This is a genomic window from Selenomonas sp. (genome assembly GCF_057272215.1).
Genome location: NZ_DBHIUY010000002.1, coordinates 1 through 230686 on the forward strand (window position 1 = coordinate 1; position 230686 = coordinate 230686).

Here is a 230686-nt window from a genome sequence, read left to right on the forward strand (position 1 = left end):
CAATATAGCCGTCCATGCACACGTTGAAAAATGTGTCATCCATCAGACACAAACGATCGATGTACGCTTTACTGAGCCGTCCAAGAGCCAAGTCCGAAGGACGCAGGCGATTGGGCAACGGCTCGTATGCGAAAACGTCCCAAGAATGCAAGCGCGAAGCGCGCCGCATGATTGGCTGACGTTGACCGCCGCTGCTCGTCCATTCGCATCACCTCTCTGCCGAACGCGCACGTTAAAATTCTGCTTCTTACCTCGATTATATGCAGTGCTTCTCGCTTTGTCAAATGTCATGAAACCCCGTCAAGTATACGAAGCAGGCGGTCTTCAGGAAGGAAGCGGGCGATCGCGTCTGCCAGTGCGTCGATGAAGCCTTCGAAGTGGTTTGTGCGCACGGCGAGCCATGCGACGGCGGCGAGGATGCTTTTTTGAAGCGGCGCGTCTTGTCCGGCGCTCTCCCAAGCAGCCGGCGCATACGGGGCGCTTTCAGTCAACACGGCATCGGCAAGCAGGATGAATTCGAGCATCTTGTAAAGCACGACGAATACTTCATAATTTGCCAAGAGGCTCGTGCCGCCCGTCAAGGGGTATCGCCCGAGCAAAAATTCGTTGACGAGCCAGTTTTCCAAGACATGCGCCTGCTTGGCAAGGATGCGCTTCTTATAGCGTCTGCGCCGTTTTGACAATGCGTCGATCGCCTCTTTTGCAAAAGACGCAGCGGTTTCCTGCGTTTTTCCTGCAGCTTCTTCACCGAAGGCGGCGCGGATCATCGCCAGGTATGCCGTCGTTTCGGGCAGATCGTCCTCGGTCGCCTGCGCCAGGGCGGGGAATAGGTGCAGGAAAAAGTGCATATACTGCGCCGCATCGAAGGGATTCGCAGCGAGAAGATCCTGCGCTTGTCCTGCCGCAGCTTCGGCGATTGCCACTGCATCTTTCGCCAAGGCTTTTGCCGCTCCTTGCTCGACGTACGCTTCGGCGCGTGCAAGCAGCAGCCCGAGCGCCGCGAGCCGTGCATCGAGTGGAAGTCGGCGCTCCTTTAAGAGCGCGATGCCTGCGATCTGTAAAGCGCGGAAGGATTCTGCCGACAGCGGTGCGCCGAGCGGCGTGTCGTCTACATAGGCGGGGCGCGGCGCAGCGATCTCGATCCACTCAAGCGCCATCGGCTCTTCGACAAACAAGACTTCTTCCGCTGCCACGGGACAGCTCAGACACAGGGCGCGGTCGAGCGTCTCGCCGATACGGTGCATCTTGCGCGGATACTCGGCGCAGACGTCGGAGATCGCGCCGACGCCGAAGCGGCGATGCAAGGAGCAAAGCCCGTCCGCACGCAAAAAAACGCAGCGTTCGTTCTCGTGGCGCATGATCCAGCCGCCCGTCGCTTCGCTGCGTTCCAGCCCTCTTTTCAATTCCTGCAAAAGCTCCGGCTTTTCTTCATAGCGCGCCAATGTCGCCGCATCGAGCGCAACGCCCCACTTCGCACGGCAGCAGAGCGAGCCGCAGCGTCTGCCGTCGCAGGCGAAACGGTGCATGTAGACGGGCTGCAGGCACATGCGCGGCGCGGCGGCAGGCACGTCGATGACGGGCGCCGCGCCGCCGCTTCCCGCGCACAGAGCCGCACGTTTCGCCGCATCTTCCCATGCTTGTTTCACGCTTCCGCCTCCTTGAAGTAGGCGGCGATCTGCGCCGTCATCCGCGCACCGACGTCCTCGCCCGCCTGCCATGCTTTTGCCCACGCGACGGTGTGCGCGACAGCCTCTTCGATATGCCAGCGCGGCTGCCAGCCGAGACGCGCCTTGATGCGCGAGGAATCGAGCTTCAAGAAGCCCGCTTCATGCGGTGCGCCGCCTTCTTTCTCGGCACGCCACGACGCGCCCTCGCCCCATGTGCGGCAAAAAAGCGCGGCAAGTTCGCCCGTCGTCACGCAGTCGGCATCTTCCGGCCCGACGTTGTAGCTTCCGGCAAGCGCGGCGTCATGCCACTGCACATGCGCGATGCGAAGGTAGGCGGACAAGGGCTCCAATACGTGCTGATAGGGGCGCGTCGAGGCAGGATTTCTAAGGACGACGGCGCGTCCTTCGCTCGCCGCGCGGATGCAGTCGGGCACGATGCGCTCGGGCGAGAAGTCGCCGCCGCCGATGACGTTGCCCGCGCGCGCCGTCGAGATGCGCACGCCGCCGTCCGCGAAGAAGCTCTGGCGGTAGCTCGCCGTCACGAGTTCCGCACAGCTCTTGCTGTTCGAGTACGGGTCGAAGCCCATGAGCCGCTCGTCCTCACGATAGCCCCACACCCATTCCTTATTTTCATAAACCTTGTCCGTCGTCACGTTGAGAACGGAGATAACCGTATCGCTCTTTCTGACGCACTCTAAGATGTGCGCCGTGCCCATGACGTTCACGGCATACGTCTCGACGGGCGTGCGGTAGCTCTCGCGCACGAGCGGCTGCGCGGCGAGATGCAGCACAATCTCGGGCCGCGTCTCGCGAAACGCACGCTCCAGCGCGGCGAGATCGCGCACATCGCCCGCAATCGAGCGCATCTCCGCAGCAAGGCGCAGCTTCTCAAAGAGAAGCGCTCCCTCCGCTGTCGGCGAAGCAAGCGAAAAGCCTGTAAGATGCGCCCCCGCGCCGAGCAGAATACGCGAAAGCCATATTCCCTTGAATCCCGTATGCCCCGTGACAAACACGCGCTTGCCGCGATAAAAGGCGAGATCATCCTGCCGCGTCATTCTTTTCATCAACGCTCATCCCTCCGTCACATCACAATTCTCTGCCGTACTCGGCAACAAAGATCTGCCGCGTCTTTTCCCATGCGTCATCGAGACGCTTGCAGCCTGTCTCGTGGATGCACGGCGGCTTTTCAAAATACGGTATCATGAGGCGCAGACCTCGCCGCCGATACTCCATCGACGCCGAAAGGTCATAAAAATGCCAGCCGGCAAACAGATCTTCGCGCCACGGCACATCCGTCTGCGTCGCCAGAAAGATCCCGTCGAGCGCATCCACTTCAATGCCTGCTTGAGGCACAGGACGCTTCTGCATCAATTCCATCGCTTCCGGATGGCGAACATGCCAAAGAGAGCCGTAGCACTCTTTCGATTCCCACCATACGCCGTCCGCCGGTATATGACGGCAGCCCGCCAGACCGATGAGTCCAACCGCGGGATTCGCACGAAAAACCTCCACCATGCGGCGAAGAATGCTTTTTTCCGTCAGCAAGATATCCTGATGCATATACACTTTATAAAGCGCCGAAGATGCGCGGCGCGCCGCCTCGTATCCCGCCGCCATCGAGGGTGCGCCGCGTACGGGTACGACTTCCGCCGAAAATCCCTGCGGCATATCCAAGTGACGCAGATAGCGCACACACTCGGCGTACATCTCCTCGTCGTTTACACAGGAAATAAAGGCGATCTTCTTCGCGTCCTCGTTCATCCGAACAGCCCCTCTTTCTTCAGTCGGTCAAAGAGCGCCGCCGCATCCGCCGCGACGCTTCGGACAAAGGCTTCCAAATACTTGCCGTCCATACCGCTTCGGATAAGCAGCTGCCGCAGCGCCTCGACGGTCGCCATCTCTTCGACACCGTTCTCCAGGCGATGCAAAAGACGCGCCAAAAGACGGCGTTCCTCTTCCGTATAGCGCGCCTTGAGACGCACGATGTGCAGGGGGATCACCGTCAGACGAAGGATCCACCAAGAGACTTCCAGAGCTCTTTGCTCGTTTCCCACGCCGCATTCTCCGAGCAGTCGGAGCAGCTCCGGCTCGCCTTCCTCTAGGAGCATACGCGCGGTGAGACCTTCATAATGGGCAAGTTTCGCAAGGCGCACGATCTCCTCAAAAGAGAACAGCCGTCCCTGCCCCTTCAGCAGAGGATTTGCGCCGTAGCGCAATTCTCCCGCAAAATGCGACTGAAAAACACTCCAATGGCAGGGATTGCGAAAAGGTACGAGGACACTGCCATCGGCTGTGAGAAAGGTTTGCAGAAATTCCAGCAGACATTCCGGCTCAGACAGTTCTTCGATGCCGGGCGCAAGCACGATCATGGAAAAACGCTCCCGCCAAGTCTCCGGCATCTCCTGTTTCTTCCCTGCCGTTTCGAACGCGACGTCCGCAAAATCCTTACGAAACCGCTCTTCCCACGGCATCGTCATGCCAAAGAGCAGGGCGTCTTGGGAAGTCCGCTCTTGGAAGAACTTCGCCATTTCTGTATAAACGGCTTCATTGAAAGGTATATCCAACATCGTATCGCCTCCACGTCCGCTTATTTCGGCGTCCCTGAACCATTACACGGTTCGGCGCCGCGCCGTATGATCGTCACATCCCTTCCTCAAAGACGCAGATCGGCGCACGACTGCCCTTCTTCACCTGCTGCTGCAGCAAATGATACGCGTCCAGCACCGTACGCGGCTCGATTGCGGCGATGCAGTGCGCTTCATCCATGTGTTTACAGCCGTAGGGGTCTCGCGGCTCCGTCCTGCAGTCCGCCAATGCCCGTGCGGGCTGCACAATGACCGATGCCGTCCGGTAGGGGTAGTGACATGTGAGAACCGCTTTTTCATCGAGCGGCAAATCGGCGCCATAGCAGCAGATCTCCAGCACGGGCAGCCCAATGACCGCCGCCATGTGCATCAGGCTCGTATCGTTGCCGATATACGCCGAGCAAAGCGTGACGGCAGAAGCCGTCTCACGAAAGTCAAGCGCGCCCGCAAGCACCAGCGCGTGCGCCGCGCCGAGCATACGCGCCGCCTCTGCCGCCTCCGCCGCATCATCCTTGCCGCCTAAGAGCAGAAAAAACGCCGTCGGCTCCTCCGCCAACAAGAGTCGAAGGAATGCGCCATAAGCGGATGGAGGCCAATGTTTGCGCCGCGTGCTGCCGCCCAGCCCTATGGCGAAGAACTTGCGCTGCACGAGCGGCGCGCCAAGCCGCGCGATCTTTTCGCGCACACCTGCGATGTCCTCTTTCGTCAGCCAAAGTTCCAGCGAGCGATCTGCCACAGGCGCACCAAGGAGCTGATCGAGCTGATCGAAACAGCGCTCAACCATGTGCAGCGGGCGCATCGGCTCTTTCAAGGGGCGCGTCAAAAGCGCGGCGCAGTCCCCGCGCGAAAGCCCGCCCTCGGAGAAAGCGCCCGGATGACCGATGCGTTCCTTCGCGCCCGTCATGTAGGCGAGCAAATAGGCGCTCGGATAATGACCGAATACAAAGGCGAGGTCGAAGCGCTGCCGCAGGAGGTGCTCCGCCGCATAGTCGGTATGCGCCGAAAAAAGCTCCGGCAGAGGGCGCAGCACGGGCAAATGTTCGTTGCCGAGCAGGAAGTCGATGTACGGACACTGTTCGGCGAGCTTAAAGGCGGGCGGGAAGATGACGAGGGTGACAGCCGCCTGCGGATAGAGACGGCGAATTTCTCGCAAAACGCCGGAAAAGCAGATGAAATCGCCGACTCCTGCATCCATGATGACAAGAATTTCTGTTTTCTCGCCAACGGTGCGCGGCGTGCGATATCCGGCCTCCGCAAAAGCAGGCTCCATCACTTGCATAAATTCCTGCGCCGGAAACGGCGCCTGCATAAAAAGGGATGCGCCGAAGGTACGAAACGCTGCGAGAATGTTCTCCATAAAGCGCCCTCCTCTTACATCTTCACGGCTTCTTGCAGAACCTCCGCCATATAGTCGAGCTGCGCCTCCGTCATGCCCGGGTAGACGCCGAGCCAGAAGGTGTCGTTCATGATGCGGTCGGTCTCCGTAAGCTCGCCGACGATGCGGTAGCCGCTTCGGGCTTCGCGCAGGGAATCAAAGCACGGATGCTTGACGAGGTTGCCCGCGAAAAGCATCCGCGTCTGTATGCCATGCGCTTCCAAGGCGCGAACGATCGGCTCTCTTTCGACTCCCTCGCGGCAGGTCAGAAGGAAGCCAAACCAGCTCGGTTCACTGTGCGGACACGGCTCGGGCAGGATCAGCTTATCTGTGACGCTGCAAAGCGCCGCTTTGAGATGCGCGAAGTTGCGCCGCCGCTTTTCGATGAAGGATGGCAGCTTTTTGAGCTGCGCACAGCCGACTGCCGCCTGCATATCCGTGACCTTGAGGTTGTAGCCGAAGTGTGAGTAAACGTACTTGTGGTCATAGCCTTTCGGCAGTTCGCCGTACTGTCCGTCGAAGCGATGACCGCAGAAGCCGTCCTCTCCCGGCGGGCATACGCAGTCGCGCCCCCAGTCGCGCAGCGAACGCAGGATGCGAAAAAGCAGCGGATCGCGCGTGTAGACAGCGCCGCCCTCGCCCATCGTCATGTGGTGCGGCGGGTAAAAGCTCGACGTGCCGATGTCGCCGATCGTGCCCGTACAGCGCTGCTCGCCGTCGAGCGCATAGCGAGAGCCGAGCGCGTCGCAGTTGTCCTCGATGAGCCACAGCCCGTGCCGCTCACAGAAATCCTTGACTGTCCGCAGGTCAAAGGGGTTGCCGAGCGTATGCGCGAGCATGACGGCGCGGGTCTTGGGCGACAGGGCTTCTTCAAGCCGCGTGACGTCGATGTTGTACTGCGGAATCGTCACATCGACAAAGACGGGAACGGCGCCGTACTGCAAGATCGGCGCAACCGTCGTCGGGAAACCTGCCGCAACCGTGATGATCTCATCGCCCGGACGCACGGCGCGATCGCCCAGAAGCGGCGAGGTCAACGCCATAAAGGCGAGGAGATTCGCCGCAGAACCCGAGTTCACCGCGAGCGCATGGCGCGTGCCGAGGAAAGAGGCAAGCCCTTTCTCGAACGCTGCGGCATAGCGTCCCGCCGTCAGCCAAAACTCCAAAGCACTGTCCGTCAGAGCTTCGATTTCCTCGTGGTCGTAGACGCGCCCGGCGTAGGGAATGCGCCCGCCGCGCTGCCACGGGGCGGGTCTATGATACTCGTCCGCGTACTCACGCACGAGTGCGATGATCTTATCGTGAAGCTCCTGCCTTTTCTTTTCTCTTTCTTTCATCTCGTCATCTCCCTCGGGCGCGCAGAACCGTCTCAATAAGTTCCGCCTGCTCAAACAACTTCTTGCGCCGCATACCGCTTTCCTCCGACGCACGCGCACGCAGAAGCTTCGCCCATTCCCGCGCACACGCGATGTGAACGGCAGGGTCGTTGCTCGACTGATCCGCATGTTTGCGGAAGTAACTCAGCGTGTCGACGATATAGATGAGATCTCCCTTCTTCAATAGCCGCATCCAGCACTCGACATCGAGCAGCGCCGTCGGCGGCTCTTCGCTCAGGACCTCACGCACCGTCTCCTTTGCCGCACGCGGCAAGAGCACGGTCGTGAACTCGCCGATAAAGTTCGCCTGCTTTTCCAAGAGTCCGTTGATCGCCATCTCGCCCGGAATGCGCGACGTCTCTTCGACAGGCAGGGGATCGACGGCGGGGTCGGCGACGATGGCGCCTGTCTCGTCGATGGAGCGGCGGTGCGAGGTCACGAAAGCGATGCCGTCCTCCATACTGAACACGTCTGCCATGCGCTCGATCTTCTCGGGCGCATAGAGGTCATCGTCGAAGAGATAGGCGAAGTATTCGCCGCGTGCTCTTTCGAGCGGCGCCAGCCAGTTCTTCAAAGGCGGAAGCCCTGCATCGTGCGTGTAGTGAATGCGCTCGTCCGCCGCATACTCCTTCATCAGCTCCGCCGTGCGGTCATCGCCGCTGTTGTCGCTGACGATGATCTCGATGTGGCGATACGTCTGCGCGCGTGCGCTCTCAAGTGCGCAGCGGAAAAGCTCCGGCCGCTCATGCGTCGGAATGAGGATGCTCACGAGCGGCAGCGCCTCCGTCGCATACTCTGCAAGGAAAGCCTGCCTTCCTGCCTCATCGGCAGGAAAACTGTCGCCCAGAAACTCCACGAGCGGCTCGTCGCACCGCAGTACAGCCGAACGCAGCCCGCGGCGGCGAAACTCCAAGCACTGCGCAGCATCGAAGAATGCCGCCCCGCGGAAGAGATCCTCGCGCCACGGCACATCCGTCTGCGTCGCCATGAGGAAGCCGTCGACGGCGAGCACGTCCTCCGCTTCACCGAGCACCATGCCCCAGGATACTGTGCGCCCCTCCGCAGCAAGCCGCAGGGAGCCGATGCGCCGCGTGGAGTGAAACGCGATGCCGTCGGGCGGCAGAAGCTTCGTGCCGGAGATGCCGAGGATGCCGAGATCGGCGTGCTTTTCAAAGAGGTCGATGATGCGCACCAAAAGGCGCGGCTCCAAGATGCGCACGCGCTCGTCGAGATAGACCTTATACTTCGCCGCGCTCGCTTCCATCGCCTGCCCGTAAGCCGCCGCCATGCCCGCCTTGCCCTCGACCTCGACAAGCTCCATCGTGAAGCCTGCGGGCTGCTCTAAAAGGCGCAGCGACATCAAAAGTTCTGCGGGAAGAGCCGCGCCTTGACGCGCGACAATGACGGCGATCTTCTTCGCATCCTGCATGACGTGCAGCGGCTCTGTTTCCTGCATCTCTTGTCCCTGCTCTCTCTTTTCCTTATTCATCCATGCACGCTCCGTCCTTTCATTCGCTCAGACCGTACCACGACTTTCGCAGCGCACGCTTTTCCTTCCAAACCTCGCCGCGCGTATCAAACGACGCCGTATGCGCTCGCGCAATCGCCAAAAAATGCGCCAAAAGCGCCGCATCTTCCACTTCCTGCGACATGTCCGTGCGCGAGAAAATCTGCATCTTCGGCTCACGCAGATCGACGCCGCCGTCCTCGTCGACCGCCTCTCGCGATTCGAGCCGAAACTCATGCTCCGCCGTGCGAATGCAGAGTTTATACGTCTGTCCGGGGAAGATCGAATTGCTGATGACATGATCGCGCTCCCTGCCGCCCAGAGCTTTCGGCAAATTGCCGTCGAGATGCGCGGGAGCGGCAAAACCCGCAAGACTTGCCGTCGCCGGATAGATGTCGAGCGCACTCGTCAGCTCCTCGACAAGCCCAAGCTGCGGCACACCCGCACCGCGCAGCAGCCATGCCGCCCCCGTCTGCGCCGCACCCATGAGATACAGCGGTGCATCGACGAGCACGGCGGAGCCGTGGTCGGAGTAAAACTGTACGATGTACTCGTCCTCGCCATAATTCTCTTCGATATACGAAAAAAGCATACCAAGGCTCTCATCGACCATCGCCATATTCTCACGCGCCGCCGCCGCAAAGAGCGGCACATGCGGCAAATAGACGCTCGGCGTAGCGGCGTCCGCCCCTTCGACGGCATCGGCAAGCGCCGCGCCCGTCTGCACGGGAAGCGGCATCTGCACCGAGCGCGAAGGCCACGGATGCATGTCCATGACGTGCAGGAATATGAACTGATCGCAGGCAGAAAACGCCTTGAGACTGTCCACCGTCCGCCGCACACCTTCGGCGGCGGACAGATCCCATGCGTTGACGATCAGACGATCATGTCCGCGCGTCGCGCCGTTGTAGATGCCGTTGCCGTCTCCCATCACATTCGAGCAATAGTAACCGAGATCCTTCATTTGCTCCGAGATCGTGATATAGCGGCAGTCAAGCGTGTTCATGCAGTTCTCGTTGAAGGACTGTATGCGATGGAGATGGCAGCCCGTCTCGATCGTCGCCATCGAGGGGTATGTATACTCCGCAATCGAAAAATGATTGTCGAAGATCAGCCCTTTGAGGAAGAACCGCATGAGATTCGGCATCAAAGAGTAGCCGTGCCGCTTCATCGCCGTCCATGAAAAACCGTCGGCGAGGATGTGCAGCACGAGTTTTTTGCGTTTCGGACTGTGCCCCAAAGGAATGGGCTTGCCCGCGAGGAACGGCTGCGCAGATGAAATCTGCGTCTTTTCACGGATGCGGCAGAAGCTCGTCGCCCACTTGCCCAGAAATACGCGGCCCTTTTCCAAACCTTCCCCCGAGAAATAGACCTCTTGGCTCGCCTCCGTGCCGACGAGCGGCACGAAAACTTCGCCTTCCTCTTCCACCGTGATGCTTTGCGGCACAAGGTACGCACGCAGGACGTCAAAAACGAAGTCTGCGCCGCCCATAGCGCAAAAACGCGGCTCCTTCCTGCACATCTCAAGCAAAAGCCCCTTGTTGTTCAGCCCGCCCCGCCCGATGTAAGCGCCGACCCAATAGCGGTAATCCGCCTGCGCGTCATCCAAGGTCGGCAAAAACTCGCCGGCAAAGACGCCGATCTCATCCGTCAGAGCATCATTCTCCATACGCGCCCGACTTTTTGCAAACGGCGCATATATAGGCTCCCCCATCGCGAGAGACAAAAGGTCGAGATATTCCTGCAAGCCTTCGCGCGGCAAATCGACATGAATCGGCAGGCGGTAAATATGGCTCGCGATCCCTTCGAAGATGATCTGCCTGCGCAGATCGCCGAAATGCTTATAGCACGCGATCAGGCTCTTCCAGATCTCGTAGTGGCATTTTTTCTTGCGATACGCCTGTTCGAGCGTATCAAGCGCCACCTCGAAATTCCCATGAGAAAGCGCATAGCGCGCATAGAAGATATCGAAGTTCTCCGACGCAGGAAAGAGCGCTCGATACTCGACGAGGAGCGCGAGAAAAGCATCATCGTGCGCCCCGCGCACATCTCTTTCCCACAACGCCGCAAAAAGTTCGCCGCCTCGTACACACTCTTCTTGATAGCGTCTTTCATCTGCAGAAATTTCCCGCATATCCCTTTTCGTCAAAGCTCTCCCTCTTTCCCCTTGCCGCCGAACCATAAGGGGCGCAGCGCACGCTTCTCCCGCCAGATCTCCCCACGCGTATCTATGCCGACTGTATGCGCACGCGCCAAAGCGAGGAACTTCCTCTGAAGCGCTTCGTCCTCCGCCAGCCGCCGCTCCCCGCCGCGCAAAAAGAGCTGCTGTACCTTCGGCTCTCGAAGATCCGTCGTGCCGTCCTCATCGACAGGCTCGCGCGACTCCATGCGAAACTCATGCGTATTCGTGCGAATGGCGAGCTTGTATGTCTGTCCCGGGAACAGCGAATTGCTGACGACGAACTCGCGCTCCCTGCCGCCCAGAGCTTTCGGCAAATTGCCGTCGAGATGCGCGGGCGCGTCAAAGCCCACGAGATGCGCCGCCGCCGGATAAATGTCGAGCGCACTCGTCAGCTCCTCGACAAGCCCAAGCTGCGGCACACCCGCACCGCGCAGCAGCCATGCCGCCCCCGTCTGATTCTCGCCGATATAGTCGAGGTCGTCGCTGAATACGGAGACGCCGTGATCCGAATACACCTGCACGATATACTCATCCTCCGCATAATTCGCTTCGATGTAATCGAACACGGCGCCGAGACTGCGATCAATGGAACGCATGTGTTCCAATACAGCTTCCGTATAGATCGGCACATGCGGCAGATTGACGCTGGCAACGCCCTCTGCCGCGCCCGCAAGCCGCTCGGCGAGAGGAAGCCCCACCTGCGCGGCGAAAGGCAGCTGGAAGTCTGCCGCAGATCCCGGATGAGCGTCCATCAGATGCAAAAAGATGAAGGGATCGCATTCGGAAAACGCCCGCATCGTCTGCACGGTTCTTTCTGCGCCCTGATAAGCCAAGCCGGCGTCGCCATGCACGATCAAGAGCCTTTCGTAGCCGCGTGTCACCTGCGGATAAACGCCCGTCGCATCGCCCATAGTGTTCACACAGTAATAGCCGAGATGCGCCATCTGCTCTGCAAGCGTGATATACTGCGGCGAAAGCTCTGCCATGCAGGTCGGATTGAACACCTGCGAGCGGTGCGCATAGACGCCCGTCTCGATCGTCGCCAGCGACGGAAAGGTGTACTCCGCCACCGAGTAATGATTGTTGAAGATGACGCCCTTGGAAAAAAAGCGCATGAGGTTCGGCATCGGCTCGAAATCGCGGCGCTTCATCTCGGGCCAGCAAAGGGCGTCGATGAGGATGTGCAGAACGAGCTTTTTGCGCTTGGGACTGTGCCCAAGGCGTATCGGCTTGCCCAAGATAAACGGCGCATCCGAAGCAATCTCCGTGCGCTCGTTCAAGCGAAAGAAGCTCGTGACCCACTTGCCGAGCGTCGCGCTGTCCTTTCCGACGGAACGGCTCTGAAATACGACCTTCTGCTTCGGCACGGTTCCCGCCAAAGGCACGACGATCTCCGACACTTTCGCCGCCGCGTCCGACGCAGCCGCAAACTCCGCCGGCTCGATGACAAAGGAGCCGCGAAGCTCCCGCGCCCGCAGGATGTCAAAGACGAAGGAATCATCCTCCGCCAAGGGGAACTCCGCCGTCTCTTTGATCCGCTCCAAGAGCATCGCCTTCGCGTGCAGCTTCCCCCGATCAACGAATACGCCGCTCCAATAGCGCCAACCGTCCGCAGGCTCCGCGAAGCTCGGCAAAAATTCGCCGAGAAACACGCCCGGCGGCGCTTCGACGCCGCCCGCGCCGAGCCGCGCGCGCCCAAGCACATAGGGCGCAAGATTCGGCAAGCCCATAGCAAGCGACAGGAGCGCCAAAGCGTCTTGCAGCTCCGCCCTTTCCATCGGCACATCGACGGGCACGCGATAAACACGGCTCGCGACGCCCTCGATCATCAAGAGCTTTCGCTTATCGCCGAGACGCTTATAGCACTCGATGAGCAGCTTCCAGACCTCGTAGCTGCACTTCTTCTTCTCATAAGCGCGTTCCGCCGCTTCAAGCGCCACCGTCACGCTGTCATGGGCAAGAGCATACTGCGCATAAAAGATGTCAAAGTTCTCAGATGCAGGAAAAAGCGCCTGATAATCGACGAGAGCGGCGAGAAATGCGTCGTCATAGATGCCGTGCGCACTCTTTTCCTGCAAGGCATGGAAAATAGCGCAGCCGCGATCGGCATTTTCCTGATACGCCGCTTCTTCGCCGGACATCATGCTTTCGACCTTTGCATTCACGCCTCTCATCCTTTCCGCGCATCGGGAAACCATGCGGCTCGCCGCGCTCTCTTCTCGGGCCAAATCTCGCCGCGTGAATCAAGCGACGCCGTATATGTACGCGCCAGCGCAAGAAACTCCTGCCGCAGCGCTTCGTCATGAATCTCCCGCCGCTTCTCGCCGCGCAGGAAAAGCTGCTGACGCGGCTGCCTGAGATCCATCGAGCCGTCCTCATCGACGATCTCATCGGAGCCAAAGTAGAACTCATGCGTCTTTGTACGGATCGCCATGTTGAACGGCTTCCCCGGGAAAAGCGTATAGGACAGCGCATGATCGCGCCCTGCGCCCCCAAAGGCTCGGGGCAGACTGCCGTCGAGATCGGCAGGCGGCGCAAAGCCCGCAAGACGCGCCGTCGTCGGGTAGATGTCGAGCACACTCGTCAGCTCCTCGACAAACCCCAGCTGCGGCACGCCCGCGCCGCGCAGCATCCATGCAGTGCCGGTCAAGACTTCACTGACATAGTCAATCGTATTGCCGAAAACTGCCGCCCCGTGATCGGAATAAAGCTGCACGACATACTCATCTTCTGCATAATTGGCTTCGATATAAGAAAAAAGCTCGCCCAAGCTGCGGTCAACGCGCCGCATACCTTCGATGACAGCTTCCTGATGAAACCTCGAATTCACGCGGTCAACGCTCGGCGTATCATCGTCCGTATCGTCCAGCCGGGCGGGGAGATCCAGCAAGACCTGCGTCTCAAGCGGCGCCTGCCACTTCGCAGTCGTGCTCGGATGCGTGTCCGCCACATGGAGGAAGATGAACTGATCGCACGCGGCAAACGCGCGCATCTGAGACAGCGCATATTGGACGCCGCGATATGCGTGAAGCCCGTCGCCGCTGGGCTTGGAAATCAAGCGATCATAGCCGCGCGTCACACCGTTGTAGACGCCGCTCGAATCCCCCCAGACATTCACGCAATAGTAGCCGAGGCGCTTCATCTGCTCGGAAAGCGTCAGGATGGTCGGCGCAATCTCTCCCATACAAGTGGAGTTGAAGGTCTGCGAGTGATGCGGATACAATCCCGTATCAATCGTCGCCAACGAAGGATATGTATACTCTGCAATCGAGAAGGTATCGTTGAAGATCAGACCCTTGGAAAAAAAGCGCATGAGGTTCGGCATCCGTGTGAAATCGCATTGCTTCATCGCGGGCCAGCAAAGAGCGTCGACGAGGATGTGCAGGAAGAGCTTCCTGCGCTTGGGGCTGTGTACCAAACGAATCGGCTCTCCCATCAGAAAAGGCGCCGACGACCTCAGCTCCGTCCGTTCGCTCAAGCGGAAAAAGCTGCAGACCCATTTGCCGAGATGCGTGGATTCTTCCCCGAGAGAATCGCTCTTGAAGAAGATCTCCTGCCCCGCTTCGGTTCCCGCCAAAGACACGACGACATCGTGTGCGCCGCCAAGATCGGCTGCATCCGCACGAACATCCAGCGTCGCCGCCCCAGTCACCTGCTTCTTTTTCACGACGTCGAAAACGATCTCTTCCGCTGCGGCGACAAGCGCGGGATCACGATTCAATGCCTCGAAGAGCGCCGCTTTCGAATCGAGCGTCGTCATGTCGACAAAGATGCCGCTCCAATAGCGATACTCCTCATGCGCTTCTCTGAGCGTGGGCAAAAATTCCCCGACAAACGCGCCGGGCAATGCCTGCAAACCGTTTTCGCCCATGCGTGCGCGTCCGATCGTATAGGGCGCATGGGTGGGCACCCCCATCGCAACGGATAATAGCGCGAGGGAATCTTCGAGCGTTTCCCGCGCAAGCGGCACCTCGATCGGCGTGCGGTAAACGCGGCTCGCGATGCCCTCGAAGATCAAGAGACTGCGCGTATCACCGAGCCGCCGATAGCATTCTATGAGAAGCATCCATATCTCGTAATGGTACTTCTTCTTGGCATACGCCGCCTGCGCGGCAGCGAGCGCCGCCTGTACATCGTCATGCGCCAGCGCATAGCGTGCATAGAAGATCAGAACATTTTCCGAAGCGGGAAAAAGCCGCCGATATTCTTGCAGCAAGGCAAGGTAGGTGTCGTCATAATGACCGTCTGCGCTTCGCTGAAGCAACGCCGTAAAAAAAGACCGTCCGGCTTCACTCTTCGCTTGATACAGTCTCTCCGCTCGGCTCTCTAGCATTCGCCGTCCTCCTCCCACTTCTCATGAAACGACGCCGTATGCTCACGCGCAAGGCGCAGGAAATCTTCCATGAGCGCGGCGTCAAAAACTTCGCGGTGCATCGCATCGCGCGTATAGATCTGCGCCGTAAACTGACTCATATCCACCGTGCCGTCGTGATGCGTCGGCCGCGCCGTTTCCAAGCGGAACTCATATTCTGCCGTTCGTATGCTGAGCTTATACGTCTGCTCAGGATAGATCGAGTTGCTGATGCAATAGCGTCGGCCTCTGCCGCCCAAGGCGCACGGCAAAGTCCCGTCGAGCTGCCCCGCAGGCGCAGAAAAGCCGACGGTTTTCTCCATGATAGGATAAATGTCGAGGCAGCTCGTAAGCTCCTCGACCAGCCCCAGCCGCGGCACGCCCGCGCCCCGCACCATGAGTGCCGCGCCGCACTGCTCCTCCGAAAAGTACCACGGATCGTCCGTATACGCAGGACTGCCGTGGTCGGAGTACGCATGAACGATGTATTCATCGGGCGCATAGTGCTCTTCGATATAGCGAAAGAGCTCGCCGAGCGCACGATCCATCGCTTCAATGTGGCTCGGATTGTCATAGAGATACACGTCGTTCTTGGGAAGCCGCACAGATACGCCGTCACCGTCCTCGATGAATCCCTGCATCTGCCACGGCAGCCGCACCTGCGACTTAAGCGAGAGCGGCACGTTCATGCTCGTCATCTGGTGCGGATCGCAGGTATGCAGCCAAACGTAGTTGTCACACTCGGCGAACGCCTCCAAATGCGCAATCGCCCGCTCCACACCCTCGTAGGCGGGATCCGCCAGGTACGGGTTGATGATGAGGCGATCGAAGCCGCGCGTCACGCCGTCGTAGACGCCGCGCCCGTCGCCCATGACGTTGACGCAGTAATAGCCGAGATCCTTCATCTGCTCAGACAATGTCCTTATGTCCTTGTCGATCTCGAACATCGGCTTGTCCCATACGACCTGAGAGCGGTGCATCATCATGCCCGTCTCAATCGTGCCAAGGGAGACAAAGGTATATTCCGGCACGGAATAATTGTTGTTGAAGATGATACCTTCGGAAAAGAAGCGCATGAGATTCGGTATATGACGAAAACCGCGCGCCTTCATCGCCTGCCACGAAAGACCGTCCAAGAGGAGATTCAAGACGAGCTTTTTGCGTCTCGGGCTATGCCCCAGAGGAATCGGCGCACCGAAGATGAAAGGCTTCGCCGAAGAAATCTTTGTCCGCTGATCAAAGCGCAGGAAACGGAACTCCGCGCGTCCGAGAAATATGCGCCCCGTCGCTGCACCGTCCGAAAGCGCAAGCGTCTGCTCCTTCTCCGTCGCCGCCACAGGGACGACACATGCGCCGTCCACCTCCACCGAGCCGTCCACGCGCTGCGCCTTCACGAGGTCGAACATCGCGCCGCTGTAATCATCCAGCGTCGCAGAACCGCCGCGCTTCATCGCATCGAGTGCATCGGCGCGTACATTGAAGAAGTCCACCGTATTGTAGGCGGCACAGTAATAGCGATAGGGCGCCGTCTCATCCGTCTCGCTCAGAAGGAACTGTCCCAGAGACGGCATCAAGAGCAGATCGGGCGCACCGTCCTCCGCTTTCACAATATCGAAGCGAAAGGGCGGCGCCTGCACCTGAAGCATACCGCGAAAAAACGCATCTTGCCAGCGCGTATCGGAAAAGATCGGAATCGACGCATCAAGGCGCATATTCTTTTGACAAAGCGCCTTAAAAAAGATCGCTTCTTCATCAAGCCCGAGCGCATCGTCGATCTCGAACAGGATCTGCCAGATCTTATGGCTGAGCTTTCGCCTCTTGTACGCCTCATGTGCGAGACGGTACGCTTCTTCCGTCTCGCCAAGCGCGAAAGCAAGACGCGCCGTAAAGTAAAAGACGGCAGCCTTGTTCTTTGTTGCTTTCTCATAGGCTTCAAGCTTCGTGCAGTATTCCTCTGTATAGGCGCCGGCGCGTACCGCATCTCTGAGCCAAAGGCAGAGCGCGTCCTCCTCGCGCGTATCCCAAATCTTATTTTCCTGCTCCTGCATGAACTGCCCCTTTTCTTTTCTTTTTTTCGCTTTCTGTCAAGACGGCTCCCATGCCAAATCAAACGTCGTCAATCAAGCGAATGATGTCCTTGAACGGCATGAGGTCTGCGTCCGCTTCGAGCGAGCGATGATGCTTCAAGATGGACGTCGCCGTGCGCTCCATCGCCGGAAATGCGCTGCGCGTCAGTTGGTTCGCGTAGATGACAATGTTCACGCCGTGCGCTGCAAGCTCCGCCTCCGTCACAGCGCTGTAGGACGTCGGCACAGCGACGAGCGGCACATGTGCATATTCTTTGCAGAACGCATCGGCAAAGGCAAAGACTTCATCCGGCTCCTTTCTGCGCGAGTGGATCATGATGCCGTCCGCACCCGCCGCCACATAAGCGGCGGCACGTTCCAAAGCATCCGCCAGACCCTTTTCAAGAATCAGGCTCTCAATACGCGCGATGATCATGAAGTCATCGGTGCGCTGTGCATCCTTGCCCGCTCGGATCTTCGCCGAAAAATGCTCGATCGTGTCCTGCTGCTGCTCGACTTCCGTACCGAAAAGCGAGTTCTTCTTCAGCCCGATCTTGTCTTCCAAAATCACAGCGGAGACCCCCATGCGCTCCAGCGTATGAACGTGGTAGACGAAATGCTCGGTAAGACCGCCCGTGTCGGCGTCGAGGATGATGGGCTTCGTCGTCACGTCCATGACATCGTCGATCGTGCGGATGCGCGACGACATATCGACAAGCTCAATGTCGGGCTTGCCCTTCGCCGTTGAGTCGCAGAGACTTGATATCCAAAGTGCATCGAACTGATCCAAGCCGCCCGCATGCTCGACGACGGTCTTTTCCGCCAACAGCCCCGTCAGCCCGTCATGCACCTCGATGGTCTTGACGATCGGCACGATCTCCAAGAGGCGGCGCAGGCGGCGGCGACGGAACTCCGGCATGACGAGCCGTTCCTTCATGCGCTCGTCGATCTTCTTGACGGCAGGATTCCATGTATAGGGAACCTCGATGAGCTCACCGCCCATTTTTTCGAGATTTTCCAGCACATTCCTGCGAATCGACGACATCGGACCACCGCGCCAGTTATCGCCATGCACGACGAAATCGGGCTTGAGCGATGCAATGACGCCGTCATACATGATGGCGTCCTGTACGATGACACGTTCGACTTCCGGCTCGGCTTCCAAAAGCGCGATGCGCTCCGCAAGCCCTATGGACGGAAAGCGATTGTAGCGCACCATCTCACGATCGGACAGCACGCCGGCGACGACGGTACCGTGCTTCTTCGCTTCACGCAGAATTCTCCTGTGCCCCTCATGAATCACGTCGGTGCAAAAGCAGGCGTAAGCAATCTTTTCTTTCATAACTTTCCCTTCTCCTCCACGGTGCGTCTCAGTGCAGCCAATTCCGCCAAGGTATCAATCTCTTGCACGTCGTCCTCACAGCACGCACGCACATACACGCAAAAATCGCCAATATCTGCGGAAAGAGCCGCCTCGTCCCAGTAGCGCGCCCGACCGCCCGGCGTTTCGTAAAGCCGCTTGAGCGATGCTCGGAGCTTCCTGCCGTCCTCCGGCGTCCAGTACGATATGCCAACCATCTTCCAGCAGTTCGCGCCGCCGACCGCCATGCGCCGGATGACGCCCGCCTCGTCCGGAAAGAAGCACCAGTCATCCGTCTTCGCGACGGGAATCGCCAGATAGTTCGTCGCCTGCTGCTCGCGGCAAAGAAGCGCCGGATTCTGCAAATAGAGATCGCCTTCGATGATGAAAGCATTCTCCACGAGATCGCCGGCGACGATCAGCGACGAGATATTGTTCGCCTCATGCCAGTGCGGATTGTCGATGAAGCGGATCTGCGGATAGCTCTCCTTGAGTACATCGAGCTTTTCGCCCAAGTAGCCGCGCACGACATAGATCTCGGGAATTCCCGCCGCTTGAAGAGCCGTAAGCAGCGTGTCGATAATGCGCCGCTCGCCGACACATGCCAGGGGCTTCGGCGTCTCATCCGTCAATGGGCGCAGCCGTTCGCCGCGCCCTGCGGCGAGGACGATGGCGCGCTCGGCGATATACGGTGCCTTGGGCATGATTCCAGCCTTCTTTCTTTGTCTGCGCTTTCCTCGGAAAGCGCCGCGAAAAGTTCCTCAAACACGCAGTGCGCACGCGCAAAATCTGCCCGCGCACGAACATTTCCGCGCGAGAAAATTTGCCGCGCCCGCACCGCCAAAGCCGCCCTTGCTTTCGAAAGATCGTGCGCGGCAATCTCCGCGCCGCACGAAAGAAGCAATGCCGCCCACTCTGCCGGATGCCAGAGGGCTTCCCCCTCGTCCGCTCTTTCATGCGCGAGCAGAGGAGTTTCAAAGACGCCCGCTCGAAAATCCGCGTCTTTTTGAAAGAGCAGAACAAACGCCGCCAGAGGAAAAAATCGCCCGCAAAAGAACGCCGGCTCCAGCCACGCACAGGCGTCGAGCACGCGGCGGCGCAGCAGAGCGCCCGAAAGCCCGCCCTCGGGATACCGCCCCTCCGAAAGCGCGAAAGCCCGATGCCATGCGCCTGCAGCTGCAACACAACGCGGCTGCCGCATCAAAAAGACGAAGCGTTCGGCTGCGCCATCCTCCGTAACGAGCGCTTTCTCAGAATCGGCAAGCACGAAAGCAAGCTCATCGTCAAGTTCCAGCGTCGTCACCATCTGCATGATCTTCTCGGGAAAAAGATGGTCGCCGGGCAAAAGCCACTGGACGTATTCGCCATGCACGGCTCGGGAAAGGCTCTCACCCCAGTCGGAGAAAAGGGCGGAAACCATCCGATGCGGCTGAGAGAGCGCGTCGATCGCTTCCTGCAGCCGCTCCGCCTCCCCCGTGCAGTCAAGCGCAATGATTTCCATATACGGATAGACCTGCGCTGCGGCGTTTGCGAGCGCGCGCCGCCAAAGCGAAAAATCACCGAAATACGGCACGATGATGCTCACGAGCTTACGCCGCGCACGCACGCGCTCTTCGGCGAAATCCTGCGCCAACTGCTCGGAGAGCCGCATCAAGCTTTGCAGCGGAGAAAACGCCGCGCCCTTCGTATAGCGAAGCTCCGCCTGCGCTTTCGGCAGGATCAAGCCCTGCACCGCCTCGCTCTCTTCGGCAGACAGCGCAACAGGCGGCGTCCCGCCCGCAAACACCGTATCAAAGTGCTCCTTCCAGTAGCTGCAGCGCGCCGTATGCAGCGAATACTTCGCCGCATTGCCGATCCAGCCGTTCAGCGCCTTGACCGCCGTATGCAGTGCGCCGCGCCATTGGAAATGCGCGAAGTGCAGGAAGCTGATCTCCAAGGCGGGCGCAGGCACGCGCTTTTCCCCTTCCACACGATAGAGATAATGCGTACCCTGCGCCAGAAGCGGATAGACGCGCGCAGCGTCTCGCCCAATGATCGCTTTCTGTATCGGCTCGTGCCGCTTCTTCCTGCGCAGAGGACGCGCGAGCAGAAATGTCCCGCCGTCCTTTTCCGGCTCTTCCAGCTCATACATCCAATGCCATGCGTAGAAAGTCACATCCGTACGCAGCCGCGAAAGCACCGCGCGGCAAGGCTTCGCTGCATCCTCCGTGACGAGAAACTCATCGGCGTCAACCGGCACGACGATATCAGCGCCATGTGCGTCAAAGGCTCGGTGCATCAGTCTCGTCATGATCTCCTCATGGCAAAGCTCCGCCGTCTCGCAGCGCTCAACGGCGACGGGCAGCCCCTCCGCTGCAAGTGCGTGCAGGATGTCCGCCGTACCGTCGCCCGTCGCATGATCGACCACAAGCATCTCGTCCGCATACGTCAAGGTATGGCGCACGAAGCTCTCGACGATGTCAGCGCTGTCCGCGACCAAAGATACCGCGATGATCTTGTTCATACCATTCTCCTGCCTTCCGATGAATGATTTTGCCGCCTGCTTATGGAAATCCCCAAGGCAGCCGCAGCCGTCAAAAAAGCCGGGCATCTCCCTCGCCCGGCTTTTTCAGAAGCGCAAAGAAATCGTCGCCATTGCCATTCGAAAAGCATCGGGAAGCGCACCGCCTTCGCAGAAGCAGCAACTTCAGCCGCGTATCATCGACAAAAGTCCGAAGTCGGGCGTCTTCATCTGCGCGGCAAGCGAAAGAGCCGCATCGCGCTCACCGAGAGCTGCGAGCGTATATCCTACATTGCGCAGCGTCATCTCATCATGCGCATCGAGAGTGAGCGCCTGCTTCAGCAAATGCTTTGCTGCAGGGAACGACCCTGCCAGATAGAAGCCGCCCGCGAAGGAATTGAAAAGACGCACCTTCTCCACAAGCGCGACATCTTTTGCCAGAATCTCCTGCGTCAAACGCAGAGCCTGCGCCTCATCATCTGCGACGCCGGACGGCGCGGGCTGCTGTGCAAACTGCGCCGACGGCAAAGGCTGCGACGCAACGCGCTGCACTTGCGGAGCCAAGGGGCGAAAAGCATCCTGCTGCGCCATCCCGGCGCCAACCATCTGCAAAAAGCGGGCGATGGCAGGATAGCCCGCACGGATCTCATCTTCCTTCGCCGCGCGATAGCGGCCGAGCGCCTCACGGAGATCCGAGCGCTCCTCAGCGGACAGCGACGCTTCATAGTTTTTCAGAACAAACTCAAAGATGGCAAGCCCGTCCGTCGTGCGTCCTTCCAAGAGGCATACGCGCGCGAGCAGGATGCGCGCCTTAACATGCGTCGGCGCCAAGCGCAGCGTGTTATCCAGCCATTCGATCGCACGCTCATAGTCTCTGGTCATAAAGTAGCTGTACGCTGCATCATAAAAAGCATCGGCGTCCTGTATGCCCTGCTGAATCATCGCCGCCACAACACCGAGCGCCGCACCGTACTTCTCCGCCTGCATCCGCACAGCAAGCTCACGCTTCATTTCAGCCGCCGACATCGGCAGTCCCTGCTGCATCTTCTGGTTCCAATTTAACAAGATCTATTCCTCCTAAACTTCTTTTGCGTTCATTATATCATACGTTCGTATATCGAAAAAGCACGGAAACAGCTTAAACGATTCTCACGCATTCAGCCAAGCCAGCCAGACATCCTCGTACATCGCCTCGACTTCCCGCACATAGCTCCTGCCGTCCATGACGGGCGAACGCTGCATCATGGGGCGCAGGCTCTTGTGCAGGGCTTCGAGCAGCTCGCGGTCGGCGGCGAGTGCGGCGGCTCTTTCGATGTATTCTTCCGGCGTCGCCGCCGCGAGTTCGCCGAGACCGACGTTTTCCAGAAGCGACAGACCGAAGCGCGTGCCGTGGCGCGTGCCGGCAAGCGTGACGACAGGCGTGCCCATGTAGAGCGCCTCACACGTCGTGCCGCCGCCCGTGTAGGGGAAGGTATCGAGCGCTATATCCATGTCCATATATTCATGAATGTACGCACGCGTCATGGGGCGCACCTCGATCTGTTCCGGACGATAGCCGAGAGAAACCGCCCGCTTCTTCAAGACGTCGGGCTTCCATGCCTTGAGCAGAAGGAGCGAGCCGGGCGCCCGTGCAAGAAGGGAGAGCCACAGGCGCAGCATCTCATCGGAAATCTTTGCGGAGTTATTGAAGCAGCCGAACACGATCCGTTCATGCGGCTGCCAATCAATCGTACTCTTGAACACTTCCTCGAACGGCGTGTAGCAAAAATGCGAGTGTGAAAGGCGCACGAGCTTTTCTGAAAAATGCGCATCGCCCCTTCCCTGCGGATCGAGAAAGATGTCCGACAAGTAATAATCGACCGCCTTGAGCCCCGATGTGCTCATGTAACCCAACCCCGAGACCTGCACGGGCGCCGCCTTATAGCCGAGCGTCGCCAAGCCATGCCCGCCGTCCGTATGACCGCTGAGATCAAAGAGGATATCGATCTCGTCTTCAGCGATTTTCGAAGCACGTTCCTTCGCCTCCGAAAGCGCCAGATTGCACCAAATATTGCCGAAGGACTGCATCTGCTCCGCCGCTGCATCGAACACGCCGCCGAGATCGTAGCAGTAGACTTCAAAGCGTTCACGGTCAGCGAGTGCGAGAAGCTGCATCATAAAACAGCTCATGACATGCGTCTTGAAGTTCGATGAGAGGTACCCGACGCGAATCTTTTCGTGGCGGCGGTGTCGCTCGCGCTCATGGGGCAGCTCTTCCTCGGGACGGAAAAATCGGCTGTAGGCAAAGTGCGCTTCTGCCAGCTCCTCATCGCTCACCTGCGGCAGATAGTGGCAGAGCATGAGGTAATCACTGTAGAGCTTCCTCTGCTGCGCGAGGTAAGGCGCGGACACGACCGCTTCCAGATAGGAAGCGGCAGCTTCCTCGATGCGCCCGACGAAGTGCAGGAAGTAGCCGAGCCTGCCGCAGAGGAAGCTCTTCTCCCCACGATCAAGTTCTGCCCCGCGCCTTTGCAGCAAGTATTCGATGCGCTCCGCTCCCTCATCCCATCTCGCTTCATTCTGCAAGACGGCAAGCTCCTCCGTGATCTTCGAAAAATCTTTCATCTGCGTCTTTCTTCCTCCTCTCTTCGTTCCATCGCCATGCAGTAAAAACGCTCCAATTCTTCCATGTAGCGCGTCGCCTGCATGACGGGCGACGCGGCAAAACGTGCGCGAAGCGTCTTGTGCAGTTCGTCCAAAAGCTCCCTATCCTTAGCGAGCGCCGCCGCTTTCTCGATGTACGCCGTCCCATCGGCAGCAGCAAGCTCAGAGAGTCCGATGTTCTTCAAAAGCGACAGCCCGAAGCGTGAGCCGCGCCGTCTGCCGAAGCGCGTGATGACAGGCACGCCCATATAGAGCGCGTCGCATGTCGTGCCGCCGCCCGGATACGGATAGGTGTCGAGCGCGATGTCAACCGATGCGTAGCGCTCCATGTAGTCGCTCGTCGCAGGCTCCAAATCGACGCGTGCGACGTCGATCTTCGCCTTCGCCATACGGCGCAGCACCTCTTCTTGCATCGCAGGTGCAAAAAGCTCCTGACACTTGACGAGCAGCCGGCTCTTCGGCACACGCGCCATGATTTCACGCCAGCAGAAGAGCATTTCCTCCGTGACCTTGTACCAGTGGTTGAATACGCCGAAAACGATATATCCCTTCTCTCTGCACGGTGCGCCCGCCGGCTTCGGCACGTCGCTCTGCGCCGTGTAAAGAAACTGGCTCGTCAGATGCACCGGCTCTTCTATGAAAAAGCCGTCGTGGCTTCCCGGCGGATCAACGATATCGTCCGTCAGAAAATAATCGACCGCTGAAAGCCCCGTCGTATTGACGTAGCCAAGACCCGAGACCTGCACGGGCGCGGGGCGATAGGCGAGCACGGGCAAAGCGCCGCCCGCGCTGTGACCTGCAAGGTCTACAAGAATGTCGATCTCATCGGCACGAATTTTCGCAGCAATCTCCGCATAAGACAGCCCTGCTGCCTCACGCCAAACCGTCGCCTGCTCTTTCAGCGCTTCCGTGAAACCGTCCGCCGTCTCGTTCAGCGAATAGGCGTAGACATCGAACCGTGCGCGGTCAAAGCGCACAAAAAGCCCGTAGATGAAAGAGAACATGACATGTCGGCGAAAATCGGGCGACAGATAGCCGACGCGAATCTTGCCGTGCCTTTTCCATGCGCGTGCGGCAAGCGGCTCGATCTCCGCGAGGAGCTTTTCATAGCCTCGATGCGCGGCGAAAAGCTCCTCCTGCCCGATCTCCGTACTGTGCAGCGCAAGCAGATACGAGCTGTACGCTTCGCTGCGCAAACGAAGGTCGGTCGCAAGATCGGCGGCTTTGCGGTAGGCTTCGGCAGCTCCGTCGGCGTCGCCGAGCATGTAGGCCGCATGTGCCTCTGCCAGTACGAGACGATGCCGGAAGGGGCGCGTCTCTTCCGTCTCTTCCGTCCGCGCCTGTGCCTTCTTTACACTCGCAAGCGCCGCCTTATGGTCGCCCGCTGTTTTTTGCGCTTCGGCAAGAAGATGCAGGATCTCGGGCATTTCTTCCTGCGCCTTTTCCTGCGCCTTTTCGAGATAAAGACGCGCACGCGCACTTTCCTGCCGTTGGAGCGCCGCAAATCCCATGCTCATAAAAAGACGTTTAGAAGCGGCGTCAAGCGCCGCCAGCCGATCAGCTGCGGCAAGAAAGCGCCGCCAATCGCGGGCGGCAAAGGCTTCGTCCGCTTCCTTTTGCAGCTTTGGCACGAGCTTTCTGCGCATCTTCCGGCTGTCCTCGCCCAGCCAATGCGCCCAGATCTTTTCGTATGCCGCTTCTATCTGCACCATATAACGCGCCGCATCCATCAAGGGCGAGGCTTCCATGCGCGTGCGCAGCGTGCGGCGCAGGACGGCGAGCCTTGCCGTATCGGCGGCAAGCGCACACGCCTTCTCGACATATTCCTCATCCGTATGCGCACAGCAGATGTCGGCAAGACCGATATTCGTCAAAATACTCGCACCGAAGCGTGCGCCGTGTCTCGTACCCGTGCGCGTGACGACGGGCACGCCCATATAGAGCGCGTCGCAGGTCGTGCCGCCGCCGGGATACGGGTAGGTGTCGAGCGCGACGTCCACATCGCCGTAGGCGGCGAGATATTCGGCAGTATGGCCTTCCGTCTTGACGCGCGATAGGTCAATGCCTGCCGCCGTCAAGCGGCGAAGCGCCGCATCCCTGCCGTCCGCCGCATCGAACACCGCCGTCTTGAGAAAGAGGTGCGCACGCGGCACGGCAGAAAGAATCTTCGCCCAAAGGCGCAGCATCCGATCCGTGACCTTCGCGAAATTGTTGAAGCTGCCGAAGGTGATGAAGCCCTTCTCTTTCGCCGGCAGCGGCGCGATCTTAGATCGCTCGCCCGCACGGCTCGCACGGTAGCAGAGATGACTTTCGGGCAGGCGAAGAAGCTTCTCCGTGAAGCAGTCGTCGTTTTTTCCATGCGGGTCGGTATGCACGTCCGTCAGGAAATAATCGACCGTCGAAAGCCCCGTCGTATCGAAGTAGCCGATGCCCGAGATCTGCACGGGCGCAGGACGCAGCGCGAGTACGGGAAGCGCATTGTTCGCACTGTGTCCCGAAAGATCAAAGAGGATGTCGATCGCATCGGCGCGAATCTTTTCCGCGATCTCCGCCGCCGTCCGGCCGCCCACATAGCGCCAAGCCGACGCATGAGAGGAAAGCTCTGCCGCCATCGCATTCTCCCCCGACAGCGAGTAGCCATAGACCTCAAATCGTTCCCGATCGAAGTGCGTGAAAAAGGCAAAGCTGAAAAGTGCGACGATATGAAAGCAAAAATCGGGAGAAATGTAGCCGACGCGAATCTTTTCGCGCCGACTGCGCGTATGCCTGATCGGCGGCACATCGGCAAACAGCCTGCCATAGCGGTGCGCCGCATCGAGCATGAAGCGCGGCTCGCGCTCGACGTAGTGCAGGGCAAATAAGTAGTTGCTCCAAGCAGACGCCCTGTCTGCCTGCGTCTCTGCAATGTCGAACGACGCTTTCTCCGCACGCAGAGCCTCCTCTACCTCGCCGATGCTGCGTCGAATGCGTGCGATGAGATTGTACGCGAGCGTGCGCTCGCTGTTTGCCAGAGAACCGAGCGAGAGCGCACGCTGCGCATCATCGAGCGCCTCGCACCAGCGTCCAAGCAAAAATACGGCGCGTGCATGCAAAAGCAGCCCGAAACCATCTTCCCGCTCGGCAAGATAGAGCTGCGCCGCCCGCTCGGCGTTTTCTCCTTCCTCAGCATCAATGTAAAGCCCCGCCGCAAGCCGCCATACCTCGCGCGTCGCCTTGCCTGCGGCGAGGAGCGCATCGGATGCAGCAAGCGCCTGCCGCAAATCCCCCGCAGCAAAAAACTGTTTGAGCGCGATGGAAAGCCGCACGCACGCCTCCGGCGAGAGCGCAGAATCCGCCGCATCAGACGCAGCAAGCGCAGCTTCGTAGCCGGCTTCGAGCGCAGCCGTATAAGAAGCGGCGTCCATCAAAGGAGATGCTTCCATCATCGACCGAAGATTCTTATGCAGCGCGGCGAGCAGCTCCGTATCCTGCGCAAGCGCCGCCGCTTTCTCCACATACTCCGCCACATCCCGCGCCGCCAGGTCCTGAAGCCCCAGATTGGCGAGAATGCTGTAGCCGAAGCGCGAACCGTGCGAATCGCCGCGCAGCGTGACGACAGGCACGCCCATATAAAGCGCATCGAATGTCGTGCCGCCGCCGGGGTATGGAAAAGAGTCGAGCGCTATATCGACGTCATGGTACTCATGCAGATATTCGCGTGTATCGGGGCGCAGCTCGACGCGCGCAGCATCGACGCCCGCCGCTTGCAGACGTGCAAGCGCAGCGGCGCACCCCTCTTCGCTCGAAAAAGCGGCGGACTTTAAGAGCAGCCGCGACGCAGGCACGGCTTCGAGAATCTGCGCCCATGCCCGAAGCGCCTCGTCGGACGCCTTGGCAAAAGCGTTGAAGCTGCCAAACGTCACGAAGCCGTGCGCAAGGCACGGCAAAGCGCCCGGCAGCGGTGCATCTGCCGCTGGCGTATAGCAAAGGTGCGTATGCAAAAGGGCAAGCAGTTTCTCCGTGAAAAACGGCGCGTTCCTCATGCCTGCCGGCGCTCCATCAAGCCACACATCGCCGATCATGTAATCGACGGCAGAAAGCCCCGTCGTCGCGAAATAGCCGATGCCCGACATCTGCACGGGAGCGGGGCGGTACGCCAGCACGGGAAGCGCCGTGCCGCGCGTATGTCCCGCAAGATCTACGAGAACGTCAATGCCGTCCGCATAGATGCGCCGCGCTGCATCCAAGGCCGAGAGCGGCGAGATATTGCGCCAGACATCCACGAGATGCATGATGCGGCGGCTTTCCTCGTCCTCAGGACCGTTCTGATAGCAGTAAACCTCGAAGCGCTTCGCATCGTACTTCGTGAAAAGCGCCTCAGCAAAACGCAGGACGACGTGGCGGCGCAAATCGGGGGAAATGTAGCCGATGCGAATCTTGCGCCGCTTTTGCAGGCGGCGATGGATGAACGGCTGCACGTCGCGGAATATTTCTCCATAGGCACAGTGTGCGCGGTACGCTTCTTCGGGCGGTACACGCAGGAAATGCAGTCCGAAGAGGACGTTGCTCCATGCCGTCGCACGGCTGGCGGGATCTTCTGCGGCGGCAGCCGCTTTTTCGTACGCAGCCGCCGCTTCCTCCGCCAGCCCCAAGACCCGCGCCGTCTGCCCGAGCAGATTGCAGACCTTCTCGGCATAGGCAGGCGCAAGTGCGCCCTCGCGCTGCAGCAGCGCGAGAAGCGCATCACGCGCAGAAAGAAACTGCCCCCGAGCGAAAAGAATCCGCGCCGAGAGGAACGCACCGTAGACCGACTGCGGCTCCTTCTGCAGGAGCGACGCGACCAGCGGCTCCGCCCCCGCATAGTCGCCAGCCTCGATATGGATGCTCGCGGCAGCGCCGAGCACTTCCGTCTCTGCCGCAGCATCTTTCGCCAGCTCGCACACGGCGTCCATTGCGCCGTCAAAATCGCGCACAGCGAGGCGTGCGCCGATTCTCTCGCGCAGCCTATCCTTTTCCTTTTCGCTTGCCATGCGTCCGCTCCTTTTTCTTCATCTTCTCCAACATGCGCCGCACGCCGCGCATCGCCTCTTCGTACACCTGCCAGTAATCGCCCGCCGCCGCACGGTCGAAGCGGTCGCGCTCCGTCAGATATTCACCGTACAGAAGTTCGAGCGGCTTTCGATACTCTTCCTCCGTCTTGAGGTATACGCGGCGGCGATAATACTCCTCAATGATTCTCAACCATTCCAAACGGCTCAAAAGGATGACCCCCGCCTGCTGACCTTCCTGTCCTTCGTGACGGCGATAGCAGCTCAAGGGCTTCTGGAAGAAAATGCAGTCGCCCTTTTCGAGCAGCTCCAACCACATCGCCACGTCAGAAATCGTCTTGTAGCCTCGGCTCTCCGCATTCCAGTAATGGTGCTTGAGATCATCCCTTCGAAAAAGCACAGCCGACGGCTCGCCGAGGAAATTGCGCCAGCCGAGCAGCGTCTCCTTGCCGACGATCTCGCCGGCAAATACGGAATAATCCGCCTCGCTTTCAGGCACGCACGCCGCATACGGATTCGGCTGCATACGTCCTTCGGCATCGATCAAGGCGCGTCTCGACGTCACGAGCTTCGCCGCAGGATTCTCGCGAAACGCCTGCATCATCCGCTCGATCTTGCCGTCGAGCAAAATGTCATCGTCCATCAGCCACTGCAAATATTCACCGCTCGCCAGATGTTCAAACGGCGCGAAGTTCTCCTCCTTCGTCTTTGCGTCTCTGTTTCGATGATATTGCAGGCGCGAATCGCCCAAATATTTCTCGATCAAGGCTTCCGTCGCCTCATCCGTACTGTTGTCGCAGACGATGATCTCAAGATTTTCATACTTCTGCCGCAAAGCGCTCTGGAGAGCCAATTCAAAAAACTGCGGGCGGTTATACGTCGGAATCAGAATACTGACGCGCGGCAGCGCCTTCGTGCGCCAACGATTCTTATACATGTCGCTGAGAAGGATGGCAGCGCTGTCCGTCTCGGGCAGACTGCCCTCGGCTCCCTTCGCCTCGGCAAGCAAGGCGGAAAAGCTCTTGAGCCGCGCCGAAAGTTCCATCGCCGCTGCGTCCATGCGCCCTGCCGCCGCATAGAGAAGCGCCTCATCGCGCTGTCCGGTCGGCAAAAAACGCGCGTAATAAAGCAGGACAGGCGTCAACGTGCGTGCGCGAAGAGCCGCCACGATGAACGGCGCGTCCTTCTCCTTATCATAGAGCGTATCAAAAAGAGCAATGACATCTGTCGGCTCCTGTCCCGCGAGCGCATCATAAAGCGCAAGAAAGAGATTCGTATCATAAGGATACTCTTTGACCGCACGCAGGAAAAGATCAAATGCCTCGGCAGGACGCCCCTGCATCATCTCAATCTTTCCGAGCGCAGCGCAGACAAAAGGAAGCATTTGCAGCGAATTATCCGCACGAAGCGAGACAGGCGCCTTCTCCTTGAGCTTCATACCGCGGCGGAACATCCTTTCCGCCAGCAAATAATCGCACTCTTCCCAAGCCAACAGCCCATATTCCATAGGGAACTCCGCGAGATCCGGATACTTTTCCATCGCCTCTTGCAATACGGGCAAAATCTCTTCCTTCGGCCGCTTTTGCGCGAGCAGCGCACGCACAAGCCCCCAATATTCAGCGCCCTCGCGTCCCAGGTAGACGATCCCGCTCGCCATCGCCCTTCTTGCGCATTCAGCCGCCTTGGCAAAATCCCCCAAGCCATAGTAACAGTCCATGTAATGCAGCGCATCGTCGGCAGATTCCCCCTCGACCGCTTCCCTTTGCCGCAGAAACGCAAGGTTGCGTTCGAGCTTTTTGCGGATAAGATGCTGCGAATAACCCGTATGAAAAATCACCAGCTCGGATGTCGCAAACATCTCGTGCTGCGCCTTGCGCCTATCGACAATCCGCTCATGAATCTTCCCTTCATAGCGAAGATCGGGGCTGTTCTTGAAGATGCGCAGCTGGAAGATGGCGCCGGTGAAACGATTTCCCTGATCCTTGTCGATGTTGATGAGACGGCAGATCACACCGACGAGGGGCTTCGGGCTACGTTCCACCTCCGCCAGCATCGGGCGCACTTTGCCAATGGTCTGCGGACTGAAATACTCGTCGGCGTCGAGGAAAAGGATCCAATCGCCCTGCGCCTTATCCAAGGCGCAGTTCTTCGCAGCAGAAAAGTCGTTTTGCCACGCATGGTGAAAGACGCGTGCGCCCGCCGCCTTCGCCAGTTCAACGGTGCGGTCGGTCGAGCCGGTATCGACGACGATCATCTCGTCAGCGAGCTTTTTCATCGAAGCGAGCCATGTGCCGATATTCTCTTCCTCGTTCTTTGTGATCACGCAAGCGGAAAGCTTCATGCCATGACCTCCTTCATCCACGCTTCATAAGCGGCAATATCCTTCGCCTGAGAGCCCATCTCCCGCGCACGGGAAAAGGCTGCACGCGCCGCCATAGCATCGCCCGCGCAATAAAGCGCGACACCCGCATCGTGCCAGAACGCAGCGTCGGCTGCGGCTGAGTCCGCCGGGATCTCCGCAAAAAGCACGCACGCCGCCTGCCACTTCTCCTCCGCCAGAAGGACGGCTGCCGCCTCACGCTTCTTCTCCGGCGTCATATCGGAAAGCAGTCGTACATAAAGAAGCAGCGCATCCTGCGGCAGCCTCTTTACGAGCATCGGCAAAAACGCCGCACAGGAATCCCAAAGCTCCGCAGCAAACGGCTCTCCCTTCGCATAGCAATGCAAAATCTCCTGCATCGACGGCAGAAGCGGCTGCATCTGCGCCGCATACGCACGCAGAGGATGTCCCTGCGCCACAGACTGCAAGAGGAAGCAGAACAGCTCTTGCATCGTCCCCACGACGTTCTTCATCGCCTCCCCCGCCATGCGCTGCCAGTCCCCTGCCTGCCAGGCGACAAGGCAATCCGCTTCAGGCAGGCGCTCGCCGAAGAGCGCCGTCAGCTCCGCCGCCGCATCAGCGGCAAGTTTCGCCTCTCCGGCAGACATCGCCCAGCGTGCAAGATAGCACAGAGCCTCCGCCGTATGCGGGAAAAACTCGCGCAAAGTTTCGCCGCATGGCACGCCAAAAAGTCTCTGCCATGAAGCGAGTGTCTCCTCGCTGAACGGATGCAGACGCAAAGAGGCGGCAAGCGCCGCCTTCGCCTTTTCTCTCTCGCCGAGTGCAAGATAAATCTCTCCCAGGCGACGCCATGCGACAGGGGCGACCGCAGCAAAGCACGATGCCTGCCATACAGCGCCCGTTTCACGCCCTGCAAGAGAAAAAGCGTGTTCAAACGATGCGGCAGCCGCTCTGAGCTTCCCCATCGAAGAGAGGATCATGCCCTGCTCTGCATAGAAATCCGGCAGGTCGGGAAAATCTTCCATCGCCTTCTGCGCCAAAGCAAGCATATCTTCCGCTGCCATCTTGCATTCCCGCATCGCATACAGCGCCGTCTTATACATATCGCTGTCGCTGCCCACAGCCGTCGCTGGAGAATCGAGCGCCAAAACGGCATAATAAAGCGCTTTCTTCCAGTCGCGAAAAGCGATGTAGCAATCTGCCAGATAGCGATAATGCCCGGGCTGCTCGCCATTCTTTTCGATGTCCGCCTGCAAGAGCGCGAAGTTCCTCTCGATCTTCTTCATGACGCGGCCCGAAGAGTAGCCGAGATGATAGACAAGCAGATGTTTCTTTTCCAGCTTGATCTCAAGCTGCCCTTCCCTCTTTATGACCATCTCATGAATACGCCCGGAAAAGGCGATATCCGCACGACGACGGAAAAGCCGCACGGTCGGAAATCGCTGGATCTCCTTGAAATGATCGTCCTCGTCAAGATTCGCAATCGTCAGTATCACCGCCTCGATCATCGGCTGCTCAACAGAGAGTGCCGCAAGGTACGGACGCACGATCTGCGGATTCGCAAAATACTCGTCGGCGTCGAGAAACGCGACCCACTCGCCCGTCGCATGAGAAAGCGCTTCGTTCTTCGCCGCCGCAAAATCGTCGCGCCATACATAATCGCAGACGTATGCGCCTGCGGCTTCGGCAAGCGCCTTTGTCTCATCCTCCGACCCCGTATCGACGACGATGCGCTCGTCGCTGTAAACCGCCGTATTCTCCAGCCAGCGCGGCATATCATGCGACTCATTCCGCGCGATGGTACACGCTGAAATCGTCAGTGTCTTTTCCCTCGCCACGATCTTTTGCCAAAGAGCCGCACGCTCCTTTGCTACGACAAGCATCGCCTCGTCAAATTCCATCGCCTCGCCGTCCTCCTCGTGCCTGGCATAGGCGCGAAAAGCTTCTTCCATCGCCGTGATCGCCTCAGAAAAATTCAGCTCACGCGCCAGATGCTCGGCATATTCGGCATGAAACTCCGGCAGAAGCGGAAAGTCGCGCCGCGCTTTCTCCAACACATGCGTGCGCTCCTCCCCCGCAGGCAAAGTGTATAGAAGCATACGATAGCAGCGGCTTGCGAAGAGTACAGGACGCGGCCCCCCCTCGATATCAAGCCGCGCATAGTGAAGCGCACGCTCCGTATCGCCGACACCTTCATACGCTTCGGCGAGATAACGATAGAGATCCTCCTCGTTTTCCGTCTGCTCCAATTCCCGCAAAAGAAGCCGCAGATTGCGCTCCGCTTTTCCCTTCGCTCGGCTCGCCGTATAGCCTGTATGAAGCAGCACAAGAGATGCCTCCGGGATAAACGCAAGGCGCAGTCCACCACCCGCGCGCTCGATATGCTCATGGATGCGCCCCGCATAGCGAATCTCGGGAGAACGACGAAAAGCGCGCACGACATACGTGTGGTTCAGGCGTTTTTCTTCCGCACCATCGACATCGAGATTCACGATCTTCACGGCAAGCGCGTCATAATCTGCCGCAGCTTCCAGTACAGCGCGGAGATTCCCGCGCGTTTCTGTAGAAAAGCGCTCATCGGCATCAAGAAATACGATCCAATCCCCTATGGCACGAGCGACCGCCTCGTTACGCGCCGCCGCAAAGTCATCGCACCATGCGCCTCGAAAGAGCTTCACCTTGGGCAGAGCCTCCGCGACGCGGCATGTATCGTCCTCAGATCCTGTATCATAGACGATGATTTCATCGACGCTCGCCGCTATGCTCTCAATGGATGCAGCAAGATTCGCACTCTCATTCTTTGTGATATAGCAAGCTGAGATTTTCATATCATACAAACGCCCCTTCAGATAAATCACCGAGCCTATACAGCCATTTCACGGACATATACAACTATCGAATCGTGTATCGTGATAAAACGCGAGAAACTTAACGTGACCTGCCCCGCTCCATACGACACACGCAAAATGAAAACTGCGATTCTGCTCACAAAAAGCAAAATCGCAGCATATATTCATGAATGTTTTGTCGTTCTATCCTAAGAAAAAGCGGGATCAAAGCAGACTGTGCATCTTACCAAGCTCTCTCACTCTTTCCAGCGAGAACTTCGACAGATGCGCGATTGTTTCAATCGGCATCTTGCCCCGCAGCATTTCCAGGACAATATCCGTTTTTCCTTGTGCCATTCCTTGTGCCATTGCTTCTTTCGCAATATCTTTTGCAAAATTTTCCATCACTTCACTCATGAACCTCGTTCCTCCCTCTGTTTCTTTAAGATACCTTACTCGTTCCGCCAACACGTCATAATACATATCCTCGGCTCGCGTACAATGAAAATCGTGCATCAGTCTGCCGAGCGGTGTAGTCAGATCCATCATAGAACTGTTGACATAAATGATATGAGATCCATCTTGAAAAGTTGTGTTGCTGCCTTTTATCGTTCTTTCAATGACATACATCGACTGGCTCATACTCAAGACATCTGTCTCTGTGATGAAGATCACATACGATTCCGGCAGTCTGTCGTAATCTTCTCCCGAAAGCAAAGTATTGGCGTCCATAAGGCTGCTGTTATATCTCGCTCGCCGTTCTGCAGCGCCTTTGCCTCCGCGCTGAATTTCAATATTGAATTCCTGCTGATTCGCCCATGCATGGATGTCCAGTCGCACACTGCGTCCTTGCAGATTTTTCAATGTATCTTGCGTGATCACTTTCGTTGCTCTAATATTCGGATTGCCTAAAATGATCTGCAGAACCAGATCGACACATTCCAAGTTGTCTTGAAATGCCGCCGTCATGAAATCATCATCAAGAAGGCGAAATCCTTCCAAGATCACCAGAAACTTCTGCCGCCATTTTTCCTTCTCGTCTCGCTCCACAATTTTCTCCTTATTTCTCCTACTTGATTTTTTCTTTATTATACTATGAAAACTCTTTTGCGCACAATAAAAAATCAACACAAAAAAAAGAACCTCCCCCAAGGGGGAGGTTCTTGATAGCTCTTGTTGTAATTCTGACGAAATTACTGGAGCAGGCTGAGAACGCCGGAGCTGGACTGGTTCGCCTGAGCGAGCATAGCCTGAGCAGCCTGCATGAGAACGTTGTTCTTCGTGTAGTTCGTCATCGCCCTTGCCATGTCGACGTCGCGGATGGTGGACTCGGAAGCCTGGACGTTCTCGCTTGCCGTCGTCAAGTTCTGGCTCGTGTAGTTCAAGCGGCTCTGAACAGCGCCGATCGTCGTCTGCTGGTCGAGTGCCTTGCTGATCGCGTTGTCAAGAACGTTGATAGCAGCGTTCGCCTTGTCGCGCGTGCTGATGTTCAGCGTAGCGCCGTCCGAACCCTGGAGGCCGAGAGCCTGCGCGCGCATATCGGTCATGCCGACACGGATCGCCTGGTTGGCGCGCGTGCCAATCTGGAAGTTCATCGAGTTGTCCTGCGAGTTATCCTGCGCACGAACCGTCTCGTTGAACGCATCAAGAACGGCGTTCGCGGACTTGTTGATGTTGCCCTGCGTATCCGTGATGCTGAACGTGATGCCGCCGAGGGACTTGCCGACGCCCGTGCCCGAAGCGTAGAGCGAGATCGCGCTCTCACCGGAAGCCGTGTAGACCGTGTCGCCTGCGACGTTCGTGCCGATGATGGACGAAGCGCCGATTGCCTTACCCGTACCGTTTACGCCATTCGCGCTGAGACCCGAGATCTTACCGATGATATCTTCGAGCGTGTTCGTCGATACCTTGAAGGTCGTCGTCTCCGTCTTGCCCTGGTTGACGTAGGAAACCGTAATCGAATCCTGCGAGTGGATATTCAGATTGCGGCCCGTACGATCCTGGAGCTGCGTGAGACCCGAGCCAGCAGCCGTCGCCGTGCTCATCGACTGGTTCGTGAACGTCGTCGTCGTAGCCGTGACCTTCTGATTGTGCGTGCCGTCGACGAGGTACTTGCCGTTGAACGTGATGTTCGCGTTGTCGTTGATCTGGTCGATGCTCTGGTTGAGCTCCTTCTGGATCGTCGCGCGGTCATCGTCGGTGTTCGTGTCGTTCGCAGCGTTGATGACCTTCTCCTTGAGGGTCTTGAGGATGTCAACCGTGCTCGAAACAGCGCCTTCAGCAACCTTCATCATGCTGTTGCCGTTCTGCGTGTTCTGGTTGTCCTGATCGAGCGAACGGATCTGGACGCGCATACGCTCGGAAATCGCATAGCCCGAAGCGTCATCGACAGCGCCGTTGATCTTCATGCCGGACGAAACCTGCTTGAGGCTCGTCGAGAGTGCGCTCTGATTCTTGTTCAACGTGTTCAGCGTGTTGACCGCCATCATGTTGTTCTTAACTACCAATGCCATTTGTCTTTTCCTCCCTGGTTGTTCCCATTTCTTCTTCTGCCGGGCATCCTTGTCCGGTGCTTGAGACGGCTGCGCCGTCCCCGCGCCCTGTGGCGCAAATAAGCAAAGCAGGCGTTTTCCGCTTTTGCTGCATGCCGCCGCTAGCTAGCTTCATGCAGCGGGTTTATCGGAGACCCGCCTGGTTGCTGACGTTTGGTGAGCGGCAAGTCTTTCTTGCCTTTGCTCAATAAGTTTATCGGTGGGACGCTGATTTTTCTTAAGCGTTTTTTGAAACTTTTTTCCCGACGACGAAAATTTTTCTCTCGCTTACCTCTGCAAGTGCGCCATCTTGGATGCGGCATCCCTGCAAAAGCTACATCTCACGATTCACGAGATGTCCGCTGGGGTCGAAGCCTCGGACCTCGTAATCGCGCACAGCTTCGTGCTGCGTGCGCGACTTATTCAGCCAGACTTTCGTATTGTAGATGAGCTGCATCTCCAGGGGCTTGATCTGTTCGAGGAGCGTGCGTCCTTCCTGCGTCACCTTGAATGCCTCTATACTGCACTCTTCCATCTGTCTGAAGATCTCCGCCCTCTGTGCGTCGAGGTCGAGGAAGCGATCGACGTCGTCCTCCTTGAGGAACTTCAGCATCTCGCGTGAAAGTTCCAGATACAGACGCCAAAGCTCCTCGGGTGTGCGCGTCTCCATCACGCGCCCTCTTTGGGCGGCGTAGTCGATATTTCAGGCACGGGCGGTACTGCGCCTTCGGCTGTCTCACCCGTTTTTTCGGCGCGCGCCTTCTTCATCGCCTGCGCCCAAGCATCGCGAAGCTCGCGGATGATGCCCGCCGCTTCGTCGATCTTTCCCGCATCGCTGTCCAAATTGCCCTGCACAAGGCAGTCGTAAACGTAGTTGTACAGCGGCAGGAGCTGGTGCGAGATCTCATAGTCAAAATCGAGCGTCACGCGAAATTCCGTGATGATTTTCTCCGCCTTGATGATCGAATTGTTCGCCGACTCGTAGTCCTTCTTCTCCAGAGCTTCTTTGCCTTCCGACATGAAGCGCAGCGCTCCGTTATAGAGCATGAGCGTCAGGGCCTCGGGCGTCGCCGTCATGATCTGCTGCCTTTTATATGCTTCCGCTGCTGCATTTACCATTCGTTTTCCCCCTGCTTTCCTTTATCATTTCGCGCCGAAAAGCGAGTTGTACATGCCGTTCATGCGCTGCAGAGACGCCTCCATCGCATCGTATTTCTTGTAAAGCTGATTTTGGAAGTCGTCCAAGAGATGCTTGAAGTTCTTCATCTTCTGCTTCTGCGAACGGATCAGATTTCCGAGCGTCGACGAATCGTCCCAGTCGGACTTCGTGCCTGCTTCCTTGCTGATCTCTTTCATGCTGTCCAAGGCGACCTTCGACAAGCGCATCGAGATGCCGGAGTTCTTGAAATCGTCTTTTTCATCCAAACTGCCGAACACGCGGTAGACGGAATCCGGATCTTCCGCCAGCGCCTTCTTGAGCTTGTCTTCGTCGAGCGACAAATGTCCGTAGTTGTTGCCGACCTTCGTCGTGATACCGAGCGCCGATGCTGAATTGTACTTCGATTCAGCGGACGCCACAGGCGTCGCGACCGCCTCTCTCATCTTGCTGATGAGCCTGCCGAGATATGTGTTGTGGTAGAGAAGACCGCCCTTCGCCTTTTCGTTCCAGCGCTTGATCTGCTCTTCCGACATGCCCTTTTCCTGTTCCTTCGTCAGCGGGTCGTAATCCTTGTCGTGCTGGGTGTTGTACTGCTTTTGCAGTTCATCTATAAGCTTGTTGTAGCTTTCGACAAATTTCTTTACCTTGTCGACGACGGCGTCTACATTCTGCGAGACGGATACGGTGACGGTCTGCCCCGGCTGCGTCTTGTTGAGGAAGTTGTAGGTGACGCCGCCTGCAACGAGGCGGTTCTCATCGACGACATACTCTCTGCCGTCGACCTTGACCTTGCCCGCCGTACCGCCGAACTTCTGCTCTGTGCCCTGCGTGAAGGCGGGCAGATTCGTCAAGCTGTTCGTCGACTGGTCGAATTTTGCGAGGTGCAGGTTGTTCACAAGCTGCGTCGAACCTTTGTCGAGCGACTTGATGCTGACGACGTTCTTGGCTCCGCCGCTCTTGTTGTAGATGCTGAAGGAGCCCGTCGCTGCATCGTAGCTCGCGTTGAAGTTCGCCTTGTGAGCGACGTCTTTCGGTCCCTTCGGCGGACGTTTGGCGTTCTGTATACTGCTCGCAAGGTCGTTGAGCGTTTTCTTGTTCTCCACAAGTTCCTTGAACGTATACTTGACGTGATAGATGTCGTCCGCAGAAGCCGGATCTTTGTCTGTCAAATCCATGTTGATCGCCGTGTCGCTCTCATTGACGATGGCATCCGTACCGTCGGCATAGTAGACGTGATACTTCTTCGTGCCGTCGGGATTCGTGCCTGCCGCTTCGATTTTCTTGAAGGCGATATCGGCAAGTTCCGTCGACTGCGCTTTTGCCGGGTTGACCGAGGAGCGCGTGATCGGCGCATTCGATACGAGGTAGGCGTTGGACGCCAATCGCTCGACCGTGACCGTATGGCTCATGACGGATGCCGCGCCGTTTGCGTTGACCTTGACCGTCTTATCATCCGAGCTTGACGCGCTCTTCGCCGCCATATCAGACTGCTTCTTGTAGTTCGTCAGCTCAGAAAGATTGTATGTGTTGACCTTGTTGTAAAGTTCGTTGAGCGCGGCTTTCGTATATTCGTTCGTCATTTCGCGCTTATACATCTTGTCGTATTGATTCTGCTTTCCCTTCATACCCATCTTGACGAGCGATTCTACGTCAAGACCCGAGCCGGAAAGACCGTAAATTCCGTTTACACCCATGCTGCTTCCTCCTTACGCCGGCTGATCCAGGAACGTGCCGATCCATTCGCGCGTCTTTTCCATGCCCTTGATCATGTACTCGGGCGGCATCTCTTTGATGAGCTTGCCCGTTTTCTTCTCAAGCATACGCACGCTCATGACGTCAACTTCCTTGTGGTACTCAAAAGCGAGGTTGCAGTTCATACGGCTCATGATGCGGTTGATCTCCTTCATGAGGTACGTCATCTGCGACTCGTCGAGCGGCTTGTCCTTGCCGAGCTTTTTCTTCTGCTCTTCTTCCGTCGCTTCCGTCTTTGCCTTCGCCGCTTCGCTGATCTCTCGCGCTTGGAGCTGCGTGTCCAAGTGTGCGTCCACTACGGCGGCGGGTGAATCCGCAAAGGCGGCGTCGCCTGCCTGCAGGCTGCCCGCCGCGCTCGCCGCCTGCCGCCCTGCACTGTCTGCAGGCGCGGCAGGCGCCTGCGCCGAGCCGCTTCCCACGGCAAGATCGGTCATCTGCATAACAGCAGCGGCGCCGAGTGCGTCCTGAATCTTGCTTATCATGTTTTCTCCCTCCATAGATAAAAATATATGCAATCCCTTGTTTGCCGGGCGCTTCCTGCGCCGGACAATGCAGAAGCTTCCTGCCCCCGCAAGGAACGGCTTCTATGCTTACGCCGCAGCTGACTATCCGTCCGCCTGCGGCAGCGCCCCTCTGAGGTCGATCGCCACGGGCGCCGCCGCCCGCTTGTTTTCGTCCTGTATGGCGCGGTATATCTCGCCGCGATAGATCTTCACCTCGCGCGGCGCTTCAATGGCGATGCGGACATTATCTCCCTGCACTTCCACGACATGAACGACAATGTCGTCGCCAATCATAATCTGCTGGCGCGGTTTGCGCGTCAATACCAACATTCACTTCGCCTCCCGCTCGCTTTTTTCTTTGCCTTCCGCTCCCGATTTTTTCGGAAAAAGCTTGTGCTTCGTCCGATAGGCGCTCTTATCGAGGACGACTTGCCGTCCTTCGTTCGTGCGGCTGTTGATGACGATCGGCGCGAGAAGGTTGGCGGTCATCTCATGGATGTCATTGCCCGGGATCGTCAGCAGCGTGTAGAGCAGAAGATCCTCTTGATTTTCAAGAGCAAGACTCTCCAAGACGTCATCTTCCAGGCGAAATTCATAGTCGGGGAAGAAAATGAAGGGAATCACCATCAAAAAAGCGAGATCCGGCGTCGCTGCCGACTGCAGAAAGACGTAGGGACTTTCTTCGTCGTATGGAATGATGATAAAGTCGTGCTCGTCTTCGAAAGCGGGAAGTCCGGCAGAAAAATGAATGATCTTGCTTTCGTCCTCCTCGATTTCTCCAAAACGTGTCGTAGTGATCTTTCTCATGCTTTTCTCCCCTATGCGTATATATCGTAATGCCCAATGGAAGTCCACATGTGAATGGAGCCTTCCACCTTCATATTGTAGTCGATGCTGCCCGGCTCGTAGGCGATGTCAGCAAACGGCTCCGAGCGTATGTCTATGCTGTGCTCTCCCACATCAGGCGTGCCCTTCAGCTCCGCCGGGTGCACGGTGATCTTCGGACGCGGAATGGGCTTTAGCTCTATTTCCTTGCGCTCGCTGATTTCCGCTTCGATCTTATGCTTCGCCTGCTTCTGGAAAAAATTCGCATTCGGCTTTGCCGCACCGTCAATGATCTGCCACGCCTCGCTTGAGCGGCGGCTCGTACCCTGCTTCACGCCCGACAGCCCTGCATTCTTGAAATCCGCGCAGAGATCGGCGTCCTTCCGAAAGCCGTAAGCCTTGCGGCTCTCGTAGCTGTCGATGTCGATGCGCACCTGCGTCGTGCCGAGATCTGCACTCGCTTCGCGCCGCCGCCCATGCATCTTTGTCGGCGTCATGCTCGTCTTGAACTTGAAGGAACGCGCCTGCCAGCCGAGCATCGGCAGCGTATGCCGCACGTTGAGATACGTCATGTTGGAAAGCATGGCGCGCCTCCCCTCCTTACCTCAAGTAGTCGGTCAGCGTCGGCGGCAGGATGCGCGAACCGACGGAAAGCGACATGTTGTAAATCGCCGAAGCCTGCATCATCTGGACGGCAAGTTTCGCGACGTCCGTGCTGTTCGTATCGGAGATGTCCTGCTTGATGGCGGTAGCATAGTCGCCAAGGATCTCCGACATCCCCTTGTAGACGTTGTGACGCGCCGCGATATGATCCTGCGATATGACGACGTTGTTGTGAGACTCATCGGCAAGCGTCACGCCGTCGGAGATCAGCCAGTTGACATCGGACGAATTCACCTTCTCCGCGACGGTCAGCATGTCGTTGAGCGCCGCCGTGCCCGACTGCGTGTTGCCCGAGTTCTCGTCGTCGAAGATGTCCGTGCCGAAGATGTCGCCTGCGGTCGCATTGACGGTATCAGCCGTCGGCTCGACGGCGCCGTTTTTCTTAACCATAGAGATCTGCTTGAAGTCACCCTGATACTTGACGATCTGCTGTTCGATGGTCTTGAGTGTGAACTTCACGGGCTTGCCGTTGACGGTGTGGTTAAATTCCCAATCAACACCCGCGTGCGCCCCTGCCGGAGGCGTCGTCGATGCATCCTTGATTTGTCCCGTATTGAGGAAGTTCTCCGAAACATTGAACGGGTGGCTGGGAAGCCTGCCTACACTATCCGTTGCCGGATTCACCGTCGTCTGTCCTGCCGCAACTTTCTTCTTGTAGCCGTCCTTCATGAAGTCGTACGAGTAGATGTAGCCTGACTTCGTATCGAGATAGTATTCGTTGCCGTCGCTGCCTTTGAGTGTGAGCATCTGCTTCATGCGGCCCGACACGTTCGTATCCTTGAAGAATTTCGACTGCTGATCGTCGAGCGTCTTGGGAATGCCGCGCGCGACTTTCTTTTCCGAGAGAAGGAACGGCTGCGTGAGGTCGGACTGTCCGGAGAAAATATAGCGGTCGCCCTGCTGTGAGTTGCCGAGGGAGACGATCTCATGCAGCTTCGCCGTCATCTCCTTGGCAATCGCCGCCATGTCCGTTTTCTGATGCGGCGACTGCGCCGCCTGGATCGTCTTTTCCTTCAGCGTCTTGAAGATGTCCGCCATGCCTGACACAGCGCCGTCCGTACGCTGCATCCACGACTTTCCTGCCTCGACGTTCTTCTGATACTGCTCGTTCTCGTTCTGCTCCGTGCTGTAGCGCAGCCAGTTGGAGTAGCGCACAGGGTCGTCCGACGGGCGACGCAGCGACTGTCCGTCCGACTGCTCCATGAGCTTTGCCTGCTCTTCTGCGGCGTCGTTCAGCTGCTTTTGATAGCGCGAAACCATGTGCAGACTGCCAATTCTCATTTACTTCACCTTACCTTCCCACCAATCCCGTGTTGTTCACGAGACGGTCGAGCATTTCATCCATCGTCGTCAGGCAGCGTGCACTCGCACTGTATCCCTGCTGAAACTTGATCATGTTGGAAAGTTCTTCGTTCCAGTTGACGCCGGAAACCGACGTGCGCCACGCTTCGATCTGCGTCATGACGTTTTCCTGGAACTTGACTTTCGTATCCATCGCGTTCGCATCAATGCCGAGCGCGCTTGTCACCGATTTGTAATAGTTGTTGAGGGAGCCTGTACCGATGGGGCGGTTTTCCGTCGGACTGCCCACTGTCGGGTTCTTATAGATCGAAAGCCCCGTATCTTTCTGCTCCATATTGAAGATGTTCGTCAGATGGACGGCGTTGCTGCCGTCCGCCGTGCCGTTCATATCGCTCGTCTTATGGACGACGGTGCCCGTGCCTGTGATCTGCGGCGGGATGGTCGCGTTGCTGTAGCTGAAGTTCTGCACATAAGAGTTCTTCGCGTCGCTGTTATCGCCGAAGCCGCGCGCCGCAACCTTGAGTTCGCCGTTCTGCGCCGTAAGTTCGGCGCTGACTTTCATCGCTTTGATGATCTCAAGCCCCTGCAGTTCCTGCGTGTCGCCCGCCGCCGTCGAAAGCGTCGTCGTGTGCGTCGTCACAGGCGGTGAACCCGCCGTCGTCGACGTCTTGTTCGTCACCTTCGCTGCAAGGAGAGACTGGCGTTCCTTATCCCAGACGTAGTATCTGTCATTTCTGCCGAAGAAGTTGAGGTTCGACGTCTTGTCCTTGTCGATACCCGCGCCCGCGCGATGCTGGTCGTTGAACTGCGTCATGAATGTCGCCGCAATATTCGCGAGCTTATCCATGTAGCCTTTATTTTCCTTGATGGAGTCAACAGCGGCCTGCAGCTTGCCGTTGCCCGGCATAAAGAGCGTGTTCGTCTCCTTGAACGTCAGCGAGTAATCGTTGACGCCGTAGCGCTTATTTTCAACGGGGCCATCCATCTTGAGTTCAAGACGCGAAATGCCGTTGACGATCGACGCGCCGCCCGAAACGATCTGGTACATGCCGTTGTCCATTTCGTAGACATGCAGGCTCATGTAACCCGACAGCTTGTCCACGAGGAGATCACGCTTGTCGCGGAGGTCGTTCGCCATAGCGCCGTTCGCCTCGGCAAGCGCGATATTCTTGTTGAGTTCGACAATCTGCTGCGTGATTTCGTTAACGTCTTTGACATTCGTATCCATCTCACGATAGACGAGGTCGATCTGTTTCTGCACATTCTGCGCGGCTTCTTCCAGCCGATCGGCAAACTGTTTGCCCGCCTCAATGACGGACACGCGCTTCGCCGGATCGCTTGCGTAGACGCTCAAGTCGTTCCATGCGCTGTAGAACTTGTGCAGTTCATTTTGCAGCCCCTTGTTCTTGGAGTCGTCGAATACCGTCTCGATCTTGTCATAGTTCTTCTGACGGAACTTCGCATAAGACTCCGTCGCCTCTTCCTGCCAATACTGCTTATCCGCGAAAAAATCGCGGGCTCTCGTCAGCGACTCCGAATCGACGCCGGTGCCGACGAAAAGTCCGCCAAACATGCCGCGCTGTTCAAGCGGGCGCGTAGCTGCGGGATTCACGCGCTGACGCGAGTAGCCCTTCGTATTCGCGTTCGTGATGTTGTGCCCCACGGTATCGAGGGACAGCTGATTTTGATAGATGCCGCGAACCATCGTATTCAGTCCGGAAAATGTCGATCGCATTCTTTCACCCTTTTCCCTTTAGAGGCGTCGTTTCCTCTGCGGTTATACGCTTCTTTCCTATAATCCGTCAGACGCTCGCATCGAACATCTTCGTGTCCGCATTCGTCTGCGCCTTGTCCTTCTCCTGCTCTTTTACAGGCTTGTCATACGTCACATCCGCAGGCGTTCCAGCCATCACATTGATGCTGAAAAGGATGTACTGCATGTGGCGGTCGAGAAGTTCACCGTTCATGGCGACGGCTTCCCGCACCTCACCCATGAGCGCACCCGCCTCCTGCAAAAGCCGCCGGGCAGCTGCGCGCTCCTCGGACGGCGCCGTGCGCGAAAGCAGTTCGGAGAGGTCGCGCGTCGCCGTCCCCTTGAGAAGAAGCGCCTGCCGCTTCTCGATATGCCGCAGTTCGATGAGCAATACTTCCATTGCCTTCGTCTCTCGGCTCATCCAACCGCCGGAGCCGCTGCAGAGCCCTTGCCGCTGCTGTTCCACCGCCTGAAGCAGGCGGCGGCAAATGTCGATCTGCTGCTTGAGCAGCTTGATGATCTCACCCATGATCTACGCCTTGAAATCAAAGCGCCGCTCGCGCGTCACGCTTTCTTCGCCGCCCGCACCGTAAGACGTCCCCGCCGTCGCAGAGCCGATGCGGTTCAAATTCGCCGTCACCGCAGCGAGTGCACTTTCAGCGAGCAGCGTGTTGTTCTCGCCGGTCAGCCGAACTTCCCGCATACGGCGGTCAAGTTCCTCGTGCAGCGCCGCAAGCTCCTGCGCCAGACGCGCATCCGGACAGCGCAGCGTGAGATCGCGCAGCTTCATCGTCGGCTCTATGCCTGTCTCTTTCTCCGCAAGGGATTGGAGCGCTGCTTGACGCCGCTTCTCCAGCTGTTCAACACGAGCCGCCAGCTTTTCCTCTTCCTTCACGACGCGTTCGATTTCCTTGAGGTTCATCGTGGCGAGCGCCTTGTGCTTCTCCTCGCTCGTCTTCAAAAGCTCCTCGTAGCACGAAGAGAGTGCGCCCATGACTTCTTTCATTTCACGCCACATATCCGTCCCCCTCACCGCGACGTTATGAATCCGTCTGCATCAAACGCGCTGATCAAGCATCTTCGCGGCTATATCCTGCGCCGCAACATGATAATTGCCCGCAGCGATCTGCTGCGTGTAAAAATCCACTCTATCCTCACGAACCTTATCATTATCCGCCTTCAAGCGGTTGAGGATTTCGCCGAAGGTTCTGCCTTCCTCGGAAAGCACGACGGCGTCCCTGCGCGGGGCTTCCGCCTGACGCTTCCCCTGCGCCTGTACGGCAGCGAACGCATCACTTGCTGCATACGTGTTGTAGAGCGCCTGTATACGGCCTTGCAGCTGTATGGACATCGCACCTCACCACCTTTCTTTTTTAAGCCGAGAGCAGAGCCTCCACGCTCTTGCTCCCGTCTTTCATGTGTAGTATCGAAAAAAATTTCTCTCAGCTTAAGTTTCGATCCATGAGAAGTTTCTGCGAAAAAGGCGAAACTCCTAGTCTCGCGCCCCTTGTCCATTCGACAAGGACGCATCGACGGGCAAGGAAGCGCAGGCGTCAAATGCGTTCCGCTCCCGCCTTGAAGTCGCGCATACAGCCCGCGCAGTAACGCCCGCGCGTAATCAGCATACCGCAGCTCTCACACGGGTAACTGACCTCAACATCGGTCTGCAGGAAACGCGACTCGTGAATCATCCGCAGGATTACCTGCGGATCCGCTCCCGTTCCTTCCACGATCTTGTCAAGCGTCGCCGCATCCTTATGCGTGTTCACATAGCGGATGATGCGCTCTTCCTCTTCGCGCTGCTTTTCAAAACAATCTGCGCACAGTTTCTGTTTCGGCTGCGCGATAAACAATTTGCCGCACGACGGGCAGTTTTTCAAGTTTCCGTTCATTCCGTCCCTCTCCCTGTAAACTTCTTCAAGACAAGTGAAACTGTCTGACTTTCAATGTATCTATCGTCGCGAATGCCGCCGTTCCTAAGAGTTTTTCAGGGATTTTTCTAAAATTCCCATAAATAAAAGATATGAAGCGGATTCATCCCCTGCCAAGGAAAGCAACAAGGCTGTGCCGGGGCAAAAACCCCATGCACAGCCTCATAAAGATTACCCGAAGCGTTCCTGCCACTCCTGCTCCTTGAAGCCGACGAGGACGAAATCCTCGGCGACGAGGATGGGACGCCTGACGAGCATACCGTCGGAAGCAAGCAGTGCGAACTGCTCATCTTCTCCCATCGCAGGCAGCTTGTCCTTGAGATGCAGCTCTTTGTACTTCAAACCGCTCGTGTTGAAGAACCGTTTCAGCGGCAAACCGCTTCGCTCATGCCAGACACGCAGCTCGGCAGCGGTCGGCTTCTCTTCCTTGACGTCGCGCTCCTCGACCGCAGCGCCGCGCTCTTCGAGCCAGCGGCGCGCCTTTTGGCATGTCGTGCAGCGCGGATACCATACGAAAAGTTTCTTCTCCAAGTACAACTCTCCCCTCTTGCCAGAAGCTGTCCGGCAAAAGCGCGGCTCACTTCACCACGTCGCCGCGCCAATCCATGATGCCGCCGAAGTCAACGATGTTCGTATAGCCCATGTCTGCGAGCTTCGCCGCCGCATCTTGGCTGCGCCTGCCACTGCGGCAGTAGACGAAAATGCGCTGCGCCTTGTCCGAAAGAATCGTCGGCGGTTCCTTCCCGATCGTTTCATTCGGCAGATTGACAGCGTTCGGAATATGCCCATCGGCATATTCTTTCGGCGTGCGCACATCGAGAAGGATGTATCCCTCTTCCTCCGCCAGCATCTTCTGCGCCTCTGCCGCCGAAACCTGCACAAATTTCCTATCCTGTTTCATCTCCGCCGCACTTCCTTTCCCTCCGTCCGCCGCCGAACCTGCGCCGCAGCCCAGCGAAAGAAGCGTCAAGACCACGGTTGTCAAAAGCATAAGTTTTTTCATCATATCGACCCCCTGTAAATTCATTCTTATTTCATTGACATTTTTCTATACGGAAAGCAAAGCCGCCACACCTGTCAAAGAAAGGATGGTTCATCATGCCGCAAATGCGCCCGCCTCATTCGTACACATGCAAAATATTGAAGTTGCAGTCACATGCCGCAGGGATGCGGCCCGCTTCCTTGACGATGCGGATGATGCGGTCCTCCGTCAGCGCACGCGGGCTCTTCGCGCCGGCATCGTGCAGGATCGTCTCCTTGTGCACCGTGCCGTCGATATCGTTCGCGCCGAAGCCGAGCGCGACCTGAGCGACGGGGACGGTCAGCATGACCCAGTACGCCTTGATGTTCGTGAAGTTGTCGAGCATGAGGCGCGAAATCGCCATCGTCCTGAGGTCGTCCCACATCGAGGTCTGAGAGATGCCGCTCTCAGCGGCAAGCGCCGTATTCTTCGGCAGGAACGGGAAGCAGATGAAGGTCTGAAAGCCGCCCGTCTCGTCCTGCAGCGAGCGCAGAGCGAGCAGATGATCGACGCGCTCGGCGAGCGTCTCGATATGACCGTAGAGCATCGAGGCATTCGACTTGATGCCGAGTTCATGCGCCGTGCGGGCGGCGTCGAGCCACTCCTTCGCCGTCGCCTTGTTCGGACACAGGGCTTCACGGATGCGGTCGGAGAGGATCTCCGCGCCGCCGCCCGCAATCGCCGAAAGCCCCGCCGCCTTGAGATTTTCCAGCACCTCGCGCACGGAAAGCCCCGAGATCTTGGAAAAATGTGTGATCTCGACGCCCGTAAAGCCCTTGAGGTAGAGCTTGGGGAATCTTTCGTGCAGCGCACGAAGCCGCGCGAGGTAGTCGCCAAACGTCCACGCAGGATGCAGTCCCGAGACGACGTGCAGTCCGGCAAGGTGCGGATCCTTCATCGCGTCCTCGACGACGGCGACGGCGTCCTCTTCGGTCATCGCATAGGCGCCCTTGTCCTCGGCATCGCGCCCGAAAGCGCAGAACTTGCAGTGTGCCCGGCATATATTCGTGAGATTCACATGACAGTTCACGTTGTAATAGACGATGTCACCGCACTTTTCGCGCCGCACATGGTCGGCGAGCGCACCGAGCCAGGCGATGTCCTTACAGTCGAAGAGGCGAATGCCGTCCTCTCGCGTCAGCCGCTCTTTCGCCAGCACCTTTTCTTCAATATCTTCGTATCCCTTGGGAGCGAGCAAATCCTTCACTTCTTTCCTTCGCAAAAACTCAATCGGCGCGCGGAAGCCGCCCGCGCAAAAACGGCAGAGCTGCAAGCGCCAAGAAGCTGTTGACGACGCCCTCCACGAAAAGCCCGGGGAAGGAACCGAGCGCCGCCGCAAAACTGTCGTAAAGGACGGCGCCTGCGAGCGTGTAGGCGACCGCCATCCAAAGGCTTGAAAGCGTGAGCGCCACGCCGATGCGCCCGATGAGGCTTGCCGCGTCCGCCATGCGACAGACGATCTCCGCCATGACGAACTTGATGACGAGCGTCGGCACGATCCAAAGCGCAAAACCGCTCATAAAATCAGCGAGCGCCGAGCCGAAGCACGCAGCAAAGAGCGCCGAACGCCGCGGCGCAAAAAGCGCAAAGAGGAAAATGGCGGCATCGCCCAAGTGCGCGTAGCCGAGCGGTATCGGAATATGCGGCACGAAAGTGGCGAGAAAGACGATCGCCGTCATCAGTGCAGTCAATACGAGGTCTTTTACGGAAAAATCTCGTTTTCTTCTTCGATTGGAAGTCATAGCATCTCCTTTTTATCCACAGGGGCACAGCACGCGCAGTCTTTTATGTATCGCCGCTCTCGATCAGGTCGATCTTACCCGTTCTCGGATGCAGCATGAGACCATGCATCTTGAGATCTTTCGGCAGAAGCGGATTTTTACGCAGCTTTTCGACGACTTCTCTGACGTTTTCTGCGGGGTGGCTGAAGCTGTCCGCCCAATGCACCAGCTCCTCGCGCAGCGGCGCAATCGCCGCATCATCGACGCCGCGCGCGTGCATGGCGTCGATGAGACTCTTCGCCGTCGTCTTTGCCATGCCGCATTCATCGTGTCCGACGACGAAGATCTCCTCTATGCCAAGTTCGTATGTCGCGACCATAAGGCTGCGCACAACGCCGTCGAAGGGACCGACGAGCGTGTTTCCCACCGTCTTTACGAACTTCGCATCACCGCGCTTTAAACCCAAAGCAGGCTCCAAAAGCTCCACGAGCCGCGTGTCCATGCAGGTGAACACGGCGATCTTCTTCTTCGGCAGCTTGCTCTCGTGCACATCTTCCGCCGTATAATCGACCGGCGGGTTCTTGCAGTACGCCGCATTCGCCCGCAGCATTTCTTCCAATCGCGTCATAAGTTTTCCACCTCGCCAAGAATTATTTTTCGTTCATCATTGTAGTAGAAAAAGCGCGATATTGCAAGAGATTTGGCAGCAGGCGAAAGAAACCTCCACTTTGCCGTACTTTTTCCGCAGGCGCGAATATGCTATAATGCTGATGGATGCAAAGAATCATAAAAAGATTGTGAGGGAATACTATGACTCCGATAGAGATTACAAAGGAAAACTTCCAGCATGAAGTTACAGACGCCAAGGGCGCAGTGCTGCTCGACTTCTGGGCGCCTTGGTGCGGTCCCTGCCGTATGCTCACGCCCGTCATCGACGAGGTGGCTGCAGCGCGTCCCGACCTCAAGGTCGGCAAAGTCAACATTGACGAGCAGCCCGAGCTTGCCGTCCAATTCGGCGTACAGTCGATCCCGACGCTCATCGCATTCAAAGACGGTGTGAAAGCGAAGGAATCCGTCGGCTTCGTACCGCGCGAGATGGTCGAAAGCCTGCTCGACTAAACGCACATCAAAAGAGCCGCCCACGGCTTCAAAACCGTGGCGGCTCTTTTCTTTGACGAAGAAAGACGACAGACCATACACCGCTTTTACAAAAAAACGCCGCGCACTCCATCAAGCCTTTTTGCCGCGCAGGAATTTCAGCGCCGAAAGCCCTGCGACCGCGCCCTCATGCACCGCTTTCGCCACCTGCAAAAGCCCGCCCGTTGCATCGCCTGCAGCAAAGACGCCGGGTACATTTGTCGCCATCGTCTCATCCACTTTCAGATACACGCCGTCAAGCAGGATGCCGAGCTTCTTGGCGATCGCCGTGCTGCCCGCCGTACCAACGGCGACAAATACGCCGCTGACAGGAAGCTTCCTGCCATCTGCAAAGACGACGCGCTCGACCCTGCCCTCGCCCTCGACAGCGGCGATCCTTTCCCCATGAACGAGAACCCCCGCCGGAAGTCGCGCCGGCACAGCTTCGCCGTTCGTCAGAAGATGCACTTTCGCCGCATGAGGCAGGAGCGCCGCAGCTTCTGCAAGCGCATAATCGCCCGCGCCAAGGACGGCGGCTTCCTTCCCGCGATAAAGGAATGCGTCGCAGATCGCACAGTAGCTCACGCCGTGCCCCTCCAACTCCTTGACGCCTGCAAGCGGCGGTGCAAGGCGCGAAGCGCCCATAGCGAGCACGACCGCATCCGCCTCGATCACAGCATCCGGCGTCTCGGCGATAAAGCCGTCCATCGTATCTTTGAAGCGCAGACCGACAAGCTCGCCTTGGATGAAATCCACTCCGAGCCGCTTCGCTCCTTCGACGCCCTGCGCGGCAAGCTCTTTGCCCGTCAGCGGCTCGCCAAATCCATAGTAGTTTTCGATGCGCTCCGCCTTTTCGAGCGCACCGACGCCGTTCGCGACGACCGTAACCGCCGCACCGCCGCGCTTCGCGTAAACAGCCGCCGAAATGCCCGCAGGCCCCTGTCCAATGACAAGAATACGCTTCATCGGTAAACCTCCTTTTCCTGCCAAGAAGCATCGTCAAGCGATGTTTCTTGCTCTGCTCCCCTACATAGTACGCAACTTTTTGTCGCCTTGTCAATAACCCCTTGCAATTCTGTCTCGTTTCTTCTATAATCGTAATGTGCATCATTACATTTGCTGCGCCTATAAGAAATACAGCGGCGGCAAAAGCTCTAACAGATTCCTGTACGAGAGATTTGCTGCAAATTCATTCAGGAAGGATGATTTTTCATGGACAAACAGACCATCATCGAAAAAGTCAAAGAGATCGTCAACGCCCCGAGCTGCTACGAAGGACTTCGAAAGCTCGGCGAAGACTGGCTCGCCGCCGTCGGCACGGACGCGGAAAAGCAGCTGTCCGAAGAGCTCATCGCCGCCCTCAAGGAAGATGTTGCCAGCATCGACGCCTCACTCGCCTTCTTCCATTCCGACAAGGCAAGAAGCATCTTCGGCGCGGAAGAAGCAGCAAACCTCGCAAAAAAAGCCGAAGCGTTCAAAGCCGCCGGCAACAAGATCTGCTTCTGCCCCGCCTGCCAGGCAGGCGAAGCCGTGCTCGAAAACGCGAGCGTGCTGCTCAAGTAAGGCGCAAAATCGAACAGACTGCCAAAGCCGGATGCAGAAAAATCTGCGTCCGGCTTTTCCTGCATAAAGAAGCGCGAATCCTTGCCAATGGGACGGATTTTTTATAGAATATAAGGCAAGAGAAGTTTCGTTTCAAAGGAGCGGCACATGACGATTTTCGACACGCCGGAGCGGCAAAAAATCTATCGTGACATCATCAAGAAGCTGCGTTTGATTGACGACGCTTTTTTCAACAGCTGTTTCGACGGCAACATCGCCTGCATGGAACTTTTGCTGCAAATCATCTTCGGCAATCCGCAACTGCGCGTCAAAGAAGTATTGACACAAAGCTCTGTCCCAAACCTCTTCGGACGCGGTGTGCGCTTCGATGCAATTGCCACTGACGGCGAACGCATCTTTGATGTCGAAGTGCAGCGCGATGACGATGGCGCCGATCCCAGGCGAGCGCGCTACAACAGCTGCATGATGGACGCACGCGAGCTCGACAAGGGAAAAGACTTCAGCGATCTGCCCGAAACCTACGTCATCTTCATTACGGAACACGATGTATGGAAAGGCAATCGACCACTATACCATGTGCAGAAGTCCTTTGCAGAAACAGGAGCCGCCTTCGACGACGGCGCACATATTATCTATGTCAATGCCGCATATCAAGACGACACGCCGCTCGGTCGCCTTATGCATGATTTCTTCTGTGAAAGCCCCGACGACATGCATTACAGCGTCTTAGCAAATCGAGCGAGATTTTTCAAAGAAAACGAAAGGGGAGCCTCCACCATGTGCAAATTGATTGAAGACCTTGTCAAAAGTGACCTAGAACACATTCTCAAAGCCGAAGTAGCCGAAGGTGAAGCTCGCGGTGAAGCTCGCGGCAAAGCACATGGCGAAGAAAGCGCCTTTCTCAGCAGCATCCGCAATCTGATGAAGAATGCGGGGGTCTCGGCAGAGAAAGCCATGGATCTGCTCGGCATTGACGTCATGGCTCGCAGCAAGTATATGTCGCTGCTGTGAAACGCACTCCCAGCCAGGAATCAGCCATGATGAAAAATCGTGCGAACCGCAACGCATCTCTCGTCCCTCTGTTCCTCTGCCTGACCATCTTCTGTGCCAGCCTGCTCTTCGCGGGCTGCCTTGCACGCTCCGACGATGCCGCCTCGAAAGATGCCGCTGCAAGCCGTACGCAAAAAAGCCTCTCGCCCGATGAAAAAGCCGCCGCCATCGTGCAAAAGATGAGCGACGCCGAGAAGGTCGGGCAGCTCCTCATGATCGGCATACAGGGAACGGAGCTCGATGCGGACAGCCGCTTCATGCTGTCGGAGTACCACATCGGCGGCGTCATCCTCTTCGACCGCAATATGAAGAGTCAAGAGCAGGTGCGCGCGCTGAACGATTCCCTGCAGAAAAATGCCTCGGATGCAGGACTGCCGCTTTTTCTCGCCATTGACGAGGAAGGCGGCGCCGTCGCTCGCATGAAGGAGGCATTCCCGCCGCCGCCCGCCGCCGCAGAAATCGGCCGCACGGGCGACCCCAAGGCGGCATACCGCTATGCCGCCGACACGGCGCACGGACTCAAAGCGATGGGCTTCAACCTGAACTTCGCTCCCGTCGCCGACCTCGGTGCGGCAGACGGACGCTCCTATGCCGACGACGCCGCCACCGTGACAAGATTCGTCGCCGCCGCCCTCGAAGGTCACGCCGACGCCGGGCTTCTCGCAACGATCAAGCATTTCCCCGGTCTCGGACGCGGCAAAAACGATACGCACGAGGACACGGTCGCCGTGTACGCCGACCGCGCCACCCTCGAAGCGAGCGACCTCGTGCCGTTTCGCGAGATGATCGCCAAGAGGAACGCCGCAAAGAATGCGAAAGGGGCGAGCGGCTGGTTCGTCATGGCGACGCATACGATGTACCCGGCGCTCGACGCCGAGCATCCCGCGAGCCTTTCTCCTGCCATCCTGCAAAAACTTCTCCGCGAAGAGCTCTCCTACGACGGCGTCATCGTGACCGACGACCTTGAGATGGGCGCGATCTCACGCCACTACGGCTTCGACCGCGCGGGCGTCGAGGCGATCCTGGCAGGAGCAGACCTCGTGCTCGTCTGCCACGACTACGCGCACGAAACCGCCGTCTACAACGGCATCCTGAAAGCCGTGAAGAGCGGCGAGATCTCCAAAAACCGTCTCGATGCTTCCGTCCGGCGCATCGTCAAGGCAAAGATCGAATATCTCGAATAGCTGCTTACATCCAAATCCCCAAATGACACATACTTATGCCCAAGACAAACATGAAAGAGCTGCCGCATGAAGACTGCACGTCTTCGTGCGGCAGCTCTTTTGTCAGACCTTCTGCCCTGCGCTATACGCCAATGCATTTGCAACATATTGATTGAGACTAACGCCCTCCCGTTTGGATAGCTGCACCAAAGTTCTATGCAGTGATTTTGGAAGGCGCACGAGAAACCTGCCGCTGAACTCTTCCTGATCCGCCGGCTCCGGTATGCTCATCTTGCGTTCCAACATGCTCCTCAGCCATTCTTTCTTTGCGTGCTCAATATTGTCATAAGCCTCTTCCAGCGTTCCTCCATCACTCATGCACCTTGGCAAAAGCGGAATCGATGCAAAAAAACCGCCGCCGTCTTCTTCTGAGATTCGCTCTATCGCCACAGGGTAATTCAAGCCCATATAATAATCTATATTCTTTTTCATCATCAACACCTCACAGCCCCAAACACTCTTCAATCAAAACCAGTTCCATCGGTCGATAGCTCATCTTCTTGTAGTGGATCGTCAGTGCGTTGCAGATGCGCTCGGGGCTGCTGCAGTCGTAGCACCTGTCACCTTTCGCGGCGCACGGCGTGCGCTTTTTCTTTCTCGCTGCATTTTGCGGCGCGGCGATGGCGTGGATGCGCTTGATCGCCGCCTCCACATCCTTGACGAGCTTGTTCACGCCACAGACGAAATATGTCTTCTCATGACCAAAGAGTGAACCTGCGATGCGGTTTCCCGCACCGTCCATATTGACGATCTGCCCCGCCTCCGTGATGGCGTTCGCCGACAATACGAAGACGTCGGTCATCAGCGCCTCCCTGCCTGCCGCAAGGAAAGCCTCCAAACCGCCGATGTGACCGCTCCTCGCAGGATCTATGACCTCGTTTTTCACGCTGAGCTTCTCGTAGAGCCGGAGCGCTCGCAGCGTCTCCGAGTCGCCGAAGCCCACGCGCTTTCCTGCGATCTTCCGCGCGAGATAGTCCGCCGCCTCTTCCTTCCTCTGAAACAGCGATACGTCGTAGCGATTGCGGCGAAACGCTTCAAGCGTGCGCTCGATGCGCTCTGCTTCACGCACTTTTCCATCTTCCGTCATGACCTTCTCTCCTTCCGTCAAACACGTGGAAAATCCTAAAGAAATTTTCGGCAAAAGCCGCCGCTTTCCTGCCGCCCCCTTGCCCTTCGAGCAAAAAGGACGTAGAATAAGAAGTATACATTCTTTAAGAAAACGCTTATAACATAACGAAAACGAGGGAAAGCCATGAGCCTGTACGATAACATCCGCCGCGTCACCCCCTACGTCCCCGGCGAGCAGCCTGCGGGCAAAGTCATCAAACTGAACACGAACGAATGCCCCTACGCGCCCTCGCCGCGCGTCGCCGAAGCCATCGCCGCCTGCGACGCCGACCGCCTGCGTCTCTACCCCGAGCCGGACTGTCTGAGCTTGAAGGAAGCGATCGCCGCACATTACGAAGTCAAGCCGAGCGAAGTGTTCATCGGCGTCGGCTCCGACGATGTACTTGCACTCGCCTTCCTCACGTTCTTCGCAGGGCAAAAGCCTGTGCTATTCCCAGACGTCACCTACTCCTTCTACGACGTCTGGGCGAAACTTTACGCGATCCCCTATGAAACCGTGCCGCTCGCTGACGACTTCACGCTTCGTCCCGAAGACTACGCGCGCACCAACGGCGGCATCATCTTCGCGAATCCCAACGCGCCGACGGGTCTCGCGCTCCCCCTGTCAAGCGTCGAAGAAATCCTTGCGAAAAATCCCGAATCCGTCGTCATCGTTGACGAAGCCTACGTCGATTTCGGCGCAGAAACAGCGCTCCCGCTGCTCCAAGACTACGAGAACCTTGTCGTCGTGCGCACGATGTCGAAATCACGCGCACTCGCCGGTATGCGCATCGGCTACGCCTTCGCATCAACGCGGCTTATCCGAGCTATGGAAGACGTCAAAGCCTCGATCAACTCCTACACGATGACGACGCTCTCCCTCGCCGCAGGAAAAGCCGCCCTCGAGGACGAAGCCTACTTCCAAGAAACGCTCAACAAAATCATCAAGACACGCGAAGAAACGAAAGCGGCGCTTCAAAAGCTCGGCTTTTCCGTCACCGAATCAAAAACGAACTTCCTCTTCGCGCGAAAGCCCGACATTTCGGCGCAAAATCTCTTCGAAGGACTGCGCGAGCGCGGCGTCTATGTGCGCTACTTCAAGAAGCCGCGCATCGACGAACACCTGCGCATCACCATCGGCACGGACGAAGAAATGACGCGTCTGCTTGAAGAACTCAAATGCCTTTGCATAAAGCTACGCTAGGACAGCAGACCTGCATTTATCCATGCTTCCCTGCTGAACATACGGAAAGGATGATTTCGTCTTGCAAAACAACACAGAAAACACCAGCGGCAAGAACTTCCTGCAAAACCGCCACACGAAAATATTCCTGCTTATCGCCTGCCTGATGCTCGTCTGTATCGCCGGCTGGCGCATCGCATGGAGCCAGCTTCAAACAGACGACTTCGCCGAGCCGCAAACAGCGCAGACGGCGGCGGGGGGCGGCGCCGAAAACGCACCGCCCCCCGCCGCAAAAAAGACGCCGCCGAGCGGCAACTATATCGTCGTCGCCGATGACTTCAGCAACTTGCAGATCACAGATGCACAGACGCCCGTTTACGACATCTACACGCTCGCCGAACGCCGCGAGAAGGGGCTTCCCACCGAGATGCCCGAGCTCATCCCCTACACGATGCCAAACGTCGCCTATCTGACTTTTGATGACGGACCCGATGCGAAAAACACGCCCCGCATCCTTGACATCTTGAAGGAACGCGGCATCCATGCCACATTTTACGTCGTCGGCAATATGGCAGAAGCGCACCCCGACGTCCTCAAGCGCATCTTCGCCGAAGGTCATGCCATCGGCAACCACAGCTACAGCCACAACTACAGCATCCTCTACCCGAACAAGGAAAACTTCCTCGAAGAAATCATCCACACCGATGAAATCATTTACAACATCCTTGGCGTGCGCCCGCTCATCGTGCGTGCGCCGGGCGGCGCCGCGAGCATGTTTTCCTCGGGTTACGACGCCATGCTCAAGGAAAACGGCTATGTGAACCATGACTGGAACGTCAGCAACGAAGATGCGACAGGCAACAACGTCAGCGTACAGAAGCTTCTCGGCTCCGTCAGCTACACCTGCGCCAACCGTCCCAAAGACCGCGGCGCCATCGTCCTCATGCACGGCAAGGAGGGCAAAGAAACAACGGTCGAAGCGCTGCCCGCCATCATCGACATGCTCCAAGGCGCGGGCTTCACCTTCGGCGTCATAACGCCGAGGACGGCGCAGCCATGGTAAAACCCCCTTCCATCAACGCCCCTACAAAAAAAGAGCGCAGGGAACTGCAGAGGACGCTTGCGCGCCACCGCGCTGCCATAGAGACGCAAAAAAAGCGCAGCTTCCCTTGGCTGAAAAAAGCCGTGACCGCCACCGCGCTTCTCGCCACGGCGCAAACGATCCTTTGTCTCGGAATCGCCGAGTATCTATGGCAAAAGCAAAATCCAAACAAGACATCCCCCATCCGCATCGCATTCCAAGAAAGCAGTTCAGCCGCACAAAAAGGACTTTGGGAGCATTGGAAGGATCTCACGAGCGCCGTGCGTGCCAAACAGTCAGGGGGCGAGGTCGAGGCCGCCGCGCGAGGAGCGCAAAAAGAACATGGCTCCGCCGCAAAAGAATCGCCCCGCACACCGAAAATCGCCGAACGAGGAAGCGACCAAGAAACACTTCGCGCCGACTTTTCTGCCATTCTCGCGCAAAAAGCGCCCGACTGCGCGATCTTCCTCCTGCGCCCGCGCGAAGAACAAGAACCGCTGCTTTATCAGTCCCGCGCCATGCAGCCCGCGAGCATGATTAAGCTCTTCATTCTCGCCTTCGCCATGCAGCAGGCGAAAGACGGCGCCCTCTCGCTTGCCGAACCGCTCTACATCACCGAAGAAAACATCGTCGGCGGCGCAGGCAGACTCACTTGGTACGACCGCGACAAGCAGCTCACGATAGAGCAGCTTTTAGAGCGCATGATCACGGACAGCGACAACACGGCGACCAACATCCTCATCGACCGCCTCGGCATAGCAAACATCGACCGTTACATTCGCGAACAAGGCTACAGCGACACCCATCTGCAGCACAAGATGATGCTCACGAATCAAGGGCTGCCAAACCTATCGAGCGTCAAGGACATCGGCACGCTTCTTTCACGCATCTATCGCGGCGAATGCGTCGACTATGCGCATGACGAAAAAATGCTGCAAATCCTCGCACGCCAAAAAGACAAAGACTGTCTGCCATCGGCGCTCCCCGCTTTCCTCGTCGCCAACAAGACGGGCGAAATCACCGGCGTCTACGCCGATGGCGGCATCGCCTGGAGCGATGCGGGCGACCTGATCCTCGTCGTCATGGACGGGAACTGCCGCGATCGCCAGGAGACGATCGCGCTCTTTGGGCAAATTGTTCAAAGAGCCGCCGCTTCGCTCTGACGCATACTTGCAAACCGATGTTATTGCCACCTGCTTCATTTTCTGCTATACTAAAACGGCAGAAATGTTAGAGGACGCTTTGCAGCAGCAAGCAAGGAGGTTTTTTCCATGGCAGAAGATACGGCTCCGCTCGTAACGAGCAACGAAGGACTTGGTTCAATTCGCGTCGCCGATGAGGTCGTCAGCGTCATTGCAGGACTCGCGGCGATGGACGTCGACGGCGTCGCCGGCATGAGCGGCGGTCTCATCGGAGGCATCGCCGACATGCTCGGCCGCAAGAATTTCTCGAAAGGCGTCAAAGTCGAAGTCGGCGAGCAAGAAGCCGCCGTCGACCTCTCCATCGTCGTGACCTACGGCGTCGACATTCGCCACGTCGCGACCGACGTACAGAAGAACGTGCGCCGCGCCATCGAGTCCATGACGGGACTCAAGGTCGTCGAGACGAACGTCCATGTGCAGGGCGTCGTCTTCCCCGAAGAGGAAAAGGAAGAGCCTGCCGCACGCGTGCGCTGAGGAAAAAGCTCCATGAGGCAGACGCCCCGTGGAGCTTCTCTCGTAAAGAGTGATTTGAAGAAACTTCTAATATTCAACAAGGAGGCTTTCATGCAGATACAGAAGCGCGACATCGCTCTCTCCATCATCCTGACCGTCGTCACCTGCGGCATCTACGGACTCTATTGGATGTACAAACTGACGGACGAGATCCATGCGCTCTCGGGAAAGCCGCGTACCGTAGACGGCGGCACCGCCGTACTCTATACGATCCTCACCTGCTCTCTTTACTTCTACTACTGGCTCTACAAAATCGGCGGCGAGCTCGTCGAACTACGCCGCGAAAACGGCTTACCGCCCGACTCCGTGAGCAACAAGACGTATACGATCGTCACCATTATCATGACAGTCATCTACATCGTTTTCACGATGTTCGACTACACCTTCCAATTCATACTCAGTGCCGCTGCAGAAGCCGCGCCTGCGCATCACGATTCCACCGATGACGCCATGGCCATTGGTCTAATCATCCTCATGTTCCTCATCGGGCTCCTCGTCACCGCCATCGTTCAAGCCATCCTTTCCGGCATCGTCCTCTGGGCGGTCTACAAGCGAAAAGATGACAGTCCGACGCTCGTCTACCTGCTCATGGCGCTCCTGCGCACCTATAATTTCACCATAGCATTCCTGCAAGCCTCGCTCAACGATTTTCTGCAGAAAAAGAACTGCAGCGCACCGCCCGAACCAATCTTTTCGGCAGATGCACCGCACGTATCTCTGCAAAAGCCGCACGCGTAGCGTTCGGCAAGATCCAACGTTTTCATTTTACGCAACCAGAAAGGAAGATTCATCATGACAAAAAGAAGCATCCCCCTTGCCATCGTTCTTTCCTTCGTCACCTTGGGCGTCTACGCTTTTTATTGGGTCTATGCACTGACCGAAGACGCCCATGCAGCAGCGGGCGAACGCACGACAGCTTCGGGCGGCATGGTCATCCTCTTCTCCATCATCACCTGCGGCATATACAGCCTCTACTGGCTCTACAAGATGGGCGAGACCATCGTCATAGCGAAGCAGAAACGCGGCATGACGGCAGACACGAACACCCCCATCATCTACCTCGTCCTCGCTCTCTTCGGCTTCGGCATCATCAGTTACGCCCTGATGCAGAGTGCGCTCAACGACATCATCGACTACGATGGCGGCGCATCGCAGGCCTTCTAAATCATGAACGACACAAAAAGAAAGAAGCCGTCCGCTTTCGGGCGGTTTCTTTTTACTGCCAAAGACATCGCCAGCCATTCAGAAGCAGACGAAAGACGCCTTGCCACCGAGCGGCAAATACGCGTAAAAGTCGTGTTCAAACGCTATATCCTGCTCCTAGCCGCCGGCTTCTCCTACCTCTTTTTCTGCCGCACGACGGGACTTAGCCTGCCGTGCCCTTTCCACGCCGCGACGGGACTCGACTGCCCCGGCTGCGGCATCACGCGCCTGATGCTCGCGCTCTCCGAAGGCGACCTCGCCGGCGCGTTCCATGCGAATGAGGCCATATTCATCCTCGGACCGATTCTGTGCATCTTTCTCCTGCGCGATGATCTCCATTGGATTCTTCAAGGCGAAAGAAAAGAGCCGCCGCGCCCTTTCGTCCTCTTCCTTCTCATCGCTTTTGCAGTTTTTACGATCTGGCGAAATTTCCTGCGGTAAAAGGCAGTTTATCAGACTATCTATGCGTTGCGGCTTGCCGTTTTTTCACGTTCCCTTCCTCAATATGTCCAAATAAGCTTCATAGGCAAAGATGCGGCTTCTTCTCCTCTCGCTTGTTTCTACCAAGATTCCGCATTCGCCCAACCGCTGGAGATTGCCGCCCCAGCCGTATGGAAGGACATCCCCCATGCCTCTGCCTTCTTTCGCTATATCGACGATCGGATTCGCCTCGATATAGCGAAAGACGCGCGAGGCATTTTTTTCGCCCTTCCCAGCGTGTCTACGAAAGCCGCGTTTTTTCATGCAGCTCAGTCAAGCGATCGATCGCCGCAACGGCATCCGCCGCCGACCCGTCCAGAGCCTGCAGGAAGAAGCGAACCCACCGCTCATGTCCACATGCACAAACGTCATCTTTGCAGATATTGTCCGTTCCTTGCAGCAAAGTTGAAATAACATGTCCGTCTTACCCCTAACTTTGATACAATCTAACGATGCACCTCCTATACCCTCTTAACGATGCACCCCCCTGCCTATCGTTAAGCGAGTATGCGCTGCAAAGCCGCATAAATCAAGGCTTATCGGCATAGCGAAAGGGGGTGCATTTGCACACCCCTGTGAGAAAAACTGGACACGAGAATCTAAAAATTGGTCATGGGAACTTGGATGTCGGACAAACCCGCTCGAAGAGATGAACATCCGTTTTGGGACAAAACTGCAACTGCTCTGCATTCTCCTTCTCGGTGAGAGTTTGTTGGCATCTCGGTATTGCCGCATATAGTTCCGTGCTGTTTCATCACTGATCGCATATTCTTCTGTTACTTCATATCTTGTGAGTTCACCGTCATAAATTCGACAACTTATGTACAAACGTCGCTCTTTCATGTACTTCATATGGCAACATCCTATCGTAGCGAGAGAAACGAATTGCCCGCTATTTGTCATCCTGTGCACAGGATACCAGCAACAGTGTCTAATTCATTCCCCCCTCAGTGCCCAGTTTTAGTTTATCACTTCAGTTCACATCAAGCACAAAGCCGCATAAATCAAGGTTTCTCGGCATAGCGAAAGGAAGCTATCGCACATACCTTTTTCTTACAATATATAGGTATTCATATTTGAACGATGTACTATATATTATAGGGAATTTAATTTGCGCGACAGCCCTCTCGGTCAAGATTTTGCACATCCTAAAACATACAAGTTATTCCTCGGGCACATCCCAAATACCTGGATTGCTTAGCTCATACTCATTTAACCATTTTTTAATTTTTGATATATCATAATATGAGATACCACTGAAATCGATTTCATAGTGTTTATACTTGCCCCCCACTGGATTTAGCCGTTCAAAACTTTTCATAATCTTATAATTCCCCCACTGATTGCAAAAATGCAATAGTGTTTTCTCTCCGCTAGGACGATATACATCAATTTCTAATATCATAAACTGACCTCCCTAAAATACGCCCTCTTTTAACTATAACTAATTCTTGTCTAGCTTATCACACTCAGAACAAAAACTTCCAACCATCATCTCGTGTTCAAAGAAACGACTGCATTCTGGATATTGCGAATATTCATTCGCACAGGATTCGCATAAAGGCTCATCTGTTCGAAAAACTTACGGCGTATACTTTTTTTCTCCACAACTGCAACAACATGCCATTTACTTCACCTCTTTCCTATTAAAATTTGCCATAAAATACAACATTACTTTCCCATCGTATTAAATGGATTCATCTTATATTCTGCCGAATGCATCAGTGGATCATCGTAGGAAAGTATTTCGTCCGCATTCCCCTGCATCGAAAAATAATCCTCTCCACCGAAAACATTCGGCATAGTCATACCGTCCATATTCATATCGGCGCCATAAATGTCAACCCCGTCATGAACATTGGGCATCGTCATATGTTCCAGCCCCATATCTCCATCGTATACATCCATACCGCCCATGACATTCGGCTCGGTATGCGATACGAGCTGACCGTCAGAAATCACATCTACGCCGCCCTGTACATTTGGGAAATGAAAAGCCCTCCCGTGAGAATGAAGTACACCCTCGGGATTCATGTGATCTACCACCGCGCCGTTATGCAAAATATCCGCACCGCCGATTCCATCAGGAATCGACTGATATAGGCCATCTCCATATGCAGCATCAAAAAGCTCAAACAAACTCATACGTCATTCCTCCTCGCTCAGTTTTTCTATGTAGTAGTGGATTTCCGCCACCTGTGCTGTCAATTCATCCATTTCCCTCTGGACATTTTCCCCTTCCTGCTTCTTAGCTGCGATTTTCGCCTCGATTCGCTTTTGAATGTCCAAGAGAATGGATTCATATGCGCACTGGGTATTTTTTTGAATACGAACGCTTTGCTTATCGATGTAGCTGTGAACATGGAAACGAAGCTCCAGCATCGTCTTGGCGAGCTGACTTTCGATTTGCGGAATTACATCTGCTTTTGCCGCAGTCAACTTTTTTTGCAACAGACTGTCGAATATCTTGGAACGTCCCCAGATGCTCAGTATTGGTACAAGGATTGGGTTGAGCATCGCCATAATCGCCACGGCGCCAGCGGCTGTAATAGCTCCTGCCTGCATACCCGTGTTGGAAATGTCCGTAGCCTCAAGATCAAGGACGTAACCCATGCTTTGAAGCTTATTCCCCTTTGTTGTCTGCAATCGAACTTTTTGTTTGAAATGGCAGCTGAGCCCTCTGGCCAATTCCCGTTCCAGCAGCGCTAAAAGCTCATCAACATGAGGAGCATAGACGCCAATCCAACTCTCGATATTTCTCTGGATATGCTTTGGGATGGCTTGCTCAATGAAGTTTTTGAAATCCTGACTCTGGTATTCTTCCACAAGATCGAGAATATTCTCCCTGAGCTTCCTGTGGAAATGCTGCAGGGATTTATCCGCCATTGCATAGATTTTCGCCTTTGCCGACTTGACGTATGCATCCACGTTGTTTTCTTCCGAATTTTTTTGGAGCATCTGACGAAGGGCAAAGACCGCCTCTTCCAGTTCCGCGATGCTGGCAGACATCATGGCTTTTTCCCCTTGAATTTCGCGTTCCAGGATAGAAAGCAACCAGTGAAGCCGCTTGCGATACCCCTGCAGCTTTTCTCGTTCCACTTGACCGCCGAAGAGCATGGCTCGAAGTTTGTCTTTGATTTCCTCAAAACCTGACGCCTGGAGAAGTTTTTCGTCGCCTTTCTCAACAGCCTGCAATGCTTGTTTGGCCGAGAGTGGATAGACGGAAATATCTCGGAGTTGCGCCTCCTTCGCATCTATCCGAAATGCACGATGCAGCCTCTTCTTTACATTCTCAAGAAATGTCTCTTCTTCATCCTCATCGACGGCATCGTACTTGTTGATGATGAACAGTATGTTGTTTATACCAAGCGGAAGGAGGCGCTCATCGATGAAATCTTTCTCCGTTTTTTTCAGCGGTGCATTAGCATCGAGAACAAACAAGACAGCATTCGCCTTAGGGATGAATTGATAAGTGACTTCGGAACGCTGTTCGTTGAGGTCAGAAACCCCCGGAGTATCCACGAGAACGATACGATTCTTTAAAAGATCACAAGGGTATCCGATCTTGATATAGCGGACATCAGCAGCGTCAGGATCCTCTCTTTTTGCAGAATACTGTCTGAGGAAATCATAGGAGACCTCGCCCTTCCTAGTTGATCCATCACGATGCACCACAGTCAACTGCGGTGTTTCCTCGTACATAATGGCATTGATGGTCGCTGTCTCAGGCAAGACGTCCATAGGCAAAAGACTTGTTCCCAGAAGGGCATTGATAAGGGTGCTCTTTCCGCGCTTGAATTCTCCCAAGACAACGACGGTATAGAAATCGCCTCGGATATCGGCCTGCAGCTCACGCAACCCTTGCAGGGCTTTCACATGCGTATGGACGTATGGTTTTGCTGTAAGCTCTGACAAAAATTGCAGCACCCTGTTCTTTTCCTGTTGCAAATCCATTGGATTCCTCCACTTACAAAATCAATCGCTTCATTTCTTGGGAAATACGGCGAAGTTCCTCCTGCTTGTACAGAAGACCGGCTTTCTTTTTCTCAGCGTCCTGTTCCTGTGCTTCTTTCTCTCGAAGAATATCCTGCAATTGCCGCTCCATATCTGCGATGCGAGCATTGACGTTTTCTTCCAAATTATGACAAAGTTCTTCTGTCTTTGCCTGATAAAGCGTCTTCACTGCTTCCGTTATCTTGTCACCCTGTCCGCTGTATGCACGGATGACCTCGGAACGCACCTTATCACGCCAAGTTTCACGACCGTCGCCGAAGAACATACCAAAAAGCTCCGTCACGACGCCCACAACTCCCGCTATCGCCCCCATGCTTATACAGCCAATCATGCCAAAAATATTGTCCTCCTTCTCAGTTCCACGGAACATTTCTCCTGCAAAATTATAGGCTTGCTCCGAAAAAGTCTTGCTGCTCTCAGACGAAGAAAGGACTAGGCTTGTCGAAGAATCATCCACCGCCGCCGGAAGGTTGAAACTCCTCTGATATTCAACATCGATATCCTCCCAGATTTTACGCAAAGATTCCTGCGCCCTTTTCGTTTCATTACGGAAAATGTTCTGCCACTCTGCAAGAGTCGTATCCATGAAGTTCTTTTTCTCCACGGTAACCTCGCGCTCAATGGCTTGTTGCATGGCAGAAGCAGACATATCCTTCGTGAGATTGTTCACGGCTGCCTTCGCCTTGGAGAGAATTGCATGGGCGGCAGCATGGCACTTGTAATCCATATCCGAACCCGCGCTTTCAAAGGCCGTCTGCATATCGGTTACGATTCGCTCCGCTTGCCGTTTCGCCCGTTGAAATTTCGGTTCCATTTCCACAGCTTTTTGACGAACCTCATCCGCTGAATGGGACACGATTCCGATGTTCACGGATACGTCATGCTGCATCATCTGAATAACGGTCTGCGCGTCGCGGCTATACTTCCTAAGTCTCGCCCTTCCTTTCTCATCTGCAAGGAATTTCCCAAGAGCGACCTCAAAATCAGGAAATCCCGTATCTCCAAACGTGTCGGGAAGTTTAAGCTCCTGCTTGACGGTCAACACCTCGCCCTGTTCCTGCATATGGAAATAGAGTGCGCCGAGGCTGTTTACAAGAAAGATGCGATTCCACAAGTCGAAGCCGGCAGGAAGGATCTCTTGCAGGTGTTTTGTGATAAAGTTCACGACATCTTGCTCTTGTTCAGGCGTGTCCAAATCATCCTTGTGACTGATGACAAAGAATATGTCTTGTATCTGGTTTCCAAGAATCCGTTCCTTGAGAAACTGGGCTTCGGATGCAGTTAATGGCTGATAAGCCGCCAAAAGCAGTATCACGGCATCCGCCTGGTTCAGATAGCCATACGTGATTTCCATGCGTCCGACATTAAGGTCGTTGGTGCCGGGGGTGTCCACGACCTCCACCTTATCCTTGCAGAAGGGCAGGGGATAGGAAATCCTGGCAAAATCTATGGCAGAGATGATTTTTTGCGCCTTGGAAAACGTTTGTACAGAGTCAGGGTCACTCTCGTCCGGCTCCGGGGGCGCTGTGAGTTTTTTGAAGGCTGCTTCTGCCAAGTCATCCTGTCGATGGTCTTTGTAGAAAATTTGATAGGCGGGCGTATCGCCATAAACGATTTTGCTGATGATGGCCGTCGTGGGGTTTTTGCTGGCCGGGAGGATCCTTCGCCCCAAGAGTGCATTGATGAAGGTGCTTTTGCCACGAGAGAACTCGCCTACGACCACGAGATGAAATGTATCGCCCATGATACGCTGAAGGATTTCGCTTATCTGGTTGGCAGCATTGGCCATTTTCAGTCCACTGGCGATGGCTTTTATCTGTTGCAGTTTGTTTTTTGTTGCCGTTTCCTGTTTTTTATAGAAATCCATCTGCATGATCTTTCATCCTCTCACCTCAAACATACCGCCGCACCTCACACAAACCTTTTCTCCAAATCCTTCACCATTTTGATATAGAGTTCCTTGCATTTGTTGTTAGAGCCCGTTTCAATATAATGTAGGCAAGGTAAGAGATATAGGCTCCAGATTTCTCGGTATATGGAGCTATTGTCAGGGCGGCTGTCGATACTTTGCACGATGGTGGGGGCGATGCGGTAATATTCTTTGATGATGATGCTGCCATCGAATTGGGCAGAGAGCCATGTGTCACGGAATCTGCGGAACATGGTAAGTTCATAGCAGTCATCGGGTTTATTGAAGCTCGTGCAGACAGCGGTAGTGATGAAGCATAACCCTGTTTTCTGTTCTTCTTTAGGCGTTTCATCTGGGCGATTGCCGTTTTCTAATAATCGCCTGACCTCATTCAAATTTTCCGCTGCTTCTTCCGAACCATGTAAAGCGGCTTTCTCATACCAAGATTTAGCCACTCTATAGTCTTTATCCACATGATGACCATACTGATACATATATCCAATATTATACATGGCAGTAGCATTGCCCAATCCAGCGGCTTTTACATACCAACCAAATGCATTTTTATAGTTCTGTGCTACACCTAACCCATGATGAAACATATATCCCATAGCGGCATCATTGCCCAATTCAGCGGCTTTTTTATACCAGATCAATGCCTCGTTATAGTCTTGTGTTACGCCTAACCCACGGTGATACATATATCCAACATGGTACATGGCAGTAGCATTGCCCAATTCAGCGGCTTTTTTATACCAGCTCAACGCCTCATTGTAGTCCTGTTCTATCCCTTCCCCATGTTGATACATATATCCAACGGTATTCATAGCGTTAGCATTGCCCAATTCAACGGCTTTTTTATACCAGCTCAATGCCTCATCATAATCCTGTTCTACCCCTTCCCCATGTCGATACATATTTCCAACATTATTCATGGCATCAGCATCGCCCAATTCAGCGGCTTTTTTATACCAGCTCAATGCCGCATCATAATCCTGTTCTACCCCTTCCCCATGTCGATACATATTTCCAACATTATTCATGGCATCAGCATCGCCCAATTCAGCGGCTTTTTTATACCAGCTCAATGCCGCATCATAGTCCTGTGCTACCCCTAACCCTTCTTGATGCATAAATCCAACCATATTCATAGCGATATCATCGCCTAATTCAGCGGCTTTTTTATACCAGTTCAATGCCTCACTATAGTCCTGTGCTACCCCTAACCCATCTCGATACATAGTTCCAATACTGAACATGGCGGTATCATAACCTAATTCAGCGGCTTTCTTATACCAATTCAATGCCTCGTTATAGTCCTGTGCTACCCTTAACCCATCTTGATACATATATCCAACAGCAACCATAGCGGTAACATTTCCCAATTCAGCGGCTTTTTTATACCATCTCAATGCCGCATCATAGTCCTGTGCTACCCCTAACCCTTCTTGATACATAAATCCAACCATATTCGTAGCGTTAGCATTGCCCAATTCAGCAGCTTTTTTATACCAACCAAATGCCTCGTTATAGTTCTGCACTACCCCTAACCCATCGTGATACATATCTCCAACATTATACATAGCGGAAGCATCGCCCAATTCAGCGGCTTTTTTATACCATCTCAATGCCGCATCATAGTCTTGTGTTACGCCTAACCCACGGTGATACATATCTCCAACATTATACATGGCAGTAGCATTGCCCAATTCAGCGGCTTTTTTATACCAGCCAAATGCCTCGTTATAGTTCTGTGCTACGCTTAACCCTTGGTGATACATATATCCGACATTATTCATGGCGTCAGCATCGCCCAATTCGGCGGCTTTTTTATACCAACTCAATGCCTCATCATAATCCTGTGCTACGCCTCTCCCATAGTAATACATATTTCCAACATGATACATGGCATCAGTATTCCCCTGTTCTGCAGACTTTCGATACCATCTCATGGCTTCTTCATTATTGACTTCAATACCACGGCCATTGCTGTAATAGTTACCAATAAGAACTTGTGCTTCAGAATTACCTGCTTCTGCTGCCTTTTGTATCCACGAGAAAGCTTCCATCGAATCAGTCTGCATTTTTGAAATTTTCAACATAGCATCGTCACTGCCATTATCAGCAGCACGTTTTAGCCACATCATAGCCTTAGCTTCATTTTGTGCAACACCATAACCGTCTTGATAAGCACGTCCTATTAAACATTGTGCTTCTGCTACATCCTGCATAGCAGCACGACGTAGCCAATAGATGGCTCTGTCAGGGTTTTCGGTTGTACCCAGCCCCTTAAAATAACAAAATGCCAATTGAAATTGCCCATCAGCATCTCCTTTTCTGGCAGCTCTTTCATAAAGTTCAAATGCAATCTTTTCGTCCTTAGGCACCAGATCCCCTTCAAGGTATCTATTTCCCAAAGCAAGCATGGCCTCCGTGGAACCTAACTTAACACTTTTCTCCAAAAGCTCAAATCCTCTTTTATGATCTTTGGGCACTCCATAGCCAGTCAAATAACAATAAGCCAATTCATATACTCCACCATCATATTCTCGCTTCGCCGCCTTTTCAAAAAGCCGTACCGCTTCTTCTGCATTCTCCTCTATGCCCAATCCTGCTTGATACATCTTTCCCAAAGCACGTTGCCCTTCTGGGAACTCTTTATCGGCTAAACGATGTACCCAATATACAGCTCTATCAAAAGCCGCTTCATTAACATAAAGCGTAGCCAATAACATCTGAGCAAGATCATCGTTTCTAAGTGCAGCTTCTTCGGCTAATCTTTTCGCCAAATCTTCATTTTTTTCTACCAGAAAACCATAATAATAAAGTGCAGCAGAAAATGCACATGCGGATGCATTTTTATTTGAAGCGGCTGTTGCGTATTGATGAAATGGAATCAGCATTTCTTCTAGTCCATCAAGTAAAGCTACCTGTTTTTGCCGTTCTTCCATATAAGATGCGTAATCCTCATCCTGCATACCAGCCACTATGATTTCGCCAGTCTTAATTTTTTCCCCAATGGTGAAAACATAATTCGACATATCATCCATAAGGGTATTCATTTTGTACGTTTTGATATTAGGCAAGACCAGTTCATCAAGAGCAGTATAAAACTCTTGGATATTACTGGCAGCCAATTGTCTTTCATCACCACGTTCCTGCCCTATAAAAGCCAGTTTAGCCGAAATGCCAATCACTCGTTGTACTTTATCCTTGAGTTTTTGCTGGATTCCGTCTAAAAATTCCGTCACATCATCCTCATCATCATTTAAGGCATCCATTTTATTGATTATGGCAATCGGTTTCAATCTAAGTCTCAGCCTATTCATGGCAGTCATTTCCGTTTGAGATATAGGCTTGTTAGCATCGAACATCCAAAGCACGACATCTGCTTTATCTACAAAATTCCTCGTTGCGATAGTATGACCTTGATTTAAAGAGTTCAATCCTGGGCTGTCAATAATAGACATAGATTTCAGCATATCAACGGGCATGCGTCGCTCTACGAAAGAGATTTCATCATGCCTTTGATAGGGAAACTGATTTTCTGACGTGACATTATCAAAATCTACAACACTATTTTCCTTCAACGAACCATCCTTGTAGTGAACTATTACCTTGTCGCTCTCCCCGTAACAAAGCTTGGTAATAATCGCCGTAGTAGGCGTAGCATTAACAGCAGCTATCTTTTTCCCCACCAACGCATTGATAAAAGTGGACTTTCCTGTAGAAAACTCACCCATAACCATAACCAGTAACGGCTCCATAGAATCTTCTATAATTCCATCCAGTTCTTCTAAAGAATCCTCATATTCGTCACGAGTTGCTATCATGTTTTTGAATTTGTTTAATAATTTTGCAATATCATAGAATGATTTATCCATAACGATATCAAGCTCCTATCTCATATACATCAAACTGCACATACCCCGTTCTTCAAGCGGTAGAAAACGTAATCATTCACCATCACTTAACTTTTTAATCTTATTTTTGATATTAAAATTTTCTACATAAATTTCTCAAATCCTGCTTTCCGATAGGAAATTTCGAGCAATTTCTCCTAAATCTCCCATCACACGCTCACTTCCGTCCCATCCCGAAACACCACCGTCATACCCTTATCCACGGTCGCGCACTCTACCATGCTCGCCCAAAGCTGGCTGTCAAACTCCGCCACAGGCGCACTCTGTTCTTTGATGCACTTGATGAACAATGCTAATCGCTCCGACTGCGCCTGCTTGGCAGAGATGGCATCCGTCACCTCGTCAAATCGAGCCTTGGCGGCATCATATCGCACCACAAGCCCCTCGTAGTGCTTCTGATACTCTCCCTGGTTCTGTGCAATGTGGGCGTTCTCGCGGATGCACTTTTCCGTCATCTCCACCAATACCGCCAGTTCCTGCTGCAGCTTGGCTTTCTCCTCCACAAGCGCCGTCGTGTCGCAAAGTGTCTGTCTGACGAGTCGTGCATTCACGATAACCTCATCCTGCTCCGTCACCAGTCGATTGAACGCCGTGACGAAAGCGGCCTTGATTTCCTCTTCCATCACATGGCGCGTCTGGCATTTCTGCCCATCATACTTGTTGTTGCAACGGTAGACGGTGCGTCTGTATTTATCTGTGGAATGCCAAACCTTGGCTCCAAAGTAGCCGCCGCACTCGCCGCACCGAATTTTCCCCGAAAAAATACTTACACCGCTGTATCTCCCGCCTTCCCGCGTGCGTCGCTCCATCTCCCTCTGCACCATCTCGAACACGGCAGTGTCGATGATGGCGGGATGGCTCTGTTCCACGAAGTAACTTGGCACTTGCCCGCAGTTCTTGACGGCTTTCTTGGTGAGGAAATCCGGCGTGAAGGTCTTTTGAATCCTCGCACAGCCCGTATATTTCTCGTTGGCGAGGACTCCCCGGATGGTCTTGGCATTCCATTTCTCCCTGCCCGTGACCGTTAGGATGTGCCGTTTGGTCAGTTCCTTGGCAATCCCGCAAGCCGTCATACCCTCAAGGAAAAGCCGGAAGATGAGCCGCACGATCTTGGCCTGCTCCTCGTTGATGGCGAGATTGCCGTCCTCGCTTTTATCGTAACCGAGAAAGCGCGAGTAGCCGACGGAGAACTTGCCGTCTGCGAATCTCTTCCGCAAGCCCCATGTGACGTTCTCAGAAATGCTCCTCGCTTCCTCCTGCGATAGGCTGGAAAGAATCGTCAAGAGGATTTCTATTATATGCACCGGGCATCGAAACCCGGCGCATTATACTTTATCGAAAAATTCCCAGACCTGTGCAATCGTCGAGATTCCTGCCTTCCGTGATCGTCAAAAAGTAAGCGTCGCTGACGAGGACGCGGCGAATGCGGCAGCGGCTCATCCCTTCCTGCGTCTTTTCCCAGCAGCCGCTCAAGGAGTGGATGACGTACGATTTCCCATCGATCGAGCCAAGCGTTAGCATCACATGTCCGGGACGAAACAAGAGGCTCCCGGGCGGCGCGGTGAGAAGCGTCTCCGTGCGCTCTGCGGGCGCGAGATCGTCGAGCGGCATGAAAGCGAGGTGCGGCGCGGCATCTTCCATACCGTGCCGATGCACCTCAGATGCCGTAGCATTTCCCCCCGCACCGTGCGCCGCATTCTGTGCATCGCCCAAATGCACACTCGCCCGCAAAAACGCCTCCTCCTGCTCATCAGCGTCACGCGGCAGCTCGATGCCGACCGTGCGGTAGACGTCGGCGACGAACGAGGAGCAGTCGACGCTCTCATCCTGCCCGCCCCAGCCATAGACGTCGCCGAGGCACGCGAAAGCCGCACGGCGCAGGTTATTCACTGTGTAGGGCAGGTCGCCGCGATGGAGCGCGGCGGCTTCTGCGCTGCCCGTATCCGCAACGACAGCGCCTGTACTCTCGCTGTACGGAAGCGGCACAAGCATTTCTTGGAGACTGCCGTCCGCCGCACGCTGCGGCAGACGCGCGAGATGCTCCTCGCCCTGCTGCACGAGCGGGATGCGGCTGCCGAGCTGATAGACCTGCCCGCCCGCCGCCTCAGGCGTTTCATAGCGGTTTTGCGTCACGACGAGAAAATCTTTGGGCTGCACATAAGCGAGCCACGTTTCGCGCGTCGTTAGGGCGACCGCACCCTTCGCCAGCCAGCCGCGATAATAGCGCATGGAAACGAAGAGGAACTTGCCGTCTGCGCTCTCGTGCCAAACGGCAAGCGGCTCGGCGGGATCAACGGCAGTCGCCTGCAAACTGTCGTAATGAATATCATCGGGTGCATCGAGCCATGCCTCTTCGGTCGGTAAATAGCGCAGGTCAGCGCGGCGCACGCAGATTCCGTAGCGCAGAGGATTGCGGAGCGGCAGCTTATCCGCCGCACAATTTTCGACTGCCGCCTGATACGCTTCATCCGAAAGCAGTTCTGTCGGCGCGTACCAATCTTCACGCTCGGGCGCGGCTTCTTCCATCCAATGCCGGAGCTGCCGTCTCGATACGGCGCGCGGCAAGTCCGCCAAAGAAACGAGACTCGGCTGATTCGCGTGCAGCTCTTCGTTAATCCTCACCACATCCTCTGCCGTGCCGAGGAGACAATCACCCGCCGCATCGCACCAGAAGCCGGCGTCATCGTAGGGATCACCGAGCGCCACGCCGTAATCGGACGATGCCGCTTCCGCCGTATCCGACGCCGCCGTCTCCTTCGCGTTCGATATCATCGCCCCCGATGCACCGGGCATCCCCGCAGCCGACGCCGTACTGCCGAGCAGCACGCAGACCGCTCCCAAAAGACATGCAAGGCGCTTTCCACCTTTTCCCGAAACCCTCATTCGCATACCTCTCAACGTCCCAAAATCACAGTTCCCGCCGCTTTTTCCTCACGAAAGGAACACGCCGCCCCCCAAAGCTGGCGGAAGGAGAGCAGGACAGCGGTCAAATCCGCCGCAGGAACGGCGAGCCATGCGCCATCCAATCCGAAGAAATGCGGCAAGAGCATAAGGAATACCACGATGCCGACGAGATTGCGCACAAAGGATAGGATTGCCGACATCCTGCCATCCGAAATCGCCGTGAAGAAAGTCGAGGCGAAGAGATTGAAGCCGCAAAGCGAGAAGCTCCAAGAGAAAAGCAAAAAACCGCCGAGCGCCAACGCATAGGCGTGGCCTCCGTCCGGCAGGAAAAGCGCCATCAGCGGTGCGGCAAAAACCCGCGCCGCCGCAAAGGACAAGAGTCCGAAACCAAAGATTATGCCAAGCGACAGCCGCAGAAGGCGCAGAAGCTCGGCGTATCCCTTCGCGCCGAACTGGTAGGAAAAAACGGGCGCGACGCCATTGGCGAACCCCATGAGAATCGCCGTCAGGAGCATTTCCGCATAGAGGATGACGCTGATCGCTGCGACGCCATCCGCCCCCGCATAGGAGAATGTCACGAGGTTAAAGAGGTACGTCGTGATGCCTACGGAAAGCTGCGTGACCATCTCGGAAGAGCCGTTGCAAAGCGCCTGAAAGAGCGGGCGCACGGCGAAGGAAAACCGCGCGAAGGAGAGCGTGCGGCTATAACGCGAAAAGTACGCGAGCCCCAAGACCGCCGCGACGACATCCGAGATGCCCGTCGCAAGACCTGCGCCGAAGATGCCCATGCCGAAGTGCGCGAGAAACACATAGTCAAGTCCGACATTGACAAATCCCGCTGTCAGCGATACAAGAAATCCCTGCACAGGGCGACCGTCCGCGATATAGAAAGCGTTGAATATGATCATCAAGGCAACGAACGGCGCGAAGAATATATTCGCCGAGAGATACGCGCGGCAGTCAGCATAAAGCTCGGGGGAAGCGCCGAGAAGCACCAAAATCGGCTCCATGAAGAGGAATACACTGAGCGCGAGCAATATGCCGAGCGCCGCACCGACAACAACAATCAACGTGAAGCGCCTCCTCGCCAATGCCGCATCTCCCTCCCCCAGCGTCTTGGCGACAAGTGCCGAGCCGCCCGAAGAAAGCATGATGGAAAGCCCGAAGAGAAGGTTCAGCACCGGATAGACGATGTTCGAAGCGGCGAGCGCGAGCGTTCCCGCATAACGTCCGATGAATATGCCATCCGTCACCGTATAGATAGAAAGGACGAGCATCATGCCGACGGCAGGCGCAGCGAAGCGCAAAAGCCCGCCAAGACTGAAATGCTTTGCCAATGTGTTCATGAAGATTCTCCTTTTTCCACGTAAAGGTGCAGACCTATGTACAGCTTGACCTCTTAGACTTTTATGATAGACTATACAGTAAGTGTAATGTCAACCCTTGACGAGAGAGGATTTTCTCATGGCACGTCGACCAGCCTTTCATACAGGAGAGTTTGCCAAGATCACGGGCGTCAACAAGCGCACGCTACATTACTACGACAGCGAGGGCATCTTCCGCCCCGATTACATCGCCGAGAACGGCTACCGCAGCTATTCCTTTCGGCAGATCTACCCCTTTCACCTCATCCGCACGATGCGCGGCATGGGGTTGGAACTGGGAGAAATCAAACGCTACATGGAGGAGCGCAGTCCGGAAAACCTCCACTCGCTGCTGAAGAGTCAGGAAATATGGCTCGACGAAGAAATCAAGACGCTCACTCGAAAGCGCACCATCGTGCGCAAGCAAAGGGAACGAATCACAGCGACGACCGCTCTTCAGCTCGACGAAGTGCGAGAAGAAGATTGGCCGAAGGCGACCCTCCTGCTCTCCGCTCCGACGCGCAGCTTCGAGGAGTGCGGCAATCACGCTGCCGTGGAGAAGATCATTGCCGAGCACCTGCGCTATGTCCTCACGCACGACATCTACGCGGGGCTGAGTTTCGGTGCGATGGTCGAGACGGGCGATTATATGACACCGGAAAGGGAAAGCCTCATCTGCCGCTACTTCACGCCGACGGACGTGCCGCTTCGCCATCTGCCAAGGGAACTGCGCCACGAGCGTCCCGCCGGACGCTACCTCGTGACCTGCTTCGCGGGCAACTATATGAACACAGCGCCCGCCTACGCGCGTCTGCGTTCCTACATCGAGGATCACGCCCTAACCCCTCGCGGCTTTTCCTACGAGGAAAGCCTCATCGACGAGATTTCTGCCGCCAATGAAGCCGACTACATCACGCGCATCGCTATTCGCATCGCAGAAGCAGATCCCGGCTGACCTTCACAAAATTCTCTTCCATACCAAATCTCATATACAGCAAACAAGAAAAGGAGACAATTTCCATGTTCAGAGAAATGCGCCGTAAGAAGCAACAGATGAGCGATGAAGAAGCCCGCGACATCCTCGCGGCAGCGACCTCGGGCGTGCTCGCGCTCGCGGGCGAAAACGGCTATCCCTACGCTGTGCCCATGAGCTTCGCCTACGACGAGGAAAAGGAACGCCTGCTCTTTCATACGGCGCGCGTCGGCCACAAGATGACGGCGATTGAGCGATGTGACAAGGCGTCGTTCTGCATCATTGCCGAGGACAAGGTCGTGCCGCACCGCTTCCTGACGCAATACCGCAGCGTCATCGCCTTCGGCAGGCTGCGCGTCCTCAAGAGCGACGAAGAAAAACGAGAAACGGCGGAATTTCTCGGCGAGGCCTACTATCCCGGCCATCCCGAAGCCTGTGACGAAGAAATAAAAAAGCATTGGTCGGCCTTCAACATGGTCGAGCTGAAGATCGAGCACCTGACGGGCAAGAAGGGAAAAGACCTCGTATAGCGAAAAGAAAGACTGCCCTGCACCATCCTCGGGATGATGCAGGGCAGTCCTTCTTCTATATGAAGAGGTTCGTGTCCGACTTCTCCGCCGCCGCCAAGTAAGCGGCGACACCGCCTGCGCTTACGCCTGCGATCAGTTCTTCGGCGCGTATGCCCATGACGTCCATTGACATCTGACATGCGACGATTTCCGCGCCGCCCTTGACTGCACTCTGCATCAGGCTCTCCAAGGACGCAACACCCTTCTGTTGCATGACATGGCGCATGAGGCGCGTGCCGATGCCCCCCAGATGAAGCTTCGAGAGCGCAAGCGCCCGGCTGCCGCACGGCATCATCCATCCGAAGATGCGGTCGATGAAACCCTTTTTCACGTCTGCGCCTTCAGGGCGGCGCAGGGCATTCAGCCCCCAGAAAGTGAAGAACATCGTGACCTTGCTGCCCATAGCAAGCGCACCGTTGGCGATGACGAACGCTGCAAGCACTTTATCGAGGTCACCGCTGAACACAACGATGGTCTTATGCTTCTCGCGCGGCATGCTGCGGCAATCTGCTGCCGCGCCTTGCCCCTTTGCATACGGCACACCTAGCCGCCCTCCGAAGCGTCGTCTGCCGCGTCCTTCCCGCCCGCCTTCTTGATCTTGACAACGACAAGCCCATTCTCCTTGCTGCGCGAGATCATCCTGTGCCCTGCAGCCTCTGCCCACGCCGCACTGTCCGCGAAAAAGCCGGGATCGGACGCACGCGCAAGCAGCACATCGCCGGATGCGATGCGTTCCATCGCCTTCTGCAGCTCCATCAAGGGTCCGGGGCAGCTAAGTCCCGTGAGATCTACTTCCTCTGCCACCGTAGCCTTCTTTGCCGCCTGCGGCGCACCGCCGCAGCCCATGCTCTCAGCCGCACCGCAGGGCGGCGCAGTATCCGGCGACGCCTCAAACTCTGCCATTTTCAGCGACGTATAGCCGCCCGCGATGACCTCTGCATCATAGCCATCTTGCGCCAAGATACGCACCGCATTGTAAGCGCGCTGTCCGACCTTGCAGAGCACTGCCCAGCGCACCGTGCGGTCAAGCTCACGGACGCGAGTGCGCAGCTCGTCAAGCGGAATCTGCGCGTCGGAAGCGAAAGGCGCATGAGAAAGCTCACCCGGCGTGCGCACGTCGAGTACGCGCACGCCTGCCTGCCGCGCCGCATCCAGCTGCTCCGCGGGTAGGAAACGCACGAGACCCGCGAGATCGTTTTCCGCCATATACCCCGCCATGTTTACGGGATCTTTTGCCGCACCGAACGGCGGCGCGTAAGAAAGCTCCAAACTTGTCAAAAAGTCTGTATCCGCCCCCATCGCAATCGCCGTCGCAAGCACGTCGATGCGCGACTTCACGCCGCCCGTACCGACGATCTGCGCCCCGAGGATTTTACCGACAGCCCCCTTCGTACGATAGAGAAGCTTCAGCGTCATCGTCTGCGCCCCCGGATAGTAGCCGACATGCGCGAGCGGATGCAGCTTCACGACGCGATAATCCTCACCGCAGCGAAGCCCCTCGCGCTCTAACATGCGCTCGTTCTTGCCGACGGCAGCCGCCGTCAAGCCGAACACCTTGAGGATCGCCGTACCGATGAAGCCGTCATATATGCGCCGCCTTCCCGTCATGTTGTCAGCGGCGAGACGCCCCTGCCGATTCGCCGGTCCCGCGAGGGGCAGCGTACCCGCCGTATTCGTCTGGCGGTCGAATGTCATCACAGCATCGCCTACAGCATAGACGTCAGGCACACTCGTCTCCATGCGCTCATTCACGAGGATATGACCACGCTCGCCGAGCGCGACGCTGCTATCCTTCAAAAAATCCGTGTCGGGGCTTACCCCGATGGCGAGCACGACGAAATCCGCGGCGATCTCACGTCCGCTCACAAGACGAACGCGCACGCCCTGCGTATCCTCCTTAAACTCCTGTACGCCGTCGCCAAGGTAAAGCCCGACACCGTTCTCGTTCATCTCCTTCTCTGCGATCTTCGCCATATCCGCATCGAACGGTGCAAGCAGATGCGGCGCAGCCTCGACAAGCGTGACAGAAAGTCCGCGCGCACGAAGGTTCTCTGCCATCTCGACGCCGATGAAGCCGCCGCCCACGACGACAGTGCGCCCCGCCGCCGCATATTGATCCGCCAATCGGCGCAAAACCTCAGCATCCGGCACATTGCGCAAGGACAAGATGCGCGGGCTTTCAACGCCCGGTATCGGCGGGCGCAAAGGCTTCGCGCCGGGCGACAAGAGAAGCGCGTCGTACGGCTCCTCATAAGTCTCGCCCGCCGCCGTCCGCACATGAACGCGGCGATTCTCACTGTCAACATGCGTGACCTCGCTTCCTGTACGCACATCAACGGCGAAGCGTTCACGGAACAACTCCGGTGTCATGAGCAGGAGACGCTCGCTCTCCTTGATCTCATCGCCAACATAGTAAGGCAGACCGCAGTTCGCGAAGGAAATATGCTCACCGCGCTCGAAGAGCACGATCTTCGCATCCTTATCCAAGCGCCTCAGTCGCGCCGCCGCAGTCGCACCGCCTGCCACGCCGCCGACGATGACATAGCGCTTTGCCTGTTCCTTTTTCATTTCCATACAGATATGCCTCCTTCTGTGCCGCCGCGCTCCCCTATGCTGTCGAAAGCGCGAAATCAGCCCATATCGTGATAATTCTTTTTCTTGCAAAAAAGCCCTTCAAGCAGCTGCGCCACCGCACGGCTCTTGAGCCGATAGACGACCTCAAGCCCGTTGCGCTCCCCCTCGATGATGCCCACGCTGCGCATTTTCGCAAGGTGCTGCGAAATCGTCGACTGCGGCGCATCCAAGCACTGCTGCATGTGCGCCACGTTGCAGCCGCCGCTCTGCCAAAGCCCCCGCGCGATACAAAGGCGCACGGGATGCGAGAGCGCCTTGAGAATCTCAGCCGCCTGCATGAGTTCTTGATCTTCCGTCATAAAACCAGCCCCTTTATATCCATATATTACGATATATAGATATAAATGTCAAGAGCTGTCCCTTTGAAAATGGCAAGAACAAACCGAAGATTTTCAAAAAAAAACGCCCCGAGCAGGGGACGATCACAACATCCTGCAAGGATGCCAAAAAACTAAAAAAGCGGCGAGTCGCCTCGCCGCCCGATATGCGTGGGGATCCATGCCGCACGCCCCGCTCCTTTCCTCATACGCCTTGCAAAACCGTCGGGAAAGAGCCGGGATGAAGCTTCATGAAAGACCTCAGCAGCTCAAAGGTCTCTTGTGCAGCTAACCGGAGCAGTTATCCCCACTCACTCCGATCGAAAAAGGTCCAGCCTTCTCAGCTGCATCCCGCCAATCTCCATACACCAAGAGAGCTGCAACCGCCGTACACAAAGCACGAACAGTCCCCCAAAAGGAGAAAGGCGGTAAATCCGTCCAACGACGCCTACAGGCTATATGCACTGAGCAACGACCTTAGAGCTAAGCTCCGGCGCGATCCAGACGAATATAGGAAGCTTGCCCCTACAGCGATGTATCGTACACCCTGCAAACTGCCCCATCGAGGACTGACCTCCGGGACATGACGGCGATAAAACCCTGCCGCCGATTACAAGCGAAAATATCCACACTTGTGAAAAGAGTCCTTCTGACAGCGGCATTTCCGAAGCATACCGTCAACTCTTTCACAACGCTCGTCGGATCGAGCATGGATTCCGAATGTTTTAGGCTGTATTTCCTACCGCAAATAGGATAACATATCTCGAAATTATTTGCAAGCATTTTTAGAAAAACAATTATTATTTCTATCCGATTTATTTTCGGAAATATCTCAGGACTGCGAATCCAATATATCAGTCTATTTTCCTATATGAAGAACTTTTCTCCATTCCTATTTCTCATAGCCGCGCTGCCATGCGTAGAGATAGTCAACGACAGCGGCGATCGGCGAGCCTGCGACATAAGGAGCCGCAGGTGCGGGCGTCGTCGTGCGCTGTGACACTTCGCGCGTATCGTATGTCATAGTGGCAGAACGCAGGATCTGATATGTACGCGCTGCAAAGTCAAAATGCATACGATAAGAAAAGAGACGATTTTCTTTCGCCTTGACGATGGCAACATTCGCCGTATATTCATGATTGCTGTCGATGGAAACCGTCGTAACATCCACAAAATATCCCGTACCATCCCGCGCATCCACAAAACGCCGCCCCTCGTCCTCGGCAAAGCACAGAGAGCTTGCAAGGAGCAGGAGCAGCGAGATCAAGATCGGCGCCAAAGCAAATTTTCGCATCGAATCGTCTCTTTCCTTCGTTTAGACAATAGCAAAACACTTTCCTATTATAGAAAAAAGACAGAGATTCGTCAATGGGACAAGAAGGAGCGTACAAACAAACAAAAAATCCGCTCCTATTTGGCGAACTTCATTTTAAGATAAACGAAAGCTGCCCAGAGTTGCACAGATACGCGCCGCGGCACTTCGCAGCTCTTCTTTCGTATGCGCTGCACTCAAGGCGACGCGCAGGCGGGCACTGCCCTTTGCCACCGTGGGGTAGCGGATGGCGGATACGAGGACGCCCTGCCGCTCCAATTCCTTCGCAACTTTCATCGCCAAGCGCTCTTCGCCGACGATGAGCGGCACGATCGCTGTTTCGCTCTCAGCTTCAACGCCGCCATCTGCCAGCGCTGCGCAGAATACGCGGACATTTTCCTGCAGGCGGGCGACGCGATCCGGCTCTTCTTGCAGGAGATGCAACGCCTCGGATGCAGCCGCCAGATTGGCAGGCGATTGGCTCGTCGAGAAGATGAAACTTCGCGCCGTATTTTGCAGATAGTCGATCAAGAGACGATTGCCGCAGACGTAGCCGCCCTCGCTCGCCAACGCCTTCGACAGCGTCCCCATCAGGACATCGGGCTTCTCCTGCAGGTGAAAGTGTTCCGAGATGCCGCGCCCCGTCTCGCCGATCACGCCGGTAGAATGCGCCTCGTCCACCATGCTCCAAACGTGATACTTTCGCGCAAGCTGCAAGATGCGCGGCAAGTCGGCAATATCGCCGTCCATGCTGAACACCGCATCCGAGACGATGACGCCGCGGCATGGTGTGCAGGCGGCGAGCTTTTCTTCCAGATCCCGCATATCATTGTGGCTGTAGATGATCGTCTTGGCGCGGCTCAAGCGACAGCCATCGATGATGCTCGCATGGTTGAGGGCGTCGCTGAAGAACACGGCGCCCTCCTGCCCCAGCGCAGAAAGAATGCCGACATTCGCCATGTATCCCGTGTCGAAAAGAAGTGCGGCTTCCGTCCCCTTGAACGCTGCCAATTCCGCTTCCAGCTTCGTATGCAGCGGCAGCGTCCCCGTCGTCAGCCGCGAGCCGCCGGAACCGCAGCCGTATCGCTCGACGGCTTCCTGCGCCGCCCGCTTGAGCCGCGGATGGTCAATGAGACCGAGGTAGTTGTTCGATGCCAGAAGCAGCTTTTCAACGCCGCCAACCGTGACGTGCGCAGCCTGCGCAGATGCTATCTCGTGCATTTCACGGCAAAGATGCCGCGCCTTTTTCACTGCCAACCGTTCTTTCAGCATTTCCCCCATGCCCTTGCGCTGCGAATTCCCTGTCGGGCTGTCCGGCACGCCGCGCACGAGCACGCATTGCTTTTCCAAATAGCGAATACAGTCTGCGACCCCTTCGCGCGGACCGCGATAGAGGAAGATACGCCCGCCGTCGGGCGATCCCATCGCCTTGAGCTTCGTGATGCGGCGATAGCCGAAAGACTGCGCCGCCACATATCCCGCCACATAGTCGGGATCGTCGGATACGCAGATCTCCGCGACGATGTGCGGCGCATGGACGACTTTCGTCGCAAGGACAACGGCTTCGGCGAAGTGATTTTTACAGTCGGAAGGCCGTTTTGCGGCGCGTTCGTCATCCATGTACGTCGCCCGCAGACCGCGCACCGCATCCGGCTCCAGACGCTCAAGCGTATCTGCATCAAGCAGCATCGCGCCGCGCATCCCATACGTCTCGGAGAACTTCGCCAAGATCGCCTCGCCGTTCTTCAAGCCGAGGCTTTCCAATGCCTGAAGGATCACACGCCGCCCCTCTTCCGCCGTCTCAACTTCAACCGTCGAGATGGGCAAAGCGTCCAGATGCTCCACATCTTCCGGCGCGACCGCCTCCACCTTGAAATTCACAAAATCCGCCTTGCCCTTGGCATGGTGCAGGGCACGCGCAAGAAGCGCCGCCATATAGGCGGGCAGCTCATCCTCCGGCAGGATCTTCTCCGCGCCGGACACATGCTCACGCTCCTGCGCGATCTTTTCCGCCCGCATTTTCAGACTGTAAAGCGCCATGCAGAACCACTCCTTTTCAAAGATTCTTCTACAGAATAGCTCCTGTTTATTTTATTGTCAACTTAATTTATTTATAGGTTGACAATAACCAAAGAACCGTGTACGCTAAAACAAACAAATCGGGGACGCATCTATCCCCGAAAATAAAATGAAAGGAAGCACGGATGAATCCCTTCCGTTGGACGACCCTCGATCCGTGCTTCCTGAAAAGGAGCGTTTCCCATGAAAAAACCGACCATTTCCACATCCACCGTGACCGAGATCGCCCTGCTCGCCGCCTTGATCACGGTCACCGGCGCCATCAAGCTGCCAAGTCTCGCTCCGGGGTTGGAGTTCCAGCTTTCCGCGCCCTTAGCGGTCGCGATCTGCGCCGTCTTTGGCTTCAAACGCTACATTTTGGCGGGCATTTTGTCAAGTCTCGTCGGTCTCTTGCTCGGCACGCAAAACCTCTTCAACGTCGCCATCGCCATGCAGTTTCGCCTCGTGGTCGGTCTCGTCTTTGTGCTCTTCGGGCGTCATTATTGGACGACGGCACTTGCCGGTCCGCTCGGCACATTCACCGCGCGCGTCACGCTGAGCTTCGTCGTAGGAAAGGGCGTATGGGCTTTGGTCGCGGCGGCGGTGCCCGGCATGGTCTTTACGCTCCTTACCGCGCCGCTTCTGGTGAAAATCCTCGACCGCATCGCACGATTCCGGCGCACGGCGGATGCGCAGGTGTAAGCCGCCGCCGTATATCTAGCAGATGCGCGGTACGAGATTGCCGAGCGGCATATCGACGATACGCAGACCGCCGAGCGCCGTTTTGAGCGCGACGATTCCCGGCTCTTTTGCCGTTGTGCGCCCGATGCAGCAGGCGTCCCTGCCGTAAGGATGCTCGTGCATGGCGGCGAGAAGCGCCTCGGTCTCTTCGGGCGCACAGAAGGCGATCGCCTTGCCCTCGTTCGCCAGTTCCAGCGGATCGAAGCCGAGAAACGCGGCGATGCCCTCGACTTCTTCGCGCACGGGCAGTGCTTCCTCATCGATGATGACGCCGACCTGTGCCGCACAGGCGATTTCGTTCAAGACCGCCGCCGCGCCGCCGCGCGTCGGATCGCGCATACAGGCGATCGAAGGCGCGGCGCGGCGCATGAGGGCGGCAAGATCCCCCAACGGTGCACAGTCGCTATGAAGCGACGCAGGAATCTCGATGCCGTGGCGCTCTGCCATGACAGTCGCGGCATGGTCGCCGAGCGTACCCGAAAGGATGACGTCCATGCCCGCCTTGACTTTCTGCGGCTCCATCGCGCGTTCGATCTCGCCGATGCCTGCCGTGTTGATGTAGATGCCGTCTGCCGCGCCCTTGCCGACGACCTTCGTATCGCCCGTGACGATGGCAACATGCGCCTCCTCTGCGGCTTCTTTCATCGAGTGCAAAATGCGCCTGAGTTCCTCGATGGGCAACCCTTCCTCTAAGATCAGTGCGCACGAGATGTAGCGCGGCACGGCGCCCGTCATCGCGAGATCGTTGACCGTGCCGCAGACGGCGAGCTTGCCGATGTCGCCGCCGGAAAAGAAGCGCGGCGCGACGACGAATGAATCCGTCGTAAAGGCAACCTTGCCGCCAAGGTCGAGCGCCGCGCCGTCGTGCATCTTCTGCAAAAATTCGTTGCCGAATATCGGCAAAATGACGCTCTCCATCAGCGCTTGGCTCAAGCTGCCGCCCGCGCCGTGCGCGAGCGTGATCTTCTCATTTTCCAAAGTGAAACCTCCCTCGGCCATACTTGTACCAAGCGGCGCAGACGCCTTCGACCGATACCATGCACGGCCCTACGGCGTGCGCCGGCACACATGCCTTCGCGAAGAGCGTACAGTCCGTCGGGCGCACCGCACCGCGCAGAACCTCGCCGCAGCGGCACGCCGTCTTTTTCTCCACGCGCTCGACTTCGACGGGCAGGCGGCGCTCAGCGTCAAAGTCCGCGAACGCCTCGCGCATACGAAGCCCCGAACGCTCAATGACGCCGAGACCGCGCCACTCGTCCGCAGCTTCCTCGTAGACGCGCGCGAGGATGGCAAGCGCGGCGGGGTTCCCCTCTTCTCTTACGACGGAGCCGTACTCGTTCTCGATACGGGCAGCACCATCTGCCGTCTGCCGCACGAGCCGCCAGACGGCACGCAGGATGGCGAGCGGCGTGAAGCCTGCGACGACGCCGGGTTTATGCGCTTCGTCGGCGAGAAAGCCGTAAGGTCGCGTACCTGTGACGACGCACGCATGACCGGGCAAAAGGAAGCCGTCAACATGCACATCGGGAGCATCGAGCAAGAGCTTCACGGCAGGCGGCACGAGCTTCTGCGCCGACAAGACGCAGAAGTTTTGCAATCCTTCATCCTTTGCTGAGAGCACCGCCGCCGCCTCGGTCGGCGCCGTCGTCTCGAAGCCGACGCCGAGGAATACGACAGTCTTTTGGGGATTTTCCCTTGCTGCCGTGAGCGCGTCGAGCGGCGAGTAGACCACACGGATGTCCGCGCCCGCCGCACGCGCGTCCGCGAGGCTCTCGCGGCTGCCCGGCACCTTGAGCATGTCGCCAAACGTCGCGACGGTGACGCTTTCCATCTTCGCGTAAGCGATTGCCTTATCCATATAAACGTCGCTCGTCACGCAGACGGGACAGCCCGGCCCCGACACAAGCTCGATGTTCTCCGGCAGGATCTGGCGAAGCCCTGCACGGAAGATGGCGACCGTATGCGTGCCGCAAACTTCCATATAGCGAAGATGACGGCCTTCGGCAAGGCGCTCGATGTCAGCAAGGAGCGCCTTTGCCGCTTTTTTTTCTTCTGCCGACGTGAGTTTTTTCACGCTATCCCCTCGCTCTTCCCTACTCCACAGTGCGCGGCGCACCCTTCATCTCGGCGAGCAGCGCGTAGGTTTCTTCGGCATCCTTCTCCTCGACGATCTGCATGGCAAAGCCCGCGTGCACGAGTACATAGTCGCCAAGCTTCGCTTCGGGCAGCAGCATGAGGCTTGCATCGCGCTCCACGCCGCCGACGGCGACGCGGGCAACGCTCCCCGTGATTTCAAGCACCTTCGCCGGTACAGCAAGACACATCAGTCCTCGTCTCCTTTCGCCAGAAGTTCCTGCGGCATGATCTGCCGCGCCGTGCGCATCAAAGCGCCATGCTCCGCTGCTCTTTGCGCTTTCTCGGGCATGGCGGGCGCATCGTACTCTGCATACAGTTCGAACTTTGCCCCGACCGTCTCGTTCTTCGCCTCGGCGACGCGCGTGAAAGCGACTTCGCCGGGTGCGCTCTTCGCCCGCACTTCGACGCCCCAGCGCGAAAGCACGTCGAGCGCTTGCCGCTCGATCTCGGGCAAGAGCGCCTCCATCGCGGGGCTGAGCGCTACGCCCGCGCCGACGGCGTAAGGCTGCGCCCCGAGCACGACGACGTCGGGGATCGCGCGGCCCGTCACCGAGAGCGTCGCGAGCACATCCTGTATGCCGACCTCATGTACCGACAATTTATCTTGAAAGTGCGCTGCAATCTGCTCGTTCGCAAAGTGAAAGAGCGTGCCCGCCTCTTTGCCGCCGTTGACGGAATCGAGCACGAGCAGATGCTTTGTACCCGTAACGACGCCCAAGAGTTCTGCGCCGAGCGTGCCGCCGTCGATGATCTGCACGTCGGGCGGGAAATCGTACTTTTCACGCAGAAGTTCGGCGGCGCGTACGCCGAAGCCCTCATCCTGCAGGATGACGTTGCCGATGCCGAGAATCGTCACGGCGGGCGCCGCCTCAAGCTCTTTTCTCGCACGCTCGATCTCTTCGGGCGATACGTCCAAGAACGCTGCACTCATCGAGCCGCCTCCTTCTTCTCGCGCACATTTTTCCGAAGCCACGAGAGCCACGCCTCGATGCCATCGCCCGTGCGGCAGGCGATCGCCATGACCTCGATGCCCGGATGAATCGTGCGGATGTCGTCTGCCGCACGCGCCATATCGAAGTCCGTATAAGGCAGGAGATCAACCTTATTGAGGAGCGCCGCATCTGCCTCCTTGAACATCAGCGGGTACTTCAAGGGTTTGTCGTCGCCTTCCGTGATCGACAGCACGACCGCCTTCTTGTCCTGTCCCAGTTCAAACTCTGCCGGGCAGACGAGATTGCCGACATTCTCGATGACGAGCATATCGAGTGCGGCGAGGTCGATGGACGAGAGCGCACTCTTGACCATCGGCGCATCGAGATGACAGCCGCCGCTCGTGTTGATCTGCACGACGGGCACGCCGAGTCGGTCGATGCGCTCGGCGTCCTTCGATGTAAAGAGATCGCCCTCGATAACAGCGATGCGCATCTCATCCTTGAGTGCCTGCAGCGTGCGCTCAAGGAGCGTCGTCTTGCCCGCGCCCGGCGAGCCCATGAGATTGAGCACAAATACACGGTCTCTTTGAAAAAGCTCCGCATTCTCCGCCGCTGCTTCGTCGTTCATCGCCAGAACATTCTTCATGACCTTGACTTCCATTTTGCCTAGTCCACCTCCAAAGATTCGACCTTGAGCTCGCGTCCCGAGATGATCTCAAGTGCGCCGCTCCTGCACGAAGGACAAAGAAAACTGTATCGCTCGATAGGCTGCTCCCTGCCGCAAGCCCCACAACGCCCGATGAGCGGCACGCGCTCGATGGAAAGCGCCGCGCCATCTGCCGCCGTTCCCTTCGTCAGAGCCGCAAAGCAAAAGCGCAGGGATTCGCACTCTACGCCCGCCATCTCACCGACGAGCAAATTCACGCGTGCGACGCGCGTCGCCGCGTTTTCATCCATCGTCTTGAGCGCGATGCCCAAGATGCCCTCGGCGATCGCCATTTCATGCACCGGTTTTCCTCCTATGCGAAAAGGGCCCCCTCCGGCGGCTTGCCGAAAGGGGGCGCCTTTTTTCCCTGTTGTCGCAAACAAAACGCAGACGAAGCGCATCAAAGCGCAGTCGAAAGACCGCGCGCTTCAAACACCGCAAGCAGTTCCGTAAGCTTCGTCTTCGCCGGATTGTAGTCGATCGTCGTCTCACCATCGTGCGCATGGATATGCACATAGAGCACGCCGGCAAGACCCAAAAGAGCCTTTTCCGCGTCCTTCGCCGACGCATCCGTATAGCCCGTAACGGTAAATTGCAGGCGTGTCGTACCGTTCGCCGCGCCGCAGCCGCATTCTTTACACATAGACGATTCTTCCTTTCTCAACTCGCCCTGCCCTTATGCTCCTCCTCGGGATGGCTGAGCTGATAGGCGTCGAGCGGCTCATGCGTCAGAATCTTGCGCCCTGAGAACATGCTCGACACTTCGCTCTCACCTTCCATGAACTCCGCGCGGATGACCATGTAGAGATGGCCAATCGCGAAGAGGATGATGAACCAAGCGACGTAATGATGCACGAGATGCGCCATGAACTCGTTGCCGCAAAGAGCGATCACCCAGCCGAAGAGCTGGAACGACACGCTTTCCGGCTCGTTCGCGCCATACATCGCCATGCCTGTCAGCACCTCGATGGCGACGAGTACATAGAGCAGCGTGTACGACATGCGTGCGATCGGGTTCCTCAAATACGACTTGTGCTCGTAGCGCACGAAGATGTAATGCAGGATTACATCGCCGATCGCCCGCCAGAAGAGCCCTTCCCAAAAGCGAGGGAAAAGGCGGTCGCCGCGATTCACATAGAAGCCGTAAATCCGAAGGATGAACGCCGCCATGAAAGCGAATGCTGCGATGAAATGAATGTTTCGGATGTTGTCCGTCGTCATGCCGCTGAACGTCGGCTCGACGGAGTAAATGAGCCACGGCTCTGTGATCATCAATCCCGTCGCAAAGAGGACCGAGATGCAGACGACCATGATCCAGTGAAAGACCCTGAGCCAAGGACTGAAAACGTAGTAGATTCTGCGTTTGACTTCTCTCATATCACATGTCCCTGCTGCCGCAAATCAAGAGATGAACGCTCTCGCTCGCGGCAGTTTCTCCTTTCCACGATGCGTGATCGTTTATTCTTCCACCTGCAGCCCTGCATAGGGATCCGTCGTCATGATCTTGAGCGTGTCGCCGTTCGCGTTGTAGACGTGCGTCGAACACGCCATGCACGGATCGAACGAGCGAATGACGCGCACAATTTCCAAGGGCTTGTCGGGCACGGCGACGCGCGTATCCATCATCGCCATCTCGTAAGCGCCGTGACCCGCCTGATCGTCGCGCGGGCAGGCGTTCCACGTCGTCGGCACGACACACTGGTAGTTCGCGATCTTGCCGTTCTTGATGACGACCCAGTGCGAGAGCGCACCGCGCGGCGCATCGTAGAGACCGACGCCCTTCGCTTCCTTCGGCCATGTCACAGGATCCCATTTATCGGATGTCGCGACGGCAAGATCGCCGCCCTTGATATTTTCGATGAGCTTGTCGAAGTAATACTTCTCGATCTCAGCATTGAGCTGTGCGTCGAGCGCACGTGCCGCCGTCCTGCCGACCATCGTCGGCAGCCAAACCTCGGGCGCGAGACCGATCGCCTTCGACACCGCATCCATCTGATTGAGCATAAGCTGCTCCGCCCATGTCGGATTCGGCAGGAAGCCCTTCTTCGCCTTGACGTAGATGATAATGTAGCGCGCCAAAGGACCGACCTCGGCGAGCTTGCCGCGCCATTTCGGCGTCTTGAGCCACGAATACTTGCCCTTCTCGTTAAGCTCCTGCCAATTCGTCTGCGTGCCGACTTTCGGCGCCGTGTACTTCGGCTTCGTCTGCCCCGCCCACGGATGGAGATCGCTCTCGGCGCCCTCGTACTCGTACCATGCGTGCTCGACGCCCTCGGTGAAAGCGACGGGATCGGACAGATCCTCCGCCTTGACTTCCGTGAAAGTCGCAGCCGCAAGGCCGGCGCCGAAGTTCTCGACGACACCGTTCGAGCGAATCAGGAGATGACGCATGAAGTCGCCGTTTCTCGTACCCGTGTAGCTCTGCTCGGGGAACTGCCCGAATCCCAGCACACAGCGCTTGGCAAGACCGCCGCCGTCCACCTTGCCCGCCTTGACGTAGAGCGAGCCGATGGCGAGCACGTCGGGCAGATAATATTCGTTGACAATCGTGCGCGTGAGGTTCACGGCACGATCCACGATGGCGAGCCGCGCCGTATTGATCGGCGCGTTGCCGTCGTCGAGGGAGATCGCGCACGGCATACCGCCGACGACGTAATGCGCGTGCGGATTCTTGCCGCCAAAGACGACGTGCGGCGTCATAAGCTCTCTATGCTTGTCAAGCATCTCAAGGTAGTGGACGACCGCGATGAGATGAACCTCGGGCGGCAGGATCTTATAGTCGGGATGATCCCACCAATTCGCCGCAAAGATGCCGAGCTGACCGCTCTTGACGATCTGCTCGATCTTCTGCTTGAACGCCGCGAAGTATTCGGGCGTCGCATTCGGAAAATCTTTCGGATATGCTTCCGTATTAAGACCCGCAGGTCCCGCAAGCGGCAGGCGCAGCTTCAAGATCTCCCGCTGCAGGTTTGCCGCCGCCGCCGGATCGGCAGCCAGAGCCTCGACGGGGCTGACCCAGTCGAGTGCGTGCAGATGATAGAAATGCACGAGATGATCCTGCACCGTCAGACAGCCCGCCATGATGTTGCGGATATAGTTCGCGTTCGTCGGAATGCGGATGCCGAGCGCATCCTCGACGGCGCGTACGGCGCAAAGCGCATGAGCCGTCGTGCAGACGCCGCAGATGCGCTGGATGTATGCCCATGCGTCGCGCGGGTCGCGCCCGTTCATGACGAGTTCCAGACCGCGCCACGCCGTACCGCTCGAAAGAGCGTCCGTGACCTTGCCCGTCGCCTCGTCCACCTGCACTTCGACGCGCAGATGCCCTTCGATTCTCGTTACCGGATCGACCGTTACATGTTTCATTTATGCACCTGCTCCCTCTTCGCCTGTTCCTCTTCCTTCTCGATCGCCTTGTCCGCCTTCGCGCGCTGTGCAAGGCTCAGAGCGCCATGTACGGCGACGCCCGCCGCCGTGCCGACAGCGAGGCCGACGCCGATCTTGTCGATGCTGCCCAGAGGACCGTACTTCGGCAGGCGGTCGGAGAACGGCGCATCATCCCAGAAGTTTGCGTTCGTGCAGCCGATGCACGGCGCACCCGACTGAATCGGATAGCTCATCCCCTGGAACCAGCGCAGGTTGCCGCACGAAGCATACGTCTCGGGACCTCTGCAGCCGAGCTTATAGAGACACCAGCCCGCCTTCGAGCCTGCATCGTCGAAGCGCTCGGCGAACATGCCCGCATCGAAGAACGGACGGCGATAGCAGGTATCGTGAATACGGTTACCATAGAACTGCTTGGGGCGGTTCTCCATATCGAGGTCGGGGATCGTGCCGAAGAGAGCGACGTGCATGACGACGCCCGTCATGACCTCAGGGATAGGAGGACAGCCCGGCACGTTGATGACCGGTCGGCCGCCCGTGTAGTGCCCGATGCCCGCCGAACCCGTCGGATTCGGCGCAGCCGCCTGGATGCCGCCCGACGTCGCGCATGTGCCGTAGGCGATGATCGCCGCTGCATCCTTCGCCACGCGCTGGAAGGTATCAATGAACGGATGACCGCCCGACATGCAGTAGACGCCGTTCTCCTTCGTCGCAATCGCACCCTCTACGGCAAGGATGTACTGCCCTTTGTACTTTTCAATCGTCTGTTCAAGATGCGCCTCAAAAGGCTCGCCCGAAGCCGCGCTCAAGACGTGGCTGTATTCGAGCGCAATCATGTTCAGCACCAAATCGGACGCCATCGGCGCCGCCGAGCGGATGAACGACTCATCGCAGCCCGTACACTCATGGCCATGCAGCCAGATCACGACCGGCAACGGCTTCGCCTCTGCCGCCTCGACGACCTTCGAAACCATATCCGTATTAAGTCCCATCAAAGATGTCAGCGCGACGCACCCTTTCAGGAAGTCGCGGCGGCTCAGACCATTGCGGAGATAACGCTCCCACATGCTTTCCCGCTTGTCCACATTACTGCCTCCCTCTTTCGCCCCGCCAGGGGGTATGCAGGAATACTCTTCCGGAGAATGTCAGGACATCCTCCAAGGATAGCTGATACAATCAGCGCTTTCCCTAATCAAAACATAATTATCCTTAGTTGTCAATTCTCCTTTTTCCCCAAAATTCCTGCTTGCCTTTCGGACTTTTTCACACTTTTTTCTCATATTTTCCGATATAGCTGTGATATAGCTGTTTAGAAACGCAAAAAAGACGTCATCTCCGTAAAAAGGAGACAACGCCTGTTCTCATCACTGGCGGAGAGTGAGAGATTCGAACTCTCGATACAGGTTTCCCCGTATACACGCTTTCCAGGCGTGCTCCTTCAACCACTCGGACAACTCTCCAATGCTTGAATCTTCTGCGAAAAACCGCAGTCGGTATGAAATTTGCGCAGCACAGCACGAGATCTGTGCAACAAGGATGAGTATAGCATTTCCCGTGCACCTTGTCAATCATAAGTTTCGAGGGCACGGATTTTCATACGGCTATGGCATTTCTCTCTGTAACCATGTATAATATCTTTATTGCTTCAAATACAGCCACTCTTTATAAAATTCAAGGAATGCGGCTTCAGCCGCGCTTTAGCACAGCAGAAAGGCGGAATTCTCATGCACATTTCCAAGAAACTCAAAGCGCTCATCCTCGGAGCCTCGCTCCTCACGGCAAGTCTCGGCTTCGTCGGCTGCGGTCAGAGCGCCGACACGAAGGACGTGAAGATCGGCGTCGTGCAGCTCGTCGAGCACAACGCGCTCGATGCGGCGAACAAAGGCTTTGCCGACGGTCTCAAGGAGCGCGGCTTCGAAGAGGGAAAGAACATCTCGATCGACCGCCAGAACGCGCAGGCGGATCAGTCGAACCTCCAGAACATCGCGCAGCGCTTCGTCAACGCGAAGATGGCTCTCGTCTGTGCGATTGCGACGCCCGCCGCCCAGAGCATGGCAAACGCGACACGCGACATTCCTATCGTCGGCACGGCGATCACGGACTATGTCGGCGCGAAGCTCGCCGCTTCGAACGAGAAGCCCGGCGGCAATGTCACAGGTACGAGCGACATGAGCCCTGTCAAGGAACAAATCGACCTCATGCTGAAGATCTGCCCCAACGTCAAGACCATCGGCATCATCTACTGCTCCAGCGAAGTCAATTCCGAGGTACAGGCGAAAGCGATCACCGAGTACGCCGAGAGCCGCGGGCTAAAAGTGCGCACGGCGACGATCTCGACCGTCAACGACATCCAACAGGCGGCGAACAGCCTCGTCGGCGACGTTGACGCTTTCTTCGAGCCGACGGACAACATCATGGCGTCTGCTGTCCCGACGCTTCTTGCCATCACGGATGCGGCGAAAAAGCCCGTATTCTGCAGCGAGGACAACTGGGTCAAGGCAGGGGCGCTTGCGACCTACGGCATCGACTACTACAAACTCGGCGTACAGACGGGACACATGGCTGCCGACATCCTTGAAGGAAAGGCGAAACCTGCCGACATGCCGATTGAAATGGCAAAGGAACTCAAGGTCAGCATCAACAAAAAGAACGCCGACAAACTCGGCATCCAAATCCCCGCCGACATCTTGAAGGATGCACAGATCTTCGAGTAACCCCATCCCCATGAAAACCGCAAAACAGCCGCAAGCATCCTCTTGCGGCTGCTTTTTCAAAAAGGAGACTATCCCTCTATGGATCTCATCATTCCAACCATTTCCCAAGGACTTTTATGGGCGCTTCTTGCCATCGGCGTCTATCTGACCTTCCGCGTCCTCGACATCGCCGATCTCACCGTCGAAGGCAGCTTCCCACTGGGCGCAGCGACGGCAGCGAGCCTTCTCGCCGCCGGTGCGTCGCCCGTACTCGCCATCTGCGCCGCCTTCGCCGCGGGCATGGTCTCAGGCGTCGTCACCGGACTTCTGACGACGAAGCTCAAAATCCCCGCGCTTCTTGCAGGCATTCTCACGATGATCGCGCTCTACTCCGTGAACCTTCGCATCATGGGCAAGGCGAACCTGCCGCTCCTCAACACGGAGACAATCTTCACGCAGGCGCAGAACTTCGGTCTCACGCGCGAGCTGGCTGTGCTCATCATGGGCTTTCTTATCGTCGTCGCCATCAGCGTCGCGTGCTATTACTTCTTCGGCACGGAGCTCGGCGCGGCGATCCGTGCGACGGGGGACAACCCGCACATGATCCGCGCCAACGGCGTCAACACCGACATGACGATCATCCTCGGGCTTTTGCTCTCGAACGGTCTCGTCGCCATCTCAGGCGCGCTCGTTGCACAGGCGAACGGCTTTGCCGACGTCGGCATGGGGGTCGGCACCATCGTCATCGGGCTTGCATCCGTCATCATCGGCGAAGTGCTCTTCGGCACGCGCAGCTTCAAGAACTGCCTGCTCGCCGTCATCGGCGGCTCCATTGTCTACCGCGCTGTCATCGCCGTCGTACTCGAACTCGGTATGCCTCCGAACGATCTCAAACTCTTCACGGCGGCGCTCGTCGCGCTCGCACTCTCTTTGCCGCTGATTCAAGCGCGGATTCGCCGCGCAAAAGGAGGTCCGCGCTGATGCTCAAGATCGAAAACATCTCAAAGACCTTCAATCCCGGTACGATCACAGAAAAATTCGCCCTGCGTGGCGTGACGCTGCACCTTTCCCCCGGCGACTTCGTAACCGTCATCGGCGGCAACGGCGCCGGCAAGTCCACGCTGATGAACTCCATCGCAGGCACTTTCCGCGTCGATACAGGCAGCATCGTCATCGCCGGCACGGACATCACGAAGCAGCCGGAACACAAGCGCGCCAAGTACATCGGCCGCGTCTTTCAAGATCCCATGATGGGCACGGCGGCAGGCATGATGATCGAAGAAAATCTTGCCATCGCCGCACGGCGCGGCCATGCGCCAAGGCTCCGCTGGAGCTTCTCCAAGGCACAGCGAGAGCGCTTCCAGGGGCTTCTCGCCAGTCTCAACCTCGGTCTTGAAGATCGTCTCGAATCCAAGGTCGGACTGCTCTCGGGCGGTCAGCGTCAAGCCTTGACACTCCTCATGGCGACGATGGCAGAGCCGAAGCTCCTGCTTCTCGACGAACACACGGCGGCGCTCGACCCCAAGACCGCGGAAAAAGTCCTCGACATCACGAAGGACATCGTCGAAAAGCGCAAGCTCACGACGCTCATGATCACGCACAACATGAAGGATGCGCTTCGCCTCGGCAACCGTCTCATCATGATGCACGAAGGACGCATCCTCGTCGATGTCAAAGGCGAAGAAAAAGCACGCCTATCCGTGCGCGACCTGCTCGCCCTCTTCGAGAAAGCGGCGGGCAACGAGCTGGCAAACGACAGCCTGCTCCTGTCATAGCAGCAAATTTCCCACGTTCCCTTGACGCAAAAGAAGGGCTGTGCAAAGTCGAATCGACCTTGCACAGCCCTTCTTTTTGTACCCTAACACCCGCGTACCGCCTGCTTGATCGCCCCTGCCATCGCTGCGAGCGGCATCTGTCGCTCGACTGCACCAAGCTCGAAAGCGGCGCGTGGCATACCATAGACGACGCATGACGCTTCGTCCTGTCCGAGCGTCATGGCTCCCGTATGCCGCATTGCAAACAACCCCTTTGCACCATCCGCCCCCATGCCGGTGAGAATCACCCCCAGCGCCGCATCGCCGATGAGCTCGGCGACGGAGAAAAAGAGGACGTCTGCCGAAGGACGCACCCAGTTCACGGGATCCCCCTGCATACAGGCGACAACGATCCTTCCCGCACGCCGTTCGAGCTTCATGTGCCGCCCGCCCGGCGCCACATAAGCGGTCGAGGGCTTGATCGCTTCGCCGTCCTCGGCTTCCTTGACCGTGAGCTTCGATATGGCATTGAGCCGATGGGCAAAATGATTGCTGAACACCGGCGGTATATGCTGCACAATGACGATGGGGGGCAGCGGCGGTGAAAGCTCCTTCAATATCGTGGCGATCGCTTCCGTACCGCCCGTCGAAGCGCCAATGGCAATCAGCTTCTTTTCTGCCGTTGAGACTGGCGGCATGACAACGGAAAAAAAGCCCATCGGCTCCTTCTTAGCCTTTTCCATGTTCACCGTCTCCCTTCCTAACGCAGATGCAGCATCATCCGTCCGCTTGGCAAACGCCAGTCGTATGCTTCTCCTCAATCGCACGCACGAGACGCAGGAACTTCTCGCGCCCAATCTGCACGAAGCGCCCGCATCCCTCGCATTTGAGCGCAAAATCCGTACCCGTGCGCAAAACGCGCCAACGATCGCTGCCGCACGGGTGCCTCTTTTTCATGCGCACGATGTCACCGATTTCATAGCGCTGCATGACAGCACTCCTCTCATCTTTTTACGCCCGCCCATCTTCTTCGGCAGGCTTTCTCTTGCCGCGTGCAAGCGAAGCGAATACGCCAAAAACGCAGGAGACGGTCAAATACGCGAAAATCAGCCGTATCGCTGCTGCAAGTTCCGCCGTCCAATCCGCTGCCTCATGAAGCGCCGCCTGCGCGAGCAGCACCGTCACGACCGCCATGCTCACCGCCTGCCCCGAAAGGCGCATGACAGCGACCATAGAAGACGCCACGCCATAGAGCTTTTTCGATACCGCGCCCATGATCGCATTATTGTTCGCCGGCGAGAAGAAGCCGAACCCCACGCCGACAAGCACGCAGTTCGCCGCGACGAGCGATAGAGGCGTATCTGCGTCGAGCAGCGAATAGCAGAAGACGCCCATCGCCGTCAAAGCCATGCCGAAAGTCGCAACGAGGCGCGGCTCATACTTATCCGACAACCCTCCTGCAACCGGTGAGAGAACCGCCATCGTCAACGGCTGCAAGAGCATGACGACCCCCGCCGTCGAAGCGTCAAGACCGCGCACGAGCTGCAAGTACAGCGAGAGCAAAAAACTGATCGCATACGTCGCGCTGTAGTTCAAAAACGATGCGAGATTACTCATGGCAAAGACGGTGTTGTAAAAGAGCGAAAGCTGCAGAAGCGGCATTTTCGCCCGCCTCTCCTGCCACAAAAAGAGTGCAAAAAATACAAGCCCGATGAGCAGCAAAACGCGCGTCCAAGACGCATCCGCAAATACAGAAAGTCCGTAAAGCGTCAGCGTGCTCGCCGCCGTATAGAAAACCGCGCCGGACACATCAAAGCCGCCGCCGCGCTCACCGTACCAATCGGTTCGGACGGCGCACACGAGCAAACTGCTCGCCAGAATGACAGCCGCCGCCAAGAGAAAGAGGAGCCGCCAGCCGAGATACTGTGTGACAAGACCGCCGATCACAGGCCCCAAAGACAGCCCGATATAAGTCGCGGCGGCGGAGTAGCCGATGACACGCCCGCGCTCTCTCGCCGGATGCGCCGCCACGAGGAGCGCCATGCCGCTCGAAAAGACAAGTCCCAGAGCAAGCCCTTGCAGCGCACGCATGGCGATGAGTAACGAAACCGTCGGCGAAAACGCTGCGACGAAGGAAACGACCGCCATCGCCGCCGTGCCGACGCCATAGATGCGACATCGACCGAAGATGTCCGCCAGCCGCCCGAACGGCAGCACAAAAGCGACTGCACCAAGGAGAAAAGCGGTCGCAAGCCAAGAAAGATCCGTCGCCGGACATGAAAATTCCAACGCGATCGCAGGAATAGCGATGTTGATGCAGCTGCCGAGAAAAGGCCCCATAAAAGACGTGAGCAAGACTGCCGAAAAGATCCGCCGCTGCACCTTCATGAGAGCCGCCTCCTCACACGTTGAATCGGAAATACGTCACATCGCCGTCCTGCATCACATAATCCTTGCCCTCAAGGCGTACCTGCCCTTTTTCACGCGCCGCCGCCGTGCTGCCGGCGGCGACGAGATCGTCGTAGTTGACGATCTCCGCGCGGATGAAGCCGCGCTCAATATCCGAATGAATCTTGCCCGCCGCCTTGGGCGCCGTCGTGCCGGAGACAATCGTCCATGCGCGGCACTCATCGGGACCTGCCGTCAAGAACGTCAGAAGCCCCAGCAACTCGAACGCCGCCTTGATGAGCCGATCCAAGCCGCTCTCCAAAAGCCCCAGCTCTTCGAGAAACGCCTTGGCGTCACTTGCATCAAGCTCGGCGATCTCCGACTCGACACGGGCGGAGACGACGACGACCTCAGATCCTTCCTTCGCCGCATAGTCGCGCACACGAGCGACGTGCGGATTGCCTTCGCCGTCCTTTGCCGCTTCATCCTCGGAGACATTGGCAACATAAAGCATCGGCTTCAGCGTAAGGAAGTTCATCTCCTTGATGAGATCGAGTTCATCGTCGCTGAGATCGAGACTGCGCGCCGACTTTCCTTCTTCCAAAACCGCCTTGATGCGGCGCAGCACCTCATCCTCTGCCTTCGCTTCCTTGCTGCCGCTTTTGGCGAGCTTGGCGAGCTTCATGATGCGCTTTTCCAAGACCTCAAGATCGGCAAGGCAAAGCTCCGTCAAGATCGTTTCGATGTCGCGCACGGGATCGATCGTCGCTGCGACGTGCGTGATATTCGTATCCTCGAAGCAGCGCACGACATGCGCGATGGCGTCAACTTGGCGGATATGCTCCAAAAACTTGTTGCCAAGACCCTCGCCCTTCGATGCGCCTGCGACAAGACCGGCGATATCAACGAAACGCACGGAAGCCGGCGTCGTCTTTTTCGACTGATACATCTCATGCAGCACAGAAAGACGTGCATCGGGTACATCGACGACGCCGACATTCGGCTCAATCGTGCAGAAAGGATAATTCGCCGCCTCCGCACCCGCTTTCGTGATCGCATTGAAAAGTGTGCTCTTGCCGACATTCGGCAGACCTACGATACCTACGTCCAAATTGCTCAATGTGATTTCTCCTTGTTCCTGTCCCTCAAAAAAACGACCTTCGATCGCGCCGCTTTCCTGCGCTCCTCCTTTTTCTTCTGCGCCGCCTGCTGCTGTTCCTTGATCTCATTCGTCGTAAAGCCGCGGTTCGCAACCGAGCGCGTACCGTCGTGCAGACGATTCAACAGTCGGCGCAGCATGACGTCCTGTTCTTTCGTCAAGGCGTCGAAATAGCCGTCGTCTTTGAGCATATCGCGCACGAAAGAAACGGGCGCACCGGCGAGAAAAGTCCAATGGATGCGCCGCATGATTTCCACCGTTTCCTCATCGTCGTAGGAAAGCGTCTGATGAAAGAACCGCGCCGTCGCTTTTTCATCCTCCGGATCGGAAAGGGCAAGCCCCTGCGCGAAGAGCGGTATCTCCTCCGTACCGGGAATATAATAATCGCCGTCGCCCTGTGATTCTAAGATGACCTGAATCTCTTCTTCCTCAAGCCCCTCAGAGATAAAGACGTCGCCGCGCCGCCAGTAGCCCTCAACGAACTCGGGCGGAATCTTTTCGATCTCCCGCTTGAGTTCTTCCGGCTGCAGCGTATCGATGCCACCTTGGTTATAAACACGGCACAAGACATCGAGCGGCGTCACACTGTAGAGAACATTCGCCGTGAGGATCGCGTTCATCAGCCATAGGCGGCGGCGGCGTTTCTCATAGAAAGCTTCACTCATATCCGCCGCAAAAGGAATGAGCATCTCTGCCACATCCCGCGCAATGACGATGACGAGTTCCGGGGTTTCCGCGATATAGCCTGCCGTAGAGAGGACTTCAAGGGTATCGTGCGGCTCCTCTTCAAATACGTCGGGATCGGCAAGCAATTTTTGCAGAGAAAGGATTTCCTCATCGCTCAGGCACAGAAAGTAGTTCTCCAGAACACAAGGGTCGAGCATCTTTTTCGTCAACAGCTCGATGACATCCTTCTTTCTCATACCGTGACGCACTTCGACGCCCTTTTGTTCAGCAATCGAAAGAAGCTCGTCCTTGGCAAACCCTGCAAACATATCGCGCAGCGTCGGCGGCACGCGCTCCTCATCCTTCGATTTTTGCAGCCCCTGGTGCATGACCACGGAGAGAAACGCGCTTCTCTCCTCGGGCGAATACGCGCCTGTGATGGAAAGTTCCTTGGGCATACGCGCAAAAAAGCCGTACTTGCCCGCTTCCATATCATCGTAAAGCATCGCCAAGGTGCGCTGCTCATAGCTGCGCCGATTGAGGCGGCACCAAAGAGCAAGTTTTTCATTGACCGCATCCACATCATAGTCGGCCTCGCTTCTCGCCGCTGCCGCCGTATCCGAGAGCAGATCGGCGGCGAAAATCGCACCGCTCCATTCGAGTACCTTTGGCTCCCTGCCCGTCCACGGATCGACGATCTCTTCACGCTGCACATCAAAGCGCATCTCTCGTCGATTGGCATAAACGTAGAGAAACGCACCGGCACGCTCTAAATAGCGACGAATATACACCTCGGGAGCTTCCAACAGTCTCTCGTTCGGCGACTGCCCCTCCGGCAGTTCGGTGATGACCATTTTCTTATGCGGCAGCAGAAAGGAGTACTCCGTTTCCTTCTCCCAGCCCATCGCCAGATTAAACACGAGCGCAAGCTGTGAAAACGTCAGCTCTTCCGGCACCAACACACGCCGCCAAACATCCGACGACTGTCCGCGCAGAACAATCTTCAACACATAAGCCTTCATGGAACTCTCCCTTCAAACGGCACACCGATCATACATGAACTTTCATCTATTATACCCTATCACGAAAAGTTATTCCAGTGGTATGGACAAGACTTCTTCATCGACCTGTCCTGCAAAGATCGCTCCATGAAAAGCCGCAGCCGTTTCAAAAACGGCATCCTTCCCTGTCAATATTCGTGGAACATGCGCTGAACCTCTGCACGTTCCCTTGTTTTTAGGAGCGTGAGTGCAAGAAGAATGCGCGCTTTAGCAGGGGGCAGCGTGTCGGCGTCGATAAAGCCCGCCATACGGTAGGCATCTTCAGCGAAAAGCACCGCCCCCGCTCCCGTGCGGCTCGCACGCACGACGGGAAGTCCGGCTGCCGCAGCAGCGGCAAGCGTCGGCAAGACGGCTTCCGCTATGCTGCCGTTGCCTGCGCCCGCATGGACGATTCCCGCCGCGCCACCGCGGACAGCGGCGGCGGCAAGCCGATCGTCTGCACCTGCGTGCCCGTAAAGGATCGGTACATACGGCAATTCCGTCACACCCGCAAGATCAAACTCACTCGCCGCCGTATGGCGCGTGAGCACGCGGCGCCGGAAGCGCGGCGCGCCCTCCTCCATGCGCCCGAGCACACCGACGTCGGGCGAGGCGAACGCCTGCACCGCCGTCGTATGCACCTTCTCCATGTCACGCGCACTGTGAATATCGCCGTTCAGCGTGACGAGCACGCCTTGACCATGCGCCGCAGGGCTTGCCGCAAGGCATACGGCATCGAAGATATTCAGCGGACCGTCGGCGGAAAGCGCCGTCGCGGGGCGCATCGCTCCCGTCAGAACGACAGGCTTTTCGCTCTTGACCGTCAGATGCAAAAAGTACGCCGTTTCCTCAAGGGTGTCCGTCCCATGCGTAATGACGACGCCAGCCGCCCCCGCATCCAGCACCGCCTCGACGCGTGCGGCAAGACGCAGCCAAATCGCTTCTGTCATGTCCTTACTGTCGATCGCCGCGATCTCTTCGCTCGCAATCCGAGCGACTTCAGAAAGCGCCGGCACAGCCGCGAGAAGCTCTGCCGCCCCGACTGCGCCCGCACGATAGCCCGTGAGCGCATCGCTCTTTGCCGCCGCCCCCGCAATCGTACCGCCCGTCGTCAACAGAGAAATTTTCGGCTTCATCGCACACCCCTCCTCAATGGATCGGCGCACGCTTGAGCGCGAGCGGTATCTTCCAGACGACGGCGGCTTTTTCCCGCATCGCCGCCGGACTCATGCGCTGCCAGATCTCCTGCACACGCGCAGCAAAAGCAGCGGGAGCGAGCGGCGTATCCTTTGCCGCAAGCGCATGGCGGCGCAGCAGCGCGGCAAAGGATGCGGGCATCTTCTCCTCTCTCTGGGCAAGCAGAAGCGAAAGACGCGCATCGACGAGATAAAGGTGCATCGTTTCAGCCGCAAGCGACTGCTCCGACGGCATCTGCTCTTTAGAAAGTCCGCCGAAAGAAAGCGGCGCATCGCCCCAACCCTCTTTGAAGATGCCCAAAACCTGATAGAGCAGGAACAAGACGCCCGCATCCTCATAAAGCGCCAGCTCCATCTCCCCCGTACGAAACGCCTCGACGGCGACGACGTCGCTCTTTATGAGCTGCAAAATGAACATCGCGCCGTTTACATCGACTTGAAAAAGACCGCCCTCTCCTTGCTGCTTTATAGGCAAAGGGAATTTTTCTCCGACTTGGAAGTTTGTATATGACATCCATTTCTCCTTCCATGAAACGGCATAGCGCAAAAATGCCTCCGATCAGATAGATCCAATCGGAGGCATTCAAAACACTCGACAAAAAGCTATGCTTACAGCTTAGCCGACAATGACCAGCGGATCGCCGACCTTGACGCTCTGACCAGCGGCGACGTTGATCGCCTTGACCGTGCCGGCCTGCGTTGCAGCGATTTCGTTCTGCATCTTCATGGCTTCGAGAATCAGAAGGACGTCGCCCGAGTTGACCTGCTGACCTTCGGAAACGAGAACCTTGACGATCTTGCCCGGCATCGGGGCGTTGACGGAAGCTTCGCCGGCGCCAGCGGAAACAGCTGCCTTGGCAGGAGCGGCAGGAGCAGCCGGAGCAGCGGCCTTCGGAGCGGCGGGAGCGGCAGCCTTCGGCGCAGGCGCCGCGCCTGCGACCTTCTCTTCCTCGACCTCGACTTCGTAGCTCGTGCCATTGACCTTGATGTTGAACTTTTTCATTGTAAATTCCTCCAAGTCTTCAATTTGTTTTCGCTTACGTCTTTCTTAATGGATGCTCTGGCGACCCGCCATTGCCCATGCGTCGTTGCGCTTGATCTTGACGGCAACGACTTTATTGCCAACCATCATCTGGACGGCTGCAGCGATGACCGCAGCGACCTCAGGTTTGACGTCTTTTGCATTTTGCATAAGTGAACCTCCCGATTACAACGGAATATTGCCGTGCTTCTTCGCCGGCCCGACTTCGCGCTTCGAGGCGAGAGCGTTCAATGCCGTGATGACATAGGGACGCGTTTCCTTCGGCTCGATGACCATGTCGGCGTAGCCGCGCTCCGCCGCCTTGTACGGCGTAGCAAACTCTTCGACATATTCCGCCGTCTTTTGATCCTTGTCGGGATCCTTGCGGAAGATGATGTTCGCAGCGCCCGCGGGGCCCATGACGGCGATTTCAGCCGAAGGCCATGCCATGACCTGATCTGCGCCGAGTTCGCGGCAGCACATGGCGATGTAGGAGCCGCCGTATGCCTTGCGCGTGATGACCGTGACTTTAGGAACCGTCGCTTCGCTGTAGGCATAGAGCATCTTCGCGCCGTGACGGATGATGCCCGTGTGCTCCTGATCGACGCCCGGCAGGAAGCCCGGAACATCAACGAGATTGACAAGGGGGATATTGAAGGCGTCGCAGAAGCGAATGAAGCGTGCGGATTTATCCGAAGCGTTGACATCGAGGCAGCCCGCCATGACGTTCGGCTGGTTCGCGATGATGCCGACGGAGCGGCCGTCGAAGCGTGCGAAACAGGTGATGATGTTCGTAGCAAAGTGCTGATGCACTTCGTAGAACTCGCCGTTGTCGACGATGCCGCGGATGACGTCCTTCATGTCGTACGGCGCATTCGGATTGTCCGGAATGACCGTGTTCAAGGACTCTTCCATACGAGACGGATCGTCTCCCGTATCAACGATCGGCGCATCGTCCATGTTGTTGCTCGGCAGGAAGGAGAGCAGGTAGCGGATCTGCTCGATGCAGTCCTCTTCGTTCTCCGCCGCGAAATGCGCAACGCCCGAGACCGAGTTGTGCGTCATCGCGCCGCCCAAGGCTTCCGCCGTGACCTCTTCCGCCGTGACGGACTTGATGACAGCAGGTCCCGTGATGAACATCTGGCTCGTGTTCTTGACCATGTAAATGAAGTCCGTGATCGCCGGGCTGTAGACAGCGCCGCCCGCGCACGGTCCCATGATGACGGAGATCTGCGGCACGACGCCCGAAGCCGCCGTATTGCGGTAGAAGATGCCCGCATAGCCCGAGAGCGCGTCAACGGCTTCCTGGATGCGTGCGCCGCCCGAGTCGTTGATACCGATGCACGGAGCGCCCATCTTCATCGAAAGATCCATGACCTTCCAGATCTTATGCGCATGCTTCTCGCCCAAGGAACCGCCCTCGACCGTGAAGTCCTGCGCGAAAGCATAGACAAGACGACCGTCAACCGTGCCATAGCCCGTGACGACGCCCTCGCCCGGCAGTTCCTTCTGATCTTGACCGAAGTTCGTGCAGCGATGCTTCATGAACATATCGAGTTCGACGAAGGTGTTCTCATCAAAGAGTTTCTCGATGCGTTCGCGAGCCGTCATCTTGCCCTGCGAATGCTGCTTGTCGATGCGCTTCTGTCCGCCGCCCTGTTGGATATGCTCCTTCTTGGCGTGCATGAGGGCAATTTTTTCCTGAACTGTTGCCATACTCTTCCTCCTCTATGTCGAATCTTCCTAGTATATAGTACCTTATGAAAGTCCAAGCGGTCAAGCCCGATCCTTTCACTTCCGCTCATTCCGTGCGCACAGGCGCAGGCTATGCGGCAAGGATTCAGCGGTCTTCGTGCTCACAGATTTCGAGGAGGACGCCGTGCGTAGCTTTCGGATGGAGAAAAGCGATCTTCGCGCCGCCCGCACCGTAGCGAGGCTTCTCGTCGATCATCTTGACGCCCTTCGCCATGAGGTCGGCGATCGCGTTCTCGATGTTGTCAACGCGAAGAGCGATGTGCTGGATGCCGCCTCTGCCGCCGTTCTTCTCGATGAACTTCGCGATCGGGCTCGTCGGATCGGTCGCTGCAAGAAGCTCGATTTCCGAACCGTTCGGCGTCGGGTTGAAGCTCGTCTCAACCTTCTGCTCAGCAACGACTTCCTTGCCCGTGCAGGGGATGCCGATCTGCTCCGTCCAGAACTTGCCGACCTCGTCGAGATCATTGACCGCAATGCCGATGTGGTCTACACCCAAAACTTTGAACATGTGAATTACCTCCTGAAATGGTGATATGGAAACAACTGCCGTCACTTGAGCACATGATTCATGATGTGCTGCGTGACGGTGTAGGGATCTGTCCTGCCTGCCTTGATGTCGGCGACGAATGCGTCGAGCCTGCCCGAATCGACGACCTTGCTCTTGACATACGAGCCGATATTGCTTTCGAGGATGTCGATCATCTCGTCCTTCGTGCGCTTCGTGCGCCGCTCGGCCAGGATTCCCTTCTCCTCGATGTAGGCGCGGTGCTTTTCGACCGATGCGACAAGCTCCTTAACGCCGATCTGCTGGTTTGCTATGACTTTGTCAATGGGCGGACGCCAGTCTTTCATCACGCCGTCCAAATCGAGCATCATGTTGATTTCTTTGACGAGACGATCCGCGCCGTCAAGATCCGCCTTGTTGATGGCGAACACATCGCCGATCTCCAAAACGCCTGCCTTGATCGCCTGGATGTCATCGCCCATGCCGGGAATCAATACGACCATCGTCGTATCTGCCGCCCGAACGATATCGACTTCGGATTGTCCGACGCCGACGGTCTCAACAAAGATAATATCCTTGCCAAAAGCGTCCATCGCCTTGACGGCGTCCGCCGTCTTATGTGAAAGACCGCCCAAGCTGCCGCGCGTTCCCATGCTGCGGATGAATACGCCTTCGTCCATCGCCAGACTCGCCATGCGGATGCGGTCGCCCAAGATGGCGCCGCCCGAAAACGGGCTGGTCGGGTCGATGGCAATGACGCCGACTGTCTTGCCCTGCTTGCGGTATTCATTGGCGAGCTTGTCCGTCAATGTGCTCTTGCCGGCGCCAGGAGGACCCGTGATGCCGAGCACATAGGCGTTCCCCGTATGAGGATACAGAGCCTTCATGATGTCGATGGCATTTTCCGCCTCATTTTCAATCGCCGTGATGGCTCTTGACAGTGCGAGACGATTTCCTTGCAGGAGTTCCTTGGCTATATCCACGGAATGCACCACCTATACCATTGTTTCAGGAACTCTCGAAAAACACAGAGTTTCCCGAAAGTTCGCGCATGATACGGATAAAAGCAAGGCTGGCGGCAGACGAACTGCTGCCAGCCCCGTTGCATGATTTTGCACTACTTCTTCACATGCTCGTTGATGAAATCGACGATGTCGCCCGTCGGCGTACCCGGCGTAAAGACGGCGGCAACGCCCGCCTCTTTGAGGGCGGGAATGTCCGTCTCGGGAATGACGCCGCCGCCGATGATCAGCGTGTCCGTCATACCCTTGCCGCGCACAAGCTCGACAACCTTGGGGAAGAGATGCGGATGAGCGCCCGAGAGGATGCTCATCGCGATGACATCGACGTCTTCTTGCAGAGCTGCTTCCGTAATCTGCTCCGGTGTCTGGCGAAGACCTGTATAAATGACTTCAAAGCCTGCATCACGAAGAGCGCGTGCGACGACTTTTGCGCCGCGGTCGTGGCCGTCCAAGCCCGGTTTTGCTACCAATACCCTGATTTTTGCCATTTGAAATTACCTCCAAATCCAAGTAGAAAAAGGAAAACTTTGCTCGGGACGCCGCCCGAAAACCGAGCGGCTTTCCCGAGAAGTCCTGTTGATTACAGGGACGTATGAGCCTCGTATTCGCCGAAGACACTGCGCATGACGCCGCAGATCTCGCCGAGCGTCGCATACGTCTTGACAGCCGTGAGGATGTGCGGCATGAGGTTTTCGTTCTCATCCTCGCACGCTTTCTTGAGGGCTTCAAGCGCGGACTTGACAGCGTCGTTGTCGCGCTTCGCCTTGACCTCGGCGAGCTGCTTCTTCTGCTTCTCACCGACGGAGGCGTCGACCTTCAAGAGATCCTTCGGCGGCTCTTCATTTTCCTTCTGGTACTTGTTGACACCAACGATGACGCGAGCGCCGGACTCGACATCCATCTGCCAGGCGTAAGCGCTGTCCTGGATCTCCTTCTGGATGTAGCCCTTCTCGATGGCAGCGACAGCGCCGCCCATCTCGTCGATCTTCTTGATGTATTCCATCGCTTCTTTCTCGATCCTGTTCGTCATGGCCTCTACATAGTAGGAGCCTGCCAAGGGATCGATGACATCGGCGAGACCGCTCTCATGCGCAACGATGTGCTGCGTATGGAGAGCGATGGAGACGGACTCCTCCGTCGGAAGCGCGAGCGCTTCGTCGCGGGAGTTCGTGTGGAGGGACTGCGTGCCGCCCATGACGGCTGCCGCCGTCTGCAGCGCGACGCGGACGATATTGTTGTCCGGCTGCTGCGCCGTGAGCATGGAGCCTGCAGTCTGGGTATGGAAGCGGAGTTTCATGGACTTATCCTTCTTCGCACCGAAGCGGTCGCGCATGACCTTCGCCCAAATACGGCGGGATGCACGATACTTCGCGACTTCTTCGAGCACGTTGTTGTGCGCGTTCCAGAAGAAGGAGAGACGTCCTGCGAAGTCGTCGACATTGAGGCCCGCCTCGATGGCGGCATTGACGTAGGCGATGCCGTCGGAAATCGTAAAGGCGATTTCCTGGGCAGCCGTAGCGCCGGCTTCGCGGATATGGTAGCCCGAGATGGAAATGGTGTTCCACTTCGGTACGTTCTTCGAGCAGTAAGCAAAGATGTTGGTGATGAGGCGCATGGACGGGCGCGGCGGGAAGATGTAAGTACCGCGAGCCGCATACTCCTTCAAGATATCGTTTTGGATTGTGCCCGTGAGCTGGTCTGCGGGCACGCCCTGCTTCTCGGCAACGGCGATATACATCGCAAGAAGCACAGAAGCAGGGGCGTTGATCGTCATGGACGTCGAAACCTTGCCGAGATCGATCTGGTCGAAGAGAGTCTCCATGTCCGCGAGCGAATCAATCGCCACGCCGACCTTGCCGACTTCTCCTTCAGAAATCGAATCGTCGGAATCGTAACCGATCTGCGTCGGCAGATCAAAAGCGCACGAGAGGCCCGACGCACCCGTCGCAATCAACATGCGGTAACGCTTGTTGGACTCTTCGGCTGTGGAGAAGCCGGCGTACATACGCATCGTCCAGAAGCGACCGCGATACATCGTAGGCTGCACGCCACGCGTGTAGGGGAATTCGCCCGGTATGCCGATCTCGTCGTAGCTTGCGCCCTCGACGTCAAGCGGCGTGTAAAGACCCTGCTCGGGAATGTTCGGGCGCAGAGGGAATTTCGCCGTGGTCTTTTTCAGGTCAGCCTCGTACTTTTCCAACGCGGCCTGGATTTTCTCATTGCTCATATTGTTGTCCTCCTGTCAGGGAATGCGGAGAGCAGCGCATCCGCCCGTCCGTCGCGTGTCTTTGCCGCGAAGGTCCGAACGGCTTATAGCCGCTTCTTTTTCCCTAAATCATTTCCGATCCGTTCAAAATGTTTTCGGCGCCTTACTTCATGGATTTCGTTTCGATGAACTTCTCGTGGAAGGAAAGCGCTTCCTTGATGATATGCGGCGTGTGCGCATGCTTGGTGGCCTCTACGGCTCTGTTGTAGTAGTCAAGCAGTACCGGCTTGTAGTCGGGATGCACGCAGTTGTTGATGATCTCCAAGGCGCGCTTTCTCGGTGCAAGACCGCGCAGATCCGCGACGCCCTGTTCCGTGATGATGACGTCGACGTCGTGCTCCGTGTGGTCGATGTGCGAGCACATGGGTACAACGGACGAGATCGCGCCGTCCTTCGCAATCGAAGGCGTGTAGAAGATCGTCAGGAAAGCGTTTCTCGCGAAGTCGCCAGAGCCGCCGATGCCGTTCATCATCTTCGTGCCGGTAACGTGCGTGGAGTTCACGTTGCCGTAGATGTCGACTTCGAGCGCCGTGTTCATGGCGATGACGCCGAGACGATGGACGACTTCCGGGCTGTTGGAGATTTCCTGCGGACGCAGCAGCAGGTACTTCTTGTACTTCGCGACATCCTTGTAGAAGCGCTCCATACCTGCCGGCGAGGGAGAAAATGCCGTGCCCGAAGCGAAGTTCAGCTTGCCCGCATCGATGAGATCGAGCATACCATCCTGAATGACCTCGGTATAGACCGTGAGATCCGTGAGATCGGAGTCAACGAAGCCAGCCATGACGGCGTTCGCGACGTTGCCGACACCCGACTGCAGCGGCAGCAGGTTTTTCGGCATACGACCCGCCTTGATCTCAGCATTGAGGAAGTCGAGCGTGAACTGCGACATCTTCTTCGAGTTTTCGTCAATCGGCGCGAGGTTGCGCGTACCGTCCTTGATGTCGCACGGCACGATGTACTTGATCTTATCCGGCGTGCATGGAATGAACGGCGTGCCGACGCGGTCGTCCGCCTTTATAATGGGAATCGGCAGACGATTCGGCGGGTCGAGAGGCACGTAGACGTCGTGCATTCCCTCAAGCTCCAACGGCTGCGTCGTGTTGACCTCGACGATGACGATGTCCGCCTGCTGCACATAGGAAGCGGCGTTGCCGAGCGATGTCGACGGGATGATGTTGCCCTCTTCCGTGATAGCGACGGCTTCGACGATGGCGAGATCAAGCTTGCCAAGGTAGCCGACGCGCGCGAGCTGCGCGGACTCGCTCAGATGAAGGTCGAGATAGTCGACCGAGCCGTCGTTGATCTCACCCCTGAGGATATTGTCCGTCTGGTACGGCAGACGCTTGGCGATGCCGTGGACGGCTGCGAGCGTGTCGTCAAGCTCCGGGCCGGTCGAAGCGCCCGTCCAGAGGTCAATCTTGAAGGGTTCCTTCTTCATGCGCTCGGCCAAGGCAAGCGGAATGGCCTTCGGGTACGAGGAGGCTGTGAAGCCGCTCATGCCGATGCTCATGCCCGGCTTGATAAAAGCTGCCGCTTCCTCCGCGCTCACGATCCTCGCCTGCAGGTCTTTGTTGCGTACGCGATCCGAGATGTCAATCATTCAATACATCCTCCCTCACAAGGCCGTCCGGCCTGTGTAATCTAAGGAAACCGCCGCTTTATCCGCGCCTCTTGGGGAAAGCGAAAGAAAGAGGGGTTCCAATGATGAACTGCCGCCGCAGCCGAGACTGCCCGCCATCCGTTTCTGCATAATAGCTTGGCGCTATCGCAGAAAAACGGGATAACTGAGGCTTATCGTACTACTATGCGACAATTATATCCTAAGCTAAAGAATACCACTTCGACGCTTTAGCGTCAAGTCAATTTTCGGACTCTTCGCCGCTATTTTTGGGCGATTCACCGCCCTTTCCCGCCCTTTGACGAAGCTCGCGGAGCTTCTGCCGCTTCCTCGCCGTAAGTTCGTCCATAACGACGGCTTCATCTTCTTCGTTGCCCGCGAACTCCGTGACGGCGGCGAGCGCCGCGAGCAGCCACAGGAGCATCGACGACGGGATGTTGAAGAGCACGTCGTCCGTCAGACCATTCAGCGCGACGGAGAAAAAGGCGAGGCTGATCCCCAGCATCAACCCTTGGCGGAAGCCCTCGCTGTCGTGTACCTTCGAGAAGAAAGCAAGCCCCATCGTGCCGAAGAAGAACCACAGGAAGGATACGGCGCCGACGACGCCGATCTCCGCCGCGTAGTTCAAATACATATTGTGCGCGTGAACGATGAGCACATCCGCGCCCTGCAGATAGAAGTCATACTCGGGGTAGACCATCCAGTAGGCGCCCCAGCCAATGCCGAAGAACGGATGATCGCCGATCATGGCGAGCGTGCTCTCCCAGAGCGCGAGGCGCATTTCCGACGAGGTGTCGACGCGCGTAAAGACCGACGTCACGCGGTCAAGAAGCGCGGGGTCGAGGAGCACGAGTGCGCCCGCGACGACGGCGACGCCCAAGAGAACGCGCCAATCGCGGAACATGCCGTAAAGAATGAAGATCAAGGCGATGACGAGAAGAGCCATGCGTGCATACGTCATCGCGAGGCACGCCGCAAGAAGCACGAGAGCCGCGCCGAGCGCGATGCGCCGTCGTTGATCGCGCATCTTCATGAGAAACGCAAATACGAAACACATGGCGACATCCAAATATCCCGCGAGGATATTTGGATTCTCCCACGTCGAGAATACACGCTTTTTGAGCTCAGGGAAAGCGTCTCCGTCCACCCACTTCATCGCACTCGTGTCGATGCCGAAAGCGAATTGATAGAAGCCGTAAAGCACGACGAGCACGCACGCGAGCCCGAGCGCGTAAACGATCTTTCGGATATCCTGCGACGCTTGGACGTTCTGTCCGATCAAAAGATACGTCAAAAGATAGACGCCGACGAGATTATAATAATTGTAGAAACTGAACGCGCGATCAGGCGAGACGAATACGGAGACGGCACCCAAAAGCGCAAACAGCGCGGCGGGCACATCGTAGGGCAGACGGCGGAAGCGGCGGCACTCCTTATCGACGACGAGACGCGCGAACCAGAAGATGACGCCGAGAAGAAGCGCCGCCGTCGCCAGAGGCGGCGAGAGCGCGACGAGGAAGGCTTCGAGCAAAATGGCGTAGTAGACGCCGCCCGCAAGATAATCCGACAGGCTGTCCTTAGCCGTCATGACGCGCCCCCCTCTCCAAAAGCAGGCAACGCAAGTTCCCAATCAGATACAAAGAGCCTGCCGCGCAGAGAATGTGCCGTTCGTCCGTCAAAGAGAGCGCACGTTCAAGAGCCGCCTGCGCGTTCTCGACGACCTCAACATCTGCCGTAATCTCACGCGCAGCGCGCGCGAGATTTTCGGGATCGCCCGCGCGAAGAGACATCGGCGGCGTGACGACAACGCGGTCGCCCGCGCGAAGAAGCGTCTTGAGCATCGAGCGATAGTCCTTGTCCTCCAGAATGCCGATGAGCAGCACACGCGCCTCATCCGCAAATGCGGCGTCAAGGCTCTCTCGAAGAGCCGCCGCGCCCGCCGGATTATGCGCACCGTCAATGATGATACGCTTTCCGTCCAGCGTAAACCGCTCGAAACGCCCCGGCCATGCAGCCGACCGCAAAGCGGCGGCAATATTTTCGTGCGTGATGGAAGGATGCGTCCCCGCAAGAAGCTCCGCCGCCATGACGGCGAGCGCGGCATTTCGCCGCTGATATGCGCCGCCGAGCGCGAGCGCGTAATGCGCCGCACGTATGCCGAGCAGTTCGGAAGAGAACTCGATCATGCCTGCCGCCTGCTTCATCGGCAAAACGGCAAAATCCTCGCCGAGAACGAAGATGTCAGCGCCTTCTTCCTCCGCTTTTCGGCGCACGACATCGAGCGTCATGCCCTCAGCCGCCGTAACGACGGGCACCCCCGCCTTGATGATGCCCGCCTTGTGCTGCGCGACACCTTCGAGCGTGCCGCCGCAGCGGTCGGCGTGCTCCATCGCGACGTTCGTGACGACAGCGACCTCGGGAGTGATGACGTTCGTCGAGTCGAGAAGCCCGCCCAAGCCGACCTCGACGACGGCATAGTCGACATGCTTTCGAGCAAAATAGAAGAACGCCGCTGCTGTCAGCACCTCGAACTCGGTCGGCTGCTCCAGCCCCGCGGCAAGCATCTTGTCCGCCGCCTCTTTTGCAGCCGCAATCGCCGCCGCGAAGTCTGCCTCGCTCGCCTGCTCGCCGTCGATGACGAAGCGCTCCGTGTAGGAGACGAGATGCGGCGAGGTGTAAAGTCCCGTCCTTAGCCCCGATTTCGTCAGAATCGCCGCCGTCATGGCACTGACAGAGCCTTTGCCGTTCGTCCCCGTGACATGAATCGTGCCGTAGCGCCGTTCGGGATGACCAAGCAGCTCGACGAGCCGCTCGATGCGCGAAAGCCCGAGTTTCGAGCCGAATACGTTGAGGCTTTCGAGGTAAGAAAGACTTTCCTTGTAGTCCATTTCCCCACCTTCCTCAGAGTTTCGCCAGATAGGCGAGGCGCTCTTCGACCGCCTTCTTCTTCTCCTTCGCCGCTTCGAGCTTCTCGCGCTCTTTTTCTACGACGGCGGGCGGCGCCTTCTTGACGAAGCCCTCGTTCGCGAGCTTGCCGCCGAGGCGCTTCTCCTCCCCGACGAGGTTCGCCAGTTCCTTCGTAAGACGCGCCTTTTCCTTCTCGACGTCGATGAGTCCCTTCAAAGGCAGGTAGATCTCGACGCCTGCGACGATCGCCGTCATGGCGTTCTCGGGCTTCGCCGCGCCGTCCTCCAAGACCGTCAAAGGATCCGCCCAAGAGAGCGCGGCGAAGTACGCGGCGTGCGCGGCAAATACGGGCGCGAGCGCCTTATCCGTGAAGTGCAAAACGACCTCGCTCTTCTTGCCCGGCGCGGCATCGACTTCGGCGCGCATGTTGCGGATGCGCACGATCACTTCCATGATGCTCGCCATCTCGCGCTCCGCCGCGTCATCGACGAGACTCTCATCTGCCTTGACCCACGGCGCGACCATGATGCTCCTTCCCTCATGCGGCACGCGCTGCCAGATTTCCTCCGTGAGGAACGGCATGAAAGGATGCAGCAGGCGCAGCGTGCGCTCCAGTACATAGGAAAGGACGTACTCTGCCGTCTTCTTCGAACGCTCGCCGGCTGCGTCCTTATCATAGAGCCGCGCTTTCGCCAGCTCGATGTACCAGTCGCAGAACTCGCTCCAAATGAACTCGTAAATCATTCGTCCCGCTTCGCCCAGCTCGAACTTCTCCAGATTCTCCGTCACGCCCGCCGCCGTCTTCTGGCAGCGCGACAAGATCCAGCGATCGGCGAGCGTATAGTCCTCCGCCGTCGGAGTGAAGCTCGCATCGAAGTCCTCCAAATTCATGAGCATGAAGCGCGAAGCATTCCACAGCTTGTTCGCGAAATTTCGCGCCGCCTCGACGCGCTCCCAGTAAAAACGCATATCGTTGCCCGGCGTATTGCCCGTGATGAGCATGAATCGCAGGGTGTCCGCACCGTACTTGTCGATGACCTCGACGGGATCGATGCCGTTGCCGAGCGACTTCGACATCTTGCGCCCCTCGCTGTCGCGCACGAGACCGTGGATGAATACATGGCGAAAAGGAATGTCCTTGCCAAACGCCAAGCCCATCATGACCATGCGTGCGACCCAGAAGAAGATGATGTCATAGCCCGTCACGAGCACGCTCGTCGGGTAAAACTGCTTGAGTTCCGGCGTCTCCTCGGGCCAGCCCATCGTCTCAAACGGCCAGAGCCCCGAGCTGAACCATGTGTCCAAAACGTCCTCGTCCTGATGAACGTGCGAACTGCCGCACTTGGGGCAAGTTTCGACGTCCTCGCGCGAGACGATCGTCTCCTTGCAGTCCTCGCAGTACCACGCGGGGATGCGATGTCCCCACCAGAGCTGGCGCGAGATGCACCAGTCGCGGATGTTTTCGAGCCAATTCGTATAAATCTTCGTGAAGCGCTCGGGAACAAACCGTATCTTTCCATCCTGCACCGCCTCAATCGCGGGCTTCGCGAGGCTCTCCATCTTTACGAACCACTGCTTGGAGACGAGCGGTTCGACCGTCGTATGGCAGCGCGAGCAGTGACCGACGGCGTGCTCATGCTCCTCCGTAGAGACGAGAACGCCCGCCTCTTCGAGATCTTTGACGAGCATCTTGCGGCACTCGTAGCGATCAAGTCCCGCGTACTTTCCGAGACCTTCCGACATCGTGCCGTCATTTTCTATGACGCGCACCTGCGGCAGATCATGACGAAGCCCCATCTCGAAGTCGTTCGGATCGTGCGCAGGCGTGACCTTGACCGCGCCCGTACCGAAGGCGGGATCGACGTACTCGTCGGCAAACATGGGAATCGGGCGATTGACGATGGGCAGGATGACGTTTCTGCCGACGAGCTCCTTGTAGCGTGCATCATCGGGATGCACGGCGATTCCCGTATCGCCAAACATCGTCTCCGGGCGCGTCGTCGCGATCTCGACATAGCCCTCGCCGTCCTCGAAAGCATAGCGCAGATGCCAGAGATGCCCCGCTTCCGTCTCGTGCTCGACCTCGATATCCGAAAGCGCCGTATTGCACGACGGGCACCAGTTCGTGATGCGCGTGCCCTGATAGATCAGCCCCTGCTCATAGAGACGCACAAACACCTCGCGCACAGCGCGCGAGCAGCCCTCGTCCATCGTGAAGCGCTCGCGCGCCCAGTCGCACGAAGAGCCGAGCGTTCGGAGCTGATACATGATGCGGCTGCCGTACTCTTCCTTCCACTGCCAGACGCGCTCCGTGAACTTCTCGCGCCCAAGTTCGTAGCGATTCGTCCCTTCTTCGCGAAGCGCCGCCTCCACCTTCGCCTGCGTCGCGATGCCCGCATGATCGCAGCCCGGCATCCAGAGAGTATTGTAGCCCTGCATACGCCGCCAGCGGATCAAGATGTCCTGCAAGGTTTCGTCGAGCGCGTGCCCCATGTGCAGCTGCCCCGTCACATTGGGCGGCGGGATCACGATAGAAAACGGCTTCTTGCCCTCCTCGGGTTCAGCATGGAAGAGATCGTTCTTCTCCCAGAACTCATACCATTTCTTCTCAAACGACTGCGGCTCATAAACCTTCGGGATATTATCCTTTGCCATGAAAAACCCTCCATACATGTCGTATTGACGCGAAAGTCCCCTGCCGAAAGCACAGACTGCCGCAAGGCAAAATCCCCGCAGCCCGCATAAAGCTTCCCGCAAACAAAAATAAAGCTCCCCCGTCCGAAAGGACGGAAGAGCCTGCTTCCGTGGTACCACCTAACTTCCCGCAGGGCGAGACACCCTGCAGCTCCAAGGCATAACGCCGCCGCCGCGCCCGCGCCTACCCACCGAACAGCAAAATGCGCCGCCGGCTTCAGCCCGAAAGCTCCGAAGCGACCTTCCGCCGCCCGCCGCAGGGATTCTCACCGACCATCCCCTCTCTGAAGCGGCGCTTGCAGCGTACTCCTCTTCCTCATCGCCTTTGTCGACAAAAGGATACCATAAGAACGGCGTTTTGGCAAGATGGGTCGAGCGCACAGGCAAAGATATGACAGGAAAATCAAGACGGCACGTAGAAATAATGTAGATAGAACGGCGGCCATTTAAGGAAGCGCATGGACAAGATGCACGAAAGCAGCGAGGAATGCGATATGACGACGGAAATAAAAAACGAGCGCGAACTGGAATTCATATTCTTCTGCATAGAGAATACAGCAAAAAAATTGAACGTCCCTGCCGAGCATCTTTACGACAGGCTTAAAGAAAGCGGCATCCTGCTTGATTACCTCGCCGCGAACTACGAGGCTCTTCATACACAGAGCAAAGATTACATCGTAGCGGATCTGATCGACACGATGAAGGAAACAGGGGTATCCGTATGATTGTCTACCACGGCTCATATCTCCCAGTTGAATATCCCGATCTGCTTCATTCGCGCACTGCCGTGGACTTCGGCAGGGGCTTCTACACGACACCGATTCCGGCACAGGCAGAGTCCTGGGCGAGAAGATTCATGCGCCGTCACCAAGCGGCATTCATCTCGCAGTACGTTTTGGATGAAACCATATTTTCGGATGAACGATGCCTACGATTCGATTCGTATTCAGAAACATGGCTTGACTTCATCCTCGCTTGCCGAACGGAAAAGGACGATTCAGATTATGCCGTCGTCATGGGCGGCATCGCCAATGACCGCGTATTCGATACGGTCGAACTGTTCCTGCAGGGCTTGATTCAGAAGGGGGAAGCAATCCGCCGTCTGCGCTTCGAGCAGCCCAATGTCCAGATTGCGCTTCGGACGCAGGAAGTGATCGCCAAATACTTGCATTTTCAAGGGAGCAAATCGCTATGAGAGCCAATCCCATATTGCTGCAAATGAAGTACGCACGCGTCGTGGCGCGCTTTGCCGAGCGCATGAATCTCCCTCTGACGGACGCACTCGACTTCTTCTATCATTCGGAGACATATCGGCTCATGCGCGACGGCGTTGCCGACATGCACTGCATGAGCGACATCTATCTGGCGGATGAACTGGAAGAGGAACTGGGACGAACTGCGAGAAGCGACGTGTAAGAAGCCCAAGCGTCCGGAGAAAAATAAGGCGCATATCCTCAAAGAGAATACGCGCCATCCAAAACCCATGAAAATTGATACAATTTAATTTTTCCCGCCAAGTTGCATAAGGGATGCTCGTTTTTCGGACAAGGATGCTCGCTCCTTATCCGGTGAGGCTTTACGGCGCCTAGCAGGAGTTGACTGGCGGGTGCCGAATAAAGACAAAATGAAAAAGATACTGAACAAAGAACTCATCTACGAGGTTTTGTCTGTCGTAATAGCGCGGGTCGATCTGCTCCCAGTTTTTTAGAACAAGGGGCGTTCCTTCTTTCCGAAGGCGTGGAATACAAGAAAACCGGCTATGTGAACATGAGAGATTCTTAGGATTATGCCGCTTCGCATGGCGGCTGAACTATGTCCTGAAAGTTTACCGCAACACCTGCCGTGCTTCCTGCGCAAAGGGCAGGGAGCAGACGAAAGCTTTCTCTCCGTACTCGCAAATCTCTGCTGCACGCTACTCACCCCCTAACCGAGCGCTCCTTCTCCGTGAGCAAGGCCTCCAAATCCTCACGCGTGAACGCGTACTTCTCGCCGCAGAAGTGACAGCAAACCTCTGCCTTGCCGTCGGCAACGAGGGATGCGAGATCGTCATGGCTCAAACTCAGCAACATGCCTTCGACGCGCTCCTTTGCGCATGAGCAGCGAAAAGCGAGATCGGTTTCGGCGAGAACTTGCGTTTCACCCAAGCCCTGCATGACGCGTTCAGCGATCTCGCGAGCCGTCATGCCCTGATGCACCATGTCGGAGACGGCGGGAAGCGCCGCCAGATTCTCCTCCATGCGCGACAGCGACTCCTCCGACGCGCCCGGCAAGGGCTGCACAAAGAAGCCGCCAGCTGCCGGCACCGAAAGGTCGGGCGCGACGAGCACCCCGAGCGCGATAGACGACGGCGTCTGCTCCGAATCGTAGAGGTATCGCGTCAAGTCTTCTGCGATCTCTCCCGTGATGATCTCGGACGAGCCGGCGACAGGCTCCTTGAGTCCCGTGAAGCGCGTGACCGTCAAGAGCCCCGCACCAACGCCCGCGCCGACGTCGAGCTTGCCCTGCGCGTTCAGCGGCAGACTCACATGCGGATGCTCGACATAGCCGCGCACGAAGCCCTCGGGCACGGCGTCCGCCACGACCGTTCCCAGAGGCCCCGCGCCCGCAAACTTCACGGTCAGCGCCTCCTCGTTCTTGAGGTTCGCCGCGAGAAGCAGCGCCCCCGTCATCGTGCGCCCGAGAGCTGCCGCTGCGACGGGAAGGCACTCGTGGCGGCGCACGGCATCGCCGACGAGATGCGTCGTCCGCGCCGCATAGATGCGGAAGTCGTCTGCCATCGCTTTGACCAAAGTATCTTTCATCGGAAAATTTCCTCCTTCTTCAAGCAAGGCGGGTGGACACGCCGCGTGTCCACCCGCCTTATATCTTATGTTCATCATTCATCCCAAGCGTAGAGCACGAGAATGTCGGGCGCATGGACGACGTCATAGAAGGCGATGATCTTGCGCCCTGCCGCCTTGCACCACACATGGCGCAGAGCGCCGCCCTTGTCCGGCGACTTCTCCTCCGAGCTGAAGAAGTCCGCACGCTCTGCATCCGTCAGTCCCAGCGACTCCAAAGCGAGCGTCAGCACGCGCCGCAGAGCCAAAGATCGCGACACCGACGCTTTCTCGCTCTTCATGACGATACTCGAAAGCGCTCCCGCCTCGTTGACATTCAGAAAGAGCCGCGCCTTCTCCTCGGTGCCGAGGATGTCGGCTCCGTAGACGCGATAATTCTTGAGCTTCACGTTGTTCGACAAGAGCGGCGCGGCAAGGCGCACGACGGAATCCTCGCGCAGAGCCGTATCGTTGTAACGCACGACGAACGCTGCCGCGTCGAGATCCGAGACGCGCACTGCATGATTCGCCAGACAGACACCCGCGCCTGCCACGAAGAATAAAGCTGCGAGCACGATACTCCATAAAAATTTAAATCTATGATGCAAAGTCAAGAATGCCTCCCTCAAAGCTTCCCGAAGCCGTTGTGTAAGGTACATTATAGCACAACGGAGCGGGGATTCAAGGAAAATCGCGCGCGCTCGATCTTCTCCGGCTCACCTGCCCTATCCGGATACTTCCTTATGCTGCGACGCTGAAATACGGCGTCATTTTTCATCGAAAAGCACGCCTTCCAATCGCTCCTCGATCTCCTCTTCCGACAGCATATCGACGAGCGTCAGCGACGAGAGCGCATTGAGGCGGCTGAGGAGCGCCTGCAAATGCTCGCGCTTGATTTTGTTTCCCTCGCGCTCGAATCGTTCCATGAGCGTGAGTACGGCGAAGCGCGTTTCTCGGCGGCTCATGAGACTGCTTGAGGAAAACAGCACAAGCTGCGACGCGAACGCTTCTTGCGCGAGCACAGGCAAAAGCTCGAACGGATCGCGGCGACGTTCATCAAAGACCATATACCCTGCCCACCACAAACGCGCGAGCGGGTTCACAAAGAGCGAGCGGCGCCTTCCCTGCGCGAAGAAGAAGTCGCTTCGAAGCGCGGCGGCGCTGCCCTCGGCAAAATCCTTATCCTTACGGTAGTGGATATAGCGCCAAAAGAGCGTGTGCGAAAGCCCCGCCCAAAATCGCTCATCTGCCGCCGTATAAGGCGCGAGCGTGCGCCATGCGCCGTAAAGCCGTCGCACATTCTGTATGTCCGTCGCGGCAAAATCGCCCTCTGTCAAAAGCTCGACTGCTGAAAGCTCCGCCATCTCCATCTTTTCCAGATAGCCTTTGCCTTGGAGATGTGCGAGCATCGCCGCATTGTCCGCACAGCGATAAAGCTCCGCGTGCTCTTCGACATGCGTTTTCATATCGTCGACGCCTGCCTGCGTCATGAAGCTCAATTCCATGCGCTCACCTCCTCGCGGCGCGCCAAATCTTCCAGCTCCTGCAAGGCGCGGTTCACCGGATCGCGCAGAAGCTGCTGTGCGATGGCGAGAAGTTCGCCGTCCTGCGCCATAAGGTCGATCTTTTCCCTTTCCAAGAGGTACAGTAGCACCCTCTGCCAGCGCGCCCGCGGCTCTTCGCCCGCGCACTGCCCCTCGCGCAGACGCTCAAGAGCCGCGACGAGCGCAGGCAGGACGACGCACGCGAGAAACGTCGCTCCGTAAGCGCCCTTCGCATAGCGGCGATAGGTATCATACGCTCCGCGCGGCAGGTGAATGACGATATAGTCAGAACCGCAGTCAACGCGAAGCGCCGCCTCTCCCACCCCGCGCACCGAAGGCTCTATACGCACGATAGACGGGAGCGTCTCGCGCTCATCGTGCGTATAGAGCAGAAATTCCGTCGTCTGGTCAACGGCTAGAATATGTCCGCGCACAAAAGAAAAACTGCGTCCTTCATAGACCTCATGAAAATCATCGCTCGCATAACCTTCGATCGCTGCCTTTGCCACGACGAACGGCGTGACTTGCAGGACGGAGCGCACCGCATCCGCCGAAATCGTCAGGCGAAACGCCGCGTCATTGAACTCGAACAGACGACGATACGATGTGACGGGCGATTCGATATGCAGCGCATAGCCTGCCAGCCCCGCACGCACAAGGTTTTTGAGCGCAGCACAGCGAAGCACTGCGCGAAACGCAAGATGCAGCTCCTTGCCCACCGTCTTGAGTTCAGAGATGCCGTCAAACGATGATTTGCGATAGCTGTCATTCGTCTTTGCCAGCAGCGGGTACGGCGCCAGACTCCCTCGCATCTTCAATGTACTTCACCTCCAGCAAACAATAGTCATGATAGTCTATCGTATAGTCAAGAAAAATCTTCGCGCCCTTCGCCACGCTTTGCAGATACACGACATTGCCCTCAAACTTTTCCAACTTGGCGCGCGCCCTGCCGGATAACGATGCCGCGAGCAACCTGACGGGCGCCGACGCCTGCTCGCCTGCCAAGAAAAGCTCCAGACGCACACGCTCGGCTTTGTGCGGCGCAATGAAGCTTAGGCGATAGCACCCCTTTTCGCACGCAAGGCACAAAGAGCGCGCATGTAAAGGTGCAAGACGCGTCGCCGTCGCCACATCCTTTTTCTTCTTTACCTTCTTGATACGGCATCCAAGCGTTTCTCTTCGCTTGCCTCTGCACTCGGCAAGCGAAGAGCGCACGGCTTCCTCTTCGACGTCAGGCAGAAAATCGCCGGCGCCGAAAGCGTCAACGCCGCTCTCATCCTCCGTCTGTAAGCACGCACGCACCTTTTCCTTCAAATATTTGCGAAGCCCCGCATACATCTCCTTCGCCCGCTTCTCCTGCGCTGCATCCTGCAATACCCCCGGCTCCCAAGCGTCATGCGACGGCACTTCGATGCGGCGAAACGCCTGCCCCATCGCATTTTCCTTGATAAGGAAAATGCCGGTAAAGTCAATGCCGCTTGGAAATCCCTTCTGCTCGAAAAGCTTCATACCGATATGACGCGACATGAGGATGCGGCGGTTCAACCCCTCGCCGCGCGTCAAAAAGAGCGTCGCCGCGCCATCGGGAAAGCCATATTTCGCGCCGTATTCCGCAGCTTCAAGCTCCACCTTCTGCATCGCTTCATCCTCGCCCAAAAGCATACGCGCATACCGCTGAATCATACGATTCTCCTCGTAATATTCCTTATGGTGCGAACTGCCCGCAGGCTTTTCCACAGGAAGCCCCTCCGCATAGAGGGCGATGCTGCCCTTCGTGATGCGCTGCCCGCCGATCTCCACCTCCAAATTGCCCAGCCATATCGCCAGCAAAAAATTGTCGAGCACGGCGCGAATCATCTCCTGCTCCAGCCCCTCGATGGGCAAAAGCCCCATGACGAAGATATCCGTACCGCTCGTACGCCGCCGAAACGCCGGATCCATCGCAAAGATGTCGATGAGCGCCTTCTTGTTCTCGTCGCTGTAGTAGACCGTGCCCGTCGTCCAGCGATCTTCAGCGTCCTTGTAAGAGACGAGCTTCGCGACGCCCGTATATGACTCCACGCCGTCCTTGTCCATCGAAGCGAAAAACGCCGTGCGAAGCTCCGAGCAGCTGTAGACGACCGCCTTGCCGATGCCGAAACTGCCGCCCGCATCCTTTTCCTTCTGCACGGAAAACCCCTGCTCCTTGACGAGACCGCTCCAAAGCGACCCCTTCTCGCCTTGGAGCGCCCCCTCAAGACCGCGCGTGCGGAAATCACTGATGCGAAGAACCGAAAGCCGCTTTGCCTTTATCACTTCCAGAGCGCGAGCGAAAGCCTCCCTGCACTTCTTGTCATCCCGATTGCTCAAAAAGCAGCGCTCTAAAATATTTTGAAAATCCTCACGCCCCGGGAACTTCTCACGCGGTATATCGAACATCTGAAACGATACGATGACGGCGCCCTCAGCGTCGTCCCTTCGCGCATCAAGGGAGTTCTGAATCGTTTCGCGCACAAGATAATGCACCGTGCGGATGCCGAAGGAAACACGCGCCAGATCGTTGTAACCGACAAGCTCGCCGCTGTCATTCATCGGCGCACGCCAGCCGCCCTTCTTTCTATCCTTTATAAAAGGAAACAATTTTTCCACCCCATTCCTGTATGGTTCCTAGTATAGCAAAGACCCCGCCGAGTGACAATGTGCGATTGCGGCAGTCTGCACCAAAGCACGGCGGAAATCATTCGCCTCTCCTTTTGCCAAAGCCCTTCGGCAAGAACAGCACAACAGTCACCTGGAATTATCTGTAAAATTAACAAAAGCTAAATATTGCAAAAATTTACCTCGAACCACTTGCATCCATAAATCAGTGTGCTATAATAAAGATGCGGCAGGTGGACAAAGCGTCATCCCGCCTTTAGTGCCGTACCTTACTAACCACCAGAAGGAATCATCGCGTATGGTTCCTCCTGGTGGCAATATAATCGAGTCTCAGGCACGAGGCTCTGGTCGAAAGACCGCCGTAGAAAGAACAGGCAAAGAGCTTCCTGCTATTTGCCTGTTTTCTTTTTGGAAGTTTCTGTCATTCTCAATTTCTGGTATTTTATGACAATTTTGTGTTCCTTAAAGACTTGTGCTATAATGAGGCTCATGCGGCTAAATGCCGTATGCTTTTGCGACGAAAATCTGCGAAGCAATCCATCATTTTCTGCGTGCGGCTGCTTAGTTCAAGGAAGATGCCGCGCGAACTGCACGCACAAAGCCTATCTCACGAGCCTCGTGCGCTGCCCTTACGGAAAGAAAGGAGTCTTTTCATGCCAACATCAAGAAAAACCGTCGGCACAAAAAAAGCTGACGCCGCGAAAAAACCGGCAAGCCCCCGCACGCGGCGGGCATCGAACGTTGCCTACATCTTCTTCAACTGTGACGCTGAAAAATCCCACAGCTCGATGAATATTTTCTACAACCACGAAATTTATCGCGATACACAAGCCTCGCGCAAAGCGCTTTGGCAAAAAATACAAGCGGAGCAGGATGCCGAACGCATCCAGATCGCTGAGGATGACCTGCGAAACGTACGCGCGGCGATCCTCGAAAGCGATCCTGCCGAAGCCAGCCAATACCTGCGCTTCGGCGCCATCGAAACCGTCGCCATCCATTGAGCGGCACGTCGTTCAATGGATAGCGACGCCGAAACATCCTCGTGCAGCTTTCCGTAAAGATTCAGCGGCGAGGCGTCAAAATCTCGGGGATCGCAAGCTCTTCGCTCTTCGTCTGTGTCGTCGGCGCCCCTTCCGGCGTAAGGCTCGGCGCATACCGCCAGTTCTCCTTGATTCTTTGCGCCAAACGCTCCTCGATGAGCAGACGCTCTTTTGCATCCGTGATTTCCGGCTCAAACTGCCATCCTTGGATGTCCGTCACACGGCCTTCGCGTGAGATGTCCGCAAAGAACTGCACGCGCCCGCGATACGAGGTTTCCTTCTCTGTCAAACCGCGCTTCGTCTCTTCGCGCAGCACGGCGGGCTTATTCGGCTTCCGCATCGTCGGGTAGTCGCGCCGCTGCTTTTGCGGCTGCTTCGCCCGTCCGTCTGCGTCGGCTGCTATTTCCCGCTTTGGCGGCGGCTTTTTCACCGCTTCTTCCAAAGGCGGCAAAGGCAGAGCGGCAGGCTCCGGCTCTTCTGCGCTTGGTAAAAGCGCTGTCTCCTCGACAGGCTTTGCCGCCTGCTCTGCCGGCAGAGACCTCTCTTCTCCAACATCGAGCCAAGCGAGTTCTCCAGCGGCGTCCGTCGGTGCATCCGCCGTATCCGGCAAAAAGATTCCTGCGAAAACGAACACGCATACGTGCAGCAGGATAGAAAAAACCACGGCGGAACCCCAGCGTTGCCGTACGACCATGCCCTCACCTCCTCACTCGCATGATGTCCTTCCATTATAACATAATGCGAAAATTTACGGCTGAGAAAATGATTCCTCACTTCGTCCTAGTATTCGTATGTTTCCCCCTTCCCTTTTGGGACAACATATAGTATCATAGGGTATAGATACATTGATTTCCTTTTTTTGATAGGGAAAAAACCCTAATGTTTATCCAGAGAGAACAATGCGGATACAGGTGAGCTAAATGATTCATATTCCCGTAAAAAAGCTGAGAGAAGGCATGGTCACGGCGCAGAGCATATACAACCCGCTCGGCGCCAGCTACCTGACAAAAGGAATGGAGCTGAGTCCGCAGTACATTGAGCGGCTGAAAAAATCGGGGCTTGACGGCGTGACCGTCACATCCATGGACCCCAAGCTCAAGCTCGCACCGCCCGATGACGTCGTACAGGAAAAGACGCGCATATCCGCCATACACAATGTGGCGACGGCATTTCACAGTGTGGAGGATAACGGAGCATTCGACCCGAAACCTCTGCACGGCATTTCCGAGACGATTCTGCATGACATCATTGCCCAGAAAAAGAATCTCGTGCAGCTTACGGATATACGGCTGCACGACACCTACACGTTTGCCCATTCGGTCAACGTGGCGATTCTTGCGGCGCTCCTCGGCGTGCTGCTGAAGCTTCCTCAAACGGATCTTCTGAAACTCACGCTCGGCGGACTTCTGCACGACATCGGCAAAATCGCCGTACCCAATGAAGTCCTCACAAAAGCCGGTCATCTCTCCGACGACGAGTGGAGCGTGATGCAGGGGCATCCCGAAGCGGGCAGGCAGCGGCTGAAGAAACTGTTCCCGTCCGATATGCTGCTCTCGACCATAGCGCTGCAGCATCATGAGCATATCGACGGCAGCGGCTATCCCAACCATCTGCAAGGCGACCGAATCCATCTCTACGCGCGTATCGTCGCCATCGCCGACGTCTACGACGCCTTGACGAGCGTGCGCCCCTACAAGAGGGCGTATACTCCATCCGTCGCGTATCGCCTCATGGCGACGTGTTCGCCGGGACACTTTGATCTCGATCTCTTGAAGCTCTTCTTCGACAACGTCGCGATCTATCCGGTCGGCACGATCCTCAAGACGCAGAAAGGTTACGCCATCGTGAAAAAGGTCGAATTCGGTCATACGCTGACGCCCCTTGTCTGCGTTTTCGCCGACCATGAAGGAAAGCTGCTCGATGCTCCCTACCAACTGGATTTAGAGGATGCGCCCAAAGGAATGCTCGAAGGCGTCATCTCGGACAGTGAGCTGTACCATTTTATCCACAACATCAATATCGATCCTGCCGTCTTCCTCCAAGAAGAGGCAGGATAGGTCAACTGCGCGGCGAAGGATCGCCCGCAAATAAGCAAATGAGGTGTTTCCTGCATGATACGCTTGAAACCGAATCAACTCAAAACCGGCATGGTAACAGCGCAAAGCATTTTCAACGAGAAAGGCGCCCCCTTCCTCGTGCGCGGCACACCGCTGACGGATCGCTACATCTATCGACTGCGTCAACTCAGCGTGCCGGAGCTTCACGTCACCTCACTATCCTCGGATTTTCAACTCAAGCCGCCTCCCGACATCATCGAGGAGCGCACGCGCATAAAAGCCGTCGACAACGTCGCGGAAACTTTCCGACAGGCGGAGCTCAACGGTCATTTCGACATGAAACGCTTGGAAAGATGCGCCGACCTTCTCGTGCGCGACGTCATGGCGAAAAAGAAAAATCTCGTGCAGCTTACGGATATTCGCCTGCACGATTCCTACACATTTTCCCACTCGGTCAATGTCGCTGTGCTCGCAACGATGCTCGGCGATCTCTGCGGCTATTCGAAAAGCAAGCTGCAAGTCATCACGCTCGGCGGACTCCTGCACGACATCGGCAAACTCGCGGTAACTGCGCGTATACTCAATAAGCCCGGCTCTTTGACAGCGGATGAATTCAAGGTCATCCGCACACATCCGGGCGAAGGACGCAAAATGCTCAAGGAGCTGCGCTCACCTCTCGCCTCCATGCTTGCGATCATCGCCGTCCAGCACCACGAACACTTAGACGGCTCCGGCTATCCGCATCATGTGCAGGGGAAGTCCATCCATCCTTACAGCCGCATCGTTGCCATCGCCGACGTCTATGATGCACTGACAAGCGTGCGCCCCTACAAAAAGGCGTACAAGCCGAATGTCGTCTATCAGATGATGATGCACAACTCGCCCGGGCACTTCGATATGGATCGGCTGCGCCTTTTCTTCGAGAACGTCGCCATCTATCCCGTAGGCACCGTGATGAAAACCTCACTCGGCTACGCCATCGTCAAAAAGGTGGTTTTCGGTCATACGCTCCTGCCCATCGTCATCGTCTTTACGGACAAAGACGGCAAACTGCTCAAAAAGCCTTTCGGCGTGAATCTCTCGCATTGTCGGCGCGATGCCATTCAGTATGTCATGGATGACGTCGAACTCTTGAACTTCATCCGCCACACAGTCATCGATCCCGCCGTATTCCTCGATAAGGAGCTTCGCGCGACAAAAGACTATCCACGCACGACCGTGATCCGCGAATCACGAATCGCCCGCTAAGCAATAAAGCCCTCGCTGCGGCAATATACCGCAGCGAGGGCTTTATTTTCATTTTCACTTCTCTCGAACTTCGACCGACGCTAGCTTATACTCGGTCTTGTCGAGGACGGCGTGCAGTTCTTCGTCGGGGATCATGCGCTCCATTTGGAGGATGGCTATGTTCTTTCCGAGATCGACCTCGGCGGCTGCGCCGTCGATGCCGTTGAGCATACGCTCGACGGCGTTCTTGCAGTTGTCGCAGTGCATCCCTTCGATGTGCAGCACCTTCTCGCCGATAATATCGTGATAGAGTTTCTTCTTCGGACCGCCTTCGATGCTGCCGCCCCCGCCGCAGCACGCACCGCCGCCGCCGAAGTGACGCACCATGCCGCGCACGGCGAAGAAAAGCCCCACGAGGAGCAGCGCTCCCAAAATATACGTTGCCATGCTTTCTCCTTCTTTCCTTGCTAAAAGGCAACATGCCCTTATATACCATGCTACCGCTCTATTCTACCCGCGCTTTATCGACTTGTCAATAGTGATTCTTAGTTTTGATGATAACCCTTGGGACGAAAACAGCCTCCCCGTCGGGGAGGCTGTAAATCTTGGAATTACTGAAACTTTCCGTTCAAGCTCACGGCAGAGGCACGTTGAAGGCGTTCTTGCCCGCGAAGACGGCGTTCTTGCCGAGCTCTTCCTCGATGCGCAGGAGCTGGTTGTACTTCGCGACGCGCTCGCTGCGGTTCGGTGCGCCCGTCTTGATCTGTCCGGCGTTCAGCGCGACGACGAGATCGGCGATCGTCGTATCTTCCGTCTCGCCCGAGCGATGCGATACGACAGCCTTGAAGCCCGCGTTATGCGCCATAGCGACGGCGGCGAGCGTCTCGCTCAGCGTGCCGATCTGGTTGACCTTGATCAGAATGGCATTCGCAGCCTTCATGTCGATGCCCTTCTTGAGGCGCTTCGTGTTCGTCACGAAGAGGTCGTCGCCGACGATCTGCAGGCGGTCGCCAAGCTCCTTCGTGATGAGTTGCCAGCCCTCCCAATCCTCTTCATCGAGCGGATCTTCGAGAGAGACGATCGGGTACTTATCGACGAGCTTCTTCCAATGCTCGACAAGCTCTGCCGTCGTGAAGACCTGACCGGACTTGGGCTGCTTGTACTCGCCCTTCTTCGAACCTTTCCACTCGCTGGCGGCCGCGTCCATCGCGAGCACGAAGTCCTTGCCGGGCTTGTGGCCTGCCTTCTCAATCGCGCGCATGATGTAGTCGATCGCCTCGTCGTCCGACTTGAGGTTCGGCGCGAAGCCGCCCTCGTCGCCAACGCCCGTCGCATGGCCGTCCGCCTTCAAAAGGCTCTGCAGCGCATGGAAGACTTCCGACGACCACTGGATGCATGTGCCAAAATCGGGAGCGCCGACCGGCATGATCATGAATTCCTGCACGTCGATGCTGTTCGCCGCATGAGCGCCGCCGTTCAGAATGTTCATCATCGGCACGGGCAAAAGACCGCCCTGGCTGCCGCCCAAGAAGCGATAGAGCGACGTCTCCTCGCTCGCAGCAGCCGCCTTCGCCGCCGCCATGGAAACGGCGAGGATGGCGTTCGCGCCGAGCTTCGACTTGTCTTCCGTGCCGTCCGCTTCGAGCATCGTGCGGTCGACGAGAGCCGTATCCGCAGCGTCGACGCCGACGACCGCCTTGGCGAGCGTCGTGTTGACATTCTCGACCGCCTTCCGTACGCCCTTGCCGAGGTAGCGAGCCTTGTCGCCGTCACGCAGTTCAAGCGCTTCGAACTGCCCCGTCGATGCGCCGGACGGCGACGCCGCACGACCGAAGCTGCCGTCCTCCAGAACGACGTCGACTTCCACCGTCGGATTGCTGCGCGAGTCAACGATTTCGCGTGCATGGATGCATTTGATCTTGCTGTTCCTCATCGTATCCACTCCTTGTAAATCTAATGAAACATTATACTCTTAGCTTATCACGAAAGCGGCGGATGTCAAGCCTTTTGCTGAAAGCAATTCGCATTTGCCGCCGCTTTCATAAAAAAAGCGCACGGGCTTCATCCTGCCCGCACGCTTTTCCCGCTTGCCGAAACCGCACAGGCACGAACATGCCTGTATTCGTATTCGTATCGGCTCAAACAAGCTCCAGCATCAGCGCCATCTTGAAATTCTTCACGGCACGCACATAATGTCTGCCGTTCTTCGCGAACTTGAAGTTCTCGCCCGCGTGAACCGTGTACTCCTTGCCCTCGTAGCCGATGACGGCCTCGCCTTCGAGCGCGAAGACGAGAGCCTCGCCCGGCGCCGCGTGCTCGTCAAGCCCCGTGCCCGCGCCGAAGCTCATGAGTACGAACTTGAGGTTCGGACTCTGCACGAGATCCATGTTGACGATCTTGCCCTCCTGGCACGGCAGAAGCTCTGCCAGCTGAAATACCTTCTTGTCCTCGATTGCCTTGTTCATGGTCTTTCCCTCCTGCAAACTGATCTCAAGATATACGGCTCCACGCTCGGTCTTGACGCCCACGGGCGTACCGACGGGAACGACGAAGAAATCTCCTGCGGCGAGCGGCGTATTCCCGCTCTCCTCGACCGCTTCCATCGCGCCCGAAGCGACGTACCAGAGGCGGCGGCGCTCGTAGCTCTCCGCGCTGATGTCCGTCGCTTCTGCGAGCGAGAACCAGACGACGTTGTTGCCGCCCGCCGCGCTGATAGCTTCCGACACCGTGCAGCCCGGGACGGGCGCCATTTCCTCGGCGGGACGGAAGACCCTGCCTGCCTGACCTTTCATGGTTGTCATCTCCTCTCTTTCTGTTTCCTAGTATAACACTAGATAAATGCTTTTTCGGGAACATTTGTTACAGCTTTTGAGAAATTTTCTTATTTTTCAAAGGCAACCGTCGCAAAATCTCCCGCGCGAGGAGACCCGTGGCAGATCCCGTGAAAACTGCCAGCGCAAAGAGCATGGGCGCATAGTAAAAGACGTCGAGCGTGCCGAGCCAGAAGGCGGCGGCAAGAAGCTGACCTGCGTTGTGCGAGAGTGCGCCCGCGACGCCGAGCAGCGCGAGCGGCACGCGCGGGACCGCCCGCAGCAAGAGGACGCCGACCGAAAGTGCCAGCAGCCCGCCTGCAAGGCTGAATGACAGCGCGGGCAGGCTGCCCGCGAAAGCCGCGCCGAGTACGATGCGCAGGACGAGGAGCGCGAGCGCTTCCTTCGCGCGAAAAAGACGGAGCGCGGCGACGGTCACGATGTTCGCGAGGCCGAGCTTGAAGCCCGGCACAGCCGCGACGAGCGGCAGGCGAAGCTCGATGAAGAAGAGCATCAAAGAGAGTGCGAGGCAGATGGAAAGAAGCGTCAGCCGCGCCGCCCCCTGCTGCGCCAGCCCCGCTTCCTCCGCTCCCGCTGCGCATATACGCGTCCGCGCGGACGCGCCCTGCCGAGCGCCGCGCTCCTGCCGCGCGCCCCTCACCTCGCCACCGCGTCGGGCGCATCGGCCTCGCCTGCCGACTCTCCCGCGCTGCCCGATTTCGCCCGGCGAATCTCCAGGCGATGCGGCAGGCAGATGATCGGTGCGCCGTCCCCCTTCAATTCGCCTGTATGCACGCAGATCTGATCGGGACAGTCGGCGCTCTCGATGCGGATCGTGCCGCCGCCCGTCGCGATGACGTTCTCGTGCTCGCCATAGGGCACGCGAATATGGCGCTCCTCCTGCAGTTCCTGCCGCGTGAAGCGATAGATCACCACGCCGTCCTGCACGACCTCGACCGCGTCCAACTCCGCCGCTTCTTCCCCGCGAGAAGCGGCGATGAAGAGCCACGCACCTGCCGCGCCGAGCAAGAGCGCGGCGAAAAGAGCGAAGAGACGCGCCTTCTTTCCCCCGTTCATCGAATGACCTCCACTTCTCCCGTCAGTCCCTCGCCCGCCGAGAAACGGTCAAGAAGCCCCTCGGTAATACACACATGACCGTCCATGCCGACGAGCACCATCTCAAAATCCTGCCGCTCGCGCCAGAAAGCGGCGGCGCGATCCGCGCCCATGACGAAGAGCGCCGTCGAAAGCGCATCCGCTCTGCCGCCCGACGCCGCGACGACGGTGGCAGAGGCAAGGCCGCTCGCCGCAGGCGCACCCGTCGCAGGATCGAGGATGTGCCAATAGCGGTTTCCCGCCGCATCCGTGAAGAAGCGCTGGTCGATCGCCGAGGTCACGACGGCGGCGTCCGCGACCTCGACCGTGCCGAGAAGCGCTCCGCCGAAAGGATTTCGAAGCCCCACGCGCCACGGTGCGCCGCCCTCGCGCGTGCCGACCGTCTCGATGTTGCCGCCGAGGTCGAGGATTGCCGAGCGCACACCGCGCGACTTGAGTTCCGCCGTGACAAGCTCGCCCGCATAGCCCTTCGCCACCGCGCCAAGCTCGACGCTGCTGCCCTTTTCGAGCCGCGCCGTACCCGCCGCCTCGTCGAGCTTGAGCTTTCCCGCTCCCGTCAAGGCGCGCGTCGCCTCGATTTCCTCTGCCGTCGGCACGCGATGTGCGCCGCCCGCAAAGCCCCAGAGCTTGAGGAGCGGCAGAAGCGTCACGTCGAGCGCACCCTTCGTCTCCTCGCGCACCGCCTCGGAGAGCCGCAGAAGCCGCATCGTCTCGGGCGCGAGCGCGGTCATTTCACCCGCGCCGCCGTTCAAACGTGCGACATCGCTCCCCTCGCGCATCGCGCTCCAAAGCGCATCGAGCGCGAGAAGCTGCTCCTTCGCCTCCCGCGCCGCCTCGGGTGCGCCTTCGCCATAGACCTTGATCGTCATCTTCGTATCCATCGCGAAGAACTCCTCGCTCGCCTCGTATGCGGCGTGGGAAACATCTCGGTTCATCTGTGTTGGCAAACAGCCCGCCGCAAGAGAAGCGGCAAGAAAAACGAGCAAAAGGCACAGGGCAAAATGCCCTGCGCCTTGGGTTGCCAAAGAACGCTCATCTCTCATGCGCCGCGCTCCTGACCGATACCGATTGTGCAGCTTCTGCAAAAGAATCATCGTTACTTTTTCGCTTCATCGAGCGCTTTCGTCGAAGCTTCGATGAACTGCTCATAGGAGATCGTCGCGCCCGAGATGGCGTCGACCTTGCCCGGCTGCTGGCGCTCGACGAGCTGTGCGCCGTAGGTCGCATTCGCCTTGACGGCGTTCTGCGCCTTCTTGTAGTTCTGCGCATCGCTGACCTGACCATTCTTCTTGCCGTAGTCCTCGCCCTTCATCGTGCCGTCCTTGTCGATGCCGAAGTACGTCGCACTTTCGATCTTGTGATCCTTGATCGTGATGGCGATCTTGCCGTGACCATACTCGGAGTTCTCGCTGCTTTCGCCGTTATACGTGCCGTCCTTCGCCTGTGAGAGGTCGATGTCGGCAATCTTCTTGACAGCGACGCCCTGCGGCGCCCCGCCGTCCTTCGGAGCGTCCTTCGCCGCCTCGTCGCCGCAGCCGACAAAGAACGCGGCGCTGACGGCGACGCCCAAAGCCAGCGTCAAAGACTTCTTTTGCAGATTCATTCCTTGATCCCTTCCTTCGCTTTCGCCGCCGCTTGTTCTTCGGCGCTCTTCTCCACCATGTGCCCATGCTCGATGACGACGCATCGTTCCGCTGCCGCACCGACTTCGGCAGAGTGCGTGACCGTGAGGATCGTATGACCTTCGGCGTGCAGTTCGCGGAAGATCTTCATGACAAGGTTCTGATTGACCTCGTCAAGGTTGCCCGTCGGCTCATCCGCAAGTATCAGCACAGGATAGTTGATGAGGGCGCGTGCGATGCAGACGCGCTGCTGCTCGCCGCCCGAAAGCTGACTCGGCAGATGGTCGGCGCGGTCGGCAAGACCGACGCGGTCGAGCGCTTCGAGCGCTTCCTTCTTGTCGGGGATGCTGTGATAGTACTGCGCCGCCATGATGTTCTCGATCGCCGTGAGGTACGGGATCATGTGAAATTGCTGAAAGACGATACCGATCTTGTCACGGCGGATCAGCGTAAGCTCGTGGTCGGAAACCTCCGTGAGATTGATGCCGTCAAGCATGACCGTGCCGCTCGTCGCATGATCCATGCAGCCGATGATGTTCATGAGCGTCGTCTTGCCCGAGCCGGAAGGGCCCATGACGGCGAGCCAGTCGCCTTTTTCCACCGTGAGGTTGACATTGTCGAGCGCCTTGACCTTGCCGTTGTACGCCATAGTCACGCCCTTTAACTCCAATAGACTCATAAGACCCTCCTACTCTCCCCGCAAGACGATGGCGGGATCAACGCTCGTCGCGATGCGCACGGGGATGAGGCTCGCGACGCCCGTCACGATGACGGACAAGATGACGGCGAGCACGGCGATGCCCGGGGCAAAGGCGATGCCGCGCGAAAAGACGTTCAGGCTCACGCTCTGCGCGAAAAGGTAGCCGAAGCCGCTGCCTAAAAGACCGCCGACGAGACCGAGCACACAGCCTTCTCCGAGAAATTCCACGACGATATTGCCGTTCGATGCACCAAGCGCTTTCTTGAGGCCGATCTCACGGCGGCGCTCGGTGACGACCGCCGTCATCGTCGTCGTCACGCAGATGAGCGTCAAAATGAGGACGATGATCGTCACGAGCAGGATCAAGATTTCGAGCTTCTTCAAGACGTTGAACTCCGAGTGCGCGATCTGCTGCACTTCCTGCGGCTCGATGCCGGCGTTCGCCGCACGCACGGCGTCCTCGACGGATTTTAGGCTCTCGCCATCGGCGACGATACTGAGCTGTGCAAGACCGATGGCATCCGGCTTTTCGGCGATCTTTTGCAGCTCATCGAGATTCAAAAAGGCGAACTGCTCTTCCTTGCCGCCCGTCGAGACGATACCGGAGACGGTGAAGGGCATCATCGCTTTGCCCTCGCCCGCACTGACGGTGACAGTCTGACCGATGAGCTTGTCCGTATCACGCGCGATCTTCGATGCCATCTCCGATCCTATGAGGATTTCCCGCTCGCCTGCTTTCGGATACTCACCCTTGACCATCCAATAGGGGCTGACCTTCCTGACCTCGGAAAAGTCCGTGCCGCCCGTCAAGACCGGCTGCTTATTGACCTCAAGCCGCTCATAGAGGAAGGGGGCGACGCCGACGACATCGCGGTCTGCCAGCGAAGCGCGCACCTTCTCAAGCGATGCACCGCCGAAGGTCTTTGCCTCGCCTGCGGGCAGGAGAAGCACGTTCGCGCCGTAAGCGCGGAACTCGCGCCCGAGCTGCGCCGGCACCTCACGATAGACCGTAATCATGCCCGAGATGATCGCCGCGCCGACCGCGACTGCCAAGAGGGCGACGAACATGCGGGCTTTCTGGCGAAAGAGCGCCCGCACGATCATGCGCAGAAACATTTCCAGTTTTTTTATTCTTCCTGCCATATCGAATCACCTGCCATGAAGGACGCTTGCGGGCTGCAAGGAGAGAAGCATACGGATGGCGGGCAGGCTGCCGATGAGGAGCATCAAAGCCATGAGTCCGCCCACGATGGGAATGACGACGAGATTGTTCGCGATGCTTGAACCAAAGACCGTCTGACCGATCGCCTGTGCAAGCGCAAGTCCGCCGAAGTAGCCGACGGCGCCGCCCAAGATGCCTGAAATGAAAATTTCCGCAAGAACGACGAGCACGACGGAGAGGTCGGTTGCGCCAAGGGCTTTCATCAAGCCAAACTCGCGGCTTCTTTCCATGATGTTCGCGCTGACGAGATTGGACACGCCGAGCGCCGCCGAAAGAAGCGAAAGCCCCGTGATAAGCAACATGAGCATCTGCGTCTTTTCGAGGATCTTGCCCTCGGACTCGGCGATCTGACGCACGGGCTGCGCCGAAGATCCGGGGATCGCCTCCTCGATCTGGAAGGCGATGGAGCTGACATACGCCGTGCAGTACCAGATCTCGCGCTCCTTCTGCGAAAGGCGCTCGGGATTCTCCGCCGCCTTTCGCGCAAGGTCGTTCTCGGGCGTCGTGACAGCGGAGACATCGATCTTGTCGATCTTTCCCTGTACGCCCAAAAGCTCCTGCGCAAGCGCAAGGTTCACGGTCAGAGCCTCGTCCTCTGCACCGCCGCCTGTGACGACACCCGTGATCTTCAGCGTCTTTTCTGCGCCGTCTTTCGTGCGGTAGGAAACCGAGTCGCCGGGCTTCAAGCCCAGCGCGCCCGCGAGCTTCGTTCCCACAAGCGCTTCGTCGGGGCTTTCCGTCGGCCACGCGCCGTCGATCTTCCACCACGACTTCATTTCCTTCTCGCCCGTCCGCATCTTCTCGCCCGTCGGCAGCTCGACCTCATGATCGAACCATGTCCCCATGACGGGTACATTCCTGCCGTCCGCAAGCGCGACTTCACCCGAAAGCTCCGGTGCGAATGCGACGATATTGTTCGTCCAGAAGATCGTCTTGATCTTCGCCGCATCCGCCTCGTTTAAGTATTCCCTGCGTCCGCCTTCAAGACCATAGACATCCTGCAGCACAGAAGCATTGCGCGGCGTGACGGTGATGTTCGCCCCGTAAGCTTTCAGTTCTTGATTGACCTTCTCACCGATGTCAAACATGACGTTGAGCATGGCGGCGGCGAGCGATACGCCGAGAGCCGCCGTCAGCGCGATGAGGAAGAAGCGCTTCCTCTGGCGAATCAGAGCGCCTTTTACCATCTGCCAAAACATTGTATCCCTCCTTCACGCATCAGCGGAACACGTCACGCGCCTTTTCTAAGGCTTCCTGCGGCACGCGCAGCTTGCCGTCCGCCACACTGTACTCGATGGGGATCGGGTTGCAGCCGCCCTTCGTGCCGATCGTCGCCTTGTTCATCATGACGTCGCAGAGACGGCAGATGACTTGGCCATCCTTTTCATAGTAGCCCGTCGGACCGCAGATCTCGCAGGCGTCAAGCCCGACGCCATAGGAGTTGCCGCCCTTTAAGATCACGATGTAGCGCACCATCTGCCCGCTCGCTGTCTGATAGACGAAGCGATGCAGATGCCCGTCGTTGACCACCGAGAGATCCACATCGACAGAGCCGTCGACCGCCGTGACGGGGACAGCCGGCACGAGTTCTTCCTTGCGGTTCGCATAGCTCGCGCCGAAACTCGACAGAAAGACCATGCCCGCGAGGAACAGCACCGTCGCCGTCCCCCAACGCCGCTTGTGCATCGCCTGCATGATCATGCGGCGATACTGGGCGGGATTCGTGCCGGCAGGACGTTCGGGCTTTTTCTGCGAGAAAAGCGTCAGCGGCACAAAGAGGAGCGCAAAAAAGATGATGAAGATGAGCCACGATGAGCGGTCGATGATCGGCGCCATGATGGAAAGAAGAGCCGCGCTGTCGAGGATGTGCCGCGCCATCAGCACCTGCACGAGGAAGATCCCCTGCTGGATGAACATGGCGCCCGCCTGTATGACGAATACGAAAAAGAGCCTTCTCGGGTTGAGTGCCGCCGCCGCCTTGTAAGCGACATAAGAACTGACGACACCGAAGAACAGCCCTGCCGCAAAGCCTGCGAGCTTCACGGCGACCGTCTGCGTCATGTAGTCGCCCGCCGCCGATATGATCGTGCCGATGGGAATGAGCCAAAGTTCCATGCCGTGATAGAAGAAGAGCAGAACGCCGATGGCGCAGGCAGAGACTTGCAGCGGTCTTGAAAACGTCTCCCTTTGCCCTGCACCGCGCACGAGCACAGCGACGAGAATGATCTCCGCAATCATGGCGAAAGCGATCGCACCGGCCTCGGCGACCTCGCGGCTCACGGCGTTTCGCGTACCAACACGCGCCGCCACAATGGCGACGGACAGCCAAAAGCCCCAATGAATTGCGGTGTTATAATTGCGGCGATACTTTTCGAGCGGCAGCCGCCGCAGGATGGCGAAAAGGATGCCGAGCGGCACAGCAAGCGTCAGCACCTGCTCCATCGCCGGCACAAACTGTTGCAGGAACATCTGCAGCATATTCTACACCTCACTTTAGGGAAGCGCTGATAAAATGAGGTCGCCCAGATTTGCACAGATGCGCTGTATCTATCGAGGAGACAAACCACAGGCGTAGCGGTGCTACGTCGAGGATTTGTCGACGACGAGAGGACAGCGCAGATGTGTGAAGATGGGTGGCTGAATTTATCAGTGATTCCTTAGCTATAGGAATATGAAAGGAAAGCCCACCGCCACCCATCGGATGGTGGTGGGCTTATGCCCTTTAGGAGAACGAGGTTCGCTTGTGAACGAACTAGGCGGTCAACGTCTGCCAATCGCGCTGCGCCTTCGGCTTGCACTCTTGGGACGTTTTCGCATACGAGCCGTTGCCCAATCAGCTTCACCCTTTTAGGGTTCGCTTCTTGGACGGCTCAGCAGCGGTCAACGTCTACCAATCGCGCTACGCCTTCGGCTTGCACTCTTGGGACGTTTTCGCATACGAGCCGTTGCCCAATCAGCTTCACCCTTTCAGGGTTCGCTTCTTGGACGGCTCAGCATTACCAACGGCGAGGGACGTAGTTGAATACCCAATCCATCGTCACAGGCTCATCCCAGAAGCGGCCCTTGACGCCCGTCTCTTCATCGACGTGCAGACCGTAGTTCTGGCGGTACGGGCTTTCGATGGAGAAGTGCATGTCGTAGGTGCCCGCGCCGAGCATCTTGACGTTCGCGCCATAGTGCGGGCCGTCGTCCGCGTTCATCGGCATGAATACGCCCTCGACGCTCTCGCCCGTCTCACGCTTCGTGAACTTATAGTGAACCGTCAGATACGGAATCCAATCGCCGACGCCGAAGCCCGTGTCGTTGCCTTCCGTTGCGGCGATATCCGTCTCGATGTGGATATCTGCCTTATCCGGCGAAAGCATCATGCCTGCGGGCAGCATCTCAACCGGCTGGAAGTAAACGAGCGCCACCTTGAAGTGGTTCGCCTCATTCTCGATCTCATCGCCGATCGGGTACTCCGTGAAGCCCGCCGCCGACGCAGAGCCGCCGAACGTGAAGAGCGACGCCGCTACCGCGCAGACCGCCAAAGCCGACTTGAGTTTCTTAAGCTTGAACATTTTCATAAAACACACTCCTCCGAAAAATGATGTAATGAAATTCCTCTTGGACGTCCCTTACATAATACGTCCTATATAGATGCGGCAATCCGCTGCATCTGCAAACGGAGCGCTTCACTCCGCCTTTGCCAATGACTCCTGAAGCGGCGATCACGCCGATTTCGGCTTGCGCTTCTTCGCGTAGATGAGCATCGCCGCGCCGAGGAGCAGCACGAGGAGCTGCGCGCCCATCGTCTCCGCCGTCGGCACGATGCCGAGAAGATCGATCGTCGGCCACCCTTCCAAACGCGTGATGGCGATGACACCGCCCTCCTGCAGCTCCTGGATACCGCTGCCGACGAAAGTGACAGCCAGCAGGAACATCAAGCCGCTCGTGAAGAGGAAGAACGGCCGCAGGGGGATCTTCAAGACGCCATGCTGCATACCGTAGAAGATCAAAGCCAGCGTGACGCAGCCTGCGCCGAAGCCCGACCAGATCATCGTGACGTCGGCAGCCGCGTTGTTGAAGAGCGCCTGATAGAAGAGAATGACCTCCGCGCCCTCGCGGTAGACGGCAAGGAACGCCGCCATGCCCAATGCCCTGGCCGTGCCATGCGTGATGGATTCCTTGACGAGTCCGTCGATGTACTGCTTCCAGTTGTCCTTGTTCGCCTTGCCGCCAAGCCATGCGCTCGTCAAGAGCAGGACGACGACGGCGAAGAGCGCAGTCGCGCCCTCAAGCACCTCACGGCTCATGCCGCCCGTCGTATTGTTCAAAATCGTATTGAACAAGTACGCCGAAATGAAACTCGCGACGACCGCTGCAATCGAGAAGTTGTAGACCGTGCCAAGATGCTTTTCATCCTTCGCGCGCTTGAGATAGGCGATGATCGCTACAAGCACGAGAATCGCTTCCAAACCTTCTCGAAGAAGAATCAGATACGCGGGCAAAAACGCCGCCCATCCCGTGCCGCTATGCGCATTTTCAAGCGCCTTGACATTGTCATTGACCATCGACTTGAGCTTTTCGGCTTCTTGACGCACCGTGTCCATGCTCTCGCCGTTCTTCATGCTCTTCTTGACCTTGTAAAACTGGTATTCGGTCAAGTTCGCTTCCTTACCGGAAACGGATGTGCTCAAAACTTTTTCCAGCCCATCCTTCTCATAAATGCCATAGTACGAAGCATTTATGAGATCCCTCGCTCCCTCGTAGTCGCCCGTTTCGTAGACGGCAACCGCCTGGTCGACCACCTGCGCGATGCGGTCCGCGACTTCCTGCCACTTCGGCGACGCTTCTGTGACAGGCACAGTGAAGAGCAGGAGCGCCATACAAAGAAATAAAATCTTTTTCAAAACTTTCACCTTCCTTTTGGAAAGCTCCTATATGATTTCCATGAAACGCCAGCCTTTACGTCGGCGGCGTTTGCCCCTTCGCGTGAAGCTCTCTGAGGAACAGTTCCTTATTCACGCGGATGCGCTTGTTCTCGTCGTCCTCGTAAGCATGGCTGCCCGAGCCATCGAACGGAAAGCGCAGGAGGCGCTTCGTTTTCATCGGATGTCCGTTCGTATCGAGTGCAGGCTCGAACTTGAAGCTCTGAATCGCGTTCAAAACAAGCTGGTTGACGACCGTACGGCCCGAGCCTTGCGTAAAGCGATAGCCTGTGATCTTGCCTTGCTCATCGATACTCACAAGGATGCCGACCGTACCGCGAAAGTCTGTGCCGCGCGTGTCGGGCGTATTGCCCGACGCAATCAAGACGCCGACCGCCTGCGAAGGAGGCGCCGGCGGCAGGATATCCTTGCCGTCCTCGCCGCTCTTCTTCGCCTCTTCCTCCTGCTTCTGCAGCTCCGCCACCGCCTCGTCCAACTCGGCGGCTTCCGTCGGCGACGTCTCCGTCGGGATGACATCTTCGGGCGGCGTCTCCACAGGCGGCGTCTCCGGCTTCGGCGGTTCGGGCGGTTCCGGCTTCGGCGGATCGGGCTTCTTCTCTTCCATCTCGCCCGAAGAGCCTTCTTCCGGGAGATCTACGACCTCCATCTCCTGCACCGCCAGGGGATCGCCCTCGAAATCGAGCAGAGGCAACGCCAGAGCCAGACCGAGCCAGACGAAGAAGTGCAGGAAGATCGCTGCGACGACCGTCGTGCGCCAGTAGCTCTTGAACCGCATCTCACTGCCTCCCCGCCGCCGTCTCCGTCGCGATCGAAACATGCTTCGCGCCCGAACGCTTCAAGAGATCGAGCACAAGCACGACAGCTTCATAATCCGCTTTCTTATCGCCGCGCAGCACAAACACCGTATCGGGGTCGCTCTCCAAAGACGCCTTCACCTTACCCGCCAAATCCTCGTTCGGCAGCTCGTCCTTGTCGTAGAGCACATCGCCCTTCTCCGTCACCGTAATCGGCACGATATCCGGGCGCGTCTCCATCTTCCCCGCAGCCGCCTGCGGCAGCGCGACCTGCACCGTATTCGTCTGCACCATGTAAATCGTACTGATCATGAAGAACACGAGCAAAAAAAGCATGATGTCGATCATCGGAATGATCATGACGAGCGGCTCTTTCGTAACACGAAAATCACGCCGCATAGCCATCCTCCCCCGTCTTCTTCAAGGCGTTCCGCACGGCGGCAGCCGCCTTGTCGAGCATGGCGAGCATCTCATCAAGCTTCTGCACGAAATACGTATGCACGATGAGCGAAAAAATCGCCACGCAAAGCCCCGTCGCCGTCGCGATCAGCGCCTCGCCGATGCCGCCTGTGATGGCAAGCGGCTCGCCCGCACGCACGCTGAAGATACTGAACGACTCGATCATGCCCGAGATCGTACCGAGAAGCCCCAAGAGCGGCGCCATCGTCACGATCATCGACAGATAGTTGAGCCTCTCCCTCAGACGCATCGCCATATCGGCGTACGCCGTGTCGAGCGCGAGCGTCAAGTCGTCGCCCGCCGCCGCCGCGCGCACGCCGATCTCGGCGATGTACGCGGGCGCCGTGTTCTCTACGCGGCATACCTCCGCCGCCTGTTTCAGATCGTTCCCCTTGAGAAGCTCCGGCAGCTTCGCGACGAAATCGCTCGCTCCCCTGCCCGCTTGACGGTAGAAACGAAAGCGCTCGATGGCAATGACCGCAACAGCGATCGAGCAAGCGAGAAGGGCGAACATGACAGGACCGCCCTTTTGAAACAATTCCCACGTATTTTCCACAAAAGCATCTCCTTCAAAGGATTGTCCGTTAAATAAACTGATGAGAACAGTTATTTATATCACGTTTGTGAGTATATCACAGACTGCGTTAGAATTCAATATGAAAATGAAATTTGTTCATATTTGATAAAGATTCATTTCTTCCCTCTTCGGATAAGACCGTATGCGAGCCTCTGAATCGCTTGAAAAGCTGCGTTCTTTTCGATACAATTATACGGACGAAAGCCATGTGAATTCAAACGCCCTGCCATAATAAGGAAAGGCCAACAGCCGTGGCAGAGCGCTGCAATAGGGAGAGGAGATTTTCCATGCAAAAGATACTTTTTGTCTGCCACGGCAACATCTGCCGCTCGACGATGGCGGAGTTTGTGATGAAGGAACTCGTGCGCCGCGCAGGACGCGAAGCGGAGTTCATCATCGACTCACGCGCGTGCCGCACGGACGCGATTGGCAGCGACACCCACCCCGGTACAAAGAAGATCCTGCAAGAGAATGGCATCCCCTTCACGCCTCGTGCAGCGCGACAAATCCGGCGCGAGGACTATGCACAATGGGATGATATCATCGCTATGGACGAGGAAAATATGCGCGACCTCATGCACCTTTCGAGCGGCGACCCCGACGGCAAGATTGCACTTCTGCTCTCCTTTGCAGGTGAGAAGCGCGAAGTCGCCGACCCTTGGTACACCGGCAATTTTGCCGCGACCTACGACGATGTCCTGCGCGGCTGCTCGGCGCTGCTGCAAAAGCGCCTGTGAATGTACGCGACATACAGCAAACGAAAATACCGCAAGCACAATGCCTGCGGTATTTTTTGCTGCGCTTTCGCGCATTGTTCCATGAATCCGATGTCTTTCTTACTCCGCCGGAATGATGAACGACAGCGAGCTGAAAATCTTCTCCGTCACGATCGGATCGTCCGTGGGGAAGCCGACTTCGACGCCGATGACGTTGAGACCGTTGTTTGCCACGCGCACGGTGATGTAGCCGTTCGCATCCGCGTTCATTTCCGTCGTGAGATCGCCGAGCACGTCAGCGATGACGGGCGCATTCGCATACGGCTGACCATCCTTGTAGATGCGCAGACGCAGCGTATCGCCGCGGCGAAGCGTCAAGGGATTGACTGCAGGCACGATCTGAATCGGCACGTTGTAGAGACCACCCGGCTTCACAGCCTCGTTCCAATAATGCACGTTGTACTTGCGCGCATACGTCACTGCCTTGAGGTTCTCAACGCTCGCATAGTCGCGCGTCGGAATGACCTGACCGTCCGTCGTCTTGGCGAAGTAACCGTAATCGAAGAACGTCGCCGTCACGCCGAGGTCGTCGTCCGGCACGATCGTCACATGGTTGCCTGCATCGACGCGCTCGACCGTCGTCGGCTCGAAGTTCACATCGTAGGCATCGATGCGCTGTACGCACGCGGGATCATAGGCGTTGTCCAAGGGCCCTTCACCGAGCACGAGCGCCTTCTGATCGAGGCGGTTCGCATAGAACACGCCATGCGCGTCCACCGTCGTCGCATACATGCCGAGACCCATCGCAGCGCCGAGCGCCGCCGCCAAAAATTTCTTCATCCTTCTTCCTCCCATCAAAAACAATGACCTGCGGAACAAATGCTGTTCCATGCTTTTCCATTATAATTCAAACGAAAAAAATTTGCAATATCCTTAAAGGTTCGCGGATGAAATGAAGCTGTCCGAATTTTGGAAAATGAAGCGCACAGGACATCCGCGTTTCCCTCAGATCACATACTCCTCGCAAAGCGCACGATAGCGCTCCTCCCCCTTCTCCGTCAGCAGGTAGTAACCGCCCGAGCGTCGCACGATGCCGGCTTCCTTCAGTCTTTCGCTGACGCGCCGCATCTCCCTTTCGCTCCAGCGCAGATGCTCGGAGATGTCGCGCACGGCGTTTTCCTCGCTGTAAAGGTTCTCGGCGGTATGCGTGCCAAGATGGATGATCAAAAGCTCCTCCTTGAGCCGCGCCTTGCGCCGTATGCGCTTCAAGCGCCGCGTAATCACGCCCTTTGGATGGACGAATACGGCGATGACATAGATGAGCATGTTGACGAGTGCGCACATGCCCGCCATTGAGGCATTGAAGTGAAGCGCAAGACCGTAGCCGACGGCGCTGCCGAGGACGCCGAAAAGTACGGCGAGGAAGAGCGCGTGATGCAGGCGCTTCGTGAAGAGCAGCGCCGCAGCCGCGGGCGCGATGAAAAACGAGATGACGAGGATCGAGCCGACGGCATCGAACGCCGCGACCGTCGTCAGGGAGATCAACGTCATGAGCGCATAGAAGATCGCGCCCGTCGCCATGCCGATAAGACGTGCGTTCTCCTCGTCGAAGGTCGAGAGCTTGAGTTCCTTATAAAAGAGCGTGATGAACGCCGCATTGACGAGGAAGATTGCGCCCATCTTGACGGCGGATGCCGCGACCTCATGCCCGAAGATCGTCACCGTGTCAAGTCCCGCGTAGACGACCTCACCCATCAGCACCATGTCGGTGTCGAGATGCACATTGCCCGCATACTTGCTGATGAGGATGACGGCGAGTGAAAACAGCATCGGAAAGACGATGCCGATCGCGTCGTCGCTCTTCGTCGTCTTCGTCTTTCCCAGAAGCTCAACGAGCAGCACCGTCACGACGCCCATGAGCGCCGCGCCGATCAAGAGCCACGGCGACGAGAGGTCGCGCACGAGGAAGAACGCCAGCACGATGCCGAGGAGCACCGTGTGGCTGATCGCATCCGCCATCATCGAGAGGTTGCGCAGAAGCAGAAACACGCCGGGCAGGGCGCACGCCGCCGCCGTCAGAGCGAGCACGAGCAAAGAATCCGTCATGCCTCATCCCTCCTTCCGCGCTTTCTGAACACGCCCCGCTTGCCGAAGAGCATGGACAAAAAAGCGATGGCGGAAGCCGCGAGGATGATGCTCGGTCCCGTTGACATCCCCTGCTCCAGCGTACTCACATAAGTACCGGCAAGCGCTGAGACGACGCCGAAGACGGCGCTCAAGAAGAGCACACGCACAAAATCGTCCGACCATTGGCTCGCCGCGACGCATGGGATGATGAGGAACGAGCTGATGAGGATCGCACCGACCGCCTTGATGCCGATGCCGATGACAGCGATCGTCAAAAAGGGCAGGAGAACCTGCAAAAAGCGTACAGGCAGCCCCACGGCACGCGCATACTCCGCATCAAAGACGAATACCTTCAATTCCTTATAGAAGCAGAAGAGCAGCGTCGCGCAGAGGGCGGCGACGAGAGCGATGAGCTTCACATCGGCTTCGAGCATATACGCCGCCTGCCCGAAGATGTACGTCTCAAGCCCCGCCTGCGACGCGCCGCGATAGGCTTCATTCCCTTGAATGAAGCTCTTCAAGACCATGCCGAGGCCGAAGAAGCCCGAGAGGAATACGGCAAGGTTGGCATTGAGTCCGACGCGCGTGTTCTCGTTCGCCGCCTGAATGGCGAAGAAAGTGACGGCAGCAGCCGCCATCGCGCCGACGAGAAGCACGGCGGGACTGCGCGTCGAAAACGCCATGAATGCGAGGACGACGCCCGGAAACGTCGCATGTCCGATGGCGTCGCCGATGAGGCTCTGCCCCTTGTAGACGCTCAAAGCGCCAACAGGCGCCGCGACAGCTGCGAGAAGCGCCGTGCCGAGAGCAATGATCTGAAAGGTGTAATTCAGCAGCGTGTCCATCGTCATCGCTCCTTCGGGCGGAAAGCGAGCGCAAGCGCCGCCTCCTTGTCCATATCCTTCAAGTAGCCGCTCGCCTTGATCGTGCGGTTCAGGACAACGAGATAGTCGAAATACATATCGAGCGTCGAAAGATCGTGATGCACGGCGATCACCGTCTTGCGCTCCTTCTGCAGCGCGACGAACTTGTCCATGACGATGCGCTCCGTCGTCTCATCCACACCCGCCAGCGGCTCGTCCATGATGTAGAGATCGCTCTCCTGCGCGAGCGCGCGCGCGATAAAGACGCGCTGCTTCTGTCCGCCCGAAAGCTCCGAGATCTGGCGCTCGGCGAGTTTTTCGAGCTGCATCTCAGCGAGCGCCGCCCTCGCCCTCTCGCGATCTTCTTTGCCCGGGCGGCGCACGAGCCCGATATGCACATAGCGCCCCATGAGCACGACATCGAACACCGTCGTCGGGAAATCCCAGTTGACCGCGCCGCGCTGCGGCACATAGGCGATGCGCTCGCGCACCTCATCGATCGTCTTGCCCCAGATGCGCACATAGCCGGCGACGGGCTTTTCAAGACCGAGAACCCCCTTCAAGAGCGTCGATTTTCCCGCGCCGTTCGGCCCGACGATCGCACATCGCACGCCCGTCGGCACATCGAGATCAATGTCCCAGAGCACCGCGCTCTCGCGGTACGCCATCGTCACATCTTCCACATGAAGCAGCATCTTTTCTCCCATATTCCGCCCTCTTTCCCTAGAATCAGCCAACTCAAACGCACCAACCGACAAAAGCAAAAAAGGGCGGTCGCCCGCCCTTTTTGCCCTTTTCCTTACTTCAGATGACGGACGATCAGATCGACGTCAAAACGATACATGTCGATGAACGTATCTCCCTTCTGCCCTGCGGGTGCGAGCGAATCGGAAAACAGTTCATTCCCCTCGCCGCCGACGATCTCGACATCGAAGCCCTTCGATTTGCATATTTCCTGCAGCTTCTTCATGCGCTCGGGATTCGTCGTGCTCTCGGCAAAGACCGCCTTGACCTTGTGCTCAACGATGAAGTCTGCGGTCTTTTCAATGTCGGCATTCGCCACCTCGGAATTCGTGCTCACGCCCTGCGGCGCGACGACCGTCATGCCATAGCTCTTCGAGAAATAGTTGAAAGCGTCGTGCGGCGTGACGAGGTTGCGCTTGCCTTCGGGAATCGAGGCGATCTTCTCCTTGACCTCGGCGTCGAGCGCATCGAGCTTGGCGAGGTACGCGGCACAATTCGCCCGGATCTCCTTCTCATGCTCGGGCACGAGCTTGGAGAGACTCTCCGCCGCCTTCTCCGTCGCCTTCTTGTAGAGCGCGATGCTGAACCAGAAGTGCGGGTCAACGACGCTCTCGCCGTCCTCTTCCATGCGCAGTACAGCGTCCGTCGGGAAATCCGCCGTCACCGCCGTACCGCGCTTTTCAAGGATCTCGACCATCTTGCCCTCGAAGTGCAGTCCGTGGTAGAGCACGAGATCGGCATCCTTGAGCTTTTTGAGGTCTGCCGGCTGCGCGACGTAAAGATGCGGATCCTCACCCGCCGGAATGATGAGATCGACATCAACATAGTCGCCCGCCAGTTCCTTCGTCATATCGGCGAGGAATGACGTCGTGACCGTTACCTTCTTCTTTGCGCCCGCCGATGAGTCTCCCGACGCACCGCCGCATCCCGCCGCCAGAAGCGCTGCCGCAAGGCAGACCGCCAGCAGGAACATCCCCTTGCCGCTTCCCCGAACCATTCTCTTCAAAAAATTCATACTGCACCTTCTTCCTTTAATTTCTTAGCATGTAGTATAACATGTTTCTCGCAGTATGTAAATGAAATCAATTATCATTATTTTACTTATCCTGTAGACTTTTAGAGATAAGATTCATCTATGATGCCTCTCACCTCATTTTCATAGATAAAAACAGCATGCGTCTCCCATCGGAAACTCATGCTGTCGGATTCCTTGCAGCCATTGCCTCATGCAGAATGATCCTTCCCGCAAAGAGGCATGAGCCTATTCAGCACTTCCTTAAACTTTTTCGCACTTCTTCACCAAGAAGCCGAAATGCCGTAGCGCATACAAAGGTTGATACTGCCAAAACAACTGTGCTCATCATGAAAACCTCCTATATTCATCCAAATCAATCACACCCTACTTCAAAGCCAATCTTTGCAGGGTCAAATTTCCAATGCGTCCATATAAGCAGGGCCCCGATCCATTTCGTATGTAAGGGAACCTGTTTACATCTCTTATTATACACCGCAATCATATTTTGTCAAATATAATTTTATAAAATTTTATTTCTCTATATTTTATTTGCTTATATTGTATTTATCTGCTAAAATATCAAAAAAAAGAATCATTCTATGGAGATGTTGTCAATGGCAAAAAAGGAATTCGATCCTCTTCTTCTGGAAAACCAGTTTTGTTTCCCGCTTTATGCTACGGGGCGCAAGATCGTCGCTGCCTACAATCCCTTTCTGAAAAAGATCGGCCTTACCTATGCACAGTACGTCACGATGATGGTGCTCTGGGAAGAACATACCGTCACCATGCACGACCTCGGCAAGCGTCTGTACCTTGACTCCGGCACCCTGACGCCCGTGCTCAAGAAGTTGGAAAGCATGGGCTATCTGAAGCGCCGCCGCAAGGCGGACGATGAGCGCGTCGTCATCGTGGAGATCACGCAGGAAGGGGAAGCCCTGCGCGAAGAAGCCGAAAAGATTCCCTATGCGATGGGCTGTTTGGTCAATAAAAAAGGTACGCTGTTCACGCTCGAAGAAGCCGAGGCGCTCAAAGAGCAGCTTTATCGTATTCTTCGTGCACTGGAATAACGCAGCATAGCGTCGCCAGCCTATTGACAATTCAGAAAAACCGACTAATATAGAGGATATACTTGATTAAGCAGATAAAGTTTCCATGATAAAGGAGAGATTCATCATGAGTGAAAATTGCAGCAGCAGCGGATGCAGCAGCTGTTCTTCAGCAGGCGGCTGCGGCAGCGCACAGCAGGAGCCGCAGAGCCTTTTGACCCCGCCGAACGAACGCAGCAGCGTCAAGCGCGTCATCGCCGTCATGAGCGGCAAAGGCGGCGTCGGCAAGTCGCTCGTCACCGCACTTCTCGCGACCGCGATGGCGCGGCGCGGGCATCGCGTCGGCGTGCTCGACGCTGACATCACGGGGCCTTCGATCCCAAAAGTTTTCGGTGTCAAGGGTGCGGTGCAGAAGGCATCCGCCGATTCTGCGGGCATTCGACCCTTGAAGAGCGCGGGCGGCATCGACGTCATGTCGATCAACCTGCTTTTGAAAGACGAGTCCGACCCCGTCGTCTGGCGCGGTCCCATCGTCGCCGGCGTCGTGCAGCAGTTCTGGCAGGACGTCGTCTGGGAAAATGAGGACTATCTCTTCGTTGACATGCCGCCGGGAACGGGCGACGTTCCCTTGACCGTACTCCAATCGCTGCCCATCGACGGCATCATCGTCGTGACCTCGCCGCAGGAACTCGTCTCCATGATCGTCGAAAAGGCTGTTAAAATGGCGGCTCTAATGAACGCCCCCGTGCTCGGCATCGTCGAAAACATGGCGTACTTCAAATGCCCTGACTGCTCGAAGGAGCATAAAATCTTCGGCGACAGCCATATCGAAGAGATTGCCCGCGACTACTACCTGCCGCTTCTCGCGCGTCTGCCGATCGAGCCGAAGCTCGCCGCACTCTGCGACGCCGGCAAGATCGAATCGTTTGAAGGCGACTGGATCGATGCGGCAGCGCTGCTCCTCGAAGAGCTTCCCGAGCACGGTGCAGCCGAAGTCGAAGACTTCCAAGCATAATATACGCGAAGAACCCATACAAAAAGGGCTGTTCATGCGTCGAATTCGACACATGAACAGTCCTTTATATATCTTGCTGCTCGCCGGATTTCCCTGCGGAATCTACGTCTCAGCGCTTAGAAGCTGAAACGCACGCCTGCGTCCACACGCCAATGATCATGAACATCTGTACGGAACGATCTTGTGTAGCCGGTATAAGCATACGCCCTGTCGCTCAAAAGAACGCTGCCGCCCGCTTCCAGCTCCATCCATGTATCTTTCAAGGAAACATGCGTGCTCTTCGGCGTATAGCCCGGCTCATGATAGCGCACATCAAGGTCGCCGGCAAATTCATGCGCCAGACCCAGCTTCAAAAATACGTTGCTCGCTTTCGTTTCCTGACCGATCCCAAGTCCCAGCTTGCCGACAGCGCTGTTGAAAGCATCCTGGCGCACATGCAGGATATTGCTGCCGTTGCGTGCGGTGCTGTCATCGCCCTGCAGATGCCCCAACGTCAGCTCGGCGCTCGGCTCGATATAAAAGCCGCCGGGCTGCGCAAAGCGTTTGCCGTATTCTGCACTCGCTGAAATGCCAAAGTTCTTATGATCCCCTTGCAATTCGACGGCGCTGTTACGCACGGTAAAATCACCGCTCAGGCGGTTGGCACGCACGATAAGGTCGAGATACGAGCCATCCTTCTGCTGCTTGACGCCATAAACCGCCAATCCCACAAGGCGGTCATCGGCGCTGGAGCCTGCACTGCTGCTCTTCATCTTGCCGTAGTCAACGAGCGCGCCAACCGTCCAATCCTTGACGTCACGATCATAGCCCACCTGTACGATGCCATAGCTCTGACTCATATCGACGCCTTGATCGTTCATGAACGTCTTGCCGCCCAAATATTTGACCCATGCGCCGCGCTCCGCATTCTTCAAACGCAGCTCACCCATGCGCCGCGCAAGATCGTTGTTGTTGTTACGCCATGCCAAAGCACCTGCGGTCAACGCCGTTTTCGTCTCTCTCATGATCACGGTTTCACTCGGACCATAGGTGACAGAGGGCGGCAGCTCTTGATAGGCATATTGCCCCTGCCCGTTCTCGCGCTTATAGGTCATACTTTCGGTGCGAAGCGCTGCGCTCGGCGTCGTCAGACCTTCTGCGATCTCCACCTTACCTTTGAGATTCTCTTCCCCATCTTTATAGGCGCTGTAGAAGAGCTTCTGCGCCAAGGCATGGAGCGCTGCATTGACCTTGTTCTTATCCTCCGGCGCACCTGAGCTTGTATCGAGTCCTGCAGCGTCGGTGCGCAGGGTGATGCCGCTTCCCGCTGCAGCCTTCTTGATCACGACGTCGCCGCCTTGAATCTTCGTCGGATCGGCTGCATCATGCTTATATAGCACCTGCGTATAGCCACTGTACTTTTCCACTTGAATCGGGCGCTCATCTTCCTGGAAAATGCGTCCTGCCGCCTCCGGCGTCGCGCCGCCCATAAGAGAAAGCACCTTGCTGCCCGTGAATTTATGCGTTACGCCGCGCCAAGGTGTTTCGGGCAGCATCGCGCCCCACGCGGCATTATGCCACTCGGCGCCGTTTTGCAGGTACATACGCAGTCCCGTATTTTCACGAATCGCCTTTTTGTCCGGCTCATTCTTGCCATGCTCTTTGAAGTCGTCCAATACAACGCCATGAAAAACAGAATCCGCCGTTGTCAAACCCAAGTTAATCGTCGTCGGCGAAGTTCCTGTGATCTTTCCCGTATCTTCTTCACGATCAATGAGACCGATATTTCCATAGATTTTGGTTGAACGATCGCCGGCGCCTATGACATTCCCTGCGGCATCGAGACGCACATTCATGTGAATGACACCCTCTTCCGCATTTAAGGAAAAGTGCGGCAAATTATCATCCTTCTGCGTTCGTATCACACCGCCGCCTTTGATCGTGATGAGCGAACGACCACCGGCATGAACGCCCGTACCATCGACGTCAACATCAGCATCCCCGTTGATTGTGACGCGACTGCCCGCTTTATCATTATCGTAGTTCAGTCCCGCAAAAATTCCGTTGACGTAGTAGTGCCGCAAAAACGCCGGCGGACGATGCTCCGAAGCTGCAGCCTGCTCCGGTACGCGCACATGGATTTTCGCATTGCCGTTGATTACGACATTGCCGTGATGCGTAGTAGCGATGCCGTTGGTGAATGTCGGATCCACCTCGCCCGTCGCATCGGGATCTTTATAATATTTGCTCTTCACGTTAATATCAACATCACCGTTCACGGTAACGGTCGCATTCTTTGTCTGATCGGACGCACAGACGATACCGAAGGTCTCTTTGCCGCCGCCGCTCATCTTGGTTGAATCCACATTGAGTATGAGTTTTTTTACCGTGATATTGACATCCTTGACCTTTTTGTAATTGTGACCTGCTTTGAAGTGGCGTCCGCAATAACTCTGCACGCCGTACTCGTCCTTGGAATTCAGCGTGAGCGTGACATCCGGCGCATTGAGTCGGATCAGATTGCTTTCGCCCGTGATAGACCTCACATTCAATATGCTGTCTTTGCCAAATTCATACGTTTTTCTGCTGTTGTCCCAAACCTTGTATTTCTTAAAATCACCGCTCAATGTAAATTTTCCATCTATACGCCCTTGATTGAACTCCGTACCGGTCTGCTCCGCCGCTAAGGCAGACGAGCTGATGCCCAAGCTCAACAAAACACCTGCCGTCAAAAGGCTGTACCTGCTCTTCTTCCATTTCTTGCAAAAACTTCGCATCATATTCCTCCCATGAACGATAAAGAAAACATATAGTATAAAATAATTTTATCTTATACTTCCATAAGGAATAATAATGCACTCATAACTTGTATGTCAAGATTAGATTAGATTAGATTAGATTAGATTTTAATTAAAATAAAGCAGCTTTGACGGTCCTCTTCGATAAATTTTCTTCATAAGAACAACCGTCGCAAATATCTGCCAAGTAAATACTTATATGTATAGATACTTGCGACAATCTGACGAACTTCATTTTATCCCCCATTCCTGAAACAGAAAAACTCCGGCAGGAGACGACCTTTCCTGCCGGAGGTTTTCTCTATGCTTCACGCTCTCCTGAGAGCGTGATCTTACCGGGACGCAGAGGCGCCCAAAGTTTTCCCATCAGATTGAAGCGCGCGGGAGCGTCGAGCGTCATGTGCGTATATTCCTTGCCTTCTTGATAGTTGGATGCAAAGGCTTCCTTCATGCCGCAGAAGCGATGACGCTCCTCATTATAGATGAGCGCCGGATTCGGCACGACGTGATAATCGTCTGCATCGCCGTCCTTCTTAAGCGCCCAGAAGTCGCCCTCGTCGCGCGATTCAAAAGTCGGCGGTGCGTTCGGGTCGAGCTTTCGCGCTTCGGGATTCGTGCAGGTGAACGTCTGGATGGGGAACTCCGCCAAAAGGCTGCTGAGTCGAGCTTCGCGCAGCGCCGCATCCTCTATGCCGTTCGCCTCGCCGTATGCTTCCATGAAGCGTTCCAGCGGCGTCAGCACTTTCTCGGGCGCAGCTCGCACCGCCGGTTCCGGCTCCGGCTCAACCACGGGCAGAGGCTCGAAGGGGGACGCCAAATCTTCCTGCGGCTCCGGCTCGAAAGCCTCCTCGCCATAAACATGACGGCGCAGATCGCGAACCTCCCGTTTCAGCTTGGTATAGCCGACAATCCCCAAGATGATCAAAGCGAGGAGCATGAAGATCAGAAATGCTTCAATCAAAATCGTCACATGGTAAAACTCCTCGACATCTTCGAGCAGCATACCGACAACACCGCGCAGCTGTTCAAGCTCCTGTGGATCGACGCGCGCAGCGAGCGCGTCCGCGCTCATTCCTGCCAAAAAGCCGACGGCAAGAGCAGCCGTCCGCCGCCCTGCCCGCTTCATCCGACTCTTTTTCATTTCCAATATTCCTCCCGCACGGCAGGACGCTCTTCGCCGAAAAAACAGCGAACCGGCTTGCCGCTCTTTTCTCAACCGGCGCTCTTGCAAAAATACTTTGCCTCAAACTCCGCAACCGGCATGGGCTTCGCGAAGAAATAGCCCTGGAACATGTCGCAGCCGAGCGACCGCAGATGCTCGACCTGCTCCTTCGTTTCCACGCCCTCCGTGATGACGCGCATCCCGAGCCATTTCGCCATAGCGATGACGGCGTTCAAGATGACGGAACTGCGCTTGGTGTTGCCTGTCTGACGCAGGAAACCCATATCAATTTTCAGGATGTCCGCCTCGATGTCCTTGAGCATCGAAAGCGAGGAATAGCCGCTGCCGAAGTCGTCGATTTCCACCTCGAAGCCTGCGCCCTGGAGGCGGGCGATGAGTTTGCGATACTTGTCGATGTCGCTCATGAGCGCCGTCTCCGTGATCTCCAGCTTCAGCTGCTTGGGGTCGATGCCGTACCGCTTCACAATGTCCGTCACTGTCTGGTAGATATCGAGATGAAGCATATCGTTGACGGAAATATTGACGGATATCGTCAGCCCTTCCTTTTCCGTGCCCTGCCAGCTTTTCAGGATTGCCGCCGCTTCTTCCCAGACATACTGATCGAGACGATGGATCTGCCCTGCATTCTCCAAGATGCCGATGAACTGCCCGGGCACAAGGATACCTTTTTCCGGATGATTCCAGCGCACGAGCGCTTCCGCGCCGAGAAGCTCCCCCTCGGCGGATACCTGCGGCTGCAGATAGACGGCAAGCTGCCGTTCCAATATCCCATCGTCAAAACTGCCCAAGATCTCTTTCTCGCGCAGCGTGCGCTCCATGAGCGCGTCATTGTAGAACTCCACCTTGTTGCCGTTCTCGCTGTGTACGAGCGAGAGCGCGAGATGTGCGCGGTCGCACATGACGGCGATGGGCATCTGCACCTCTTGGATCTCATAGATGCCCAGATGGATGCTCAGCTTGAACGTGCTGCTGTCAAACGTCCTGCTCAAAAGCTCAAGACCTTCCCGCAGGTCATGTTCCGTGAAGCGTTCCTTGTCAACATAAGCGGCGAAATGATCGCCATGCAGCCGACCTGCAGCGCCCGAATCCATAGCGAGATCGGAGAAGAATTCCGCCAGGCTCTTCAAGATCTCATTGCCCTTCTCCTCGCCCATGAGCTCATTGACGAGTTTGAAATCCTTGATGTTCGAGCAGATGATGTAGCGTCCGCCTTTCACGCCGTAGTCAAGCTCTTCGCGCACAGCGCCGTAGAAGCCCTCGCGGTCGTACAGTCCCGTGAGCTTGTCGCGCGACCAGGAAAGCTCCGCGCTCTCCTTCTCGGACTCCGTATGCGTGTCACGAACGGCATAGTAGTATCCCTTGTAACGACCGTCGGCGTCGAAGAGCTTCGCCATGGTTACCCGATAGATGAACTTCTCTCCTTCGAGAAAAAAATCCTGCTCCCATGACGCAACGCTTTCCCACGGGCTTTCCCACGTTTCATCCTTGAGCCATGCGGCGAAGAAGCGCCGCAGAAGCTCCATCTCGCCGGGCGGCACCTGAAACAGGCGGTACGCCTCAAGGTTTGCATAGATGCAGGAATCTTCTACGTTGAAGCACAAGACGCCCGCATGTGCCGTATCCTTGACGCGCGAGAGAATCTGCAGCACATCGCGGTCGCGCATCTCGCGCGCGGCGGCGCTGCGCGGATAATTCGTCACAAGCTCCATCGCACAGTGGAAAATGCTCTTATCTGGCATCTCCACCTCAATCGGCGTCGAAAGAACATGATAGATATGATCGTTCGAAACCTCATCCTTTTCCATCTTCTTCTGTGACTGATCGGCGCAAAAGCTCGTACAATGACGACAGCGATGCTCCCTGCCCCAAGTGTTGAAACAGCGGCCTTCGCTGCGCACGGTTCCGTCTTCCTCAAAATAAAGCACCTTGCAAGCCTTTGCATCAACAAAGCGAACGAGGTCGTATATCGGCGCAAGGTTTTTCTCCAGCTGACGCGCTTCTGCCATACTGAACCTAGCCATGCTTTACCCTCCTAGAATACCACGGAGAGGACAGACGCGCCATCCAAACCCTTTGGCGTACTTCTCATGAAATTACAATTAACCATGTCTATTCTACCATGTATTAACAGAAAAAGATAGCTTTTCTTATCATTACGCACATGAATTTCTTTCATATTTATAAAGATGGGGCACGAAACCGTTTTCGGCAAACCTTTGCATCCGACGAGCGCTCAAGCCACTCATCTATGCGCTTTTCTTGGACGATAAGCCCAGATTCGATCTCATAAAGCGGCACAAGGACAAACGCTCGCTCGTGCAGGTATGGGTGCGGCAAGCGAAGCTCCGGCGCAGCGCTCGTATAGCCTTCGGCGAAAAGCAGATCGATGTCGATCATGCGCGGTCCCCAATGCTCCCTGCGCACACGGCCGAGCGCACGCTCAATGCGCTGGGCAGCGCGCAGCAGGAGAAGCGGCAGCAGATGCGTTCGGACGACGGCGCAGGCATTGAGAAACGGGGGCTGATTCGTCTCGCCCCAAGGCGGCGTCTCATAAAAAGAGGATACGCGCATGAGCTGCGTTCCCTCGATATGCGAAAGAAGACGCAGCGCACGCTTCAGGGATGCACAGCGGTCGCCAAGATTCGCGCCAAGGCTCAGATAGACGAGATAAGGCCGAGGGGCACAGCCGGGACGACAGTGCGGCTGTCCGACTGCAGCGGCAGGCTCACGCTTCGTCGCTTCATCGCTCATGCGCGGCTCCTCTCCATGCGCACGCAGACGTCGCGGAACGCCCCCTTGATCGGCGCCGCCGGCTTATGCACGGCGACCTCGACACGAGAGAGCGCATATCGTTCGAGCAGTCTCGCCGCGACTTCTTCCGCCACCGCCTCAATGAGATTCTTCGCCGCGCCCTCGACGACCTCGCGCACATCGGCAAAGACCGCCGCATAATCGACGCTCTTTTCAAGATCGTCCGTCCGCCCCGCCTCCTGCAGGTCGAGATGGAGTACGACATCGACGAGAAATGTCTGCCCGCTTTGCCGCTCTTCGGCAAAGCAGCCATGACAGCCGAAGAACTCCATACCCGAAATCTCAATCCTGTCCATGCTTTTTGCCCTCCAAGATGATGTCTGCCATGCGGCACATGCGCACGATCTCCTTGACGTCGTGCACGCGCACGATGGATGCGCCGGCGGCGACGCCGAGCACCGCCGCCGCGCCCGTCGCTTCGAGCCGCTCCTCTACAGGCAGATCGAGCGCATAGCCGATGAAACTCTTGCGGCTCGCCCCCAAGAGCAGCGGATACGGCTCTCCATCCAGTGCGCACAGCTCACGCAGACGATGCAGCACCTCGATGTTCGCCGCCGGCGTCTTGCCAAAGCCGATGCCGGGGTCAAAGATCACCTGATCCGCAGCCACACCCGCTTCCGAGGCAATCGCCAAGCTCTCGCGAAAGAACGCCTGCATGGCGGCGACGATGTCCTCTCGGTACTCGGTGCGCGCCTGATTGTGCATGACGACGACGGGCGCGTGGTATTCGGCTGCGATGCGAGCCATCGCGCCGCGTTCTTCCGCCGCGTACTGCAGACCCCATATATCGTTCAAGATGTCCGCACCAAGCCGCACGGCCTCACGCGCCGTCTCCGCCTTGAACGTATCAATGGAGATCGGCACGGGAATCTTCGGCGCTATATGCTCCAAAAAGGGGGCAAGACGCGCGATCTCAGCCGCCGCCGATACAGGGATGAAGCCGGGGCGCGACGACTCCGCGCCGACGTCGATGATCGCCGCGCCGTCCTCGACCATTTGCATGGCATGAGCAAGCGCCTTGTCCAGCGTGTTCCACTTGCCGCCGTCCGAAAAGGAATCGGGGGTCACATTCAAAATACCCATGACGAGCGTCCCGTCGCCGATGGTCAGCTCCTTGCCCGACGGCAGCCGGTAATGCCGCTTCGCTTTCATCCCCATCACTCCTTTGCCCCTCGCATCAAAAGCTCCCACGCTTCTTTCCGAAGCGCTGCATCCTCAGCGACCTTGCCGCCCGCCTCCGAGGTCAGCGTGCGTGTGCGCGGCGCAAGCTCGCCGCGCATCATCATACAGAGTTGACGCGCCTCGACGACGACGAGTGCGCCGTCCGCCGAAAGCCCCGCCATCACCGCATCGACAATCTCGCGCGTAAAGCGCTCCTGCAGCTGCGGCCTTCTTGCAAGAATACTTACGACGCGGACGAATTTGCTGAAGCCTGCAATCCTGCCGACCTTCGGCAAATAGGCGATATGCACTTCGCCGAAAAACGGCACGAGATGATGTTCGCACAGCGAGTAAAACGGAATATGCTGCACTGCCGTCAAACCATGCGCTTTTGTTTCGAACAGCTCGCCCCAGGCTAGAGACGCATCTTCTCCGCAGCCTGAAAAAAGCAGCTCGAACATCTCCGTCACGCGCTCCGGCGTCTTTTCCATGCCGTGCGCCGCGAGGTCAAGTCCCATCGCTTCAAGGAAGGTGCGCATCGCCGCACTCGCCTTTTCATTCATCGCACATCCCACCTCTCGCAGCATAAGCTCCATACGATAAAGAGGGCGCGAAACCGCGCCCTCCTTCAAATCACCCAATGGTGCGCTCGGCGGGAGTCGAACCCACGCTTTCAGCTCCGGAGGCTAACGTCCTATCCACTGGACTACGAGCGCATTAAATGTAATATATCACTTTTCCATAGGAAATGTCAATTCTTATTTATGCCCGTGCATCATACGGGTATACCGTGAGCGCACCTTCCTTATACTCGCCGATGTAGACATCCTTAAGCTCATAGCCCTGCTCTCTGAGCGCCGCATCGAGCCAAATCCTGTCCTTGTCGGCGATCTCCAGAGCATCGTCGTCCACCTGCCCATCGACAATGACAGGATAACGTGCGTTCTGCTCGCCGTATTGAATCACCGTAAGCTGACCGTTCTGCTCCAGGACGGCTCGCTTGACGTCCTTGACGAAGTAGACGCCTGCCATGCGCAGCTTCAGATGGATGTCGTGCGCCAAAAGACCGTGGCGCATACACTCTTCTACGTTGAGTCTGCCGCGCTCGATGATGCGCACGGGACTGCCGTCAATAAACGATTTGACGGGCGCACTGGTCGCTTTCATGTATTTCAGGATGAGGACGAGCATCGTCCATGCAACGAGCACGAGAAGAAAATCCAGAACGGAGATGCTGTCGTTGTAAATGACGCCGCCGATAATGCCGCCGAGAACGTAGTTCTGCACCTGATCCGTCGCGGAGCTCGGCGCAAGGTTCCCTTTGCCGAGAAGGTTGATCTGCAGCACAAGGCACAAAAGCCCGAGCGCGAGTTTCGCCAAAACCATCGAATATATGAACATGCCGTTTCCCTCCTACGAATCCTTATCCAGCAGCTTCACGTCGCGCGTCATCAGATGTGTCTCCTCATACTTGAAGGACGTAAAATCGCTGTTGAACGTGATCTCGTAATACTTGCCCCGCACCTCGACGAGAAGCCCCTGCTTCAAGTGCGTGGAGTTCGTGCGAATCTCCTCAGGCTCTACCTGCATCTCTTCTCCAAGGCTGTGCAGGAAGCCCGCCATGCGCGAAGTCTGCTCGCGGTCGTTCTTCGTCTGGCTGAAGCTGTTCCACTGTGCGCCGCCCAGAAAAGCGACGGCGAGGAAGAGGATGACGATGAGGTCGCGATAGCGCGTGACGAGGCGGTTGCGCAGATACTTGATGATAGCAAAAAGCAGCGCGAAGAGCGCGAGAAAGGACAGGCTATACTGCACGACGTCGTTGATCTGACTGTGCTGCACGATGTAAGCATAGGTATAGAATTGCAAACCGGGCACCTCCTATGTGCGGCGAACCGCCGCGAAGCCCGAACTGCCGCGAGAGCGCGGCTTTACCGCACAAAGTACGGCTTAAGCAGCAGCGTGAGAAAAAAAACGGCGGCGGCGACGACGACGATGCTCGCACCCGCCGCCATATTGCAATAGTAAGCGAGCACGAGCCCCGCAACGCCCGAAAAGAGCGCGACGGCGACAGACAGCAGATGGTAACTCTTGACGTTCTGCGCGATATTTCTCGCGGCAGCGGCAGGCAGCACAAGCAGCGAGTTGATGATGAGAAGCCCGACCCACTGGATGCTGACGGCGACGACGACGGCGAGCACCGAGGCGAAGAGCGCCTCCGTGAAGAAAGCGGCGACGCCGCGGCTTCGGGCGAACGATGCGTTGATCGAGAGCACGAGCAGCGAATTGAATATGACCGCCCAGACGAGAATGACAGCGAGAAAGACGAGAAAGAGCGAAGCGATCTCCTCGGGCGCGATCGAAAGAAGATCACCGATCAAGTACGAGGAATATTTGTTGAAACCGCCGCCGCGGCTCATAAGCATCAAACCGAGCGCAATGCCCGTCGAGGAAAAGACGCCGATGATCGTGTCCGTCGATGTGCTGCTGCGGCTCTTGATATAGGTGATGAGAAGTGCAAAGACGATGGAGAAGGCGACGAGCGAGAGAAGCGGCGAGAGCCACCCCAAAAGGACGCCGACGGCAAGCCCCGTGAAAGCGCCGTGTCCCAGAGAGTCCGAGAAGAATGCCATGCGGTTCGACACGACCATCGTACTCAGAAGCCCGAAAAGCGGCGTCACGAGCAGCACGGCGAGAAAGGCATTCTTCATGAAGCCGTGCTGCAGCCAATCGAAGGGCAGCGCGGCAAGAATCGCATAGAGAACTTCCATCAGTGCATCTCCCCGCTCTCTTTTTCTGTCCTTTCCTGCTTCGGCATCCCTTTGCTCTGCGTCGCAGCGGGCACATCTGCCGCCATCTCCTGCAAATCTGCACCCGCAAGCATACCGAAGATCTTCTTCGTGCGCACGTCGCCAAAGACCTCGGCGGGCGTGCCGCTCACGACGACCGCATGATCGAGCAGCACGACCTGATCGGCGTACTTCGCGACGAGATTCAGATCGTGCGAGATCAGAATGATCGCCATGTCCTCCTCAGCGCGAAGCTCGGCGACGAGCTGATAGAAAAGCTCCAAGCCATTCTGATCGACGCCCGAGACAGGCTCATCGAGGAGCAGAAGATCCGGCGCGGGATCGAGCGCGAGCGCAAGAAGCACGCGCTGCAGTTCACCGCCCGACAGCGCACCGAGCCGTCGATCAATGAGATGCTCGGCACGCACGCGCGCAAGGCTTTTTAAGACGCGAGGGCGCAGAGACTTCGTCGGAAAGAGCCATACGGGACGGCGCGAAAGACATGCCATGAAGATGTCCATGACACTCGTCGGCGAACTCACGTCGAAGCGCAAATACTGCGGCACATAGCCGATGACGGGATGTCCCGCACGCTTTCCCGCCGCATCCGTATAGGAGAGTCTTCCTTTGTGCGGCACTTCCCCAAGGATCGCGCGAAGAAGCGTTGACTTGCCTGCGCCGTTCGGCCCGATGAGCGCGGTAAGCTGCCCGCAGTGAACGTGCAGATTCACACCCGAAAAAATTTCCGCCCGTCCGAAAGATACGGCGAAGTCCTCGACCTTCGTGCAGCAAAGGTGCCCGCAGTCGTCCGCCGAACGCGCATGGTGATGTAAAATATTCTTAAACACAGGGGATCCTCTTTCTAAACACAGGAGTATACCTAGGGAAACGCTGATAAAATGAAGTCGCCCAGATTTGCAAAGATGGGAGCTGAATTTATCCGTGTTTCCCTAACGCGTCAGCTGCAAAAACGACCGCCTCGCAAGCCAAAAGCATCCGAGCGCGTACAGGGTGAGTACGCCAAAAGACAGAGCCGCACCCGCCCCGCCGCCCGCGAGTGTACGCAGGAGCACACTCGTATGCGTGAGCGGCAAAACCTCGATGAACACGCGCACGAGATCCGGCAGCGCCTGCGTCGAAAAAAATGTGCCGCAGAGGAACGACATCGGCAGCAGGACGTATGTATTGACCTGCCCCATCTCCTCATAGGTCTCGATCTTCATCGCCGCGATGAAGCCGATCTCAGCGAAGATCACACAATTCAGCACAAGCACGAGCAAAAAGAGCGGCGACAGTGCAAGCGCTGCACCAAAACCATAGGCAAGCGCGAGAATGATCGCAGAAGAAATAAGACCGCGCAGCACAGCCGCCAGCACCTTGCCGATGACAAACGCTGTCGGGCGAATCGGCGCGACGAGATACTCTTCAAGGCTTTTATGATAAATGCGCTCGGCGTGTACGGGAATCACGCTGTTGAAACTGATGTTCATGGAGTTGAGCGCAAGAATACCCGGCACAAGAAAATCGAGATATGTCCCCGAAGAAACCGTGATACTGCGTCCAAGCCCCCAGCCGAAAGCGATGAGGTATAGGAAAGGCGCGACCATCCGGCTCAAGATGAACTTCGTCAAGCGACGCTTCAGGACGATCCAATCGCGCCAGAATACTGTCCATATATCATAGAGCACTTACAGCCCCTCCTTTCGCCCTGTAAGCTCGATGAAAGCATCTTCCAGATTCGAGCGCCGTATGCTCGCCGCGCCGTCGAGCGATGCAGCAAACGCTGCGGCATCCCTGCGCTCGGCGAAATAACGGTACTCTCGCCCTCTCTCGCCGTCCCACTCGACGACGAAGCTGCCGAGGCTCTCAGAAAGGACTGTGGGCGCATCGAGCGCTGCGAGACGCCCGCGATTCATGATGGCGACACGGGCGCAAAGATTCTCCGCCTCCTCGATGTAGTGCGTCGTCAAGAGCACGGTGACACCCTCGTGCGCCATGCGGCGAATCAGCTCCCAAATGCGCCGCCGCACCTGCGGATCGAGTGCGACCGTCGGCTCGTCGAGGAAGAGGATCCGCGGCTGATGCACAAGAGCGCGGGCGATGAGAAGCCTGCGCTTCATGCCGCCAGACAGACGCCGCACAGGATCGCGCCGCACACCTGCAAGCTCGACGAAATCCAGCAATTCTTCGATGCGTGCGCGGCGCTGTGCCGCTCCTATGTGGTGCAGCCGCGCGTGCAGCTCAAGATTTTCGCCCGCCGTCAGATCCTGGTCGAAGTTCACCTGCTGCGGCACGACGCCGATCAGCTCTTTGATCGCCGCTTCATTGCCAAAAAGCGGCTTCCCCTCGTAAAAGATCCTGCCCGACGTCGGCTGTGTAAGCATCGTCAGCATACGAATCGTCGTCGTCTTACCCGCGCCGTTCGGCCCCAAAAGACCGAAGATCTCTCCGCGTGCAACGGCGAACGAAAGACCGTCCACCGCTCGCTTTACCGCTGCTTTTCCCGCCGCATCCGTATGACGAAACTCCTTTACGAGATTTTCCACGCGAATCAAGCCTGCACCCCCAACATCCTGCTGTTTCCTCTTCCTTTTATTCCTCAGTAGATTACTACAGAGACGACGCTGCGTCAACCATGCAAAGGAAAATATCCCTGTCTTTTACAACATACGAAATTTTTTCTTCATCCGCACGCAAAGGATGCAAAAAAGGAGCCGCCGAAGCGACTCCCTCGATCACCGTATTCCCGAAAAAGCGCACTTCATCCTGCAGCAAACGCCTTAAGGAATCACGGCTCCATCCGGATCACTTAAAGAAACTCTTCAGCGTATCCTTGAACGTCTTCTGCTCGGGATTGACACTTTCGCCGCATAGGTCGCCGAATGCCTTCAAGGCGTCCTTCTGCTTGCTCGTAAGCTTCTGCGGCGTCAAGACCTTGACGCGCACATGCTGATCGCCGCGCCCCGTGCCTCTTAGATGCGGGATGCCCTTGCCGCGCATCCTCAGCACCGTGCCCGACTGGATGCCCGCAGGAATCTTCAGTTCCGCCTTGCCGTCGATGGTCGGCACTTCGATCGTATCGCCGAGCGCCGCCTGCACGAAGGAGATCGGCACCTCGCTGATGACGTCCGCGCCGCTCCGCTTGAACAGCTTGTGATGCTTCACATAGATATAGACGTAGAGATCGCCGTTCGGGCCGCCGCGCTGCCCCGCTTCGCCGCCGCCCGAGATGCGCACGCGCTGCCCCTCGTCGATGCCCGCAGGGATCTTGACCTCGATCTTGCGGCTGACGCGCGTGTGACCCGTGCCGCCGCACTTCTTGCATGGATTCTTGACGACCTGCCCCGTGCCGCCGCAGCGGCTGCACGGACGCGAGGTCATGAAATTGCCGAGCGGCGTGCGCTGTGCCTTCTGCACCTGACCCGTGCCGTGGCAGTCGGGACACGTCTCGGGCTTCGTTCCCTCGGCAGCGCCCGTGCCGTGACATGCGTCACAGTTCTCCGTGCGCGGAACCGTCAGCTCGACCTCCTTGCCGAACGCCGCTTCTTCGAAGGTGATTTCCAAGTCGTAGCGCAGGTCGTTGCCCGGCTCAGGGCCTTTCGGCCCGCGGCGGCGACCGCCGCCGCCGAAGAAGGCGTCCATGATGTCGTCCATGCCGAAACCGCCCATGCCGCCGCCAAAGCCGCCGAAGCCGCCGCCGAAACCGCCGAAGCCCCCTGCGCCTCCCGCTCCGCCGCCCGCACCGTCAAACGCCGCGTGGCCAAACTGATCGTACGTCGATTTCTTCTGCGGATCGGAGAGGACTTGATAGGCCTCGTTGACCTCCTTGAACTTCTCGGCGGCTTCCTTCGGGTTGTCGCGGTTCAAATCGGGATGGTACTTGCGCGCCATCTTCTTGAACGCCTTCTTGATGTCCGCATCCGAAGCGCCTTTGGAGAGGCCGAGCACCTCATAGTAATCGCGTTTCTCGCTCACAATAAACACCTCACAGCGCTCAGTGCGCCTGTCCTTTATCGTCAAAAGAGTGCGGAGCATGAACTCCACGCTCCACACTCTCCGTCACTTCTTACGCTTATTTCTTGTCGTCCTTGACTTCCGTGTACTCGGCGTCGACGACATTGTCGTCCTCGCTCTTCGCACCTGCGTCCGCCGCACCTGCACCGGGAGCTGCACCCGCGCCTGCTGCGGCTTCTGCGCCGCCCGCCTGCTGGTACGCCGCCGCGCTCATCTCATAGAGCGGCTTTTCCAGCTCTTCCGTCGCCTTCTTGATGGCGTCCGTATCCGTGCCCCTCAGCGCTTCCTTGACCTTGTCGGCCGCCGCCTGCACTTCGTCCGCCTTCGCCTTGTCGACCTTGTCGCCGAGATCCTTAATCGCCTTCTCCGCCTGATAGACAGCCGAATCGGCGCGGTTTCTGACCTCTACGGTCTCCTTCTGCTTCTTGTCCTCCGCCTCATGCGCCTGCGCTTCCTTGACCATGCGGTCGATGTCGTCCTTGCTCATGCCGCTGTCGGACTGGATCGTGATCTTCTGCTCCTTGCCCGTGCCGAGATCCTTCGCGGAGACGTGCACGATGCCGTTCGCGTCGATGTCGAAGGCGACCTCGATGCGGGGAACGCCGCGCGGCGCCGGCGGGATGTCGGAGAGCTCGAAGCGTCCGAGCGTCTTGTTGCCCGCAGCCATCTCGCGCTCGCCCTGCAGGACGTGGATGTCAACCGACGGCTGGTTGTCCGCCGCCGTCGAGAAGACCTGGCTCTTCCGGACAGGAATCGTCGTATTGCGCTCGATGAGCTTCGTCGAAACGCCGCCCAAGGTCTCAATCCCCAGAGAGAGCGGCGTGACGTCGAGGAGCAGCATGTCCTTGACCTCGCCGACAATGATGCCCGCCTGAATCGCCGCGCCGATGGAAACGCACTCGTCCGGGTTCACGCTGCGATCCGGCTCCTTGCCGAAGTAGCCCTTGATGGCTTCCTGCACGGCAGGGATGCGCGACGAACCGCCGACGAGAAGAACCTTGTCGATGTCCGATGCCGAAAGACCCGCATCCGACATCGCCTGACGCGTCGGCCCCATCGTGCGCTCGACGAGATCGTGCGTAAGCTCATCAAACTTGGCGCGCGTGAGCTTCAAATCAAGATGCTTCGGCCCCGTGGCGTCCGCCGTGATGAACGGCAGATTGATCGGCGTCTCCATCATGCTCGAAAGCTCGATCTTCGCCTTTTCTGCCGCTTCCAGAAGGCGCTGTGCGCTCATCTTGTCAGCGGAGAGATCAATGCCGTTCTCCTTCTTGAACTCCTCGACCATCCAGTTCATGACGGCGTGGTCAAAGTCGTCGCCGCCCAAGTGCGTGTCGCCGCTCGTCGCCTTGACCTCGACCATACCCTCGCTGAGTTCGAGGATCGAGACGTCGAACGTGCCGCCGCCCAAGTCAAAGACGAGAACCGTATGCTCACCGCCCTTGTCGACGCCGTACGCCAGCGAAGCCGCCGTCGGCTCGTTGACGATGCGCAGGACATCAAGACCCGCGATCTTGCCCGCGTCCTTCGTCGCCTGGCGCTGGCTGTCGTTGAAGTACGCCGGCACCGTGATGACCGCCTGCGTCACCGTCTCGCCGAGGTAGGCTTCCGCATCCGCCTTGAGCTTCTGCAGAACCATCGCCGAGATCTCCGGCGGCGTGTAGTCCTTGCCGTCAATGGAAACCTTGTAGTCTTTTTCACCCATGTGACGCTTGATCGACGCGATCGTGCGGTCGGGGTTCGATACCGCCTGCCGCTTGGCGAGCTGACCGACGAGACGCTCGCCCGTCTTCGTGAAGCCGACGACGGACGGCGTCAGGCGGCTGCCCTCCGGATTCGTGATGACGACGGGCTTGCCGCCCTCCATGACGGAGACGACGGAGTTCGTAGTACCTAAATCGATGCCGATTGCTTTTGCCATGATGAATTCCTCCTAAATGTTCATATCTATAAAAAGAGTTTCCTCTATTTGCCTTAATTTGAAACGACCTGCACCATGCTCGGACGTATGACGCGCCCCTTTACCATGTAGCCTTTTTGCAGCTCCTGCTCGATCGTATCGTCCTCCTTCTCGGGATCCTGCACGCGCATGACCGCCTGATGGAAATTCGGATCGAACTTCTTGTCCTTTGTATCAATGACCTCCAAGCCGTTCTTCGCGAACGCTTCTGTCATCTGCTTGTAGATCATGGAGACGCCTGCGCGGAAGCTGTCGAGGCCAGAACCTTCGGCTAAAAGCGCACGCTCGAAGTTATCAAGAAGCGGCAGCATATCCGTGAGGATGCCCTGCGTGACGACGGCGGCAAGCTCTTCGCGCTCCTTCGCCGAACGGCGGCGGAAGTTGTCGAAGTCCGCGCGCAGGCGCAGCATTTGTGCGTCCTTTTCCGCCAGATCGGCTTCGAGCTTTTCCGCACGCTTCGCCGGATCGTCCGCGCCATTTTCCGCCTCTTCGGTACCCTCATGGCTCCCTTCGGCAGTCTCCTCGCCAGTATCGTCCGCTGCTTCTCCCGCCAACTCTGCCTCGTCGATCTCGCGCTTCATCTCTTCGAGCTTTTCCTCGTCCTTCTTCTTCAACTCATCCTTCATGAATGATGGCATTCCCTTCACCTCGTATTTCATGCTATGCCGCTACCAGCGGAAAGGCTGCACGAGCGCAGCGATATGGCGGTTCAGATAACCCAAGAGCGCCATCGCCTTGCCGTACTCCATGCGCGTCGGCCCTAAAACGGCGATCGTACCCAGGCACTCGCCGTCCAAGTGGTACGTCGCGCGAATGATGCTGCAATCCTCGATGCCGCTGTACTCGTTCTCGCGGCCGATCGTGACGACAAGCCCTTCCCGCGCCTTCTTCTGCAAGACCCCTTTGACGAAATCTTCCTCTTCGAGCATCGAGAGAATCGAGCGTACACGCGCCACATCGCGAAATTCCGGCTGCGCAAGCATCTCGGTCGTGCCGCCGAGGTAGAGCCTTTGCTCCTTTCGCTCCTCGTCGAGCGCTTCGTAGATCAGCTCCAACGCTGCCTGATAAAGCGACTCATCCATGACCTCGGCGCGTATACGCTTCAAGGCGGCTGCACCGATGGAAGAAAGCTTCTCGCCCGACAGACATCGGTTGATGACTTCCGCCATGCGCTGGAAATCTTGGAACCGCGCACCCTTCGGCATCTTGACGACGCGGTTCTCCACGAAGCCTGCGTCCGTCATCAAGACGGCGATGACGCGCCCTTCGCCGAGCGGCAGAAACTGCAGCGTGCGAAAAGAAGCCTCGGCAAGCTGCGGCGCAAGTACGAGTGCGAGATTCTTCGTCACACGCGAAATGATCTTCGCCGTTTCCTGAAAGACGCTCTCGATGCGCTTCACGCGCTTTCGATACCATTGATCGATCAGCGCCCTCTCACGCGCGTCAATCGGCGTGGGCGAGAGCAGATCGTCCACATAGAGGCGATACCCCTTCGATGACGGGATTCGCCCCGAGGACGTGTGCAAATGCTCCAAGTAGCCCATATCCTCAAGATCCGCCATCTCATTGCGAATCGTCGCCGGACTGACGCCGAGATCGTGCCGCCGCGCCACCGTGCGCGAACCGACAGGCTCCGCCGACGAGATGTAGTCATCGACCACCGCCCGCAAAACGCGCCGCTTCCTTTCATCAAGCATTCTCACACCTCCTCTGAGAAAATTTTTTTAGTGCGTGTAGTTTACTATGAAAGTCCAAGAAGCCAAGCCAAAGGCGCAGGCTGATTGGCTAACTTTCATTAAGGGCGGCGCACTTTTGTCCACAAAGTGGACGTTTGTGCGTGTAGCTCATGCTGTTAGCACTCAATCGTCTTGAGTGCTAACCCATGAGTCAAATATACACGACAAAAGTCAAAAAGTCAACATCTTTTTTGTCTTTCGCAAAAAAGTTTTCCCATGAAAGTCCAAGAGGTCAAGCCAAAGGTGCAGACCGATTGGCTAGGCTTCTGTAAAAACGATTGAATACAGCAAAAAGGGGCTGCCGCACATTTTGTGCAGCAACCCCCTTTTTCATACCGAGATATCAATATTGTTGCCGACCGCAGGGTCGAGACTTTCCAACATCTCGCCCACAGCTTCTTCCGTCGTATCCATCGCCATCTTCATGACAGAGATGCCAAGCTGCTGCGTAAAGCGTGCCTGGTTCATATCGACCGACATCGCCGCTATGCTCATATCCATCGAAATCGCTCCTTTCCTTTCTATTATTATCGTAAAATCCCTAAGAAACTTTAAGGAAACACGACTGCGCTTTCCTATAGCTCTAGGGAAACGCTGATAAAATGAAGTTGCCCAGATTTGCACAGATGCGCTGTGCCTATGGCGGTCAACGTCGACCAATCATGCGGCGCACTTCGCGCTTGCATTCTTGGGACGTTTTCGCATACGAGCCGTTGCCCAATCGCCTGCGTCCTTCGGACTTGGCTCTTGGACGACTCAGTAAGGAGACAAACCGCAGGCGTAGCGGTGCTACGTCGAGGAATTGTCGACGACGAGAGGACCGCGTAGATGTGTGAAGATGGGCGGCTGAATTTATCAGTGATTCCCTAGATTTTCTCCCACGGTAAGGAGCAGATACCCCTGCCCCATGATGCCCGCATCAGGATTCTCCGTGAACCAGCGCTCCAATGCTATGCGCAGATAATGCCCCTCGGGCAGAAACGCCTGCACTGCATGCATAGCGTCTATGGTATCCTCGCGAACATTGCCATAGCCTGCGAGCAAAAACTCATCGAGCAGAGAATCCTGCGGCATCTCCAAGCCCCACGGCCAGACGCCCGCTTTTTCCATCATATATTTTCCCGCATGATAGGCGAGGGAATGTGCGTTAGGTATCATGGATATCATTGTGCGACAAACAGGACGCCAAAGGTCGAGAAGGCGAATGCGCTCCTCTTTTTGAAAGTGTTCCAGCAAACCCGCTTGAAAGGCAAAGTCAAAACTTCCATCGGGAAAGGGCAGCTTCTGTGTCGCATCGACGAGACGCACATCAAGAGAGATGCCCAGCACTTCCGCCGCACGCTGCACCAAGGCGACGCTCGCCTTCGAATAGTCGAGCGCCGTCGCACGCCGTCCTGCCAAAGCAAGCGCCAAAGATGTCTCACCGCTGCCGCAGCCGATTTCCAGCACACGATCACCGGGCTGCGTCATCGCAATCATCTTGCGGCTCCATGACATAAGCATATCGTTCCGCACCATTTATACGACCCGCTCCAACATCGCTTCATTGTAAAGCTCGCCCCATCCTTCAGCGTCCAAGGGCGTTTCGTAATCATTCTTCCCCATGAATTTCATCCCTCTCCAACAAAAATTCTTCAAAGGCGCGGTTGCCGAACTTCATGCCCTGCGCCGTCAGCCGAATGCTCGCCGCCGTCTCTTCGACAAGTCCCGCCGTCTGCAATCGCGCGATCACTCCGCCGTAGACCTCGCGCACATCCGAGGCGAATGTCTCGCGAAAGCGGCATTTATCAATGCCATACGCCGTGCGAAGCGCAAGGAAGGCGAATTCTTCGATGTGGCTTTCGCGCGAGCAAGGCTTTTCTTCCCTCGCAGGCGACAGTCCCGCCTCGATGCAGGCGATGTAGCGGCAAAGACCCTTCTCGTTCTCCATGCGCCGCCCTCGCCAATACGAGTGCGCCGCTGCGCCGAGACCGATGTAGGGCACGTCCTGCCAATAGGCGAGGTTGTGGCGGCTCTCTTCACCCGCTTTCGCGTAATTCGAGATCTCATAGCGATGATAGCCGAGGCGCGGCAGTTCCGCCGTGATATAGTCGTACATATCGCCGCACTCGTCATCCGTCGGCAGATGAAGCCGTCCCGTCTCTTCCATGCGGGCGAACGGCGTGCCGTCCTCAACGACAAGTCCATAGACGGAGATGTGACCGATGTCGAGCGCAGCGGCTCGCGCCACACTGTCTTTGAGATCGGCAAGCGTCTGTCCAGGCAGTCCGTACATGAGGTCGAGGCTCACGCGAAATCCTGCTTCTTTCGCCATGCGCACAGCATCTTCCGCTTCCCGCGCCGTATGCATGCGCCCGATGGCAGAGAGCAGCGCGTCGGAAAACGACTGCACGCCGAAGCTCAGACGGTTGACGCCCGCCGCCAAGAGCCGCTTGAGAAGCGCCGCGTCCACCGTGCCGGGGTTCGCTTCGACGGTGAATTCCTCCCCGCCCATCAGTCGAAAGCTCTCGCGCAGGGCGCAGATGACAGCGAGAAGGTCGTCTGCCAAAAGCGCCGTCGGCGTGCCGCCGCCGATGTAGAGGGTACGCACCGCTCCTTCCTGCAAACGACGACAGCCCTGCGCCGCAATCTCGCGGCACAGGGCTTTTCGATAGCGGCTCATCCATTGCTCTTCTCCTGCGTATGAGGGGAAATCGCAGTAAAAGCACTTGCGGCGGCAGAAGGGAATGTGAACATACACGCCGAAATCGCCCATGCCGGAGCCCCCTTTTCCTTCCGGATTCTCGCTTGTCTCCGCCGCTCGGCAGTTCCCGCAGCAAAAGGAATCGCAGGACCTCGCGGGAATCAGTCGATCTTCAGAATCGCCATGAAGGCTTCCTGCGGCACTTCGACGCTGCCGACCGCCTTCATGCGCTTCTTGCCTTCCTTCTGCTTTTCGAGCAGCTTGCGCTTTCTCGATATGTCGCCGCCGTAGCACTTGGCGAGCACGTCTTTTCGCATGGCACGCACGTTCTCTCGCGCGATGATCTTGTTGCCTACCGCCGCCTGGATCGGAATCTCGAACATCTGCTGCGGGATGATCTCCTTGAGCTTCTGCGCGAGCTGGCGGCCGCGCGTCGCAGCGCGGTCGGCGTGGACGATGGTCGAGAGCGCATCGACAGGATCGCCGTTCAAGAGAATGTCGAGCTTCACGAGCCGCGATTGACGATAGTCGGCCAGCTCATAGTCGAGCGAAGCGTAGCCGCGCGTCGTCGACTTCAGACGGTCGAAATAGTCGTAGATGATCTCACTCAATGGAATATGGTAGATAATCATGACGCGGTTCGTGTCGAGGTAGTCCATGCTCTCAAAGGTGCCGCGCTTTTCCTGCGAGACTTCCATGACGGGACCGACATAATCCTTCGGCACGATGACCGTCGCCTTGACGAACGGCTCCTCGATGAAGTCAATCCCTGTCGGCGGCGGCAGTTTCGACGGGTTGTCAACTTTGAGCATCTCGCCGTTTGTCTTGTGGACGTGGTAAATAACGGACGGCGCGGTCGTGATGAGCTTCATGCCGTACTCACGCTCAAGCCTTTCCTGTATGACATCCATGTGCAGAAGTCCCAAAAAGCCGCAGCGATAGCCGAAGCCGAGCGCAATCGACGTCTCCGGCTCGAAGATCAGCGCAGCATCGTTTAATTGCAGCTTTTCGAGCGCATCCTTCAAGTTGTCATAGTCGGCGCTGTCCACGGGATAAAGTCCACAGTAAACCATCGGCGTCACGCCGCGATAGCCGGGCAAAGGTTCCGGCGCAGGGTTCTTCGCGCTCGTCACGGTGTCGCCGACAAGCACATCGCGCACGTTCTTCAAGCTGCCCGCGACGAAACCGACCTCGCCCGCCGTCAGCTCGCCGAGTTCTGCAGGCGCGGGACGGAAGCAGCCGACGTCGGTCACCTCGAAGGTCTTGCCCGTCGCCATCATCTTCAGTTCCATGCCCTTCTTGATATAGCCTTCCATCAGGCGCACATGCGCGATCGCGCCCTTGTACGAGTCGAAGTACGAGTCGAAGATCAAGGCGCGAAGCGGCGCATCGTCCTCGCCGGAGGGCGGCGGGATGCGCTCGACGATGGCATCTAAGATCTCCTCGATGCCCGCGCCCGTCTTCGCCGATGTCAGAATCGCCTCGGATGCGTCAAGCCCGATCGCCTCCTCGATTTCCTCCTTGACGCGCTCGGGATCAGCGCTCGGCAAATCGATCTTGTTGATGACGGGAATGATCTCAAGGTCATGCTCCAGCGCCATATAGACGTTCGCAAGCGTCTGTGCCTCGACGCCCTGCGCCGCATCGACGACGAGCAGCGCCCCCTCGCAGGCAGCGAGGCTTCTCGACACCTCATAGGTGAAATCGACGTGACCCGGCGTGTCGATGAGATTGAGTTCATAGACCTCGCCGTCCTTGCCGCGATAGTGCAGCCGCACGGTCTGCGCCTTGATCGTGATGCCGCGCTCACGTTCCAGCTCCATGTTGTCGAGCACCTGCGCTTCCATTTCACGCTCGGTCAATGTACCCGTGCTTTCAATGAGGCGGTCGGCGAGCGTCGATTTGCCATGATCGATATGTGCGATGATCGAAAAGTTGCGAATGTATTTATTTTGCATCAAAAATTCCTTTCCCTTTGGGTCGGCTCATTGCAAAAGCGCGGATATATCCTGCACCGTCAATCCGTGTCGCGCAGGATGCGCCGCTCTGCGTTCGGCTCTAAACTCGCACGATAGAGCCACGCGAGATTTGCCGCCGTGTAGGTGCGCAGGCGCAAAAGGCCTGGATATTCCTTGCTGTTTTCGTGTATGCCGTGGAACGTCAGATCGGTTTCCTCCAGATCCTGCCAATTCGTTTTTGGCGTCCAGATTCTGCCCCGCTTCGTACTCACCGTTCCCATCGGCACATTCAAGATACGTTTGAGGAACTGGACCTCCTGCATCGCTCCCTTGGCGTCTTTTTTCGTGACCCACTCCCAGTAAAAAAGCTGCTCGCCCTTAATGCGCATCGTCGCGGTATCGGCAATGGCGCTTTCCTCGCCGCCATCGGGCAGACGCACCTTCCAAAGATCAATCCAACGCGAAGCCCCGAGCTTCTCCAATTCACCCATACCGAATACGCTGTCAACGATCGCTGCATAGAACGTCTCATCATACTGCTCCGAAGTCATCTCCTTCTCCGAGCGCGGCGTATGGTTCGACCAGATGATATTTCCCTGACTGTCGTAGAAGTCCTCTTCCAAATAGCGCAGTGTACGGTTCTGCGGATTGACTTCAACGAGTGCGATGCTGTAGGCAAGCGACGACGGATCCGGCAAGATGTCCTTGATGCCATAGTTGTCGATCGTCTCCTTTGCCCCTTCGTAACTGAAGCCTGTCTTGATCCAGCCGTGAATGACCGTCGGCACAGCACGCTCCAATCCCGCGACGTTGAGACTCTTGACGACGGTGACGCCGTTCGGTGCAAAGTACTTGCTGTATTTCGCATCCGAAGCCAGCCAATACCAATCGTCCGACGCATCCGAAGCCGCCGAAGCACAGCATGGCATGATCGCAAAAAAGAGTGCGAAAACGACCGGGCCCCATAGGTTTTCCCACATATTTTTCAAGGTGACTCCCCCTTTTCTCTTTGACAAACGTACAAATCTCTCCCCCATATTGTACGAAAAATCCGCTTGTCTGGCAAGCGTTGAAAGAAGCGGATGCAACAATCAGCCGAGCGGCACAGCCTCGCGCTCCCTCTTCTTAAAGCGCAGCGTCGTCTCGTAGCCGAAGCGGCGCGCATAGGCGACCGCCTCGTCGTTGTATGCGCCCGCGTCCTCGGGCTTGTGCGCGTCCGAGGTCGTGATGACGGGCAGTTTGTGCGCCGCCGCGATGCGCATGAAATCCTCGTAAGGCGAGATCTCTGCAATCGGATAGCGGTAGAGCGTGCCCGTGTTGATATCGACCGCCATCTGCGCCTTTTCCATCGCGCACACGGCACGTTCCAAGAAAGGCGTGACGTCGAAGTCGGGGAAGTAGCGGAAGAGGCGGATGTTGAACGGATGCCCGAGCACATCGTAGAGCTTCGAGGCGCAGAGCTTCTCGATCTCCTGCGTGTACCATTCGTAGATGTCAAAGAGCGCGATGCGATCCCACTCCGCCTTGATCTCGGACGAGTCGTATGCCCAGCCGCGAATGAAGTGAACCGAGCCGATCACATAGTCGAAGTCGTATTTGCCGAGGATTTTTGCGACAGCCGTCTGATCTTGGAAGTTGCAGACCTCGATGCCCGTCTTGACCGCGTGCTTCGCTTTAAGTTTCGCCATGAAGGCGAAGTATTCGTCGAGCGTATACTTGAACTTGTTCTTCTTCAGCCACTTCTGCTGAAAACTGCCGATGAAGGAATCGTCCAAGATGAGATCATCGTAATAGAGCGGCTCGAACTCGGGAAACGTATGGCTGTGCTCGGAAAAGCCGATCTCCGCCACGCCGCGCGCCGCCGCCGCCCGAAAGAATCCCTCCGCCCACGCTTCATCATAAGAGCCGTATTCCAAGTGCATGTGGTAATCGAGCTTCATGATCTTCCCCCCTGCATCTTTCCTTCATCGAGCAGCCGGCGCAGGATGCGCAGCACGCCGTGCTCCGTGTTGGGCGGCGCGATATGCTTCGCTGCCGCCTTCGCCTTCGGGTGCGCATTCTCCATCGCGTAGCTCTCGCCTACCGCGCCGAGCATCTCGACGTCGTTCAGATAGTCGCCGAAGGCAAGGCACTCTTCGGGGCGAATGCCCAGAAGCTGCTGCACGCGGCGCACGGCAGCGCCCTTGTTCACGTCCTTTTGCATGATGTCCACCCAATAGTTCGAGGAGACGACGACCTTCAATTCTCCGGACAAGTCCTGCAGCGACGGATAGATCGTGCGCTCGGCATCTGCATCCACGGGATCGCATATAGAAAACTTGATCGCTGTGTCATGCACAGCGGAAAAATCTTCGACCATCTTGTATTCCGTATAATATTTTTCCATCTCGGTGAAGAAATCCTCGTTGCGCTCCGTCACATAGGCGTACGCCTTGCCGCACCAGACGGTATAGGCGCCCTTGACGGCGGCGGCCAGGCGCACGATCTCCCTGCACAGAGCAGGCGCGATCGTCGTCGAGAAAAGCTCCTCGCCGCGCCGCACGACGTAAGCGCCGTTTTCCGCGCAAAAGATGAGATCTTCCGCCCACGGTCGGAAGTGACGCAGGAGCGCCGCATACTGCCTGCCGCTCGCAGGCGCAAAGAGCACGCCGCGCGCCTTGAGTTCGGCGAGCATCACGCCAAGTCCTTCGGGCAAATTCCCCTGCGCATCGAGAAGCGTACCGTCCATATCGCAAAATACCAGCTTGATCATAAGAGCCGCCTTTCCAAAACTCCATTAAGGAAACACGGATAAATTCAGCCACCCATCTTCACACATATGCACTGTCCTCTCGTCGTCAACAAATCCTCGACGTAGCACCGCTACGCCTGCGGTTTGTTTCCTAGATAGGAACAGTGCATCTGTGCAAATCCGGGCGACTTCATTTTATCAGCGTTTCCTAAAAAAAAACGACGGCACGCTTTTCGACGCACCGTCGCTTTTGCCTATTTCATTATACTATCCCTTGCGCCCGTGGTAAAGACACCAAGGCTCTTCCGCCATATAATCGCCATCGTTGTAGTAGGCGGCACGCGCGCGGCAACCGCCGCAGGCGCGCTTATAGTCGCAGGTGCCGCAGCCGCCCGAATATTCAAGCGTGCGCAGCTTATTCAGCACCTCGCTGCTCTTCCAGATCTCGTCAAACGGCGTCTTGCGCACGTCGCCAAGCTCCATATTGAGATAGGCGCACGGCTGCACCTTGCCGCGCGGGCTGATGATGCAGTAGCTGAGTCCCGCGAGACAGCCGCGCCGAAAGCGCGTCTTGATGCCCATTTGCCCTGCAATGCGCAAAAACTGCGGCGCACACGTCGGCTTGAGTTCGATCGCGACTTCCTCCGACTTTTTCATGATGCGCGTCAGGACGCTCTCATACGCTTCGGCGCGAAGCGATTCTTCCTCGATCGTCTCGGCGCGCCCCGTCGGCACGAGAAAGAAGAAATGATGCGCCACCGCGCCGAGTTCCACGGCGAAGTCCGTGATCGCCTCCAATTCCTTCTCGTTCCAGTCCATGACCGTCGTATGAATCTGAAACGGCAGCCCCGCCGCGCGGCAATTCTTCATGCCCTCGACGGCGCCCGCCCAGCCGCCCGGATAGCTGCGGAATGTATCGTGCTTCGCGGGCGACATCGAGTCGAGCGAAATGCCCATGCCCATCGCGCCCGCCGCCTTCAAGTCGTGCGCCATCTCGGGCGTGATCAGCGTGCCGTTTGTGCCGAATACCGAGCGCAGACCAAGCTTCGTCGCATGTTCTACAAGTTCCAGAATGTCGGGGCGCGTCAGAGGCTCGCCGCCCGAAAAGATCATGATCTTAAACCCCGCGCGTGCGATCTCATCGAGGAGCTTCTTCGCCTCCGCCGTCGAAAGCTCCTCCTCCGCCTTGCAGCCTGCATCGCGGTAGCAGTGCTTGCAGTACATGTTGCAGGCGTTCGTCGTGTTCCACGATATGATCATATCGCCGCCTCCTCACGCGCAAGTCCGATCTCCTCGTCCGTCAGATAGCACGAAGGATCGCTTGCCCAGAAGTCTCCCGTACGCGCCTCGGCACGCGTGCGGAAGTTGCCGTTGCAGCACGAAAGGTAGCGGCATGAAGAACATCGGCCGGTAAGGAGCGGCTTCCGATCCTTGAGTCCCGCCAAGATGGCGTTCGATGTGTCCTGCCAGATCTCGCCGAATTTTCGCTCGCGCACATTGCCGAAGGTATGGTGCTGCGTGAACTGATCGGGATGAACGTAGCCTAAGGGATCGACCTCGCCGAAAGCGATGCCCGAGCGATTGCCGCCGTTCATCGAAATGTGCTTCCACACATGCTCCGCCGCCGCCTCGCCCTTCTCCCTGAGCGTCTTAAGGTAGATATAAACGCCGTCGCAGTGGTTGTCAACCGTCAGGATCTCCTTTTCCAGACCGCGCTCCTCGAAGTCCTGCGTACGGCGGATGATCGTATCCATAGCGCGGCGCGACTCCTCTGCCGTCACATCCTCTTCCATCATCGCGTTGCCGCGCCCCGAATAGACGAGATGATAGAAGCATACGCGGTTGATGCCCTCCTCCTCGATGAAATCGAAGATCTTGTCGAGTTCCATGATGTTGTGATGATTGATCGTGAAGCGAAGCCCCACGCGCTGCCCGACCGCCGTGCAGTTCTCTATGCCGCGCATCGCCGCCTCGTAGGCTCCATCCTTGCCGCGGAACTTGTCGTTGACGTCCTTGAGGCCGTCGAGTGAGATGCCGACATAGCCCACGCCGATGTCTCGGATGCGCTCTGCCGTCGCGCGGTCGATCAGCGTGCCGTTCGTCGAGAGCGTCGGGCGCACGCCCTTTGCCGCCGCATATTCGGCAAGCTCGAAGAAGTCGGGGCGAAGGAGCGGCTCGCCGCCCGAAAAGAGCAGCACGGGCACGCGAAAGTCTGCGAGATCGTCGATGAAGCGTCGGGCTTCCTCTGTCGTCAGCTCGTTCTGATACTTCTTTGCGTCCGAATTCATGTAGCAATGGCGGCACTTGAGATTGCAGGTCTTCGTCGAATTCCAGACGACGACGGGTCCCATACCCTCGGCTGCACCGTTTCGCATACGATGCGCATTCTTCGTATAGCGCAGCGAGTCGCCGAAATACTCGCGCGCGAAAAGCAGCTTCGTAACACTGATCATAAAAAGCCTCCGTTATTCCTCTTGATTCTCTTGCTTGTCTTGATTCCCAACGACACGCATACCATCAAGAATCAGCCCCAGCTTCAATCGCACGTTCTCTTCGAAGGGAAGCCCAAGCTTGCTGAACGCCGCCGCCTGAAACAGCGAATGAAACAGCTCCGAGATGATCGCTGTCGGGATGTCGCACCGAAACTCGCCGCGCTCCTGCCCTTCCTCAACCAAGCGCGTGAAAAGCACCGTAAAAGGCGGCGCCGCAACGGTAGCTTCCGATCGTTTCAAGAGCGTCGCCTGCTGCGCCGCACGCAAAAAGAGCGGCAGAACATAGCGGTTCTTCGCAAGAAGCATCGCCGCCGACAAGAGCAGCTCGCGCAGGATCTCCGACACCGGCCTTTGCTCTTCGGACAAAATGCGCACCTTTTCTCCAAGCTCCTGCATAATGCGCCCCAGAAGCTCCATCAAGACATCGTCCTTAGAAGAAAAATAATTGTAAAATGTACCGATGCCGAGATCTGCTCCGTTCATGATGTCCGCGATCGCCACATCATCCAGTCCCCGGCTCTGAAACAAGCTCGATGCCGAATCAAGAATCGCCTTGCGCGACTGGATCTTCTTCAGCTCGCGGCGGCTCAGCTTCTCTTCTCCCATAAAAAATCCCCCTCTGTCAAGGACAACACTCTGTCTCGTAGGAATCGCAGGCAACTTCAGCCGCCCATCCACACACATCCAAGCGACTTCATTTCATCCGCGCTTCTCTAACAAAACTCTCCCATAGCCGTCGGCAAAACGGCTGCTCTTCATCAATACCCTTTTCCATTATACATGAATCGACTTCATTTTTAAAGTAAAAAATGAAGTCGATTCATATTGAGACAAATTTCCAACGCTTTTTTCTAAATCGCTTCCAGCCAACATCTGCAAGGCATAAAAAAAAGCACCGGTTCGCACCAGTGCTAAAATCCAAAATGGTGACCCAGGAGGGACTCGAACCCCCGACCCTTTGATTCGTAGTCAAATACTCTGATCCAACTGAGCTACTGAGTCACAAATTGACGGCTTTCGCAATCAACATGCGTTATTCTATCACAGGAAACATCCCTTGTCAAATAAAAATTTGCACGGTCTATCAATTTTCCGTATAATAACCTTGTTGGACATGTTTCGCGCCAGCAAGAAAGGATGTGTCCCCATGAACAAAAAATGCCGCGCAGAAAAAAGCCGCAAGAAGCGTTTGCTCGCTCTCTTACAAAAATACGTACTGATCTTCATCGGCGCCGTCATCACCGCCGTCGGCCTTGAGCTATTCCTGATTCCGAACAACATCATCGACGGCGGCGTCGTCGGTCTCTCCATCATGGCGCAGGCAATCACCGAAAAACCCCTAGGGCTTTTCCTCGTCCTCTTCAATATCCCGTTCCTCTACCTTGGCTGCAAGCAGATCGGCAGAGCGTTCGCCCTCGCCACCTTGACAGCCATCGCCCTTCTCTCCGTATGGTCGGCATACTTCGCCCCGTTTCCGACGGTCACGCAGGATCTTTTCCTCGCCGCCATCTTCGGCGGCATCATCGTAGGTCTCGGCGTCGGTCTCATCATCCGTTCAGGCGGCTCGCTCGACGGCACGGAGATCGTCGCCATCATCCTCGACAAGAAGTCTGTATTCTCCGTCGGCGAAGTCGTCATGTTCATCAACCTCTTCATTCTTTCAAGCGCCGGACTTCTCTTCGGCTGGGACAAAGCGATGTACTCGCTCGTCGCCTACTTCGTCATCGCCAAGATGATCGATGTCGTCGTGCAGGGGCTTGACGAATCCTACGCTGTCATGATCGTCACCAACGAGCCTGACGAAATCAACACTGCCCTCGCCGAACGATTGGGACGCGGCGTCACACTCCTCTACGGGGAAGGCGGCTACACGGGCGAAGAAAAGAAAGTGCTCTATTCCGTCGTCACGCGCCTCGAAGTCGACAAGCTCAAAGAGACCGTTCTCGACATCGACGAAAACGCTTTCGTCACCATCAACGCCGTTCACGACATCGTCGGCGGCAGGTTCAAGAAAAAGGGGCATTAAAGAGGCGCTGATAAATTCCGTGCATAAAAAGACAGGGGCTTTCGCATGAGTTGAACCCAGCTCATGCGAAAGCCCCTCTATTTCGTTCTGTTCCGTGTCTACGCCTGCTCCAACAGATCGAGGAGCTGCGAGACGGTCTTTTTGCCGAAGTGGAACATCGCATCATCGTCAATGAAGAAACACGGCACGCTCATGATGTTGTACTGCTCCTTGATCTCGGGGAAGAGATTCAAGTCGTATACATCCGTCTTGATGTGCGGATTGAGTGTCGCAATGCGCTGCGCGCTCGTAACCAGCTCGGGGCACATCGTGCATGAGAGCGTCACCAGAATCGTGATATGATGATCTTCCGTGATCGCTTCAATGCGCGCACGGTCTTCGTCGGCGACTTTTTGTCCTGCACTCGAAGCATTGTAAAGAGCGAGCACGAAGCTCGTGAATTCATGTCCGCCGGGGACGCCGTGGAAAGCAATCCCCGCCCAGCTGCCATCCGCGTTGTAGAGCCGCACGTTCGGTACGCCCGTACCGCCTGTGATCTCAACGGACAGCTTCTCCGTCATCTCTGCAAGCTGCGTCATGAAATCCAACAGCTCGCTCGAATGCGGGTCGTCGCTCAAAGCGACTTCCAAGCGCAGCGGGCGTTCCATGCGTTCGAACACCGTCGCAAGCTGCTTTCGCATCTCCGGCGTAAACGGGCCGCTCGCCGAAGCTACCGCCTCGCCTTTCCCCGTATCCTTCGCCTTGTGCTGCACAGCGCGCCGCACGTCGCGATGCGCCGTACGCCCCGTCTTTTGCTCCATCTTTGCAGCGTACTTCTCCATCTCCGTGGCGGCAAGCGCACCGTCTCCCGTCGCTGTCACGACCTGGCGCAGCGGCTTGATGCATACGTCGCCCGCCGCATAAAGTCCTGCAACCGTCGTCTGCTGCTGACGGTCGGTGACGATATATCCATGCTCGTCAAGCTCGGCGATCCCCTTGACGAGATCCGTTGACGGCTCGTACCCCGCAAACACGAATACACCGAAGGAATCGCCTCCTTCGGGTGTGAATACGGTACGCTCGCCCGTGGCAAGATTTTTCCATGTAAGTTTGCGCGGCAGCGCGTCGCCTTCGACCGACTCGACTTCCGACTGGAAGTGAATCGAGATCTTCTCATTCTCGCGTGCCGGCTCTGCCGTCGCCGGGGCGCAGGTGAAATCTTCCTCTCGCACCAGAATCGTCACATGCTTCGCATACTTCGTGAGGAACACGCTCTCCTCCGCCGCCGCAAAGCCGCCGCCGATGACGAATACATCCTTGCCCGTGAAAAACTCGCCGTCGCATGTCGCGCAGTAAGCGACGCCGTGCCCGCGAAACTCTTTCTCACCGGCAAAGCCGATCTGTCTCGGATGTGCCCCCGTCGCGAGCAGCACGGTGAATGCTTCAAGGTCGCCGCGGCTCGTATGCACGCGCCAAGTATCGCCTTCCTTTTCGAGCGAATTGACCTCAGCAAGCAGGAATTCCGCACCGAATCCCTCCGCCTGACGGTGCATCTTCGCCGTGAGGTCAGCGCCGCTCGTAGGGTCGCTGCCCGGATAGTTCACGACTTCCGCCGTGAGTACGATCTGTCCTCCGAATGTTTCCTTCTCCACCACGAGCACACGGCAGCAGGCTCTTGCCAAGTAAATGGCGGCGGTCAGCCCCGCAGGGCCGCCGCCGATCACTACTGCATCATAAAGCTCGTCTTTCTCCGCCGCCATCTCAGAGCGCTCCCACGAGATCGAGCGTCGGCTTCAGCGTCTCAGCTCCGGGCTGCCACTTCGCGGGGCAAACCTCGTCGCCATGCTCCGCAACGAACTTGCAGGCTTGAAGCTTCCGCAGAAGCTCGTCGGCATTGCGCCCGACGTTGCCCGCATTCACCTCGTAAGCAACGATCCTGCCTTCGGGGTTTACGATGAACGTGCCGCGCTCAGAAAGACCGGCATCCTCGATGAGCACATCGAAGTCACGCGCGAGAACGTGCGTCGGGTCGGCAAGCATCGGGTAGGTGATCTTCTTGATGCGCTCGGAATGATCGTGCCATGCTTTATGCACGAAGTGCGTATCGCAAGAAACGGAATAGACCTCGCAGCCCGCTTCCTTAAACTTCGCATAGTTGTTTTCAAGATCCTCCAGCTCCGTCGGGCAAACGAACGTAAAATCTGCCGGGTAGAAGAAGAATACGCTCCACTTGCCGAGCACATCCGCTTTCGTCACCGTACGGAACGCCTCATTCTGATAAGCCTGTACCGAAAAATCTCCGATTTCCTTGTTGATTAACGACATAATCAATCACTCCTATCGAATAATTATTATTGTTTGAGCTGATGGGTAAAGGATATCATAGGACAAAAATATTGTCAAGCCCTTTTTGAAAGAAATTTTCACACACCCGCCTTTTGAAAAAGAACCGGCTTCGCTTCCATCCCCCTGAAAGAACGATGGCGAAAGCAAAGCCCCCCCTCGCTTCCTCAAAGAGTATTCTTCGAGAGCGCTCAGCAATATTCCTTCTTCCGCGCCAAAAAAGTTACAACCGCAAGACCAAGATCGGCAGCAAGCTCATGCGCTTCCGTAAATGCGAAGCCGATGGCGGCGGCATCATGCGCATCCGAACCGAGCGTGACTTCTTTGCCGCCCATCTCACGGTACCGCGTGAAGATCGGCACGAGCGACGCCTTGCCCTGCGGCGCATCGAAGCGGCGCGTGTTGAGTTCAAGCACCGTGTCCGTCTCGACGAGCGCGCGCAGCACCTCGTCGATATAGTCGCCGTAAGCTGCATACGTCAGCTCCGTATCCGAGTAAGCGGCATAACGCGCGATGTAGTCGATATGCGCGAGGATGTCGATGAACGCGCCTTGCGAACGCACGCAGCGCGCCATCGTTTCAAGGTAGAGGCGATAAAGATCATCCTTTGCACGATCCTTATAAATGTCTGCATAATAGAGATCGTGCCCCTCGATCGTATGAATGGAGCCGATGACCTGATCGAACGGCGCTTCTTCAACGAAAGCCCGATTCTTCTTTGCAAGCCCGTCCTGCATACCAAGCTCCACGCCAAGCCGCAGATGCTCGCCCTCGCCGCGCAGGGCTTCGTACTTCGCCCAATAGTCCTGCGGCGAAAAAGTGAAGTCTTTCTCGCCCGGGAAGTTCATATCTTCGTGCTCCGTGAATACGGCGCCGATGCCAAGTTCGGATGCTCTTTTCAGCGCATCTGCCGCCTTCATCGACGAGTCGGCGGAAACCTCGGTGTGCATGTGACTGTCAAAAATCATGCGTTTGCCTCCTGTCCGTCATCTCTTTTCCCCGCAAAAAAGACATTGGCAAGATGTGCGAATTCAGTCAAGCACAGCGTCTCGCCGCGCCGCTGCGCGTCGATGCCGGCTTCTTCGAGCGCACGACGCACAGCCGTCTTTGATGCGCCGACGCCTAAAAGCGCGTTGGCAAGCGTCTTGCGCCTCTGCCCGAAAGCGGCTCGCACGACGCGGAAGAACATGCGCTCATCTTCCACTTCGACGGGCGGCTTCTCTCGTTTTCTGCAAGCGATGACGGCGGATGCGACCTCGGGCGCGGGGATGAAGGAGCGCGGCGCGACCTCTCTGACGATGCGCGGCTCCGTATGGTACTGTACGGCGACGGACAGCGCTCCGTAGATCTTCGAGCCGGGTGCGGCGATCATCCGCTCCGCCACTTCTTTCTGCACCATAGTCACGATATGCGTGATAGGCAGATGCTGCTCAAGGAGCGCTAAGAGAATCGGCGTCGTGATGTAGTACGGCAGGTTTGCTGCAACCTTAAAGGTCTGATTTTCCATGAGGGCGCGGATATCCGTCTTTAAGATGTCGCCGGGCACGACACGCAGATGATCGTAGGAGGCAAGCGTCTCGGCGAGGACGGCGGGCAGCTTCTTGTCCAGCTCGACGGCGGCGACGTGCGCCCCCGCTTCAAGAAGCCCCTGCGTCAAAGTGCCGATGCCGGGTCCGATTTCCAAGACGCGGTCGCCTGCGACAATTTCCGCCGCCGCCACAATATCTTTGACGACAGCGCCATCGACGAGGAAGTTCTGCCCCAGCCGCTTCGAGGCGTGCAGTCCAAAAGATTTCAAGATGTGGCGTGTGACGGCGGGGCTGGCAATCTCCGGCGCAATCATGACGCCCCTCCTTTCATGCCCGCATCATCGGCAGCATCGGCGCGAAGCGGCAAATCTTGCGTCGCGGCTGCATCCGGCGCACGACCGCACATTTGCGCCGCAGTCTCATCTTCCATATCAGCAAGCGCCGACGCGAACTCCTCGCGCGTCACGCCATAGCTGTTCAAGCGCCTGCAAAACGTACGCGCGTTCGCCCAGCCGACGCCAAGCTTTTCACCAAGCTGCGCACGCCGCGCACTTGCGTCCTTGCCGCCCGAAAGTCCCGCGAGCAGGAGATCTCGGCTCGTAAACTCTTCACGCGGCGCAATCGTACAGGTGCGCACCTTAGAAAGCGCGCGGCGGATCGCTTCGGGCGACGCCTGTTCGACGCCGATATCATCATTCGCCGTCGCTTCCTCGCGCGGAATGAAGGCGTGCCCCGCCTCGGGGAAGCGCTCGGCAAGAAAGCGACGGATGCGCTCCCCCGCAGAATCCGGATCGGTGAGGATGATGATGCCGCGTCTCTTGTACGCCGCCTCGATGTCGGCGAGCGCACGCCTGCCCAGCGAGAAGCCGCCCGTCACGATGCAGTCGGCGTCAAGCGCTTTTTTGATGGCGGCGACATCCATTTTCCCTTCTACAACAAGAACTTCTTTCAGCATATCTTTCCCTTCTCCGCAAAGGGGCTGCGCACAAGCCCACGCCAGCTCATGCACAGCCCTCGTTATATGGTTACAAACTTCCTTCCAAGACCCGACGCACCGCTTCATAGATCTTCTCATGCACAAGCTCTCGAGCCAGCGGCTCGCCCGCGCTGCTGCAAACGATGCGCTGCCAGCCCAAACGCGCAGCAAGCGCAACGGACGCCGCATGACAACGCTCAAGATAGCCCGTGTCACGCTCATGGATGTCTTTCTCTGCACCGCTCGCCGCCGCACGCGCCGCAAGCAGGCGACGGCTCACGGCAGGATCCATATCGAGGAACACGACGAGATCCGGACGCGGCAGTGCGAGCTTTCCATACTCAAAATCCTCGATCCACGCGAGAAAAGCGTCGTGCTCTGCCGCATTTTCGAGTTTTACCGCCTGATGCACCATATTCGCCGTTGTGTAGCGGTCAGCGAGAATCACGAAGCCCGCCTCATAGTCCGTGCGCCACTTCGTCTGAAACGAAGCATAGCGATCGACGGCAAAAAACGCAGATGCGGCATAAGCGTTGACTTCCGACGCCCGCGCACCGAAGTCGCCGCCGAGATACATGCGCACGAGCGCCGACGACGGCGAGCCGTAGTCGGGGAACTCGATTTGGCGCACGCGCCGACCCTCGGCACAGAGCCGCTCAGCAAGCAGCCGCGTCTGCGTCGCCTTGCCCGAGCCGTCGCCCGCTTCCAAGATGATGAGTTTTCCTTTTTCCTGCACAATGCCGCCCCCCTGCGCCGCCGCTCATTCCACGCATGGTATATGCAGGATGAACTTCGTCCCCCTGCCCAGCTCACTGATAAGCTCGATGCCGATGCCATGCTGATCGGCGATCCAGCGTGCGATGGAAAGTCCCAGCCCCGTGCCGCCGGGAGCATCCATCCTCTTCGTACGCGAAGAATCTACGCGATAGAAACGCTCGAACACCTTGTCCTGATGCTCCTTTGCGATGCCAATGCCGTTGTCGGCAAGACTGAGCTGCATCTCACCCGCGCTGCGGTGCATCTCCACCGTGATGCGGCCGCCCTTGGGCGTATACTTCATGCTGTTTTCGAGGATGATGCGCATCATGTGTTTCATGAGCAGCGGATCGACGTAAACCGTCCCCGCTTCATTCGCCAACAGCTCGACCTCATGCTTCGTCGCAATGAGCGCCATCTTCTTCACGACATCGTCAACCAAAGGCGCAAGCTCCAGCCGCTCTTTGTGCATGGCGAGCCGCTTTTGATCGGCGCGCGCAAGAAACAGCAGCTTCTCGATAAGCCCCTGCATATCCTCCGCCTCCGAGCGTATGGCGGTAAGCCCTTCTTCAAGCGTCTCGGGATCACTCGCTCCCCAACGGCTCAACATATCCGAATAGCCGCGAATAACCGTAACGGGCGTCCGCAGCTCATGGGAAGCATCCGACACAAAGCGCCGCTGCTGCTCGAATCCCGTCTGTATGCGCTCGATCATGTGATTGAACGTCTCAGCAAGCTCGGCAAGCTCATCTTTGACGGGCGGCACAGCAATGCGCCGGCTGAGGTCTGTGACCTCAAGCTCACGCGCCGCCTGTGTCATCGTTCGAATGGGGCGCAGAATACGGCAGCTGATGAAGTATCCCGCACAGAGCGCCAAGACGATGCCCGCGAGATTTGTGACCGTCAGCACCTTCTGAAGCATCGTGAGGAAGTGCCGCTCCGCCGTGATCGTACGGAAAAAGTGCAGCACATAGGTGTGCCCATTCTGGTTGATGATGACCTTATGGTAGTAAATGTGTGTATTTCCAATGGTCGAAACGTACATCGCCGAATTCGCCCATATCGGCGGGTGCTTGTCGATGTGCGACTCGACGAGCTTGATCGACGGATAGTGCGTATCCGACTCATAGACGACGGGACCATCCGCCCCTTCGGTCACGCGCAGCACAACGCCGGGCATCAGCAAGTCATCCTGATAGACGGCAAAAGCGAGCGGATAGCGGCGGCGCATGTCGGGTGCCGTCTCATTGAACACTTCCGTACCGTGCTCGATCGCCGCCAGAACATGCTCCTGTGAGCGCGTAAGCTCGATCTCCGCCTGGTGGTACAGAGAAAAGTAGATGCCGATGGACGAAACTATGCTGGTAAAGACAAGCACAAAGACAAGCACAGCCGCATAGACGAGCGTCAGCCACGTCGAAATGCGCATGTGGCGCGAGGAACGCAGACGAGAAAGTGCACGCCAGAGTCGTCTACCCCTTGACCGCATAGCCGACGCCCCGCACCGTGTAGATGTACTTGTCGTCGAAACGCTCATCAATCTTCGCGCGCAGGTAACGGATATAGACATCGACCACATTCGTGTCGCCTACATAGTCATAGCCCCAGACCTCCTGCAAAATCTGGTCGCGCGTGAGCACATTGGGCTTGTTGCGCAACATGTACTCAAGGAGGGAATACTCCTTCTTCGTCAGCTCTACAAGCTCGCCCTTCACGCGCACTTCGTAGCGTCCGGGATAGAGCACAAGCTCCTTGACCGCCAGCACACGCTCATCACGATTGCCGTCCTCGTTCGCCTTGTGCACACGAAGCGCTGCACGCACACGCGCAAAAAGCTCCTGTATGGCAAATGGCTTCGTCAGATAGTCGTCGGCGCCAATGTCGAGACCATTAACCTTGTCCTCCACATCATCTTTCGCTGTCAGCATGATGATCGGCACGTCGCTGATTTCCCTCACGCGGCGGCATACCTCAAGTCCGTCCATATCCGGCAGCATGATATCCAAGAGCACGAGATCGTACTGCTCCTGCACGATGCGCTCGTAAGCGCGGCGGCCGTTCTCCTCCGACTCCGTCACGAAGCCCTCATGCTCAAGCTCCATCTGCAAAAAGCGCGCGATGCGTTTCTCATCCTCGACAATCATAATCCTCTTCGGCGCCTCGGCTGCTCCCGCCGCCTCTATCATACCTGTCGCTTCTGCTTTCGTCATGCTATGTCCTCCTGTTCCATTGCTGTCATCCGCCGCAGCCCTTCCTGCGGAACGAACGCTCCCTCCGGCTTCAGCCCAGCCGCTCACGAAGGAGCGTCAAAAAACTCGCCGCCGCCGCAGAAAGCGCACGGTCGCGCTTCCACGCAATCACCGTATGCGTAAGAATCTCCGGCTCGACAATCCGCTTGCAGACCATCGTTTCATCCGTCAAAAGACTCTTCGCCGACTGCGGCAAAATCGCCGCGCCTAACCCGGCTTTTGCCGCCAGCACATCTTGCACAATGCTGTCGCTCAGACATAAGATATGCGGTTCGAATCCGGCCTTTCGACATGCGGCGAGAAAGACGCCCTGCCAGCGCAGCGGAATGATGATCGCCTGCTCCTTGAGTTCAGCGAGCTGCACACAATCGTCCGCCGCACCGCAGGCGCGAGTCTTATTCACCATTACGGCGAGCGGTTCGTTCGCGAGCACGATGGACGCATAACTCTCACGCTCGACCTCCGTGCGCGTGATGGCAATCTCGATGAGACGATTGTCGAGCATATCAAGAACGCGCGCGCCCTCCGCTTCGAAAATTTGAAACGTCACGCGCGGATGCGTCTTGTGAAACGCCGCCAAAAGCCCCGGTACGAGATTCGCTCCCGAGCTTGTGATCGTACCGATGCGCACCTCGCCCGCATCTCCTTCACCCACGTCGTGCATCTCGCGCACCGTGCCGTCAACCAGCCCAAGGATCTGCTCGACGCGCCCCTTCAAGACGCGCCCCGCTTCCGTCAGCCGGATACGTCGGCTGCCGCGCTCGAAGAGCTTCACGCCAAGCGTGCCCTCAAGCCGCTTCATCTGTCTGGAGAGCGCCGGCTGCGCGACGGCGAGCCGGCCCGCCGCATGGCTGATGTTGCCCTCCTCGACGATCGCATAAAAAGCGCGCATATCCTTTATATCCATTCGTTCTCTCTCCTTCGGCGTCCATGCAGCATCCAGCCGCCGCATCCATGAACTCCCTTCTATTATACGGGCGCACCTTTCGCAAGGCAAGTGAATTTCCTCTGAGTATAGGACGCCCATTTCCCTCTGCAGCGCCTTGCAAAATATATATTTTTCTAAAAAGGATCCAAGAAAAACCAAATTTAGGGCTTGAAAACTTTTTTCCTTTCGGGTAAAATTGGAGAAAATACGATAAATCAATAGCGATGGAGGCGAGAACATGTTTCTTGTGGAACGTCATGATGCCATTCTTGACATCCTTGCACGCGACGGTAAAGTGCGCGTCAAAGATCTCAGCGACCGATTTCATGTGACGGAGGACTGCATACGCAAGGATCTCGGCGCACTTGAAAAGCAAGGCAAGCTCAAGCGCACCTACGGCGGCGCTGTCATACGCCGCGAAAATCCGCACACCATCGAGGTCAGCAAGCACCGCAACATCGACGTCGAAGCGAAGCGGCGCATCGCACGCGCCGCCATGCACCTCATCCACGAGCACGACATGGTGTTCCTCGATATCTCGACGAGCAATCTCGCCATCGCCGAGCTTCTTGTCCAAGACGAGCGCGAGCTGACCGTCGTCACGAACATGATCGACATTCTCTCGATCCTCGCGCAGAACCCAAAGATCCGCGTCGTATTCGTCGGCGGCGTCATCAACAAGAGCCGCGACGGATTCTGGGGCGGCATGACGCTTGACCTCATCTCACGCCTGAAACCCGACATCGCTTTCGTCGGCGCCGTCGGCGTCGACGTCAAGGAGAACAGCGTCTCTACCTACGACATCGAGGACGGCATCAACAAAGCAGCGATCATCCGCGTCTCCAAACGCGCCTACGTCGTCGCCGAAGCGAGGAAGCTGAGTTCCGACGGCAATTACAACTATGTGACGCTCGACACCCTCTCGGGGCTTATCACCGACTCACGCCCCGCCGCCGATATATGCCAAGCCGCCGAAGACTACGGCGTAGACATCATTCTGCCGCAAAATATTTGAAAGAAGGTTTTCTCACTTCATGCAAACGCGATCTTCACGCCTGCCCTCGTGGCAGGCGTTCTATTCCTTTACAGCAAAAGGGCTCAAGGTATTCTTTTTCTACCTTGCAGTCCTTTCTTTCTGCCGCGCCTTCTTCATCTTCCGGATGCACGACTATATGGCGGCGGCGACGAGCGGCGCAGACATCGCCGTCGCCCTTTGGCGCGGAGCGCGCCTGAGCTGCCAGACGGCGGGGGGACTTGCGCTCTTCTCCCTCGCGCCCGCCGCACTCGTGCGCCTTTTTTATGCGCCGCTTGAAAACCTCGCATGGCGCGTGACGAGCGCCCTATCCCTCACGGCGCTGTCCATCCTCTACGCTGCGAGCTTTCCCTATTACCGCCAATATCACACGGGCTTTCATCAACTCATCTTCAACACGGCGAACGAAGACATATTCGCGCTCTTCATCTCGCTCGTACAGGAATTCTACCTGCCCGTGCGTCTCGCAGGCGCACTCCTGCTCGCCTTCCTTCTCTATCGCGCGCTCCGGCTTCTGCTCACACGCAACATATTTCCCGCCATGCCCCGACCGCCTCTTCCGTGGCAGCCTCTTCGCCGCGCCCTTTACCTCACACTTCTCGCACTCGTCGCTCTCTTGACCACATTCGGCGGCAGTCTGCGCTGGCAGGACGCCGTCAACTGGGAGAACGCCGGTGTCACGAACGACGCCTTCCTGAATGAAGCCATCCTCGACAATTTTCAAGCGCTCTACCGCGCCTATGTGCTGAACAACCGCTTCCTCGCGTGCAACGGTCTCGACTTCACCGTCGAAGAAATCGAACGCCTCGCTGCACTCCACGCAGGCCGGCCTGCCGATACGCGCGACCTCGACGTCTACCTCATGCAGGAAGCCGAAGGGGCGCAAATAGAAAAGCCACGTCACATCTTCCTCATCATCTCCGAAAGCTATGCCAACTGGCCGCTCTTGGAAAAGTATGCGAGTCTGCACATCGCCGACCCCACGAAGGAACTGCTGGACGCGGATGATACCGTTTACTGTGATACCTTTCTGCCAAACGGCCCAAGCACCGTCGCCGCCGTCACGGGCATCGTCACAGGATTCGCCGACGCCAACCTCTACCTCACGACCATGCCCGAATCCTTCGCTGCGCCCTATCCGACCGCCATCGCGCCCATATTCTCCCGTCTCAGATACGGCACGGACTTCTGGTACGCGGGACCTGCGACATGGGAGCGCATCGAGCCGTTCTGCCGTGCGCAGGGCTTCGATCAATTCTACAGCCGCGGCGACTTCTCCTCCGACGAGGGAAGCGTCTGGGGCGTGGACGACGAAATCCTCTACCGAGAAGCGCTTTCGCGCATTGATCCCGCGCAGCCCGGGCTTCACATACTCCTCAATGTATCGAACCATTCCCCATATACCGTCGATCTCGCCGCCAAAGGCTTCCCCGCTGAAGAAGTTCGCGCTGCGCTCCCCAAGGAAGCGCAGCATGACGAAAATCTCCTCAAGGAACTCGGTCATTATTGGTACGCGACGAAAGAACTTGCCGCCTTCATCCGCGCAGCAAAGGAAAAATTTCCCGAATCGCTCTTCGTCATCGTCGGCGATCATGCCGACCGCTACAACATCGAAAAAACGCCGTCGCTCTACGAGCGTTACGCCATCCCCTTCATCCTCACGGGGCACGGCGTCCGAAAGGATCTGCTCGACGCCGAAGCCGCCGGCAGTCAAATCGACATCGCGCCGACGCTCATCGAGCTGATCGCCCCACAGGGATTTCACTATGCGTCCGTCGGAAGAAGTCTCACGCGAGGCAATCGGCGCGGCGTCAACTACGGCTTTTGGATCACGCACAGCGCCATCGGCAGGACAGATACCGTTCCGCTCATCGCCGAACCAATCAAAGACCGCCCAGCCGCTCTCGACGAAGAGGCGATGCAGGACTACATCAACGCCGTACGCGCCCTTTCATGGTGGCGGCCGAAGTACGGTCCCATGCTCGATGCGGCAAAGCTGGAAGGGCGTGAATGAGCGTCATGGAACCGCATAGAGGAACCATCCTGCACACACAAAAAAGCCGTGCAGCCAAAAACCGCACGGCAACAATCGCAGATAAACACCTCGCGCCGCTCGCCGCCTGCCATCTCTGTCCGCGCAGCTGCGGCGCGAACCGCCTGCGCGATGAACGCGGCTTCTGCGGCGCGGGCAGATACGCGCGTATCGGTCTCGTATCGCTCCACCCCTGGGAAGAACCTTGCCTCACGGGTGAAAAAGGCGCGGGCACCGTATTCTTCTCCGGCTGCAACATGCGCTGCGCCTTCTGCCAAAACCACGAGATCAGCCGCGAAAACTTTGGTATCAGCGTCACCGAAGAACGCCTTGCCGAAATCTTCCTAGAGCAGGAAGCGCGCGGCGCAGCGACGCTCGACCTCGTAACGCCGACGCACTTCGCGCCCCAGATCGCCGCTGCGCTGCCTCTCGCTAAAGCGCAGGGCCTTTCCATCCCCGTCGTCTACAATTCATCTGCCTACGAGCGTACTGATACCATTTCCAGCTTGGCAGGACTCGTCGAGATCTTCCTGCCCGACCTCAAATACATGGACGAGGATACAGCGCTTCGCTGCAGCGCTGCCCCCGACTACTTTCGGACGGCGAGCGCAGCCATCCGATGTATGCACGAGATCGCAGGACGCCCCGTCTTCGATGCGAAGGGTCGCATGAAGCGCGGCGTCCTCGTGCGCCACCTCGTCCTGCCGGGACGCCGCAAGGAAAGCATACGCATCCTTGACTGGCTCTGGCAGAACTTCGCTGATACCATTTACATCAGTATCATGAACCAATACACGCCCTTGGGCGACCTATCGAACATCCCCGAACTCAACCGCCGCCTCACGACCTTCGAATACGAGAGCGTCGTCGACCACGCACGCCGTCTCGGCATCGAGAACTGCTACATCCAGCAAGGCGGCGCCGTCTCCGCCTCCTTCGTACCGCACTTCGACGGGCGAGGGGTGGAAAAATAGTACATAAAAAGAAGTCATGGCGGCTCAACTTTGTGCCGCCATGACTTCTTTGGGAAATCGTGCAATCGTTCTCAGATATGAAGCCGCCGTGGCATCAATCTGCCTGCGTCCCTGCTCCCAGTTTTGCAGCTTAGCCAACGGAATCCCGAAAGCTCGCGAAAACTCTTGCTGTGACATAGCCAAACTCTTGCGCACTTCCTGTGGCTGGATGCGATACACGACTGTCGTTTTCAGACCATGCACAGACTCTCCCTGCGCATCCAGCAACGCTTCCTGCAATCCTGCCAAAATCTCACTTGCTGCAGTCGACATCATCTGCCCCATGCTGCCTCTCCTTCCTCTGAAAAATCGCTTTCATCTCTTCCACGATACTTCTGAACGCTCTTTTCTCATCTTCGCTCAAGTCTACCTGAACATTTTTGGGGTAAGCGTACAGCAAATAAATCGGTCGGCTATCGTCATAAACATAGTAAACCACACGAACGCCGCCACGCTTCCCGCGCCCAGAGCCTTGCCAACGAATCTTCCGTATGCCGCCGGTTCCAGGAATCAACTCGCCGCTGCATGGATTCAAGCCAATGTATGTCTTGAATTCAATCTGCGTTTCCACGTCCCAAAATTTCTCAACGGCACGCTGATATGGCGTCGTTTCAACAATTACTTGAGGAATCATTTCCTTGTTCATGATTTTATTATACGTCATTGGCGTATTTTATGCAATATTACAGACCCAAAAATATCCCCATTGTTTCTAAATTAACTAACAATGGGGATATGATTTTTAATTCCCGGCTTCCCTCAACGTCTTCCACATGATTTCATGGATTGCCACATAAGGCGCAGCACTCTCCGGGTAGCCTTCATTCCCTCCGAGCCGCACAAAAGCGCCATCATCCACCGAGAGATACAAGCCGTCATCGCTGCCTTTGTAGCAGTATTTCGCCGTGTTCAGGAGCTCGTTCCCGCGCACGAATTTCACCATTCCTGTATAAACGGTGCATGTGACTCCCGGTATCCTCTCTTTTGATAGGCTTTCCGTCACGACGTAGATGTCCTTGCCGTCATAAGACGTCGCCCAAACATCTTGGGCGGAGGTCTGCGGCATCCATAGTTGAGCAAACAGGGCAAAAACGGCAATCCAGAAAATCTTCTTCATGACAACTCCTCCTTCTCTCTGTCCATTGGAATCACGGATAAAGGAAGCACTGATAAATTCAGCCACCCATCTTCGCACATCTGCACGTTTCTCCCTCACTCGTGCGTGATGCCCGGCTGCGTCATCTGCGCAGGCGACATGATGTGGTCAAGCTGCTCTTTTGTCAGGAGCTTCTTCTCCAAGATGACCTCGCGAATCGGTCTGCCCGTCGTATAGGCTTCCTTCGCGAGCATCGCCGACTGCTCGTAGCCAATATGCGGCAGGAGCGCCGTGACGACGCCTACACTTCGGTCGAGCCACTGCTGGCACTGCTCGCGATTCGGCTCAAGACCGATGAGCAGCTTGTCGACGAAGGTGCGCACGGCATTTGTCAGGTAGTTCATCGAGTTGAAAAGATTGTACGCCATGATCGGCTCCATGACGTTCAGCTCGAACTGCCCGTTCTCGACGCCAAACGAAACGGCGAGGTCGTTGCCGATGACCTGATAGCACGCCTGATCGAGCACCTCAGCAATGACGGGATTGACCTTGCCCGGCATAATGGATGAACCCGGCTGACGCTTCGGCAGATTCAGCTCGTTGAGCCCGCAGCGCGGTCCCGACGCCATGAGGCGGAAATCGTTCGCCATCTTGATGAGCACGAGCGCGGTGTTCTTGAGCGCGGACGAGACATCGACAAAGCCGTCCGTATTGTTCGTCGCATCGATGAGGTTCGTCGCTGTCTCGAAGTTCTCGCCCGTGATCTCGCGGAGCTTTCGCGCGACCGCTTTGATGTACGCGGGTTCAGCGTTCAGTCCCGTGCCGACCGCCGTGCCGCCCATGTTGATGAGGCGGATGCTGTCGATCGACCAATGGACGCGCTTGATGCTGCGGCGCACAGCGGACGCATAGGAGCCCATCTCCTGCCCCAGCGTGATGGGCACGGCGTCCTGCAGATGCGTACGCGCCATCTTCAGGATGTCCTTATATTCTTCTGCCTTCTTCTCAAGTTCCGTCGCCAGATAATCGAGCGCCGCCGTCAGCTTGTGCCCCTTGTGCGTCAGACAGACCTTGATCGCCGTCGGAAAGGCGTCGTTCGTCGACTGTGCCATGTTCGCATGATTGTTCGGTGAGATGATGTCATAACGTCCCTTCGCCTCGCCGAGAATTTCGAGCGCACGGTTCGACAAGACCTCGTTCATGTTCATGTTGACCGACGTGCCCGCGCCGCCCTGGATCGGATCAACGGGGAACTGGTCGATGAATTTGCCGTCGATGATCTCCTCAGCCGCCTTGACGAGCGCGTCGCCAATGCGCTTTTCGAGCCTTCCCGTCTCCATATTCGCCTGCGCCGCCGCCTTTTTCACCTTCGCGAGCGCCTGAATGAAGTCAACGTCAAGCCGACTGCCCGTGATGCTGAAATTCTCCACGGCACGCAAAGTCTGCACGCCGTAATACACCTCGTCCGGCACCTCAAGCTCGCCTAGAAAATCATGTTCCTTGCGCATTGCAATCCCATCCTTTCCTTTTGTGAAAGATTCCCTTTTGTATACATTATACAACTTTTCCCTGCTTTCGTCTTTAAAGTTTCATCGGGAATTTTCGGAAAAAAAAGGCACACTTATCCAGTTGTCATGCAAAACTCTCTGCCTTCCCGTCCGCAGATACATAACGAGATTCGCCGACGCAAAAGCAGATAGTATGGCAGAAGGTTCTTCCTAAGTCCGCGATACCACATCTTACCCGCATGAAACAGCCTCTTCACGATGAGAAACGGATGCTCCACCTTGCTGCGAACCGAAGCTTTCGCGTGCTCGATCGCCCTATCCCAATTCGTCCCTTTGTATTCTTTTGTCATGCGGTTCTGTGAAGGTCTTTTAGCAACGCGATAGCCCACATCTGAAAGAGCAGGGGGCTCTCGGATTTCCGTTTCCATGTAATGAATAGATCCCATGTCATCCAGAAAGGTTTCCCGTCGTGTTGTTCTTTTGCGGTTTGCGTATTCCATGTCCGTAAATGTTTGTCGCACCATTTTGTTTCTCTCCCTCATCGCGTTGGTTCTTCCACTTATCGTAATCTTTCGGAGGTGAATCACGCAATAAAAGAATTTATCAGTGATTCCTTAATACACTGTCAAGCTGAATCGTTATGCAGGAATGCGGTCGTTGACGGTCAGATCGGTGCTGTTCTCCTCTCTATATTTTCCGAAAGAATAAAAAAACATTTTACAATAAAAAAGTCATATGTTATAATACCCGATGATTATGTTGCTTGGGTGAAATGCGGTATTTCGTCCCGATGATGAAGGAGGAATAGTTATGGCGTATTGGAAGATACTAAGCAGGAGAAACAAAAAGGCCATGGTTCTTGCCTCTATGCTGGCGGTGAGCGTCCTATCGAGTGCGACGGTATGTGCGGCGAAAACGATTGAGAAACATACGAACGGCAAAGCCTACGGCCGTACGATGCACGACGACCAAAAAGAAGTATGGAATGAGGATGTCACGGTCAACGTCTCCGGCAACGGCGGCGGCCAGTGGTACAACAATGTGACGGGGCTGTATCTCTTGGAGGGCGCAGATCTCACGATTAACGGCAACTTGAAAATGGTCGTGAAAAACAAAAATCCGGCCACGCGAGGCAAATCATCGTCCACCTCGGATATCGCACATTACTATATGAGTGGTATCTATGCTGGCTACGGCGGGTTCTCGTACGGTGAGCAGCACGGGGATACAAAATGCACAATCAACGGCAACGTGGATATGGATGTTGTTGGCGTGGCACTCCAAGCCAATAAGGACGGATACATCACCGTGCGCGGCGGCAAGATCGTCACGCACGCACTCACCACATCCGATACCTATGCGATGCTCGCTGAAGAAGGCTCGGTCTTCATGAATACCGGTGCCGATGGGAAGACTCTGGGGACAGCAGACGTGGATGTTTATGGCAACCTCGGGGTGCTGAACAAAAACTACGGCATGGATCCCAATCCGGAGAAACACGGCTCTTTCGTCTCCATTGGTCTGACCACGGCAAAGTCGAAGCTGACCGGCGGTGTTCTCAACGAGTTCGCCGAGAATGGACAGAACAAACATCACTCTGGTGTCGATATATACCTGAAGAACGGTGCCGTCTGGAACAATCAGTGGATCGGCGCAGAACGCGTGGCGGCTCCCAACCGGGCGGACAAAAACACCTATCTCTATACAGGAAGCAAGGTGAGGAACCTTGTCGGCGGCGCGTCGGATGCGGAGCGCGGACACATCCACCAAAAAGACACGCGCCCCATTACCGTAGAGAACTACAGCGGTCATGAGGCGGTGCATTATGGTCGTGCGGCGGACGGCAGTCTCGTCGGAGGGAATTTCGTCGTCAAACATGCCGCCACAGGTTCGCAGGTAACGCTCTCCGCACAGAATCCGACCGTCGGCAAGAGCCTGAACGAGGAGGAATACAAGGCGGAAGTGGAGAAAAGCTTGCAGGCACTCGCAAGCAAGCTCTCTTATACGGGCTATGTCAACGGGGAGCGGAACCTGAGAGGAATCGCGGCTGTGGAGGGCGGTCTGATCGCCCCGGCGGCAAAGATGCAGCTCGATTATCAAGCCGCCGACGGGCAGGCAAAACTGTCGTCGCCGATCTTCGAAAAGGAGACACCGTTGGTACGCGGTGCAAAGAGCGCGATGCTAGCTTCTTCCATCTTTTGGATGGGAAACAATAACGACCTGCGCCGCCGCATGGGCGATCTTCGTCTGGGAAGCGCAGAAAACGGCATCTGGGTGAAATATCTGGGCGGCAAGACAGAGGTTGAGGACGAGCATCTCAATCTCAGACAGAACTACCGTATTACACAGCTCGGATACGATCGAAAGGTGAAGGATTGGACAACCGGCATTGCACTGGAGTACGGAACATCTAGTGCATCCTACGGCAACGGTTCAGGGAAGGGTCGACTGAGCGGCATCGCATTCTACGGGAGTATGCAGAAAGACGACGGGCAGTATCTCGACATCATCGGGAAAGGCACGCATCTGAACAATGAGTACAGCGCCTACACCGACAGTGGCTACCGCATGGATGGCGACTACGGAACGCACGGGTTCTCTCTGAGCGTGGAATATGGGAAAAAACTTCCTGAAAAGAACGGATTCTACGTCGAGCCGAGTGTAGAACTGACCTATGGTCATTTGGATGGGGCGGACTACGATGCGCCGACCAATGTTGCAGGAAAGAAAATACGCGTTCAACAGGACGCATTTAACAGCACGGTCGGCAGGATTGGCATCGGGATTGGCACTGACACGCCAAGAAGCAACATCTTTATGAAAATAGCACTGGCGCACGAGTTCAGCGGCACAATGACGAGCAAATTCACTGCGCCGAGCGAGCCGACAAGCAGCACAGAGATCGACCTAAAGGACACTTGGGTGGATGTCGAGCTTGGCGGAAGTCATAAACTCAACGACAGCTCATATATCTATGGGACATACACGAAGAATTTTGGTGCAACACTGGATAACAAGTGGCGCGCCGATGTAGGCGTTCGTTTCCTTTTCTAGGGAATCACAGAGATACAGACGAAGGCGCAGAGGACAGGGCAATCCTTCTGCGCTTTTTATTGAGGAATCGCTGATAACAATGAAGTTCGTCAGATTGGCGTAGATTTTTTCGTCCGAACAAGGAGGCACCCCGGACGCATAGCCAGAGCTATGTGGATGATCGAGGGCACAGTGCGGGCAAAAAGTTGCGCTAAGATGGCGCGGCTGAATTTATCAGTGCTTCCTTAATAAATGCTGTACTTCGAGGAGGTCTTCTATATGGCAATTCTGGCTGCTTATGCTGTGCCGCATCCGCCGATCATTCTGCCGGAAATCGGCAAGGGCGAGGAGCGCAAGATTCAGCTGACGATAAACGCTTATGAGCGGGCGATGAAGGAAGCGGCTTCCTTCGAGCCGGATACGGTCGTCGTCGCGAGTCCGCACACCGTCATGTATGCCGACTACTTCCATATCTCGCCGGGCGACGAGGGCGTGGGAAGCTTCGCCGAGTTCGGCGCGCCCGAGGTCGAAATGCGCGCCGAATACGACACGGCGTTCGCCAAGACGCTCGCGACTATCGCAAGCGAAGCCGGACTCGATGCGGGACCGCTGGGCGGGCGCAATGCGGCGCTCGATCACGGCACGATGATCCCTCTGCGCTTCCTGCAGCCGCACACGGAAAACTTTCGTCTCGTGCGCGTCGGGCTTTCGGGGCTGACGCCGCTCGACCACTACCGCTTCGGCATGTGCATCGCACGCACCGCCGAGGAGCTTGACCGCAAGACCGTCTTCATCGCGAGCGGCGACCTCTCGCACAAGCTCACGCCCGACGGGCCTTACGGCTTCGCCGCCGAGGGACCGCGCTTCGATAAGGCGTGCATGAAGTATCTCGAAGAGGGCACATTCCTGAAGCTTCTGCAGATGGATCCCGCACTCGCCAAGAAAGCGGCGGAGTGCGGTCTGCGCTCCTTCTGGGTCATGGCGGGGGCGCTCGACTGCCAATCACTGAAGATCAAGAAGCTCTCCTACCAAGGGACTTTCGGCGTCGGCTACGGGCTTCTTTCCTTCGTCGTCAAGCGCGAGGACTTGAAGCGCAACTTCGGTATGCGTTACGAAATCGCCCAAAGACGCGCCCTCGACGACATCAAGGCGGCAGAAGACGCCTATGTGAAACTCGCGCGAGAGAGTGTGGAGAAATTCGTCGTGACGGGACAGTACGCCGCAATTCCCGACGATCTGCCCGAGGAAATGCAGGCGCGTGCGGGCGTCTTCGTATCGCTTAAGAAAGACGGCGAGCTCAGAGGATGCATCGGCACCTTCCAGCCCACGCAGAAGGACGTCGCCGAAGAAATCCTCTACAACGCCGTCTCTGCCGCCCTCCACGATCCGCGCTTCTCGCCGCTTAAAGAAGACGAACTGCCCGACATCGTCTACAGCGTCGATGTGCTCACAGAGCCTGAGCTGATTCACGACGCCGCGAAAGATCTCGACCCGAAGCGCTACGGCGTCATCGTCGAGGCGCGAGGCCGCAAGGGGCTTCTGCTGCCCGACCTCGAAGGCGTCGACACGGTCGAAGAGCAGCTCAAGATCGCACGCAAGAAGGGCGGCATCGCCGCCGACGACGATGTGCGCATCTGGCGCTTTGAAGTGGAGCGTCACCATTGAGCGCGGGCAGCCGCGCCGCAACGACAGAGGGAGCAGACGAACGCATCGTCTGCTCCCTCTGTCTGCATCGCCGCCAACCTGCGGCTTCCCCTCAGACACTTTTTCCCATATTGACAAAAAGATGCTCCCTTGTTGTGCGCGTTCAGTCGTCCACGCCGACCATGACGGAAGTCGCCTTGATGACAGCATAGGCTTCCTTGCCGACGGCAAGTCCGAGCCGCTCGACGGATCCCATGCTGATCGTTGCCGTGACGATGTCGCCGCCTGCGATCTCGATGCCGACAATGGCGTTGACGGCTCCTTTCTCGATGGATACGACTTTGCCTTTGAGCTGATTTCTTGCACTGAGCTTCATGGTTCACTTCTCCTTCACAGATAGATAAAAGCCTTGCCGATGCACCGAGGCTCAGAGGAGCGCGGTCAATGCGGTGGTCAGACCGAATACGATTCCCGGGGCATTGGCGATGACGATCGGCCAATCGCGCTGCTGCTTGAAAAAGCCGTACGTCACCCAAATCGTGCAGTTGATGAACGCGACGGACGGCTGAATCCAATCGCCCGGATGCCCGGACAAATTGCCGATGATCTGCGGGATATAGGATACATACATGCACACGGACAGAATGGATCCGAGCGATCCGACGACCTTCATCTTGTCCTGCACGGCGCCCTTCTCGAGATTGGCAGCCTTCTTCTCCACATGCCCCGCCTCGGATTCCATCTTTTTCAGCGGCGTTTCCATAAGATGAACTTCCTTCCCAAAAATAACACAACAACCATCCTACGATCCATCCTAAAGCAAGCATTTGCAAAAGTCAAGAAATATACATGTTTGTCCCTTTTTCACCATACTTGAGCAGGACTCCTTCCGCTCGCTTCATCCGCTTCAAGATAGAATCCGAAAGAATCACTCCCCTGCCTGTAACGATGTATACATAATACCTTAGCAAAACAGTATACTTTTCCTGTCATTTGCGTTATTATATATGCGTGCTACGGCACACGATAATTTTCTCTTATGAAAGTTCAACGCAAAGGGGTAATCACGCATGACGGAAATGCAGCAGTATGTAGAGGACATCCTCGCTTATGTCGCGAAGAAGGATCCGCAGGAGAAGGAATATCACAACGTGGTCAAGGAAGTCCTGACCTCGATCGTGCCTGTCTTGGAGCAGCATCCCGAGTACAAGAAGCACAAGATCCTTGAGCGCATGGTCGAGCCGGAGCGCGTCGTCATGTTCCGCGTGCCGTGGCAGGATGACAACGGCGAAGTGCATGTCAACCGCGGCTACCGCGTGCAGGCGAACAGCGCCGTCGGCACCTACAAAGGGGGGCTGCGCTTCCATCCGAGCGTGACGCTCTCGATCTTGAAGTTCCTCGCTTTCGAGCAGACGTTCAAGAACTCTTTGACGGGGCTTCCCATCGGCGGCGCCAAGGGCGGCTCGGATTTCGACCCGAAGGGCAAGAGCGACGACGAGGTCATGCGCTTCTGCCAGAGCTTCATGACGGAACTCTATCGCCACATCGGCTCGATGGTCGATACGCCGGCGGGCGACATCGGCGTCGGCGGCCGTGAAATCGGCTACCTCTACGGGCAATACAAGCGCATCGTCAACTCCTTCGATTCCGCTGTTCTCACCGGAAAGGGTCTCGGCTACGGCGGCAGCCTCGCACGCACGGAAGCCACGGGCTATGGACTCCTCTACTTCATGAAGGAGATGCTTGAAGACAACGGCAAGAGCCTAGAGGGCAAGACCGTCGTCGTCTCCGGCTCGGGCAACGTCGCGACGTATGCGATCGAAAAGGCGATCGAGTTCGGCGCAAAGCCCGTGACTTGCTCCGATTCGAACGGCTACGTCTACGATCCTGCGGGCATCGATCTCGCGCTTGTCAAGGAGATCAAGGAAGTGCGCCGCGGCCGCATCAAGGAATACGTCGAAAAGCGGCCGAACGCCGAGTACCACGAGGGCTGCAAAGGCGTCTGGACGGTCAAGTGCGACATCGCCCTGCCGTGCGCGACGCAGAGCGAGCTTGACATCGAGGGCGTCAAGGCTCTCGTCGCGGGCGGCGTCATGGCGGTCGGCGAAGGCGCGAACATGCCGACGACGCTCGACGCGACGGAATATCTCTTGGAAAAGGGCGTTCTCTTCGCTCCTGCCAAAGCGGCAAACGCCGGCGGCGTCGCCGTCTCCGCGCTTGAGATGAGCCAGAATTCCGAGCGCCTGCACTGGACGTTCGAGGAAGTCGACAATCGTCTCAAGGGCATCATGAAGAACATCTACAAAAACGCAAAGACGAACGCAGAGAAGTACGGTATGAAGGGCAACCTCATCGCCGGCGCCAACATCACGGCGTTCATCCATGTCGCCGATACAATGGTCGCACAGGGAATCGTATAGGAAACATATAAAAAAAGCAGCCCGACGGGAACTTTCCCGTCGGGCTGTTCTTATGTCTGATGCCTTTCCTTTATACCTTGAATTTGCCGACCTCGGCGTTGAGATCCATAGCGACGCTTGCCAGCCCCTCGCTGGCTTCGGCAATGTTCTGCAAGGAATGCGTCTGCGTCTCGACGGCGGCGTTTCCTTCTTCGCTCGTCGCGGCATTCTCTTCCGCAAGCGCGGAAAGCCCCTGCACGACTTCCGCTATGGAGTGGTTCTTGGCGGTGATATCGTCTGTAGACCGATTCATCGTCTCCATGACCTTCGCGGTCATATCGACAGCTTCGGTGATCTTCTGGAACTTCCCGCGCGTCTCGGCAAGACTTTCCTGCGTTTCGGCGAACAGCTTCTTGGAAACCGCCATCGTATTGACTGCCTCCTGCGACTTTGTCTTGAGGCCCGCGATGATCTCGCTGATGTCGTCGGTGAAGCTCTTCGACTGTTCCGCAAGCGTGCGGATCTCTTCTGCCACGACGGCGAAACCGCGCCCGGCGTCGCCTGCGCGCGCCGCCTCGATCGCAGCGTTCAGCGCGAGAAGGTTCGTCTGTGCGGAGATCGACTGGATCATCTCACTCGCTTTCTCGATGTCCTCTGCGCTCTTGTTCGTCTCCTCGACGACGCGGGCGACGTCTTCCGTTGCCCGTGCCGTCTCTTCGGACTTCTTCACGAGATGGGTGAGGATTTCTGCGCCCTCGTCCTTTTCGCGGCGAATGTTGTTCGTCGCTTCGTTGATCTGGTGCAGGATCTCCTTATTGTTATCCATGAGCACCATGATTTCGTCGATGTGCATGGATGCGTTCTGTGTGTCCTGCGCCTGGCTCGTCGCGCCGTCGGCGATATTGCGAATCGCTGCGGCGACATCACGCGCCGAGTCCGCCGTGGACTGCGCCGTCGCCGTCAGCTCTTGGCTCGTCGCTGCGACAGACTGTGAGGAGTTGCTGATCTTGTCGATGATCGAGCGCAGGTTGTTGCGAAGTTCGGAAATGCTGCGCGCCATCGTGCCGATCTCGTCGCCGCGCTCCCTGAGGTGCGCCCGCGAATCATCTGCACGCACATCGAGATGGGCGAACTTCTCCACTGCCCCCGTGATATCGCCTAGGGGAGCGGCGATGCGCTTTTGAACGAAGAAGCTCATGAATACAAGCAGCAGGATGCAGCAAACAACTGCGATGGCAACGGCGGACAAGACCATCTTCTTTGCCGATGCCGTAAAGACGTCGTGCTCCGTCGAAGAAAAGATCATCCACTCGGCTTCCACTCCTTCGAGGTGCATGGGATAGAAGCAAAAGACCGAGTCTGCGCCTGTGCTCGACGATGTGTGATCGATGGTCGTGACCGTGCTCTCATCAAAAGCCTCAGCAACTTCTGCATCGGTCATCGGGAAGAAATCATAGAATCTTTTCAAGATAAAATCCGCATTCAGTCCATGCGCCATGATGCTGCCTTGATGCGTGAATACGCCGTAGTAATTTTCGTTCTTGCTTAATCCTTCAACATACTGCTGAATCTCCGACAAGCTGATGTTCGCGCAGGCAACGCCGATGATCCGCCCGTTTACTTCAATCGGCAGAACGTAGCGCGCCACCAGCTTCCCATTCTGCGTTTTCGACGGCTCTGTGAGGAGCGGCTTGCCCGTATTCTTCGCGGTCTTGTACCACTCGCTCTGCAAGGCGCCCTGTACCGAGCCAATCTTGCCCTCGTTATCGACATAAATATTCAATGCCTCGGTTCCCGCAGAAGATTCAAGAATAACGGAAACGGAGCGAATGCCGGCATTTTCGGACATCTCGTCGATCAGCATAGCTGTGATCGCATCGGCGCTGCCCTCGGGTGGCGCGACAGAGAGCTGCTGCTGCACGCTTCTCTCGATGCGGCTGGCGATGCGCACGGTGCGCCCGTAGCGCTGTTCGATCTGATAGGCGATCTGCTTGTTTTCGAGCATCGTCTCACGCTTGCCGGCGTCGATCAGCGCTTCAAAGCTCATGTAAGCGATGAAGGTGGTGACGATGGTGAGCATGACGGCTATGCCGACGGCGTTCACTGCATTGATTTGAAAGCCTATGCCCCTCCCGCGAACCGTTGTCTTTAAGCTTCCTGCATCCATGATCCAGTTCCTCCTTCTGACGCATCCTGCGTCTGGCGACAGTTGGCATTGTTCATGAAGATCGGCGACTGAATTTATCAGTGCATCCCGAAATATCCACTGAGGAAAAATATTCTCATTTGATGCAAAGACGAGAAGTTCTCCTTTGCGCAGTACTGCTTCGATACTTAGGAAATTCGAGCTTCCTTGGAAATATGCCAACAAAATTTCAAAGAAATACTTCTCCGAAAAGTCTAAAAGTCCTGCTACTTTTTTTATATATTGCAAATAATTTGTGTGCATACTACGGACAAACAAAAATCATTTCCAGAGAGAAAGATACCAAACAATTTTCTGTGCATTCTTGCTATTGCTGTCTTATTTGTATACATAGTCATAGGACCGCCTGCCGAGCCTTCCGCAAAGCCCCGCAAAAACTTTCCGGCAGGGCTTTTTTTTTTCATGCCTATACGATATAATGAAAGCGGATAGTGAAAAGTGAATCCGATTCATAACCTGCACGCGCAAACATCCTTTGTGCGGATATTTGCGCTGTCCTAAAGAGGAAAGGAGCTGCGCCCGCTTTGACGATGTATCCGATTCATCTGCGCATCGAAGGACAAGCCGCGCTCGTCGCGGGCGGCGGGGCGGTGGCGCATCGAAAGACGCTCGGGCTTCTGGCGGCGGGAGCCGCTGTGACGGTTGTCGCGCCGGAGCTTGCGCCATCGTTGGCGACGCTGGCGGCGGCTGGGCGCATCGCTTGGCTGAAGCGGCGTGCGGCAGCGGATGTGTTCGCGTCGCAGACTGCTCCTCGACTCGTTTTTTGCGCAACGGACGACCCTATGGTGAACGCCGCTTTCGGCAAAGCGGCGAAAGAAGCAGGCGCACTCGTCAACGACGCGACGGCGCCCGAGCTTTGCGACTTCTTTCTGCCGGCAGCTTTGCGCGACGGCGATCTTCTCGTCACGATATCGACGGGCGGCGCATCACCCGCACTCGCCCGCACGCTGAAGAAGCGCCTCGCCGCTCGCTTAGGCGCAAGTTGGGGCGCGTGGCTCGAACGGCTTTCGCATCTTCGCGAAGATGCGAAAACACGCATAAAAGGGAGCCGCGCTCGCGAGGATTTTTGGCGCACGGCTCTTTCGGAACAGCTTTTAGATTTGGTGGAAGCAGGCAGACTTGATGAGGCGGAGGCAGAGGTAAGACATGCACTTGATGGTTTTGGGACTGAATCATAAGACGGCGCCCGTGGCGGTGCGCGAGCGGTTTTCTATTTCGAAGGACGCCATCCGCAAGGGGTTCCAGCATTTGGCGGAGTATGCAGAGTTGTTGGAAGCGGTCGTGCTTTCGACGTGCAACCGCAGCGAGATTTACGCGGTGACAGCGGACGAAGCGCACGCGGCTGAAGCCGTGCGCCGCTTTTTCTTCGATCTCACGGGAAACGACGAGGACGTTGATGCGTACCTTTACGCGCATGAGGATGAGGACTGCATCCGGCATCTCTTTCGCGTGGCATCGAGTCTCGATTCACTCGTCTTGGGCGAGGGGCAGATTCTCTCGCAGGTCAAGCAGGCGTACGCGCTCGCGCTCGAAGGTCACGCGACGAGCACGGTGCTGAACACGCTGTTTCATCGCGCGATTGCGACGGGAAAGCGCGTGCGCACGGAGACGCGCATCGCATGGAGCGCCGTGTCCGTCAGCTACGCGGCAGTCGAACTGGCGAAGGACATCTTCGGCACGCTCGACAAATCGAGCGTCCTGATTTTCGGCGCGGGCAAAATGGCGGAACTGACAGCGGAGCATCTCGTCTCGCACGGCGCGAAGAAGCTCTACGTCGCAAATCGCCACATAGAAAAGGCTGAGGCTTTCGCCGCACGTTTCGGCGGTAAAGCCGTGCCGTTTGAGCGCGCGATGGAAACGGCGGAGGACGTCGACGTCGTCGTGACCTCGACGGGTGCGCCGCACTATGTCGTCAAAGCGTGGGAGACGCGCCACCTCATGACGCAGAGGAAGGGTAAGCCGCTCGTATTCATCGACATCGCCGTGCCGCGCGACGTCGATCCCGAGGTCGAGGAGATCAAGGGCGTGAAGCTCTTCAACATCGATGCCTTGGAAGCCGTCGTCGACGATCACATGGAGGAGCGCAGGCAGGAGGCGGTCGAAGCCGAGCGCATCGTCGAGGATGAGATCGACGCCATCGAGAAGCGTTTCCAATACCTCTCGTGCCGCCCGCTGATGGCGCTCCTTTCCGAGCGCTGCGAGCGCATCCGATGTCGTGAGATGCAGCGTGCGCACACGAAGCTGCCCGAACTCACGGAGGAGCAGCAGCGTGCCGTCGACCACATGACGCGCATGATCGTCCGAAAGATCCTGCGCACGCCGATGATGAAGCTCAACGCATCGGCGGGAACGGCGGACGAGGCATTCTACATCGAGGCGATGCGAAGCCTCTTCAAGCTTGATACGATAGGGGAGACGGGAACTTGTGAAGAAAGACACCATCGTTATAGGTACGCGCAGCAGTAAGCTTGCGCTCTGGCAGGCGGACTATGTAGAAAAGAAGCTCCGGGAGAGATACCCGGAGCTTCATGTCGTACAAAAGCGCATGACGACGAAGGGCGACCGCGTGCTCGACGCGCCGTTGGCGAAGATCGGCGGCAAGGGACTTTTCACGAAGGAGCTTGAGCAGGCGATGCTCGCGGGCGAAATCGACCTCGCTGTGCACAGCCTCAAGGACATGCCGACGGAACTGCCCAAAGGGCTCACGCTCGCCGCCGTGACCGAGCGCTTCGACCCCGGCGACGCCGTCGTGAGTCCGCGCTATCAAACGCTCGCGAACCTTCCCCAAGGCGCGAAGGTCGGCACGTCGAGCCTGCGCCGCCGCGCACAAATCCTCGCCGAGCGGCCCGATCTTGAAATCGTCAGCCTGCGCGGCAACGTGAATACGCGCCTCAAGAAGCTCGAAGAGGAAAACTTCGATGCTATTGTCCTCGCTGTCGCGGGTCTCAAGCGCTTGGGCTTCCATGACCGCATCACCGAGGTTCTGCCGCGCGAGATCTGCCTGCCCGCCGTCGGGCAGGGCGCACTCGCCATCGAAGTGCGTGCGGACGATGCGGCTACGCTTGCCATCGTCGCTTTTCTCAACGATGAAGCGACGTGTGCGGCGGCGCGGGCAGAACGCGCCTTCCTCGCACGCATCGAGGGCGGCTGCCAGGTGCCCGTCGGCGTCTATGCCGAAGCTGCGGGTGCGGCGCTTGAGATAGAGGCGGTCATCGCCTCTATCGACGGAGAGCGCATCTATCGCAAAAAGAAGGCGGGCAGCGCCCTGAATGCTGAAAAGATCGGCTGCGCACTCGCCGAAGAACTGCTCGCCGTGGGCGGTCAAGAGATCTTGCAGGAACTCGGCTTGCTGCAGAAATAGAAAAGTGCGGACAGACAGCTCGCCGATTCGAAAACGGTAAAATATCCTGTATCGTGCTTTTGCTTTATAAGGAGGAACTATGGTATATCTTGTCGGAGCCGGTCCCGGCGATCCCGGGCTTTTGACGATCAAGGCACGCGTCTGTCTGGAACATGCCGACACCGTCGTCTATGACTACCTCGCAGACAGCCGCATTCTCGCCCTCGTGCCGGAAGAGACCGAGCGCATCTACGTGGGAAAAAGCGCGGGCAACCACGCGATGAAGCAGGAAGACATCTCGAAGCTCCTCGTCAAGCTCTCGCGCGAAGGAAAATGCGTCGTGCGTCTCAAGGGCGGCGATCCCTTTGTCTTCGGGCGCGGCGGCGAGGAAGCGCTGCTCTTGGCGGAAAACGGGCTGCCGTTTGAGATCGTGCCGGGCGTGACATCCGCCATCGCCGTGCCCGCCTATGCGGGCATCCCCGTCACGCACCGCGGCGACGCCGTCTCCTTCGCCGTCGTCACGGGGCACGAAGATCCGACGAAGGAAGTCTCAGGGCTAGACTGGCAGAAACTCGCGACGGGCGTCGATACGCTCGTCTTCCTCATGGGCGTCGGAAACCTTCCCGCCATCACAGCCGAACTCATGCGCCACGGCCGCGCCGGCAATACGCCCGCCGCCGTCATCCGCTGGGGCACGCGCCCCGAGCAGGAGACGCTCGTGACGACCGTCGAAAACGCCGCCGACGATGTGGCGCGAGCCGGACTCAAGCCGCCCGCCATCTTCCTCGTCGGCGACGTCGTACGCTATCGCGAAAAGCTGCGCTGGTTCGACGCGCCCGAGAAGCGTCCGCTCTTCGGCAAGCGCGTGCTCGTGACGCGTGCACGCGCCCAAGCCTCGAAGCTCACCGAAGGCCTCGAAGCGCTCGGCGCCGCGTGCCTTGAAGTGCCCGCGATCCGCATCGCAGCGCCTTCCGACGGCGGCGCGGCGCTCACCGCCGCCATCGCTCATATCGCCGACTACGACTGGCTGATCTTCACGAGCGCGAACGGCGTCGAGCATTTCTTCCGCGCGCTTGACGCCGCGGAAAAGGATGCACGCGCCCTCGCCCGCGCCAAAGTCGCCGCCATCGGTCCTGCGACGGCCGCCGCGCTCGCCGCCTGCGGCGTCCGTGCCGACTGCGTGCCCGGCGAATACCGCGCCGAAGCCGTCGTCGACGCGCTCAAGGGCGAAGTGACGAGCGGCACGCGCGTCCTCCTCGCACGCGCCGAAGAAGCGAGAGAAGTGCTGCCCGAAAGCCTCAAGGCGCTCGGCGCAGAAGTCGATGTAGCCGCCGCCTACTGCACAAAGCAGGCAGAAGCCGACGGCGCAGCGCTCGCAAAAAAACTCACGAGCGGCGAGATCGACATCGTGACCTTTACAAGCTCTTCGACGGCAAAGAACCTCTGCGCCATCCTCGGCGGCGCAGAGCCTTTGCAGCATGTCAAGTGCGTCGCCATCGGCCCCATCACGGCGAAGACGTGCGAAGCGCTCGGCATAAAGCCCGCCGCCGTCGCCAAAGAATACACGATCAAAGGACTCATCGAAACCATCAAGGAGATGCTGTTATGCTGAAGCAAACCCTTCGTCCGCGCCGCCTGCGCAGGACGGCGAACATTCGCGCTATGGTGCGCGAGACGGATCTTTCCGTCCGTGATTTCGTCTACCCCATCTTCGTCGTGCCCGGCGAGAACATTCAGGATGAAATCCCCAGTATGCCGGGCTGCTTCCACCTCTCCGTCGACCGCGCCGCCCAAAAGGCGAAAGAACTCGCCGCACTCGGCATTCCCGCCGTCGAAGTATTCGGCCTGCCCGAGTACAAGGACGAGATCGGCTCCTCGGCATGGGACGCGAAAAGCCCCGTGCAGCAAGCGATCCGCGCCATCAAGCAGGCAGAGCCGGAGCTTGCCGTCGTCGGCGACGTCTGCCTTTGCCAGTACACGTCGCACGGCCACTGCGGCAAACTGTGCGGCCACGAAGTCGACAACGACGCGACGCTGCCGCTCCTTGCCAAGACGGCGGTCAGCCAGGCGGAAGCCGGCGCCGACATCGTCGCGCCGTCCGACATGATGGACGGACGCATCGCCGCCCTGCGAGAAGCTTTGGACGAAGCCGGCTTCTCCCATGTCTCCATCATGAGCTACGCCGTCAAATACGCTTCGGCATACTACGGCCCCTTCCGCGATGCGGCGGACTCCGCGCCCTCCTTCGGCGACCGCCGCGCCTACCAGATGGATCCCGCCAACGCACGCGAGGCGATGAAAGAAGTCGCGCTCGACCTCGCCGAGGGAGCGGACATCATCATGGTCAAGCCCGCGCTCGCCTACCTCGACATCGTGCGCCGCGTGCGCGACGCCATCGACCGCCCCGTCGCCGTCTACAACGTCAGCGGCGAATACGCGATGGTCAAGGCGGCTGCGGCGAACGGCTGGATCGACGAAAAGCGCATCGTGCTCGAAACGCTCACAGGCATGAAGCGCGCGGGCGCCGACATCATCATCACCTACCACGCAATCGACGCGGCGAAGTGGCTGCAAGGTTAAAAAAGGAGCAAGATATGCTGAACTTGGAAAAATCCGCAAACGCCTTCGATGAAGCGAAAACCCTCATGCCGGGCGGCGTCAACAGCCCCGTGCGCTCCTATCAAAACGTCGACTGCAATCCGCCCTTTATCGCGCGCGGCGAAGGGGCGCACATCTTCGACATCGACGGCAACGAGTACGTCGACTATGTGCTGTCGTGGGGTCCGCTCGTCGCCGGACACGCGCATCCCGCCGTCGTAAGCGCACTGGCTGACGCCGCCGCACGCGGCACGAGCTACGGCGCGCCGACGACGCTCGAATCCGACCTCGTGCGCCTCGTACAACAGGCATATCCTTCCATGCAGCTCGTGCGCATGGTGAACTCGGGCACGGAAGCGACGATGAGCGCTCTGCGCCTTGCACGCGGCTTCACGGGACGCTCGAAGATCGTCAAGTTCGTCGGCTGCTACCACGGGCACAGCGACAGCCTGCTCGTCGATGCCGGCTCGGGGCTTGCGACCTTCGGCGTGCCGTCAAGTCCCGGCGTGACCGAGGGCGTCGCCAAGGACACGATCACCGTGCCATTCAACGACCCGGACACCATCACGCGCGTCATGGAAAAGCATGGCAAAGACATCGCCTGCATCATCGTCGAGCCTGTCGCGGGCAACATGGGCTGCGTCCTGCCGGAAAACGGCTACCTCGACACCTTGCGCGCGCTGACCGAAAAGCACGGCGCACTCCTCATCTTCGACGAGGTCATGTGCGGCTTCCGCGCCTCCTTGGGCGGCGCACAGGCGGCGTACGGCATCACGCCCGATCTCACCTGCCTCGGCAAGATCATCGGCGGCGGTCTGCCGTGCGCGGCGTACGGCGGCAGGCGCGACATCATGGAGCAGATCGCGCCCGCAGGTCCCGTCTATCAGGCGGGCACGCTCTCGGGCAATCCGCTTGCCATGACGGCGGGCATCGAAACGCTCAAGATCATCTTGAAAGAGCCGGAGCCGGGAGAAGCCGACGCGAGCCGTGCGCTCACGCTGAAGACGAAGAAACTCGTCCTCGGAATGGAGACCGCCGCACGCGAAGCGGGCGTCAAGATTCAGGCGCACCAAGCCGGCTCGATGTTCAGCATATTCTTCAGCGAGAACGCAGTCAAAGACTATGCTGCATCCGTCGCCTGCGATCAAGAAGCCTTTAAGGTCTGGTTCCGCGCCATGCTTGAACAAGGCATCTACCTCGCTCCCTCGCAGTTCGAGACGCTCTTTCTATCACTCGCCCACACGGACGAGGACATCGACCGCACGATCGCAGCGTCGGAAAAAGCGTTTGCACAAGTCAAGGAATCAAAATGAAAATGCGGTACGCCAATGCGTCTGACTAGCCGCATCAACGTACCGCAAAAGCTGACGTCTGATAGAGCTGAAAAGGTACTGCCGGCAAACGGTCAGTCCCCATCGGCGTTTCATCAAAGAAAGCCGCCTTCGGTTTAGGAAACCGAGGGCGGCTATTCTTATGCTTTGCCGACGATATCAAAATATGGTATAGGAATCGTTGATAAAATAACGTCGCCCCGATTTGCACGCCGCTTTGTGCGTGTATCTTTCAGACATACGCGCGCGGTACGCGCGGCGCGATGAGACACGGGATCTCGTAGTTGATCGTGCCGAGCCATGATGCGACATCGTCGGCAGTGAGCGTCGCAGAGCCGAAGAGCGTGACTTCCGTGCCTTCTGCAACGCCTTCGATATCGGTGACGTCGATCATGCACTGATCCATGCAGATGCGTCCGACGACGGGAGCCGCTTTGCCTTCGATTTCGACGTGCGCCTTGTCCGAGAGGGCGCGGATGTAGCCGTCGGCATAGCCGAGGGGGAGCGTCGCGATGCGGCTCTTTCGCTTCGCGCACCATGTGCAGCCGTAGCCGATGGCAAAGCCCTCGGGCACGTCCTTGAGAAACAACACACGCGCCTTGAGCGCCATCGCGGGGCGAAGCGGCGACTTCTCGCAGACGGCGCGCGCGACTTCTTCGCTCGGATACATGCCGTACTGAATGATGCCCGCACGCACCATGTCGAGATGCGCTTCAGGCATTTGGAGGATCGCCGCGCTCTCAGCGATATGGCGCAACTTCAGATGCACGCCCGCCGCTTCTATGGCTTCTGCGGCACGCATAAAGAGCGCAAGCTGCCCTCTGGCGTGCGCCTTGTCTCGGACGTCTGCCATAGCGAAGTGGGAGAACGCGCCCTCCAGCTCAATATTCGGCAGCGCGGCGATATCACGCGCAAGCGCGGGCGCCTCTTCGCTCGTGCAGCCGATGCGCCCCATGCCCGTGTCGATGGCGAGGTGCAGCTTCACCGTCTTTTCCTGCGCGAGGGCTTCGGCGGAAATGGCTTCGGCGAGCGCGAGATTCGCGACGGTCTGCGTCACATCGAGGGCGACAGCTTCGGCGACTTCCAGAGGGTCGATGAGTCCGAGGACGAGGAGCGGCGTCCCAATCCCCGCGCGGCGAAGCTCGGCGGCTTCTGAGAGCGTGGCGACGGCGAGGTACGCCGCGCCCGCCGCGATCGCCTCCTTCGCGACGGCGAGGGCGCCGTGCCCGTAAGCGTTCGCCTTGACGACGGCGCAGAGCTTTGCACCGCCACAGAGCGCCTCGCGAATCACGCGGTAATTGTGCCGGATCGCTTCGAGACTAATTTCAGCCCGGACGGCACGCTTGCTCATGGGAAAGCCCCCTTCGCTTTGATGGTCGTGCCGTTCCCTCACGGCTTTTCGATGACTTCTACGCCGCCCATATACGGCACGAGCGCCTTCGGTACGCGCACGGAGCCGTCTTCTTGCTGATAGTTTTCGAGGATCGCCGCGACCGTGCGCCCGACGGCAAGCCCTGAGCCGTTGAGCGTGTGGCAGAACTCGGGCTTCGCCTTCGGCTCGCGGCGGAACTTGATGTTCGCGCGGCGCGCCTGATAATCGAGGCAGTTCGAGCACGAGGAGATCTCGCGGTAGGTGTTCTGCGCGGGCATCCAGACTTCGATGTCGTAGGTCTTTGCCGACGTGAAGCTCATGTCGCCCGTGCAGAGCAGCACGACGTGATAGGGAATCTCCAAAAGGCGCAGCACATCTTCCGCCGCATCGACCATGCTTTCAAGTTCATCCCAAGAGTCTTCAGGCTTCGTGAACTTGATCAGCTCGACCTTGTTGAACTGGTGCTGACGGATGAGGCCGCGCGTGTCGCGCCCCGCGCTGCCGGCTTCTGCGCGGAAACATGCCGTGTAGCTCGTGTAGCGCTCGGGCAGTTTCCTGCCGTCGAGGATTTCGTCGCGGTGGTAGTTCGTCGTCGGCACTTCCGCCGTCGGCACGAGGTAATAGTCGAGGCCTTCGAGTTTGAACATGTCTTCGGCGAACTTCGGCAGCTGTCCCGTGCCGATCATGCTCGCCTCGTTCGCGATGTAAGGCGCGAGCATTTCCGTGTAGCCGTGCTTTGTCGCGTGCAGATCCATCATGAAGTTGATGCAGGCTCGTTCGAGCCTCGCGCCGAGTCCCTTGTAGAAGGTGAAGCGTGCGCCCGTGACCTTCGCCGCACGCTCGGCATCAAGGACTTCGAGATCGGCGCCGATATCCCAGTGCGCCTTTGGCTCAAAGCTGAACGTTCGAGGCTCGCCCCAGCGACGCACCTCGGGATTCTCCGTGTCGTCCTTGCCGACGGGCACGTCGTCCTTCGGCATGTTCGGGATGTTCAGGAGGATGGTGTGCAGCTCGTCTTCCACCTCGCGCGTCCGAGCGTCGAGATCGGCGATCTTTTTGCCGACCTCGCGCATTTCGGCGGAGATCGCCGCGACGTCCTCGCCCTGCTTCTTCTTCGCGCCGATCTCCTTCGACACGCTGTTGCGCCGCGCCTTGAGTTCTTCCGCCTCCTGCAGGAGCGTGCGGCGCTTCTCCTCAAGCTCCTTGAAGCCGCTCAGATTCAGTGCGTTGCAGCGCTTTTCGAGCATCGCCTGCACCTCGTCGATATGATCCCTGACAAATTTGATGTCCAGCATGACTGCGTCCTCCCATCGGCAGGGAGCGCCTGCCGCAAAATCTTTTCGTATCTTTGTATTATAGCATAGGCAAGGCACTCACGGCAAAAGGCTTGTCGCCATGCTTCCTTAGATCCGAATTTCGAACCCGCCGTGCTCGCCATCCTTCTTCCCTTCGCGGTCTTGGCGAATCTCCGCGATGCGCGTGGCTTTTCGCGCTTCTTCCACCGCCTGCGCACGCGCTCCATCATCCATCATACCGCTCGCTTCGCGAAAGGCGGCAAGCGCCTCCGAAAGCGATGCGAGCATCGAGGTGTCCGGTGCGGCGGCTGCTGTATCCGTCGAAGGCGGCATCTTCGCCGCGCCTGCGCTTGCCGAAGCCGCATCGCGTGCTGCGCCCGCCGCTTCGCCTGTGCCGTCCGCCGCTTGCGTTCCTGCTGCGCCGCGTGTCCAATCACCGGCGATGGCACAAAGCCCTGCGGCGGCGACGGCGGCGGCGCGATCAGCTTCACGCTTTTCACGCGCGGCGCGGATCGTTTCAAGCTCTGCCAGAAGCTCCGCCTCACGCGCGGCACGCATCGCGGGCGTCGGCGCGTCCTTTTTGCGGCGCAAGAACGCATAGGCGAAAACACCTGCGATAGCGGCCAAAAGAACGGCGACGAGCGCCAAGTGCAGCATGTCGAACCCCTGCGGCTCCTCGGCTGGCGATGTACTTACCGTGCGCGTCTCGCTGCCTGTCATGCTCGTATGCTCCGTTTGCGCCGCTTGAGCCGCCGGCGGCAGCTTCGCCGCCTCGGATACAGTCGCTTGGCTCTTCGCGCCGCCCGTATCGGCTGCGGCATTTGTCGGCGTTTGCTCAAGCTTTCCCTTTGCAGCGCCGTCTTGTTCTGCGCCCGCCCCCGTCGTCTTTCGCTCAGGCGCACCCATGAGCCGCTCGCCTGCTGCGCGTGCATTCGCCGCTGCATCCTGCCCCGTCTGCACGGCGGCAGCGGCTCTCTCCTGTGCGCCCTCGACCGCCGCCTGTCCCGATGCGCCGAAGTCCGGCAGCCCGCCGACCGCCTCGGATGCACCCGCAAATCCCGGCACAGTCGGCGGCGTCGGCGCAGTCGGTTGTGCCGGTCCTGCAATCGCCATGCGAATCATCCCCCTCAAAAATCTTTTCGCAGCGTTTTCCTGATACACACAAATAATGAATACATTCAGTCTCGCCGCAGTTCATGCAACACGAATAAACATAGCTCCTGCACAAGTGCGTGTACAGCTATGCCTTGATATTAATTTGTCGTTTACCATTTTTTCTAAGGAAGTGCGCGGTCGAACGACTATTTTGCTGAGAAACATGTTTCATATCCCCGGCGCCGATTCCATAAATCGGCGCGGCTGCATCGTCTGTCGCATCGCTCTCATGCAGTGCAGGGGGCGTTTCTACCGCGTATGCCTGCGTAGCGCGGAATTGTATAATATTAAGCTGCATCGAAGATATGACTTTTTTTCCATTTTCAATCGTCAGCGGATTTTCCAGTCGGAACTTATTGAGCATCGTATCCGTCGCATCATCGAAGTCACGCAGGATGCGATTAGCAAGATGCTCCGTTTCCCGTGCAAGCGCATCGCCCTCTCCTGTCTGCTCAGGAGATGATCCGCCGATCGCAATCAAATAAGACGCGCTCGCTGCATCGCTGCCGTCCTCTGTTTCGCCATTGAGCAGATTCGACGCCTTTGTCGTACCAAAGTGGAAATGCCCGCCGCTCAAATCATTTTTCCGATCGCTTTTATTCGCATCATTTTTTAGGGTTTCTATCATTTGCTTTTGCAGATCAGCAAGCTGCTGCATCATCAGTTTCAGCAAGCTCTCTTTTGTTTCCAACCTTGCTTCATCATTGCTTTTGACTAAACATAGCAATACCCGATACTTGTCACGCAAATTGATCGTGAACTCCTTTTCTTTTCAGCAGCAAAAGACAAAAATCTACGATACAATTTAATCGAAATTTTAGCAAATTATCTTAAGAGCAGATCCCAGATTTCCATGAAATCCCAAGAAGTCACGCCCGAAGGCGAAGACCGATTGGCTAACGTGAGAACATCGTACAGCATGCCTCTCGGATGATGTCATTGCAGAAAAGGGACGGGAAAGGGCATCATGGCGCCGAGCGTGACGGCTGAACGCCTTCGCTTGACAACATATACCCATACATGTATAATGAAACATACCAATAGGGGTATATGCAAAGGAGAATCGTTATGAATGCAGAAAAAAGACGCGGTCGGTCGGCAATACATGGAGCCGTCACAGGCAAACAGGACTTGGCAAAACGCTCGTTCTTCGCTAAAATAAGGGAAAACTGCATGGCGACCGAGGCACGCGTACTCGAAGAAAGCTATCGGAAAGGCAACGCTTTCGGCGCTTCCTTCTGGTCGTTCTTTGCAAAACACTCTTGGGGGTAAAAGTATGGCGTTTTCCTTTACGAAGTGGCAGGGCTGCGGCAACGATTTCATCCTTGTGAACGGTTTTGCCGAGCGGCTTGCCGAGGACGATCTCGCTGCACTATCGGAGAAGGTCTGTGACCGTCACTACGGCATCGGTGCAGACGGGCTGATCCTCGTGCTGCCGTCGGAAAAGGCAGATTTTCGTATGCGCATCCTGAACGCAGACGGCAGTGAAGCCGAAATGTGCGGCAACGGCATCCGCTGCTTTGCGGGCGTTGTGCATGACGAAGGCTTGAGCGATCAGGCGTCGTTTACCGTTGAAACGGGCGCAGGCATCCTTGTACCGCGCCTGCATTTTGCAGACGACAGGCTCAGAGGCGTATGCGTCGATATGGGCGAGCCGATCCTCGCGGCGGATCGCATTCCCGTCGAGGGGTTCGGCTCGGCGCATGTCATCGAACAGCCCATTACAGCTGCAGGCGAAACGCTTTCCATGACATGCGTTTCGATGGGCAACCCGCACTGTATCATTTTTGTCGATGACGCAGATCGCGTGCCGATCGAAAAACTCGGTCCTGCACTCGAAAGCCATGCGCGCTTCCCGAAAAAGACGAATGTCGAATTTGCCACAGTCAAAGACCGCACGCACATCCGTATGCGCGTCTGGGAGCGCGGCGCAGCCGTAACACTCGCCTGCGGCACAGGATCGTGCGCGACGCTTGTCGCCGCCGCACTCGCGGGACGCACGGGAAAGGAAGCGGAAATCGAACTTGACGGCGGCAAGCTGCAAATCGAATGGGCAGCGAACAATCACATCTACATGACAGGCCCCGCCGAAAAGATCTTTGCAGGAACATACGAATGAGCGTATCCGGGATTTCTATAGCAAAAGGCGCCGTACCGATTCGCTGGAATCGGTGCGGCGTCTTTTTTATTGTTCTTACCATGAAGCCCCAATCGCTCAAGCCGAAGGCGCAGAGCGATTGACTAGGCTTCTGTAAGGGCGTCGCACAGTGTCAACAAATTGGACGTTTGTGCGTGTATTTCATACAAAAATCAGCCCCGAAGCCGAAGCCTCGGGGCTAAACTTACTGCTGCTATTATAAGATCACACTGCCGCCCATTGTCTGCTTAGGGAAGAGATTTATTGGAGCCGAATGCCGTGAATCTCTTCGGCGAGACGTTTGAGCGCTTCGACGGTGCGTACGCCCGGGGTGATTTCCGAAAGTTTCACTTTGAGGAAATGGTTTTCTTTGACGGCTTTGACATTCGCGAGCTGCGGATTGTCCTTAATGGCGGCAACCTTTTGCTGGAAATCGTCGTCGTTTCTTATGCCGTTGCTGTAGTCGGCGATGATGATGTACTCGGGGTCGGCGGCGACGACGCTTTCCCATGTCGCGGCTGCCCACGTCTTATCTACGCCGGCATCCGCCATGACATTTTCTGCGCCGATGAGCTTGAGGATATTCGTCGTGTATCCCTTGTAGGCGGTGAAGGGTTTGCCGTCGGATGCATCATAGATGAACACGCGCTTTTTCGGCAGATCTTTGATCTTCTCCTGCACAGCGACGAGGATTTTCTTCTGTCCGTTGACCCATTCCTGTGCTTTCGTCTCGACGCCGAAGATGGCTCCGAGCTTCTGCATATCGTCGAATACGGTGTCGAGATCTGCATCGAGCTTTTGCATCGAGGACGGGATGTAGATCGGTACGCCTTGCGCAGTGATCGAATCGGCGGGGATACCGCGTTTCGTGAAGGGAACTTCCCAGCCTGTCGCAAAATCAGGCTTTTCCGCCATGAAAGTTTCGTAGGACGGCCACTTCTCCGACAGCACTTTGACCTTGTCGTACGCTGTTTGCAGCGGCGGATAGATGTCCTCTTCCTTCATCGCTGTGCCGACCATCTTGTCCTCAAGTCCGAGCGCGAGCATCATTTCCGTCGTCGCCTGCGACATTGAAATGGCGCGGCTCGGCGCCTTTTCCACAGAGGCGGTCGTCTCCTGCCCGTTGAGCGTTTGTGTCCACGACACAGGATAGCCCTCGGTCTTTTCCGTCGCTTTTTTCGCGTCGCCGCCGCAGCCTGCGAGTGACGCGAGGAGCAGCGCGGCGATGCTTACGGTCGCCGCTCTTTTCAGCCATTGTTTCATAAAATGAAAACCTCCTTCATATATTTCTGCCGCAGCATTTGCTGCGATATAAAGACGCCTTTCTTTGCCGAATAAAAATCCGTACACATTGGACGAGTCGCATAAATCCGTATTTCTTTAATAGTTCAAATAGACGCGACCATCTTTTTCAAAGCGCACGAAGGGTACGCCGAAAATCTCTTCTAAGAGCTCGGTGCGCATGACGTCGGCGGTATCCCCCTCTTCGCGGATGCGCCCATGCTTCATGACGACGACGCGGTCGGCGTACTGCGCGGCGAGCGACAGATCGTGCAGCACGAGGATGATCGTGCCGCCGTAGGTGCGCAGCGTGTTCATGAGTGCGACCTTGTATCGGACGTCGAGGTGGTTCGTCGGCTCGTCCATGAGGATGAGTTCAGGTCGCTGCGCGAGCACCTTGGCGATCATGACGCGCTGGATCTCCCCGCCCGACATGCTGCCGATGCGCCGCCTCGCCATCACCTCGATGCCGACTTCGCGCATGGCGCTTTGGGCGATTTCGTAATCAGCTTCTGTATAGTCACGAAATTGCCGCTTATAGGGAAAGCGCCCCATGACGACGACATCTTCAACGGTGAAATCGGCGATGGTTTCGCGCTGCTGCGGCAGCATCGCCGCCCTCTGCGCGTAGGCGTGCGACGGAATCCCGCTGATGTCCTTGCCGCAGAGGAAGATGTGCCCGGGAGCTGCGCGATTTTTCCCAAGGAAGGACATCAAGGTGCTTTTTCCCGAGCCGTTTGCACCAAGAATCGCCGTGATTTTTCCTTCGGCAAAGTTGACCGATACGTCGTGAAGAATCGTTTTATCACCGACGGCAAACGATAAATTCCTGACCGAGAGCATATCAATACCCTCCGTACTTGCGGCTGATGATCCAGAGGAATACGGGAGCGCCGAGACCTGCCGTCAGGATGCCGATGGGAAGCTCCTCCGGGCGAAAGGCGCTCCTCGCGAGCACATCCGCCCAGATGAGTACGATGCCGCCGAAAAGCGCCGTAAACCACAGGAGCACGCCGTGCTTCGGCTCGCTGAAAAAACGCGCCGCATGTGGAATGATGAGTCCGACGAAGCCGATGATGCCGGAAAGCGCCACGACGATCGCCACGACGGCAGACGAGAAGAGCACGATGAGACGCTGCAGACGCATGACGGACATACCGAGATGGCGCGCTTCCTCCTTGCCGAGCAGCAGGATGTCAAGCTCGTGGCGCAGAAGCCAGATAAAGAGCATGAGCGCCGCAAGCGCCGCCGCCATGACGGGAACCGCTTTCCACTGAATGCCCGTGAGACTTCCCATGAGCCAGAACATGGCGCTTCTGACTTGCGCCTCGTCCTTTGCGCCGTAAATCGCGAGCATTGTCAAGGCAGAAAAGAGCGCCGAGATACCCATGCCCATGAGTACGAGGCGAACAGGGCTGCCGCTCCGTCCCGTCAGAAAAATAACGAGCGCTGTCGAGAGCGCCGCGCCGAAAAAAGCGCCGATGTAGATGCCATAGCCGAAAAGCTGCTGCGCCAGCCCCGAGACGATGCAGACGACAGCCCCCGTGCTCGCGCCCGCCGAAACGCCTAGAATGTAGGGATCGGCGAGGTAGTTCTGCGAAACCGTCTGCATCAAAAGCCCCGTAAGCCCCAAGGCAGCGCCGGCGAGCACGGCGAATAAAATGCGAGGCAGACGGATGTCGAAGAGGATCATCGCGTTTTTCGAGGTTTCCCCTGCAAAGGCGGCAGATACCTCGGAGAAAAGCGTATCGGTCGGCAGCGTCACCGAGCCGAACCCCAAGGCGAGTACGATGCTGCCGACGAGCAGGAGCAGCAAAAAAGCAGCGCGCAGTTTCAATGACTTCATTCGTTCCCTTCCTCTTTTCCAAACCGCAGGACAGGCATCGCAGGATGCGGAAAGGCTTTGCAGTAAGATTCAAAATCTCACCTGCATCCAATCATACCCAAAACGAATGATCTTGTCAATGCAGATCTGCCGAAAACATAGACTTGCGCCCACTGCCGCCCTTTCGCTAAGGAAATTTGTGCCCGTCCTCGTGCGCAAAATCCTCATCGGCAATAAAAAAGGAACCGGCATCTCGCCGATTCCCTGTTTGTCGATCTGGTGGAGACGAAGGGGATTGAACCCTCGACCTCTCGGATGCGAACCGAACGCTCTCCCAGCTGAGCTACGTCCCCATATCGTACTTTATGAGTATACTGCATGTCCAGTAAAAATGCAAGCGAAAATTTTTGATTTTCCCAATAGACCCATGACCCAGGAGAGCATTGATAATATATTTTTCTTCGAAGCAGGAAAATAGCATTGGGGATAGAATAAGAATGGAACAGAAGAACTATATATATGCCAAATGGTCGAACACGACGCATGTCTGCCTGCTGCGTGCGAAAGAGGCAGGCTGCGGCGGCTTTACAAGAAAGGGCGTGGGAGCATGAACTTGACGAGAAAATGTTTGATCTTTCTCTTGGTGGTCTTGGGGTGTTTTTATCTGACGGGCTGCGGGGGTTCCGGCGCAGGGGAAGCGGGCAAGGTGATCTACGCCAACCATAACGACGACGATGCATTCGCCATGCATCTCAAGAATACGTTTGCCGAAAAAGCGAAGGCTGCGGGACTTGAAGTAGAGTTCCTCAACGGCAAGGGCGACAGCAATCTGCAGATCGATCAGCTGAACGAGGCGATCGACAATAAGGCAGCCGCTATCGTGCTCTTAGCTATGGATGGGACGAGCATCGTGCCGACGATCGAGAAGGCTCGCAAGGCTGGCATCCCCGTCGTCATCATGAATCGCGACGTCAACGATCCGAAGGTCATCGGCGCCTTGTCCGACGACCGCGAGGCGGGCAGAATGCAGGGCGAATTCATGGCGAAGAATCTGCCGCCGAACGCCAAGATCGTTTATCTCATGGGCGAAAGCTCCTTGAGCGTCGCCGTCAAGCGCTGGGAAGGCTTCAAGGAGGCATGTCTCGACAAGCGTCCCGACATACAGCTGCTCGCTTCTGTGGATGGAAGCTGGAGCAGGGCGGAGGGTATGAAAGCCATGACGCTCTGGCTGAGCTTCTTCCCCGAAATTCATGGCGTCGTAGCTGCAAACGATGAGATGGCGCTCGGCGCAATTCAAGCCTTGAAGGCGGCGAACCGACTGCAGGGCTGCCTCGTGACGGGCGTTGATGCGACGCCCGACGGGCTTGCTGCGGTCGAAGCAGGCGAACTTTCGCAGACGATCAAGCAGGATGCAGAGGGACAGGCGGCAGGCGCGGTCACACTCGTACAGGGCTTTTTGAGCGGCAAAGCGCCGACCGAGAGTCTCGATATTCCGTTCACCTCCATCACGCAGACAAACGTCGCGCAGTTTGTGAAGTAAGGGGGGGGACGAGAAAATGAGCAATTTTACGATAGGCAGTGAGATCTTGAAGGATTACAGCGTCAAGACGAAGGTCGCGATTCTTTCCGTATTTCTCATCCTCACCGTGATCCTCGTCGCCGCCGTCGGCGTTTATTCGAGCCATTCGGCGAAGCAGGCGCTCGACGATATGTATCATCGCAACTTGATGACGACGCAGTATTTGAATGACGCGAACAATCGCCTGCGCAGCATCAATGTCAATGTTTCTTACATCGTGCAGCAGAATTTCACGCCGGAGAACCGACAGATTCTCCTCGATGATATTGCCGGCAATATCGCGGGCATTCGCCACGACATCAACGAATTAAAGAAGATGCGTCTGAGCGATCGCGCCCAAGCGGCGGTTGAGACGCTCGACCAGGAACTTGATACGGCGGATGCCGCCGTCAAGGCTGTCGGCTCCTTGGGTACCGCGCCCGAGGATAAGGCAGCGGCGTACAGCGAGCTGTCGTCTTTGACGGCAATCGCTGCCAACATGCAGGTCTCTTGACGCCGGACAACGTGTTTCAGGGCAAGCTGCTCTTCGAAGCGAATAATGCGCAATATACGCGCATGCTGGGGATTTTCGCCGCGATCATTCTCATCAGTTTGATCCTCGGCGTCCTCATGTCGCGCGTCATCGCCGACAATATCTCCGCGCCGCTCAATACGTCGATCGAGCACTTGAATGCTGTCGCGGCGGGCGATCTGAACCGCGAAATACCGACGACGCTTTCCAATCGCGCCGATGAGATCGGCGTCGTCGTCAAGGCTTTGATGAAGATGCAGGGCTTCATGAAGCAGGTGCATGAAGAAGCTGAAAAGACAAACGCCGTCGTCGGCGAGCTTGAGACGATGATCCATGCGATGAACGACGAGACGCAGGATATGTCCGCTGTGACAGAGGAAATGTCAGCGGGGATGCAGGAGACGGCGGCTTCGACGGCGAGTATGCAGCAGGTCAGCGGTCACTTGAGCGAAGAGATTCAAAGCACGGTACAGGCGATGAAGAAGAGTGAGACGTACACGCAGGAGATCGCCGAGCGCGCGACCAACCTCAAGGCGAAAATGGAGCAGGCGCAGGCGGCGTCAAACCGCGTTTACGCTTCGACCAAGACCTCTATGGAGGACGCCATCGAGTCTGCCAAGGTCGTGCAGGAGATCGAGACGCTTACGCAGGCGATCACGGACATCGCCGAGCAAACGAACCTGCTCGCCTTGAACGCGAGTATCGAAGCGGCGCGTGCCGGCGAACAGGGACGCGGCTTCTCGGTTGTCGCCGGCGAAGTCGCCAAGCTCGCCGAACAGTCGCAGGAAACGGCAGAGAAGATCAAGAGCCTCACAAGCCAAGTCACAGGCGCAATGGACGCCTTGTCGAAGGGCGCGTTTGACCTTCTGCACTTCATCGACGACGACATACGCAAGGACTACGCGCAGATGGACGAAACCGCCGTACAGTATAAGGATGACGCTGAGTTCTTCCATCGAACGGCGAAGAGCAGCACGAAGAGCTCCGAGGAGCTGCTCGCGTCTGTGCGCAACATGAATCAGTCGATGGAAGAGATCGGCCGTGCGACGCACGAAAGCGCCGACGGCAACACGCGCATCGCCGAAAACATCGTCGGCATGGCAGAAAAGTACGCCGATATCTTGGAAAAGGTGCAGGGCTTCAAGGAAGGCACGGAACGCTTGAAGAACCTCGTCGCAGCATTTTCGAAATAAAAAAGACGGCGCATGAGTCGATTCGGCTCATGCGCCGTTTGTCATTCGAGCGATTCAGCGCCGCCCTCTCAATGCTTCGAGAGCACGTCATGATGAGCATCGAGCGAGGAATTGCACCTTATGCCGCGTCGCATGACGACTGAACATATTTTATACATAGCTCCATGCGAGGATGCAGAACACGCCGGGGACGCCGCAAATACCTGCAATGAGTGCTGTGAGGATGTTGATTGTCACAGAAAAGCCGAGGAGCTTGACGATGGAGAGCAGTACTGCGCCGATGATGCTGTTGACAATGAACTTTTTGAGCAGGCGAAAGGGCATCGCCAAGAGTTTTGCCAAGATCGCGAGCAGCAAAAGACCGACGGCGAGCGCCGCGATGATTTCGAGCATATCAGATTTCCTTTCTGTTTTCGATCGCCTTGGCGAGCGTGACTTCGTCGGCATATTCGAGATCGCCGCCGATGGGCAGACCATGCGCAATGCGCGTGACTTTAAGCCCGGCGGGTTTCAAAAGGCGTGCGAGGTACATCGCCGTTGCTTCTCCCTCGACAGTAGGGTTCGTCGCCATGATGATCTCCGTCGTTTCTGCGCCCCTTTTCCCCTCAAGACGGTGCAGCAGCTCCTTGACGCGCAGGTTTTCAGGTCCGACGCCGGAAAGCGGCGAGAGGGAGCCGTGCAGCACATGGTAAAGCCCCTTGTAATCCTTCATGCGCTCGATAGCGGCGACGTCCTGCGGCTGCTCGACGACGCAGATCTTCGAGCGGTCACGCTTTTCGGAGCTGCAAATCGCGCATGGATCTTGATCGGAGAGATTGCAGCAAACGCTGCAAAAGCCGATCTTCTCCCGCGCTTCTAAGATCGCCGAAGCGAGAGCGCGCGCTTTCGCTGCATCCATATCCAAGACGTGATATGCAAGACGCACTGCCGTCTTGGAGCCAATGCCCGGCAGTGCGCGAAAGTGTTCGATGAGTTTTGCCAGTGGTGCGATATATTGCATCTTAGAACATGCCCGGCGGCAGGCCAAGACCGCCCGTGAGTTTTCCCATCTCGCCCGCCATCATGTCGTCAACTTTCTTGACCGATTCATTGAAAGCAGCGGCGAGAAGATCCTGCAGCATATCGACGTCCTCGGGATCGACGGCGGCAGGATCGATATGAAGCGACTGTACTTCTTTTTCACCGTTCATGACGATCTTGACCGCACCGCCGCCCGCCGATACTTCGACGGTCTTCCGCTTGAGTTCGTCCTGCATCTTCTTCATGTCGTTCTGGAGCTTCTGCACTTTCTTCATCATACCCTGCATATTGCCCATGTTTCCCATTCCACCAAACATTGTATTTCTCCTTTCAAAAGCAGGTGTTGCGCCTGCGTTCTTGTCCTGTCGCTTCCTATGATTATAGCCTTAAAGCGTCTCTTCGGTCAACTGTTTTCGCCCGACGGCGCGTCTTCGTCGGCGGGCGGCGGCGCATCATCATCGTCGGGCGGCGGCACGTCGGCAAAGGACGGCGGCTCTGCGGCGGGCGGCGCCGCTTCTCTTGCCGCGCCTTTATCCGCATCCGCCGCTGTTGGAGCGATCGCCCTGCCGCTGGCGGCAAGGGCAGCGATGCGCTGCTCTGCGGGCAGATCGACGAGACGTCCGCCGAGAAGATCGACGGCATTTTGCAAGCGGCTTCGCTCTTCGGGCGAGAGCGCATTCTCGTCGATCGCAAGCGGTTTCGGCGCAGGACGGCGCGGCTTGATCTCTGCAAGCGGCGGCTTCTTCTTTGGCGCAGGCGGCGCAGGATGCGGCGCCGCAATCGCTTCGCACGCGAGAGCGATCGGTTCGCCCAGGATCTCAGCGAGCGCCTCTTCGATGATCTTGCGATAGTCGTCACGCGCCGTGCGCCGTGCAAGCAGAGGGCTTGCAAAGTGCAGGCGGAACGTGCCTGCGCCGCTTCCGGCAAAAGACGCGCCTTTGAGACAAGCCAGCACGGAGATGCGCTGCTTCTCCTGCAAGCGACGCAAAAGCTCGGCATAGACCTTCTCGCCCTCGGGATCTGGCGCGGCGGGTACGGCGGGCGCAGCTGCGCCCGCGCCGTCCTGCGGCGTGCGCGGGCGCGGCGGGGCAGCGGAAGAAGCAGCCTGCGCCGCTCGACTTGCCGCCCGTGATGCGGCAGTCGGTGCAGAAACCGGTGCAGGAGCAGCTCTCCCCCCCGCCGCAAACGCTGCCTTGAGGGCGGCAAGCTCTGCCTCAAGGCGGGCAATGCGCGCTGTATCGTTGGGGGCAGGTGCAGGCAAAGCGGCGGCAGAAGCGGCGTACATCTGCGCCGCCGCGCTTCCCTCGCCTGCTATCGGGCGGCAAAGTGAGAGCAGCGCGACCTCGATGGTGATGCGCGGCTGCGGCGTCCAGCGAAGCTCTGCCATCGCTTCATGCAGGCGTTTGATCATCGCCATGATCTGTGCCTGCGTGAACAGCGCCCTTTGCTCTTCAAGCGCCGCCTTGGCGTCTGCTGAAAGGTCGAGCGCCTTGAGCGCCCCCGCCGCCTCGTAGAGCATGAGACTCCGAAGATGCAGCGTAAGCTCCGCCATGAGCTGCATCGGATCTTTGCCGCCCGCAAGAAGCGAAGCGAGTACATCGAGCACATCGCCCTTCGCACGTTCGCCAATCGCCTTCGTCAAGCGGTAGATCGGCTCATGGCCGATGAGACCAAGACTCTCCTCGACGTGCGCCGCCGTCAGCGTCCTGCCGTCAAGAAGCGCGCATTGATCGAGAAGCGACAGTGCATCTCTCATACCGCCGTCCGCCTGCTGTGCGATGAGATGCAGCGCAGCCTCCTCGCAGGGGATCTCCATCTCCTGCGCGACGTAGGCGAGACGTGCCGTAATCTCCTCGACCGTAATGCGCCGAAAGTCGAAGCGCTGGCAGCGCGATTGGATCGTCGCCGGCACCTTGTGCGGCTCCGTCGTTGCAAGGATAAAGACGACGTGCGCGGGCGGCTCCTCCAGCGTCTTTAAAAGCGCGTTGAACGCTTCCGTCGTCAGCATATGCACCTCGTCGATGATATAAACCTTGTAGCGTCCTTCGGCAGGCGTAAACTTCACCTTCTCGCGCAGATCGCGCATCTCGTCAATGCCGCGGTTCGACGCCGCATCGATCTCAAAGACGTCGAGCGCCGTACCGTCGGCGATCTTTGTGCAGCTTGTACAGGCGCCGCAAGGTTCGGGCGTCGGACCATGCACACAGTTCAGCGACTTCGCAAGAATCTTCGCCGTGCTCGTTTTACCCGTGCCGCGCGGCCCTGAAAAAAGGTAAGCATGACCGATGCGCCCCGAAGAAATCGCATGAGAAAGCGTCCTCGACACAGCATCCTGCCCCACAAGCTCCTTGAAGCTGCCCGGCCGCCATTGGCGATAGAGCGCGATGTAAGCCATACTCCGCCTCCTGTCCTGAAAAACATGCGCCGCGCCATGAAAAAGCACGCGCTCCAAACGCATAAAAAAGCTGCCGCGCAAAGCCGAAACTCCGCACAGCAGCGAAACGATCCTTTTCCACATCGGGGCGCGGCCCTCAGGCGCCCTCGCGGCACATGAAGCGATTCGCTTACCGCTGCTTCCTTCCGGACCTGACGGGGTTCACGAGACTCCATTGCGCAAGACCAAAGCGCCGCGCTCCGATCTGGAAAAGACTCTCCTCGATAGGAGAAAACGTAAAAACGCCCATTGCGTCCTTTGATTGTAGCATAGATTCGTCGAAACCGTCAATCGTTTTTGCACGATGTCATCGCCTTGAGCAGCCATTGGCGCAGCACGAGGACGTGATTTTCGACGGTGTTCTTATTCGCGTAGACGAGCGTCACGGGAGCCTCCTGCAGCCATCTCCTGCACCTTCGGGCGAATGCGGCGGCATCGGCGCTTTCTTCCAGCTCCTCGCGATAGGCTTTTGCGAAGAGGTCGAAACTCATCTCGCCGCTGTGGTAGAGCTTTCGCAGCTCGGGCGACGGCGTGACCTCCTTCGCCCATTCGCTCAGAGCGGCGCACTCCTTCTTCATACCGCGCGGCCACAGGCGATCGACGAGGATGCGCCTGCCATCCGTCGGCGCGGGCATGTCATAGATGCGCTTTAACTCCAGTTCGTATGCCATGATGACGGCTCCTTTCGCAGAAGATATGGGGCGTATTTGCCTCTGGGATCATTTTAGCACAAATATAGAATTTTTCCAGACGGTCGTGATTTTCTTGCCAGCCTCAAATATCCCGCAAAGAAGCGCTTCATGGACGGGCGCATGATTATACGGACATGGAACGCCAAGAAGGCATTGCTCCCTACGAGAGTTGAAGCAACGCCCCTTGTCGTTTCATGCCATATATTTTCTTACCACGTCAAAACATCCTCGTAAGTATATGGCTTGAACGTCTGTACCAGCCACGATACGCCGCTGCGCGCCCGAGACCCGTCCGTCGGCGGCATGAAGCGCGGACTCGTCCCCCATGTGTAGCCCAGAGCGCCATCGGGAAGCTCCTTCGGCTCTGCTGAGACGGCAGGCAGGAAGATGCAAACGAAAAAGCAAACGAGCACAGTCATGCGATTGAAATGTTTCCACATAGATATCTCTCCTTTATATCATTCAATTCGTGTCACATTGATATCATATCCATCACCTATGGTGTATATCATGTAGGTGTCCTCAAAAACGCCTTTTTCCTCAAGCACTTTGCGCGTGATCTTGCCGACCGTATTGATTTTGCCGTAAATCACGACCATATCGCCTGACCAAAACGAAAAATAATAAAACAAATGTGAGAAACTCCGCTCCAAAAGTTTTCCATATAATGCATCCTTTCGCAAGTTTAGGCGTCGTGTTCACCTCGCAAGAAAACAGGAACTGCATGTCAGCCGATCACACCAAATGGCTGCTGCCACAGGCGAGCATAGTCGTCGAACCACGATACATGAGCATCTCTCCTTCTTTATAAAAAGTTTCCCATTTATTATAAGCGCCTCCGCCCCCTTTTTGGTGTCCTGTCAGGACAATAAACGTCGATGTGACTGCCGGTGTTTTTTAAGAACAGGACAAAGGAACTGGCATGAGGATAATTCCGAATGAATTGCTTGAAGTTTTCTATCAGAAAGCAGGAATCGAGGAAATTATGTAGAAAACGATTAGAGAAACACGGATAAAAGGAAGTCGCCCGGATGCGTGAAGATGGGCGACTGAATGTATCTGCCTTTCCATTAGATATCGAAGCATCTATGTGGAAAGGTGTTTGTCGAATTTTCATAGAAAAGGAGATCATCCGATGGGAAAATTCCTGGAAAATGTATTTCACTTGAAGGAAAACGGTACGACCGTGCAGACGGAGCTTCTGGCAGGGCTGACGACGTTCATGACGATGGCGTACATCCTCGCTGTAAACCCGCTGATCTTGAGCGCTGCGGGCATGGACGCGGGGGCGGTGTTCACGGCGACGGCGCTCGCGTCGGGCATCGCGGGCTTCTTGATGGCATCGTTTGCAAATCTGCCGTTTGCTCTTTCTTCCGCGATGGGGCTGAACGCCTTCTTTGCCTACACGGTCGTCGGGCAGATGGGCTATTCGTGGCAAGTCGCCTTGACGGCTGTACTCGTCGAGGGGTTGATTTTCATCGCGCTGTCGGTGACGAATGTACGCGAAGCGCTTTTTAATGCGATTCCATTGACCTTAAAGAGCGCTGTGACGGTCGGCATCGGCTTTTTCATCACGTTCATCGGTATGCAGAACGCGCATGTCGTCGTTGCGGGGCCGAAGCTCGTCGCACTATTCTCGTTCCCCAAGGCGATGGCTGAAGGGACGTTCCACTCGGAGGGGCTGACCGTTCTCCTGGCGCTCTTCGGCATCCTCTTGACGGCGGTGCTTGTCATGAAGAATGTCAAGGGGCATATCCTCATCGGCATTTTTGCTACATGGGGCTTGGGCATCGTCTTGGAGCTTCTCGGCATCTACATCCCCGATCCCGCGCACGGCTATTTCAGTCTGATGCCGACGGGCATCGTCGCGCCGCCTGTCTCCCTCGCACCGACGTTCCTGCAATTTGATTTCCAAGCGATTCTTTCGATCGACTTCCTCGTCGTCATGTTTGCATTCCTTTTCGTCGATCTCTTCGATACGCTCGGCACGCTGATCGGCTGCGCTTCACGCGCGAATATGCTCGATGAAAAAGGCCGGCTGCCGCGCGTCAAGGGTGCGCTGATGGCAGACGCCTGCGGCACGTCGATCGGCGCATGTCTCGGCACCTCGACGATCTCGACGTACGTCGAGTCCTCAGCGGGCATCGTCGAGGGCGGCCGCACGGGGCTGACGGCAGTGACGACATCGCTGCTCTTCCTCGTCGCGCTCTTTTTCTCGCCGCTCTTTCTCGCTGTGCCGGGTTTTGCGACGGCTCCGGCACTCGTGATCGTGGGCTTTTTGATGATGCAGCAAGTCATGAAGATTCCCTGGAATGACATCATCGAGGCGATCCCATCGTTCATCTGCATCGCAATCATGCCGTTCGCCTATTCCATCGCCGAGGGCATCGCCTTTGGCATCATTTCGTACACGATTTTACACGTCGCAGCAGGCAAATTCCGTGATGTGACGTGGCTCATGTACATCCTGACCGTGCTTTTCATCTTGAAATACGCATGGCTCTAAGCGTGCGCAATGCAATAAAAAGCCGCTGTCGAAAAATCCCGACAGCGGCTTTTTATTGGCGCGCATAATGGTCAGACGGCCTTGCACTCCTGCGGCGTCTCATACGAGATGCGGCGAATACGTTCGAAGGGGATTCCTTCAAACGCGTAGCGCAAATCCAAATACCCATCAGCCAGTCTGAATGAAACACACTTGAGTGTGCGACCTTTCGAGTGCCTTTGGATTTTACGGACGTAGCGCTCTGCCTCCTCCGCAGAAAAAGCGCCGCTCTCGATGATAACGGTGACATTATCCATCGTCATAAAAATCCCTCCAGCGGTGTTGCAACCGTACCGAAGCTTCTATAAATTATACAGAAGCCTTTTGAAACAGTCTCTCGAGACGAAACATCGTCCCTTAAAGTCCTTGCCCATTATACAACATCAGACAGAAATTGCAAGTATTTTTATCATAGCGGACAGAAGTCCTTAAGGAATCACTGATAAATTCAGCCGTCCATCTTTACACATCTGGACGACCTCATTTTATCAGCGCTTCCTTAATAAAAACAACAACAGAAAAACATTCCTTGAATCCCATACAAGATGGATCCCTATGAAATCTCAGATAAAATACATGATGTTTCCCTGAGACTTCTGTCTATCTGTTTCATCGAGGATCACACAAAGGGTTACTTTCTCAAGAGCTGTACGGATGGCTGTGTCAAGCGGCTCGTAAACAGCGTGCTGCAGCGCTTGATCGAGCGCACTTTCATCATCCGCTGTCGCAGGTCCCGGCTTTTCCGTCAGCGGCAGTTCGATGGCGGCGAGCACATCCCAAGCCGTGATCTCTTGCGGTGCGCGAGAGAGTTGGTAGCCACCCTGCGAGCCTTTGCTCGACTTCACAAGCCGCGCGTGCTTTAAAAGAGAAAAAACTTGCTCTAAATAGATTTTGGATATGCCTAAATTTTCAGAAATCGTGAGAATCGTCGTCGGGCTGCTCGCTTGCCCGATGCGCGCGAGAAAGACCATAGCAGCCAAT

General features: G+C 57.1%; 215 protein-coding genes, 4 tRNA genes, 1 other RNA gene, 1 pseudogene and 1 other annotated feature (1 of these 222 cut by a window edge). Of the genes and pseudogenes, 45 read left to right on the forward strand and 176 right to left on the reverse strand.

Translation table 11 applies throughout. From position 1 onward, the window contains the following. Positions 1 to 287: 287 nt before the first annotated feature. The 39 genes from fliB to ACO5Z0_RS02115 form a co-directional block, all read right to left on the reverse strand. The gene (gene fliB / locus ACO5Z0_RS01925) at positions 288 to 1646 is read right to left on the reverse strand and encodes a flagellin lysine-N-methylase (protein WP_485648984.1); all 1359 of its coding nucleotides are present in this window, start codon (positions 1644 to 1646) and stop codon (positions 288 to 290) included. Next, a complete protein-coding gene (rfbG, locus tag ACO5Z0_RS01930; protein WP_485649169.1) occupies positions 1643 to 2731 on the reverse strand; it encodes a CDP-glucose 4,6-dehydratase in 1089 nt (362 codons plus the stop codon). Before rfbG ends, fliB begins: the two co-directional genes overlap by 4 nt. A gap of 22 nt (positions 2732 to 2753) precedes the next feature. Then, a complete protein-coding gene (locus ACO5Z0_RS01935) occupies positions 2754 to 3428 on the reverse strand; it encodes a glycosyltransferase family protein (protein WP_485648985.1) in 675 nt (224 codons plus the stop codon). Beyond that, positions 3425 to 4234, reverse strand: a complete 810-nt coding sequence (locus ACO5Z0_RS01940) for a hypothetical protein (protein WP_485648986.1) — start codon at positions 4232 to 4234, stop codon at positions 3425 to 3427. Before ACO5Z0_RS01940 ends, ACO5Z0_RS01935 begins: the two co-directional genes overlap by 4 nt. Before the next feature lie 73 nt (positions 4235 to 4307). Further along, positions 4308 to 5609 (reverse strand): glycosyltransferase family 9 protein, encoded by a 1302-nt coding sequence (locus ACO5Z0_RS01945; protein ID WP_485648987.1) that lies wholly within the window; start codon positions 5607 to 5609, stop codon positions 4308 to 4310. 14 nt (positions 5610 to 5623) lie between these two features. Next, positions 5624 to 6964, reverse strand: a complete 1341-nt coding sequence (rfbH, locus tag ACO5Z0_RS01950) for a lipopolysaccharide biosynthesis protein RfbH (protein WP_485648988.1) — start codon at positions 6962 to 6964, stop codon at positions 5624 to 5626. A gap of 4 nt (positions 6965 to 6968) precedes the next feature. Continuing rightward, entirely contained in the window at positions 6969 to 8492 is a 1524-nt protein-coding gene (locus tag ACO5Z0_RS01955; RefSeq protein ID WP_485648989.1) for a glycosyltransferase, read from the reverse strand. Between the two features lie 19 nt (positions 8493 to 8511). Further along, entirely contained in the window at positions 8512 to 10659 is a 2148-nt protein-coding gene (locus ACO5Z0_RS01960; RefSeq protein ID WP_485648990.1) for a sulfatase-like hydrolase/transferase, read from the reverse strand. After that, positions 10656 to 12836, reverse strand: coding sequence for a sulfatase-like hydrolase/transferase (locus ACO5Z0_RS01965; protein WP_485649170.1), 2181 nt, complete (start codon positions 12834 to 12836; stop codon positions 10656 to 10658). Before ACO5Z0_RS01965 ends, ACO5Z0_RS01960 begins: the two co-directional genes overlap by 4 nt. 26 nt (positions 12837 to 12862) lie before the next feature. Next, positions 12863 to 15025 (reverse strand): sulfatase-like hydrolase/transferase, encoded by a 2163-nt coding sequence (locus ACO5Z0_RS01970; RefSeq protein WP_485648991.1) that lies wholly within the window; start codon positions 15023 to 15025, stop codon positions 12863 to 12865. After that, a complete protein-coding gene (locus tag ACO5Z0_RS01975; protein ID WP_485648992.1) occupies positions 15019 to 17091 on the reverse strand; it encodes a sulfatase-like hydrolase/transferase in 2073 nt (690 codons plus the stop codon). Before ACO5Z0_RS01975 ends, ACO5Z0_RS01970 begins: the two co-directional genes overlap by 7 nt. Positions 17092 to 17149: 58 nt before the next feature. Continuing rightward, the gene (gene aepX, locus ACO5Z0_RS01980) at positions 17150 to 18451 is read right to left on the reverse strand and encodes a phosphoenolpyruvate mutase (protein WP_485648993.1); all 1302 of its coding nucleotides are present in this window, start codon (positions 18449 to 18451) and stop codon (positions 17150 to 17152) included. Beyond that, positions 18448 to 19173, reverse strand: coding sequence for an NTP transferase domain-containing protein (locus tag ACO5Z0_RS01985; protein WP_485648994.1), 726 nt, complete (start codon positions 19171 to 19173; stop codon positions 18448 to 18450). Before ACO5Z0_RS01985 ends, aepX begins: the two co-directional genes overlap by 4 nt. Next, on the reverse strand, positions 19098 to 20972 hold the full coding sequence (locus ACO5Z0_RS01990) for a glycosyltransferase family 2 protein (protein ID WP_485648995.1): 1875 nt from the start codon (positions 20970 to 20972) through the stop codon (positions 19098 to 19100). The genes ACO5Z0_RS01985 and ACO5Z0_RS01990 overlap by 76 nt, the downstream gene beginning before the upstream one ends. 183 nt (positions 20973 to 21155) lie before the next feature. Further along, entirely contained in the window at positions 21156 to 22034 is an 879-nt protein-coding gene (locus tag ACO5Z0_RS01995; RefSeq protein WP_485648996.1) for a CDC27 family protein, read from the reverse strand. An 84-nt stretch (positions 22035 to 22118) separates the two neighbouring features. After that, complete coding sequence (locus tag ACO5Z0_RS02000; protein WP_485648997.1) at positions 22119 to 23573, reverse strand: O-linked N-acetylglucosamine transferase, SPINDLY family protein; 1455 nt, start codon at positions 23571 to 23573, stop codon at positions 22119 to 22121. Further along, a complete protein-coding gene (locus ACO5Z0_RS02005; RefSeq protein ID WP_485648998.1) occupies positions 23570 to 28621 on the reverse strand; it encodes an O-linked N-acetylglucosamine transferase, SPINDLY family protein in 5052 nt (1683 codons plus the stop codon). Before ACO5Z0_RS02005 ends, ACO5Z0_RS02000 begins: the two co-directional genes overlap by 4 nt. Next, positions 28596 to 30980, reverse strand: coding sequence for a glycosyltransferase (locus ACO5Z0_RS02010; protein WP_485648999.1), 2385 nt, complete (start codon positions 30978 to 30980; stop codon positions 28596 to 28598). The genes ACO5Z0_RS02005 and ACO5Z0_RS02010 overlap by 26 nt, the downstream gene beginning before the upstream one ends. Beyond that, positions 30977 to 33808, reverse strand: coding sequence for a glycosyltransferase family 2 protein (locus tag ACO5Z0_RS02015; protein WP_485649000.1), 2832 nt, complete (start codon positions 33806 to 33808; stop codon positions 30977 to 30979). Before ACO5Z0_RS02015 ends, ACO5Z0_RS02010 begins: the two co-directional genes overlap by 4 nt. Positions 33809 to 34033: 225 nt before the next feature. Further along, positions 34034 to 34858: a PD-(D/E)XK nuclease family transposase gene (locus ACO5Z0_RS02020; protein WP_485649001.1), complete on the reverse strand. Its 825-nt coding sequence runs from the start codon at positions 34856 to 34858 to the stop codon at positions 34034 to 34036. A gap of 143 nt (positions 34859 to 35001) precedes the next feature. Further along, complete coding sequence (locus tag ACO5Z0_RS02025) at positions 35002 to 36321, reverse strand: flagellin N-terminal helical domain-containing protein (protein WP_485649002.1); 1320 nt, start codon at positions 36319 to 36321, stop codon at positions 35002 to 35004. A gap of 352 nt (positions 36322 to 36673) precedes the next feature. Beyond that, complete coding sequence (locus ACO5Z0_RS02030; protein WP_485649003.1) at positions 36674 to 37009, reverse strand: hypothetical protein; 336 nt, start codon at positions 37007 to 37009, stop codon at positions 36674 to 36676. Continuing rightward, positions 37009 to 37458, reverse strand: a complete 450-nt coding sequence (fliS, locus tag ACO5Z0_RS02035) for a flagellar export chaperone FliS (protein WP_442672424.1) — start codon at positions 37456 to 37458, stop codon at positions 37009 to 37011. The genes ACO5Z0_RS02030 and fliS overlap by 1 nt, the downstream gene beginning before the upstream one ends. A 24-nt stretch (positions 37459 to 37482) precedes the next feature. Then, a complete protein-coding gene (fliD, locus tag ACO5Z0_RS02040; RefSeq protein ID WP_485649004.1) occupies positions 37483 to 39192 on the reverse strand; it encodes a flagellar filament capping protein FliD in 1710 nt (569 codons plus the stop codon). A 12-nt stretch (positions 39193 to 39204) separates the two neighbouring features. Further along, entirely contained in the window at positions 39205 to 39732 is a 528-nt protein-coding gene (locus ACO5Z0_RS02045; RefSeq protein WP_485649005.1) for a flagellar protein FlaG, read from the reverse strand. Positions 39733 to 39855: 123 nt separating this feature from the next. Then, positions 39856 to 40083 carry a carbon storage regulator CsrA gene (gene csrA / locus ACO5Z0_RS02050; RefSeq protein ID WP_485649006.1) on the reverse strand — a complete coding sequence of 76 codons (228 nt, stop codon included), beginning with the start codon at positions 40081 to 40083 and terminating at the stop codon, positions 39856 to 39858. After that, positions 40084 to 40560: a flagellar assembly protein FliW gene (gene fliW / locus ACO5Z0_RS02055; protein WP_442672420.1), complete on the reverse strand. Its 477-nt coding sequence runs from the start codon at positions 40558 to 40560 to the stop codon at positions 40084 to 40086. Positions 40561 to 40571: 11 nt separating this feature from the next. Then, positions 40572 to 41162 carry a DUF6470 family protein gene (locus ACO5Z0_RS02060; RefSeq protein ID WP_442676095.1) on the reverse strand — a complete coding sequence of 197 codons (591 nt, stop codon included), beginning with the start codon at positions 41160 to 41162 and terminating at the stop codon, positions 40572 to 40574. Between the two features lie 16 nt (positions 41163 to 41178). Beyond that, on the reverse strand, positions 41179 to 42522 hold the full coding sequence (gene flgL, locus ACO5Z0_RS02065; RefSeq protein WP_485649008.1) for a flagellar hook-associated protein FlgL: 1344 nt from the start codon (positions 42520 to 42522) through the stop codon (positions 41179 to 41181). A 10-nt stretch (positions 42523 to 42532) separates the two neighbouring features. After that, entirely contained in the window at positions 42533 to 44278 is a 1746-nt protein-coding gene (flgK, locus tag ACO5Z0_RS02070) for a flagellar hook-associated protein FlgK (RefSeq protein ID WP_485649009.1), read from the reverse strand. Between the two features lie 67 nt (positions 44279 to 44345). Then, a complete protein-coding gene (locus tag ACO5Z0_RS02075; protein WP_485649010.1) occupies positions 44346 to 44825 on the reverse strand; it encodes a flagellar protein FlgN in 480 nt (159 codons plus the stop codon). A gap of 3 nt (positions 44826 to 44828) precedes the next feature. Continuing rightward, positions 44829 to 45314: a flagellar protein FlgN gene (locus ACO5Z0_RS02080; protein WP_442676091.1), complete on the reverse strand. Its 486-nt coding sequence runs from the start codon at positions 45312 to 45314 to the stop codon at positions 44829 to 44831. Between the two features lie 39 nt (positions 45315 to 45353). Then, positions 45354 to 45647: a flagellar biosynthesis anti-sigma factor FlgM gene (locus ACO5Z0_RS02085; RefSeq protein ID WP_442672414.1), complete on the reverse strand. Its 294-nt coding sequence runs from the start codon at positions 45645 to 45647 to the stop codon at positions 45354 to 45356. Positions 45648 to 45849: 202 nt separating this feature from the next. Continuing rightward, positions 45850 to 46188, reverse strand: coding sequence for a flagellar protein (locus ACO5Z0_RS02090; protein ID WP_485649012.1), 339 nt, complete (start codon positions 46186 to 46188; stop codon positions 45850 to 45852). 210 nt (positions 46189 to 46398) lie between these two features. Beyond that, on the reverse strand, positions 46399 to 46758 hold the full coding sequence (locus ACO5Z0_RS02095) for an arsenate reductase family protein (RefSeq protein ID WP_442676089.1): 360 nt from the start codon (positions 46756 to 46758) through the stop codon (positions 46399 to 46401). Positions 46759 to 46804: 46 nt separating this feature from the next. Continuing rightward, on the reverse strand, positions 46805 to 47230 hold the full coding sequence (locus tag ACO5Z0_RS02100; RefSeq protein ID WP_485649013.1) for a rhodanese-like domain-containing protein: 426 nt from the start codon (positions 47228 to 47230) through the stop codon (positions 46805 to 46807). 115 nt (positions 47231 to 47345) lie between these two features. Beyond that, a complete protein-coding gene (mqnE, locus tag ACO5Z0_RS02105) occupies positions 47346 to 48455 on the reverse strand; it encodes an aminofutalosine synthase MqnE (protein WP_485649014.1) in 1110 nt (369 codons plus the stop codon). A 19-nt stretch (positions 48456 to 48474) separates the two neighbouring features. Further along, positions 48475 to 48990 (reverse strand): ECF transporter S component, encoded by a 516-nt coding sequence (locus ACO5Z0_RS02110; protein ID WP_485649015.1) that lies wholly within the window; start codon positions 48988 to 48990, stop codon positions 48475 to 48477. A 43-nt stretch (positions 48991 to 49033) separates the two neighbouring features. Beyond that, positions 49034 to 49597, reverse strand: coding sequence for a beta-class carbonic anhydrase (locus tag ACO5Z0_RS02115; protein WP_485649016.1), 564 nt, complete (start codon positions 49595 to 49597; stop codon positions 49034 to 49036). Between the two features lie 182 nt (positions 49598 to 49779). Between ACO5Z0_RS02115 and trxA the strand changes: the two genes are divergently transcribed. Beyond that, positions 49780 to 50088 carry a thioredoxin gene (gene trxA / locus ACO5Z0_RS02120; protein WP_442676085.1) on the forward strand — a complete coding sequence of 103 codons (309 nt, stop codon included), beginning with the start codon at positions 49780 to 49782 and terminating at the stop codon, positions 50086 to 50088. 111 nt (positions 50089 to 50199) lie between these two features. Here the strand turns inward: trxA and ACO5Z0_RS02125 are convergent, their stop codons facing one another. Next, positions 50200 to 51072: an NAD(P)/FAD-dependent oxidoreductase gene (locus ACO5Z0_RS02125; protein ID WP_485649017.1), complete on the reverse strand. Its 873-nt coding sequence runs from the start codon at positions 51070 to 51072 to the stop codon at positions 50200 to 50202. A 246-nt stretch (positions 51073 to 51318) separates the two neighbouring features. Here ACO5Z0_RS02125 and ACO5Z0_RS02130 point away from each other — a divergent pair, with 246 nt between their 5' ends. Continuing rightward, positions 51319 to 51669 carry a heat-shock protein Hsp90 gene (locus ACO5Z0_RS02130; protein ID WP_442676083.1) on the forward strand — a complete coding sequence of 117 codons (351 nt, stop codon included), beginning with the start codon at positions 51319 to 51321 and terminating at the stop codon, positions 51667 to 51669. Between the two features lie 132 nt (positions 51670 to 51801). On the opposite strand, the gene ACO5Z0_RS02135 is transcribed toward ACO5Z0_RS02130, so the two are convergent. Next, positions 51802 to 51948: a hypothetical protein gene (locus ACO5Z0_RS02135; protein WP_485649018.1), complete on the reverse strand. Its 147-nt coding sequence runs from the start codon at positions 51946 to 51948 to the stop codon at positions 51802 to 51804. Between ACO5Z0_RS02135 and ACO5Z0_RS02140 the strand changes: the two genes are divergently transcribed. Both ACO5Z0_RS02140 and ACO5Z0_RS02145 read left to right on the forward strand, forming a co-directional pair. Further along, complete coding sequence (locus ACO5Z0_RS02140) at positions 51931 to 52680, forward strand: PD-(D/E)XK nuclease family transposase (protein WP_485649019.1); 750 nt, start codon at positions 51931 to 51933, stop codon at positions 52678 to 52680. The genes ACO5Z0_RS02135 and ACO5Z0_RS02140 overlap by 18 nt on opposite strands. Before the next feature lie 26 nt (positions 52681 to 52706). After that, positions 52707 to 53903 carry a glycoside hydrolase family 3 protein gene (locus tag ACO5Z0_RS02145; protein WP_485649020.1) on the forward strand — a complete coding sequence of 399 codons (1197 nt, stop codon included), beginning with the start codon at positions 52707 to 52709 and terminating at the stop codon, positions 53901 to 53903. Positions 53904 to 54005: 102 nt separating this feature from the next. Here ACO5Z0_RS02145 and ACO5Z0_RS02150 read toward each other — a convergent pair whose 3' ends face one another. Both ACO5Z0_RS02150 and ACO5Z0_RS02155 read right to left on the reverse strand, forming a co-directional pair. Then, on the reverse strand, positions 54006 to 54374 hold the full coding sequence (locus ACO5Z0_RS02150) for a toxin-antitoxin system HicB family antitoxin (RefSeq protein ID WP_485649021.1): 369 nt from the start codon (positions 54372 to 54374) through the stop codon (positions 54006 to 54008). Between the two features lie 10 nt (positions 54375 to 54384). Beyond that, entirely contained in the window at positions 54385 to 55029 is a 645-nt protein-coding gene (locus ACO5Z0_RS02155; protein WP_485649022.1) for a lactate utilization protein, read from the reverse strand. 165 nt (positions 55030 to 55194) lie between these two features. Here ACO5Z0_RS02155 and hisC point away from each other — a divergent pair, with 165 nt between their 5' ends. The 8 genes from hisC (at position 55195) to ACO5Z0_RS02195 (ending at position 61120) form a co-directional block, all read left to right on the forward strand. After that, positions 55195 to 56253 (forward strand): histidinol-phosphate transaminase, encoded by a 1059-nt coding sequence (gene hisC / locus ACO5Z0_RS02160; RefSeq protein WP_485649023.1) that lies wholly within the window; start codon positions 55195 to 55197, stop codon positions 56251 to 56253. A 61-nt stretch (positions 56254 to 56314) separates the two neighbouring features. After that, complete coding sequence (locus tag ACO5Z0_RS02165; RefSeq protein WP_485649024.1) at positions 56315 to 57295, forward strand: polysaccharide deacetylase family protein; 981 nt, start codon at positions 56315 to 56317, stop codon at positions 57293 to 57295. Next, a complete protein-coding gene (locus ACO5Z0_RS02170) occupies positions 57289 to 58476 on the forward strand; it encodes a serine hydrolase (protein ID WP_485649025.1) in 1188 nt (395 codons plus the stop codon). The genes ACO5Z0_RS02165 and ACO5Z0_RS02170 overlap by 7 nt, the downstream gene beginning before the upstream one ends. Positions 58477 to 58584: 108 nt before the next feature. Beyond that, entirely contained in the window at positions 58585 to 58989 is a 405-nt protein-coding gene (locus ACO5Z0_RS02175; protein WP_442672400.1) for an Asp23/Gls24 family envelope stress response protein, read from the forward strand. A 90-nt stretch (positions 58990 to 59079) separates the two neighbouring features. Then, positions 59080 to 59766, forward strand: a complete 687-nt coding sequence (locus tag ACO5Z0_RS02180) for a DUF4234 domain-containing protein (RefSeq protein WP_485649026.1) — start codon at positions 59080 to 59082, stop codon at positions 59764 to 59766. A gap of 54 nt (positions 59767 to 59820) precedes the next feature. After that, entirely contained in the window at positions 59821 to 60192 is a 372-nt protein-coding gene (locus ACO5Z0_RS02185) for a DUF4234 domain-containing protein (protein ID WP_485649027.1), read from the forward strand. Positions 60193 to 60195: 3 nt separating this feature from the next. Beyond that, the gene (locus ACO5Z0_RS02190) at positions 60196 to 60672 is read left to right on the forward strand and encodes a DUF2752 domain-containing protein (protein WP_485649028.1); all 477 of its coding nucleotides are present in this window, start codon (positions 60196 to 60198) and stop codon (positions 60670 to 60672) included. 301 nt (positions 60673 to 60973) lie between these two features. Beyond that, a complete protein-coding gene (locus tag ACO5Z0_RS02195) occupies positions 60974 to 61120 on the forward strand; it encodes a hypothetical protein (protein WP_485649029.1) in 147 nt (48 codons plus the stop codon). Between the two features lie 753 nt (positions 61121 to 61873). Here the strand turns inward: ACO5Z0_RS02195 and ACO5Z0_RS02200 are convergent. The 8 genes from ACO5Z0_RS02200 to ACO5Z0_RS02235 all read right to left on the reverse strand — a co-directional run bounded on the left by ACO5Z0_RS02200 (position 61874) and on the right by ACO5Z0_RS02235 (position 74807). Next, positions 61874 to 62116, reverse strand: coding sequence for a hypothetical protein (locus tag ACO5Z0_RS02200; RefSeq protein WP_485649030.1), 243 nt, complete (start codon positions 62114 to 62116; stop codon positions 61874 to 61876). Between the two features lie 266 nt (positions 62117 to 62382). Continuing rightward, positions 62383 to 62856, reverse strand: a complete 474-nt coding sequence (locus ACO5Z0_RS02205; protein WP_485649031.1) for a hypothetical protein — start codon at positions 62854 to 62856, stop codon at positions 62383 to 62385. Between the two features lie 3 nt (positions 62857 to 62859). Next, positions 62860 to 64665, reverse strand: coding sequence for a dynamin family protein (locus ACO5Z0_RS02210; RefSeq protein ID WP_485649032.1), 1806 nt, complete (start codon positions 64663 to 64665; stop codon positions 62860 to 62862). Positions 64666 to 64678: 13 nt separating this feature from the next. Further along, positions 64679 to 66598: a dynamin family protein gene (locus ACO5Z0_RS02215; RefSeq protein WP_485649033.1), complete on the reverse strand. Its 1920-nt coding sequence runs from the start codon at positions 66596 to 66598 to the stop codon at positions 64679 to 64681. A gap of 38 nt (positions 66599 to 66636) precedes the next feature. Further along, complete coding sequence (locus tag ACO5Z0_RS02220) at positions 66637 to 70518, reverse strand: dynamin family protein (protein ID WP_485649034.1); 3882 nt, start codon at positions 70516 to 70518, stop codon at positions 66637 to 66639. Between the two features lie 188 nt (positions 70519 to 70706). Then, complete coding sequence (locus ACO5Z0_RS02225) at positions 70707 to 71774, reverse strand: recombinase family protein (RefSeq protein ID WP_485649035.1); 1068 nt, start codon at positions 71772 to 71774, stop codon at positions 70707 to 70709. 115 nt (positions 71775 to 71889) lie between these two features. Further along, on the reverse strand, positions 71890 to 73398 hold the full coding sequence (locus ACO5Z0_RS02230) for an SH3 domain-containing protein (RefSeq protein ID WP_485649036.1): 1509 nt from the start codon (positions 73396 to 73398) through the stop codon (positions 71890 to 71892). A 53-nt stretch (positions 73399 to 73451) separates the two neighbouring features. Further along, positions 73452 to 74807: an MATE family efflux transporter gene (locus ACO5Z0_RS02235; protein WP_485649037.1), complete on the reverse strand. Its 1356-nt coding sequence runs from the start codon at positions 74805 to 74807 to the stop codon at positions 73452 to 73454. A gap of 118 nt (positions 74808 to 74925) precedes the next feature. On the opposite strand from ACO5Z0_RS02235, the gene ACO5Z0_RS02240 reads away from it, so the two are divergent. Together ACO5Z0_RS02240 and ACO5Z0_RS02245 are read left to right on the forward strand one after the other, a co-directional pair. Next, on the forward strand, positions 74926 to 75780 hold the full coding sequence (locus ACO5Z0_RS02240; RefSeq protein WP_485649038.1) for a MerR family transcriptional regulator: 855 nt from the start codon (positions 74926 to 74928) through the stop codon (positions 75778 to 75780). Between the two features lie 59 nt (positions 75781 to 75839). Beyond that, positions 75840 to 76328, forward strand: coding sequence for a pyridoxamine 5'-phosphate oxidase family protein (locus ACO5Z0_RS02245; protein WP_485649172.1), 489 nt, complete (start codon positions 75840 to 75842; stop codon positions 76326 to 76328). A 55-nt stretch (positions 76329 to 76383) separates the two neighbouring features. On the opposite strand, the gene ACO5Z0_RS02250 is transcribed toward ACO5Z0_RS02245, so the two are convergent. The 5 genes from ACO5Z0_RS02250 to bioF all read right to left on the reverse strand — a co-directional run bounded on the left by ACO5Z0_RS02250 (position 76384) and on the right by bioF (position 82670). Further along, complete coding sequence (locus ACO5Z0_RS02250; RefSeq protein ID WP_485649039.1) at positions 76384 to 76908, reverse strand: DsrE/DsrF/DrsH-like family protein; 525 nt, start codon at positions 76906 to 76908, stop codon at positions 76384 to 76386. Between the two features lie 2 nt (positions 76909 to 76910). Beyond that, positions 76911 to 78941 (reverse strand): FAD-dependent oxidoreductase, encoded by a 2031-nt coding sequence (locus ACO5Z0_RS02255; RefSeq protein WP_485649040.1) that lies wholly within the window; start codon positions 78939 to 78941, stop codon positions 76911 to 76913. A 56-nt stretch (positions 78942 to 78997) separates the two neighbouring features. Continuing rightward, positions 78998 to 79300, reverse strand: a complete 303-nt coding sequence (locus ACO5Z0_RS02260; RefSeq protein WP_485649041.1) for an ArsR/SmtB family transcription factor — start codon at positions 79298 to 79300, stop codon at positions 78998 to 79000. A 910-nt stretch (positions 79301 to 80210) separates the two neighbouring features. After that, the gene (locus ACO5Z0_RS02265; protein ID WP_485649042.1) at positions 80211 to 80612 is read right to left on the reverse strand and encodes a hypothetical protein; all 402 of its coding nucleotides are present in this window, start codon (positions 80610 to 80612) and stop codon (positions 80211 to 80213) included. 135 nt (positions 80613 to 80747) lie between these two features. Then, positions 80748 to 82670, reverse strand: a complete 1923-nt coding sequence (gene bioF / locus ACO5Z0_RS02270) for an 8-amino-7-oxononanoate synthase (RefSeq protein WP_485649043.1) — start codon at positions 82668 to 82670, stop codon at positions 80748 to 80750. A gap of 222 nt (positions 82671 to 82892) precedes the next feature. On the opposite strand from bioF, the gene ACO5Z0_RS02275 reads away from it, so the two are divergent. Continuing rightward, positions 82893 to 83390 carry a hypothetical protein gene (locus ACO5Z0_RS02275; RefSeq protein ID WP_485649044.1) on the forward strand — a complete coding sequence of 166 codons (498 nt, stop codon included), beginning with the start codon at positions 82893 to 82895 and terminating at the stop codon, positions 83388 to 83390. Positions 83391 to 83405: 15 nt separating this feature from the next. On the opposite strand, the gene hypE is transcribed toward ACO5Z0_RS02275, so the two are convergent. From hypE to ACO5Z0_RS02330, 11 genes are all read right to left on the reverse strand, one after another. Further along, a complete protein-coding gene (hypE, locus tag ACO5Z0_RS02280) occupies positions 83406 to 84407 on the reverse strand; it encodes a hydrogenase expression/formation protein HypE (RefSeq protein ID WP_485649045.1) in 1002 nt (333 codons plus the stop codon). Beyond that, positions 84397 to 85503, reverse strand: coding sequence for a hydrogenase formation protein HypD (gene hypD / locus ACO5Z0_RS02285; protein WP_485649046.1), 1107 nt, complete (start codon positions 85501 to 85503; stop codon positions 84397 to 84399). Before hypD ends, hypE begins: the two co-directional genes overlap by 11 nt. Before the next feature lie 19 nt (positions 85504 to 85522). Further along, the gene (locus ACO5Z0_RS02290) at positions 85523 to 85753 is read right to left on the reverse strand and encodes a HypC/HybG/HupF family hydrogenase formation chaperone (RefSeq protein WP_442673094.1); all 231 of its coding nucleotides are present in this window, start codon (positions 85751 to 85753) and stop codon (positions 85523 to 85525) included. Continuing rightward, the gene (locus ACO5Z0_RS02295; RefSeq protein WP_485649047.1) at positions 85753 to 86496 is read right to left on the reverse strand and encodes a HyaD/HybD family hydrogenase maturation endopeptidase; all 744 of its coding nucleotides are present in this window, start codon (positions 86494 to 86496) and stop codon (positions 85753 to 85755) included. Before ACO5Z0_RS02295 ends, ACO5Z0_RS02290 begins: the two co-directional genes overlap by 1 nt. Then, positions 86493 to 87158, reverse strand: a complete 666-nt coding sequence (gene hypB / locus ACO5Z0_RS02300) for a hydrogenase nickel incorporation protein HypB (protein WP_442673092.1) — start codon at positions 87156 to 87158, stop codon at positions 86493 to 86495. The genes ACO5Z0_RS02295 and hypB overlap by 4 nt, the downstream gene beginning before the upstream one ends. A gap of 5 nt (positions 87159 to 87163) precedes the next feature. Then, positions 87164 to 87505 carry a hydrogenase maturation nickel metallochaperone HypA gene (hypA, locus tag ACO5Z0_RS02305; protein ID WP_442673091.1) on the reverse strand — a complete coding sequence of 114 codons (342 nt, stop codon included), beginning with the start codon at positions 87503 to 87505 and terminating at the stop codon, positions 87164 to 87166. 98 nt (positions 87506 to 87603) lie between these two features. Then, positions 87604 to 87846, reverse strand: coding sequence for a hypothetical protein (locus ACO5Z0_RS02310; protein WP_485649048.1), 243 nt, complete (start codon positions 87844 to 87846; stop codon positions 87604 to 87606). Between the two features lie 17 nt (positions 87847 to 87863). Next, positions 87864 to 88580 (reverse strand): Ni/Fe-hydrogenase, b-type cytochrome subunit, encoded by a 717-nt coding sequence (gene cybH / locus ACO5Z0_RS02315; RefSeq protein WP_442676572.1) that lies wholly within the window; start codon positions 88578 to 88580, stop codon positions 87864 to 87866. Between the two features lie 81 nt (positions 88581 to 88661). Further along, on the reverse strand, positions 88662 to 90569 hold the full coding sequence (locus ACO5Z0_RS02320) for a nickel-dependent hydrogenase large subunit (RefSeq protein ID WP_442673088.1): 1908 nt from the start codon (positions 90567 to 90569) through the stop codon (positions 88662 to 88664). Next, positions 90566 to 91672: a hydrogenase small subunit gene (locus ACO5Z0_RS02325; RefSeq protein WP_442676574.1), complete on the reverse strand. Its 1107-nt coding sequence runs from the start codon at positions 91670 to 91672 to the stop codon at positions 90566 to 90568. Before ACO5Z0_RS02325 ends, ACO5Z0_RS02320 begins: the two co-directional genes overlap by 4 nt. A 283-nt stretch (positions 91673 to 91955) precedes the next feature. After that, positions 91956 to 92047 (reverse strand) — tRNA-Ser (locus ACO5Z0_RS02330). A gap of 264 nt (positions 92048 to 92311) precedes the next feature. Here ACO5Z0_RS02330 and ACO5Z0_RS02335 point away from each other — a divergent pair. From ACO5Z0_RS02335 to ACO5Z0_RS02345, 3 genes are all read left to right on the forward strand, one after another. Beyond that, a complete protein-coding gene (locus ACO5Z0_RS02335; protein ID WP_485649049.1) occupies positions 92312 to 93301 on the forward strand; it encodes an ABC transporter substrate binding protein in 990 nt (329 codons plus the stop codon). A 78-nt stretch (positions 93302 to 93379) separates the two neighbouring features. After that, positions 93380 to 94261 (forward strand): ABC transporter permease, encoded by an 882-nt coding sequence (locus ACO5Z0_RS02340; protein ID WP_442676213.1) that lies wholly within the window; start codon positions 93380 to 93382, stop codon positions 94259 to 94261. After that, positions 94261 to 95055 (forward strand): ABC transporter ATP-binding protein, encoded by a 795-nt coding sequence (locus ACO5Z0_RS02345; protein ID WP_485649050.1) that lies wholly within the window; start codon positions 94261 to 94263, stop codon positions 95053 to 95055. The genes ACO5Z0_RS02340 and ACO5Z0_RS02345 overlap by 1 nt, the downstream gene beginning before the upstream one ends. Before the next feature lie 83 nt (positions 95056 to 95138). Here ACO5Z0_RS02345 and ACO5Z0_RS02350 read toward each other — a convergent pair whose 3' ends face one another. The 18 genes from ACO5Z0_RS02350 to ACO5Z0_RS02435 form a co-directional block, all read right to left on the reverse strand. Further along, positions 95139 to 95777, reverse strand: coding sequence for a CheB methylesterase domain-containing protein (locus ACO5Z0_RS02350; protein WP_485649051.1), 639 nt, complete (start codon positions 95775 to 95777; stop codon positions 95139 to 95141). A gap of 34 nt (positions 95778 to 95811) precedes the next feature. Next, positions 95812 to 96024, reverse strand: coding sequence for a DUF951 domain-containing protein (locus ACO5Z0_RS02355; protein WP_442672603.1), 213 nt, complete (start codon positions 96022 to 96024; stop codon positions 95812 to 95814). Positions 96025 to 96045: 21 nt separating this feature from the next. Then, the gene (locus ACO5Z0_RS02360) at positions 96046 to 97422 is read right to left on the reverse strand and encodes an MFS transporter (RefSeq protein ID WP_485649052.1); all 1377 of its coding nucleotides are present in this window, start codon (positions 97420 to 97422) and stop codon (positions 96046 to 96048) included. Positions 97423 to 97435: 13 nt separating this feature from the next. Next, positions 97436 to 98542 (reverse strand): redox-regulated ATPase YchF, encoded by a 1107-nt coding sequence (gene ychF / locus ACO5Z0_RS02365; protein WP_485649053.1) that lies wholly within the window; start codon positions 98540 to 98542, stop codon positions 97436 to 97438. Further along, positions 98539 to 100269 carry an IS1096 element passenger TnpR family protein gene (locus ACO5Z0_RS02370; protein WP_485649054.1) on the reverse strand — a complete coding sequence of 577 codons (1731 nt, stop codon included), beginning with the start codon at positions 100267 to 100269 and terminating at the stop codon, positions 98539 to 98541. Before ACO5Z0_RS02370 ends, ychF begins: the two co-directional genes overlap by 4 nt. Positions 100270 to 100436: 167 nt before the next feature. Continuing rightward, the gene (locus tag ACO5Z0_RS02375; RefSeq protein WP_485649055.1) at positions 100437 to 101423 is read right to left on the reverse strand and encodes an asparaginase; all 987 of its coding nucleotides are present in this window, start codon (positions 101421 to 101423) and stop codon (positions 100437 to 100439) included. 13 nt (positions 101424 to 101436) lie between these two features. Continuing rightward, positions 101437 to 101997 carry a hypothetical protein gene (locus tag ACO5Z0_RS02380; RefSeq protein ID WP_485649056.1) on the reverse strand — a complete coding sequence of 187 codons (561 nt, stop codon included), beginning with the start codon at positions 101995 to 101997 and terminating at the stop codon, positions 101437 to 101439. 102 nt (positions 101998 to 102099) lie between these two features. Continuing rightward, a complete protein-coding gene (locus tag ACO5Z0_RS02385) occupies positions 102100 to 102486 on the reverse strand; it encodes a biotin/lipoyl-containing protein (RefSeq protein ID WP_442672597.1) in 387 nt (128 codons plus the stop codon). 45 nt (positions 102487 to 102531) lie between these two features. Continuing rightward, entirely contained in the window at positions 102532 to 102675 is a 144-nt protein-coding gene (locus tag ACO5Z0_RS02390) for a hypothetical protein (protein ID WP_006193510.1), read from the reverse strand. 15 nt (positions 102676 to 102690) lie between these two features. Next, positions 102691 to 104220: a methylmalonyl-CoA decarboxylase subunit alpha gene (mmdA, locus tag ACO5Z0_RS02395; RefSeq protein ID WP_442672596.1), complete on the reverse strand. Its 1530-nt coding sequence runs from the start codon at positions 104218 to 104220 to the stop codon at positions 102691 to 102693. A 124-nt stretch (positions 104221 to 104344) separates the two neighbouring features. Then, on the reverse strand, positions 104345 to 104767 hold the full coding sequence (gene mce / locus ACO5Z0_RS02400) for a methylmalonyl-CoA epimerase (protein ID WP_314618654.1): 423 nt from the start codon (positions 104765 to 104767) through the stop codon (positions 104345 to 104347). A 41-nt stretch (positions 104768 to 104808) separates the two neighbouring features. Beyond that, positions 104809 to 105747 (reverse strand): methylmalonyl Co-A mutase-associated GTPase MeaB, encoded by a 939-nt coding sequence (meaB, locus tag ACO5Z0_RS02405; protein WP_485649058.1) that lies wholly within the window; start codon positions 105745 to 105747, stop codon positions 104809 to 104811. A gap of 134 nt (positions 105748 to 105881) precedes the next feature. Next, positions 105882 to 106274 carry a cobalamin B12-binding domain-containing protein gene (locus ACO5Z0_RS02410; protein ID WP_442672594.1) on the reverse strand — a complete coding sequence of 131 codons (393 nt, stop codon included), beginning with the start codon at positions 106272 to 106274 and terminating at the stop codon, positions 105882 to 105884. A 92-nt stretch (positions 106275 to 106366) separates the two neighbouring features. Next, positions 106367 to 108013: an acyl-CoA mutase large subunit family protein gene (locus ACO5Z0_RS02415; RefSeq protein WP_485649059.1), complete on the reverse strand. Its 1647-nt coding sequence runs from the start codon at positions 108011 to 108013 to the stop codon at positions 106367 to 106369. Between the two features lie 142 nt (positions 108014 to 108155). After that, positions 108156 to 109655, reverse strand: a complete 1500-nt coding sequence (gene scpC, locus ACO5Z0_RS02420; protein WP_442672592.1) for a succinyl-CoA:acetate CoA-transferase ScpC — start codon at positions 109653 to 109655, stop codon at positions 108156 to 108158. 259 nt (positions 109656 to 109914) lie between these two features. Beyond that, positions 109915 to 111261, reverse strand: a complete 1347-nt coding sequence (locus ACO5Z0_RS02425) for an O-antigen ligase family protein (protein WP_485649060.1) — start codon at positions 111259 to 111261, stop codon at positions 109915 to 109917. Next, the gene (locus tag ACO5Z0_RS02430; RefSeq protein WP_485649061.1) at positions 111251 to 112561 is read right to left on the reverse strand and encodes a bifunctional folylpolyglutamate synthase/dihydrofolate synthase; all 1311 of its coding nucleotides are present in this window, start codon (positions 112559 to 112561) and stop codon (positions 111251 to 111253) included. Before ACO5Z0_RS02430 ends, ACO5Z0_RS02425 begins: the two co-directional genes overlap by 11 nt. Before the next feature lie 13 nt (positions 112562 to 112574). Further along, a complete protein-coding gene (locus ACO5Z0_RS02435; RefSeq protein WP_485649062.1) occupies positions 112575 to 115235 on the reverse strand; it encodes a valine--tRNA ligase in 2661 nt (886 codons plus the stop codon). 124 nt (positions 115236 to 115359) lie between these two features. Further along, positions 115360 to 115603: a binding site (T-box leader), on the reverse strand. Positions 115604 to 115732: 129 nt separating this feature from the next. Between ACO5Z0_RS02435 and ACO5Z0_RS02440 the strand changes: the two genes are divergently transcribed. From ACO5Z0_RS02440 to ACO5Z0_RS02450, 3 genes are read left to right on the forward strand one after another with little or no spacing between them, the layout of a single operon-like run. Continuing rightward, on the forward strand, positions 115733 to 115999 hold the full coding sequence (locus tag ACO5Z0_RS02440) for a DUF3791 domain-containing protein (protein WP_485649063.1): 267 nt from the start codon (positions 115733 to 115735) through the stop codon (positions 115997 to 115999). Next, positions 115996 to 116469, forward strand: coding sequence for a DUF3990 domain-containing protein (locus tag ACO5Z0_RS02445; RefSeq protein WP_485649064.1), 474 nt, complete (start codon positions 115996 to 115998; stop codon positions 116467 to 116469). The genes ACO5Z0_RS02440 and ACO5Z0_RS02445 overlap by 4 nt, the downstream gene beginning before the upstream one ends. Then, on the forward strand, positions 116466 to 116690 hold the full coding sequence (locus ACO5Z0_RS02450) for a hypothetical protein (protein WP_485649065.1): 225 nt from the start codon (positions 116466 to 116468) through the stop codon (positions 116688 to 116690). The genes ACO5Z0_RS02445 and ACO5Z0_RS02450 overlap by 4 nt, the downstream gene beginning before the upstream one ends. 500 nt (positions 116691 to 117190) lie before the next feature. On the opposite strand, the gene hslO is transcribed toward ACO5Z0_RS02450, so the two are convergent. The 5 genes from hslO to ACO5Z0_RS02475 form a co-directional block, all read right to left on the reverse strand. Then, positions 117191 to 118075, reverse strand: coding sequence for an Hsp33 family molecular chaperone HslO (gene hslO / locus ACO5Z0_RS02455; protein WP_485649066.1), 885 nt, complete (start codon positions 118073 to 118075; stop codon positions 117191 to 117193). 74 nt (positions 118076 to 118149) lie between these two features. After that, positions 118150 to 118668 carry a hypothetical protein gene (locus ACO5Z0_RS02460; protein WP_485649067.1) on the reverse strand — a complete coding sequence of 173 codons (519 nt, stop codon included), beginning with the start codon at positions 118666 to 118668 and terminating at the stop codon, positions 118150 to 118152. Positions 118669 to 118860: 192 nt separating this feature from the next. Then, entirely contained in the window at positions 118861 to 119598 is a 738-nt protein-coding gene (locus ACO5Z0_RS02465; protein ID WP_485649068.1) for a DUF6339 family protein, read from the reverse strand. Further along, entirely contained in the window at positions 119589 to 120449 is an 861-nt protein-coding gene (locus ACO5Z0_RS02470; RefSeq protein ID WP_485649173.1) for a hypothetical protein, read from the reverse strand. The genes ACO5Z0_RS02465 and ACO5Z0_RS02470 overlap by 10 nt, the downstream gene beginning before the upstream one ends. Next, a complete protein-coding gene (locus ACO5Z0_RS02475; protein ID WP_485649069.1) occupies positions 120403 to 122256 on the reverse strand; it encodes a hypothetical protein in 1854 nt (617 codons plus the stop codon). Before ACO5Z0_RS02475 ends, ACO5Z0_RS02470 begins: the two co-directional genes overlap by 47 nt. Positions 122257 to 122927: 671 nt before the next feature. On the opposite strand from ACO5Z0_RS02475, the gene ACO5Z0_RS02480 reads away from it, so the two are divergent. Continuing rightward, positions 122928 to 123275, forward strand: a complete 348-nt coding sequence (locus ACO5Z0_RS02480) for a hypothetical protein (protein WP_485649070.1) — start codon at positions 122928 to 122930, stop codon at positions 123273 to 123275. Between the two features lie 61 nt (positions 123276 to 123336). Here ACO5Z0_RS02480 and ACO5Z0_RS02485 read toward each other — a convergent pair whose 3' ends face one another. Next, entirely contained in the window at positions 123337 to 124008 is a 672-nt protein-coding gene (locus tag ACO5Z0_RS02485) for a hypothetical protein (protein ID WP_485649071.1), read from the reverse strand. Between the two features lie 226 nt (positions 124009 to 124234). Between ACO5Z0_RS02485 and ACO5Z0_RS02490 the strand changes: the two genes are divergently transcribed. Together ACO5Z0_RS02490 and ACO5Z0_RS02495 are read left to right on the forward strand one after the other, a co-directional pair. Then, complete coding sequence (locus ACO5Z0_RS02490; RefSeq protein WP_485649072.1) at positions 124235 to 125371, forward strand: HD-GYP domain-containing protein; 1137 nt, start codon at positions 124235 to 124237, stop codon at positions 125369 to 125371. A gap of 54 nt (positions 125372 to 125425) precedes the next feature. Next, a complete protein-coding gene (locus tag ACO5Z0_RS02495) occupies positions 125426 to 126619 on the forward strand; it encodes an HD-GYP domain-containing protein (protein WP_485649073.1) in 1194 nt (397 codons plus the stop codon). A 54-nt stretch (positions 126620 to 126673) separates the two neighbouring features. Here ACO5Z0_RS02495 and ACO5Z0_RS02500 read toward each other — a convergent pair whose 3' ends face one another. The 16 genes from ACO5Z0_RS02500 to ACO5Z0_RS02575 all read right to left on the reverse strand — a co-directional run bounded on the left by ACO5Z0_RS02500 (position 126674) and on the right by ACO5Z0_RS02575 (position 140808). Then, a complete protein-coding gene (locus tag ACO5Z0_RS02500) occupies positions 126674 to 127045 on the reverse strand; it encodes a heavy-metal-associated domain-containing protein (RefSeq protein WP_485649074.1) in 372 nt (123 codons plus the stop codon). A 187-nt stretch (positions 127046 to 127232) separates the two neighbouring features. Continuing rightward, positions 127233 to 128531: a phosphopyruvate hydratase gene (gene eno, locus ACO5Z0_RS02505; RefSeq protein WP_485649075.1), complete on the reverse strand. Its 1299-nt coding sequence runs from the start codon at positions 128529 to 128531 to the stop codon at positions 127233 to 127235. 205 nt (positions 128532 to 128736) lie between these two features. Beyond that, on the reverse strand, positions 128737 to 129390 hold the full coding sequence (locus ACO5Z0_RS02510; protein WP_485649076.1) for a cupin domain-containing protein: 654 nt from the start codon (positions 129388 to 129390) through the stop codon (positions 128737 to 128739). Between the two features lie 67 nt (positions 129391 to 129457). Continuing rightward, on the reverse strand, positions 129458 to 130069 hold the full coding sequence (locus tag ACO5Z0_RS02515) for a Gx transporter family protein (protein WP_485649077.1): 612 nt from the start codon (positions 130067 to 130069) through the stop codon (positions 129458 to 129460). Continuing rightward, a complete protein-coding gene (locus tag ACO5Z0_RS02520; protein WP_485649078.1) occupies positions 130066 to 130485 on the reverse strand; it encodes a NusG domain II-containing protein in 420 nt (139 codons plus the stop codon). The genes ACO5Z0_RS02515 and ACO5Z0_RS02520 overlap by 4 nt, the downstream gene beginning before the upstream one ends. Beyond that, positions 130482 to 131618, reverse strand: coding sequence for an FAD:protein FMN transferase (locus ACO5Z0_RS02525; RefSeq protein ID WP_485649079.1), 1137 nt, complete (start codon positions 131616 to 131618; stop codon positions 130482 to 130484). Before ACO5Z0_RS02525 ends, ACO5Z0_RS02520 begins: the two co-directional genes overlap by 4 nt. A 2-nt stretch (positions 131619 to 131620) precedes the next feature. Continuing rightward, entirely contained in the window at positions 131621 to 132127 is a 507-nt protein-coding gene (locus ACO5Z0_RS02530) for an FMN-binding protein (RefSeq protein ID WP_485649080.1), read from the reverse strand. Next, entirely contained in the window at positions 132124 to 132825 is a 702-nt protein-coding gene (locus ACO5Z0_RS02535) for an ABC transporter ATP-binding protein (RefSeq protein ID WP_442673723.1), read from the reverse strand. The genes ACO5Z0_RS02530 and ACO5Z0_RS02535 overlap by 4 nt, the downstream gene beginning before the upstream one ends. A gap of 9 nt (positions 132826 to 132834) precedes the next feature. Beyond that, entirely contained in the window at positions 132835 to 133989 is a 1155-nt protein-coding gene (locus ACO5Z0_RS02540) for an ABC transporter permease (protein WP_442673724.1), read from the reverse strand. A 6-nt stretch (positions 133990 to 133995) separates the two neighbouring features. Continuing rightward, a complete protein-coding gene (locus ACO5Z0_RS02545; protein ID WP_485649081.1) occupies positions 133996 to 135267 on the reverse strand; it encodes an ABC transporter permease in 1272 nt (423 codons plus the stop codon). Between the two features lie 19 nt (positions 135268 to 135286). Further along, the gene (locus ACO5Z0_RS02550; protein ID WP_485649082.1) at positions 135287 to 136546 is read right to left on the reverse strand and encodes a Fe-S-containing protein; all 1260 of its coding nucleotides are present in this window, start codon (positions 136544 to 136546) and stop codon (positions 135287 to 135289) included. A 518-nt stretch (positions 136547 to 137064) separates the two neighbouring features. Continuing rightward, complete coding sequence (locus ACO5Z0_RS02555) at positions 137065 to 137634, reverse strand: iron transporter (protein WP_442673943.1); 570 nt, start codon at positions 137632 to 137634, stop codon at positions 137065 to 137067. Between the two features lie 144 nt (positions 137635 to 137778). Further along, positions 137779 to 138960 carry an FTR1 family iron permease gene (locus tag ACO5Z0_RS02560; protein WP_485649083.1) on the reverse strand — a complete coding sequence of 394 codons (1182 nt, stop codon included), beginning with the start codon at positions 138958 to 138960 and terminating at the stop codon, positions 137779 to 137781. A 55-nt stretch (positions 138961 to 139015) separates the two neighbouring features. After that, on the reverse strand, positions 139016 to 139774 hold the full coding sequence (locus ACO5Z0_RS02565; RefSeq protein ID WP_485649084.1) for an energy transducer TonB: 759 nt from the start codon (positions 139772 to 139774) through the stop codon (positions 139016 to 139018). Between the two features lies 1 nt (position 139775). After that, a complete protein-coding gene (locus tag ACO5Z0_RS02570) occupies positions 139776 to 140192 on the reverse strand; it encodes an ExbD/TolR family protein (RefSeq protein ID WP_485649085.1) in 417 nt (138 codons plus the stop codon). Beyond that, the gene (locus ACO5Z0_RS02575; protein ID WP_485649086.1) at positions 140182 to 140808 is read right to left on the reverse strand and encodes a MotA/TolQ/ExbB proton channel family protein; all 627 of its coding nucleotides are present in this window, start codon (positions 140806 to 140808) and stop codon (positions 140182 to 140184) included. Before ACO5Z0_RS02575 ends, ACO5Z0_RS02570 begins: the two co-directional genes overlap by 11 nt. 308 nt (positions 140809 to 141116) lie before the next feature. Here ACO5Z0_RS02575 and ACO5Z0_RS02580 point away from each other — a divergent pair, with 308 nt between their 5' ends. After that, complete coding sequence (locus tag ACO5Z0_RS02580) at positions 141117 to 141566, forward strand: low molecular weight protein-tyrosine-phosphatase (protein WP_485649087.1); 450 nt, start codon at positions 141117 to 141119, stop codon at positions 141564 to 141566. Positions 141567 to 141665: 99 nt separating this feature from the next. Here ACO5Z0_RS02580 and ACO5Z0_RS02585 read toward each other — a convergent pair whose 3' ends face one another. The 5 genes from ACO5Z0_RS02585 to ACO5Z0_RS02605 all read right to left on the reverse strand — a co-directional run bounded on the left by ACO5Z0_RS02585 (position 141666) and on the right by ACO5Z0_RS02605 (position 146294). Next, positions 141666 to 142385: a DUF4198 domain-containing protein gene (locus tag ACO5Z0_RS02585; RefSeq protein WP_485649088.1), complete on the reverse strand. Its 720-nt coding sequence runs from the start codon at positions 142383 to 142385 to the stop codon at positions 141666 to 141668. 165 nt (positions 142386 to 142550) lie between these two features. Continuing rightward, a complete protein-coding gene (locus ACO5Z0_RS02590; RefSeq protein ID WP_485649089.1) occupies positions 142551 to 143651 on the reverse strand; it encodes a metal ABC transporter permease in 1101 nt (366 codons plus the stop codon). Next, positions 143648 to 144517, reverse strand: coding sequence for a metal ABC transporter permease (locus tag ACO5Z0_RS02595; protein WP_485649174.1), 870 nt, complete (start codon positions 144515 to 144517; stop codon positions 143648 to 143650). The genes ACO5Z0_RS02590 and ACO5Z0_RS02595 overlap by 4 nt, the downstream gene beginning before the upstream one ends. Positions 144518 to 144519: 2 nt before the next feature. After that, positions 144520 to 145242 (reverse strand): metal ABC transporter ATP-binding protein, encoded by a 723-nt coding sequence (locus tag ACO5Z0_RS02600; protein WP_442676693.1) that lies wholly within the window; start codon positions 145240 to 145242, stop codon positions 144520 to 144522. Between the two features lie 92 nt (positions 145243 to 145334). Beyond that, positions 145335 to 146294 carry a metal ABC transporter solute-binding protein, Zn/Mn family gene (locus tag ACO5Z0_RS02605; RefSeq protein WP_485649090.1) on the reverse strand — a complete coding sequence of 320 codons (960 nt, stop codon included), beginning with the start codon at positions 146292 to 146294 and terminating at the stop codon, positions 145335 to 145337. Between the two features lie 614 nt (positions 146295 to 146908). Here ACO5Z0_RS02605 and ACO5Z0_RS02610 point away from each other — a divergent pair. Together ACO5Z0_RS02610 and ACO5Z0_RS02615 are read left to right on the forward strand one after the other, a co-directional pair. Next, positions 146909 to 147361, forward strand: a complete 453-nt coding sequence (locus tag ACO5Z0_RS02610) for a MarR family winged helix-turn-helix transcriptional regulator (RefSeq protein WP_485649091.1) — start codon at positions 146909 to 146911, stop codon at positions 147359 to 147361. 106 nt (positions 147362 to 147467) lie between these two features. Then, positions 147468 to 148355: a P-loop NTPase gene (locus ACO5Z0_RS02615; RefSeq protein WP_485649092.1), complete on the forward strand. Its 888-nt coding sequence runs from the start codon at positions 147468 to 147470 to the stop codon at positions 148353 to 148355. Between the two features lie 116 nt (positions 148356 to 148471). On the opposite strand, the gene ACO5Z0_RS02620 is transcribed toward ACO5Z0_RS02615, so the two are convergent. The 29 genes from ACO5Z0_RS02620 to ACO5Z0_RS02760 form a co-directional block, all read right to left on the reverse strand. Then, positions 148472 to 151111, reverse strand: coding sequence for an autotransporter outer membrane beta-barrel domain-containing protein (locus ACO5Z0_RS02620; RefSeq protein ID WP_485649093.1), 2640 nt, complete (start codon positions 151109 to 151111; stop codon positions 148472 to 148474). Between the two features lie 322 nt (positions 151112 to 151433). After that, positions 151434 to 152273, reverse strand: coding sequence for a LapA family protein (locus tag ACO5Z0_RS02625; protein WP_485649094.1), 840 nt, complete (start codon positions 152271 to 152273; stop codon positions 151434 to 151436). Between the two features lie 71 nt (positions 152274 to 152344). Further along, positions 152345 to 154336, reverse strand: a complete 1992-nt coding sequence (locus ACO5Z0_RS02630; protein WP_485649095.1) for an EAL domain-containing protein — start codon at positions 154334 to 154336, stop codon at positions 152345 to 152347. A gap of 157 nt (positions 154337 to 154493) precedes the next feature. Further along, on the reverse strand, positions 154494 to 155066 hold the full coding sequence (folK, locus tag ACO5Z0_RS02635) for a 2-amino-4-hydroxy-6-hydroxymethyldihydropteridine diphosphokinase (RefSeq protein WP_485649096.1): 573 nt from the start codon (positions 155064 to 155066) through the stop codon (positions 154494 to 154496). Further along, complete coding sequence (gene folB, locus ACO5Z0_RS02640; protein WP_485649097.1) at positions 155063 to 155422, reverse strand: dihydroneopterin aldolase; 360 nt, start codon at positions 155420 to 155422, stop codon at positions 155063 to 155065. Before folB ends, folK begins: the two co-directional genes overlap by 4 nt. Beyond that, positions 155409 to 156278 carry a dihydropteroate synthase gene (gene folP / locus ACO5Z0_RS02645; RefSeq protein WP_485649098.1) on the reverse strand — a complete coding sequence of 290 codons (870 nt, stop codon included), beginning with the start codon at positions 156276 to 156278 and terminating at the stop codon, positions 155409 to 155411. The genes folB and folP overlap by 14 nt, the downstream gene beginning before the upstream one ends. 5 nt (positions 156279 to 156283) lie before the next feature. Further along, a complete protein-coding gene (folE, locus tag ACO5Z0_RS02650) occupies positions 156284 to 156850 on the reverse strand; it encodes a GTP cyclohydrolase I (protein ID WP_485649175.1) in 567 nt (188 codons plus the stop codon). A 78-nt stretch (positions 156851 to 156928) separates the two neighbouring features. Continuing rightward, a tRNA-Arg gene (locus tag ACO5Z0_RS02655) sits at positions 156929 to 157003 on the reverse strand. Between the two features lie 46 nt (positions 157004 to 157049). Beyond that, positions 157050 to 157688: a DUF421 domain-containing protein gene (locus ACO5Z0_RS02660; RefSeq protein ID WP_485649099.1), complete on the reverse strand. Its 639-nt coding sequence runs from the start codon at positions 157686 to 157688 to the stop codon at positions 157050 to 157052. Positions 157689 to 157700: 12 nt separating this feature from the next. Further along, the gene (locus ACO5Z0_RS02665) at positions 157701 to 158153 is read right to left on the reverse strand and encodes a DUF3290 domain-containing protein (protein WP_442676623.1); all 453 of its coding nucleotides are present in this window, start codon (positions 158151 to 158153) and stop codon (positions 157701 to 157703) included. A gap of 62 nt (positions 158154 to 158215) precedes the next feature. Next, positions 158216 to 159055: a metal ABC transporter permease gene (locus ACO5Z0_RS02670; protein WP_485649101.1), complete on the reverse strand. Its 840-nt coding sequence runs from the start codon at positions 159053 to 159055 to the stop codon at positions 158216 to 158218. Beyond that, positions 159055 to 159921, reverse strand: coding sequence for a metal ABC transporter ATP-binding protein (locus ACO5Z0_RS02675; RefSeq protein ID WP_485649103.1), 867 nt, complete (start codon positions 159919 to 159921; stop codon positions 159055 to 159057). Before ACO5Z0_RS02675 ends, ACO5Z0_RS02670 begins: the two co-directional genes overlap by 1 nt. Before the next feature lie 102 nt (positions 159922 to 160023). Further along, on the reverse strand, positions 160024 to 160761 hold the full coding sequence (locus ACO5Z0_RS02680) for an ABC transporter permease (protein ID WP_485649104.1): 738 nt from the start codon (positions 160759 to 160761) through the stop codon (positions 160024 to 160026). Continuing rightward, positions 160762 to 161628, reverse strand: a complete 867-nt coding sequence (locus ACO5Z0_RS02685; protein ID WP_485649105.1) for an ABC transporter ATP-binding protein — start codon at positions 161626 to 161628, stop codon at positions 160762 to 160764. It lies immediately after the preceding gene. Between the two features lie 250 nt (positions 161629 to 161878). Next, positions 161879 to 163048 carry a molecular chaperone DnaJ gene (gene dnaJ, locus ACO5Z0_RS02690; RefSeq protein ID WP_315410592.1) on the reverse strand — a complete coding sequence of 390 codons (1170 nt, stop codon included), beginning with the start codon at positions 163046 to 163048 and terminating at the stop codon, positions 161879 to 161881. A gap of 97 nt (positions 163049 to 163145) precedes the next feature. Beyond that, positions 163146 to 165008 carry a molecular chaperone DnaK gene (gene dnaK, locus ACO5Z0_RS02695; RefSeq protein WP_485649106.1) on the reverse strand — a complete coding sequence of 621 codons (1863 nt, stop codon included), beginning with the start codon at positions 165006 to 165008 and terminating at the stop codon, positions 163146 to 163148. 53 nt (positions 165009 to 165061) lie between these two features. Further along, a complete protein-coding gene (grpE, locus tag ACO5Z0_RS02700) occupies positions 165062 to 165685 on the reverse strand; it encodes a nucleotide exchange factor GrpE (protein WP_485649107.1) in 624 nt (207 codons plus the stop codon). 30 nt (positions 165686 to 165715) lie between these two features. Then, positions 165716 to 166744 carry a heat-inducible transcriptional repressor HrcA gene (hrcA, locus tag ACO5Z0_RS02705; protein WP_442673845.1) on the reverse strand — a complete coding sequence of 343 codons (1029 nt, stop codon included), beginning with the start codon at positions 166742 to 166744 and terminating at the stop codon, positions 165716 to 165718. Positions 166745 to 167113: 369 nt separating this feature from the next. Next, positions 167114 to 167284, reverse strand: a complete 171-nt coding sequence (locus ACO5Z0_RS02710) for a YjfB family protein (protein ID WP_485649108.1) — start codon at positions 167282 to 167284, stop codon at positions 167114 to 167116. Between the two features lie 354 nt (positions 167285 to 167638). Continuing rightward, positions 167639 to 168301 (reverse strand): class I SAM-dependent methyltransferase, encoded by a 663-nt coding sequence (locus tag ACO5Z0_RS02715; RefSeq protein ID WP_485649110.1) that lies wholly within the window; start codon positions 168299 to 168301, stop codon positions 167639 to 167641. 73 nt (positions 168302 to 168374) lie between these two features. Next, positions 168375 to 169538: a radical SAM family heme chaperone HemW gene (gene hemW, locus ACO5Z0_RS02720; protein WP_485649111.1), complete on the reverse strand. Its 1164-nt coding sequence runs from the start codon at positions 169536 to 169538 to the stop codon at positions 168375 to 168377. An 89-nt stretch (positions 169539 to 169627) separates the two neighbouring features. Next, the gene (gene lepA, locus ACO5Z0_RS02725; protein WP_485649177.1) at positions 169628 to 171424 is read right to left on the reverse strand and encodes a translation elongation factor 4; all 1797 of its coding nucleotides are present in this window, start codon (positions 171422 to 171424) and stop codon (positions 169628 to 169630) included. Positions 171425 to 171483: 59 nt separating this feature from the next. Continuing rightward, positions 171484 to 172404 carry a hypothetical protein gene (locus tag ACO5Z0_RS02730; RefSeq protein WP_485649178.1) on the reverse strand — a complete coding sequence of 307 codons (921 nt, stop codon included), beginning with the start codon at positions 172402 to 172404 and terminating at the stop codon, positions 171484 to 171486. Between the two features lie 111 nt (positions 172405 to 172515). Continuing rightward, positions 172516 to 173364, reverse strand: coding sequence for a histidinol-phosphatase (locus tag ACO5Z0_RS02735; protein WP_442676806.1), 849 nt, complete (start codon positions 173362 to 173364; stop codon positions 172516 to 172518). Then, positions 173361 to 174176: an HAD family hydrolase gene (locus ACO5Z0_RS02740; protein WP_485649112.1), complete on the reverse strand. Its 816-nt coding sequence runs from the start codon at positions 174174 to 174176 to the stop codon at positions 173361 to 173363. Before ACO5Z0_RS02740 ends, ACO5Z0_RS02735 begins: the two co-directional genes overlap by 4 nt. 246 nt (positions 174177 to 174422) lie before the next feature. Continuing rightward, complete coding sequence (gene nirJ2, locus ACO5Z0_RS02745) at positions 174423 to 175415, reverse strand: putative heme d1 biosynthesis radical SAM protein NirJ2 (protein ID WP_442672657.1); 993 nt, start codon at positions 175413 to 175415, stop codon at positions 174423 to 174425. Next, on the reverse strand, positions 175412 to 176608 hold the full coding sequence (gene nirJ1, locus ACO5Z0_RS02750) for a putative heme d1 biosynthesis radical SAM protein NirJ1 (RefSeq protein WP_485649113.1): 1197 nt from the start codon (positions 176606 to 176608) through the stop codon (positions 175412 to 175414). The genes nirJ2 and nirJ1 overlap by 4 nt, the downstream gene beginning before the upstream one ends. Positions 176609 to 176620: 12 nt before the next feature. Further along, complete coding sequence (locus tag ACO5Z0_RS02755) at positions 176621 to 177253, reverse strand: TetR/AcrR family transcriptional regulator (RefSeq protein ID WP_442672659.1); 633 nt, start codon at positions 177251 to 177253, stop codon at positions 176621 to 176623. A 318-nt stretch (positions 177254 to 177571) separates the two neighbouring features. After that, a tRNA-Arg gene (locus ACO5Z0_RS02760) sits at positions 177572 to 177649 on the reverse strand. Between the two features lie 145 nt (positions 177650 to 177794). On the opposite strand from ACO5Z0_RS02760, the gene ACO5Z0_RS02765 reads away from it, so the two are divergent. Beyond that, positions 177795 to 178673 (forward strand): YitT family protein, encoded by an 879-nt coding sequence (locus ACO5Z0_RS02765; protein ID WP_485649114.1) that lies wholly within the window; start codon positions 177795 to 177797, stop codon positions 178671 to 178673. Between the two features lie 98 nt (positions 178674 to 178771). Here ACO5Z0_RS02765 and ACO5Z0_RS02770 read toward each other — a convergent pair whose 3' ends face one another. The 9 genes from ACO5Z0_RS02770 to ACO5Z0_RS02810 form a co-directional block, all read right to left on the reverse strand. After that, complete coding sequence (locus ACO5Z0_RS02770; RefSeq protein ID WP_485649115.1) at positions 178772 to 180412, reverse strand: FAD-dependent oxidoreductase; 1641 nt, start codon at positions 180410 to 180412, stop codon at positions 178772 to 178774. A gap of 1 nt (position 180413) precedes the next feature. Next, a complete protein-coding gene (ahpC, locus tag ACO5Z0_RS02775; protein WP_442672662.1) occupies positions 180414 to 180977 on the reverse strand; it encodes an alkyl hydroperoxide reductase subunit C in 564 nt (187 codons plus the stop codon). 209 nt (positions 180978 to 181186) lie between these two features. Beyond that, positions 181187 to 181963 carry a histidinol-phosphatase HisJ family protein gene (locus ACO5Z0_RS02780; RefSeq protein WP_485649116.1) on the reverse strand — a complete coding sequence of 259 codons (777 nt, stop codon included), beginning with the start codon at positions 181961 to 181963 and terminating at the stop codon, positions 181187 to 181189. Next, on the reverse strand, positions 181960 to 182838 hold the full coding sequence (gene rsmA / locus ACO5Z0_RS02785) for a 16S rRNA (adenine(1518)-N(6)/adenine(1519)-N(6))-dimethyltransferase RsmA (RefSeq protein ID WP_485649117.1): 879 nt from the start codon (positions 182836 to 182838) through the stop codon (positions 181960 to 181962). The genes ACO5Z0_RS02780 and rsmA overlap by 4 nt, the downstream gene beginning before the upstream one ends. Beyond that, on the reverse strand, positions 182835 to 183479 hold the full coding sequence (gene rnmV, locus ACO5Z0_RS02790) for a ribonuclease M5 (RefSeq protein WP_485649118.1): 645 nt from the start codon (positions 183477 to 183479) through the stop codon (positions 182835 to 182837). Before rnmV ends, rsmA begins: the two co-directional genes overlap by 4 nt. A gap of 70 nt (positions 183480 to 183549) precedes the next feature. Then, entirely contained in the window at positions 183550 to 184236 is a 687-nt protein-coding gene (locus tag ACO5Z0_RS02795; protein WP_485649119.1) for a dTMP kinase, read from the reverse strand. A 24-nt stretch (positions 184237 to 184260) separates the two neighbouring features. Further along, positions 184261 to 185745: a sensor histidine kinase gene (locus ACO5Z0_RS02800; protein WP_485649120.1), complete on the reverse strand. Its 1485-nt coding sequence runs from the start codon at positions 185743 to 185745 to the stop codon at positions 184261 to 184263. Beyond that, on the reverse strand, positions 185729 to 186442 hold the full coding sequence (locus ACO5Z0_RS02805) for a response regulator transcription factor (RefSeq protein WP_485649179.1): 714 nt from the start codon (positions 186440 to 186442) through the stop codon (positions 185729 to 185731). The genes ACO5Z0_RS02800 and ACO5Z0_RS02805 overlap by 17 nt, the downstream gene beginning before the upstream one ends. 94 nt (positions 186443 to 186536) lie before the next feature. Further along, on the reverse strand, positions 186537 to 187412 hold the full coding sequence (locus tag ACO5Z0_RS02810; RefSeq protein WP_442672668.1) for a LysR family transcriptional regulator: 876 nt from the start codon (positions 187410 to 187412) through the stop codon (positions 186537 to 186539). A 259-nt stretch (positions 187413 to 187671) separates the two neighbouring features. On the opposite strand from ACO5Z0_RS02810, the gene ACO5Z0_RS02815 reads away from it, so the two are divergent. From ACO5Z0_RS02815 to ACO5Z0_RS02825, 3 genes are read left to right on the forward strand one after another with little or no spacing between them, the layout of a single operon-like run. After that, a complete protein-coding gene (locus ACO5Z0_RS02815; protein WP_442672669.1) occupies positions 187672 to 188448 on the forward strand; it encodes a DeoR/GlpR family DNA-binding transcription regulator in 777 nt (258 codons plus the stop codon). A 19-nt stretch (positions 188449 to 188467) separates the two neighbouring features. Then, a complete protein-coding gene (locus ACO5Z0_RS02820) occupies positions 188468 to 190480 on the forward strand; it encodes an LTA synthase family protein (protein WP_485649121.1) in 2013 nt (670 codons plus the stop codon). Beyond that, positions 190477 to 191472 (forward strand): radical SAM protein, encoded by a 996-nt coding sequence (locus ACO5Z0_RS02825; RefSeq protein ID WP_485649122.1) that lies wholly within the window; start codon positions 190477 to 190479, stop codon positions 191470 to 191472. The genes ACO5Z0_RS02820 and ACO5Z0_RS02825 overlap by 4 nt, the downstream gene beginning before the upstream one ends. A gap of 24 nt (positions 191473 to 191496) precedes the next feature. Here the strand turns inward: ACO5Z0_RS02825 and ACO5Z0_RS02830 are convergent, their stop codons facing one another. The 5 genes from ACO5Z0_RS02830 to ACO5Z0_RS02850 form a co-directional block, all read right to left on the reverse strand. Then, positions 191497 to 191796, reverse strand: coding sequence for a helix-turn-helix domain-containing protein (locus tag ACO5Z0_RS02830; RefSeq protein ID WP_442673994.1), 300 nt, complete (start codon positions 191794 to 191796; stop codon positions 191497 to 191499). Next, on the reverse strand, positions 191765 to 192157 hold the full coding sequence (locus ACO5Z0_RS02835; protein ID WP_442673995.1) for a type II toxin-antitoxin system RelE/ParE family toxin: 393 nt from the start codon (positions 192155 to 192157) through the stop codon (positions 191765 to 191767). Before ACO5Z0_RS02835 ends, ACO5Z0_RS02830 begins: the two co-directional genes overlap by 32 nt. A 96-nt stretch (positions 192158 to 192253) precedes the next feature. Continuing rightward, complete coding sequence (locus tag ACO5Z0_RS02840; protein WP_485649123.1) at positions 192254 to 192628, reverse strand: 8-amino-7-oxononanoate synthase; 375 nt, start codon at positions 192626 to 192628, stop codon at positions 192254 to 192256. Between the two features lie 95 nt (positions 192629 to 192723). Then, positions 192724 to 194115 (reverse strand): aspartate ammonia-lyase, encoded by a 1392-nt coding sequence (locus ACO5Z0_RS02845; RefSeq protein WP_485649124.1) that lies wholly within the window; start codon positions 194113 to 194115, stop codon positions 192724 to 192726. 113 nt (positions 194116 to 194228) lie between these two features. Further along, the gene (locus ACO5Z0_RS02850) at positions 194229 to 194465 is read right to left on the reverse strand and encodes a hypothetical protein (protein WP_485649125.1); all 237 of its coding nucleotides are present in this window, start codon (positions 194463 to 194465) and stop codon (positions 194229 to 194231) included. 517 nt (positions 194466 to 194982) lie between these two features. Between ACO5Z0_RS02850 and ACO5Z0_RS02855 the strand changes: the two genes are divergently transcribed. After that, positions 194983 to 197169: an autotransporter outer membrane beta-barrel domain-containing protein gene (locus tag ACO5Z0_RS02855; protein WP_485649126.1), complete on the forward strand. Its 2187-nt coding sequence runs from the start codon at positions 194983 to 194985 to the stop codon at positions 197167 to 197169. A gap of 258 nt (positions 197170 to 197427) precedes the next feature. After that, positions 197428 to 198813: an AmmeMemoRadiSam system protein A gene (gene amrA / locus ACO5Z0_RS02860; protein ID WP_485649127.1), complete on the forward strand. Its 1386-nt coding sequence runs from the start codon at positions 197428 to 197430 to the stop codon at positions 198811 to 198813. Between the two features lie 142 nt (positions 198814 to 198955). Here amrA and ACO5Z0_RS02865 read toward each other — a convergent pair whose 3' ends face one another. Both ACO5Z0_RS02865 and ACO5Z0_RS02870 read right to left on the reverse strand, forming a co-directional pair. Next, complete coding sequence (locus ACO5Z0_RS02865) at positions 198956 to 199168, reverse strand: TOBE domain-containing protein (protein ID WP_442673039.1); 213 nt, start codon at positions 199166 to 199168, stop codon at positions 198956 to 198958. Positions 199169 to 199219: 51 nt separating this feature from the next. Next, entirely contained in the window at positions 199220 to 199555 is a 336-nt protein-coding gene (locus ACO5Z0_RS02870; RefSeq protein WP_485649128.1) for a hypothetical protein, read from the reverse strand. A 307-nt stretch (positions 199556 to 199862) separates the two neighbouring features. On the opposite strand from ACO5Z0_RS02870, the gene gdhA reads away from it, so the two are divergent. After that, on the forward strand, positions 199863 to 201212 hold the full coding sequence (gene gdhA, locus ACO5Z0_RS02875; RefSeq protein ID WP_485649129.1) for an NADP-specific glutamate dehydrogenase: 1350 nt from the start codon (positions 199863 to 199865) through the stop codon (positions 201210 to 201212). Between the two features lie 70 nt (positions 201213 to 201282). On the opposite strand, the gene ACO5Z0_RS02880 is transcribed toward gdhA, so the two are convergent. After that, positions 201283 to 203358 (reverse strand): methyl-accepting chemotaxis protein, encoded by a 2076-nt coding sequence (locus ACO5Z0_RS02880; RefSeq protein ID WP_485649130.1) that lies wholly within the window; start codon positions 203356 to 203358, stop codon positions 201283 to 201285. Positions 203359 to 203927: 569 nt separating this feature from the next. Here ACO5Z0_RS02880 and ACO5Z0_RS02885 point away from each other — a divergent pair. From ACO5Z0_RS02885 to hemL, 6 genes are all read left to right on the forward strand, one after another. Further along, positions 203928 to 204575, forward strand: coding sequence for a precorrin-2 dehydrogenase/sirohydrochlorin ferrochelatase family protein (locus ACO5Z0_RS02885; protein ID WP_485649180.1), 648 nt, complete (start codon positions 203928 to 203930; stop codon positions 204573 to 204575). Continuing rightward, the gene (hemA, locus tag ACO5Z0_RS02890) at positions 204544 to 205863 is read left to right on the forward strand and encodes a glutamyl-tRNA reductase (RefSeq protein WP_485649131.1); all 1320 of its coding nucleotides are present in this window, start codon (positions 204544 to 204546) and stop codon (positions 205861 to 205863) included. Before ACO5Z0_RS02885 ends, hemA begins: the two co-directional genes overlap by 32 nt. Continuing rightward, positions 205823 to 206758: a hydroxymethylbilane synthase gene (hemC, locus tag ACO5Z0_RS02895; protein WP_485649132.1), complete on the forward strand. Its 936-nt coding sequence runs from the start codon at positions 205823 to 205825 to the stop codon at positions 206756 to 206758. The genes hemA and hemC overlap by 41 nt, the downstream gene beginning before the upstream one ends. 79 nt (positions 206759 to 206837) lie before the next feature. Continuing rightward, positions 206838 to 208349 carry a uroporphyrinogen-III C-methyltransferase gene (gene cobA, locus ACO5Z0_RS02900; protein WP_485649133.1) on the forward strand — a complete coding sequence of 504 codons (1512 nt, stop codon included), beginning with the start codon at positions 206838 to 206840 and terminating at the stop codon, positions 208347 to 208349. After that, positions 208343 to 209317 (forward strand): porphobilinogen synthase, encoded by a 975-nt coding sequence (gene hemB / locus ACO5Z0_RS02905; RefSeq protein WP_442676997.1) that lies wholly within the window; start codon positions 208343 to 208345, stop codon positions 209315 to 209317. The genes cobA and hemB overlap by 7 nt, the downstream gene beginning before the upstream one ends. A 14-nt stretch (positions 209318 to 209331) precedes the next feature. Continuing rightward, positions 209332 to 210648 (forward strand): glutamate-1-semialdehyde 2,1-aminomutase, encoded by a 1317-nt coding sequence (hemL, locus tag ACO5Z0_RS02910; protein ID WP_485649134.1) that lies wholly within the window; start codon positions 209332 to 209334, stop codon positions 210646 to 210648. Between the two features lie 250 nt (positions 210649 to 210898). Here hemL and alr read toward each other — a convergent pair whose 3' ends face one another. From alr to ACO5Z0_RS02930, 4 genes are all read right to left on the reverse strand, one after another. After that, on the reverse strand, positions 210899 to 212017 hold the full coding sequence (gene alr, locus ACO5Z0_RS02915; RefSeq protein ID WP_485649135.1) for an alanine racemase: 1119 nt from the start codon (positions 212015 to 212017) through the stop codon (positions 210899 to 210901). A 38-nt stretch (positions 212018 to 212055) separates the two neighbouring features. Continuing rightward, positions 212056 to 213333 (reverse strand): serine--tRNA ligase, encoded by a 1278-nt coding sequence (gene serS, locus ACO5Z0_RS02920; RefSeq protein ID WP_485649136.1) that lies wholly within the window; start codon positions 213331 to 213333, stop codon positions 212056 to 212058. A 108-nt stretch (positions 213334 to 213441) separates the two neighbouring features. Then, positions 213442 to 214446: a hypothetical protein gene (locus tag ACO5Z0_RS02925; RefSeq protein WP_485649137.1), complete on the reverse strand. Its 1005-nt coding sequence runs from the start codon at positions 214444 to 214446 to the stop codon at positions 213442 to 213444. A 127-nt stretch (positions 214447 to 214573) separates the two neighbouring features. Beyond that, complete coding sequence (locus tag ACO5Z0_RS02930) at positions 214574 to 215236, reverse strand: hypothetical protein (protein ID WP_485649138.1); 663 nt, start codon at positions 215234 to 215236, stop codon at positions 214574 to 214576. A gap of 320 nt (positions 215237 to 215556) precedes the next feature. On the opposite strand from ACO5Z0_RS02930, the gene ACO5Z0_RS02935 reads away from it, so the two are divergent. Both ACO5Z0_RS02935 and dapF read left to right on the forward strand, forming a co-directional pair. Continuing rightward, positions 215557 to 215760 (forward strand): hypothetical protein, encoded by a 204-nt coding sequence (locus ACO5Z0_RS02935; protein WP_442672838.1) that lies wholly within the window; start codon positions 215557 to 215559, stop codon positions 215758 to 215760. A 4-nt stretch (positions 215761 to 215764) separates the two neighbouring features. Continuing rightward, positions 215765 to 216607 (forward strand): diaminopimelate epimerase, encoded by an 843-nt coding sequence (gene dapF / locus ACO5Z0_RS02940; RefSeq protein WP_485649139.1) that lies wholly within the window; start codon positions 215765 to 215767, stop codon positions 216605 to 216607. Between the two features lie 279 nt (positions 216608 to 216886). Here the strand turns inward: dapF and ACO5Z0_RS02945 are convergent, their stop codons facing one another. From ACO5Z0_RS02945 to ACO5Z0_RS02960, 4 genes are all read right to left on the reverse strand, one after another. Further along, the gene (locus tag ACO5Z0_RS02945; RefSeq protein ID WP_485649140.1) at positions 216887 to 217888 is read right to left on the reverse strand and encodes an ABC transporter substrate-binding protein; all 1002 of its coding nucleotides are present in this window, start codon (positions 217886 to 217888) and stop codon (positions 216887 to 216889) included. 117 nt (positions 217889 to 218005) lie between these two features. Beyond that, positions 218006 to 218749, reverse strand: coding sequence for an ABC transporter ATP-binding protein (locus ACO5Z0_RS02950; RefSeq protein ID WP_485649141.1), 744 nt, complete (start codon positions 218747 to 218749; stop codon positions 218006 to 218008). 1 nt (position 218750) lies between these two features. Then, the gene (locus ACO5Z0_RS02955) at positions 218751 to 219752 is read right to left on the reverse strand and encodes a FecCD family ABC transporter permease (RefSeq protein ID WP_442676823.1); all 1002 of its coding nucleotides are present in this window, start codon (positions 219750 to 219752) and stop codon (positions 218751 to 218753) included. A gap of 256 nt (positions 219753 to 220008) precedes the next feature. Continuing rightward, positions 220009 to 220084, reverse strand: a tRNA-Ala gene (locus tag ACO5Z0_RS02960). 254 nt (positions 220085 to 220338) lie between these two features. On the opposite strand from ACO5Z0_RS02960, the gene ACO5Z0_RS02965 reads away from it, so the two are divergent. Together ACO5Z0_RS02965 and ACO5Z0_RS02970 are read left to right on the forward strand one after the other, a co-directional pair. Beyond that, positions 220339 to 221271, forward strand: coding sequence for a sugar ABC transporter substrate-binding protein (locus tag ACO5Z0_RS02965; RefSeq protein ID WP_485649142.1), 933 nt, complete (start codon positions 220339 to 220341; stop codon positions 221269 to 221271). A gap of 16 nt (positions 221272 to 221287) precedes the next feature. Continuing rightward, positions 221288 to 223014 (forward strand): annotated as a pseudogene (locus ACO5Z0_RS02970) (methyl-accepting chemotaxis protein). 150 nt (positions 223015 to 223164) lie between these two features. Here ACO5Z0_RS02970 and ACO5Z0_RS02975 read toward each other — a convergent pair. From ACO5Z0_RS02975 to ACO5Z0_RS03010, 8 genes are all read right to left on the reverse strand, one after another. Then, entirely contained in the window at positions 223165 to 223407 is a 243-nt protein-coding gene (locus ACO5Z0_RS02975) for a pro-sigmaK processing inhibitor BofA family protein (protein WP_485649143.1), read from the reverse strand. A 1-nt stretch (position 223408) separates the two neighbouring features. Continuing rightward, positions 223409 to 224014, reverse strand: a complete 606-nt coding sequence (gene recR, locus ACO5Z0_RS02980; protein WP_485649144.1) for a recombination mediator RecR — start codon at positions 224012 to 224014, stop codon at positions 223409 to 223411. Position 224015: 1 nt separating this feature from the next. After that, positions 224016 to 224351, reverse strand: coding sequence for a YbaB/EbfC family nucleoid-associated protein (locus tag ACO5Z0_RS02985; protein WP_442672829.1), 336 nt, complete (start codon positions 224349 to 224351; stop codon positions 224016 to 224018). A gap of 86 nt (positions 224352 to 224437) precedes the next feature. Further along, on the reverse strand, positions 224438 to 226429 hold the full coding sequence (gene dnaX, locus ACO5Z0_RS02990; protein WP_485649145.1) for a DNA polymerase III subunit gamma/tau: 1992 nt from the start codon (positions 226427 to 226429) through the stop codon (positions 224438 to 224440). A 106-nt stretch (positions 226430 to 226535) separates the two neighbouring features. After that, positions 226536 to 226706: signal recognition particle sRNA large type (gene ffs, locus ACO5Z0_RS02995), an RNA gene on the reverse strand. 49 nt (positions 226707 to 226755) lie between these two features. Beyond that, the gene (locus tag ACO5Z0_RS03000; protein ID WP_485649146.1) at positions 226756 to 227139 is read right to left on the reverse strand and encodes a DUF488 domain-containing protein; all 384 of its coding nucleotides are present in this window, start codon (positions 227137 to 227139) and stop codon (positions 226756 to 226758) included. Positions 227140 to 227369: 230 nt separating this feature from the next. Next, a complete protein-coding gene (locus tag ACO5Z0_RS03005; protein ID WP_485649147.1) occupies positions 227370 to 227600 on the reverse strand; it encodes a hypothetical protein in 231 nt (76 codons plus the stop codon). Positions 227601 to 227618: 18 nt separating this feature from the next. Continuing rightward, positions 227619 to 227753 (reverse strand): hypothetical protein, encoded by a 135-nt coding sequence (locus ACO5Z0_RS03010; protein ID WP_485649148.1) that lies wholly within the window; start codon positions 227751 to 227753, stop codon positions 227619 to 227621. Between the two features lie 542 nt (positions 227754 to 228295). Here ACO5Z0_RS03010 and ACO5Z0_RS03015 point away from each other — a divergent pair. Then, positions 228296 to 229666, forward strand: a complete 1371-nt coding sequence (locus tag ACO5Z0_RS03015; protein ID WP_485649149.1) for an NCS2 family permease — start codon at positions 228296 to 228298, stop codon at positions 229664 to 229666. Between the two features lie 71 nt (positions 229667 to 229737). Here the strand turns inward: ACO5Z0_RS03015 and ACO5Z0_RS03020 are convergent, their stop codons facing one another. Further along, complete coding sequence (locus ACO5Z0_RS03020; protein WP_442672823.1) at positions 229738 to 229968, reverse strand: ferredoxin; 231 nt, start codon at positions 229966 to 229968, stop codon at positions 229738 to 229740. A 300-nt stretch (positions 229969 to 230268) separates the two neighbouring features. After that, on the reverse strand, positions 230269 to 230686 hold the 3' portion of the coding sequence (locus ACO5Z0_RS03025) for an RrF2 family transcriptional regulator (protein ID WP_442674040.1). 29 nt of this gene lie beyond the right edge of the window; only the last 418 of its 447 coding nucleotides appear in the window; its start codon lies beyond the right edge, outside the window; its stop codon occupies positions 230269 to 230271.

Bases quoted from the DNA above. Each gene is read 5' to 3' on its own strand.
- rsmA (WP_485649117.1), bottom strand. From the start codon at position 182,838: ATGATTGCGCCGGAGATTGCCAGCCCCGCCGTCACACGCCACATCTTG.
- ACO5Z0_RS02670 (WP_485649101.1), bottom strand. From the start codon at position 159,055: ATGGAAGTTCTCTATGCGATTCTTGCCGCGCTGCCCTTCGATTGGCTG.
- ACO5Z0_RS02180 (WP_485649026.1), top strand. From the start codon at position 59,080: ATGCAGATACAGAAGCGCGACATCGCTCTCTCCATCATCCTGACCGTC.
- ahpC (WP_442672662.1), bottom strand. From the start codon at position 180,977: ATGTCGTTAATCAACAAGGAAATCGGAGATTTTTCGGTACAGGCTTAT.
- ACO5Z0_RS02955 (WP_442676823.1), bottom strand. From the start codon at position 219,752: ATGAAGTCATTGAAACTGCGCGCTGCTTTTTTGCTGCTCCTGCTCGTC.
- ACO5Z0_RS02585 (WP_485649088.1), bottom strand. From the start codon at position 142,385: ATGAAGAAATTTTTGGCGGCGGCGCTCGGCGCTGCGATGGGTCTCGGC.
- ACO5Z0_RS02555 (WP_442673943.1), bottom strand. From the start codon at position 137,634: ATGAAAATGTTCAAGCTTAAGAAACTCAAGTCGGCTTTGGCGGTCTGC.
- ACO5Z0_RS02345 (WP_485649050.1), top strand. From the start codon at position 94,261: ATGCTCAAGATCGAAAACATCTCAAAGACCTTCAATCCCGGTACGATC.
- ACO5Z0_RS02925 (WP_485649137.1), bottom strand. From the start codon at position 214,446: ATGGCGATTGCAGGACCGGCACAACCGACTGCGCCGACGCCGCCGACT.
- ACO5Z0_RS02435 (WP_485649062.1), bottom strand. From the start codon at position 115,235: ATGGCAAAGGATAATATCCCGAAGGTTTATGAGCCGCAGTCGTTTGAG.
- ACO5Z0_RS02075 (WP_485649010.1), bottom strand. From the start codon at position 44,825: ATGGGTGAGATCATCAAGCTGCTCAAGCAGCAGATCGACATTTGCCGC.
- ACO5Z0_RS02740 (WP_485649112.1), bottom strand. From the start codon at position 174,176: ATGATCAAGCTGGTATTTTGCGATATGGACGGTACGCTTCTCGATGCG.
- folK (WP_485649096.1), bottom strand. From the start codon at position 155,066: ATGAGCGATGAAGCGACGAAGCGTGAGCCTGCCGCTGCAGTCGGACAG.
- ACO5Z0_RS02350 (WP_485649051.1), bottom strand. From the start codon at position 95,777: ATGGAAAAGGCTAAGAAGGAGCCGATGGGCTTTTTTTCCGTTGTCATG.
- fliW (WP_442672420.1), bottom strand. From the start codon at position 40,560: ATGAGAAAGATCACTACGACACGTTTTGGAGAAATCGAGGAGGACGAA.
- lepA (WP_485649177.1), bottom strand. From the start codon at position 171,424: ATGCAAAATAAATACATTCGCAACTTTTCGATCATCGCACATATCGAT.
- flgL (WP_485649008.1), bottom strand. From the start codon at position 42,522: ATGAGAATTGGCAGTCTGCACATGGTTTCGCGCTATCAAAAGCAGCTG.
- rfbH (WP_485648988.1), bottom strand. From the start codon at position 6,964: ATGAAAGAAAGAGAAAAGAAAAGGCAGGAGCTTCACGATAAGATCATC.
- eno (WP_485649075.1), bottom strand. From the start codon at position 128,531: ATGAGGAACAGCAAGATCAAATGCATCCATGCACGCGAAATCGTTGAC.
- ACO5Z0_RS02570 (WP_485649085.1), bottom strand. From the start codon at position 140,192: ATGCGGCGTGATTTTCGTGTTACGAAAGAGCCGCTCGTCATGATCATT.
- serS (WP_485649136.1), bottom strand. From the start codon at position 213,333: ATGCTGGACATCAAATTTGTCAGGGATCATATCGACGAGGTGCAGGCG.
- ACO5Z0_RS02855 (WP_485649126.1), top strand. From the start codon at position 194,983: ATGCTGGCGGTGAGCGTCCTATCGAGTGCGACGGTATGTGCGGCGAAA.
- ACO5Z0_RS02115 (WP_485649016.1), bottom strand. From the start codon at position 49,597: ATGACGCGATTGGAAGAAATGCTGCGGGCGAATGCGGCGTACTGCAAG.
- ACO5Z0_RS02630 (WP_485649095.1), bottom strand. From the start codon at position 154,336: ATGGCTAGGTTCAGTATGGCAGAAGCGCGTCAGCTGGAGAAAAACCTT.
- ACO5Z0_RS02210 (WP_485649032.1), bottom strand. From the start codon at position 64,665: ATGGATTTGCAACAGGAAAAGAACAGGGTGCTGCAATTTTTGTCAGAG.
- ACO5Z0_RS02275 (WP_485649044.1), top strand. From the start codon at position 82,893: ATGAAAAAACCGACCATTTCCACATCCACCGTGACCGAGATCGCCCTG.
- ACO5Z0_RS02550 (WP_485649082.1), bottom strand. From the start codon at position 136,546: ATGCTGCAGATGTTCCTGCAACAGTTTGTGCCGGCGATGGAGCAGGTG.
- ACO5Z0_RS02195 (WP_485649029.1), top strand. From the start codon at position 60,974: ATGCAGCTCAGTCAAGCGATCGATCGCCGCAACGGCATCCGCCGCCGA.
- ACO5Z0_RS02495 (WP_485649073.1), top strand. From the start codon at position 125,426: ATGATACGCTTGAAACCGAATCAACTCAAAACCGGCATGGTAACAGCG.
- ACO5Z0_RS02620 (WP_485649093.1), bottom strand. From the start codon at position 151,111: ATGCGAAGTTTTTGCAAGAAATGGAAGAAGAGCAGGTACAGCCTTTTG.
- nirJ2 (WP_442672657.1), bottom strand. From the start codon at position 175,415: ATGATCATATCGTGGAACACGACGAACGCCTGCAACATGTACTGCAAG.
- trxA (WP_442676085.1), top strand. From the start codon at position 49,780: ATGACTCCGATAGAGATTACAAAGGAAAACTTCCAGCATGAAGTTACA.
- ACO5Z0_RS02985 (WP_442672829.1), bottom strand. From the start codon at position 224,351: ATGTTTGGTGGAATGGGAAACATGGGCAATATGCAGGGTATGATGAAG.
- ACO5Z0_RS02440 (WP_485649063.1), top strand. From the start codon at position 115,733: ATGGACAAGATGCACGAAAGCAGCGAGGAATGCGATATGACGACGGAA.
- ACO5Z0_RS02590 (WP_485649089.1), bottom strand. From the start codon at position 143,651: ATGACGGATTCTTTGCTCGTGCTCGCTCTGACGGCGGCGGCGTGCGCC.
- ACO5Z0_RS02125 (WP_485649017.1), bottom strand. From the start codon at position 51,072: ATGAAGCGTATTCTTGTCATTGGACAGGGGCCTGCGGGCATTTCGGCG.
- ACO5Z0_RS02450 (WP_485649065.1), top strand. From the start codon at position 116,466: ATGAGAGCCAATCCCATATTGCTGCAAATGAAGTACGCACGCGTCGTG.
- ACO5Z0_RS02140 (WP_485649019.1), top strand. From the start codon at position 51,931: ATGGAACTTTTGCTGCAAATCATCTTCGGCAATCCGCAACTGCGCGTC.
- ACO5Z0_RS02260 (WP_485649041.1), bottom strand. From the start codon at position 79,300: ATGACGGAAGATCAAGAACTCATGCAGGCGGCTGAGATTCTCAAGGCG.
- ACO5Z0_RS02465 (WP_485649068.1), bottom strand. From the start codon at position 119,598: ATGGAATTGAGCTTCATGACGCAGGCAGGCGTCGACGATATGAAAACG.
- ACO5Z0_RS02500 (WP_485649074.1), bottom strand. From the start codon at position 127,045: ATGGCAACGTATATTTTGGGAGCGCTGCTCCTCGTGGGGCTTTTCTTC.
- ACO5Z0_RS02390 (WP_006193510.1), bottom strand. From the start codon at position 102,675: ATGCAAAATGCAAAAGACGTCAAACCTGAGGTCGCTGCGGTCATCGCT.
- ACO5Z0_RS02355 (WP_442672603.1), bottom strand. From the start codon at position 96,024: ATGCAGCGCTATGAAATCGGTGACATCGTGCGCATGAAAAAGAGGCAC.
- gdhA (WP_485649129.1), top strand. From the start codon at position 199,863: ATGACGGAAATGCAGCAGTATGTAGAGGACATCCTCGCTTATGTCGCG.
- ACO5Z0_RS02835 (WP_442673995.1), bottom strand. From the start codon at position 192,157: ATGAACAAGGAAATGATTCCTCAAGTAATTGTTGAAACGACGCCATAT.
- alr (WP_485649135.1), bottom strand. From the start codon at position 212,017: ATGAGCAAGCGTGCCGTCCGGGCTGAAATTAGTCTCGAAGCGATCCGG.
- ACO5Z0_RS02295 (WP_485649047.1), bottom strand. From the start codon at position 86,496: ATGAGTGCAGCGTTCTTGGACGTATCGCCCGAAGAGATCGAGCGTGCG.
- ACO5Z0_RS02625 (WP_485649094.1), bottom strand. From the start codon at position 152,273: ATGAAAAAGAGTCGGATGAAGCGGGCAGGGCGGCGGACGGCTGCTCTT.
- hemA (WP_485649131.1), top strand. From the start codon at position 204,544: ATGCACTTGATGGTTTTGGGACTGAATCATAAGACGGCGCCCGTGGCG.
- ACO5Z0_RS03015 (WP_485649149.1), top strand. From the start codon at position 228,296: ATGGGAAAATTCCTGGAAAATGTATTTCACTTGAAGGAAAACGGTACG.
- dnaX (WP_485649145.1), bottom strand. From the start codon at position 226,429: ATGGCTTACATCGCGCTCTATCGCCAATGGCGGCCGGGCAGCTTCAAG.
- ACO5Z0_RS02975 (WP_485649143.1), bottom strand. From the start codon at position 223,407: ATGCTCGAAATCATCGCGGCGCTCGCCGTCGGTCTTTTGCTGCTCGCG.
- ACO5Z0_RS02155 (WP_485649022.1), bottom strand. From the start codon at position 55,029: ATGACGGAAGATGGAAAAGTGCGTGAAGCAGAGCGCATCGAGCGCACG.
- ACO5Z0_RS02380 (WP_485649056.1), bottom strand. From the start codon at position 101,997: ATGTCATATACAAACTTCCAAGTCGGAGAAAAATTCCCTTTGCCTATA.
- ACO5Z0_RS02320 (WP_442673088.1), bottom strand. From the start codon at position 90,569: ATGAAACATGTAACGGTCGATCCGGTAACGAGAATCGAAGGGCATCTG.
- scpC (WP_442672592.1), bottom strand. From the start codon at position 109,655: ATGATTGACATCTCGGATCGCGTACGCAACAAAGACCTGCAGGCGAGG.
- ACO5Z0_RS02205 (WP_485649031.1), bottom strand. From the start codon at position 62,856: ATGAGTTTGTTTGAGCTTTTTGATGCTGCATATGGAGATGGCCTATAT.
- ACO5Z0_RS02360 (WP_485649052.1), bottom strand. From the start codon at position 97,422: ATGAAGGTGCAGCGGCGGATCTTTTCGGCAGTCTTGCTCACGTCTTTT.
- ACO5Z0_RS01975 (WP_485648992.1), bottom strand. From the start codon at position 17,091: ATGCAGGAGCAGGAAAATAAGATTTGGGATACGCGCGAGGAGGACGCG.
- csrA (WP_485649006.1), bottom strand. From the start codon at position 40,083: ATGTTGGTATTGACGCGCAAACCGCGCCAGCAGATTATGATTGGCGAC.
- amrA (WP_485649127.1), top strand. From the start codon at position 197,428: ATGGCAATTCTGGCTGCTTATGCTGTGCCGCATCCGCCGATCATTCTG.
- ACO5Z0_RS03020 (WP_442672823.1), bottom strand. From the start codon at position 229,968: ATGACGATGGATAATGTCACCGTTATCATCGAGAGCGGCGCTTTTTCT.
- ACO5Z0_RS02845 (WP_485649124.1), bottom strand. From the start codon at position 194,115: ATGCGCAAGGAACATGATTTTCTAGGCGAGCTTGAGGTGCCGGACGAG.
- ACO5Z0_RS02935 (WP_442672838.1), top strand. From the start codon at position 215,557: ATGAATGCAGAAAAAAGACGCGGTCGGTCGGCAATACATGGAGCCGTC.
- ACO5Z0_RS02770 (WP_485649115.1), bottom strand. From the start codon at position 180,412: ATGGCGGCGGAGAAAGACGAGCTTTATGATGCAGTAGTGATCGGCGGC.
- ACO5Z0_RS01955 (WP_485648989.1), bottom strand. From the start codon at position 8,492: ATGAATAAGGAAAAGAGAGAGCAGGGACAAGAGATGCAGGAAACAGAG.
- ACO5Z0_RS02545 (WP_485649081.1), bottom strand. From the start codon at position 135,267: ATGTTTTGGCAGATGGTAAAAGGCGCTCTGATTCGCCAGAGGAAGCGC.
- ACO5Z0_RS02755 (WP_442672659.1), bottom strand. From the start codon at position 177,253: ATGGGAGAAGAGAAGCTGAGCCGCCGCGAGCTGAAGAAGATCCAGTCG.
- ACO5Z0_RS02480 (WP_485649070.1), top strand. From the start codon at position 122,928: ATGCCAACATCAAGAAAAACCGTCGGCACAAAAAAAGCTGACGCCGCG.
- ACO5Z0_RS03000 (WP_485649146.1), bottom strand. From the start codon at position 227,139: ATGGCATACGAACTGGAGTTAAAGCGCATCTATGACATGCCCGCGCCG.
- ACO5Z0_RS02605 (WP_485649090.1), bottom strand. From the start codon at position 146,294: ATGAATTTTTTGAAGAGAATGGTTCGGGGAAGCGGCAAGGGGATGTTC.
- ACO5Z0_RS02850 (WP_485649125.1), bottom strand. From the start codon at position 194,465: ATGACAAAAGAATACAAAGGGACGAATTGGGATAGGGCGATCGAGCAC.
- mce (WP_314618654.1), bottom strand. From the start codon at position 104,767: ATGTTCAAAGTTTTGGGTGTAGACCACATCGGCATTGCGGTCAATGAT.
- ACO5Z0_RS01940 (WP_485648986.1), bottom strand. From the start codon at position 4,234: ATGTTGGATATACCTTTCAATGAAGCCGTTTATACAGAAATGGCGAAG.
- ACO5Z0_RS02310 (WP_485649048.1), bottom strand. From the start codon at position 87,846: ATGTGTAAAGAATGCGGCTGCGGCGCGGCGAACGGTACGACACGCCTG.
- ACO5Z0_RS02880 (WP_485649130.1), bottom strand. From the start codon at position 203,358: ATGGATGCAGGAAGCTTAAAGACAACGGTTCGCGGGAGGGGCATAGGC.
- ACO5Z0_RS01970 (WP_485648991.1), bottom strand. From the start codon at position 15,025: ATGCTAGAGAGCCGAGCGGAGAGACTGTATCAAGCGAAGAGTGAAGCC.
- grpE (WP_485649107.1), bottom strand. From the start codon at position 165,685: ATGCCATCATTCATGAAGGATGAGTTGAAGAAGAAGGACGAGGAAAAG.
- ACO5Z0_RS02540 (WP_442673724.1), bottom strand. From the start codon at position 133,989: ATGGCAGGAAGAATAAAAAAACTGGAAATGTTTCTGCGCATGATCGTG.
- folB (WP_485649097.1), bottom strand. From the start codon at position 155,422: ATGGACAGGATTGAGATTTCGGGTATGGAGTTCTTCGGCTGTCATGGC.
- ACO5Z0_RS02000 (WP_485648997.1), bottom strand. From the start codon at position 23,573: ATGAAAGATTTTTCGAAGATCACGGAGGAGCTTGCCGTCTTGCAGAAT.
- ACO5Z0_RS02660 (WP_485649099.1), bottom strand. From the start codon at position 157,688: ATGTTCATATATTCGATGGTTTTGGCGAAACTCGCGCTCGGGCTTTTG.
- ACO5Z0_RS02190 (WP_485649028.1), top strand. From the start codon at position 60,196: ATGAACGACACAAAAAGAAAGAAGCCGTCCGCTTTCGGGCGGTTTCTT.
- ACO5Z0_RS02730 (WP_485649178.1), bottom strand. From the start codon at position 172,404: ATGTGGGAAAACCTATGGGGCCCGGTCGTTTTCGCACTCTTTTTTGCG.
- ACO5Z0_RS03005 (WP_485649147.1), bottom strand. From the start codon at position 227,600: ATGTGGAAACATTTCAATCGCATGACTGTGCTCGTTTGCTTTTTCGTT.
- aepX (WP_485648993.1), bottom strand. From the start codon at position 18,451: ATGAAAGAAAAGATTGCTTACGCCTGCTTTTGCACCGACGTGATTCAT.
- ACO5Z0_RS02945 (WP_485649140.1), bottom strand. From the start codon at position 217,888: ATGAAACAATGGCTGAAAAGAGCGGCGACCGTAAGCATCGCCGCGCTG.
- ACO5Z0_RS02045 (WP_485649005.1), bottom strand. From the start codon at position 39,732: ATGATAAGCAAGATTCAGGACGCACTCGGCGCCGCTGCTGTTATGCAG.
- ACO5Z0_RS02715 (WP_485649110.1), bottom strand. From the start codon at position 168,301: ATGGTGCGGAACGATATGCTTATGTCATGGAGCCGCAAGATGATTGCG.
- ACO5Z0_RS02535 (WP_442673723.1), bottom strand. From the start codon at position 132,825: ATGAGTCTATTGGAGTTAAAGGGCGTGACTATGGCGTACAACGGCAAG.
- ACO5Z0_RS01945 (WP_485648987.1), bottom strand. From the start codon at position 5,609: ATGGAGAACATTCTCGCAGCGTTTCGTACCTTCGGCGCATCCCTTTTT.
- ACO5Z0_RS02735 (WP_442676806.1), bottom strand. From the start codon at position 173,364: ATGAAGCTCGATTACCACATGCACTTGGAATACGGCTCTTATGATGAA.
- ACO5Z0_RS02370 (WP_485649054.1), bottom strand. From the start codon at position 100,269: ATGAAGGCTTATGTGTTGAAGATTGTTCTGCGCGGACAGTCGTCGGAT.
- ACO5Z0_RS02220 (WP_485649034.1), bottom strand. From the start codon at position 70,518: ATGGATAAATCATTCTATGATATTGCAAAATTATTAAACAAATTCAAA.
- ACO5Z0_RS02145 (WP_485649020.1), top strand. From the start codon at position 52,707: ATGATGAAAAATCGTGCGAACCGCAACGCATCTCTCGTCCCTCTGTTC.
- flgK (WP_485649009.1), bottom strand. From the start codon at position 44,278: ATGCGATCGACATTTTCCGGACTGAATACGATGGTTCGCGGCATCTAT.
- ACO5Z0_RS02385 (WP_442672597.1), bottom strand. From the start codon at position 102,486: ATGAAAAAGTTCAACATCAAGGTCAATGGCACGAGCTACGAAGTCGAG.
- ACO5Z0_RS02530 (WP_485649080.1), bottom strand. From the start codon at position 132,127: ATGAATCTGCAAAAGAAGTCTTTGACGCTGGCTTTGGGCGTCGCCGTC.
- ACO5Z0_RS02060 (WP_442676095.1), bottom strand. From the start codon at position 41,162: ATGCTTTCCAACATGACGTATCTCAACGTGCGGCATACGCTGCCGATG.
- ACO5Z0_RS02815 (WP_442672669.1), top strand. From the start codon at position 187,672: ATGTTTCTTGTGGAACGTCATGATGCCATTCTTGACATCCTTGCACGC.
- ACO5Z0_RS02470 (WP_485649173.1), bottom strand. From the start codon at position 120,449: ATGCGAGGGAGTCTGGCGCCGTACCCGCTGCTGGCAAAGACGAATGAC.
- ACO5Z0_RS02600 (WP_442676693.1), bottom strand. From the start codon at position 145,242: ATGGGAGAAAAGATGCTGCTTCATGTGGAAGATGTGACGATGGCGTAC.
- ACO5Z0_RS02825 (WP_485649122.1), top strand. From the start codon at position 190,477: ATGAGCGTCATGGAACCGCATAGAGGAACCATCCTGCACACACAAAAA.
- ACO5Z0_RS02610 (WP_485649091.1), top strand. From the start codon at position 146,909: ATGGCAAAAAAGGAATTCGATCCTCTTCTTCTGGAAAACCAGTTTTGT.
- hemB (WP_442676997.1), top strand. From the start codon at position 208,343: ATGCTGAAGCAAACCCTTCGTCCGCGCCGCCTGCGCAGGACGGCGAAC.
- ACO5Z0_RS02595 (WP_485649174.1), bottom strand. From the start codon at position 144,517: ATGGACACGCTGCTGAATTACACCTTTCAGATCATTGCTCTCGGCACG.
- ACO5Z0_RS02200 (WP_485649030.1), bottom strand. From the start codon at position 62,116: ATGATATTAGAAATTGATGTATATCGTCCTAGCGGAGAGAAAACACTA.
- folE (WP_485649175.1), bottom strand. From the start codon at position 156,850: ATGAATGAAAAGGCGAGTGCGGCGATGCGCACCTTCCTTGAAGCGATG.
- ACO5Z0_RS02085 (WP_442672414.1), bottom strand. From the start codon at position 45,647: ATGTCCATACAGCTGCAAGGCCGTATACAGGCGCTCTACAACACGTAT.
- ACO5Z0_RS02510 (WP_485649076.1), bottom strand. From the start codon at position 129,390: ATGAAAGGTCAGGCAGGCAGGGTCTTCCGTCCCGCCGAGGAAATGGCG.
- ACO5Z0_RS02240 (WP_485649038.1), top strand. From the start codon at position 74,926: ATGGCACGTCGACCAGCCTTTCATACAGGAGAGTTTGCCAAGATCACG.
- ACO5Z0_RS02010 (WP_485648999.1), bottom strand. From the start codon at position 30,980: ATGAAGCTTTCCGCTTGCGTGATCACAAAGAACGAGGAAGAGAATATC.
- ACO5Z0_RS02080 (WP_442676091.1), bottom strand. From the start codon at position 45,314: ATGTGGCGTGAAATGAAAGAAGTCATGGGCGCACTCTCTTCGTGCTAC.
- hypB (WP_442673092.1), bottom strand. From the start codon at position 87,158: ATGGAAGTCAAGGTCATGAAGAATGTTCTGGCGATGAACGACGAAGCA.
- ACO5Z0_RS01985 (WP_485648994.1), bottom strand. From the start codon at position 19,173: ATGCCCAAGGCACCGTATATCGCCGAGCGCGCCATCGTCCTCGCCGCA.
- hisC (WP_485649023.1), top strand. From the start codon at position 55,195: ATGAGCCTGTACGATAACATCCGCCGCGTCACCCCCTACGTCCCCGGC.
- ACO5Z0_RS02425 (WP_485649060.1), bottom strand. From the start codon at position 111,261: ATGACGGCTAAGGACAGCCTGTCGGATTATCTTGCGGGCGGCGTCTAC.
- bioF (WP_485649043.1), bottom strand. From the start codon at position 82,670: ATGGCGCTTTACAGTCTGAAAATGCGGGCGGAAAAGATCGCGCAGGAG.
- fliD (WP_485649004.1), bottom strand. From the start codon at position 39,192: ATGGGTGTAAACGGAATTTACGGTCTTTCCGGCTCGGGTCTTGACGTA.
- ACO5Z0_RS02185 (WP_485649027.1), top strand. From the start codon at position 59,821: ATGACAAAAAGAAGCATCCCCCTTGCCATCGTTCTTTCCTTCGTCACC.
- ACO5Z0_RS02490 (WP_485649072.1), top strand. From the start codon at position 124,235: ATGATTCATATTCCCGTAAAAAAGCTGAGAGAAGGCATGGTCACGGCG.
- ACO5Z0_RS02580 (WP_485649087.1), top strand. From the start codon at position 141,117: ATGCAAAAGATACTTTTTGTCTGCCACGGCAACATCTGCCGCTCGACG.
- ACO5Z0_RS02170 (WP_485649025.1), top strand. From the start codon at position 57,289: ATGGTAAAACCCCCTTCCATCAACGCCCCTACAAAAAAAGAGCGCAGG.
- ACO5Z0_RS02830 (WP_442673994.1), bottom strand. From the start codon at position 191,796: ATGGGGCAGATGATGTCGACTGCAGCAAGTGAGATTTTGGCAGGATTG.
- dnaK (WP_485649106.1), bottom strand. From the start codon at position 165,008: ATGGCAAAAGCAATCGGCATCGATTTAGGTACTACGAACTCCGTCGTC.
- ACO5Z0_RS02870 (WP_485649128.1), bottom strand. From the start codon at position 199,555: ATGGAAACGCCGCTGAAAAAGATGGAATCCGAGGCGGGGCATGTGGAG.
- nirJ1 (WP_485649113.1), bottom strand. From the start codon at position 176,608: ATGATCAGTGTTACGAAGCTGCTTTTCGCGCGCGAGTATTTCGGCGAC.
- ACO5Z0_RS02615 (WP_485649092.1), top strand. From the start codon at position 147,468: ATGAGTGAAAATTGCAGCAGCAGCGGATGCAGCAGCTGTTCTTCAGCA.
- ACO5Z0_RS02290 (WP_442673094.1), bottom strand. From the start codon at position 85,753: ATGTGTCTTGCTGTACCGGCGAAGGTGCTTGAAATCACGGGGAGCGTT.
- ACO5Z0_RS02175 (WP_442672400.1), top strand. From the start codon at position 58,585: ATGGCAGAAGATACGGCTCCGCTCGTAACGAGCAACGAAGGACTTGGT.
- rfbG (WP_485649169.1), bottom strand. From the start codon at position 2,731: ATGAAAAGAATGACGCGGCAGGATGATCTCGCCTTTTATCGCGGCAAG.
- mmdA (WP_442672596.1), bottom strand. From the start codon at position 104,220: ATGGCAACAGTTCAGGAAAAAATTGCCCTCATGCACGCCAAGAAGGAG.
- ACO5Z0_RS02800 (WP_485649120.1), bottom strand. From the start codon at position 185,745: ATGCGGTCAAGGGGTAGACGACTCTGGCGTGCACTTTCTCGTCTGCGT.
- ACO5Z0_RS02950 (WP_485649141.1), bottom strand. From the start codon at position 218,749: ATGCTCTCGGTCAGGAATTTATCGTTTGCCGTCGGTGATAAAACGATT.
- ACO5Z0_RS02565 (WP_485649084.1), bottom strand. From the start codon at position 139,774: ATGCGGTTCAAGAGCTACTGGCGCACGACGGTCGTCGCAGCGATCTTC.
- ACO5Z0_RS02525 (WP_485649079.1), bottom strand. From the start codon at position 131,618: ATGATTCTTTTGCAGAAGCTGCACAATCGGTATCGGTCAGGAGCGCGG.
- hemW (WP_485649111.1), bottom strand. From the start codon at position 169,538: ATGGGCGATTTCGGCGTGTATGTTCACATTCCCTTCTGCCGCCGCAAG.
- ACO5Z0_RS02235 (WP_485649037.1), bottom strand. From the start codon at position 74,807: ATGAACACATTGGCAAAGCATTTCAGTCTTGGCGGGCTTTTGCGCTTC.
- ACO5Z0_RS02265 (WP_485649042.1), bottom strand. From the start codon at position 80,612: ATGCGAAAATTTGCTTTGGCGCCGATCTTGATCTCGCTGCTCCTGCTC.
- ACO5Z0_RS02445 (WP_485649064.1), top strand. From the start codon at position 115,996: ATGATTGTCTACCACGGCTCATATCTCCCAGTTGAATATCCCGATCTG.
- ACO5Z0_RS02805 (WP_485649179.1), bottom strand. From the start codon at position 186,442: ATGATAGAGGCGGCGGGAGCAGCCGAGGCGCCGAAGAGGATTATGATT.
- ACO5Z0_RS02375 (WP_485649055.1), bottom strand. From the start codon at position 101,423: ATGAAGCCGAAAATTTCTCTGTTGACGACGGGCGGTACGATTGCGGGG.
- ACO5Z0_RS02030 (WP_485649003.1), bottom strand. From the start codon at position 37,009: ATGGAGACGCGCACACCCGAGGAGCTTTGGCGTCTGTATCTGGAACTT.
- ACO5Z0_RS02025 (WP_485649002.1), bottom strand. From the start codon at position 36,321: ATGGCATTGGTAGTTAAGAACAACATGATGGCGGTCAACACGCTGAAC.
- ACO5Z0_RS02885 (WP_485649180.1), top strand. From the start codon at position 203,928: ATGTATCCGATTCATCTGCGCATCGAAGGACAAGCCGCGCTCGTCGCG.
- ACO5Z0_RS02810 (WP_442672668.1), bottom strand. From the start codon at position 187,412: ATGGATATAAAGGATATGCGCGCTTTTTATGCGATCGTCGAGGAGGGC.
- ACO5Z0_RS01965 (WP_485649170.1), bottom strand. From the start codon at position 12,836: ATGATGTCCGGCGAAGAAGCGGCGTATCAGGAAAATGCCGATCGCGGC.
- ACO5Z0_RS02110 (WP_485649015.1), bottom strand. From the start codon at position 48,990: ATGACTTCCAATCGAAGAAGAAAACGAGATTTTTCCGTAAAAGACCTC.
- ACO5Z0_RS02005 (WP_485648998.1), bottom strand. From the start codon at position 28,621: ATGGCAAGCGAAAAGGAAAAGGATAGGCTGCGCGAGAGAATCGGCGCA.
- ACO5Z0_RS02820 (WP_485649121.1), top strand. From the start codon at position 188,468: ATGCAAACGCGATCTTCACGCCTGCCCTCGTGGCAGGCGTTCTATTCC.
- ACO5Z0_RS02520 (WP_485649078.1), bottom strand. From the start codon at position 130,485: ATGAACGGGGGAAAGAAGGCGCGTCTCTTCGCTCTTTTCGCCGCGCTC.
- cybH (WP_442676572.1), bottom strand. From the start codon at position 88,580: ATGAGAGAAGTCAAACGCAGAATCTACTACGTTTTCAGTCCTTGGCTC.
- hrcA (WP_442673845.1), bottom strand. From the start codon at position 166,744: ATGCTTGATGAAAGGAAGCGGCGCGTTTTGCGGGCGGTGGTCGATGAC.
- cobA (WP_485649133.1), top strand. From the start codon at position 206,838: ATGGTATATCTTGTCGGAGCCGGTCCCGGCGATCCCGGGCTTTTGACG.
- ACO5Z0_RS02765 (WP_485649114.1), top strand. From the start codon at position 177,795: ATGAACAAAAAATGCCGCGCAGAAAAAAGCCGCAAGAAGCGTTTGCTC.
- ACO5Z0_RS02965 (WP_485649142.1), top strand. From the start codon at position 220,339: ATGAACTTGACGAGAAAATGTTTGATCTTTCTCTTGGTGGTCTTGGGG.
- ACO5Z0_RS02430 (WP_485649061.1), bottom strand. From the start codon at position 112,561: ATGGACTACAAGGAAAGTCTTTCTTACCTCGAAAGCCTCAACGTATTC.
- ACO5Z0_RS02130 (WP_442676083.1), top strand. From the start codon at position 51,319: ATGGACAAACAGACCATCATCGAAAAAGTCAAAGAGATCGTCAACGCC.
- ACO5Z0_RS02415 (WP_485649059.1), bottom strand. From the start codon at position 108,013: ATGAGCAATGAGAAAATCCAGGCCGCGTTGGAAAAGTACGAGGCTGAC.
- hslO (WP_485649066.1), bottom strand. From the start codon at position 118,075: ATGAAAGATACTTTGGTCAAAGCGATGGCAGACGACTTCCGCATCTAT.
- ACO5Z0_RS02255 (WP_485649040.1), bottom strand. From the start codon at position 78,941: ATGGAAATGAAAAAGGAACAGGCAAAGCGCTATGTCATCGTCGGCGGC.
- dapF (WP_485649139.1), top strand. From the start codon at position 215,765: ATGGCGTTTTCCTTTACGAAGTGGCAGGGCTGCGGCAACGATTTCATC.
- ACO5Z0_RS01990 (WP_485648995.1), bottom strand. From the start codon at position 20,972: ATGAACAAGATCATCGCGGTATCTTTGGTCGCGGACAGCGCTGACATC.
- ACO5Z0_RS02150 (WP_485649021.1), bottom strand. From the start codon at position 54,374: ATGAAAAAGAATATAGATTATTATATGGGCTTGAATTACCCTGTGGCG.
- ACO5Z0_RS02015 (WP_485649000.1), bottom strand. From the start codon at position 33,808: ATGAAAATCTCAGCTTGCTATATCACAAAGAATGAGAGTGCGAATCTT.
- recR (WP_485649144.1), bottom strand. From the start codon at position 224,014: ATGCAATATATCGCACCACTGGCAAAACTCATCGAACACTTTCGCGCA.
- fliS (WP_442672424.1), bottom strand. From the start codon at position 37,458: ATGGTAAATGCAGCAGCGGAAGCATATAAAAGGCAGCAGATCATGACG.
- hemL (WP_485649134.1), top strand. From the start codon at position 209,332: ATGCTGAACTTGGAAAAATCCGCAAACGCCTTCGATGAAGCGAAAACC.
- ACO5Z0_RS02215 (WP_485649033.1), bottom strand. From the start codon at position 66,598: ATGCAGATGGATTTCTATAAAAAACAGGAAACGGCAACAAAAAACAAA.
- folP (WP_485649098.1), bottom strand. From the start codon at position 156,278: ATGAAAGCGAAGCGGCATTACCGGCTGCCGTCGGGCAAGGAGCTGACC.
- ACO5Z0_RS01935 (WP_485648985.1), bottom strand. From the start codon at position 3,428: ATGAACGAGGACGCGAAGAAGATCGCCTTTATTTCCTGTGTAAACGAC.
- ACO5Z0_RS02335 (WP_485649049.1), top strand. From the start codon at position 92,312: ATGCACATTTCCAAGAAACTCAAAGCGCTCATCCTCGGAGCCTCGCTC.
- ACO5Z0_RS02410 (WP_442672594.1), bottom strand. From the start codon at position 106,274: ATGGCAAAAATCAGGGTATTGGTAGCAAAACCGGGCTTGGACGGCCAC.
- ACO5Z0_RS02865 (WP_442673039.1), bottom strand. From the start codon at position 199,168: ATGAAGCTCAGTGCAAGAAATCAGCTCAAAGGCAAAGTCGTATCCATC.
- ACO5Z0_RS02710 (WP_485649108.1), bottom strand. From the start codon at position 167,284: ATGGATATGAGCATAGCGGCGATGTCGGTCGATATGAACCAGGCACGC.
- ACO5Z0_RS02340 (WP_442676213.1), top strand. From the start codon at position 93,380: ATGGATCTCATCATTCCAACCATTTCCCAAGGACTTTTATGGGCGCTT.
- ACO5Z0_RS02840 (WP_485649123.1), bottom strand. From the start codon at position 192,628: ATGAAGAAGATTTTCTGGATTGCCGTTTTTGCCCTGTTTGCTCAACTA.
- ACO5Z0_RS02485 (WP_485649071.1), bottom strand. From the start codon at position 124,008: ATGGTCGTACGGCAACGCTGGGGTTCCGCCGTGGTTTTTTCTATCCTG.
- rnmV (WP_485649118.1), bottom strand. From the start codon at position 183,479: ATGCTGAAAGAAGTTCTTGTTGTAGAAGGGAAAATGGATGTCGCCGCC.
- ACO5Z0_RS02100 (WP_485649013.1), bottom strand. From the start codon at position 47,230: ATGAAAAAACTTATGCTTTTGACAACCGTGGTCTTGACGCTTCTTTCG.
- ACO5Z0_RS02090 (WP_485649012.1), bottom strand. From the start codon at position 46,188: ATGAACGGAAACTTGAAAAACTGCCCGTCGTGCGGCAAATTGTTTATC.
- ACO5Z0_RS02780 (WP_485649116.1), bottom strand. From the start codon at position 181,963: ATGATTTTTGACAGTCACATGCACACCGAGGTTTCCGCCGACTCGTCG.